Below are 227,673 nucleotides of genomic sequence, written 5' to 3' on the forward strand. Positions count from 1 at the left end.
GAGCCCCTCGCGGGCGCCAGCGGCGAGATGTACGCGCTGGGCTTCAGCCCCGACGGCCGCACCCTGGCCACCGGCAGCGGCGACAGCAAGGTGCGGCTGTGGTCGATCCCGACGTCGGACATGATCGGCCGGGGCGGGGCGTTCCGGCCGGACGGCAAGGTGCTCGCCACCGCGGCCCGCGACGGCAGCGTCCGGCTGTGGAACGTGGCGAAGCCCGCCCGGCCCGTCCTGCTGAACAGGCCCTTCATGCCCGGCGACGGCGGCCAGCGCTCCCTGGTGTTCTCCCCCGACGGCCGCACCCTCGCGGTGCTGACCGGCAGCCGCGAGGTCCATCTGTGGAACATCGCCGACCCGGCCCGGCCGCTCCCGCTCGGCCCGCCGCTCACCCTGCGCACCCGGTTCATGGGCCCCGACGCGCTGGCGTTCAGCCCGGACGGCCGCACCCTGGCCACCGCCTACGACGACCGCACGATCCGGCTGTGGAACGTCGCCGACCCCTCCCGGGTCGTCCCGCTCGGGGAACCGGTCACCGGCCACACCGGCTACATCAACTCCCTGGACTTCAGCCCGGACGGCCGCACGCTCGCCAGCGGCAGCGCGGACTCCACGGTCCGGCTGTGGGACGTGGCCGCGCCCGACCATCCGAAGGCGCTGGCCCGGCTCACCGGGCACACCGGGCCGGTCAACGCGCTCGACTTCACCCCGGACGGCCACACGCTCGCCAGCGGCAGCGACGACGACACCGTACGGCTGTGGGACATCACGGACCGGCGCGCGGCGAGCCTGCTGGGCTCCCCGCTCACCGGGCACACCGAGGCGGTCGTGTCGCTGACGTTCAGCAAGGGCGGGCGCTATCTCGCCAGCGGTGGCAACGACAACACGGTCCGGCTGTGGAACGTCTCCGCCCCGTCCGACGCCTCCGCGATCGGTCAGGCGATGAGCCCCAACGCCAAGACGGGCAACTTCCTCTCCTTCAGCCCCACCAGCCACATGCTCGGCGTCTCCAGCGGCACCGACACCGTCCGGCTGTGGAACCTCGACGTGGACCAGGCGATCAGCCGCGTCTGCTCGACGACCCAGGGCGTGCTGACCCGGGACAGATGGCACGAGTACCTGCCCCGGCTGTCGTACGAACCGCCCTGTTCACGGTAGTCCGGAGCGCTGCGTGACCGGGCTGCGACGCAAGTGATGCGGAACGGCCTCTGCGGACAGCGGTTTCCGTGATCCCGATCACAACGCCTCCTCACAGCCGATGAGGCGGCTCCCGTGAGGCAGGCAGCCTTGTTACTGTTGGCCCAGCCCGATCGCTGGTGCATCCCCCGTCGCCAGCGATCGGGTCTTCTCATGTCCGCTGCCGTCAGACGTGATGAGTTCACGAGGGAAGGGTGGTGAACGCCGCCGTGTCCCGGCGCGTCATCGTCGTCACCGCTGTCCACGCCCCTTCGGCGAGGTTTCTGCCCGAGGCGCACGAGTCGCTGTGCGCGCAGGAGTTGCCGCCCGGCTGGGAGTGGCACTGGGTGATACAGGAGGACGGCCGCACGGACGAGGTCCGACCCCACGTCCCCGACGATCCCCGGGTGACCTTCCGTCAGGGACGCCCCGGCGGCCCGGGGGTGGCCCGCACCCTCGCGCTGGCGCACACCGAGGGCGAGTACGTGAAGATCCTCGACGCCGACGACCGGCTCACCCCGGGGACGCTGGCCCGGGACCTCGCCGTGCTGGAGGCCGACCGCACCGTCGGCTGGACGACCTCCCGGGCCCTGGACCTCCTGCCCGACGGCAGCACCGCCGGTTTCCCCGGCGACCCCGACGACGGGCCGATCGAGCCGGGCGCGGTGGTCGACTTCTGGCAGGCCAACGACTTCCGCGCCCAGGTGCATCCGGCGACCCTGTGCGTGCGCCGGGACCTGCTGCTCGCGCTCGGCGGCTGGATGGCCCTGCCCGCATCGGAGGACACCGGCCTGCTGCTGGCGCTGAACTCCGTGAGCCGGGGCTGGTTCTCGGCGCGCACGGGCCTGCTCTACCGCAAGTGGGACGGCCAGGTCACGGGGCAAGCCGCGCACGTCGACCCCGCCGAACGGGCCGCGCGGATGGCGGTGGTGGCCGCCAGGGCACGCGCGCTGGTCTCGTTCGGCTGGCGGCACCCGCCCGCTAGCCGGTGACGGAGATGGCCTGGGACGGGCAGTGCTCGGCGGCCTCCCGCACCCGCGGGTCGTCGCCGCTGCCCTCCCGTCCCGGTCGCACGACGCCGTAGTCGTCCACGAAGTCGAAGACCGCCGGCGCCCTGTGCACGCACTCGGCAGAGCCGTAACAGAGGTTCGGGTCGATGGAGACCTTCATCCGCGCTCCCGTCGTACGCACCGCGCCCTGGGGCATTCACCACTGCACTGCCCGGCGGGCGGGCCGCCCCAACCCCCTCACCCCTCCTACTTCTGCTGATCAAAGGGGAGTTCGAGCATCCGGATCGCGTTGCCGCGCAGCAGCTTGTAGGCGACCTCGTCGGAGAGCCCGCCGACGTGTTCCTGGGCCACCCGCTTCGTCTCCGGCCAGGTCGAGTCGACGTGCGGGTAGTCGGTCTCGAAGGTCGCGTTGTCGACGCCGACGGTCTCGATCGCCTCGATGCCGTGCCTGTCCCGGAAGAAGCAGCAGAAGATCTGGCGGTAGTAGTACGTCGACGGCGGCTCGGGGATCAGGTCCTTCACGCCGCCCCACGCCCGGTGCTCCTCCCAGACGTCGTCCGCGCGCTCCAGGGCGTACGGGATCCAGCCCATCTGGCCCTCGCTGTACGCCAGTTTCAGCCGGGGGTACTTCACCAGGACCCCGGAGAAGAGGAAGTCCATCATCGACGCCATCGCGTTGTTGAAGCTCAGCGAGGCCTGCACGGCGGGCGGGGCGTCGGGGGACGCGGCCGGCATCTGCGAGGAGGACCCGATGTGCATGTTGACGACCGTGCCGGTCTCCTCGCAGGCCGCGAAGAACGGGTCCCAGTAGCCGGAGTGGATGGACGGCAGCCCGAGATAGGTGGGGATCTCGCTGAACGTCACCGCGCGCACCCCGCGCGCCGCGTTGCGGTGGATCTCCGCGACCGCGAGGTCGATGTCCCACAGCGGGATCAGGCACAGCGGGATCAGCCGGCCGCCGCTGTCGCCGCACCACTCCTCGACCATCCAGTCGTTGTAGGCGCGCACGCAGGCGAGGCCGACCTCCTTGTCCTTGGCCTCGGCGAAGGTCTGGCCGCAGAAGCGCGGGAAGGTCGGGAAGCAGAGCGAGGCCTCGACATGGTTGATGTCCATGTCCGCGAGCCGGGCCTTCGGGTCCCAGCAGCCGCGCCTCATCTGCTCGCGCGTGATCCCGTCGAGCGTCATCTCGTCCCGGGAGAAGCCGACGGCCGCGATGATGCGCTTGTACGGGAAGAGGTCGCCCTCGTACTCCCACCAGTCGGTGAGCTGGCCGTCCGGGTCCGTGGTGAACCGGTACTTCCCGCCGATGTACTCGAGTTCACCGATCCCGGCGGTGAGGGGCTTCGGTCCCCGGTCCCGGTACTTGGCCGGGAGCCAGGTCTCGAAGAGATGCGCGGGCTCGATCACATGATCGTCCACGCTGATGACCCTGGGCAGGTCCTTCGTGCCGCTCTCGGTACTGGCCACGCCATGCCTCCCGAATCTGACGACCCATCAGATTCAGGGTAGGGGGCGGGTCGGGGGGCGGCAAGAGAGAGCGCCCCCGGGAGCCGTCAGGAGTGGGTACTCGTCAGCCGTTCCAGCTCTCGTCGTACGGGTCCGTCGGCTCTGCCACCGGCTTTGCCTCCGTGACCTCGATGAACGGGATCGGGCCGCCGTTGACCGGGTCCTTCGTGCGGCGCGGGGTGTAGGTGCCGGTGACGCGGAGCCAGGTGTCCGGCTGGAGGACCGGCGGGACCTGGCCGGTCAGGGCGACCTTCACCGGCTGGGCGTCGGCGGCACAGCAGTTGAGGGCCATGCGGACGAGGTAGGGGGTGCCGTCGCGGTCCAGGGCGAGGAAGCCGGTGAGCTGGATCCGGCGGTCCCGGAGGGTGCGGCCGTGGTCGTAGACGGCGCGGCCCGCGTAGTCGACGACGTTGAGGGGCAGGGGGTCGGCCGCCGACAGGTCGGGATAGGCCAGCGGTTCCTGGAGGGCCGTACCGGTGCGGGTCGCGCTGTAGGAGCCGAGGGCGGGCGGGGCGACCAGGATCAGGGCGAGGAGGGGGAGGACCAGGAGCCAGGAGATACGGGGTTCGCGGTGGGCGTGTTCGGCGTGGGAGTGCTCGGCGTCCGGGTGTTGGGCCTGGGTCTGGGCCTGCTTGCGGCTTCGTGCCCGTTTGCGCTCGTACCAGGCCGTCGCCAGCGCCGCCGCGATCAGCACCGCGCCGGACACCAGCACCAGCGGGCGCAGGCCCTGTTTGACGTACCGCAGGTAGAGGTCGGTCGTGGCGGCGTGCAGCAGGGACGCGCCCAGCAGGAACAGAACTGCGGCCTGGGCCTGGCGGTTCACAGCATCACCCATCCGGTCAGCACCGACACCACGACGGCCAGCGCGAACGTGGCCGGGGCGAAACGCAGGGCGAAGGAGCGGCCGAAGGTGCCCGCCTGCATCGCGAAGAGCTTGAGGTCGATCATCGGGCCCACCACGAGGAAGGCGAGGCGGGCCGTGAGCGAGAACTGCGACAGCGACGCCGCCACGAACGCGTCCGCCTCCGAGCAGATCGACAGCACCACCGCGAGGACCGCGAGGGCCAGGACCGACAGCACCGGGTTGTCGGCCGCCGTGCTCAGCCACGCCTCCGGGACCACCGCCTTGAGGGTCGCCGCCGCCATCGCGCCGACCACCAGGAACCCGCCCGCGTGCATCACGTCGTGCCGGACCGAGCCCCAGAACGCCTCGCCCCTGCTCTGACCGTCGTGGGACGGGCGCGAGGGCGGCTTCAGCCAGTCGGTGCGGCCCAGACGCAGCCACAGCCAGCCCATCGCGCAGGCCACCAGCAGGCTCGCGACCAGGCGGGCGAGGACCATCTCCGGGTTGCCGGGGAAGGCCACGGCCGTCGCCGTCAGCACGATCGGGTTGATCGCCGGGGCGGACAGCAGGAACGTCAGCGCCGCCGCCGGGGTGACACCGCGCCGGACCAGCGCCCCGGCCACCGGCACCGACGCGCACTCGCAGCCCGGCAGCACCGCGCCCGCCGCTCCTGCGACCGGGACGGCGAGGGCGGGGCGGGAGGGCAGGGCGCGGGCGAAGAAGGACGGCGGCACGAACACCGCGATGGCCGCCGACAGCAGCACGCCGAGCACCAGGAAGGGCAGCGCCTGCACCATCACCGCGACGAACACCGTGGTCCAGCTCTGCATGACCGGCGCGGCGAGAGCACCGCGGATCGGGCCCTGGAACAGGACGAGGACGAGCATGAGGATGGTCAGCAGGAGCGGCGAGTTGAGATGCCGGCCCTCTTCCCGCGGCTCCAGCGGTGCGCCCGGCTTCCTCGGTCGCCCGTCGTCGTCGGTCCGCTCTGGGGCGGGCTTGGTGATCGCCACGGGCGAGGTACCTCCGGTGGTGCGGAACGGCGCCGGTCCAGGCGTCGGTCTCCCTCCCCTCCCATACGGTCTCGGGGGCACGGGCGTTCAACATCGGCGGGGCCGCTTCTGGAACCACCCGTCACCATGAGGCACTCTTTTCCCTTGTGGGGAGCGTTCCGAATCAGGGCTTAGGGAGTGACACGGTCGCGCACATGGTCGTGTGCGGCGACGACGGGCTCGCGCACCGGCTGGCCGCCGAGTTGCGCGGGGTGTACGGCGAGCAGGTCACGCTCGTCGTGCCACCCTCCGAACGCACGGTACGGCCACCGGTCGTCGGCCGGGCCCGAGCGGCGTCGGCGGCGCTGCTGGACCGGGTGGTGAACGCGGCCGTGGGCCGTGCGGGCGGCGCGGCCGGCGCCACCGAACCGGCGGGCAGCGTACGGGTGGTGGAGACCGCCGAGGCGACGGAGGCCGCGCTCGCCGACGCGGGCGTGGAACGGGCCGGCGCACTCGCCCTCGTCTATGACGACGACGAGACCAACATCCGTGCCGCCCTCACCGCCAGACGCCTCAACCCCCGGCTCCGGCTCGTCCTGCGGCTGTACAACCGCCGGCTGGGCCAGCACATCGAGGAACTCCTCGATCAGGCGGCCACGTTGGCGACGGGCGCGGACGACGCCGGTCTCGACGCCTCCACCACCGTCCTGTCCGACGCCGACACCGCCGCCCCCGCGCTGGCCGCCGCCGCGGTCGCCGGCACCACCAAGGTCGTACAGACCGATGGCCTGCTGCTGCGCGCGGTCGAGCGCCCGCCCCTGCGCGCGGGGCAGACACTCCCGTCCGGGCTGGTCACGCTGGCCCTGCTGTCCGTGAACGGCCATGAACCGGGCGCGGGCGACGGTTCGGAGAACGCCGAGCAGGCACCGCTGCTGCTGCCGGACGACACGACCGTGCGGGACGCCGGGAACCGGGGCAGGGTCGTCCTGGAGCAGGTGTCGTACGCGGGTACGTCGATGCCGGCGAACCGTGGCGGGCGAGGCATCCTGCCGGCGTTCGGCTCGCTGTTCTCGCGGCGGCTGCGGTGGTCGCTGGCCGGTGTGGTGGGCTGTGTGGCGGCGCTGGCCGTGGCACTGACGGTGGTGACCGGCGAACACCCTCTGTACGCCACGTACATGACCCTCCTCGACCTCTTCGCCATCAACGAACCCGCCCTTCACCAGCCCCTGGCCCGCCAGATCCTCCAGCTGATGACGGGGCTGATGGGCCTGCTGCTGCTCCCCGTGCTGCTGGCGGCGGTGCTGGAGGCACTCGGCACCTTCCGCTCCGCCTCCGGCCTGCGCAAGCCGCCCCGCGGGCTGGGCGGACATGTCGTCCTTCTCGGCCTCGGCAAGATCGGCACCCGGGTGCTGACCCGGCTGCGCGAACTGAACATCCCCGTGGTGTGCGTCGAGGCCGACCCCGACGCGCGCGGCCTCGCCACGGCGCGCCGGCTGCGGGTGCCGGTGGTGCTCGGGGACGTCACCCAGGAAGGCGTCCTGGAGGCCGCGAAGATCCACCGCTCGCACGCCCTCCTCGCGGTGACCAGCGCGGACACCACGAACCTGGAAGCCGCGCTGTACGCCCGCTCCGTGCGCCCCGACCTGCGCGTGGTGCTGCGCCTCTACGACGACGACTTCGCCACCGCCGTCTACCGCACCCTGCGTGCCGCCCACCCCTACGCCTCCACCCGCAGCCGCAGCGTGACCCATCTCGCCGCGCCCGCGTTCGCCGGGGCGATGATGGGGCGGCAGATCCTGGGCGCCATCCCCGTCGAGCGGCGGGTGCTGCTGTTCGCCGCGGTGGACGTGGGCGGGCATCCCCAGCTGGAGGACCGCACCGTCGGACAGGCCTTCCGCCCCGGCGCCTGGCGCGTACTGGCGCTGGACCGCACCCCCGCCGAGGAACGCCGGGACGGCGCGGCACGCGAGGAGCCCGCGACGGAGGAGGCCTACGACGACTCCCGGGCGGGCGGCCCGACGGGCTGGGTGTGGGACCTGCCCGACAACTACGTCCTCCAGAAGGAGGACCGCGTCGTACTGGCCGCCACCCGGCAGGGACTCGCGGACCTGCTGGGCAGACGGTCCCGGGAACGGGCGGGGGCTTAGGCGGGGGTCGTCTCGCCCCCGCCGCCCCGTCCCGTCCGGCCGGTGGGCGTCAGGGGCGCTGTGTCCCCTTCAAGTGGCGCTCCGCGAAGTCCAGTTCCAGGCCGACCTGCTTGATCCGTTCGTCCACGACGAGTGAGCCGTGGCCCGCGTCGTAGCGGTACACCTCGTGCGTCGCGCCGCGGGCCTCCAGGCGCTTGACGTAGTTGTCGATCTGGCGGATCGGGCAGCGCGGGTCGTTCACACCGGCCGAGATGTAGACCGGGGCCGTGACGTCGTCGACGTAGGTGAGCGGGGACGACGCGTCGTAGCGCTCGGGAACCTCCTCCGGGGTGCCGCCCAGGAGGGTGCGGTCCATCGCCTTCAGGGCCTCCATCTCGTCGTGGTACGCGGTGACGTAGTCGGCGACCGGGACCGCCGCGATGCCCACCGTCCACGCGTCCGGCTGGGTGCCGAGGCCGAGGAGGGTGAGATAGCCGCCCCAGGAGCCGCCGGTCAGGATCAGGCGGGAGGGGTCGGCCAGGCCGGAGGTGACCGCCCATTCACGGACCGCCGCGATGTCCTCCAGCTCGATCAGGCCGACCCGGTGCTTGAGCGCGTCGGTCCAGGCGCGGCCGTAGCCCGTCGAGCCGCGGTAGTTCACGCGGACCACCGCGTAGCCGTGGTCCACCCAGGCCGCCGGGCCCGCCGCGAACGCGTCGCTGTCGTGCCAGGTCGGGCCGCCGTGGATGTCGAACACGGTGGGCAGCGGGCCCTCGACGCCCGCCGGGCGCTGGACGAGGGCGTGGATACGGCCGCCCGGGCCCTCCACCCACACGTCCTCGACCGGGACCGAGCCGGGGGACTTCATGCCGGGCGGGTCCAGCACGACCCGCCCCGTCGTCGAGCGCACCGCCGAGGGCTCCGCAGCCGACGACCACAGGTACTCCACGCTGCCGTCCGGCCGGGCCGTCGCACCGGACACCGAGCCCGCCGGGGTCAGGATCCGCTCCGCCGCGCGGCGGGCCAGGTCGTACCGGAACAGCTCGCTGCGCGCCTCGAAGCTGTGCACGATCAGCAGACCGGTGCCGTCGGGATACCACTCGGCGCTCACGTCGCCCGGCAGGTCGAGCGCGAGGTCGGTCTCCTCCCTCGTCGCCACGTCCCACACCAGCGGCTCCCAGCGGCCCCGCCGCTGATGCCCGATGAGCAGCCGCGTGTCGCCGTCCACCGGGGCGAAGCCGAGGACCTCCAGACCGAGCTCCTCGGTGCCGCCCTTGGTGTCGTCGAGCTCGGCGACCGCCGTGCCGTCGGGGCGCAGGACGCGCAGGGCCGAGTGCATCGCGTCGCCGTGCTCGGTGTGCTCGACGGCGATCAGCGTGCCGTCGTGCGAGAGGTCGCCGACGCCCGCGGACTCGCGGTGGCGGTAGATCTCCACCGGGGACTCCCCGGCGCGGGCCAGATGGATCGTGGTGCCGTCCTCGTCGGTGGAGCGGCCCACGATCGCCGTCCGCCCGTCCCGGCCGAGGGCGAGGCCCGCCGGGTACGACGGGTCCAGGCCTGGCGCCGCGAGTTCGTCCTCACCGCCGTCGAAACGCTGCCGGCGCCAGACGCCGAACTCGTCGCCGTCCTTGTCGTCGAACCACCAGATCCAGGTGCCGTCCGGGCAGAGCACGCCGTCCGTCGTGCCGTTCGGCCGGTCGGTGACCTGGCGCTGCTCGCCCGTCGCCCGGTCCCAGGCGTACAGCTCGTACGTCCCCGTGGCGTTCGACACGAACAAGGAGCGGTCCGGTGCGTCCTCCGCCCAGTCGGGCAGCGACACCCGAGGCGCCCGGAAGCGCTTCTCCCAGTCCGGCATGTCCGTGTCCTGCATCTGGTGATCGGGCGAATCCGACCCGTGGCTCTCAGTCATGGCCCCATAGTGCCTGGCCCGGCGGACAATCCGCTGGCGAGGTCCCCAGCCTGTGGATAACTTCCCGCCCTCGCACCCCACCGCCCCCACGGGCACGAACACGTCGCCGGGGCCGGCGCCGAGCGGTCCTGACCCCGCGAGCGGGACCTTCCGGGCAGCCCCGTACCTTTAATCGCGTGTACCGGTTTCTGCTGACGCCCCGTTGGTGGGGGATCAACGTCTTCGTGCTGCTCGCCATCCCCTTCTGCGTGTTCATGGGGTCGTGGCAGCTGAGCCGGTTCGAGGCACGCGTCGACGACCACCGCAACGCCGGTGAGCAGGCCGCGGAGAACAAGCGGGAGGCCGCCCGGCCGCTCGCCGACCTGCTCCCGGTGGACAAGGCGACGGCGGGCCGGCAGGCCACCGCCGAGGGCCGGTACGCCGAGCAGCTGCTCGTGCCGGGCCGCGAGCTGGACGGCAAGCGCGGCTACTACGTCCTGACGCTGCTGCGCACCGACACCGGCAAGGCCCTGCCGGTCGTGCGGGGCTGGCTGCCGGGCGACCCCGACCGCGCCGACGCCCCCGCCGCGCCCAAGGGCGAGGTCGAGGTCACCGGCGCGCTCCAGGCCTCCGAGCAGCCCGGGGAGAACGGCGTGCCCGCGCAGGGCGGCCTGCCGTCCGGCCAGGCCGGCGCGATCAGCGCGGCGTCGCTGGTGAACCTGGTGTCGTACGACGTCTACGACGCCTGGATCACCCTCGCCAAGGCCGATGCGGGCATGAAGGCGGTCCCGGCTGCCGCCACCGCCGACACGGGCCTGGACCTGAAGGCGTTCCAGAACCTCGGCTACACCGGCGAGTGGTTCGTCTTCGCCGGCTTCGTGGTCTTCATGTGGTTCCGGCTGCTGCGCCGCGAGGTGGAGTCCGTACGGGACGCGGAGCTCGGGCTGACGCCGGACGAGGAACGCGTCTCCAGCCCGTCCGGCGTGTGATCGAAGAGGTCGCGGGGCGGCGGCGACGGAGCGGTCACGCCCCCGCCAGCACGCCCGTCCAGTAGACCGTCCCCGCGCAGGCGTTGGACACGACCACCGTGCCCGTCGCGCCTCCCGCCTCCGTCGTGTTGGAGATCGTGACGCTGCCGTCGACGGTGGTGTCCTCGGTCAGCAGCTGGGTGGATGTCCCCGTGTCGCCGCCGGTGGAGGTGCCGTCGGTGGTGCCGCTGGTGGTGTCGGTCGGCGTCGGGTCGGGCGAGGGCTCCCCGCCGCCCGTGCTGCCGCCGGTGTTGTCACCCGTGGTGGGACAGGTCTCCGAGGGTATCCAGGCGAACTTCACCGCGTAGGACTCGCCCGGCTTGAGGATGAGCGAGGTCAGCTCCTGGGCCGGGTCGGGCAGTCCGGCCGCCGCGTCCCCGGCGGTGTGCCGGATCGAGGTGATCTTCGCCTGGTCGGCCGCGCCGCCCGCGAGCGCGCTCACGTTGCCGGGGCTGCTCACCATGCAGTCGCCCGCGGAGATGTTGCTGAAGCGGAAGGTGCCGTAGACCGCGCCGGCGGTGTCGGGGGCGTCGGAGGCCCCGCCGGACGTGCCGAGCTGGTCGACCGTGCACGCCGCGACGCCCGCCGCGGTGGTGGCCTGGGGGTCGTCGGGGCTGCCGGAACCGCTGCCCGGTCCCGTGCCGGAGCCCTTGTCCTCGTCCTTGTCGCCGTCCTTGCCCCGGTCCTGGGTCTTGCCGGAGGAGCCGCCCGAGGTGCTCTGGCCGCCCTCCGTCTCCTTGCCCTGGCCGACGCCGCCCTGCGCCTGCTCACCGTGACCGGCGTTCGACGAGTTGACGTTGGCGTCGGTGGCGTTGGACACATGCACCAGCGCCGGGACGGCGGTGCCGACGAAGAGGGCCGCGGCGGCCATGCCGACGAGCGCCTGCCGCTTGCGCGCCCGGCGTGCGGGCACCGCCCGGCGCAGATGGTCCAGAGTGCCGTCGCGCGGCTCCATCTCCTCGACCGCGTCGTGCAGCAAGCGGCGCAAGACCAGCTCGTCCGAGTCGAGCCCCTCGGGGCCCTGGTCGTCGGGGCCGTGGTTCACAGTTCCGTTCCCAGCGTGCGATTGCTTCGGCTGTTGCTTGTCCGGCAGTTCCGCCGGCTCCCGCCGCTCGTCCTGGTCCCCGCTCATGCCGGCGCCTCCATGGCGACCCGCAGAGCCGCGATGCCGCGCGAGCCGTACGCCTTCACCGAGCCCAGCGAGATACCGAGCGTCTCGGCGACCTGCGCCTCGGTCATGTCCGCGAAGTAGCGCAGGACGAGCACCTCGCGCTGACGGCGCTGAAGGCCCTTCATCGCCTTGATGAGGGAGTCCCGTTCGAGCTGGTCGTAGGCCCCCTCCTCCGCGCTCGCCATGTCGGGCATCGGCTTGGACAGCAGCTTCAGCCCGAGTATGCGGCGGCGCAGGGCGGAGCGGGACAGATTCACGACGGTCTGGCGCAGATACGCCAGTGTCTTTTCCGGATCCCGCACCCGCTTGCGCGCGGAGTGGACCCGGATGAACGCCTCCTGGACGACGTCCTCGCAGGAGGCGGTGTCGTCGAGGAGGAGGGCCGCGAGACCCAGCAGGGAGCGGTAGTGCGCCCGGTAGGTCTCGGTGAGGTGATCGACGGTGGTGCCGGCCGCCGCGGTGTTCTCGGCGTGATCGGCACCGTCACGCTGACTCGGGATGCGGGTTGGCCGCGCTGCGGGCATGGGCGCGATCACCGGCATGCCGCCGGGCGCACCGGGCATGCGTGATCGGACGGGCCGGCGGGGCGGCCGTAGGGCCGTACCGCGGGTCGCCGCACTGAAGTCGAGTACCTCTGCCACGCCTGTTGGACACGCGTACCCCCGAGAGGGTTGTACGTGCCGGACGTCACTTTTGCGCCGACGTCCGCAGCTGCTCTCACCCGAGGCAGCACAACTGGCTGTGCGTCAAACGCCCACATGCCTACCCGCTCTTCCCTTATGTCCCACATGAACGGGCGTCCCCACGCCCAGCTCATGGCGTCCCCACGCCAGAAAAAACGCGTCTCCACGCCCATAAGGGCGACCGCAAAGACGCTCCCCGCCCTGCAAGCGGTTGCAGAAGGCGGGGAGAAAAATCTTCGGATGCCGACCCGGCCCGGTTCAAGTGGTCCGGACCATCGTTCAGCTCACATTCTTCACACAGATCCTACAAACGAATCCGTCGCAGCCCAGGGGATTTCCTGCGGCACCGGCAGTCTCACGAAAACTCCGCCGCCACCAGCTCCGCGATCTGAGCGGTGTTGAGGGCCGCGCCCTTGCGCAGATTGTCCCCGCAGACGAAGAGTTCGAGCGCCGTGGGATCGTCCAGCGAACGCCGCACCCGGCCGACCCAGGTCGGGTCCGTGCCCACGACATCGGCGGGCGTCGGGAACTCACCGGCGCCCGGGTCGTCGTACAGCACGACCCCCGGGGTGGTGGCCAGGATCTCGCGGGCCTTGGCGACGGTGACCTCGCCCTCGAAGCGGGCGTGCACGGTCAGCGAGTGCCCGGTCAGCACCGGCACCCGCACACAGGTCACCGCGACCGGCAGCTTCGGCAGGCCGAGGATCTTGCGGGACTCGTCCCGCACCTTCATCTCCTCCGAGGACCAGCCGTCCTCGCGCAGCGACCCGGCCCACGGCACGACGTTCAGCGCGACCGGCTCCGGGAACGGGCCGGTGTTCTCGCCGATGGCCCGCCGTACGTCGCCGGGGCTGGTCCCCAGGTCCGTGCCGGCGACCAGGGACAGCTGCTGGCGCAGGGTGTCGACGCCGGCGCGGCCGGCCCCGCTCACCGCCTGGTAGGAGGACACCACGAGGGAGCGCAGGCCGAACTCGGCGTGCAGCGCGCCCAGCGCCACGATCATCGAGAGGGTCGTGCAGTTGGGGTTGGCCACGATCCCGCGCGGGCGCCTGCGCACCACGTGCGAGTTGACCTCGGGCACGACCAGGGGCACCTCCGGGTCCATCCGGAAGGCGCCCGAGTTGTCGACCACCACCGCGCCCGCGGCGGCGGCGATCGGCGCCCAGCGGGCGGCCACCTCGTCGGGGACGTCGAACATCGCGACGTCGACCCCGGCGAAGGCCTCCTCGGTGAGCGCCACCACCTCGACCTCCTCGCCGCGCACGGCCAGCTTTCGGCCGGCCGAGCGCGGCGAGGCGATCAGACGGATCTCACCCCAGACGTCCGCGCGCTGGGACAGGATCTGGAGCATGACCGAGCCGACGGCCCCGGTCGCGCCAACGACCGCCAGCGTCGGTCGACGGGTCATCGCCCGGTGCCTCCGTAGACCACGGCCTCGTCGCTGTCGGAGTCGAGTCCGAAGGCGGAGTGCACGGCGCGTACCGCCTCGTTGACGTCGTCGGCGCGGGTGACGACCGAGATGCGGATCTCGGAGGTGGAGATCAGCTCGATGTTCACGCCCGCGTCGGACAGCGCCTTGAAGAAGTCCGCCGTGACACCCGGGTTGGTCTTCATGCCGGCGCCGACCAGGGAGATCTTGCCGATCTGGTCGTCGTAGCGCAGGGAGTCGAAGCCGATGCCGGCCTTGTTCTTCTCCAGGGCGTCGATGGCCTTGCGGCCCTCGGACTTCGGCAGCGTGAAGGAGATGTCCGTGAGCCCGGTGGAGGCGGCGGACACGTTCTGCACGATCATGTCGATGTTGATCTCGGCGTCGGAGATCGCGCGGAAGATCGCGGCGGCCTCGCCCGGCTTGTCCGGCACACCGACGACCGTGACCTTGGCCTCGGAGGTGTCGTGCGCGACACCGGAGATGATGGCCTGCTCCACCTGCTTGTCCCCTTGCTCGATCGGCTCGCTGCTGACCCACGTGCCCTGAAGCCCGCTGAAGCTGGACCGCACGTGGATCGGGATGTTGTAACGGCGGGCGTACTCCACACACCGGTGGAGCAGCACCTTCGAGCCGGACGCGGCCAGCTCCAGCATGTCCTCGAAGGCGATCCAGTCGATCTTCTTCGCCTTCTTGACCACGCGCGGGTCGGCGGTGAACACCCCGTCGACGTCGGTGTAGATCTCGCAGACCTCGGCGTCGAGGGCGGCGGCCAGCGCCACGGCGGTGGTGTCGGACCCGCCGCGCCCCAGCGTGGTGATGTCCTTGGAGTCCTGGCTCACGCCCTGGAACCCGGCGACGATGGCGATGTTGCCCTCGTTCAGCGAGTCACGGATCCGGCCCGGTGTCACGTCGATGATCCGGGCTTTGTTGTGGACCGAGTCGGTGATGACACCTGCCTGGCTGCCGGTGAACGACTGGGCGGAGTGGCCCAGGTTTTTGATCGCCATGGCCAGCAGGGCCATGGAGATCCGCTCTCCCGCGGTCAGCAGCATGTCGAGCTCGCGCCCGGCAGGGATCGGGGATACCTGCTCGGCGAGATCGATCAGCTCGTCCGTCGTGTCGCCCATCGCGGAAACCACTGCGACCACCTGGTGGCCGTTCTTCTTGGCTTCCACGATCCGCTTGGCGACGCGCTTGATGCCCTCGGCATCGGCTACGGAGGAGCCTCCGTACTTCTGCACGACAAGGCCCACGTGCGCTCCTCGCTCAGTCCGTGTGTGTCGGCTCAGTTTACCGAGCGTCCGAATTCGACCTTGGGGTTCCCAGATGGTGAGATTCGGCCGCTCGGGGTCGTGTCTGCCCGGTGGGGAGCCCCGCACTCCGGAAAGTGGGGCAGGTCACTCGCGGGTGGCGTGGGCCGCCAAATGGGCATTGACGCTCTCCGTAGTCGCCCGCTAACTTCGCGTCGTCGTCGCCACACCAGGGGCACAAGGCTCCATCGGGACTTGCGACGCGAAGGATCCTCCTCCTTTGACGACTGCGACCGCTTCCGAGATCCAGCACGTCACATCAGCCGAGGCCGATACGGATTCCGCGGCCGGCTCCCTCTTCGAGATCAGGCCCTTCACCCCGCACTGCGAGGTCATCCGCGACGCCGGCGACCACGCCGTCATCGGCGTCTCCCCCGGCAACAGCTACTTCTCCGCCGACCGGGTCCACGACCTGGCCCGCTGGGGCCTCACCCGGTTCGAGCGGGTGGACTTCGTCTACACGGACCTGTACGTGGCCGAGATGTACGCGGCGTCCGGCTATCCGCCCGACGACGCCCGCCGCAAGGCGGTGAAGAACCTGCGCGGGGTGCGCGCCAAGGTGCTGGGCGCCGTCCGGGCGGCGGACCCGGGCGGCAGCCGCCTGCACGCCCACGCCATGTCCGACTTCCACGGCAACGCGGCCTACCGCGAGATCCACGACCGGCTCCGGGCCCGCCTCGCCACCGACGACGAGTTCCGCACGACCTGCGAGAAACTCGTCGACTCGTTCCTGACCGGCCGGGCCGAGGGGGCGACCGCCGCCCAGCGCGAGGTCTGCCTCTCCTACGTCTGCGCCGAGGCGCCGCTCTTCCTGGACACCCCCGCCATCCTCGGCGTCCCGTCCTCCCTCAACTGCTACCACCAGCTGCTGCCGATGGCCGAGCTGCTCTACTCCCGCGGCGCCGGACTGCGCGCCTCCCGCAACCAGGGGCACGCCATCGTCACGCCCGCCGAGGGGACCACCGATGCTCACTGAAACTCCCCTCGACTTCCCGTTCTCCTGGCGCGGCGACCAGCTCCCGCCCGAGGTCGAGGAGTTGCGCGCCGACCGGCCGGTGCGGCGCGTGCGCACCATCGCCGGCGACGAGGCGTGGCTGGTGTCGTCGTACGCCCTGTGCAAGCAGGTCCTCGAAGACCCCCGCTTCAGCCTGAAGGACACCTCAGCGCCCGGCGTGCCGCGGCAGTACGCGCTGACGATCCCGCCCGAGGTCGTCAACAACATGGGGAACATCACCGGCGCCGGGCTGCGCAAGGCCGTGCTGAAGGCACTGAACCCCAAAAGCCCCGGCCTGGTGGAGTGGATGCGGTCCGGTGCCGGTGAACTCGTCGACGGGCTGATGCGCGAGGGCGCTCCGGCCGACCTGCGGGCCGGCTTCGCCGATCCGTACTCGGCGGGTATGCACTGCCGCATCCTCGGCATCCCGGCCTCGGACGCGCCCCGGCTGATGCGGAGCCTGGACATCGCGTTCATGAACTCGGCCTGCCCGGTCGCCGGCGCCCGGCTCAACTGGGACCGGGACATCGCCTTCATGACGGAGCGCCTCGACGACCCGGCGACGACGGGCCTGATGGGCGAGCTCGCCGCCCTGCGCGCCGACCCCGAGTACGGCCATCTCACCGACGAGATGCTCGCGACGGTGGGGGTGACGATGTTCGGCGCCGGGGTCATCTCCACCTCGGGCTTCCTGACCATGGCGCTGGTGTCGCTGATCCAACACCCCGCCCTGAAGGCCGAGCTGGTCGCGGACCCCGGGAAGATCCCCGCGGCCGTGGACGAGCTGCTGCGGATCAACCTGTCCATCGGCGACGGCCTGCCGCGGCTGGCGACCGAGGACGTGCGGCTGGGCGACGTGGACTTGAAGGCGGGCGAGCTGGTGCTGGTCCTCGTCGAGGGCGCGAACTTCGACCCGGCGGCCTTCCCCGACCCCCACCGGGTCGACCTCGGCCGGGAGAACGCCACCGCGCACCTCTCCTTCGGCGGCGGCCGCCACTACTGCCCCGCGACCGCCCTCGGCCGGGCGCACGCCGAGATCGCGCTGCGGACGCTGCTGGAGCGGATGCCGGGGCTGCGGCTCGCGGTGCCGATCGAGCAACTGGTGTGGCGCACCGGCTTCATGAAGCGGATCCCGGAGCGGCTGCCCGTCATGTGGTAGCCGCTCACCGGCTCGACGGCCGGTCGTCTTTAAGTTTCAACCACTAGGGTTCGGCGTGTGCGCGTACTTCTGGTGGAAGACGACGAACCGGTCGCCGAGTCGCTCCGGCGAGGACTGCTGCGCTACGGCTTCGAGGTGGCCTGGGTGACCACGGGCGGCGCGGCGCTGAGCCACAGCGATCCCTACGACGTCGTGCTCCTCGACCTCGGACTGCCCGACACCGACGGGCTCGACGTCTGCAGGGCGCTGCGCGAGCGCGGTGACGTGCCGATCATCGTGATCAGCGCGCGCAGCGACGAGACGGACCGGGTGGTCGGGCTGGAACTCGGCGCGGACGACTACGTCTCCAAGCCGTTCGGCGTCCGCGAGGTCATAGCCCGGATACGGGCCGTCATGCGCCGCAGCCGGCCCCGTACGCCCGCCGGGACCGGCCCCGACCGCTACGGCGACCGTCTCACCGTCGACCGCAAGGCGGCCCGCGTCCGGCTGGACGGCGAGGAGGTCGCGCTCGCGCCCAAGGAGTACGACCTGCTGGCCTTCCTCACCGAGGAGCCGGGGGCGCTGATGTCGCGGGAGCAGATCATGGAGGCGGTCTGGGACGCGAACTGGTTCGGCCCGACCAAGACGCTCGACGTGCATGTGGCGGCGCTGCGGCGCAAGCTCGCCGGGGCCGTCACGATCGAGGCGGTGCGCGGGGTCGGCTTCCGGCTGGAGGTCGTCGGCTCCGACCGGGGCGACGGCAGCGGCCCGTCATGATCCGCCAACTCATCCGCAGCTACGTCCTGCTCGTGGCCGTGGCGATCGCCCTCTTCACGGTGCCGGTGGCGTTCACGCTCACGGACCAGCTGCGGGGCGACACCGCGGACTCCGCGCGGCGTGAGGCCGACACCATGGCCCTGCTCCTCGGCAACGGCAACACCCCCTCGTGCGCGGCCCTGGACGAGATGGCCCGGGCGTACGCCGGCCAGACCCCCGGCCAGGTCGAGACGACCGGGCGCTGCGACACCGGCCTGCCGGGCCCGCAGCGGGACGCGGCCCTGACCGGAGCCCTTGAGGACGGCAGGTCCACGACCGACTGGGGCTCCTCCTTCATCTGGGGGCCGGAGCTGAAGGTCACGGTGCCCGCCCGCTCCAGCGCCGTCGACCTCGACGGCCGCAACCGGGGCCCGGTCGTCGGCGCGGTCCGCATCGTGTACTCGACGGACGACCTGACCGAACGGCTCTGGACGATCTGGGGTTTCCGAGCGGTCCTCGCGGTGGCCGTCCTCGCCGTGGCCGCCGTGATCGGCGCCGCCGCGGCACGGCGTATCACCCGGCCGCTGCGCCAGCTCAACGACATGGCGAGCAGGTTCAGCGACGGCGATCTGACCGCCCGCTCCCCCGTGACGGGCCCGCCGGAGACCCAGACACTGGCGCGCACCCTGAACCAGGGCGCGGAGCGCCTGGACACGCTGGTCGCCTCGCAGCGCATCTTCGTGGCCGACGCCTCGCATCAACTCCGTACCCCTCTCACGGCGCTCAGGCTGTCGCTGGACAACATCGCGGACGGGGTCGACGACGACTTCGTCAAGGAGGACGTGGAGCAGGCCACGGCCGAGGTCGTCCGGATGAGCCGGCTGGTGAGCGGGCTGCTGGTGCTGGCGCGGGCGGAGGCCAAGGTGACGGCGGCGGAACCGCTGGCGCTTATCGACATCGTGCGCGAGCGGCTGGACGTGTGGCGGCCGGCCGCCGACGAGCGCGGAGTCACCATCGCGCTCGCGGCGAGTGCCGACGGCCGGCCACTGGTGCTGGCCTCTCCCGGCCATCTGGAGCAGGTGCTGGACAACGTGCTCTCCAACGCCCTGGAGGTGTCACCGGACGGTGGCACGATCACCGTCGGGGTGGAGACCAAGGGCGAGTCGGTGGTGCTCTCGGTCCTCGACGAGGGTCCCGGCATGCCGGACGCCGACAAGTCCCGTGCCTTCGACCGGTTCTGGCGCGGCCGGGGGCTGACCGGGAGGTCCGGTTCGGGCCTCGGCCTCGCCGTCGTCAAGCAGCTGGTGACCGACGACGGCGGGACCGTGGCGCTCGGGGACGCTCCCGGGGGCGGGCTGAAGGTGGCGATCAGCCTTCGGGCATCTTCGAGGAGTGGTGGTTGACGATGAGCCACTCACCGCCGCGCTTCTCGTAGGCGTAGGTGTAGCGGGCCTCGACGGTGCTCTTCGCTCCGGTCGCGGGGTCGGTGAGCGCGAACTCGTAGACGCCGGTGTCGATGGCGGAGTTGTGGTCGAGGACGTTGACGTGGGTCTCGATCTTCGTGCCGACCGGCTTGTTGGCGAGGAAGTGCTCGAAGTAGTCGACGATTCCGGCGCGGTCGGCGCGGACCTTGTTGGAGACCGTGGGCAGCAGCACCGCGTCCTTCGCGTACAGGTCGGCGACCTGCTCCGGGTCACCGGTGGCGAGGGCGCTGTTCCACTGGTCGAACAGGCCGGCTATCTCCTTCTTGCCGGGCTTCTTCTCGCTCCAGCCGGGCTTCTTCTCACCCCAGCCGGGCCCGGCGGCCGCGGCACCGGCGGCGACCGTGCCGACGGCGACCACGGCGGTGGCGGTGACAACGGCCACGCGCTTGCTGATGGAACGACGAGTCATCGCATCTCCCGTAACAGGTCTGGTTCAAGTGGCTCCAGACTCGCCGCGGGCCGGTTAGGGCCCGTGCAGCGGACGTACAGGCCGGGGACAACACCGCTCCAATTCGCGCCGCGTGAGCGCCCGGTCACACGGCGGCGGCCTTCCGGCGACCGCGTCCGCGACCCCGTCCGCGCACCAACTCGACGCCTGCGCCCAGCGATACGACGCCCATGCCGGCGGCCGTCAGGACGCCCTGGGTGCCGTCGACGACGAAGGGGGCGGCCGCGGCGACCACGGCGTTGAAGAGGAACAGGAACCACAGAACGGCACGGGAGGAGAGCAGAGCCTTCATGGGCGGAGTCCTTCGGGGCGGGGCCGTCGCTCGACGGCCGTTGACCTGGTGCGATCAACGATTCCGTTTCCCGAGGTCAGCCACGAGGTAGTGAGCTCCCGAAGAGGGGGTGTAGCCCGCTACACCCCGGCCGCGGGTGAGGATGCCGAGCCGTGACGAGCGGATGGACGGGCGACGCGCTGCTGGCGGCCATCGTGCTGCTCGGATCCTCCGTCCAGTGGCTCACGGGCATGGGCTTCGCGCTGGTCGCGGTCCCCGCGCTGGTGCTGCTGCTCGGCCCCGCCGAGGGTGTCGTCCTCGCCAACTGCGCGTGCGGCGCGATCAGTGCGGTGGGCCTGGCCGGCGGCTGGCGGCGAGTACGGCCGGGCGCGATGGTCCCGCTGTGCGTGGCCGCGGCCTGCACGGTCCCGGCGGGCACCTGGATCACGCGCCGACTGCCGGAGCCGGTACTCCTGTTGACCATGGGCGGGCTCGTCACCCTCGCCGTGCTGCTGGTCCTGCGCGGCGCCCGGGTCCCCGCCCTGCGCGGCACGAAGGGCGCGGTCGCGGCCGGCGCGGTCGGCGGCTTCATGAACTCGGCCGCCGGGGTGGGCGGCCCGCCGGTGTCCCTGTACGCGGTGAACGCGGGCTGGACGGTACGGGAGTTCGTACCGAACGCGCAGTTCTACGGCGCGGTAGTCAACGCGTTCTCGCTGGCCGCGAACGGCGTACCGGAACTGAGCGCCCCGCGGTGGGGGACGGTGATCGCGGCGATGACGATCGGCGGGGTGATCGGCGCCTGGCTCGCCGGCCGGACGCCCGAACAGCGGGCGCGGCTCCTGGTGTTGACGCTGGCACTGACGGGCGGGGTCGTGACGGTGGCGAAGGGCCTGGCGGGCCTGTGAAGGGCTTGGTGCTCACCGCCGGCCCCCGGACCAGGGCATCACACCCGCCCGCCGAACAGGGTCGCAAGGCCCCGGTCCAGTTCCGCGCCCACGGTCTCCTCGCCCGGCTCCAGCACGGTGTAGGTGCGGGTCAGGAAGCGGTTCAGGTCCGCGGTGACGAACCGGAGTCTGGCCACGCCCTCCGGCATGTGGAACTCCACGTAGGTGTGGGACGTCCCGCACGGCCGCACCCGCACGGTGCCGAGCCCGGCCGGGGCCCGCAGCCCCTCGTCCAGCAGTGCGCGGGCGAACGTCCAGGTCGCGGCCTCGCCGTCGAGGGTGGCGTGGGCCGGGAAGTCCAGGTGCACGGCGAGCGGATCGCCGGAGGTGTAGCGCAGGGTCGCCGGGAGGGCGATCTCCTGGCCGGCGGTGATCAGGCGGGCGCCGGTCGGCTGCTCCAGGGTCACGTGCATGGGCGGGCTCCGATTCGAGGCGGGGGCAGCGGCCCGGTGTGGCCGTTGTGCCGGTGAGACGGCACGAGTCCCCCGTGCATTACGCGACTACGGGGGTCCTTCTGTGTAACCTGCGTCACTTTCCGGGCCCGGCTCCCCGTGCCCGGGTAATCCCCTCGCCCCGTTCCCGGCACGCGGTTACGGTCCACCAATGGAGATTTCGCGCTACGTGGCCTTCAGCAGCGACCCCGCAGGAGGCAACCCGGCAGGTGTGGTGCTCGACGCCACCGGCGTCGACGACAAGGAGATGCTCGCGGCGGCGGCCGAACTCGGCTACTCGGAGTCGGCGTTCGTGGTCCCGGCCGCCGACGGCACGCTGGACATCCGGTACTTCAGCCCCCTCGCGGAGGTGCCGTTCTGCGGCCACGCGACGATCGCCACGGCCGTCGCCCACGCGGAACGCCACGGCACCGGACGGCTGTCGCTGCGGACCAAGGCGGGCCCGGTCACCGTGACCACCGACCGGACGGCCGACGGCACGCTGACAGCGACCCTGGTGAGCGTGGCCCCGCACACGGAGCCCCTCGCGGACGCCGACCTGGCCGAGCTGCTGGCCGTCCTGGGCTGGAGCACCGCCGAGCTGGACCCGGCGCTGCCGCCCCGCGTGGCCTTCGGCGGCGCCCGGCACCCGATCCTCGCCGCCGCCACCCGGGAGCGGCTGGCCGACCTGGACTACGCGATGGAGCCGCTGGCCGCACTCATGGCCCGCGAGGACTGGACGACCGTCGACCTGCTCTGGCGGGAGTCCCCGACCGTGTTCCACGCCCGCAACCCGTTCCCGCCGGGCGGTGTGGTGGAGGACCCGGCCACGGGAGCGGCGGCGGCCGCGTTCGGCGGCTACCTGAGGGAGCTCGAACTCGTCGCGACGCCCGCCACGGTGACCATCCATCAGGGCGTGGACATGGGCCGGCCGAGCACGATCACGGTGACCGTTCCGGCCGAGCCGGGCACCGGAATCGGCGTGACCGGGACGGCCGTACGGATCTGAGACCTAGCTGCGGCGGGAGGTCGGCGTTACTTCGCCGAACCCAGCCCCAGCTGGTCGCCGATCTCCTGCTGCATGACCTTGCCGGCCTCGAACTCCAGCGTCTCGTCGCCCATCACGCCCTGGTCCGTGTCCAGGCCGTCCAGTTCCTCCAGGGGCTGGTTCAGGCGGATGTGGGCCAGGACGGAGTGCAGTGCGCGCAGCGTCGCGGACGCCGTCGAGCCCCAGTTGGAGAAGTAGGAGAACTGCCACCACCACAGGGCCTCTGCGGTGCGGCCCGCGCGGTAGTGGGCCATGCCGTGGCGCAGGTCGGTGATGACGTCGGTCAGGTCGTCGGAGATCCGGGCCGGGACCGGGGCCTTGCGGGGCTCGTAGGGGTCGAAGACCTCGGAGTAGACGTCGACCGGGTCCAGCAGACGGGCGAGGTTCTCGCGGAGCTCGTCCACGTCCGCCTCGGGGCCCAGGTCGGGCTCGTAGCGCTCGTCGGGGACGATGTCCTCGTGGGCGCCGAGACGGCCGCCGGCCAGCAGCAGCTGGGAGACCTCCAGGAGGAGGAAGGGCACGGTCGAGCCGGGCTCGTCGCCCTTGGCGACCTCCGTCACCGCGACCAGGAAACTCTCGATCTGGTCCGCGATCTGGACCGCGAAGTCGTCCGGGTTCTGGCCGGTCGCGTGCAGCGTGGCGTCAGACATCTAGGAGTCGTCTCCCCTCGAAGGCGCGGCCGAGGGTGACCTCGTCCGCGTATTCCAGGTCGCCACCCACCGGGAGGCCGCTGGCCAGGCGGGTGACCTTCAGGCCCATGGGCTTGATCATGCGCGCGAGGTACGTGGCGGTGGCCTCGCCCTCGAGATTCGGATCGGTGGCCAGGATCAGCTCCGTGACCGTCCCGTCGGCCAACCGCGCGAGAAGTTCTCGTATACGCAGGTCGTCCGGTCCGACACCCTCGATCGGGCTGATCGCGCCGCCGAGGACGTGGTAGCGGCCGCGGAACTCGCGGGTCCGCTCGATCGCCACGACGTCCTTGGGCTCCTCGACCACGCAGATCACCGCCGGGTCACGGCGCGTGTCCCGGCAGATGTTGCACAGCTCCTCCTGCGCGACGTTCCCGCACGTCGCGCAGAAGCGGACCTTCGCCTTGACCTCCATGAGGGCCTGGGCGAGGCGCCGTACGTCCGTCGGTTCCGCCTGGAGGATGTGGAAGGCGATCCGCTGCGCGCTCTTGGGACCGACGCCGGGCAGCCGACCCAGCTCGTCGATGAGGTCCTGAACCACGCCTTCGTACAACGGACTGCCGTCCTTCCTGGGGTTCCTTACGGTACGTACGGTAGTTGGCGGTGCCCCCTCTTAGAAAGACGAGGCGGGCAACGCCCGGAGGGTCAGAAGGGCAGCCCGGGGATGCCGCTGCCGCCGCCCAGGCCCTGGGCCAGCGGGCCCAGCTTCTGCTGCTGGAGGTTCTGCGCGTTCTCGTTGGCCGCCTGGACGGCCGCGATGATCAGGTCGGCGAGGGTCTCGGTGTCCTCGGGGTCGACCGCCTTCGGGTCGATCTTCAGCGCGCGGAGCTCGCCGGCGCCGGTGACAGTGGCCTGCACCAGGCCGCCGCCCGCCTGTCCGTCGACCTCGGTCTGCGCCAGTTCTTCCTGCGCCCGCTGCAGGTCCTGCTGCATCTTCTGGGCCTGCTGGAGCAGCTGCTGCATGTTGGGCTGGCCACCACCGGGGATCACGATCAGCTCCTTGCGTGTGTACGCGTTTCCCGTTCAGCACGAGCCTACGTGGTCTGCGTGGCCGTCGCCCCAGCACTCTTTCGAGTGAGAGAGAACCCGGAGGAATGGGCGTCCTATACCTGATCAAGGCCCACTTCCGGGCGGAAAAGAGGCGAAAGGCATCTCTTCGCCACCCATTGGGCGGTAGGAAGGGTCCGGCGCGTCAGCCTCAGGTGTTGCGTGACGTTCCGTGCGCTGCGGGGGTCGCATCCACGTCGTATGTCGTACGTGATGTCACGCACCGTGACAGTAGGGAGTGCCGGGTGGGTCAGCCGGAGATGCAGCCCGACAGGTCGCCGAAGGACGGGCGGGGCGGCGAAGGGGCGGCCGGGCTGCGGCCGGGCGATCTGACGGGGCGGGCGTTCCCCCACGGGGACTGGGGGGAACCGGCGGTGCGGCTGGACGAGCTGTACCGGTGGGTGGAGCGAGGGGCGCTGAACACGGCGGCGTGGTACCTCGCGGACCGGGTGTGGAAGCGGCGCGGGGCCCGGGCGCTGCGCGGCGGCGCCGCCGCGGGGGCGGTGGTAGGAGCCGCGCTGCCGCTGCTCGACCTGACGGGCGTCGTGAGCGGGGTGGCCCCCTGGGGGTATCTGGCGCTGCTGAGCGCCGTGGCCTGTGTGGCGGTCGACCGGTTCTTCGGGATCACGTCCGGGTGGATAAGGGACGTCGCCACGGCCCAGGCCGTACAGCGGCGGCTTCAGATGCTGCAGTTCGACTGGGCGACGGAGAACGTACGCGAGGTCCTCGGCCCGGCCGAGGGCACGGCCGGCGAGGCCGCCGAGCGCTGCCTGGCCGTGCTGCGCCGGTTCTCCGAGGACGTCACCGAGCTGATGCGGGCCGAGACCGCGGACTGGATGGTGGAGTTCCGCACCGGGTCCGCGCCCCTGGGCATCCAGTCGGCGGTGCCCGGCGCGAGCCGCCCGGACGTGACCGCGGCGCTGGGCCGGTTCGCGGTGCCGCCGACGAACGGCACCCGCCCGAACATGCCGCGTCAGCGTCCGCCCGAGCCGCGCTGAGGAGCGCCCGCCGCGCTCACGACTGCGGGGAGGGGAAGGCCACCGGGCTGCGCAGGCCCGACCGGTTCACCGCTCGTACGCCGAAGAACACGTTGTCCTTGGACAGGTCCACCTCGTGGGTCGTCGCGTCGCCGACCGGGAGGACATGGGTCCACTCCGGGGACGTCGTCTCACGCCAGACGACCTCGTAGCCGGCGAGGTCCGGCTCCGGGCCTCTGGCCCAGGTCAGGCTGGTGGAGTTGGTGAGGTTGCTCGTGATGATGCGCGGGTTCCCCGGGGTGCCGGGGGCCTGGGCCAGGGTCCACAGGGCGGCCGCGTTGACCTTGGCCACGCGTGCCGTGAAGGGGAAGTCGCAGAACTCCGGCAGGTCGCCGTACTGCTTGCCGGTGTCGTCTACGCGGACGTTCTGGTGCTGGTGGGCGAAGTCCTCGGCCGGCTCGGTGAAGCGGGCGGCCGGGTAGCCGCGCTCCAGGAAGGGGATGTGGTCGCCGCCGCGCAGATAGCGGTCGCGGCGGTAGATCACACGCACCCGCATGCCGGTCGCGTCGTTGTCCGCCACGTCCCTGACGAAGCGGGCCAGCTGACGGGTCGCCGAGTCGTTCTCGCCGCCCACGGAGCGGCGCAGCGCCGCCTGTTCGGGTGTCTCGGAGGACGGGACGCCCTCGGTGAACAGGCGGATCGTGTACGGGTCGCGGGTGCCGTCGTCGGCGGTGGCGCTGCCGACGATGTCGTTCGTGAACATGCCCTGGACGTCCGTGCCAGCCGCCTTCAACTGCTGTGCCAGGTAAGCCGATCCGAACAGGCCCTGCTCCTCCCCCGCCACCGCCGCGAACACGATCGTCGACGCCGGGCGGCGCTTCGCCATCACCCGGGCCAGCTCCAGGACCACGGCCACCCCGGAGGCGTCGTCGTCCGCGCCCGGCGCGTCGGACGTGGCGTCCATGACGTCGGTGACCCTGGAGTCGTAGTGCCCGGAGACGACGTAGACGCGCTCCGGGGTCACCGAGCCGCGCAGGGTCGCGACGACGTTCGTGATCTTCGTGGGGGTGGGGATGCGCGGCGCCGGTTCCTGGACGTACGACTGGAGTTCCGCCGTCATCCGGCCGCCGGAGGCCGCCGCGCAGGAGTTCAGCTCGGCCAGCAGCCAGTCGCGGGCCGCGCCGATGCCCCGGTCCGGGTCGTCCTGGACGGAGAGGGTGTGGCGGGTGCCGAAGGAGACGAGTCTGCGGACCGTGGCCTCGATGCGGGCGGCGTCGATCTCTCGCAGCAGGGCGCGCAGTTCGCGGGTGGGGCGCTGGGCCGTCGCCGCAGGGCGGTCCGCCGACGCGGGGGCCGCCTCGGCCGTGCCGGTCGCCGTCAGCGCCGCCGCGCCCGCCGCCGTGGCCGTCAGGACCGTTCTTCTGGTGGGGCTGGGGCGCATGGGTCCTCCCGGTGCTGCCGATGCCGGCCGACCCCGCAATGGTTGTGTACATGGCAACCAACGGCAAGGGTGCCTCGTCCGACATCCGCCCCCGGCGTCAGCCGCACAGCTTGAGCCCCACCGGTGTCCCGCACGGCAGATGCCCCTGCGTGCGGATCACCTGCCGGCTGCTCTCCTTGTCGAGATAGGCGAGGAACCCCGCGGTCAGGGAGTCGCCGGGCGCGGTGCCGGCGGTGTAGGCGTACTCGATGTCCCGGTACGGATAGTCGCTGTCGCCGCGCTCGATCTCGTCGACGTTCGCGCGGTCGCCGTCCAATGGCACCGGCCGTACGCCCTTGTGCCTGGCGGCGACACCCAGCTCGCTGTACCCGATCGCCCCGGGCTGCTCGGCGATCCGGTCCAGGACGTCGCCGGTGCCGGCGAGTTCGCACCGCGTCACGACGGTGACGGCGCCGGCGGGCGGCCGGCAGTCCAGCGAGGTGCTCTGCGCCCGCTCCCACTCCCCCAGCACCCGGTCCTGGAACACCTGCCGCGTCCCCGAACTGTCGCTGCGGCTGACCAGGACGATCGGCAGCTGGGCGGTCGCCCGGTCGGCGCCGGGGAGCACCTCGCCCCACCGCTTGTACCGGCCCTTGTAGATGTCCCGCACCTGTGCCACGGTCAGGCCCTCGGGCCCGAGGTCGACCCCGTCGTTGACGGCGAGCGTGAAGACGGACAGCGCGACCTTCTTCCCCTTCAGGCCGAGGCGGTCGCCGAGCGGGCCGTCGGAGAACGCGACGACCGACCGGGCCCTCGACCTCGACCGGTCGGCCAGGGCGGCGAGTTCGGCGACCCCGGCCTCACTGCCTCGTGTCTGCACGTCGATGTCGGCGCCCGCGCACTTGCCCTCGTACTGCTTCGCCAGCGTCGTGATCACCGGCTCGAAGGCGGTCGAGCCGATCACCGTCAGCTCGCCCTGCTCGCACTCGATCGGGTTGCCGTCCCGGAAGACGACGATGCCCGCGAGCGCCAGCACGGAGAGGGTGAGCAGGCCGGTGAAGATCCTGGCCTGGAGGCTGAAGACCGGTGACTTGTCGTCCGGGGTGGCGCTGCGGTTGGGGTGCACCTCGCCGTCGCGGATGCCGCCGCGCAGCCGGATCTCCGCGCCGACGTCGCCGCCGGACAGCAGCACCAGCAGCTTGTAGTGGTCGCCGGGGTTGAGCGGGACCCGCGGCACGCGCAGCCGGTTGCCCTCGTAGCCGAAGCCGCGCTGGGCGGTGAAGTGGTCCATCAGGTGGTCGATGTCGGTCGGCTGGGTGACCGAGACGCCCCGGATGGTGCGGTCCGTGAACACCGCGGTCAGACCGTGGGGTTCGGGGCCGGTGTAGTCGTCGCGGTCGATGCTCTGCGAGCCGTCGTTCTCGACGCGCAGCAGCACGAGCGTCGCGTCGTCCATGTCCGCGTCGAAGAGGCCGAGCCTGACGTTGGCTCTGCCGGAACGGACGTCGTCGCCTATCGGGTTGTCCATCTGGACGCGGTAGCCGATCCGTTTGCGGCGCGGTACCCGCCGCTCGTACCAGACCATGACGCCCGACGCGACGACACCGAGCACCGCCGTGCCGACGGCCACGATGTTCTCTGCGCTCAGCCACTCCACGTGGTGCCCCCGCAAGCCGTAGTGGGGTCACCGTACGTCCGTTCGGGACCGGCGAAGCCGCTCGCACGGTGAAGTTCGCCGTACGTTCAACTGCCTCACAGGAAACGGGACTTCGCCCCCGGTCACTGCTTGTCGTACGTCAGGCTCTCGCCGCTGCCGACGGTCACCCGCTCCAGCCTGCCGTCCGGCAGCAGCGTGATCTCGGTGGCCTTGCCCGGCGAACAGGTGGGCGCCTCGCCGACGGTCACGGTGGACGGGCCGATCCGCAACGGGCCGTCGCCGCCCGGCGCCGCGGAGAGGTCCGCCTCGAACTCGCAGTGGTAGGTGCCGTTGCCTGCGGGTCCGTCGGCGACGAGGGAGAGGACCGCGTCGCCCACCTCGCCCTGCCGGATGGTCAGCCGGCGGGTGTTCTCGCCGGTGCCGCTGTCGATGGTGGCCGTCCAGGTGCCCAGGTAGCCCGCCGGGATCGTGCCGTCAGCGGACTCCGAGGGGGTCGGGGACGGGGTGGGAGTCGTCGGGTCGGAGGTCGGGGAGTCGGTCGGGTTGGACGTGGCGGTGGGCCGTTCGGTCGGGCCGCCGCCGGCCGAGTCGTCGTTGTCGCCGCTCATCAGGGCGTACACCGAGCCGCCCGCGCCGAGCGCGACGACCAGCGCGACGACGACCAGCGCCGCCGTGGACCGCCCGCTGCGCCGGGGCGGTTCGGGCTGCGGCGCCGGAAGGTACGGGCCGGGCGGGCCGTAGGGCGGGGTGGCGGCGTACGCCGGATTCGGGTTCGGGTAGTTCGGGTTCGGGCCGTAAGCCCCGTACCCGGGAGCGGCACCGTAGGGCCCGCCGGGCCCGGCCTGCGGATAGCCGTACGCCGGCTGCTGCGGGTGCTGCTGCGGCGACCCGTACGCCGGGTGCGCCGGGGCACTGCCGGGAGCGGCGGCGTCCCCGAAGGCACCGCCGGGGGGCGTGCCGGGGCCCGGCGGCGGGGTCGGGCCGTTGCGGGCCGCGGCGACGGTGGGCAGCTGGTCCGGCGGCGTGGGCAAGGCGGCCGGGGCGTGCTCGGGCGAGGCGGCGGGGGTGGGTTCACCGGAAGCCGGGGCTCCCTGGGCAGGCACATCGGGGCCCGCCCGGTCGCCCGCCGGGGCCGGAGGTCGGGAGCCCGCGGGGGCCGGAGCCCCGGAGCCCGCCGGGGCCGGAGGTCGGGGTCCCCCGGCGCCCACCGGGTTCTCCGCGTCCAGCAGTCGTACCGCGTGCCGTCCCAGCTGGGCCACCAGGGCGCTCGGCAGCCAGGGGTCGCGGGAGCGGCCGTCGGAGACGGTGTCCTCGGCTCCCGTGCGCTCCAGGACCCGGTCGAGCGTCGGGCGGGCACCGGGGTCCTTGCGCAGACAGTCCCGCACCAGCTCGGCGATGCCCTCGGGCATGCCCTCCAGGTCGGGTTCCTCCTGGGCGATCCGGAACATCACGGCGTGCGGGCCGCTGTCGACGGACCCGAAGGGCAGCCGGCCGGTGGCGGCGTACGCGAGCACCGAGCCCAGGCAGAACACGTCGCACGCGGGCGTGATCCGGTCGCCGCGCACCTGCTCGGGCGCCATGAACCCCGGCGACCCGACGAGCGCGCCGGTGCGCGTGAGCCCGCTCTCGTCGACGGTCTCCAGGGCGCGCGCGATGCCGAAGTCGATGACGCGGGGCCCGTCGATGGTGACCAGGACGTTCGACGGCTTCAGATCCCGGTGCACGATCCCCGCCGCGTGGATGTCCTTGAGCGCGTGCGCCAGCCCCGCCGCCAGGATGCCCACCGAACGCTCGGGCAGCGCCCCGTGGTCGTGCCCGACGACCTGCTGGAGGCTCGGCCCGGCGACGTACCCGGTGGCCACCCACGGCACGTCGGCCTCGGTGTCCGCGTCGAGCACCGGCGCGGTCCAGAACCCGCCGACCTGCCGCGCGGCCTGCACCTCCTGCCGGAACCGGGCCCGGAACTCCTCCTGCGCGGCCAGCTCCCGCCGCACCAGCTTCACGGCGACCGTGCGGCCCCGGTCCGACCGGGCGAGATAGACGTCCCCCATGCCGCCCGCGCCCAGCCGCGCCAGCAGCCGATACGCCCCGATCTGCTGCGGATCCCCCGGCCCCAGCTTCTCCATCGCACGCCCCCAACCAGCCCCCGCCTATGCGTCGGCCCCACGATAGTGCGGCATACATGGAGGTGAGCGGGGCGGTGCCTACGGTTCCGTAACAGGACCGGTGATCTGGTCGAGCACTTTCGACAACCGTTCCAGAACCCTTACGGCGTCGGCGAGTTCGGCCTCCCCCATGGCCTCCGCCAGCCGGTCCGCGAAGGCCGCGTGGCCGGGGTCGATCCGGGAGATCGCCGCCCGCCCCTCGTCCGTCGGCGCGAGGAGCTTGGCGCGGCGGTGTGCCGGGTTGGGCCGGTACTCCGCGAGCCCCTTGTCCACCAGCAGATCGGCGATGCGCTGCACGCTCTGCCGGGTGATGCCCATCGCGCGGGCGATCCCGGAGACCGGCAGGGGTTCGCCGAGCACCGCGCCCAGCACCTGCCACCAGGCCGCCGTCAGACCGGAGGGCCGGGCCAGTTCCTCGGCGACGCCGAGGAACTGGCCGTTGAGCCGGAAGACGCCGAGCGCGCTGCGGCTGAGCAGGTCCTGTCGCTCCCGGCTCACGCCGCTCCCGCCTTCTCCAGTACGGCGTACGCGGCCGCGTCGGAGTCGTGGAACAGCCGGTACCAGGCGTCCAGCACCTCGCCCTCGTACACCCCGAGCAGCCGGAGGATCTCCCTGGCGAAGGCGACCGGCTCGGTCGGCCCTGCGGTGATCAGCGCGCCGTCGGTGACGGCGTCGGCGTCGACGTACCGCTCGCCGCCGCCGTAGCCGGTGGCCGCGAGGTAGAAGGAGATGGCGCTGGTGTGGGCGCGGTCGTCGAGCAGTCCCTCGCGGGCGAGACCGGCGGTGGCACCGCAGATCGCGGCGACGGGCACACCTGCGTCGAGGAACTCGCGGGCCTTGCGGGCGAAGGGCGCCAGGTCGTCGCCGGCATCCCACAGATCGGCGCCCGGGAGGATCAGCAGGGAACTGTCCTCGGGCCGTACGTCGTCCAGCGCGAGGTCGGGCCGGACGCTCAGTCCGCCGATGCTCCGCACGGGCCGCGTGGCCGGGCCGACGGTGCGGATGCCGTGGCCTGCGCGGGCGAGGTGGGCGGTGGCGTGCCCCGTCTCCCAGTCGGCGAAGGTGTCGTAGACGGCGAGGTGCACGGGCTTGCTGTTCATGGCTTCCCCCTAGAAGCTTCGGCGTCGCTCTTCGATATGACAGTATCCTGACATGTAGACAGCTTGCTGTCAATGCTGGAGTGGGTTCGCGTCGACAACCTGTCGCGGAAACCCGCCGACCGCAGACAGGACGCCGATACCGCCTCCCGGTCGCCGCTCCCTACCCTCGGGCGCATGACCCCTCAGCCAGATCCCGAGGTCGGCGCCGCCGTGAAGGCCGCGGACCGTGCGCATGTGTTCCACTCCTGGTCCGCCCAGGAACTCATCGACCCGCTCGCCGTCGCCGGTGCGGAGGGGTCGTACTTCTGGGACTACGACGGCAAGCGGTACCTCGACTTCACCAGCGGGCTCGTCTACACCAACATCGGCTACCAGCACCCCAAGGTCGTCGCCGCGATCCAGGAGCAGGCCGCGCGCATGACCACCTTCGCGCCGGCGTTCGCGGTCGAGGCACGCTCGGAGGCGGCACGGCTGATCGCCGAGCGCACGCCGGGCGACCTCGACAAGATCTTCTTCACCAACGGCGGCGCCGACGCGATCGAGCACGCCGTACGGATGGCCCGGCTGCACACCGGGCGCCCGAAGGTGCTGTCGGCGTACCGGTCGTACCACGGCGGCACGCAGCAGGCCGTGAACCTCACCGGTGACCCGCGCCGCTGGGCCTCCGACGGCGCCGCGGCCGGTGTCGTGCACTTCTGGGCCCCCTTCCTCTACCGCTCCCGCTTCTACGCCGAGACCGAGGAGCAGGAGTGCGCGCGGGCGCTGGAGCACCTGGAGACGACGATCGCCTTCGAGGGGCCGGCGACGATCGCCGCGATCGTCCTGGAGACGATCCCGGGGACGGCCGGGATCATGGTGCCGCCGCCCGGCTACCTCGCCGGGGTCCGGGAGATCTGCGACAAGTACGGGATCGTCTTCGTCCTCGACGAGGTCATGGCCGGGTTCGGCCGCACCGGTGAATGGTTCGCCGCGGACCTCTTCGACGTGACGCCGGACCTGATGACCTTCGCCAAGGGCGTGAACTCCGGCTACGTGCCGCTGGGCGGCGTCGCCATCTCCGGGGCCATCGCGGAGACGTTCGCGAAGCGGCCCTACCCCGGCGGTCTGACGTACTCGGGCCACCCGCTGGCCTGTGCCGCCGCCGTCGCGACGATCCAGGTCATGGCCGAGGAGGGCGTCGTCGAGAACGCCGCGCGGCTGGGCACAGACGTGGTCGGCCCCGCACTGCGGGAGCTCGCCGAGCGGCACCCGTCCGTCGGCGAGGTGCGCGGCGTCGGGATGTTCTGGGCGCTCGAACTGGTGCGGAACCGGGAGACCCGCGAGCCGCTGGTGCCGTACAACGCGGCCGGCACGGCGAACGCCCCGATGGCGGCGTTCGGCGCGGCCGCGAAGGCCGCCGGGCTGTGGCCGTTCATCAACATGAACCGCACGCATGTCGTGCCGCCGTGCAACGTCGGTGAGGCGGAGCTCAAGGAGGGACTGGCGGCCCTGGACACCGCCCTGGCCGTCGCGGACGAGTACACGGAGTAGGTCCGCGACGGAGAAAATCGAGGTCGTCGCAGAAACGTCGCCCCGAATCCGAACGACTAAGGTGGCGTGCTCGTAGACATATACGTGCACGCCACCTCATCGCGACGACGGGAGACGCCCCGACCATGCCCGGCACCGGCGGCAACGGCTCGGTCACGCGAAGCACCCTGCGCCAGCAGATCGCGGACGCGCTGCGGGACGAGGTACTGGCCGGGCGGCTCCAGGCGGGCCGCGAATTCACCGTCAAGGAGATCGCCGAGCAGTACGGCGTCTCCGCGACCCCGGTCCGCGAGGCGCTCGTCGACCTCGCCGCACAGGGCCTGCTGGAGGCCGACCAGCACCGCGGCTTCCGGGTCCACGAGTACTCCGTGGCGGACTACCGCAACATCGTCGAGGCCCGCGGCCTGGTCACCGACGGCATCTTCCAGGTCCTGGCCACCGACCGCCCCGGCCACCGCGACCCCGACGACCCGCGCGTCCTCACCGCCGTGGTCGGCGTACGCCGCCGCGCCGAGGAGGCCGAGCGCGCCGCCACGGCCGGCGACCTCACCGTCCTCATCGGCTACGACCTGCGCTTCTGGCGCGAGCTCGGCGCCCTCTTCGGCAACCCCTACCTCGCCGACTTCCTGCACCGGCTGCGGGTGCAGTCCTGGGTCTGCGCGGTCCAGTACCTGCGCCGACTGGACGATCTGCGCGGCCATCTCTGGGCCCGGCACACCGATCTGGTCGACGCGCTGATGCAGCGCGACCTGCCCACGGCCCGCCAGATCATCGCCACCCACGACGCGGACTCGGTCGCCCTGATCGAGCGACTGGCGGCCGGGTGAGCCACGAGCGGGAGCCGACGAACACCCCCGCCCTGCTTGACGCTCCCGACCTCTCCGTCGTCATCCCCGCCTACAACGAGCGGCACCGCCTCACCCCCACCCTCGACGCCCTCACCGACTACCTGTCGGCGGACGAACCCCGCTGGGGCTCCTGGGAGATCGTCGTCGCCGACGACGGTTCCACCGACGGCACCGGCGACCTCGTCACCGCCCGCCGGGACCCCCGTCTCCGCCTGGTCACCGGCGAGGGCAACCGCGGCAAGGGCCACGCCCTGCGCCTGGGTGTCGCCGCCTCCCGCGGACGCCGTGTGCTGGTCACCGACGCCGATCTCGCGACGCCGATCGAGGAGCTGGAGCGGCTGGACAAGGCGCTCGGCGAGGGCGACTGCGCGGCGATCGGCTCCCGTTCGGCCCCCGGTGCCACGATCGGCGCCCGCCAGCACCGGGTGCGCGAACTGCTGGGCCGCGCGGGCAACGCGCTCATACGCCGAACCGCCCTGCCCGGCATCCACGACACCCAGTGCGGCTTCAAGCTCTACGACGGCGACCGGGCCCGCGAGGCGTACGCCGCCTCCCGCGTCAACGGCTGGGGCATAGACGTGGAGGTGCTGCGGCATCTGCGCGAGGCCGGGCTGTCCGTCGCCGAGGTCCCGGTCCGCTGGTCCCACCGGCCCGGCTCGAAGGTCGGCCCCCTCGACTACGTCCGCGCGCTGACCGAGATCACCCGCATCGCCGCCCGCTCCGTACGCCCCGCCGACGTCTTCGCGCCCTTCCTGTTCCTGCTGATGTCGGTGGCCCTGTACTCCGGCCGCTTCTTCGCCCCGGCCGGCCGCTATCTCCCCGACTCGCTGCGCGACCAGAACCAGTGGGAGTGGTTCTTCGCGGTCACGGCCGACAACGTCGCCCACTTCCGCAACCCCCTCTTCACCGACCTCCAGGGCTTCCCGGACGGCGTGAACCTCATGGCCAACACGGTCATGCTCGGCATGTCCGTCCCGCTGGCGCCCCTCACCCTGGCCGCCGGTCCCGCGCTCACCCTCAGCCTGGTCATGACGCTGGGCCTCGCCGCCACCGCGGCCGCCTGGTACTGGCTGATCGTCAAGTACCTGGTCCGCAGCCGGGTCGCGGCCTTCCTCGGCGCCGCCCTGGCCGCGTTCGCGCCGCCGATGGTGAGCCACGCCCACGCGCACCCCAACTTCGTGGTGCTGTTCATGGTCCCGCTGATCATCGACCGCGCCCTGCGCCTGTGCGCGGGCACCCGGGTGGTCCGGGACGGCGTGGTCCTCGGTCTGATGGCGGCCTACCAGGTCTTCCTCGGCGAGGAGCCGCTGCTGCTGACGGCGCTGGGCATGCTGCTGTTCACGGCCGCCTACGCCGTCCTGCGCCGGGACGCGGCACGGGCGGCCTGGCGGCCGCTGCTGCGGGGCGTCCTCATCGGCGCCGCCGTCTGCCTCCCCCTCATCGTGTATCCGCTGGTGTGGCAGTTCGCCGGGCCGCAGAGCTACACCGACATCGAGCACAACCCCCGCTCCTTCAACAGCCCCCTCGCCCTGCTCTCCTTCGCCGAGCGCTCATGGCTGGCGGGCGACGCCGGCACCGCGAAGGCCCTCGCCTTCAACACCACCGAGCAGAACGCCTTCTACGGCTGGCCGCTGGTCCTGCTCGCCCTCGCGATCGTCGTACTGCTCCGGAAGCGGGCCCCGGTCACAGCGCTGGCGTTCACGGCGGTGGCCGCGGCCTTCCTGTCCCTCGGGCGGGAGTTCCGCATCCCGCTGACCGGCGTCGTCCTCCCGGGTCCCTGGGAACTCCTCGCCGACAAGCCGTTGTTCGAGGCGGTCATCGAGAGCCGCGTCGCGATGATCTGCGCGCCCGCGCTGGGCATGCTGCTCGCCGTCGCCGTGGACCGGCTGCTCGCGGTACGGCCCCCGGCCACCCGGTACGCCGGCCTCCTCGCCGTCGCCCTCGCCCTGCTCCCCCTGGTCCCGGCCCCGCTCAGGGCCGTCGACCGTGCCGAGGTGCCGCCCTTCATCGCGGAGGGGACCTGGGCGTCGTACGTCCGCGAGGGCGAGTCGCTCGTGCCGGTGCCGTTGCCCGACCCCTCCGACGCGGACGCGCTGCACTGGCAGACCGAGGCCGGCTTCGGCTTCGCACTGCCGGGCGGCTACTTCAACGGCCCCTACGGCGACGAACGCGTCGGCATCTACGGCGCCGAGCCCCGCTTCACCTCCAACCTGCTGCGTGAGGTGCGCAACACGGGCGAGATCCCGCCCGTCAATGACTCCTGGCGCGAGCAGGCACGGGTGGACCTGGCGTACTGGAAGGCAGGCGTACTGGTCCTGGCCCCGCAGCCGAACGACTCCGCACTGCGGGCGACCGTGGAAAAGCTGTTGGGCGAGTCCGGTAAGTGGGTCGGCGGAGTATGGGTATGGGACCTGCACGAGGGGACCCGTCCTCGCGCCGCACCGATTACCCTGCCCTGACCGACGTGCTACGCCGAGCTGTGCGAGGAGCCCTCTTTTGGCCTGTGACCTGTGGCTGGTACCGCTTGTCGATGTGTTGTGCCACACCCCCGACAACCCGTTCGCCGAGGAACTCGCGCAATACAACAAGGTGCTCGCCGAGGCCGGGTTGCCACCGGTGCCGGTGTACCAGTACATGCCGGGCCTGTCCGGCGACGTCGCCCCGGTCGCCGGGTTCGACTACGACGCGCTGCACTTCCTGCGCCGGGCCTATCTGCTCCAGGTCTGCGGGCTCGCCGTCACCCCGGTCGACGAACTGGGCGGCGACTACGAACAGCTCCTGGAGATGTTCGAGTCGACGGCCAAGCAGTCGCATCTGGTCTGGCACTACGACCACGCGGGCGCCTACGTCCCGGTCGACTTCCCGGGTCCGCTCTCCAACGACGAACTCCTCGCGGGCGGCGGCCCCCTGGGCTCCGCCCAGGCGCTCCTGCGCGAGCTGGAGTTCGTGGCCCCGGTGATCGGCATCGACCCGGCCAACCCGCCGACCGCACCGCAGGCCCCGCTCGCGCCCACGGCCCTGGAGGAACCGGCCGTCGCCGCGCCCTACGACCCCAGCCCCTTCGCCCGTGAACGGCACGTCTGGCTGGGCCTGCACGCGGCGGCGACCCGGAGTCTGGCCCAGGGCTCGATGATCGTCTTCAGCTGACCTACTTGAGCTGGGACAGCCCCTTCTGGAGGTCGTCGGCGTTCATCACCGGCGTGTAGTCCACCTCGGCGCCGAACTTCTCGAAGAGCGGCTCGGTGAGCGGGGGCATCTGGGCGGAGTCCTGCATGTCGAAGACCACGAACATCGTGCGGACCCCGCCGGTGGCCGTGAAGTAGGAGGCTTCCGGCTTGAAGGCCCCGACGATCTCCTGCATCACCTGGGGCATCTTGCCGCTGCGGATGAGCTCGTTCGTCTTCTCGGTGTCGAGATGGGCCTGAAGCAGTACACGCACGACGTTCACCTTCTTCCGGTCGCCCCCTGCGACCTCACGCTAGGGCCGCCACGCGGAGGTCGCCCGCTCAGTACTCCATCGGGGCGGGGCGGAACGGGGAGGACACCCGGGCGGGGTGCCCTCCCCCTCAGGTCACCGCCGGCGCGGCAACCTGATGGTCCGTACCAGGGGCATCTCCGCGTACAGGTCGGGGTCGGCGGTCAGCACACGACGGCCGTCCGGCCAGTCCGGCGTCGGCCGGGAGAGATGGATCGCATGGCCGAGTCGCCACTCCACCCCGTCACGCAACAGCGCCCCCACGGTGGACGCCCCGGAGAAGTCCAACTCGACGATCTCCACGGCGGGCAGCGCTCCGACATGCTCGGCGAGCCCCTTGCGCATTCCGTCGGCAGCGGCCAGGCACAGGGCCGGTACGTACACGTGCCGAGTGGGCCCGTGCTCGGTGTTCGCGACGAACTGTGAGGCCAGCGAGTTCCCCGAGCCGAGCGCCAGCAGGGCCGACTCGTCGAACACGACGCCGGTCGACCCGGCCCTCGTAGCGCTCACAGACTGTCCACGGGCCGACCGGCCTCAAGGTCCTGCCAGACCTTCTCCACCCTGTCGTGGTCCTCGTCCGTGAGCGTCACACCGAAGTGCGTCTCGCAGTACGCCTTGGTCGCCTCGTACCGCTTCCGCAGCTCTTCCTTGGTCGGCGTGGCCCCCGCCAGTTCGGCGATCAGGTCACGCATGGTCATCCCGCGCTCGCGGGCAAGGACCATGAGGCGGTCACGGACAGCGGGATCGACCTTGACGGTGGTGTCAGCCATAATCGAAGTATACCCACGGTATACCACGTCGGGCCGCTCAAGTACGACGGTCATCGAACACGCTCCATTTCTCTTGAAGGAACCGCCAGGCACGTCCGCCCGGCGTACGAAAATCAACTTCAACTGCCGTCACAAAAGCGGCAGTTGCACTAGCCGAAGGACGAACCCCACCCCTCAACCGAGCCTCAATGTGGTCGAAGGCCGACCGGACCGACCGCGGCGCACCCCACATCACCGCCGCCCGCACCTCGGCGTTGCTCGCCCCCCGCCGCCACCACGCCTCCACCAGCGGCGCGAGCCTCAGCGCCTCGGCGGCGTCGAGCGTGAGGCGCCGGTCGAAATCCCCGAACGAGAGCAGCAGTCGCGCCGCCGCGGCGGTGCCCACCCCCGACGAGGCACGCCGACCCGGCACTTTTTCGGTTTCACCCGTTCGTGGCGCCGTTTCGTATGGCGCGTCGAACACCTGGTAGCAGACGGGGAGTTGTCCCGCACCCTCCCCCTCGCGCGCCACACGCCGCAGATACCGGAGTTCCTCCAGCTCACGCAGAGCGGCAGCGATCCGCGACCGCCCTTCGACACATGCCCTGGCGAGCGCGCGAAGGGTGACGCGGGCATGGTTCGGAAGGGCCAGCAAGTACGTCAGTACGCTCACCGCACACCAGGAGATGCTCCGGTCGCGGAGAAGGGCGGCCGACAGGCCTGAAAAGACGCGCGCAGGCGTCGTACGATGAGAACGCATCCGGAGGTGTTGCTCCTGGTGTCGAGCCCCCGGGTGTTGGCGCACCGCGGGGGCATTTCTGTTGGCGTGACTCTAAGGCCACGCAGAGCGACGATTGCAAGTCGGAACCACCTTTTCCCAGGCGGTAGTTCGCGTTCTTCACCCCTGCGAGTGAAGAACGGTGCACAGCAGATGGGTGTGGACGAGGCGGTCGGGAGTCGTCGGGCGGTAGCGCCAACTCAAGGGCCAGGTCAGGCCATTGAGTGCGGGCACCGGGATGAACGAAACGTGCCCCGGGCCGGCGACGAAACGGGTGACTCCGTCGGGCCAGGCTCGGTGGGACGTACTGCCGGCGGGCACCAGGAAGTACACCCCGCGCCGCCCCGTCGCCGTCTCGACGATCGGCCCCGGATCACCGCCGGTCATGCGGGCGAGCCGGTCCGCGACGTCCCGCCCCTCCTCGCCGTCGACTCTGATCGCGTCGAACCGGACGCCCGCCTTGCGGAGTTGAACACCGGTTGCCGGGAGCCAGGTCAGGTCACTTTGCGCATTCACGGAGTCAGCTTGAGGGTGCGGAGCTAGCTTGATCCATGACTCTGCGTCGTCGGTTGAACACGGTTGATTACCGGCGTCCGTCAGTTGTGACCGGTTGATTTCGGTTGAGTTCGGAGGTGACCGCAATGGCGCGGGCGGAGAACAAGACAGAGGCAGGCGGTACGGCCCATTTGGTCGCCGCCCTGGCGAAGGCATTGCGGGAGCAACACGGGCTGACCCAGCCGCAGCTGGGCGACAAACTCGGGTACACGGCAGCGGCGGTGAGCGCGATGGAGACGTGCGCACAGCCCGCGAGCGATCAGATGCTGGTGAAGTTGGAGGCGGAGATCGGGGGCGGGCTGGGCATCTTCGAGCGGGCTCGGGAGTTGATGCGGCTGGACAAGTACCCGGCTCAATTCAAAAACTACGTGCTACTGGAGCAAAAGGCCCTGACGCTTTCCACGTACGTCACGTTCGTGGTGCACGGCCTCTTCCAGACGGAGGGGTACGCCCGTGCACTGATCGGCGGCGGCTATCCACCGCTCAAGGACGAGCGTGTGGAGGAGCTGGTCGAGGCCCGGTTGGCGCGACGGGCGCTCCTCGACCGGGACCCAGCGGCGCTGATCGAGCTGATCGTCGAGGAGTCCGCGCTGCGGCGCACGATCGGCAGCCAGGAGGTCATGCGTGGCCAGCTACTGCACCTGGTGGAGTGCACCAAGCGCCGCAACGTAACAGTTCAGGTGCTGCCGATGAGTTGCGGGCTAGACGGTGAACACGCTGGCTGCCGCGGTGACATGACGTTCGTGGAAACTCCCGATCACGAGCACCTTGTCTACCTGGAGCCCCAGGACGAAAGCATCCTTGTCAGCGCTCCTGCCAAGGTAACGACATACATGCACCGCTATGCGAAGATCCGTTCGCAGACCCTGGGCTCACGGGAATCGTTGGGCCTCATCGAGCAGTTGGCGGGAGAGCTCCAGTGACTGGCACCCTGCGGTGGTTCAAGTCCAGCTTCAGCAGTGACAGTGGCGGCGAATGCCTCGAAGTCGCCCCCTCCCCCCACCCCACCCCCGCCATCCACATACGCGACTCCAAGAACCCCCACGGCCCGAACCTCACCGTTTCCGGTCGGGCCTGGGCCGCCTTCACCTCGGGTCTCCCCCAGGGGTGACCAGTCCCGTCTCGTAGGCCACCACCACCGCCTGCGCGCGGTCCCGCAGGCGGAGCTTGGACAGGATGCGGGCGACGTGTGTCTTCACGGTGGCCTCGCTCAGGGTGAACCGGGAGGCGAGTTCGGCGTTGCTGAGGCCCGTGCCCAGGCACTGGAGGACCTGCCGTTCGCGGGGTGTCAGGACCGCCAGGTCCCGGTGCAGCGCGGCGGTCGCCGTGTCCTGGGTGACGAAGCGTTCGACCAGGCGGCGGGTGATCGCGGGGGCGAGCAGCGCGTCGCCGGAGCGGGCCAGACGGACGGCGGCGACGAGGTGTTCCGGTGTGACGTCCTTCAGCAGGAAGCCGCTGGCGCCCGCGGTGAGGGCGGCGTAGACGTAGCGGTCGAGGTCGTAGGTGGTGAGGATCAGGACGCGAGGCGGGTCGGGGATGGTGCCGGAGAGGATCCGGCGGGTGGCCTCCAGGCCGTCGAGACCCGGCATCCGGATGTCCATGAGGACGAGGTGGGGGCGGGTGCGCTCGACGGCCGCCACCGCCTGTTCGCCGTCCGCCGCCTCGGCCACCACGTCGATGCCGTCGGCGGTCAGGATCATGCTGAAGCCGGTGCGGACGAGGGCCTGGTCGTCGGCGATCACCACGCGGGGCGCGTCGGTCACGACACCCCCTCCACCGGCTTCTGAACCGGTACGACCGCGCGCACCCGGAAGCCTCCCGTAGGCCGTACGCCCGCCTCCAGCGTGCCGCCGTAGACGGCGAGTCGTTCGCGCAGGCCGAGCAGGCCCCGGCCGCCCCCGGGACCGGCCGGGGTGGCGGCCGTGCCGCCGGTGTCGGACACCTCCACGTGCACGGCGTCGGGCGTGTGACCGACGCTCACCCGCACCCTCGACCCGGCGGCATGCTTGACGACGTTCGTCAGCGCCTCCTGCACCACCCGGTACGCGGCCAGGTCGGCGCCGGCGACGAGCGGTGCCGGCGCGCCCGCGACGGTCAGCTCGACGGGGACACCGGTCGCGCGGACCCGGTCCACGAGCGTGGTCACCTGGGCGAGGCCAGGCTGCGGTGCCAGGCCGGCATCGGCGGCGGGGTCCGCGCCGGAGTCCCCGTCCATGGTCAACAGGCCCATCACATGGCGCAGTTCGGCCATCGCGGTGCGCCCGCCCGCCTCGACGGCCAGCAGCGCCTCGCGGGCCCGGTCGGGCGCGGCGTCCATCACCTTGCGGGCCGCCCCCGCCTGGATCACCATCACGCTCACATTGTGAGTGACGACGTCGTGCAACTCCCGGGCGATGCGGGCGCGTTCGCACTCGACCGCGAGACGGGTGGCGGTCTCCTGCTGTTCCTGGAGGTCACGGACACGCTGCTGCCAGGTGTGGATCGCGTTCGCTCCGAGTCCGACGCCGAGCAGCACCAGGAACGGCACGAAACCCGGCGTGAAGTACGGGAAGTACTCCTCGTGGAACACCGCCATCAGCACTGCCCCGACCAGCACGCTGATCAGCGCCGGAACGCGACGCGGGCTGTGCACGGCGGCGCTGTAGGCGGCGACCACGCACGACAGGAACGTATACACGGTCGCGCCCGTCGCGCCCGAGCGCTGGCCGAACACCAGGGTCACACCGAGCACGGCCCAGAACGCGGCCAGCGGATACCGCCGGCGCACGATCAGGGGCAGCGCGGTCAGCGCGGCGAGTGCCAGCTCCCGGGGGTCGGCCGTGGGGCCCGCGAGCACGGCCGGCGGCCCGGGCGGCGGCGGAGCGGGCTCCCCCACGCCGAACTGCGGAACCTTCATCGCGGCGTCCTGATCCAGCGAGGCACTCACCGTGCACACGGCCAGGACCAGGGCGAGGGCCACGTCGGCCGTCCACATCCACCGCGACGGCCGCGGCAGCGCCGTGCCGACGGCCCTCCACCGCCGCACCCCTGTCCGCCCGCCCACCCCGGCTGTACCGGCCGCCCCGCTCATAAGCCCAGTCTGGCAAGGGCCCGGCGCGGCCACATCCCTCCCGCCGCCGACCGCCGCTGACGGGCCGTACATCTTCCTCGTACATCTCAGGGATGACGTTCCCGCCACGTCGCCCCGGCACGGCAGTCGCTCTCGCCACCGCGGGCGACGCCCCGGACCCGGCCCCGCCCCTAGCGTCGCGCCGAACCGTCAACCGCCGGCCGGGGAGGGCCCATGACCACGACCGCACCACCTGTGATCGACATCCGCGACGTGAGCAGGACGTACGGGGAAGGGCCGCCGGCGCTGGCCGGCGTGAACCTGAGCGTGCGGGCCGGGGATGCGCTGGCCGTCCTCGGACCGTCCGGCAGCGGCAAGTCGACGCTGCTCAACCTGATCGCGGGCCTGGACCGGCCGAGCGGCGGGAGCGTCACCGTCGACGGGCAGCGGGTGGACCGGCTCGGCGAGGCCGCGTCGGCGAAGTACCGCAGGGCGCGGATCGGCATGGTCTTCCAGTTCTTCAACCTGCTGGAGGACCTCACGGTCGCCGACAACGTCCTGCTGCCCGCCCAGCTCGCCGGCACCCCCCGCGCCGAGGCCCGCCGCCGCGCCGCCGACCTGCTCGCCCACCTCGGCATCGACCGGCACGCGGACGCCCACCCCGGCAGGCTGTCCGGCGGGGAACGGCAACGGGTGGCGGTCGCCCGCGCCCTGATGAACCGTCCGGCGCTGCTGCTGGCCGACGAGCCCACCGGCGCCCTGGACACCGCCTCCGGCGAGGACGTACGGCAGCTGCTGGCCGCGCTCAACGCGGACGGGCAGACGATCGTGCTGGTCACCCACGACCTGGGGCTCGCCGAGTCCTGTGCGACCCGCACCATCGAGCTGGTCGACGGGCGGATCGTCCGGGACTCCCAGGACGTCCGGGGCACACCGGCGGTGGCCCGGTGAGCGCCCTGGGCAAGGTGGTGCGCGCGGGCGTCGGGCGGCGCCGGATGCAGACCGCGGTGATGATCCTGACCACGCTCGTCGCAGTCACCGCGTCCGTCGTGGCCGCCGGGGTGCTCACGGCGTCCCGGGCGCCGTTCGAGCACGCGATGGCCGAGCAGCGCGGCGCCCATCTGGCCGCGCAGTTCGACGGCGGCGAGGTCACCGAGTCGGATCTCGCCGCCACCGCGGGCGCGTCCGGCGTGACGGCCGCGGCCGGCCCCTTCCGGACCCTCGAACTGCGCCCGCGCACGGTGTCGGCATCCGCCGCGATCCCGGCCGGTGTCACGCTGCCCGCGCTGACCGTGGCCGGACGCGCGGACCGTCTCGGGCCGGTCGACCGGCTCCGACTCGTCGCGGGCGAGTGGGCGACCCGGCCGGGCCAGATCGTGCTGGCCGAGGTCGACTCACCATTGCGGCCGGGCGCCCGGCTGACCTTCCCCGACCTGCCGGGCAGCCCGACGCTGACCGTGGTCGGCCTGGCCCGGTCGGTCACCGGCACCGCCGACGCGTGGGTGACCCCCGCCCAGGCCGAGGCGCTGACCACGAAGTCCGCCGCTCCCACGTACGAGATGCTCTACCGCTTCCGGCACGCCGGCACCGACGCGCAGCTGTCCACCGCGCGCGCCGCGATCGCCGCCGCCGTGCCCTCCGGCGCGCTGACCGCGACCCGGTCCCACCTCGTCGTCCGGCAGGACCAGCTCGCCAACGCGCTGGCGTTCGTGCCCTTCGTGGCCGCCTTCGGTGTGCTCGGTCTGGCCATGTCGGTGCTGATCATCGGCATCGTCGTCAGCGGCGCGGTGGGCGCCGCCACCCGGCGCATCGGCATCCTCAAGTCCCTCGGCTTCACCCCGGCCCAGGTGGTGCGGGCGTACGTCGCCCAGGCGCTGGTCCCGGCCGCCGTCGGCTGCGCCCTGGGCGTCGCCCTCGGCAACGTGCTGGCGGGCCCGGTCCTCGGCGACGTCGAGGACGTCTACAGCGGCGCGCCCGCCTCGGTGCCCTGGTGGGTCGACGTGGCGGCACCCGCCGCCGCCCTCGCGCTGGTCGCCGTCGCCGCTCTCGTGCCCGCGCTGCGCGCCGGCCGGCTGCGCACCGTGGAGGCGATCTCCGTGGGGCGCACGGCGGCCACCGCACGGGGGCGCCTGGCCCGTCGGCTCACGGGGCGGCTGCCGCTGCCGCGCCCGCTCTCTCTCGGTCTGGCGCACCCCTTCGCCCGCCCCGCGCGTTCGCTCACGACGGCGGCCGCGGTGGCCTTCGCCGCCGTCACGGTCACCTTCGCGGTCGGACTGGCCCTGACGCTCGGCGCGGTGCAGTCGAACCGGATGCTCGACTCCGCCGCTCCGGTCGTCGTGGACACCGGCGGCGGGCAGGGTCCGCCCGGCGCCCAGGTCGTCCGCGCCCCCGGCCAGTCCGCGGAGCCGTCGGCCGACCCGGCCGAGGTCGCCGCCGCCCTGCGCGCGCAGGAGGGGACCCGGCGCTTCTACGGCACCGCCCAGGCCGAGGTCCGCGCGTCCGGCATCAGCGGCGCGACCAACGTGACCGCGTACGACGGCGACGCGTCGTGGGCCGCCCCGGAGCTGGTCTCGGGCAGCTGGCTGACCGGCCCCGGCCAGGCGGTGGTCACGGAGCGCTTCCTGCATGCCGCCGGAATCGCGGTCGGCGACAGCCTGACCCTGACGGAGGACGGCCGCCGCACCACCGTCCGCATCGTCGGCGAGGCGTTCTTCACCGAGGACGACGGCATGACCGTGCTGACCCCGGCCACCACCCTCACCGCCCTGGGCCTGGAGGCCGAACCGACCCGGTTCCACGTCGACACGGACCCGGGAACCTCCGAGTCGGCCTACCTGACCTCGCTGAACGAGACCCTGGACGCCATCGGCGCGTACGCCCACCCAGGCGGCGACGACTCCTCCAGCGTGATCGCGGCCATGGACGCGCTGATCGGCATGCTGACCCTGCTGCTCGTCACGGTCGCGGGCCTGGGGGTGCTCAACACGGTCGTCCTCGACACCCGCGACCGCGTCCACGACCTCGGCGTGTACAAGTCCCTGGGCATGACACCCCGCCAGACCGTGGGCATGGTCCTCACGTCGGTCGCCGGCATCGGCCTGCTCGCCTCGGTCGCCGGCATTCCGCTCGGAGTGGCCCTGCACCACTATGTGACGCCGCTGATGGGCGACGCGGTGGGGATGAACCTGCCCGGCTCGTACATCGCCCTCTACGCCACGCCGGTCCTCGCCCTGCTCCTGCTGGGCGGCCTGACGATCGCGGTGGCCGGTGCCCTGCTCCCGGCGGGCTGGGCGGCCAGGACGGACCCGGCCAGGGCGCTGCGCACGGAGTGAGCCGGCCCGCGGCCGCCCTCGTCCGACGGGTGAACGCGCGAGCGCCCGGCCGGAGAACCGGCCGGGCGCCCGCACTTGTTCGGTCCTACAGGAACGAGTTGATCTCGATCGTCTCGTCCCGGCCCGGGCCCACGCCGATCGCGGAGATCGGAGCGCCGGACATCTCCTCCAGCGCCTTCACGTAGTTCTGGGCGTTCTTCGGCAGGTCCGAGAAGGACTTGGCCGACGTGATGTCCTCGGACCAGCCCGGCAGGGTCTCGTAGACCGGCTTCGCGTGGTGGAAGTCGGTCTGCGAGTACGGGAGTTCCTCGACGCGCTTGCCGTCGATCTCGTAGGCGACGCAGACGGGGATCTGCTCCCAGCCGGTCAGGACGTCCAGCTTGGTGAGGAAGAAGTCCGTCAGGCCGTTGACACGGGTCGCGTAGCGGGCGATCACGGCGTCGAACCAGCCGCAGCGCCGGTCACGGCCGGTGGTCACGCCCCGCTCGCCGCCGATGCGGCGCAGCGCCTCGCCGTCCTCGTCGAACAGCTCGGTCGGGAACGGGCCCGAGCCGACCCGGGTCGTGTAGGCCTTGAGGATGCCGATGACCCGGCTGATCTTCGTGGGACCCACACCGGCGCCGGTGCAGGCACCGCCCGCGGTCGGGTTCGACGACGTCACGAAGGGGTACGTGCCGTGGTCGATGTCGAGGAGCGTGCCCTGGCCGCCCTCGAACAGGACCACCTTGTCGTCCTCCAGCGCCCGGTTGAGGACGAGGACGGTGTCGGCGACGTAGGGCTTGAGCCGGTCCGCGTAGGACAGCAGTTCCTCGACGACCTTGCCGGCCTCGATGGCGCGGCGGTTGAAGACCTTGGTCAGGAGCTGGTTCTTGCCGTCGAGAGCCGCCTCGACCTTCTGGGTCAGGATCGACTCGTCGTACAGGTCCTGGATGCGGATGCCCACGCGGTTGATCTTGTCGGCGTAGGTCGGACCGATGCCGCGCCCGGTGGTGCCGATCTTGCGCTTTCCGAGGAAGCGTTCCGTCACCTTGTCCACGGTGACGTTGTACGGCGTGATGATGTGTGCGTTGCCGCTGATCAGGAGCTTGGACGTGTCTACGCCTCGCTCGTTCAGCCCGTTCAGCTCGGAGAACAGGACCGACGGGTCGACGACGACGCCGTTGCCGATGACCGGAGTGCACTCCGGGGAGAGGATGCCGGAGGGCAGAAGGTGGAGGGCGTACTTCTGGTCGCCGACGACCACGGTGTGGCCGGCGTTGTTGCCTCCCTGGTAGCGGACCACGTAGTCGACGGATCCGCCGAGCAGGTCAGTGGCCTTACCTTTACCCTCGTCACCCCACTGAGCACCGAGCAGCACAAGTGCGGGCACGCGCGTACACCCCTTCCGGGCGGGGCATGTCCAAGGTCAGGGGCGCACGCGTAAGGTATGCCGCCGCGTGCACCACTACCGGCTGCGACCGTCATTGGCCGCGAACCGTCGGACCGGATGGCCCCGGAATAGACGAAGCCCCTGGCGCAATAGCGCAAGGGGCTCTTGCACAAAGATGCTACCCGAGGAAGCGAGGCATGGCCGAGGTGGCGACTTTCGCGATGTCCGATCAGCTGCTGGTGGTGATCGATCCGATCGCCCGGAGGACGGACGGCGAGTCCGTCAGGATCGCGAAAGACGTGCTCAGCGCGGGTGCGGTGACCAAAGTGTGCCTGCCGGAGGGTCCCGACGAATTCGCTCGCGCACTGGCGAAGCGCGGGTCGCGCCGGCCGGTGGTCGTCGGCGACGACGGGGCGCTGACCCGCGCGGTGGCGCTGCTGCACCGGCAGCGGCAGCTGGCCGAATGCGCGCTGTCGGTGGTGCCGGTCGGCGGTGCGCTGTCGCTGGCCGGATCCCTCGGGGTGCCGACGGGGGCGGTCGCGGCGGCGCGGGCGGTGCTGGACGGCGTGGAGCGGCGCCTGGACCTGCTCGTGGACGACAGCGACGGCGTGGTGCTGGGCGGGCTGCGCATCCCTCCGATACGGGACCCGGCCGCGCCGGACGGGGCCACCGCGGTGGGCCCGGGTGGACGGCCGTGGCTGCGGACCTGCCAGTCGCTGGTACGGACGCTGGTGCCGCCGCGGGGCCCGTCCCCGGTCGCCTCCCCCGGACCGTCGCGGCTGCGCGTCGAGGTCGACGGGACGACGCTGGTGGATCTCGACCAGCCGGTGGAGGCGGTGTCGGTGACGCCGGGCATCGCGGGCCTGGCGGAGGTGGAGGTACGGCCGGTGTCGGTGGGCGCGGAGGCGTCCCCGCTGCGCGCCGAGGGCCGCACGGTGACGGTGTCGGGGGCGCACTTCCGCTACCGCGCCGACACGGCGGTCTCCGGGCCGGTGCGCAGACGGACGTGGACGGTGGGCGAAGGCGCGCTGCGGCTGGTGCTGCCGGGCCGGTGAGCCCGTATCGGACGCACTGGCCGGTGCCGCCGGGCCGCTGACGGCTACACCCGGTGCCCTGGCCGGCGCCACCGGGCCGGCGAGGGCTCTACCGGTCGCCCGGGCCGGTTGCCGCCGGGTCGGTGAGGTTCTACGGGGCGCTCGGGCCGAAGGTCCTGTCGCGGTGTTCGCGCCAGCGTTCCATCAGCTTGCCGAGTTCGCCCTCCAGGTATTCGAAGAAGGCCAGCGTCTCGGCGATGCGCTGTCCGCCCGGGGTCGCCGCGCCGAGGCTGTCGACGCCCTCGCGCAGGGTCAGGCCCCAGCGCCGGAGGATCGCGTCGCGGTTGGTCAGCGCCTCGTACCACTGGTCGCTGTGCACCCGGTAGCGCTCGCGCCGTGAGCCCGGTTCGCGCTCGCGGGAGACCATGTGGACCTGGGCGAGGTAGCGCACCGCGCCGGAGATCGCGGCGGGGCTGACCTGGAGCTGTTCGCCGAGTTCGGCGGAGCTCATGGTGCCGGAGTCGGACGCGAGGAGCGCGGCGAACACCCGCGCCGCCATGCGCTGCATCCCGGCCTCGACGAGCTGCGCCGCGAAGGCCTCCACGAACTTCGACACCGCCTCGGGGTCCCGCCCCGCCTCACTCGGTTCCATCATTCGTAGATCATCTCCCCTGCGTCCGCCCAGCTCGCGCGCTTGCCCCCGAGTCTATGCGCGATTTATACGCTTCCTTAACTTCACAAATTTCTGAAAGAAGCGTACGTTCTGAACCATGACGAAGGCAATTACCGTCTCCGGACTGCACAAGTCGTTCGGCAAGACGCACGCCCTGGACGGCCTCGACCTGGACGTCGAGACGGGCGAGGTCCACGGCTTCCTCGGCCCGAACGGCGCCGGCAAGTCCACCACCATCCGCGTCCTGCTCGGCCTGCTGCGGGCCGACTCCGGCGGCGCCCAGGTGCTCGGCCGCGACCCCTGGACGGACGCGGTGGAGGTGCACCGCCGGATCGCCTACGTGCCGGGGGACGTGACGCTGTGGCGGAACCTGTCGGGCGGTGAGGTCATCGACCTCTACGGCCGGCTGCGCGGCGGGCTGGACTCCCGGCGCCGCGCCGAGCTGATCGAGCGCTTCGAACTCGACCCCACCAAGAAGGGCCGCACCTACTCCAAGGGCAACCGGCAGAAGGTCGCCCTCGTCGCCGCCTTCGCCTCGGACGTCGACCTGCTGATCCTCGACGAGCCGACCTCGGGCCTGGACCCGCTGATGGAGGAGGTCTTCCAGCGCTGCGTGGAGGAGGAGCGCGACCGCGGCCGGACGATCCTGCTGTCCTCGCACATCCTCAGCGAGGTCGAGGAGCTCTGCGACCGGGTCAGCATCATCCGCAAGGGCCGTACCGTCGAGAGCGGTTCACTGGCCGACCTGCGGCATCTGACGCGCACGAGCGTCACCGCCGAGCTGGCCGGTCCGCCCAACGGGCTGTCGCGCCTGCCCGGCGTCCACGACCTCGACGTCCAGGGCCACCGCGTGCGGCTCCAGGTCGACACCGACAAGCTCGACGCCGTCCTGCGCTCGCTGAGCGAGTCCGGCGTACGGTCGCTGACCTCGACGCCGCCGACCCTGGAGGAGCTGTTCCTGCGGCACTACCAGGCCGACACGGACGAGGTGGCCGCCCGATGACCGCCACCGCCTTCGGGGTACGGCCCGGCGGCTCGCGCCAGCTCGCCGGCACCGGAACCCTGCTGCGCTTCGCCCTGCGCCGCGACCGGGTGATGATCCCGGTCTGGGTGGCCGTGAACGCGCTGATGATCCTCTCCATGCCGAACACGCTTGAGAACCTGTACGCCACCGAGGCCGACCGCGCCAACCTCGTGCAGGACACCGCGACCAACGCCTCCTTCCGCGCGCTGATCGGCCCCGTCTTCGACGACTCGATCGGCGCCCTGACCGCCTGGCGCGTCGGCGTCTACGCCGGTGCGCTCGCGGCCGTGGTCAGCATGCTCCTCGTCGTACGGCACACCCGGGACGAGGAGGAGAGCGGCCGTCAGGAGCTGGTCGCGTCCGGGATGGTGGGCCGCCGGGCCTCCCTGACGGCCGCCCTGCTGACGGCCGTGGTCGCGAACGCCGTACTGGCCCTGCTGGTCACGGCCGGGCTCGCGGGCCAGGGCGCCACGGGGGCGCTGGCGCTCGGGCTCGGGCTCGCCGGGGTCGGCATGGTCTTCGCCACGCTGGCGGCGATCGTCGCCCAGTTCACCGAGAGCGCCCGGCTGGCACGGGGGCTGACGGCCGGGCTGCTGGGCGCCGCGTTCGTGCTGCGCGCGGCCGGCGACTCAGCGTCGGACGACGGCTCGTCCGCGCTGACGTGGGCGTCGCCGCTGGGCTGGCTGGAGAACCTGCGGCCGTTCGCGAGCGAACGCTGGTGGGTGCTGCTGCTGTTCGCGGGGGCGGCGCTGGTGCAGGGCGTGGTGGCGTACGGACTCGCCGGGCGCCGGGACGTGGGGATGAGCTTCCTGCCCGCCCGTCCGGGCCCCGCGCTCGGGCGCCTCGGCACGGCGGGCGCGCTGGCCTGGCGGCTCCAGCGCGGCGGCGTGCTCGGCTGGAGCATCGGCTTCTTCCTCGCCGGGGTCATCTACGGCGGGCTGACCGACGGGGTGGCCGACCTGGTCGGCGACAACGCCAACGCGCGCCGGATCTTCGAGCGCATGGGCGGCCAGGACGGGCTGACGGACGCGTTCCTGGCGTCGATGGTCGGCATGCTGGGCCTGATCGCGGCCCTGTACGTGGTGGCGTCGGTCCTGCGGCTGCACGGCGAGGAGACCTCGATGCGGGCGGAGCCGATCCTCGCGAACGCGGTGGGCCGGCTGCGCTGGGCGGCCGGTCACCTGGTGATCGCCTTCGCCGGCTCGGCCCTGATCATGCTCCTCGCCGGCCTGGGCTTCGCCGTCGGCTACGGCAAGGAGACCGGCCCGATCCTGGGCGCCTGCCTGGTCCAGCTGCCCGCGGTCTGGGGCGTCGGGGGCCTCGCGGTCCTGCTGTACGGCCTGTTCCCGCGGGCGGCGACGGCGGCGTGGGCGGTGGCCGGCGCGGTCCTGCTGATCGGCTGGGTGGGCCCCGCACTGGACGTGCCACAGGCCGTGCTGGACCTGTCCCCCTTCGGACACCTGCCGAAGCTGCCGGGCGGCGGGATGGAGTGGGCACCGGTACTGACCCTGCTGGCACTGGCGACGGCACTGGTCACGGCCGGGCTGGCGGGGTTGCGGCGCCGGGACATGATCACCTGATCCGGCCGGGACTCGCCGGGCCTCTCCTCGTCGAGAACCGGGGAGGGGCCCGGCGCGTCACTGTGGTCATGGGCCGAGGAGATCAACGCACGCTGCACACCGCGCTGACCTGCGGCGGATGCCTGCTCACGGTGCTGGGCTCGACGGCGGCCACGCTTCTCTGGGCCTCCTCGGACCGCACCCGCCGGCACCTGGGCGCGGGCTTCGAGGGCGAGGGCACCGACTACGTCGCCGCCCTGACCGAACTGCCCCTGGTCGCCGCCGCCGGAGCACTCGTACCGGCCCTGGCCTGCGCACTCGCCCTCCGTCTGACGGGCCGCCGGAAGGACTGAACGCACCCGCAGCTCAGGCCACCTCCACCCGAAGCCCTTCCAGCCCCCGGATCACGAAGTTCGGCTTGCGGTCGGGGGCCGTCGCTGCCCGCAGGGTCGGTGCCTGGTCCAGGAGGGCCGACATGGATGCCGCCAGTTCGATGCGGGCCAGTGGGGCGCCGATGCAGTAGTGGATACCCGCGCTGAAGGAGATGTGGGGGTTGTCCTTGCGGGTCAGGTCCAGGGCGGCCGGGGCCTCGAAGACCTCGGGGTCGTGGTTGGCGGAGCCGAAGAGCATGGCGATCTCCGCACCGCGCGGGATCGTCGTGCCGTCGATCTCGATCTCGTCCAGGACCCAGCGCTCGAACAGCTGGAGCGGGGTGTCGTAGCGCATCAGCTCCTCGATCGCGGACGGGATCAGGGAGTGGTCGGCACGCAGCGCGGACAGCTGGCCGGGGTTGCGGAACAGCGCCCACCAGCCGTTGACGGTCGCGTTCACCGTGGCCTCGTGGCCCGCGTTGAGCAGCAGGACCGCCGTGGAGATCATCTCCTGCTCGGTGAGCCGGTCGCCCTCGTCGTGGGCCGCGATCAGACCGGAGATCAGGTCCTCGCCGGGCTCCTTGCGGCGGGCCGCGATCAGCTCCAGGAGATAGTCCGAGAACTCCACCGACGCCCGCACCGCCTTCTCCGCGGTCTCCGGCGACGGGCTCAGCTCGTACATCCCGCAGATGTCCGCCGACCACGGCCGCAACTGCCCGCGGTCCGACTCGGGGATGCCCAGCATCTCCGCGATCACCGCGACCGGCAGCGGCTCCGCGACGTCCGTCAGCAGATCACCGCCGCCCGCCTCGACCAGCCCCGCCACCAGCTCGCCGGCCAGCCGCCGCACATACGGCTTCAGCTGCTCCACCGTGCGCGGCGTGAACGCCTTCGACACCAGCCGGCGGATCCGGGTGTGGTCCGGCGGCTCCAGATCGAGCATCCCGTGATCGTTGAGCACATGGAACGGCTCGTGCTCCGGCGGCGGCGCCGTCCGCCCGAAGTCCTCGTGCGTGAACCGGTGCTGGTACGTCCGCCCCAGCCTGCGCTCGCGCAGCAGCGCCGAGACGTCCGCGTGGTGCGGGACCAGCCACTGGTCGGTGGGCTCGAAGTAGTGCACCCGGCCCCGGGCCCGCAGTTCGGCGTAGGCCGGGTAGGGGTCGGCGAGGAACGCCGGGTCCCACGGGTCGAAGGCGAGGGCGGAGGGAGCTGCCATGTCCGGACGTTAGCCCGGCCTCCCCCGGTCTGACCAGGGGCCTAGGCGGTACCGAAGTCCGGAAGGGTGACCGAGCCGTCCTCGGCGAGCGGGAAGCCGGGGTTGTGGGCGACCTCCCAGGCGTGGCCGTCGGGGTCGACGAAGGCGCTGGAGTAGAAGCCGATCACGTTGACCGCGGCGGGCTTGGTGACCGTCCCGCCTGCCTGCTCCACCACCGCGAGGATGGCGTCCACCTCCGCCTCGGAGCGGACGTTGTGCGCGAGGGCGATCCCGCCGAACCCGCTCGCCGCCCCCGGCTCCAGACCGCAGTCCCGCGCCAGCTTCTCCCGGCCCCACAGCACCAGACCGAGACCGCCCGCCTGGAAGAAGACGGTCTCCTCGACCTCCTGCCCCCGCCAGCCCAGGGCCTCGTAGAAGGCCTTCGACCGGGCGAGGTCGGAGACTCCCAGTGTGATCAGTGTGATGCGCTGTTCCATGCCCCTCACCGTAGGGCCTGCCGGCTCAGCCCGGCGTGACCAGCCGCGCCTCGTAGGCGAACACCGCCGCCTGCGTACGGTCCCGCAGCCCCAGCTTCACCAGGATCCGGCTGACGTGGGTCTTGATCGTCGACTCCGCCACCACCAGCCGCTCGGCGATCTCCGAGTTCGACAGGCCCTGCGCGATCAGCACCAGCACCTCCGTCTCCCGCTCGGTCAGATCCCCGTACGCCGCGTGCGCCGAGGGCATCAGGCGCGGCGAGTCGGACATCTTCGAGAACTCCGTGATCAGCCGCCTGGTGATCGAGGGGGCGAGCAGCGCCTCGCCGGCCGCCACCACCCGCACACCGTCGGCGAGCTGGCGCGCCGAGGCGTCCTTCAGCAGGAAGCCGGAGGCTCCCGCCCGCAGCGCCTGGTACACGTACTCGTCGAGGTCGAAGGTGGTCAGCACCAGGACCTTGGCGGCGCCGTCCGCCGCGACGATCTCGCGGGTCGCCTCGATGCCGTTCAGCTCCGGCATGCGGATGTCCATCAGCACGACGTCCGGGGCCAGTTCACGGACCCGGTCCACCGCTTGGCGTCCGTTGACCGCCTCGCCGACGACCTCGATGTCCGGCATCGCGTTGAGCAGGACCGAGAAGCCCTCGCGCACCATCATCTGGTCGTCCGCGATCAGCACGCGGATGGTCATGATCCGTCCTCTGAGGTCGTGGTGACCGGCAGGAACACCGTCACCTCATAGCCGCCGTCCTGCGCCGGGCCCGCCGTCATCTCGCCGTTCAGCATCGAGACCCGCTCCCGCATACCGGTGATGCCGTGCCCGGCGCCCGGTGAGGGTTTCACCAGGTCGGGCGCGGGCGGCGGGCCGTTGACTATGCGCAGGCCGAGACCGCCGAGGACGTAGGCGACCTCCACCCTGGCGGACGCGCCGGGCGCGTGCCGCAGGCTGTTGCTGAGCGCCTCCTGAACGATCCGGTACGCCGACAGCTCCACCCCGGGCGGCAGCTCACGGGCCGCACCCGTGACCGCCTTCTCCACGTCCAGCCCCGCGTCCCGCACGTTCGCCAGCAGCGCCTCCAGGTCGGCGAGGGTGGGCTGCGGGGCCTCCGGGGCCTCGTAGTCCTCGGCGCGGACCACACCCAGGACCCGGCGCAGCTCGGTCAGCGCCGCCACCGCGTTCTCCCGGATCGTGGCGAAGGCCCGCTCCAGCTCCGGCGGCGGGTTCTCCACCCGGTAGGGCGCGGCCTCCGCCTGGATCGCGACGACCGACATGTGGTGGGCGACCACGTCGTGCAGCTCCCGGGCGATGTTCGTGCGCTCCTCCAGCAGGGTGCGCCGGGAGCGCTCGTGCGCGGTCACCGTCTGCTGCGCGGTCACCTCCTGACGGGCCTCCCGGCGGGTGTGCCAGACGGCGACGACGAGCAGGAACAGCGCGGAGACGACCATCATCGGGCCGGTGTTGGTGCCGTAGTAGTGACCCGGACCGAACACCACCTCCCCCAGGAAGCCGTACGCCCCCGTGACGGCCCACATGTACGCCGCCGTACGCGGCCGGGTGCGTATCGCCACGACCGTCAGCACCGTCAGATGGCAGACGAAGGCCGAGGGCGGCCACGGCCAGTCGCCCATCGAGCCGCCGAAGAGCACGGTGAGCGGGGTGGCCGCCATCGACGCCCAGAACGCTCCGACCGGCCGGATCATGGTCAGCAGGATCGGGATGACGGCGATCGGACCGAGCACCAGGGCCGCGCCGCCGGTGTCGACGGTCGCGATGAGCAGCGTGAGCAGGGCGACCCCGACGAGCAGGGCGTGCGGCATCCAGGCCGCGTACTCGCGGAGCCGGCCCGGCAGCCGACGGGTCACGGGGCCGTCGACACCCCTGCGCGGCAGCGGGCGGTAGGCGAAGGCGTCGTGGAACAGGTCCTGCCGCAGCCCGCGCAGGGCGTCCGCGGCGAGCCGGAACTCCGGGCTGCGCGGCTTGGCCGCGTCCCCCGGGGGCGGGGTCGGCATCTGAGTCGTCTCGGTCACGTACAGAACGGTAGGCGTCGAGGGGTCTCGCGGTCGTCCCCATGGAGAGGGGTTCCTGTGGGTCCATCTCAGGTACTACGGGTATCACCGCTGGTCGTGCCGGTGCCGGGTCAGTGGCCCGTGGGCCGCACCACACCCGACTCGAAGGCGAACACCGCCGCCTGTGTACGGTCCCGCAGCCCCAGTTTCACCAGGATCCGGCTCACGTGGGTCTTCACGGTCTGCTCGGCCACGACGAGGCGCTCGGCGATCTCCGCGTTCGACAGGCCCTGCGCGATCAGGGCGAGGACCTCCGTCTCGCGTTCGGTCAGGTCGGCGACACGTTCCTTGAGCGGGGCACGCGGCCGGCCGTCCAGGCGGGCGAACTCGGCGATCAGACGGCGGGTGACGACGGGTGCGAGGAGGGCGTCGCCGGCCGCCACGACCCGTACCGCCTCGGCCAGCTGATCGGCGGAGGCGTCCTTCAGCAGGAAGCCGGAGGCGCCCGCGCGCAGTGCCTCGTACACGTACTCGTCGAGGTGGAACGTCGTCAGCACCAGCACCTTGATGTGCGGTGTCGCGGTGGTGATCCGGCGGGTGGCCTCGATACCGCCGAGCTCCGGCATGCGGATGTCCATCAGGACGACGTCGGGCACGAGCTCGGCGACCTTCGCGACCGCGTCCAGGCCGTCCACCGCCTGACCGATCACGTCGATGTCGGGCTTGGTGTTGAGCAGCACGGAGAATCCCTGCCGGACCATCTGCTGGTCGTCGGCGATCACTACGCGGATGGGGCTGCTCGTCATGCGGTGCCGTCCTTGTCGGGGTGAGGGGGGTTGGGGGCGTGGGGGATCGGGACGTAGGCGATGCCTTCGATGCGGGAGTGCACCGGGAGGTAGGCGCTCACCACGTAGCCGCCCTCCCGTGCCGGGTACGCCGAGAGGGAGCCGCCGAGCATCGAGGCCCGCTCCCGCATGCCGAGCAGACCGTGGCCCGCGCCGTGCGACGGGGGTGCCGGGCGCTGCGGCGCCGAGTTGACGACCCGCAGGCTCACGGCACGCGGCTCGTAGGCGACGGAGACGCGGGCGGTCGCGCCGGGGGCGTGCCGCAGGACGTTGCTCAGCGCCTCCTGCACGATCCGGTACGCCGACAGCTCCACGCCGGGTGTCAGCGGGCGGCGTCGCCCGGTGATGTCGAGGGTCACCTCCAGTCCGACGCCGCGGATGTTGTCCACCAGCGTCTCCAGCCGGTCGAGCGTGGGCTGAGGCGCGTGCGGGGCCGCGGTGGCGCCGGCGTCGGTGCCCGTCGGGTCGAATACGTCCGGGGCGTCGGGGTGTTCCGAGCGCAGCACCCCGAGGACGCGGCGGAGTTCGGTCAGGGCGTCCAGGGCGTTCTGCCGGATGCCCTCCAGGTTCTCCTTCAGCTCCTCTGACGGGTTCTCCACGAGGTGCGGCGCCACCTGGGCCTGGATGGAGATGACCGACATGTGGTGGGCGACCACGTCGTGCAGCTCGCGGGCGATACGGCTGCGCTCCTCCAGGAGGGTGCGCTGGGCTCGTTCGGACGCGGTGAGGGTTTCCTGCTCGACGAGTTGGGTGCGGGCCTCTTTGCGGCCGCGGAGTGCGGTGCCGACGAGGACGGCCACCGCGAAGACGGCCACCGCCGTGGTGCCGGTGCCGGAGTAGCGCTGGCCTCCTATGACGCCCTGGAGGAGGAACGTGACCAGGGCCGTCGCCGCGAGCGCCGACACCGCGTTGCGGGTACGGACGCGGAGGGCGAGGAGGAGCAGGGCCGTGGCGTGGGCGAGTACCGCGGGGGTGCTCCAGGGCCAGTTGGGGCCGGGGGGTGGGGTCTCCATGAGGTGGGGGCGGGCGATGAGGGCGATCACCACGGCGGCCGAGAGGTTGAGGGCCCAGGCCTCGGTGGGGCGCCACAGGGCGAGGACGAGGGTCAGGCCGAGGGAGAAGCCGGCGACCAGGCCGTGGGCCGTGCTCAGGTCGTAGTCGGCGCTGAGTTCGTTGCCGCCGGCGAGGGAGACGCCCAGGGCGATCCAGACGGTGAGGAGGATCGTCAGACAGCGGAGCCAGGTTGTGCCGAAGGGTTTGCGGAGGTGGGTGCGGAGGGGTTGTTTCGTGCGGGCATCGTCGTCGGGTGCGGGTGGCCCCTGTGGGGGCTTGGCGCCATCGGCGAGTGCCGGTCGGGGGGTTGAGGCCTCCTCTTCGTTCACGTGGGTCACCCTAAGCATGGTTCTGGGTCTTCGTTTTGTGGCTTTCGTGGGAACGGTGGGTGCGGACCACCCGGGACGCGTGGCCCTTCGGGCGGCGGGGGCCCTGTTCGTAGGTGCGGAACGCCGTCCAGCACAGGGCCAGTGCCGCCGCGAAGACGGGGAGCCAGGCCAGGCGGGCCGCCACCCAGGCGAGGTCGTCGGGTGGGGTGTGCAGGCCCGGGAGGTGACCGGCCGTCAGGGATGTGGCCGTGGTGGCCATCAGGGCCGTCTGGTGCCAGAGGAAGATCGTCATAGCGGAGAGGTTGAGCAGGGCCACCGCCGCCCAGGCCAGGGGGCGGCGCATCGCGCGGCGCAGAGGCTCCCGCAGGAGCAGGGCCAGGCCGCACTGGGCCAGGCCGAAGGTCACCGCGGCCAGCGTCGGCGGGTTGAGGTTGGAGACGCCGGCGCCGGGGACACCGACCATGGACGCCGGATAGCCCGCCCAGGCGACCAGTGCCGCCGTCGCCGCGGTACCGCCCACCAGCAGGATCCAGCCCGCGCGCCGGCGCTCCAACTCGCCCCGGGTCCACGCCGCGCCCACGGTGAACGGCACCATCCAGCCCGCCGCCAGGTTCACCCAGCCGAGCCAGTCGGGGGCACCCAGGCCGAAGCGCAGGAGGTCGACGTGGAGGACGACGGCCAGCGGCCACAGCGGATGGAGGCGTCGCAGTAGCGGTGTCGCCGCCGTCAGCGCCGCGAAGACCAGGAGGAACCACAAGGGGGACAGGGCGAGTTTGAGGAGGGTGCGGACCGTGTCCGTCTCCGTGCCCGAGAGCAGGAGGAGAACCGATGCCACCGTCCACAGGCTGAGGACGGCCGCCACCGGTTTGAACAGACGGGACAGCCGGGACGCCAGCCACTGCGTGTACGTGGTGCCGCGTTCGCGGGCCGAGGTGTAGCCGCGGGTCGCCACATGGCCGCCGACCAGGAAGAACACGGCGAGGGTCTGGAAGGCCCAGGAGATCGGGGCCAGCCAGGGCATGTGGTGCAGCGGGCTCGCGGTGTGCAGGCCACCGCCTCCGCCGCCGTCCGCGACCAGGGCCGTGACCAGCCAGTGCCCGAGGACCACACCGAGGATCGCGAAGGCCCGCAACGCGTCGACGGCCCGATCCCGGCCGACCGGCGTCGCCGCATCGACCTGGGCGGCGCCCCCGCGGATGCCCCTCAATATGCCCTTCGGGCGGGCGGACTGTGTCGGTTCAGGCATGGGTCACCTCCGAGGTCTCGCCCAGGACGATGCGGGTCAGGTTCGCCAGGGACGGCGAGCCCGGGCGGAAGTAGTCGCTGTGGCCGCCTTCGCCCGCCGCGAAGACTCGGGCGCCGAAGGACGGGGACATCGGGTCGGTGCCGAAGCCGACGGTCGTGCCGAGGACGTCGATCCGGATGTGCGGTACCTCCGCCACCCAGTCGTCACCGCCCCTTGCCGCCCAGATACGGGCCCGGGTGTGCAGGGCCCCGGCCGTGTCCACGCCGGTGCCGGGGCTGCCGATCAGGGCGATGTCGTCCACGTCCAGACCGGGGGCGGCACGGCCGCAGACCACGGAGCCGTAGGAGTGACAGAGGAGGGAGATACGTGGCCTCGGCTCCGGCGTACGGGAACCCTCGTCGGCCGGCCCAGCCCCCTTGCCGGCGGTCCCGGTTCCCCCACCAGTCGCCCCGGGCCCCTCGTCGGCCCTGAGGGCGCGCAACTGCCGTATGAAATCCCGTAGTTCCGGAGCCGCCTTCTCGGCTCGGGCCGTCGTCGTGACCGTCGTGCTGACCGTGCCCGGGGTTTGGTAGCCGAGCCAGGCCACCACCGCGGTGCGGGTGCCCTGTGGGGCTTCCCGGGTGAGCCGCTGGTGCAGGGCGCGGGCCGTGTCGCGGAAGCGGTCGTAGGTGTCGATGGACGTGTCGGAGCCCGGGACCAGGACCGCGATGCGGTCGGCGTGGGCCAGGTCGCCGAAGACCTCCGTCGCCAGGCCGAAGCCACGGCCGTCGAAGGAGAGGAACCGGCGCGACGGGTCTGCCATCTCACGGTCCGCCGCGGCGCGTTCCCGGTCGCCGTACTCCGCGGCCATGCGGGACGCCTCGGCGGCGTTGGCCCGGTTGGCCTCGTAGGTCTGCTCCAGCGTCGCCGCCGTCACCGGGGGGAGGGCGGCGGGCGGCGGGGCGGGGATCTCGGCGCGCGCGGCACCGGACAGCGGGAGGACCACGGCACCGGTGATCACCCCGGCGAGCAGCGCTCGGCGCCATCGCTGTGTACGGCGGCTCTTGCTCCGCCCGCCCTCACGTCCGTCCGCGCTTGCCCCGCCCGGACTCGCCTGCCGGAGACTCGGCTCCCCCCGATTCGGCTCCCCCGGCCCCGTCTGCCCCGGACTCGGCTCCCCCGGACGCCGCTGCGCCGGACCCGCCTTCCCCGGCCCGAGCCCGCCGGCCCCCGTCGAACGCCCCATGGTCGTCTTCCCTCCCAGTCCGCCCGGCCATCGGGCTTGCCTGGTTGGGAAGTTACGGATCCGGCCTCGTCGTCCGCGTCATGCCAGGGAGCTCACCTGCAACGTAGCTCTCAAGTACTACGGGTATGAGGGGGTCACCGAGAGGACGAAGGCGTCACCACGCCAGCTGTGCGATCTCCTCCACCACGACCGCACACGCATCCGCCGCCGGATCGATCAGCGGGAAATGGCCGACGTCCTCCAGCAGCGTCAGACCGACCACCTCCCCCGCCTTCGCCGCCGCGTCCGCGTACGACTCGGCGACCGCCGGCGGGACCACGATGTCGGTGCGGCCCTGGACGATCGTCGTCGCGATGCCCGTCGGGAGCAGGAAGGCCGGGTCGGCGTACGGCAGGCGTTCCGCGAACTCCTCGCCTTCGCCCAGCAGTTGCCGCGCGGCGCCCCCGCACACGTCCAGCTTGTCCGCGACCGTGAAGTCGGCGATCGGGGCCAGGGCGACCACGCCCCTCAGGGGCACCGGCCTGTCGGTGCGCCAGGGGGCGTCCGCCGGGAGGACATGGCGGGCCGCCGCCCAGAGGGCGAGGTGGCCGCCGGCCGAGTGCCCGGTGAGCACCATCCGGCGCGCATCGGCCTGCGGAAGGGCCTCCCGCACCAGCGCGGGCAGCGCGTCCAGAGCGGCGGCGACGTCGTCGAAGGTCCCGGGCCAGCGACCGGCCACCGAAGCGCCCTCGCCCGAACCGGAACCGGAACCGGAGCCCGCACCCGCACCCGCACCCGCACCCGCACCGGAACCCGAACCAGCACCGGCGCCAGAACCGGCACCACCCGCCCCGGCCGCCCCCTCCCCCGCCCCCCGCCGATACTCCACATTCGCCACGGCGAACCCCCGCCGCGCGAGGAAGTCCGCGAGCGGTGTGACATGCCGGCGGTCGTACGGCGCACGCCAGGCCCCGCCGTGCAGGAGGACGACCAACGGGACCAGGACGCCCGGCACGGTCTCGCCGCGGGGCGCGTAGAAGTCGATCACCTGGTCGGGATGGTCACCGTAGGAGGCAATGGCGTCGGGATCGACGGGCGGGTGGGAGAAGGCCGACTGCTCCTCGGCGGCGTCCCGGGCAGCTGCGGCGTCGTCCGGCATGCTCCAACCTCTCAGCAACAAAACGGAATTGGACGAATGCGGGGTGGGGGGGAAAGGCAAGACAGAGTGGCGGGCGAAAGAAGAGACAGGGTGCGGACCATGTGCGACTTCGGCCGTTGGCGGGGACGGTACCAGGCCCGTCACGTGCGCGGACACGCGGATGTCACGCTCGGTGAGGGTTAAACGGTCCTGCCGTTTCGTTACGCTGGAACCGTGGATCACGCCACGGCGCGTACCTGCACCAAGGAGGCCGATATGTCCGCCGAACCCGGCACCGTCCGTCCCGGAGGGCGTACCGCGCGTGTCCGTGCGGCCGTCCTGGAGGCGGCCGGAGACGTGCTGGCGGAGCAGGGATTCGACGGCCTCGACCTCGCGGACGTCGCCCGCCGCGCGGACGTCGGCAAGACGACCGTGTACCGGCGTTGGGGCTCGGTGACGGGCCTGGTGGCCGACCTGCTCGCCGACATGGCCGAGCAGTCGCTGCCGCGCGAGGAGACCGGCTCGGCGCTGGGGGACCTGCGGGCCAACGCGGCACTGGTGCGGCGCACGCTGGCCGATCCCCGGCAGGGCGCCCTGTTCCGTGCCGTCATCGCCGCCGCGACCTGCGACGCGCGTACGGCGCAGGCGCTGCGGCGGTTCTACGAGGTACGGATCGCGGAATGGGCGCCGTGCGTGGAACAGGGCGTGGCACGGGGGGAGTTCCCCGCCGGTACGGACGCCGAGGCGGTCGTACGGGCGGTGTCGGCGCCCCTCTACTACCAGTTGCTGACGACCGGGGAGATCCCCGACGCCCCCGCCGCGGAGCGCGCCGCGCGGGCGGCGCACGCGGCTGCCGTGGCGGGGGTGTACGTCGCCTAGGCGCTCCGCAGGGAGTGCCGTGGCCTGCCGCCCCAGGGCTGCTGCACCGTCGTCAGCGCAGCACCTCGCCCAACACCCGGGCCGCCCGCTCCACATCCGCGAACCCCACATACAGCGGCGTGAAACCGAACCGCAGCACATCGGGATGCCGGAAGTCGCCGACGACCCCCCGCTCGATGAGCCGCTTCATCACGTCCCCGGCGTCGTCGCAGCGCAGGGCCACCTGGCTGCCGCGCTCGCTGTGCGCCACCGGCGTCACCGACTCCACGCGCCCCTCGGGCACATACGCCGCGACGCACTCCAGGAAGAAGTCCGTCAGCGCCAGCGACTTGGCCCGCACCGCCTCGATCCGCACCCCGTCCCAGACCTCCAGGGCCGCCTCCAGAGCGAGCATGGAGAGGATGTCGGGTGTGCCGACGCGGCCGCGCAGCGCTCCCGACGCCGGTTCGAAGGCGGGCCGCATGCCGAACGGCTCGGCGTGCGAGTTCCAGCCGGGCAGCGGGGAGTCGAAGCGGTCCTGGAGTTCCCGGCGGACGTACAGGTACGCCGGTGAACCGGGGCCGCCGTTCAGGTACTTGTAGGTGCAGCCGACCGCCAGGTCCACCCCGTGCTCGTCGAGCCCGACCGGCAGGGCGCCCGCGCTGTGGCACAGGTCCCAGACCGCCACCGCGCCCGCCGCGTGCACGGCGGCGGTCAGGGACGGCAGGTCGTGCAGCCGGCCCGTGCGGTAGTCGACGTGGTTCAGCAGGACGGCGGCCGTACGGTCGTTCAGCGCGCCCGGCACCTCGGCCGGGGTCACGGGCCGCAGCGTACGGCCGGTCATCCGGGCCGCCGACTCGGCGATGTAGCCGTCGGTGGGGAAGGTCGTCGCGTCGACGAGGATCTCGTCGCGGTCCGCGTCGGCCATGCGAACCGCAGCCACAAGTGCCTTGAAGACATTGACACTTGTGGAGTCCCCGACGACGATCTGGCCGTGCGCCGCCCCCACCAGCGGAGCGATCTTGTCGCCGATCCGCTCGGGCGCGGTCCACCAGCCGCTCTCGTCCCAGGAGCGGATGCGCATCCGGCCCCACTGCCGCAGTACGACGTCCTCGACCCGCCCCGGCACGTTCGCGGGCAGGGCACCCAGGGAGTTCCCGTCGAGGTAGACGACCTCGTCGAGCACGAACTGCTTGCGGACGCCGGCCAGTTCGTCGGCGGCGTCCAGCGCCCCCGCCCGTGTCGTGAGCTCAGACATGGGACCTCGCCGTCCACAGCTCGGGGAAGACGTTCTTCTGCGCGCGCTTCTCCAGCCAGGCCACGCCGGCCGAGCCGCCGGTGCCGGCCTTGGCGCCCATCGCGCGGCGGGTGGCGACCAGGTGGTCGTTGCGCCAGCGCCACACCAGTTCGGCGACGTCGGTGAGGGCCTCGCCCAGTCGGGCGAGCTCGGAGTTCTGGTCGCCCGAGTAGATCGCCGTCCAGGCGGCCTCGACCTCCGGCGAGGGGTCGTACCGGCGCGAGACGTCGCGCTTGAGGACCGCCTCGGGGATCGCGCAGCCGTGCCGGGCGAGGAAGCGCAGCACCTCGTCGTAGAGGCTGGGCTCGTGCAGCGCCTTCTCCAGCTCCGCGTGGACGCGCGGGGCGCCGCGGTGCGGGACGAGCATGGACGCGGACTTCTCGGCGAGCAGGAACTCCATCCGGCGGTACATCGCCGACTGGAAGCCGGAGCCCTCGCCGAGGGCGCTGCGGTAGGCGTTGAACTGGGCCGGCGTGAGCTGGCCGAGCGGCTTCCAGGAGTGGTTCAGGGCGTCCAGTTCCCGGACGGAACGCTTCAGGGCGTCGATCGCCACGCCCGGCCGGTCCTCGCGCAGCGCCCGCGCCGCGGTCTCCCACTCATGGACGATGACGGTGAACCACAGCTCCATGACCTGGGTCGTGACCAGGAAGACCATCTCTCCGGGGTCGTCGGAGAGGGTGTGCTGGAGGTGGGTGAGCACATCCGCCTTGACGTAGTCCTCGTACGGCGTGGTGCCCGCGAAGTCGAGATTGGGGGTCTCGGGCTCTTGAGTCTCCGGGGAGGTTTCCGGGGGTGTCTCCGCGGACCGGTGAGCCTGCTGGGACATTGCTGTCTCCTGTGTAACTTCGGGTAGCGGTCCGCCCTGCCGTTATCGGCAAAGGGGCCCCGGTCCCCACCGGCATCCTCAGGGATCGCCCCGGGTGGCGCAAGGCCCGCCTGGTCACATCGGCGGGCGGGCCTCACGCGCGGAGCCGCGCCGCTAGCCCAGGGTCTGGGCGGCGGTCGCCGAGGAGTCCTTCAGGAACTGCGAGCAGCGCTCGTACTCCTCCTGCTCGCCGATGGAGCCGGCGGCACGGGCGAGGGCGTGCAGGGCGCGCAGGAAGCCGCGGTTGGGCTCGTGCTCCCACGGGACCGGGCCGTGGCCCTTCCAGCCGTTGCGGCGCAGGGCGTCCAGGCCGCGGTGGTAGCCCGTACGGGCGTAGGCGTACGACTCCACGACGCTGCCCCGCTCGAACGCCTCGTCGGCCAGCTGGGCCCAGGCCAGCGAGGAGGTCGGGTACTTCGCGGCGACATCCGCGGGGGCGGTGCCGCCGGCGAGCAGCTCGCGCGGCTCGGGGTCGTCGGGGAGGTGGGTCGGGGGCGGTCCCCCGAGAAGGTCTTCGTGAATGGCCATGAGGTCCAGTCTGGCCCATGGGAGGAGTACGGCAGCTCGAGGGCGCCCTAGTGGGACTGCCCCCGTCCGCGAACTCCCCCGGCGCCGGACGCGGGGCTCTCAGCCCTCGGCGTTCCCCCCGGCGCCCCCCTTGCCGTCCACCTCCAGCCGCCCCCGGCTCCGCACGCCCTCCAGCGGAGGTGTTGTCACGCTGCCGTGGTGCAGGCACTCCGGCTTGCGGCAGTCCGGCGGCAGTGGCCGTACCGTCGCAAAGGCGATCAGCGCGCCCAGGACGAGCACCCCGGCGCAGATCGGCATCGCCCGGTCGAACGCGGCGTCGAAGGCGTCGGCCGAGCGGTAGGCCTCCTCGCCCATTCCGGCCAGCAGCGGCAGCGCGGCCACCGCGACCAGGCCCGCCGCCCGGGCCGCCGCGTTGTTGACGCCGCTGGCCAGGCCGGCGCGGGCGGTGTCGACGGAGGCCAGGACGGTCGCGGTCAGGGGCGCCACCAGGGTGACCATGCCGAGGCCCAGGACCAGCAGGGCCGGCAGGACGTCGGTGACGTAGGAGGCGTTCTCGCCCACCCGCAGCATCAGCAGTATCCCGGCCGCGCACAGCAGCGGGCCGACGGTCAGCGGGATGCGCGGCCCGATCCGGTCGGCGAGGGCGCCCGAGCGGGCCGAGAACAGCAGCATCAGGGCGGTCGTGGGCAGCAGGGCCGTACCGGCGCCGAGCGCCGAGTAGCCGGAGACGACCTGGAGCTGGAGCGCGGCGAGGAAGAAGAAGCCGCTGAAGGCCGCGTAGACACAGAGCGTGACGAGGTTGACGGCCGTGAACTGGCGGGAGCGGAAGATGTCGAGCGGCATCATCGGGTCGGGCCTGTGACGCTCGACGTAGACGAAGGCGACCCCGGCCGCCACGCCGGCGATCGCGGTGATCCACACGGTCACCGAGACCTGCTGGGCCTCGATCAGCGCGTACGTCACCAGGGCCAGGGCCGCTGCCCCGAGGAAGGCACCGAGCACGTCGAAGCGGCCGTGCTTGGTCCCGTCGCCGGACTCCGGAACGTGCCGTACGGCGATCGGCGCGCACAGCAGCGCCAGCGGGACGTTCAGCAGGAAGACCCAGCGCCAGCCGGGGCCGTCGACCAGCCAGCCGCCGAGGAAGGGACCCACGGCCGCGCCGATGCCCCCGAAGCCGGACCAGAGGCCGACCGCCTTCGCCCGGTCGTCGGGATGGAAGGACGCCTGGATCAGGGCCAGCGACCCGGGGGTGAGCAGGGCGCCGCCGATGCCCTGGAGCGCCCGGGCCGCGATGAGCACGCCGACGTTCGGGGCGACCCCGCACAGCAGCGAGGCCAGGGCGAACCACACGACGCCGATGACGAAGACCCGGCGCCGCCCGTACCGGTCGCCCAGCGAGCCGCCGAGCAGGATCAGCCCGGCCAGCGTCAGCATGTACGCGTTGACGGTCCACTGGAGCGCGGCGAGGTCGGCGTCGAGGTCCTCGCCGATGCGTGGGAGGGCTACGTTGACGACGGTCGAGTCCAGCATCGCCATGCTGGAGCCGAGGACGGTGGTGAGCAGGATCCACTTGCCTTGCGGCGAGGCCAACCTGACATCGGGCATGCCCCAGATATACAACGAGCCCGGTGCCGTAGCACCGGGCTCGTCGTGGATCCCGCTTTACTTGATCTTCGTGCCCGTGGAGCGCAGGTTGCCGCAGGCCTCGGTCACGCGCGCGGCCATGGAGCCCTCGGCGAGCTTGCCCCAGGTGCGCGGGTCGTAGGTCTTCTTGTTGCCGACCTCGCCGTCGACCTTCAGGACGCCGTCGTAGTTCTGGAACATGTGGGCCGCCACCGGACGCGTGAAGGCGTACTGGGTGTCGGTGTCGATGTTCATCTTGACGACGCCGTTCTCCAGCGCGGTCGCGATCTCCTCCTCGGTGGAGCCGGACCCGCCGTGGAAGACGAAGTCGAACGGGGACGGCTTGCCGTACTTGGCGGCGACGCCCTCGTTCAGCTCCTTCAGCAGCTCGGGACGCAGCACGACGTTGCCCGGCTTGTAGACGCCGTGGACGTTGCCGAAGGACGCGGCGAGCAGGTAGCGGCCCTTCTCACCGAGGCCGAGGGCCTCGACGGTACGGATCGCGTCGTCGACCGTGGTGTAGAGGGAGTCGTTGATCTCGTGCGAGACGCCGTCCTCCTCGCCACCGGTCGGGGTGATCTCGACCTCAAGGATGATCTTCGCGGCACGGGCGCGCTCCAGCAGCTCCTGCGCGATGGAGAGGTTGTCGGCGAGGGTCTCCGCCGAGCCGTCCCACATGTGCGACTGGAACAGCGGGTTCTCACCGCGCGCGACGCGCTCCTCGGAGACCGCGAGCAGCGGACGCACGTACCCGTCGAGCTTGTCCTTCGGGCAGTGGTCCGTGTGCAGGGCGACGGTGATGTCGTACTTCTTGGCGACGATGTGCGCGAACTCGGCCAGGGCGACGGCGCCGGTGACCATGTCCTTGCTGTGCTGGCCGCCGAGGAACTCCGCACCACCCGTGGAGATCTGGATGATGCCGTCGCTCTCCGCCTCCGCGAAGCCGCGCAGGGCCGCGTGCAGGGTCTGGGAGGAGGTCACGTTGATGGCCGGGTAGGCGAACTTGCCTGCCTTCGCCCGGTCGAGCATCTCGTTGTAGACCTCGGGGGTTGCGATGGGCATCTGTCCGCTCCTTGGAGTGTGCGGGTCGACGTACTGCGTACGGCGTTCTGGCTTACGGCCCTGACCTAGACCTAGGGATGCGACGTCATCGTCGGCCCCATCTTTCCAGACGAACCGGGATGCTCCGAGCGCCTGTCACCTGCCGAGACGGGCGCCCGTGCGGACCGGCGTCAGTCCAGGCCGAGTTCGTCCTTGGAGTAGGCGAAGAGATACGGCACTCCGGCGCCCTGCTCGATCTTCTCGGCGGCGCCGGTGGCCCGGTCGACGATCGTCGCGACGCCGACGACCTCGGCGCCGGCCTCGCGCACGGCCTCGACGGCGGTGAGCGGGGAGCCGCCGGTGGTGGAGGTGTCCTCGACGACGAGGACACGGCGCCCGGCGATGTCCGGCCCCTCGACCCGGCGCTGCATCCCGTGCGCCTTGGCGGCCTTGCGGACGACGAACGCGTCGAGCCGCCTGCCGCGCGCGGAGGCGGCGTGCAGCATCGCGGCGGCAACGGGGTCGGCGCCCATGGTGAGCCCGCCGACCGCGTCGAACTCCAGCTCCGCCGTCAGATCGAGCAGCACCTGCCCGACGAGCGGAGCGGCCTCGCCGTCGAGGGTGACGCGCCGGAGGTCGACGTAGTAGTCGGCTTCGAGCCCCGACGACAGGGTCACCTTGCCGTGCACCACGGCCTTGTCCTTGATCTGGTTCAGCAGCTCGCCACGTACGTCAGTCATGCCGCCCAGCTTAGAGGCGCCGCCAGCTCCAGACGGTCGTGGCCTCCAGCGGCTCCAGGGGCGTGACCAGGCGGGGCAGGGTGTTCAGCCCGTTGGGCGGCCCGGTCTGCGGCTCGACGCAGACGGCGGCCTCCTGCTCGTCGTAGACGACGACCCACTTCTCGCGGCTGCTCACCTTCAGCTCCAGCTGCCCCGGCCAGGTGAGCGTGACGTCGACGCCGTCGGGCATCCCGAAGCAGTCGTCCCACGGGCCGGGCAGCGGCTCGATGCGGTTCCCGGTGGGCAGGTGGTCGTCCCCGCGCTCCTCCTGCCAGGCCGGGCTGAAGTCGAGCCGGACGTCCTCGGCGCCGAGGTTGCGGTTGAACCAGGGGTGCCAGCCGATCTGCGCCGGGAAGGAGTCCTCGTACGTCTCGACGGACATGGTGAGACTGAGGCTGTCCGGCGTGAGCGCGACGACATGCGTGACACGACCGGCGTACGGCCACGGCTCGACCAGGTCGTACGTGATCACGGCCTCGCCGTCGGCGACCCGAGCGACCTTCCAGGCGCCGTCGCGGGTGGTGCCGTGGATGGCGTGCGGCGGGGCGTTGAGCGGCATCTGCCGCACCCGGGCGCCGTCGAGGAACCGGCCGTCCCTGATCCGCCCGCACCAGGGAACCATCGGGAAGCACCCGAACCGCTCCCCCTGCCGCAGCAACTCGGTGCCCCCGACGCGCAGCCCCCCGACCCGCCCGCCGTTCCCCGGCAGCACGTCCACCTCCGCGTCACCCGCGGTCAGCGTGATGTGTTCGTTACTCACGGGAAGACCCTACTGGGACGATCGCTCAGCGCCGACGCCGCAGCATCCGCCCCACCACGATCGCCGAGGCCAGCACCAGCGCCGCCGCCGGCGCGGCCCACCGAAGCGTCGAGTTCGGCGCAATGGTCTGCGGCGCCGGGACAGGCGCGTACCGCCCCCGCGGCGGCGCATGATCCACTTCCTCCGCACTACGCCCGATCATCGTCCGTCGAGCATGCGCGGCCTCCGCCACAGGCGAATCCTCCCCGTCTTCGTCCTCGTCGTCCTCGTCCTCGGAGTCGTCCTCCTGGGCCCGCGGATCCAACGACGGCGGCGGCACCTCACTGTCGAAGACGGAACCGGACCCGGCCCCGTCGTCCGCGGCATCACGCCCCGGCTCCGGCACGGCCGCGTCATCCGCATCCGGCGTCGTCTCGAAGTCACTGGTCACCCGGTCCTCGAACTCCCCGGGCGCCAAAGTCTCCTCAACGGCCTCGGTCTCGACGTCCGCCTCGGACCCCGCTTCCCCGGCCACGACCCCCAACTGCCCACCAAACCGATTCAGCAGCCGGGACACGGCCGACCCCACGGCCTCCGCCGAGAACTCCGTGACCCGCCCGTCGGCCGACGCGGTCCCCTCGAACCGCAGCGTGGCCCCGCCCTCGGCCTCGGCGACCCGCAGGGTGAGCGCCAGCTTCACGGACCCGTTCCCGCGCGCCTCGGTCGCGTCGCCCTCGACGGCGTAGGAACCGTCCTCCCGGGCCGAGATCCGAACGGCACCGCGATAGGTGATGGTGTGACCGCCGACGCGCACCTTCAGCCGCCCGGTCACCGGCTCGGCCCCGGCGTCCTGCTGGAGCCCGGGGACCGCCCGGGCGACCCGCGCGGGATCGGCCAGCACCTCCCTGAGCCGCTCCGCCGTAACCGGAACGAACACCTCATGCTCCATGCCGATCGAGCCTACCCAGCATGGCGTGAACCGCACCCACACATCCCGGGATTCTCACCGGACACCCGCCCGCCGGGCGTATCCTCCCCGCGCCCCGCCACTCCCCCGCCCCCGTCGGTCCTGCTCAGTACCGCGGATGCAGCACCGTGGAAGCCCCCAACCCCCCGACCCTCGTCTCCTCCGCCGCCCTGGCATCCGCCGTCAGGCCCGTCTGGGTCAGGGTCTCCGGACGCGGTGCGCCCTCCCCCGTGCCGAGCCGCAGCACCGGCCGTTCCTCCCGGGCCGCCAGGATGAAGCCCCAGTCCTGCGGTGCGCGGGTCGGGCGGGTGGAGCGGTCGGGGCCGGCCGTGAAGCCGGAGTCGCGGCCGCTGACCCGGTACGGCTCGGTGCGCAGGCCGGCCGAGCGCAGCGTCGCGTCGGCCGTCCAGAAGACGCGGGGCCGCGACGACACCGGCCCGGCGTGCACCGCGAGGCGCCCGTGCGGGGTCAGGGCGCGGTGGACGAGGCCGTAGAACTCCTGGGAGTAGAGCTTCGTGCTGGCGGTGATGCCGGGGTCGGGCAGATCGGAGATGACGACGTCGTACGTCTCCGGCGGAGCCAGCCGCAGCCACCGGAACGCGTCGTCGGTCATGACATGGACGCGGGTGTCGTCGTACGCGTCCCCGTTGAGCCGGGACAGCGCGGGGTCCTCGCGTGCCAGCCGCACCACCTCGGGGTCGACCTCGACGACGTCGACCCGGTGCACCCCGGGATGGCGCAGCACTTCGCGCGCCGCCAGCCCGTCCCCGCCGCCGAGGATGAGCACGCGCGTGTGCTCGCCGCTCATCGCGGGGTGGACCAGCGCCTCGTGGTAGCGGCGGGCGTCGCGCCCGCCGACCCGCAGCCGGCCGTCGAGGAAGAGGTCGAGGGGCCGGCCGTCGGTGCCGCCGGTGATGACGACCTCCTGGACGTCCGTCTGGATCGCCACGCGTACGTCCCGCCCGTACACCGCGTGCCGGGCGGCCCGTTCGAAGTCGTCGACGAGTACGGCGGCGGAGGCGAGGATGCCGAGCACGGTGATGTTGGCGATCACCAGCAGCCAGCGGGCGCGGCGGCTGAGGTCCCCGCGGAACAGGCCGAGGACGAGCGCGCCGCCGACGACGGCGTTGACGGCGCCGGTGATCAGGGCCGAGCTCAACTGGCCCAGCAGGGGCAGCAGGAGGAAGGGGAAGGCGAGGCCGCCGACCAGCGCGCCGACGTAGTCCGCGGCGAACAGGTCGGCCACCGCGCCGCCCGCGTCCTGGCGCCGGATGCGCTGGATGAGCTCCATCAGCAGCGGCACCTCGGCGCCGATGAGCAGGCCGATGGTGAGGGAGAAGGCGACGAGCAGGGCGCGCGGGCCGTGGGCCCACATCCCGCCCCAGTCGCCGGTCCAGGCGAAGACGGCGTACAGGGCGAGCGCGCTGGACCCGCCGACGAGGGCGAGCAGGGCCTCGATGGCGCCGAAGCCGGCCGCGGCGTGCGGGCGCAGACGCTTCGCGGCGAGGGAGCCGAGGCCCATCGCGAACACCATGACGGACAGCACGACGGAGGCCTGGGTGACCGAGTCGCCGATCAAGTAGGAGGCGAGGGCGACGAGTTCGAGTTCGTACACGAGTCCGCAGGCGGCACACACGAAGACGCCCGCGAGGACCAGGAATCGCCCGGTACCCGGCCGGACCGGGAGCCGCGGGGGACCCGCCCAGGGCGGCCTGGTGCCGGGTGGGGCGGGGGCGTGCGGCTCGATCACGTTGCCGACGGTACGTTACGGCACGGGCACGCTTCGTCACCCACACGGGTGTTGTTGAGGCGGCTGACGTTTGCGTCGCCGTCAGACTCCCGACTGGCTGAACGGTGCCGTCCGGCGCCGGGCCGCGCCCTTGGCCACCCGTACGCCCACCCTGGTGCGGGTCGCCACCAACTGGCCGTCCTGCGGGTACGCGTGCCACGTACGCCAGTGCACCTGTCCCTCGTGGTGCTGGGCCAGCAGTGCGGTGAAGGCGTGCGGGCTGCCGGGGAAGACACCGGCGAGGCCGTGCGGATGGTCGGCGACCAGTGCCAGCAACTCCTGGGCCCGGCCCGCGAACTGACCGGGCGAGAGGATCTCCACGTGGGCGGCGAACTCGTACTCCCAGTCGTCCGTGCGCTTGGCCACGCCGAGGGGCAGGGGGGTGCTGCTGCCGGGCATGCAGGCCACCGTCTCCGAGCACATGCCCCGCTCCTCCTCCAACAGCACCTGGTGGGACGCGCCGAGCAGTCGTAACTGAAGCTTCGCGCCGGTCAGTTCGAGGTCGAGGGCGGCCAGCGCGGGCAGCGGCTCGCGCCCCAGGGCCCAGGCGAGGTCCGCCGCGCGCGTGTCGGTGTAGGCGGTGTTCAGGGTCGTGAGCATGGGTCGGCTCCGCTACGCGAACAAAAGGGAGGTAGGTGTGGGTCTCCGGCGCGCCCCGGCCGGCGCCGGGAGGCCGGCCCGGTCAGCCCTGTCGGCCGGTCAGAAGGGGTGTCCCCAGGACGTCCGAGGGGCTGCGTTGGTGAAATTCACTGAATCATGAACTGTGGCGCCGACACAGCGATTTTACCCAAGTTCGTAGGGTTTCCATCCCTCAGAGGGCTTATCAGCTCAACTGTTCAACTCCGGCGTACGCCGATGGGTACGGGGCGTACGCCGGTGCGCTGGAGCTCGCACACCGATGCGGGCGCCGGACGCACAGAAGCGGGACCGGTCCCAGGCACCGGCCCCGCTCCACGCGGATGCGATTCCCCCTGCTCGGGGAGCTCAGCTGCCCCGTGTCAGCTGCCTCCGCCACCGCATCCGCCTCCGCCCCCTCCACAGGACGAGGACCCGCCTCCGCATGACGAGCCCCCGCCGCAGGAGGAGGAGCCACCTCCGCACGACGATCCGCTGTCGCCCCCGCCGGCCCACCAGCTGCCGCCGCTGCTGTGCGAGCTCCCCCTGCGGCTGTGGGTACGACGGGACGACCGTGCGCCGCTGCGCGCGGCCGACACGAGGATCACCACAAAGACCACTGCGACCAGCGCCACCACAAACCCTGTAACCATGGCGTCAGCCTCCTTCCGTTCCCCCGAAGCGGACCCGGGCGTCCCCCCGTGGGCGCCTCCCGCTCGGTGCGTGGCGATGAGATGCCCGCCCGTCTCACGGCCCAAAGCAGAGTTGAGCAACTCCAGAGCTTGGGCGGAGGATGGCGCGCATGACCTCCTCCTCCCGCCCGCTGCTCAATCGCCGGCTCGCCGAGTTCGGGACGACGATCTTCGCCGAGATGTCCGCGCTGGCCCTGAGTACGGGGTCCATCAACCTGGGTCAGGGCTTCCCCGACACCGACGGGCCCGAGGAGATCCGTGAGGCGGCCGTGCGGGCGCTGCGCGACGGGCGCGGCAACCAGTACCCGCCGGGCCCCGGTGTCCCCGAGCTGCGCAACGCGATCGCCGCCCATCAGGAGCGGCGCTACGGGCTGTCGTACGACCCCGACACCGAGGTCCTGGTCACCGCGGGCGCCACGGAGGCCATCGCGGCCACCCTGCTGGCGCTGCTGGAGCCCGGCGACGAGGTCATCGCCCTGGAGCCGTACTACGACTCCTACGCGGCCTGTATCGCCATGGCGGGCGGCACGCGCGTGCCGGTCACCCTGCGCCCGCACGAGGGCAGCTTCCGGCTCGACCTGGACGAGCTGCGCGCCGCCGTCACCGACCGCACCCGGCTGCTGCTGATCAACACCCCGCACAACCCCACCGGCACCGTCCTCACCCGTGCGGAGCTGGCGGCGATCGCCGAGCTGGCTCTCGAACGGGATCTGCTGGTGGTGACCGACGAGGTGTACGAGCACCTGGTCTTCGACGACGCCGAACACCTGCCGCTCGCGACCTTCCCGGGAATGCGCGAGCGCACGGTGACGATCGGGTCGGCCGGCAAGAGCTTCTCGTTCACCGGCTGGAAGGTCGGCTGGGTGACCTCGGCGCCGGGCCTGGTCACGGCGGTGCGGTCGGCGAAGCAGTTCCTGACGTACGTCTCGTCGGGGCCGTTCCAGTACGCGGTCGCGGAGGCGCTCGCGCTGCCCGACAGCTATTTCACGGCCGTCCGCGAGGACATGCTGGCCAAGCGGGACCTGCTGGCGACGGGGCTGGCGGAGGCCGGGTTCGAGGTGTTCAGGCCCGCCGGCACCTACTTCATCACCACCGACATCCGCCCCCTGGGCGAGAGCGACGGCTTCGCGTTCTGCCGCGCGCTGCCGGAGCGGGCCGGGGTCGTCGCCATCCCGAACGCGGTCTTCTACGACCACCGGGAGGCGGGGGCGCCGTTCGTGCGGTTCGCGTTCTGCAAGCGCACGGAGGTCCTGGAGGAGGCGGCCAAGCGGCTGCGGGCCATGTAGCGCGGCGAGGGCGCCGAAAACGGCGTGAGCCCGGCCCGGCACCCGGCCGTTTCGGCCGGTGCCCTGGCCGGGCTCCTGCTTGTCGAGGACTACTCCTCGTCGTCCTCGGGCTTCTCCGCGTCGTTGACCTCCTGCTCAAGGCCGAGCTGCTCGACGAGCCACTTGTCGAACTCGATGGCGGCCCGCACCCAGCTGACCGTCGACGAGACGAAGTGCTCCAGGCTCACGCCCGTGCCGATCAGCATCTGTGCCTCGCCGATCAGGCGGACGGTGCCGTCGTCGTGCGTGTGGCTGTAGACCTTGGGCCACAGGGTCCGGCGGTTCCAGTCGTCGATCGACTCGAGCAGCAGAGGCTTCTCGTCGATCTTGTGGGGCCGGTCGTAGAACGTCCGCACCGAGAAGACCTGCTGGTCATCCTCGCCACGGAACATGAAGTACGTACGGAACTGCTCCCACGGCGCCGCGAGGTCTCCCTCGTCGTCGACGACGTACTTCAGCTCCATCTGGTCGAGGAGCTGCTTCACGAGGTCCTGATCCGGGACAACGGGGCCGGGCGGGGGCCCGGGCTGCGGCTGCTGGCCCCCGAAGTTCGGAATCGAGGACGGGTCGATGCTCACCGTGATTTTCCCTTCGTACGGATTCCGCCATCCTCCCCCATGCGGGGAGGGGGGTGGCAACCCCGGACAGGCCCTGTCAGCCCTCGGCTGACAGGATCTGGCCTGTCGCGACGGACCGCGCACGGAGGGTGGGGACATGTCCGGAACACAGGGCGGGGCGGGGGCGGCCCGCGGCCGTACGAAGTGGTGGATCGTCGCCGCGATCACGGCCGTGCCGGCGCTGCTGCTCGCCGGTTTCGTGGCCATGGTGGCCGTGTGGGTGGTGTCGGACGACGAGCTGTCCCGCTCCGGCCCCGAGAAGGTCCCCTGCGCGGACGCCCTGCGCTTCGGCGGGGCGGCGCTGCCGGACGGGGCGCAGGCCGTCGGGGCGTGCGAGGTACAGGGTTTCCAGGACATCCACTACAGCGGCGCCTTCCGGATGCCGCGCGCCGATGTCCGGGACTGGCTCACGTCCACATATCCGGACGCGGGGGCGCCCGAGACGCAGTTCTGCGCCGGCTCCGACGTGGATCTCTGTCTGGATGTGGACCTCGCCGGGCACGAGCCGCCCGTGGACGCCCACGCCGTGCGGGTCGACGTCGTGTACGAGGACGGCGGCACCGCGCTCGTGCGCTTCGCGGCGTTCACCCTCTGAGCGGCGTTCACCCTCTGAGCCGCGACAGCCCGCTGCGCGCCCGACGGCCCGCCCCGGTGATTCCGGAGCGGGCCGTCGGGCGTGGCGTCAGAGCGTCTTGCCGGTGGCGGGTCCCACGATCAGGCCGTCGCCGAAGGCGTCCACCCGGACCGTGTCGCCGTCCTTGACCTCGCCCGCGAGGATCTCCTTGGCGAGGCGGTCGCCGATGGCGGTCTGGACGAGGCGGCGCAGCGGTCGGGCGCCGTAGGCCGGGTCGTTGCCCTCGTCGGCGAGCCAGGCCAGGGCCGCGTCGGTGATCTCCAGGGACAGCCGGCGCTCGGCGAGCCGCTTCGCGAGCCGGTCGATCTGGAGCCGGGCGATCCGGCTCAGCTCGTCCTTGTTCAGCGCGGAGAAGACGACCAGGTCGTCGAGCCGGTTGAGGAACTCCGGCTTGAAGGCGGTGCGGACCACCTCCAGGACCTGCTCCTTCTTCTCCTGCTCGCTGGTGATCGGGTCGACCAGGAACTGGCTGCCCAGGTTCGACGTCAGCACCAGGATCGTGTTGCGGAAGTCGACCGTACGGCCCTGCCCGTCGGTGAGCCGGCCGTCGTCCAGCACCTGGAGCAGGATGTCGAAGACCTCGGGGTGCGCCTTCTCCACCTCGTCGAGCAGCACGACGCTGTACGGCCGCCTGCGCACGGCCTCGGTCAGCTGGCCGCCCTCCTCGTAGCCGACGTACCCGGGGGGCGCGCCGACCAGCCGGGCCACGCTGTGCTTCTCGCCGTACTCCGACATGTCGATGCGGACCATCGCCCGCTCGTCGTCGAAGAGGAAGTCGGCGAGGGCCTTGGCGAGTTCGGTCTTGCCGACGCCGGTCGGGCCGAGGAAGAGGAAGGAGCCGGTGGGGCGGTCCGGGTCGGCGATGCCGGCGCGGGTGCGGCGTACGGCGTCGGAGACCGCCTGGACGGCCTCCTGCTGGCCGATCAGCCGCCTGCCCAGCTCGTCCTCCATGCGCAGCAGCTTCTGCGTCTCGCCCTCCAGGAGCCGGCCGGCCGGGATGCCGGTCCACGCGCCCACGACGTCGGCGATGTCGTCGGCGCCGACCTCCTCCTTGACCATCGTGTCCTTGGCGGCCTCCTCCTCGGCCTCGGAGGCGGCCTCCAGCTCCTTCTCCAGGGCGGGGATCTCGCCGTACAGCAGCTTGGAGGCGGAGTCGAAGTCGCCGTCGCGCTGGGCGCGTTCGGCCTGGCCGCGCACCTCGTCGAGCCGTTCCTTCAGCTCGCCGACGCGGTTGAGGGACTGCTTCTCCTTCTCCCAGCGGGCGGTCAGGCCCCGCAGCTCCTCCTCCTTGTCGGCGAGGTCGCGGCGCAGCTTGTCCAGGCGCTCGCGGGAGGCGGGGTCGGTCTCCTTGTCGAGGGCCAGCTCCTCCATGCGCAGCCGGTCCACGGAGCGCTGGAGCTCGTCGATCTCGACCGGCGAGGAGTCGATCTCCATGCGCAGTCGGGAGGCCGCCTCGTCGACGAGGTCGATGGCCTTGTCGGGCAGGAAGCGGGAGGTGATGTACCGGTCGGAGAGGGTGGCCGCGGCGACCAGCGCGCTGTCGGCGATCTGGACCTTGTGGTGGGCCTCGTAGCGCCCCTTGAGCCCGCGCAGGATCGCGATGGTGTCCTCGACGGTCGGCTCGGCGACCAGCACCTGCTGGAAGCGCCGCTCCAGGGCGGGGTCCTTCTCGATCCGCTCGCGGTACTCGTCGAGGGTGGTGGCGCCGACCATGCGCAGCTCACCGCGGGCGAGCATGGGCTTGAGCATGTTGCCGGCGTCCATGGCGGAGTCGCCGCCGGCACCGGCGCCGACGACGGTGTGCAGCTCGTCGATGAACGTGATGATCTGCCCGTCGGAGTCCTTGATCTCCGCGAGCACGGTCTTCAGCCGCTCCTCGAACTCGCCGCGGTACTTCGCCCCGGCGACCATGGCGCCCAGGTCGAGCGCGACGAGCCGCTTGTCCTTCAGCGACTCGGGCACGTCCCCCTTGACGATCCGCTGCGCGAGCCCCTCGACGACGGCCGTCTTGCCGACGCCGGGCTCACCGATGAGGACCGGGTTGTTCTTGGTACGGCGGCTGAGCACCTGGACGACCCGCCGGATCTCCTGGTCGCGGCCGATGACGGGGTCGAGCTTGCCCTCGCGGGCCGCCGCGGTGAAGTCGGTGCCGAACTTCTCCAGCGCCTTGTACTGCCCCTCAGGGTCGGCGGAGGTCACGCGCCGCCCGCCCCGCGCCTTCCGGAACGCCTCCAGCAGCTTCTTGGCGCTCGCGCCCTGCTGGGTGAGCACCTCGCCGGCGGCGCCGCCCTTCGCGGCGGTGCCGATGAGGAGGTGCTCGGTGGAGAGGTACTCGTCCCCGAGCTCCTGGGCCCGCGCCTGGGCGTCCGCGATCACGGCGAGCAGCTCACGGCTGGGCTGCGGGGGCGCCACGGTGGACCCGGTGACGCTGGGCAGCGCGGCGAGCGCCTTCTCGGCGCCGGCCCGCACGGACGCCTGGTCGGCGTCGACGGCCGCCAGCAGATCGATGATGTTCTCGTTGTCCTGGCCCTGGAGCAGAGCCAGCAGCAGGTGGGCGGGGGTGAGATCCGGGTGGCCCTCGGTCACGGCCCGGTTGCTGGCCGCGTTGATCGCGTCCCGGCTCCTGTTGGTCAGCTCTGCGTCCACGTGTCCGTTCTCCTCCTGATGTCAGCGTCGCTCAGTACTGACTGAGTCAGCGTACACAAAGTTGAGTCTATTCCACTCAAGGTAGTGCGGGGAGGCTTGCGGCGACTAGGTTCCAGGGCATGGCCGCATACCCCCGGAATCCCTCCGCGCCCGACACGTCGTACCTCACCTTCTGGCAGGAGAGGCACCTGTGCACCCTCACGACCCTGCGTCCGGACGGCACCCCGCACGTAGTACCCGTCGGAGTGACATACGACCCCGAGGCGGGGTTGGCTCGGGTGATCACGAACAAGTCCAGCGCGAAGGTGGGCCATGTGCTGGCCGCCGGCCCCGACGGGGCGACGGTCGCGGTCTGCCAGGTGGACGGCGGGCGGTGGGCCACGCTGGAGGGACGGGCGCGGGTCAGCGCGGAGCCGGACCGGGTCGCGGAGGCGGTGCGACGGTACGCGGTGCGCTACGGCCGCACTCCGGCACCCAACCCTCACCGGGTCGTGATCGAGATCGAACTGACCCGGGCCATGGGGCGCGGGTGAGCGGGCGAGGGGCGACGGCCCCGGAGCCGGAAGGCGGGACGGGTGCGGGCGCGAGTGACGGCTCGGACGGCGGCTCGGACGGCGGCTCGGATGGCCGGATACCGGTCGCCCGGTTTCAGCCACCGCGGAACGGGCGGATACGGGGAAATGTCCCCGTAAAACTGCAGCGGCGTCACCGTGTTCAGGTCACGGTGACGCCGCTGCGGGGGGAAGCACCTGAGCGATCTGTTACGACGGGGGAATCGCGTCAGGCACTGCGGGGGGTGGCTGAGATGGTCCTTGGGGCCGGGGCCTCCGGCTCCACCAGCCGGTGGTCTCGTTGATCGAGGTTGACGAAGATCATTCCATACCGGACGGCACACCGGACGGGCTGCGGCGCCCCCCGAGGCCGCCGCAGACACCGGTACGCCCTGACGTCCTCGTCCTCGTCGCGCGTCACGACGACCGGCTCTCCGAACACTGTCACCATCAACGAGTCACCGGGGTGGGGGATCGCGGTGACAAGGTCGATGAAGTGCCAGCCCGAGCGGTAGGCGGTGGCCATTTCGCGGCGGAAGGAGCGGTCGTCGGGTGGGGTGGTCATGCCTACTCCTGCCCGCCGCTGCTCTTCTGCGCGACCGTCGGCCAGGAACTGTCCCCGGCGATCGTGACCGTCTTGACCCCGGTCGGCCAGCTGCTGTCCGCTCTGTCGCTCTTCGATTCCGAGAGGCCACTCAGGACTCCGACGGCCACAACGGTGGAGAAGGCGGCGACAAGAATCGAGCGAAGCATTCTGTTCCGCATAGTCGGCTTCGTCCTCACTTGAAGGTCCCCTCTTCCCCCGTCGAGTAAGACGATGGCTCATTCGGGCACTTCATGGCCACACGATCGGTGCATCATGTTCCTGCATGTTCAGGACCCTGGGGGGTGGAGATTTGGCAGCGAATCCGACTAAAGCGACACATCCCCATGCGATGACCGAGATGTGCGCGCAAGGTGGCCGTCTCTATGCGAACGCGCTGCGCACGGGGCGTATCGCACGCACGGAGGCCGAGGCGGCCCCCTGTTTGATGGAGTTCGCCCTGCTGTACCCCGACCCCGACGACGCGAACTGGCTGATCCCGGTTCCCGCCTCGGTCGCGCTGGCTCAGCGGCTCAATCCCATCGAGCGGGAGATCACCGAGCGCAGGCGGTTGTCGGTGGAGCTGGCCGAGGCACTCCAGCCCTTCATGGACCTCAGTACCCAGGTGACGGGGAGCACGCACTCCATCACCGTGCTGGAGGGCGGCGAGCGGATCAACGCCGCCCTCAATCTGGCCACCGCCCAGTGCCAGACGGAGATGCTCACGGTCCAGCCGAGCAACCGCATCTCCGAGCAGAGCCTGCTCCAGGGCCTGGAGCGGGACCGGCCGCTGATCGAACGCGGTGTGCGGATAAGGACGCTGTACCAGCACACCGTGCGCTACAACCCGGGCAAGCTCGCCTACGTCGCCCAGCTCTCCAACGGCAAGGTGGAGTACCGCACCATCGACGAACTGGTGGAGCGGCTCATCATCTGCGACGAGTCGGTCGCCTTCATCCCCACCCGGGACGACCAGCAGGTCGCCCTGGAACTGCGCCACCCCGGGCTGATCCGCTACCTGATCAAGGTCTTCGAGTTCATGTGGAGCCGCGCGGTACCGCTGAGCGAGCACGCGCCGTACGAGACGGCACCGGACGGCATCACGGAGATCCAGCACTCCATCGCCAAGCTCCTCGTGGAGGGGCACGTCGACGAGGCGATCGCCCGGCGTCTGGGCATGAACGTGCGCACCTGCCGGGCCCACATCGCCAAGCTGGCCTCCGCCCTGGGCAGCGGCAGCCGGGCCCAGCTCGGCTACCTCATCGCGCAGTCGGGGATCCTGGAGGCGGACCAGTCGTCGGGAGGTGACGGCCACCTGTGACCCAGGGGCACACGCACGCGGTGGAGGAGCTGTGCGAGGCCGGCATGGACCTGTACGCCCGCGCTCTGCGTGAGGGACGCGTGCCCAGGCGGGACGCCGACGGCGCGCCGTGCCTGGCCGAGTTCGGACTGCTCCAGCCCGCGGTCGAGGACCCGGACCGGCTGGAGCCGGTGGCACCCGCCGTGGCCCTGCACCGGCTGCTGCGCGCGTCCGGGGAGCGGATCGCGAGCGAGCGCCGGCGCGAGGAGCTGCTCGCGGATTCGTTCGCCGAGCTGATGCAGATCGACGGCAGGCGTACGGCGGCCACGGACAACCCGGCCGTCCACGTGCTCCCCAGGGAGCGGATCAACCAGGCCATCACCGAGGCCATGGCGCAGGCGTCCCGCGAACTGCTCTGCATCCAGCCCAACGTCCGCTACAACACCCCGCACGCCCAGGCGGCCCGTGCCGTCGCTCTGGAGCGCGACCAGGCCCTGCTCGACCGCGGCGGCCGTATCCGCGCCCTCTACCAGCACACGCAGCGGCACTCCCCGGCCGTGGTCGCCCGCTACGAGGAGCTGCGGGGCGACGTCATGGCCCGCACCCTCGACGAGGTCACCGACCGGCTGCTCCTCATCGACGGCACGGTGGCCTTCATCCCCGCCGACAAGGCCGGCACGCTCGCCCTTGAGGTGCGCCACCCCTCGCTGCTGCACTACCTGGCCACCACGTTCGACCGGCTGTGGCGGCTGGCGACGCCGATGTACCCCGAGGCCGTCCAGCCGCCCACCCTGAACGGTGTCAGCCCGCGCCAGCGGGCCATCGCGAGCCTGCTGGTCGAGGGGTACACCGACGCCTCCATAGCCGACCGCCTGGGGATGAACGTGCGGACCGCCCGTGTCCACATAGCCAAGCTCGCGGCGACGCTCGGCAGCGAGAGCCGGGCCCAACTCGGCTATCTCATCGGCCGGTCGGGGATTCTTGACCAGGAACCCCGTGCCCTCCAGGAATCCCGGGCACCCCGGCAACCCTGATCACGGCTGCCTCGGACGAGGACACGCGGGAGCGGTCCAGCCCCACCTGCGCTATCCGCACCCCGAGTTGGGTACGGCTGGCCGCCCCCAGCGTCTCCGAGAGGCGGGCGATGTGGGCGCGGCACGTGCGGACGCTTATCCCGAGGCGTTCGGCGATGACCGCGTCCTGGTGACCCTCCGCGAGCAGCGCGGCGATGGACTGCTCGCGGTGCGAGATGCCCTCGATGCCGGTGTCGGGGAGCGGGGCGGTCAGCGGGATCGCGAGGCGCCACAGCCGCTCGAAGACCGTCACCAGGTAGTGCACGAGCCCGGGATGCCGCAGCTCCAGGGCGAGCGTGCGGTCGGCGTTCGCCGGGATGAAGGCCACCGTGCGGTCGAAGAGGATCAGCCGGTCGATCACCTCGTCCAGCGTGCGGGCCTCCACCGAATCGCCCATCAGCTCCAGGTAGTTGAGCAGGCCCTGGCCGTGCCGGGCGACATGCGTGTAAAGGTCGCGCATCCGCACGCCCCGCCCGCGCAGCGCCATCGCCCGGTGCAGGCCCTCCGTCAGCTCGTGCTCGGGCCGGATGCCGCCGGGCTGCACGGTCAGCACCTCGGTGGTGCACGCCTGCGTCGCCTCGTCCAGCGCGCCCTGGATGCGCGAGTCGCCCTCCAGGACCCGGATCGCCGATGCCGGTACGGCGGTGTCGGTGCCGGACGCGGGTGACGGCTGGGGACCGAGCGCGGCGTACCACTCGAAGGCCGCGACCGCCGAGCCCATCCGCCGCTGGCTCGCGCTGACCTCGTCGTAGACCCCGCGCAGCAGCCGCGTCATGACCTCCTGCGGGGAGGTCGGCACCAGCCAGTCCATGTCGTCGGGGTCCGGGTGCAGCAGCGCCAGCTCCAGCAGGCAGGGCACCGGATCCGCGTCGTGGCGCGGCACACGGCCGCGTCGTACGGCCCGGGAGTACACCCGGTCCCCGGCCTCGCACAGCCGGTCGGCACCGTGTGGATGCTCCTGCGCCCCGTGCCCGGCCATCGCCCATCCACCCCCGGTTCCTGCCTCTGTCGCCGGCTCGCTCGCCTCCGGAGCGCGGTGTCGACACTCCTGCCGGGACACACCGGCCGGGCGGGGTCTGGTCGACGGACCCACCGTGCTCGGCCGTGTCGGCCCCGCGGTTCGCTCGCGCTTCCGCAGCGCAACTATGCGCGGACCGGCCTTGCTCCGCAACACGGCTCCTACCGGGACGGCCGCCGTTAGATACTGGTTCACCCCGTTATCAACGGGCCTCCGCACGTCGACTTGCAACAAGCTGATGGTGCATTTCCGGCCCTTGGCGGGCACGCGGAAGGGCGGGGCGCCCCCGGGGGAGTTCGCGAACAAGAAATCGCATACGACGTCAACGCGCGGGCGACCGGTACGGCCCGGCCGGCGGACGGTGCGCGAACGGCCAAGTGCCGCCGGGGCCCGGCCCCGGCGGCACTTGACGCGGTGAAGGTGCTACTGGCGTTACTTCAGCCCGAGCGAGTTGCAGTCCGCCTTGTACTTGGCGATGCAGATGTCGCCCACCGTGTAGATCCCGTCGGCGACGACGGTCTCCTTGATGTTCTTCTCGGTCAGGGCGACCACGGGGACCAGCAGCGCCGGGATGTCCTTGTCGGTCGGGCTGTCGACCTGGTCCTGGGTGAGCGAGTCGAACTGGATGTCGTGGCCCTGGACCTTCGCCACGGCCATCTCGGCGGCGCTCTCGGCCTCCTGCGGGTACGACTTGTACACGCTCATGAACTGCTCGCCGCTCACGATGCGCTGCACGGCGTCCAGTTCGGCGTCCTGCCCGGTGATCGGCGGCAGCTCGGCGGCGCCGGCCGCCTGGAGTGCCTTGATGATGCCGCCGGCCATGCCGTCGTTGGCGGAGTAGACGCCCTTGATGTTGTTGACGCCGACGGCCTTGATCGCCTCGGTCATGTTGGCCTGGGCGTTCTCCGGCTTCCAGTCCTTGGTGTCGAAGGACTTGGCTATGTCCACCGCGCCCTTGAGCTCGGACATGGCGCCCGCCTTGAACTGCTTGGCGTTCGGGTCGGTGGGCGAGCCGTTCATCATGACGATCTTGTCCGAGGAGTCGACCGGGTTCATCGCCTCCAGGAGCGTGCGGCCCTGGACCTCGCCGACGAGTTCGTTGTCGAAGGAGACGTACGCGTCGATCGGCCCCTCGGCCAGGCGGTCGTAGGCGATGACCGGGATACCGGCGTCCTTGGCCTTCTTCACCCCGCCGGCGATGGCGTGCGAGTCGACGGCGTCCAGCAGGATCACGTCGACCTGGTCGTCGATCATCTGCTGGAGCTGCTCCGCCTGCTTGGAGGCCTCCGCGTCGGCGTTGCGGTAGACGACCTTGCCCTGCTTGTCGGTCAGCTCCTCGACCTTGTTCTTGATGATGGGGTAGTCGAACTTGTCGTAGCGCGTGTTCGCCGTCTCCGGCAGCAGCAGCCCGACGGTCACGTCGTTGCCCTTGGTCGGACTCGCCTCACTGCTGTCCCCGGTGACGCCCAGTGCCCCGCACGCGGCCAGCGAGAGGGTCATCGTGGACGCGGCGGCCACGGCGGTGGCGGTGCGGCGCAGGGGGCGCAAGGGACGCATAGAGAAGCTCACTTCTGGTGCCATCGGGACACGGGCGCGCCAACGCGCCCAGATGACTGAAAAGCCAACGCGCCGACGGCCCCCAGCGTCAAGCGGAATCACTTAACGAGTGCGCAACACCACGCTCCGCTGATCATGTGAAGACGGAGCGGAACGCCTCCAAACACCCCTTACAACCCCGTCACCAAACCTTGATCCGGCCCGCGACCAAGATCCGTACAACCAACCCCATTCCTCGCGGGTCCAGATGAGGACGGCGCCCACCGCTGTCCCGCAATCGACCAGAGGATCGAATGAACCCAGCCAGACGCACGACCGCCGCGGCCGCGGCGACGGTCGTGCTCGCCACCGCGGGCACCCTGCTCTCGACGGCCCCCGCGTCCGCCGCCGTATCCTGCGCATCGCCGGTCTTCAAGCGGCAGTTCTTCGCGAACACGGCCTTTTCGGGCACTCCGAAGCGCACGGACTGCGACACCGCGATCGACCAGAACTGGGGCACGAACGCCCCCGCCTCCGGCCTCCCGAAGGACAACTTCGGAGTCCGCTGGACCCTGACCCGCGACTTCGGCTCCGGCGGCCCCTTCACCTTCACCGCCTCTGCCCAGGACGGCATCCGCGTCTACCTCGACGGCAGCCGCAAGGTCGACCTGTGGAAGAACGTGTCGACGACCGCGAAGAAGACGGTCGACCTCACCGTCCCGGCGGGCAGGCACACGCTCCGGATCGACCACGTGAACTGGACCGGAGCCGCGAACGTCAAATTCACCTACACACCCAGGACTTCGGCAACGGCCGACAAGGTCAAGCCGCTCACCCCCACGGGCGCGAAGGCCACATACGACACGACCACGGGCAAGGCGAAGCTGACCTGGTCGAAGAGCCCGGAGATGGACCTCGCGAGCTACCGCGTGTACCGCCGCCTGAAGGGCGCGTCCTTCGGCAGCACCCCGCTCGCCACGACCACCTCCACCACCTACACCGACAGCACCCTGCCGGTGACGGGCGCGGGCTACTACTACGAGATCCGGGCCGTGGACAAGGCCGGCAACGAGTCCGCCGGTACGGCCGACCAGGCCGTCACCACCGTCGACCGGGTGGCTCCGGGCGTGCCCACCATCACCACCGCGACGGGAGAGGTGACCCCGACCGGGGGCACGGGCGGGCTGCGGGTCGGCTGGAAGACGGTCACGGACGCGGCGACGTACCGCGTCTACCGGGCGGCGAGCGAGAACGGCACGTACACCAAGATTGCCACCACGAGCCAGCTCTCCCACCTGGACGCCTCGGCCGCCGAGAGCACCACTTACTACTACCGGGTGTCGGCGCTGGACGCGGCGGGCAACGAGTCCGCGCGGTCCGCACCCCAGCGGGGCCGGATCTGGGACAACGATCCGCCGCCGGTCGTCACCGGGCTGAGCGTCACCCCGACCGAGTACGGCTTCCGGCTGGCGTGGGACAAGAGCCCGGCCCAGGATCTGCGGTACTACACGATCCACAAGGGCGAACTCGTCGGGGACGAGGACGAGCAGGTCTGCTACGGCAGCCTGGTGGAGTACGTCTCGCCCGACGAGACATCCTTCTCGTACACGACGCACCCGGACGGCGACGAGGTCTGCTTCTTCGTCGACGCCGTGGACGACGACGGCAACTCCGCCATGAAGTGGAGCGACGACCTGGTCCCGGCCGTGGCCGTGACCGAGCTCGACACGACCCCGAGCGTGCCGACACCCGAGGGCTCACCGCTGAACCTGACGGCGTCGCCCGCGGAGGGCGACGAGGGCAACCAGCTCTCGTGGACCGGGCTCGGCGCGGGCGAGGAGAGCCCCGACCCGGCGAAGGGCTTCCGGATCTACCGCTGGAACCCGGCGACCTCCGCGTACGAGAAGATCGCCGACCTCGGGGCCGGCGCCTTCGAGTACTTCGACACGGGCGCGAAGCGCGGGACCACGTCCTACTACTGGGTGACCGGTGTGCTGGCCGACGGCACCGAGTCGGTACCCGCGGGCGACTGGACGGTCACGGCGCCCGTCGACTGACCTCCGGACATCAACAGCCGTACAACCAATCGGCGTTCCGGTCGGTCCTGTTCGGCGACGGTTGATCACCGCCGTCGCCGAACAGGACTGAAGGACCGCATGAACCCAGCCAGACGCACGACCGCGGCCACCGCGACCGCCCTCGTGCTCGCCACCGCGGGCGGCCTGCTCACCACCCTGGCCACGCCCGCCTCCGCCGCCGTGACCTGCAACTCGCCGGTCTTCAAGCGGCAGTTCTTCGCAAACACGGCCTTCTCCGGTACGCCGAAGAAGACCGACTGCGACACCGCGATCGACCAGAACTGGGGCACGAACGCCCCCGCCTCCGGCCTCCCGAAGGACAACTTCGGAGTCCGCTGGACCCTGACCCGCGACTTCGGCTCCGGCGGCCCCTTCGCCCTCACCGCCTCCGCTCTGGACGGCATCCGCGTCTACCTCGACGGTTCCCGCAAGGTCGACCTGTGGAAGAACACCTCCACGACCGTCTCGAAGACCGTCAACGTGACCGTCCCCGCGGGCAAGCACACCCTGCGCGTGGACTACGTGAACTGGACCGGCAGCGCCCGCGTCAAGTTCGGCTACACCCCGAGGACCACGGCGACCGTCGACAAGGTCAAGCCGCTCGCCCCCACAGGCGCGAAGGTCACGTACGACACGACCACTCGCAAAACCAAGGTGGCCTGGTCCAGGAACCAGGAAATGGACCTCGCCGGGTACCGCGTCATGCGGCGGCTCAAGGGAAGCGGCACGTGGACGCGGCTGACCGGGACGACGGCGACGACGTACACCGACGCCCCGCCCGCGACCGGGAAGACCTACTACTACGAGGTCCGCGCGTACGACAAGGCGGGCAACGAGTCGGCCGGTACAGCGGACCAGGGCGTCACGACTGTCGACAAGACCCCGCCGGCCGCGCCGTACATCGAGCAGGACGGCTGCTCGAGCGACCCGAAGCTGGCGGGGCCACAGCTCATCACGACGGTCGAGAACTCGGCCGACATCGTCCTCTACCAGGCACAGCGCAAGAACGCGGCCACCGGTGCGTGGAGCACCGTGTACGAGGGAACGAAGGGCGCGTTCTGCGACCCCGGGCAGCCTGCGAACGGCAGCAAGGCCACCTACCGCGGCCGAGCCCGGGACGCGGCCGGCAACTGGTCGGCGTACTCCGCCGCAACTGAGCTCGCCCTCTTCGACGCGGTCCCGCCCGCGGCCCCGGCCGACCTGCACATCACCTACGAAGCGGGCGTGCCGCACCTGGTCTGGACGCCCGACACGGACGCGGCGAAGTACGAGGTGCTGCAGCACGATCCGGCCACCGGCGCCTACCTGAACGCTCTCGGCACCGCGACGACGACGGTCACCGACGTGGTGCCCCTGCAGAAGGTGGCCCTCGCCGACGAGTACAGGTACTCCGTCCGCGCTCTCGACGCGAAGGGCAATGCCTCCGGGCCGGCCGAGGTGACGCTGAAGATGGCGGACCGGCCGGAGGCGATCGCGCCGTACCAGCCCTACACCGACTCGGTCTGGCAGAAGGGCGTGAACCTGGCCTGGCGCAGCTCCGACCCCTGGGCCGCCGACGAGCAGCATCTCCCGACCTTCGAGATCATCCGTACGGACCCCGCGACCGGGGAGAGCGTCACCGTGCGCCAGTGTTCCCCGCAGGGCACCAGGGAGGGCCCGCTGGAGGCCCCGCACAGCTACACGCACAGCACGACGGACGCCAAGGACCCGGTCTACGCGACGGCCGCGCAGGTCATCCACTCGTACTGTCTGGAGGGCACCGGCGCCTCCGAGACCACGTACGAGTACCGCGTAGTCGTGGTCGACCGCTTCGGGCACCGCTCGCAGCCCGGCCCGCCGCTCACCGCCACCACCGACGACACTCGGCGCCCGGCTCCGGTCACCGGCCTGAAGGCGGAGATCATCCCGCTCGGCGTCCGGCTCACCTGGAACCCGCCGGCCGATGACGACGTCATCGGCTACTACGTCTGGCAGGGCACCAACGACCCGGAGACCGGGGAGACGGTCTGGAAGCGCAACTGCTGGACGGGCAACTCCCTGGCCGAGACCGAGAGACTCTGCCCGACGCTGCCCGACGGTCGTGAACACGTCTACCTCGTGGCCGCGACGGACCGCGTGTACCTGGAGGAGGGACCGGAGTTCTTCCACCCGGCCGAGATCGCCGTCATGCTCCCGAATACCGTGCCGCCGGGCTGGACCGGCACCAAGATCAGCCAGAGCCAGTATCCCGACCTGTACGTCCGCTGCGGCGTGACGATCTATGACAGGCCGTGCGGCGAATACACCGACTACCGCTGGGAACGCTGGGACGCGGCCACCGCCACCTGGGCCACGTTCGCCACGGGCAAGGTCGACGCCCCGAAGTCCCACATCGACAAGACGGTCAACCAGGACCTTCTGAGCCTGTACTACTACCGCGCGATCTACATCGACCCCACGGGCCACGAAGAGGTGGTGGAACAGACGGCGTACGGCATCTGGGCCTACTGGCTCTGAGCCCTGGCGGCCGAGCACGACGCGAAGGGGCCCGGAGGTTCGACTTGAACCTCCGGGCCCCTTTTCGCTGCGCGTCCGCCTAGTCCTTCGGCTTCTTCGGGCGCCAGACCACCAGTGCGCTGGTCTGCTGCACCTCCTGGTACGGGACCAGGTCGCGGCGGTACGACGCGTGTACCGCCGCCTCGCGCTGCTGCATCGCCGCCGCCGCGCCCTCCAGGGCGGACTGGAGTTCCGCCACCCGGGACTGGAGCGCGGCGACCTGGTTCTCCAGTTCGATGATGCGCTTGATGCCGGCCAGGTTGATGCCCTCGTCCTGCGACAACGCCTGCACCTGGCGGAGCAGTTCGATGTCGCGGGCCGAGTAGCGGCGGCCGCGGCCGGCCGTGCGGTCCGGGGACACCAGGCCCAGACGGTCGTACTGGCGCAGTGTCTGCGGGTGCAGGCCGGAGAGCTGGGCCGCCACCGAGATGACGTAGACCGGGGTCTCCTCGGTCAGTTCATAAGGGCCGCGAAAATTGTCACCGCGTCGACGACCGTCCATCTCCGTCATGCTCCCTTCGCGGCCTGGAACAGCTCCGCCCGCGGGTCCTCGCCCGCAGTGGCCTCGCGATACGCCTCGAGCGCGTCACGAGCCTTCCCCGAAAGGTCCTTCGGGACACTCACCTCGACGGTGACCAGCAGGTCTCCGCGGGTGCCGTCCTTGCGGACCGCGCCCTTGCCCCGCGCCCGCATGGTGCGGCCGTTGGGCGTGCCTGGCGGCAGCTTCAGGGTGACCGGCGGGCCGCCCAGGGTGGGAACCCTGACCTCGCCGCCGAGGGCCGCCTCCGTGAAGGTCACGGGGACGGTCACCGTGAGGTTGTCCTCCTTGCGGCCGAACACCGGGTGGGCGTCGACGTGCACGGTGACGTACAGATCGCCGGCCGGGCCGCCGCGCTCGCCCGGCGCACCCTTGCCGCGCAGCCTGATGCGCTGGCCGTCCGACACCCCGGCGGGGATGCGGACCTGCATGGTCCTCGACGACTTCGCCCGGCCGCTGCCCTTGCACTCCATGCACGGGTGCTCGGCGATCAGGCCGCGCCCCTTGCAGTCGGGGCAGGGGTCGGTCAGCGAGAAGCCGCCACCCGAACCCCGGGCCACCTGGCCGGTGCCGACGCAGGTCGGGCACACCCTGGGCGTGCCGTTCTTGTCGCCGGTGCCCGCGCACGCCTTGCACGGCGACTGCGAGGACATCCGCAGCGGGACCGTCGCACCCTCGATCGCCTCGGTGAAGCTGAGGCTGACCTCGGTGTCGATGTCCTGGCCGCGCCGGGGCTGAGTACGGGTGGTGCCCGCACCGCCGCGGTTGAACAGGCCCCCGAAGACGTCACCGAGTCCGCCGCCGAAGCCGCCGGCTCCTTGCTGACTCCCGCCCTGGGCGTTGCCTCCGAAGAGGTCGCCCAGGTCGAAGTTGAAGGATCCGCCGCCCGCGCCGCCCGGCCCCGGACGGAAGCCGCCGTTGCCGAACAGGGCGCGTGCCTCGTCGTACTCCTTGCGCTTCTTGGCGTCGCCGAGGACGTCGTTCGCCTCGGAGATCTCCTTGAAACGCTCCTCCGCCTTGGCGTTGCCCTTGTTGGCGTCCGGGTGGAACTCGCGGGCGAGCTTCCGGTACGCCTTCTTGATCTCGGCCTCGGTGGCGTCCTTGGGGACGCCGAGGACCTTGTAGTAGTCCTTCTCGATGAAGTCCTTGGTGCTCATCCCCGACGTCCCTCCTTCCCCATCGTGTCTGAAACGTCAGCCCTCGTCCGGGCCACCGCTCTCCTTGTCGTCGGCCGCCTCGGCGGCAGACTCCTCCTTGACGGTCTGCGCGCCCGGCTGGGGCTCGGCGACGGCCACCCGCGCGGGGCGGATGGTGCGCTCGCCGATGCGATACCCCGGCTGGAGGATCGCGACGCAGGTCGTCTCGGTGACGTCCGGCGCGTAGGAGTGCATCAGCGCCTCGTGGATCGTCGGGTCGAAGGGCTCGCCCTCCTTGCCGAACTGCTGGAGGCCCATCTTGGCCGCGACGGTCTCCAGCGACTCCGCGACGGACTTGAACCCGCCGACGAGCTCGCCGTGTTCCCGTGCGCGGCCGATGTCGTCGAGCACGGGCAGGAGCTCGGTCAGGAGGCTCGCGACGGCGATCTCCTTGACCGTGATCCGGTCGCGCTCCACGCGGCGGCGGTAGTTCTGGTACTCGGCCTGGAGCCGCTGGAGGTCCATCGTGCGCTCGCCGAGCGCGGTGCGGACCTGGTCCAGCTGGGCCACCAGACCGGCGTCTGCTGCTCCGTCCCCGGCCGGGGCCGCCCCTTCCTGAGGGGCGGCCTTCGGCTCGGCGTCGTCAGGGGTCGCGCCGGAGGGGACGTCGGGCTTCTCCTCGAAGCCCGGGGTCTCCTCCGTCATTACGCGACACCGTCCTTGCGCTCGTCGTCGACGATCTCGGCGTCCACGACGTCGTCGTCGGCCTTGGCGCCGGCGGCACCCTCGGGACCGCCCGCGGCCTGACCGGCCTGGGCGTCGGCGTACATGGCCTGGCCCACCTTCTGGGAGACCGCGGCGACCTTCTCGGTGGCGGTGCGGATCTCGGCGGAGTCCTCGCCCTTGAGCGCGGTCTTCAGCTCCTCGACGGCGGCCTCGACCTCGGTCTTGACCTCGCCCGGGACCTTGTCCTCGTTGTCCTTGAGGAACTTCTCGGTCTGGTAGACGAGCTGCTCGCCCTGGTTGCGGGACTCGGCGGCCTCGCGGCGGGCGTGGTCCTCCTCCGCGTACTTCTCGGCCTCTTCACGCATCCGGTTGACCTCGTCCTTCGGCAGCGAGGAGCCACCGGTGACGGTCATCTTCTGCTCCTTGCCCGTGCCGAGGTCCTTCGCGGTCACGTGCATGATGCCGTTGGCGTCGATGTCGAAGGCGACCTCGATCTGCGGGACACCGCGCGGGGCCGGCGGCAGACCGGTCAGCTCGAACATCCCGAGCTTCTTGTTGTACGCCGCGATCTCGCGCTCGCCCTGGTAGACCTGGATCTGCACGGAGGGCTGGTTGTCCTCGGCGGTGGTGAAGATCTCGGACCGCTTGGTCGGGATCGTCGTGTTCCGCTCGATGAGTTTGGTCATGATGCCGCCCTTGGTCTCGATGCCGAGGGACAGCGGGGTCACGTCGAGGAGCAGGACGTCCTTGACCTCACCCTTGAGGACACCGGCCTGGAGGGCGGCGCCGATGGCGACGACCTCGTCCGGGTTGACGCCCTTGTTGGCGTCCTTGCCGCCGGTCAGCTCGCGCACGAGCTCGGCGACGGCGGGCATACGGGTGGAGCCACCGACGAGGACGACGTGGTCGATCTCGTTGATGGAGACGCCGGCGTCCTTCATGACGTTGAAGAACGGGGTCTTGCAGCGCTCCAGGAGGTCCGCGGTCAGCTGCTGGAACTGCGCGCGGGTGAGCTTCTCGTCGAGGTGCAGGGGGCCCTCGGCGGAGGCGGTGATGTAGGGCAGGTTGATCGAGGTCTCGGTGGACGAGGACAGCTCGATCTTGGCCTTCTCGGCGGCCTCGCGGAGGCGCTGGAGGGCCATCTTGTCCTTGCTGAGGTCCACGCCGTGACCGGCCTGGAACTGCTTCACCAGGTAGTCGACGACGCGCTGGTCCCAGTCGTCACCACCGAGGTGGTTGTCACCGTTGGTGGCCTTCACCTCGACGACGCCGTCGCCGATCTCCAGGAGGGACACGTCGAAGGTGCCGCCACCGAGGTCGAAGACGAGGATCGTCTGGTCGTCCTTGTCGAGGCCGTACGCGAGCGCGGCCGCGGTGGGCTCGTTGACGATGCGCAGGACGTTCAGGCCCGCGATCTCGCCGGCCTCCTTCGTCGCCTGGCGCTCGGAGTCGTTGAAGTACGCCGGGACGGTGATGACCGCGTCGGTCACCTTCTCGCCCAGGTACGACTCGGCGTCCCGCTTCAGCTTCTGCAGGATGAAGGCGGACATCTGCTGCGGGTTGAAGGGCTTCCCGTCCAGCTCCGTCTTCCAGTCGGTGCCCATGTGGCGCTTCACCGACCGGATGGTGCGGTCCACGTTGGTGACCGCCTGACGCTTGGCGACCTCGCCGACCAGCACTTCGCCGTTCTTCGCGAAGGCGACGACGGACGGCGTGGTCCTGGCACCCTCGGCGTTGGTGATGACGGTGGGCTCGCCGCCCTCCAGAACGCTGACGACGGAGTTAGTCGTGCCCAGGTCGATGCCGACCGCACGTGCCATGGTTGATTCCTCCAGCTGACTTGAGTGGAACGGACTCAAGTGTGCACGACGGCTCGATATGGGTCAACAGAGCTGAGTCGACCCCACTCAACTCTTATCCGTTCCTTACACGCAACGGGGCTCCGACCTGCGAGGACGCCACACGGTCGGAGGCTCTCGCGGAGTCCTGCACCGGAACCCTCGGTTGACGCCGCGGCCCGTAGGTCTTGATGTGCAGCAGCGCGAACACGGCGACCAGCGTGACCACCCCCACCCAGAACGCCCCGGAGCGCGCCATCCATCCCATGTGCACGAGGACGCCGACGAGTACCCCGCAGAAGGCCCCGACACCCAGCAGTACGGTCACGCCCTGCGGAGTGAGGCCGACGCGGCGCAGCCGGTGGGCCAGATGGTCGGGTCCGCGCCGCAGCAGCGGGCGTCCGGCCAGCCGGCGCGACAGCGCCACCAGCACGACGTCGGCGGTGGCCAGGGCGGTGAGCGAGTAGAGCACGCCCGCGCTCGACACCGGATCGTGGCCGGCGCGCGTCATCACGGCCGACGACGCGATCACGAACCCGACGAACAGGGAGCCGGTGGCCCCGAGCCCGATCCGCGCGGGGTGCCAGTTGTGCATGAGGAACCCGGTCAGGGCGGCGGCCAGCACGCTGAGCAGCACGGCGAGTTCGTCCATCACCTCGGCCGCCGCACAGATGCCGACGCCGAAGGCGGTGAGCACCCCGACGGTGCCGACCAGGGCGTCCGCGTGGTCCAGCGCCTTGAAGCCGACGGCGACGAGGACGATCCAGCCGACGGCCACCAGCCCGAGCAGGATGCCGGTGTCGCCGTACGGCACCACGCAGGCGGCCGCGACGGCCGTGCCGCCGACGAGGAAGCGCGCCTTGACCCGCCGCACGTCGGCGACCAGCCCGAGGCAGGCGACGGCGCCCGCGGCGATCAGCAGGCGTCCGATCTCCGAGCCCAGCGGAGCGAACCGGGTCCACTCCCCGGCCGCGGCGACCAGGCAGGTCACGAGCGCGACGGCGACCCCGCCCAGCAGGGGCAGCGGCCGCTGCCGCCGGCGGTCGACGATGCCGAGGCGCAGGGCGGGCAGGCGGAGCAGCATCGCGAGGAGGGCGGTCACGACGAGGGCGGTGGTGGCGGCGGCGATCCCGTAAAGCACGGGCATAGATTAGTGGCGTATATACCATTTCTGGATGAATAACACGATTCGTTCAGGAGTGAACCCTGATGCGCACTTAAGGCAAGCCTCAGCGATTCAGATCACCCCGTCCCTGGCTACAGTGCGACCGAGGATGCGGGTAGTCTCAGAGGACTGCATAAGTTACCGCTTAGTAATGTCGCCTCGCAGGCCCGAGGAGCCCCGAAATGCAACTCGCCGCGATCATCGTGTCGCTGGTCCTGATCGTGGTCGGCGTGGCACTGTTCGGCCGCGCCCTCCTCCAGATCTTCAACTTCCTGCGGCTCGGCCAGCCCGTGCCCGCAGGGTCCCGGACCAACGACCCCTACCAGCGCACCGTCACCCTGGTGAAGGAGTTCCTGGGGCACACCAGGATGAACCGCTGGGGCATCGTCGGCATCGCGCACTGGTTCGTCGCGATCGGCTTCTACACACTGCTGCTGACGATCGTCAACGCCTTCGGCCAGCTCTTCAAGGCCGACTGGATCCTGCCGGTCATCGGCGACTGGGCGCCGTACAACATCTACGTCGAGTTCATCGGCACCATGACGGTGGTCGGCATCGCGACGCTGGTCGTCATCCGGCAGCTGTCCCGCCCGGGCCGGGCGGGCCGCAAGTCCCGCTTCGCGGGCTCGAACACCGGCCAGGCCTACTTCGTCGAGACGATCATCCTCATCGTCGGTGTCTGCATCTTCATGCTGCACGCGCTGGAAGGCGCGCAGCACCACGTGGACGGCTACGAAGCCTCGTTCTTCATCTCGTACCCGGTGGTGCACTGGCTGGAGGGCATGGACGTCTCCACGCTCCAGCACCTCACGTACTTCTTCGCCGCCCTGAAGATCGCGGCCTCGTTCATCTGGATGATCGTGGTCTCGCTGAAGACCGACATGGGTGTGGCCTGGCACCGCTTCCTGGGCTTCCCGAACATCTGGTTCAAGCGCAACGCCACCGGCGAGACGGCGCTCGGCGCGCTGCTGCCGATGACGTCCGGCGGCAAGCCGATCGACTTCACCGACCCCGGTGACGACGACGTCTTCGGCGTCTCCCAGGTCGAGCAGTTCTCCTGGAAGGGCCTGCTGGACTTCTCCACCTGCACCGAGTGCGGCCGCTGCCAGTCGCAGTGCCCCGCCTGGAACACGGGCAAGCCCCTCTCCCCCAAGCTGCTGATCATGTCGCTGCGCGACCACGCGCACGCCAAGGCGCCGTACCTGCTGGCCGGCGGCGGCAAGACGATGGAGGGCGACGAGAAGGCGTCCGAGGAGCAGCTCAAGGACGTACCGGCGGCCGCCCTCGCGGAGGCCGAGCGTCCGCTGATCGGCACCGCCGAGGAGAACGGCGTCATCGACCCGGACGTCCTGTGGTCCTGCACCACCTGCGGCGCCTGCGTCGAGCAGTGCCCGGTGGACATCGAGCACATCGACCACATCGTCGACATGCGCCGCTACCAGGTAATGATCGAGAGCGCGTTCCCGTCCGAGGCGGGCACGATGCTCAAGAACCTGGAGAAGAAGGGCAACCCCTGGGGTCTGGCCAAGAAGCAGCGCCTGGAGTGGCTCAAGGAGGTCGAGTTCGAGGTCCCGGTCGTCGGCCAGGACATCGAGGACCTCACCGAGGTCGAGTACCTGTACTGGGTCGGCTGCGCCGGCGCCCTGGAGGACCGGGCCAAGAAGACCACCAAGGCCTTCGCCGAGCTGCTGCACATCGCGGGCGTGAAGTTCGCGATCATGGGCGGCGACGAGAAGTGCACCGGTGACTCCGCCCGCCGCCTCGGCAACGAGCCCCTCTTCCAGGAGCTCGGCATGGAGAACGTCATGGCACTGAACATGGCGTTCGGCGAGGAGATGGACGACGAGGGCAACGTCACGCCCGAGTCGAAGAAGCCGCGCACGGCGAAGAAGATCGTCGCCACCTGCCCGCACTGCCTCAACACGATCGGCAACGAGTACCCGCAGATCGGCGGCGACTACGAGGTCATCCACCACACCCAGCTGCTCCAGCACCTGGTGGACGAGGGCAAGCTGGTCCCGGTGACCCCGGTCGAGGGCATCATCACCTACCACGACCCGTGCTACCTGGGCCGGCACAACAAGATCTACACGCCGCCGCGCGAGATCATCGCCAGCGTCCCGGGCCTCAGGAACGAGGAGATGCACCGCCACAAGGAGCGCGGCTTCTGCTGCGGCGCCGGTGGTGCGCGGATGTGGATGGAGGAGCGGATCGGCAAGCGCATCAACAACGAGCGCGTCGACGAGGCCCTCTCCACGAACCCGGACATCGTCTCCACCGCCTGCCCGTTCTGCCTCGTCATGCTGACCGACTCGGTCAACGGCAAGAAGAACGATGGCAAGGCCAAGGAGTCGATCCAGGTCGTCGACGTCGCCCAGCTGCTCCTTGAGTCGGTCAGGACGCCCGTGGACCCCGAGGACACCGCCCAGACGGAGAACGAGCCGGAGCCCGAGCCGGTGAAGTAGCCGTCACGGCCGTACGTCCGACGCCCCCTGCCCCCGACACGGGACAGGGGGCGTCGTCATGAGGCAGGCTTGACGCAGGAACTGATCGGAAAGGATCGCCGCGTGATCATCTTCGGCACCAAGGGTTACCTCTACCAGCTCGCGATACTCACGCTGGTGTGCGGTCAGTGCGGCAACCCCGCGGCGCACACGCTGCGCAAGCGCGTCACCAAGTTCACGCTGTTCTTCGTGCCGCTGTTCCCGGTCTCGACCAAGTACGCGACGCAGTGCACCTTCTGCGGTGCGGAGCACAAGGTGCCCCAGGAGCAGGCCGAGCAGCTCCAGGCACAGGCCGCCGCCGGGGGCCCCGGGGGTCAGCAGCCGTACGGACAGCCCCAGCAGCCGTACCGGTCCTGACCGGACCCGGGTCCCGGAACCCCGGGCGGCGGTCTACGACTTGGGCTGCTTGGGGTTGTTCATCGTGTCGGCGGCGTGCCTCGGGCCGGGGCGCGTCGAAAACTGGCCGACAAGCTCGCGAAAGCAGACCAGGGCGGTGATCGGGGGAATCCCGACGATCACCATCGCGAGCAGGGAATCCGCCGACTGACCGATGCACAGGGCGACGGCGGTGCCGGAGGAGATCAGCATGACGGCCCAGGACCGCCGGGCGGTCCGGCGCTGGACGGAGGCCCGCAGGATGGACAGGCCGGCCAGCAGCCACGGTCCGTACACCGTCAGCGGCCACCATTGCGCCAGCTTCTCCGAAACGACGAGAAGCGCGATGTCGCGAAGCTGATCGTACGAATACGAGATGGACCATGTGAGCATCGTCACCGCACACAAGGTGATTAACGTGACCAGAACGGAGACGCTCACGATCTTCGGATTTCCGCCGAAGACCCGGGCGCCCGTCTGAGGTCGTTTCCGATGGACCGGGCGGGGCGGGGGCCTGTCGTCGCTCCGCGGGGGCGGCGGCGGAGGGGGCACGAGATCGGCGAGATCCAGGCCCTGCGTCGTGCTCAGCATGTGAGCCAGCTCCGCGTCCAGATCCCAGCCGCCCGACGAGGAGATCCCCTGCTCAGGGGCCTGCCAGAGGTTGTGCATGTCGAGCCGCTGAGCGTAATGAGGCTGCTGCTCTACCGCGTCATAGTCGGACCTCATTTCTAGATCTTCTCCCCCTCCAGAGCCGCACGGAGATATTCACTCTCCATCCGGCTGATCGCTCTGAGGAAGTCCTCGAGCAGATCAGAGCACCCGGTGATGCTTTCCGCAGTGGTCCGATCAGCTGCCCGGAACGGGCTCATAGAACTGTCCTCAGCCGCATGTTTTTCCCGCCACGTCACATTCACCTAACGAGCACAACACTGGGCCGGACATCTGGCATTCGGGGGAATACGCGTCAACGGTGATTATCTGGAAGATCCAATGACCGGGACTGCCGAAGAAATTCAGAAGATCTTTTACGCGTTGTTCCCGGCAGCGTTCTCGGCGGTGTTCCGGGCGCTCTTGAGGAGGGCGAGGACGGGGCCGACGGCGATGAGCAGGGCGAGGGCGGCGTAGCCGTACGTGAGGGTGGCGAGCGAGGCGACGGCGGCGACCAGCAGCGGTCCGCCCGCGTCGCCGAGCTCCCGGCCGAGCTCGGCGGAGCCCATGGTCCGGCCCAGCCGTTCGGTGGGCGTGGAGGCGGCCAGGGCGGCGAAGCCGAGCGGGGTGATAAGGCCGGTGCCGACGCCGATCAGGGCGGCCGCGAGGAGGATTCCGGCAAGGCCGGGGAGCATCGCGCAGGCCAGTCCCGCCGCGGTGGTCAGCAGCCCGGCGGTGAGGCCGGCGCGGGTGCTGAGGCGGCCGTCGTCCAGGGCCCGCCCGGCCTTCGGCTGTACGACGGCCGCGCAGGCCGCCAGCACCGAGACCGCGGCGCCGGTGGCGACCGTGCCGAGGCCGGCGGCGGCGCCGGAGACCGGCAGGAAGCCGACGCCCACGGAGAGGGCGGCGGTCGCGGCGGCCAGGGCGGCGGTGGGCCGCAGGAAGGCCGGGTCGGCCAGCCGCCGGGCCAGGTCGACGACCGTCTGCCGCTGCTTGGGCAGCGGCGGTACGTGCGGGACGGACACGGCGGCCCACAGCGCGACGGCGGCGCCGAGCACCGCCAGCACGACGAACAGCAGCCTGAGGCCGCCGGCCCACACCAGGACGCCGCCGAGCAGCGGGCCGAGGGTGTAGCCGATGGACTTGTAGAAGCCGTAACTGCCGAACGCCCGGCCGTGTCTGGCGGCCGGGTTCAGGCGGGCGACCAGCGCGGAGGCGGACGGCGAGAACGCGGAGGCGGCGGCGCCCTGGCCGAGCCGGGCGGCCCAGAGCCACGCGGGGCTGTCGGCGACGACGTACGCGGCGGAGGCGAGCGCGAAGCCGATCAGTCCGCCGAGCAGGACCGGGCGGGCGCCGATCCGGTCGGCGAGGCTGCCGAAGACCGGCTTGAGCAGCACCTCGGCGCCGTCGTAGAGGGCGAGCAGGCCGCCGAGGACGAGCAGGGAGGTCACCGCGTCGTCGGAGTGCCCGCCGAGGTTGGCGGCGATGCCGTGCGCACCGAAGGCGGTGGTGAAGCCGGCGGCGTACAGGGGCCACATCCGGGCGGCCGGGGCCGCCTCGCGGGGCTGGGTCGCGGTCATCGGCCGGACTCCTCCCCGGGCTCCCGCCTGCCCTCTTCGGGCATCCGCTGCTCCGGCACCTGGTGCAGTGCGGTGAAGACCCGCTCGGCGTAGTCCTCGCAGGCGGCCGCGCAGACCTTGAGCCGCTCACCGGCCTCGGCGGCCTCGGGGGCGCCGAAGACGTCCCGCGCGGTCAGGTCCCGGTGCCAGCGGCGCAGCCGCTCCAGCGACTGCTCCTCTTCCTCCAGTTCGGCGAGCGTGAACTTGGCGATGCGGATCTCCTTGGCCAGTTCCGCCTCGAACTTGCCGCAGTCGGCTATGAATTCGGCCCAGTCGGCGGAGCGGGCGGTCGTGAACATGGCGCGCAGCCGCCGCCCGTCCTGACTGCCCCGCCCGGTGGCCGCGAGTGAGACGGCCTCGCCGCCGGCGCGCTCGGTCAGCTCCAGCACCCGGCCGATCCCGTCGGCGAACAGCGGCACGTCCGGTACGGCCCACACCCCCTGCCCGAGGGAGAGCGCGCCGGTCTTCCGCAGCTCACGCCAGACGGCCACCCGGTGCCGGGAGGGCTCGGCCGGGACCCTGACGACGAGGACGATCCAGCGCGTTCCGTCAGGCGCGTCGTCGCCCCCGCCGCCGTACTCCATCGCAGTCACACTCTGGAATGTAGCAGCTGTTACATCAGCACGTCAGCGGGCGGTGACGAACGTGACCGTCTCCTCGATCGGCGCCCGGCCGGTGCGGGCGTGGTGGACCGTGTCGTCCTCGAAGCCGATCGACATGCCGCAGAACAGGACGAGGTCGTCCGGTGGCACCAGGACCTCCGCGACGCTCCGGTGGTACTTCGCCCATGCCATCTGCGTGCAGCTGTGCAGCCCCTCCGCGCGGAGCAGCAGCATCACGGTCTGGAGGTACATGCCGAGGTCGGACCACTGGGCCGGCCCCAGGTCGCGGTCGATGTAGCAGAACAGGGCGGCGCTCGCGCCGAAGCAGTCCCAGTTCGCGGAGGCGGCCCGCTGCCGCGCCTCGATGTCCTCGCGCGGGATGCCGAGCGCGCCGTAGCGCTGCTCGCCGAAGGCGGCCCGGCGTTCGCGGTAGGGGGACTTCAGGTCGGCGGGGTACTGCTCGTACTGCGGCTCGTCCCAGGGCTCGCCCGCGGCCAGGCGGGCGCAGGCCCGCTTCTTGAGCCCGGCCAGCGGCTCACCGGTCAGCACGTAGGCGTGCCACGGCTGGAGGTTGGAGGCGGACGGGGCCCAGGCCGCGGTGGCCAGGACGCGCTCCAGCACCTCCCTGGGGACCTGCCGGTCGGTGAACCCTCGTACGGCCCGCCGGGTCCGGACCGCTTCGTAGACGTCCAAGGTCTTCCGCCTCCGTTTGCTCTGCATGGCTATCACCGTTGCATCCGCGATGGTATCAATCGATACCATCGCGAGTTAAACTATGGCCGATTACAAGTCACGCCCTCGGCCCCGCCGTTGGGCGCCGGTCCCCTGGAGAAAACCGATGGTCACGCTGTTGCACATCGATTCGTCCGTGCTCCCCGGCGAAGCGTCCTCGTCCCGCGCGGTCGCCGCCGCCTTCCTGGAGGCCTGGCGGGAGCAGCACCCGCAGGGCAGGGTGATCCACCGGGACCTGGCCGCGGCCCCGGTCCCGCACATCACCGCCGCAGGCTGGTCGGCCGGTCAGACCCCTGCGGCCGAGCGCACCCCGGAGCAGGCGGCCGCGTTCGGCGAGCGGGTGCGGCTCATCGAGGAGCTGGAGCGGGCGGACGCGGTCCTGATCGGCGCCCCCATGCACAACTTCTCGGTGCCCTCGACCCTGAAGGCATGGCTGGACAACGTCCTCCTGCCCGGCCGCACCACCGGCGAGAGCCCCTCCGCGCAAAACACCCCGGTCACCGTCATCGCCAGCCGCGGCGGGTCCTACGCGCCGGGCACCCCGCGCGAGGGCTTCGAGTTCGTCCGGAACTATCTGGAGGCCGTCCTCGAACGCACCCTCGGCATGGACCTCGACTTCATCGTGCCGGAGCTGACGATGGCGCCCCGCAACCCGGCCATGGCCGAGCTGATCCCGCTCTACGAGGCCTCCCGCCGGCGCGCGTTCGAGGAGGCGGCCCGCAAGGCGAAGGAACTGGCGGAGCGGCTCGCCGCGTAACCCGACGCACGCGTACGCCGTGCGGGCCCTCGCCTTCGGGTCTCACACGGCGTACGTCTTCCGGCAGTTGAACGTCAGCCCTCGGGGTGGGCGAACCGGGTCAGCAGCGCGCTCAGTTGCTCGGTCTCGCCGGGGCCCAGCACGGCGGCCAGGCCCTCGGCCGGCAGCTCGGCCGCCGCGTGTGCCGCGTCGAACAGCTCGACGCCCCGGGGCGTGATCTCCACCTGCCGCACCCGCCGGTCGCCCGGCACGGCCTTGCGCACGGCCAGCCCCTTGCGCTCCAGGTCGTCCACGACCCGCATGATCCCCGCCTTGTCGGTCCCCGTCGCCGCGGCGAGATCACGCTGCACCGTGGGTCCGCGGTCGACGAGCACGATCAGTACGGAGAAGTGACGCAGCTCGATGCCGAGCGGCCGGAGCGCCTCCGTCATCGCCGTGTGCGCCCGCCAGTGCGCCCGGCGCAGCAGCAGGCCGAGCGCGAAGGGTGAGGTGTCACCGGGGCGGTCGGTCGCCCGCGAGGCGGTGGTTGCGTGCGGAACGTCGGCGGTCATGTGGCCAGATTACCGCTGTCCATTCAATCGATACGGTATCGATTGAAACCAATTGGGCGGTTACGCCTCGGCCGATGGCCCGCGCACCCCGGCACAGGGCTGTCGCCGCCCCTCGAACGCGTGCATCATTACCCAGTTGTTTCCCCTGATGTCGACGAGGTGAGCGGTGCGCGCGCGAAGAAGCGGGAAGTGTACGGCGGCCCTGACCGGCACCCTCGGCGTACTCGCCCTCGCGGTCGCCGCCTGCGGCCCCACCCCGCACGACGACGCGGAGCCGGCCCGGCACACACCCGTCCAGGTGGCCGACGCGCCCGCGCTGCTCCCGGTCCCGCAGGGCAAGGGCAGCAAGACCCCCGACGACTTCAACGGCGACGGCCGTCGCGACCTGGTCCTCAACGACCTGGTCAAGGCGCAGGCCCACGCGGACGACGCGGGCATCGGCATCGTCTACGGCGGTGAGCGCGGACTCGCCCCGGGCGCCAGGCAGTTGCTCAGTCCCGAGCGGCAGGCGGCCCCGACCAAGGGGCAGCGCCCGGCCGTCTTCGACGCGGAGACGACCTGCGACCTGGACGGCGACGGCTTCACCGACCTGGTCGTGTCCACCGACCCGCCCTTCGACGGGCAGGGCCCGCCGCCGGTGCCGCTCCAGCTCCTGTTCGGCTCCCCGAAGGGCCTCGCCGGCCAGGCGGTCAAGCTCGCGATCCCGGACGGTGCCCGCTTCGGCAACGACTGGCCGGACCAGCCGGTGTGCGGCGACTTCGACGGGGACGGTGCGCAGGACCTGGTCGTGCACGCGTCCGGCGGCCGACTGAGCTTCCTGCGCGGCCCGTTCAGCCGCAAGGGCGGCCCGCGCAAGGCCGGCGCCCCCATCCAGGCTCCCGGCAACGTCCCCACGGGCCCGGCGGCCGACGTCGACGACGACGGATACGACGACCTGGTGGTCCGTACGGCGGAGGGCCGGGGCACCTCGGCGATCGTCCTCGGCGGCCCGGCAGGACCCACCCGCACCGGAGCCACGCTCCCCGCCGGCATCGACGTGGCCCTCGGCACCTTCGGCAAGGGCAGGGCGACGCTCGACGCGGCGGTCGGCACGATGGGCGAAACGTCCCTGCGCTACGACGTCACGGCAACGGCCGCACGCGGGACCCTTCAGTCCCCCGGCTCCAAGCTCGACGCGGCCGACTTCGACGGCGACGGCCTGAGCGAACTCCTCTCCAGCGGCTCCCGGTTGCGCGTCTTCCACGGCCGCACGGCCGGACTCACGACGACGGGCATGGTGACCGTCGAGCCACCCGCACGTGGCACCACCCGCGTCGTGACAACGGCCGACTTCAACGACGACGGCCGCGCCGACCTGGTGGTACGCACGTACGTGGGCGAGACCAAGGACACGGTGGCGGTGTACCCGGGAACGAAGCAGGGCCTGGTGGCAACAAAGCCGTCGGTCACGTTCTCGAGCTCGGAGTTCTTGGTGAAGTAGCGCGACACCTCAGGCCTCCGCATGGCCGGGTCAGCCGAAGTCGGAGGCGATGGCGCCGCCGTCGAGGCCGGTGGCGTTCTCGTCGCGTGTGGTGCGTTCGATCTCCGGGAGGGGGTCGTGGAAGGACACCGTGTGGGCGATGACTTCCATCAGGGCGCGGTAGTGCGCGCGGGAAGGGACGGCCGTGGTGCTCAGGGTGAGGACGCCCAGTCGGGTGTTCGAGGGGGCCGGGATGTGCAGGGTGCACTGGTAGACCTCCTGGCCCGGTGCCCCGTCCAGGTCGGGCATGGTGATCAGGGTGTCCGAGATCGCCGCCGGGCGGCTGCCCGGGAGCGTCAACAGCGCCACGTTCTCGGCGGATTCGCGCAGCGACACCGCGCGCACCGCCGTGACCTTGGCCGGGGCCCACTCGATGTCCCTGAGCGCCACGGTGAGCACGGAGGGGGCGGAGGATCCGTCGTCCGCGTAGTGCATGCCGAGCGAGCAGGCGATGATGCCCTCGCTCCGCATCTGCCCGGCCATGAACCGCACGTCCCGCAGCGCGCCCGCGTACCGGTCGCGCCGGTCCCCGGGCGCGAGGTCGAGGACCAGTGCCAGCGCCTGATCGAGGTGGGCCTCCTGCTCGGAGCCCGGCTCGGGGTCGAGCGCGTCGACGGGGACGTCGAAGAACCCGCCCGGCAGCGCGTACCAGATCTTCGAGCTCGGGTCCCTGGCCGAATCGTCGATGAACAGGCGCTTCGGGACCTCGGCGGACTTCTCTGTCATCTCCGTCATCGCAGCACCCGCGCGACGTCGCCGACGATCGCCCGGGCGCCGGGGCCGTCGAACAGGCCCGTGCGGGCCGCGGCTCCGCCGGAGGCCGTGCCCCTGTCGCCGTCGCTCTTCGACGCGTCGACGTTCTCGCCGGCCGGTCCGTGGCCGGCGGTGACCACGCCCGGGGCCGGTGACACAGGGTCCCTGCCCGTCCGGCTGCCGCCCGCCGCCCTGACCACCAGGTATCCGGCCGGGTCGAGGGAACCGGACCGCGCGGTCCGGGTCGAGGCCGTCACCGTGTCGTCGGTGAACCTGCCGAGGAACTGTCCGGCGCTCACGGACCGGGACGGGGACTTCCGCGACCGGAGCGCGTTGCGGAGACCGCGGCTCACGGCACGCACCTCCGGCACCGCGGCCACCGCGTCACCGACGAGGAACGCCGAGTTCGCCCAGAAGTCCGCGTCGAGCTCGCCCTCGGTGAACCCGTCGGCGAGCGAGGCCCGCACCTCGGGATCGGTGAGCCGGGAGCCCGCCGTCGCCACGCTCAGCGCACCTGACGTCAGCAGCATCGCGATCCCGACCGGTCCCGTGCACAGCCTCGCCAGCAACCCCGACACCGCCGCCACCGTGTTCAGGGTGCCGGTGAGGTCGTCCCCGATCCAGCCGAGAGCCTTGCCCAGCGGGCCCGGCTCCTCGGGCGCCAGGTCCTGCGTGGCGTCCTTCAGCTTCTTCGCGAGGTCCCGTGCCTGGTCCTCGTGCGCCCCCTCCAGCTCACGCGCCTTGCGCATCACCTCGTCCAGCGCGGCCTGCGCGTTGTTCACGGCGGTGACCGCGTCGCCGAGCCGGGCGTCGGCCGCGGTCAGCCGGGGCTGCGCGGCCCGGGGCTCGGGGCCCTCGTCGGGTGTCTGCTCCGCGAGCCCGAGGTCCGGGTCCTGCCTGGCCTTCTCGTGCCGGGAGTCGGCGGCCCTCAGGGCGCTCCGGTGCTCGCCCGCCTCGACGTCGTACCTGTGCGCCAGTTCCCGCCGGCCGGTCAGCCCGCCGTGCCAGGTGCCGAGATGTTCGGCGGCCTGGGTCAGCGACCTGTGGGCGTCCTTCATGTACTTCGGCAGATCGCCGTCGAGGGCCTCGCGGAAGCCCGCGGCCGCGTCGCCCTCCCAGAAACTCGACTCGCCGAGCAGCTTGTCGATCTTCCGGTACGCCGTCCGGAGCGCGCTCGCCGAATGCACCAGCTGGGCACGGAGCTTCTCGACCTCGCCGGGCTCGCCGGGCACGGGGTTCCAGCCGAGGTGCACATACGGGTTCTGGGCCATCGTGCTCACTTCCCCGCGGCCGCGGCCCGCTTGAAGCTCTCCTCCAGGGAGGTCTCCACTTCGCGGTAGTTGTCCGTGTTCTTGCGCAGGCCCTCGGTGAGCTTGCCGATGCGTTCCGCGATCTGCTCGCTGCCGTACTTCCAGCGCTCCTGGAACTCGTCGCACGCCTCGTCCAGCTCCACGGTCCCGAGCTGGTCGGCCCGCACGTGCCCGAGGGCCGTTCGCACCTGCTCAAGGGACTCGCCTGCCTCGTCGAGGTCTTTGGTGAAGGCGGCAAGCTGATCGATATCGACCCTGAAGTGATCCCCCACGCACGTCCTCCCCGTTCACGCTTCGCGGTCGCACCGGCAAATTGCAGCCAGTGGCCGAATGGGCCCGATCATGCCACGGGAGGGCAAAGGGGCCGGTCCGGGGTCACGGAATCCACACGAAACACATAGCGGCCGCTCAGCGGGCCGGCACATCCCGAACGGGAACCTTCGGCACGGACACCGCGTTGGCCCCACGCGACCTCCACTCACCGGCCCCGACCAAGGAGTGCCTTGCCCGACACCTCGTCGAACGCCGCCCTGCCCGCTCTCCCGCCGCTCACCGACCAGGCGGAGCGCCTGATCGCCCTCGGCGTGCCCGAGCTCGCCGGGATACCCGCGGACGAGATCCGGGCCTACGCCCGAAGCACGACCGCCGGCACCGGCAGTGGTACCGGCGACGACAGCGGCACCGGCGCCGGCGACACCCTTCTCGCCGTCCACCCCGACCGCGCCCCCGCCTCCGCCCTCACCCCGCTGCTCCGCCGCGGCGACAAGCCCGGCTTCGTCGTCGTAGACATGCCGGACGTCGACGACTTCGCCCCGGCCGGCGTCGAGTTGCCCGACTCTGCCCTGTACCTCGTCACCGGCCTCGACCGCGGCGACCGTATGGCCAACTGGAGCCCGGAGGAGGCGCTGCCCGAGCTCGGCGCGGAGGGCCGTACGCCGCTGGTGCTCGGCGAAGGCATCCACTGGGTGCTCCAGCAGCCGGCGGCCCTGGAGCGCAACCACTGCTTCATGACGATCGGCTCCCGGCTGCGGAAGGCCGACGGCACGCTGGACGCCCGCACCCCGGCGATCTGGATCAGCAACGGCACGGGGCGCGACGGCCGTGAGCGGCGGGACGCGCCCAAGGTCGGCTGGTGCTGGTGGGGCAACCGGCACACCTGGCTGGGCTTCGCCTCCGGCACGGGCCGCGGCGAGTAGGCCGGCCGCCCCGAGCCCGCCGCAGGTGACTTAAGTGCCGTATCGGCATCAATACCGGATACCCACAGCCGTCTCAAAAGTTTCTCGAACTCACGTACAACCCTTCCGCCCCATCGCGGGTCTCCTGATCGCCGACCGCTCGGTGAACCCGAGGACAACTCCCGGAGAACGCCGCCGGTCGCACCCCACTGACTGTGGATGCCGGCCAGGCATCCCCGCATGCAGCAGGAGAACCCGCATGCACAAGCACCAGCTGCGACTCGCCCTCGCGACGGCCACCGCTGCCGCGCTGACGGGCGGTCTGCTCAGCTTCGCCGCCTCGCCGGCGACCGCCGCCGACTCGGCCACCGTCCCGCACGCCGACTTCAACGGCGACGGCATCGGCGACGTGGCCTTCTCCGCCGACAGCGCCTACGTGAGCGGTAAGAAGGACGCCGGCCAGCTCATCGTCCTGTACGGGACCGCCACCGGCGTCTCGTCCGCCAAGCGCCACACCATCAGCCAGAACACCACCGGCGCCCCCGGCACCGCCGAGGCCGGCGACCGCTTCGGCTGGGACACCGCCTACGCCGACTTCAACGGCGACGGCTACGACGACATCGCCGTGGGCGCCGGGGGCGAGGACGTCGGCAGCGACGTCGACGGCGGCGGCCTGGCCATCCTGTGGGGCTCGGCCTCCGGCATCACCGGCAAGGGCGTCACCGTCGCCGACCCGGCCCCCACCCAGCACGACGCCTGGGGCAAGAACCTCGCCGCCGGTGACTTCGACGGCGACGGCAAGACCGACCTGGCCGTCGGCAGCACCTCCAGCACCATCTACGTCTTCAAGGGCGGCTTCAACACCTCCGGCACCGCGCTCGGCGGCCGCTACACCGTCAAGCCCCAGATCATGTCCGGCGGTTCGGCGCGTGGCCCGCTCAACCTCCATGCGGGCGACGTGAACGGCGACGGCCGCACCGACATGGTGGTCGACGGCTACGAGACCGACACCCAGTACGGCTGGAACACCAACTACCTCGTGCCCGGCACCGACGGCGGCCTGTCCGCCGGCGACGCCCGGCCCCTCAAGGGCGGCGTCATCACCGGAATCGGTGATGTCAACGGCGACGGATTCGGCGACATCGTCACCGGCATGTACTGGAACAAGGCCGACGACGGCGTGACCTTCCCCGGTGCCGAGGACGGCGGCAAGGTGTGGATCACCTACGGCGCCGCGAGCGGCATCGGCTCCACCACCGGAATCACCCAGAACACCGGCAATGTGCCCGGCACGTCCGAGAAGAACGACTACTTCGGCTACGAGCTGGACCTCGGCGACATCAACGGCGACGGCTACCAGGACCTCGCCGTGGGCTCCGCCGGCGAGAACATCGGCAGCGCCACGGACACCGGCATGGTCACCGTCCTGTACGGCTCGGCCTCCGGCCTGAACACCACCTCCGGCACCCAGTCATTCGCTCAGTCCACCGCGGGCGTCCCCGGCAACGACGAGAAGGGCGACATGTTCGGCATGGACGTCAAGCTCGACGACGTCACCGGCGACGGCAAGGCCGACCTGATCGCCGGCTCCGCCGAGAACGACGGCAACGGCGGGGTGACCTACCTGCCCTCCAACGGCTCGAAGATCACCGCAACCGGCTCCCGCTCCATCGCCCCGAGCAACTCGGGCGTCTCGACGACGGGCAAGCCGTACTTCGGCGCCAACTTCGCCGACTGAGCCACGCACGAACCACCGCACGACCCACCGGCCGGGCCCGTCATCGCACGGGCCCGGCCCCCTGACCCCCGAAGCACCCCGGACCCGCCCCCACCGGCAACGGGCGCGCCCCTCCTCCCAGGAGCACCCACCTTGCGCAAGCGCCCCCTCCTCCTCGCCGCCGCTCTCACCACCGGCCTGCTCACCGCTCTCCCGGCCAACAGCGCCGCCGCCGCGCCCTCGGGCCTGGCCGGTGACTTCAACGGCGACGGGTACCGCGATGTCGCTGTCGGTGCCATGTGCACCACCGTCGGCTCCGCGTCCTGCGCAGGCGCCGTCGTCGTGCTGTACGGCTCCTCGACCGGAGTGTCCGCCACCCGCAAGGCCGTGATCACGCAGAACTCCACCAACGTGCCCGGCACCGCCGAGGAGGGCGACCTGTTCGGTTCCTCCCTGGCCGCCGCCGACCTCGACCGCGACGGCTACTCCGACCTCGTCGTCGGCTCCTCCGGCGAGACCGTCGGCGACCGGGACGGCGTCGGCGCCGGCACCGTCCTGTGGGGCTCCAAGTCCGGTCTGTCCGGCGGCAAGGGCCTGCCGCAGCCGTCGGGCCTCTCCGAGTGGGGCGGCTTCTCGCGCGGCGCGGCGACCGGGGACTTCGACGGCGACGGCGACATGGACGTCACCCTCACCGGGCAGAACCACACCCGCCTCTACCTGGGCCCGTTCACCCGGGCGAACGGCCCCCTCAGCAACTACCGCGTCGGCGAGCTCGGCACCACCCACGACGTGATCGCGGGCGACCTGAGCGGCGACGGCGCGGCCGAGCGTGTCTACCCGTTCAGCGTCGACGGCGACGCCGGCGGCGAGATCGACTACTACCGCTGGACCACCAGCGGCTACAAGTTCACGAAGCTGCCGAACGCGGACGGCCTGTCGGGCTCCATCGCCGACATCAACGGCGACGGCTACGGCGACCTCGTCCTCGGCGACTCCTCCGACCCCAACAGCGACAAGCCCGGCGGCCACAAGGGCGGCCAGATCACCGTCTGGTACGGCGGCCCGAACGGCCCCGACCCCGCGCAGACGCCGACCGTCATCCACCAGGACAGCGCGAACGTGCCCGGCTCCGGCGAGACCGACGACGGCTTCGGCATGTTCCTGAGCACCGGCGACATCAACGGCGACAAGTTCGCCGACGTCGCGGTCGCCGCTCCCGGCGAGGACATCGGCACGGCGAAGGAGGCCGGCTCGGTGACCGTGCTGTTCGGCTCGGCGTCCGGTCTGAGGACGTCCGGCTCGAAGTCATACACGCAGAACACCGCCGGTGTCCCCGGCACCGCCGAGTCCTGGGACCGCTTCGGCTCCGCGGTCGACCTCACCGACATCACCAAGGACGGCAAGGCCGACCTGACCGTCGGCGTCGACGGCGAGAACGGCTCCGGCGGCGTCTGGACCCTGCGCGGCTCCGCCACCGGCCTGACCACGTCCGGCGCCCAGGGCCTGACCGCCGCCGCAGTCTCCCTGAAGTCCACGTACTACTTCGGCTCGGTGATCGCCCAGTGACGCACCGCCGACTGACCTGCGCGCTCCTCGCGGCCGCCCTCACCCCGCTCGCGCTCGCCCTCACCGCCCCGGCCGCGCACGCCGCGACGGCCGCCAAGCCGTACGACTTCAACGGCGACGGCCGTGTCGACCTCGCGATCGGCGCGCCCGGCGCCACCGTCGGCGGCAAGTCGAAGGCGGGTGCCGTGTCGGTGGTGTACGGCGGCACCGGCGGCCTGAAGACGGCCACGCGCACCCTCATCACCCAGAACACGGCCGGCGTCCCCGGCACCGCCGAGGCCGACGACGCCTTCGGGAGCGCCGTGGCCTCCGCCGACCTCGACACGGACGGCTACGCCGACCTGCTGATCGGCGCGCCCGGCGAGGACGTGGACGGGGACACCAACGACGGCTATGCCGTCGTCGTCTGGGGCACCAAGTCGGGTCTGTCCGGGGCCCGTTCGGTGCCGAACTTCCTTGAGCGGGACGCGGACCGCTTCGGGCAGTCCCTGGCGGCCGGCGACGTCGAGGCCGACGGCGACCCGGACATCGTGGTCGGCTCCAACGGGCCCTTCAAGCTCAGCTTCATCAACGGCCCGTTCACCAGGACCAGTTCCTCCCAGGGCGGTTCCGGCGCCGGCTTCCCCGCGCCGTACTCCTCGACGTACGGCATCACGTCCCTGTCCGTCGGTTCGGTCACGGCCGCCTGGCACACCAACCTGGTCGTGCACGGACGCAAGAGCGACGGCGCCGCGATCACCCACCTGGTGACCGAGCCGAACATCGGCAACTACACCGACTGGATGCAGCAGTTGCCGGCCGGATACGTCTCCGCGATCGGCGACATCGACAAGGACGGGTACGCGGACATCGCCGTCGGCAACGACCGCGAGACCTCCGCCGACCCGGCCGGCGCCAAGGGCGGCAAGGTCACGGTCGTGTACGGCGGCCCGGCCGGCCTCGACTCCTCCCGTGCCCCGCTCGTCCTCACCCAGGACACCGCCGGCGTGCCCGGCGCCTCCGAGACGGGCGACCGCTTCGGCAGCGGCGTCTCCTTCGGGGACGTCAACGGCGACGGCTACGCGGACCTGGCCGTCGGCGCGTCCGGCGAGAACTCCGGCGCGGGCTCGGTGACGGTGCTGTACGGCTCGGCGTCCGGCCTGCGCACGAGCGGCGTCCAGTCCTTCACCCAGAACACGGCCGGCGTGCCCGGCACCTCCGAGGCGAACGACCGCTTCGGCGCCCGTGTCCTGCTCGCCGACCACTCCGGCGACCGCCGCGCCGAACTCACCGTCTCCGCGACCGGCGAGAACGGCGACGGCGCCGTCTGGTCGCTGCGCGGCGCGACGAGCGGGGCGACGACGGGCGGGGCGATCAGCTTCGGCCCGGCGACGACGGGCGTCTCCACGGCAGGCAGCCCCGGCTACGGCACGGCCCTCAACTCCTGATCTCCTTCATTCCGAAAGGGACTTCACCTTGCGCAAGCGCACGCTGCTGCTCGCGGCGACCCTCACCACGGGCCTGCTGACCGCCCTCCCGGCCACCGGCGCCGCGGCGGCGCCTTCCGGCTTGAACGGCGACTTCAACGGCGACGGTTTCCGCGACGTCGCCATCGCCGCGCCCATCGGCAAGGTCGCCGGGAAGTCCGGCGCGGGCTATGTCGCCGTGGTCTACGGCACCGCGAGCGGGCTGGACACCGGCAAACGGCAGATCATCAGCCAGGACACGGCCGGAATTCCCGGCGTCCCGGAGAGCGGCGACTACTTCGGCGACCGCCTGACCACCGGCGACCTGGACGGCGACGGCTACACGGACCTGATCGTGGGCGTGCACGGCGAACAGATCGGCTCGACGGGTGACTCCGGCGTGCTGACGGTCATCTGGGGCGGCTCGACCGGCCTGAAGACGGCCACGGACATCAGCTCCCCGCTGCCGGAGAACCGCAACGAGCTGGGCTGGTCCGTCGCCACCGGCGACTTCGACGGCGACGGCGACACCGACCTGGCGGCGGCGAACATCGCCTTCCCCGAACTGAACGTCTTCGAGGGCCCGTTCACCCGTACCGGCAAGGCCACGGAACTCGTCGGCACCGACACCCTTGAGCAGACCGGCATCAACGCCGACAAGCTCGTCGCCGGCGACGTCACGGGCGACGGCAGAACGGACCTCCTGGTCATGGGACAGGAGGAGTTCACCGACGGCTACCGCACCCGCAGCGTCCTCTACAAGGGCACGGCCTCCGGCCTGAAGGCAGGCAGCAAGGTCGCGGGCGGCTACGACGCGGTCATCGCCGACGTCGACAAGGACGGCTACGGCGACATCGTCACCGGCAACTTCATGGAGAAGTCGGCCACCGAGCCGAACGGCGGCCCCGGCGGCGCTGTCACCGTCACCTACGGTGCCGCGACCGGCCTGAGCAGCCGCACGCCGGTCCGCATCACGCAGGACACCACGGGCGTGCCCGGCTCCGCCGAGAAGGGCGACGGCTTCGGCTGGAGCCTCTCGGCGGGCGACACCAACGGCGACGGATACCCGGACATCGCCGTCGGCGTCGAGAACGAGGCGATCGGCTCGATCTACAAGGCGGGGTCGTTCGCGGTCCTGCGCGGTTCGGCGTCCGGTCTGACGGGCAGCGGCGCCAAGGTCTTCAGCCAGGACTCCACGAGCGTCCCCGGCGCGGCCGAGCGGCTGGACAACTTCGGCAGCGCGGTCCACCTCACGGACTTCGACGGCAACGGTCGCGCGGAACTTCTCGCGAGCGCCGTGAGCGAGAACACCGGCGACGGCGCCGTCTGGCTCTTCAAGTCCACCACCTCCGGCATCACCGCCACCGGCTCCAAGTCCTTCGGCGCCGCCACAGTGGGCGGCCCGACGGGCGACGCGTACTTCGGCGACGTACTGGCGGGCTGACCCGCCCGCCCCCCACCCCACCCACACCATCGCGGGAGGAACCCCACATGCTGCGGCACCACCGCAACAGCAACCGCAACCGACTCCAATCACTGGCCCTGGCCACGGCCACGGTCGCCGCCACCCTGACGGCCGCGCCGCTGCTCACCGCCGCGCCGGCCGCCGCGGCCCCCGCCAAGTACGCCGACGACTTCAACGGCGACGGCTACCGCGACCTGGCCACCGCCGCCCCGTACACCCCGGTCGGCGGCAAGACCGACGCGGGCGCGGTCGTCGTCAACTACGGCTCCGCGAACGGCATCAGCGCCACCCGCCGCACCGTCATCACCCAGAACACGGCCGGTATCCCCGGCACCGCCGAGCAGGACGACGAGTTCGGCCAGGCCCTGGCCTCCGGCGACCTGAACCGGGACGGCTACGCGGACCTCGTCGTCGCCTCCACCGGCGAGAACGCCGAGGCCGGCGCCGTCGTGATCGTCTGGGGCAGCAGCAGCGGCCTGTCCGGCGGCCAGGTCGTCCCGGACCCGGCCACCTCGGCCCACGACGAGTACGGCATGTCCCTCGCGGTCGGCGACTTCAGCGGGGACGGCAAGGCCGACCTCGCCGTCGGCAGCACCGGCAGCGACATCTGGATCCACAAGGGCGGCTTCCTCAAGGCCTCCGGCGCCGCGTCCCGCTACCAGCTCTCCACCGACCTGTACACGGGCGCCATCTACGGCTCCCAGAGCCTGGCCGCCGGTGACGTGAACGGCGACGGCACCGCCGACCTGGTCGTCAGCGGCACCCAGGCGGAGACCTACGACGACGGCACCTTCGTCTACCTGGGCTCCGCCTCCGGCCTCACCCGCCAGGCGTTCCTCAAGAACGGCGCCTACGAGCTGGCCGCGGTCGGCGACCTCAACGGCGACGGCTACGCCGACGTCGTCGCCTCCACGTTCGGCGACGACGGCGCGACCAGCCTCGGCGGCGTCGTCAGGGCCTACCTCGGCAGCGCGAGCGGCGTGCGCACCTCGCCGCAGGCCACGATCACCCAGGACACCCCCGGCGTCCCGGGCTCGGACGAGGAAGGCGACTGGTTCGGCAACGCCCTGTCCATCGCCGACATCAACCGCGACGGCTACGCGGACCTGGCCGTGGGCACGATCCACGAGACCATCGGCGCCGCGAAGATCGCCGGCAGCGTCACGGTGCTGCGCGGCTCGGCCGCCGGCCTGACCGCGACCGGCGCGCAGTCGTTCACCCAGAACACGGCGGGCGTCCCCGGCACCGCCGAGACCGCCGACCGCTTCGGCGCGTCGGTGCGCCTGTCCGACGTCACCGGCGACGGCAGGGCCGACCTGTCCGTCGGCGCGGACGGCGAGAACCACCCGGCGGGCTCGATCTACAATCTGCGCGGCGCCGCCTCCGGCATCACCACCAGCAAGGCGATCAGCTTCGGCCCCGGCTCACTGGGCCTGCCGTCGGGCTATCTGCGACTGGGCCAGGTCATGCTGCGCTGATCCCGACCCGGATCGGGATCCTGATCCACCCGGCCGGCCCTCCCGTACGGCGGAACCCCGACGGGACACCCGCAGGAGGGCCGCCGCACCCCCTAGGGGATGTCACAGGTCGGCCGCAAAGCCGGGCCCTGACCGCAGGGCCCGGCACACCGATCTCCGGGACCAGGTACGTTCGAAGACGTGGCTGGATTCAGGATCGGACGGGGCAGCCGGAACAACGGCACCCCGCAGACGCGCCCCCAACAACCTCCGTACGGGCAGCAGGCGCCCCAGGGACAGTCGTACGGCTATCCCCCGCCGCCGCAGCAGCCGTACGGCGGCCCGGGCGGCGGCGGTGGCGGCTGGCCGCAGGCCAACAGGGGCGGTGGCCAAGGCGGTTACGGCCCCGGCGGCCATGGCGGTCGCGGCGGCCATGGCGGCCACGGGGGTCACGGAGGCCACGGGGGTCACGGCGAGCCGGAGTACTTCGGCGACGGTGACCACCCGCACGGCCCCGGCGGCGCCCACGACCCGTACGCGGCGAACAACCCGGGCCACACCCAGGCCTTCTCCGTCGGCGAGGACCCCTACACCCAGGGCGGGACCTACCAGGCGGGTTCGGCCCCGGCCGGCCCCATCGGGCCCCGTCTGCACTGGAAGGCCCTGCTGCGCGGCATCATCTTCGCCCCCTCGCAGACCTTCCTGCAGATGCGGGACTACACGATGTGGGGCCCGGCCCTGATCGTGACGCTGCTGTACGGCCTGCTCGCCGTCTTCGGCTTCGACACGGCCCGTGAGGACGCGATCAACGCGACCCTCTCCAACGCGGTCCCGATCGTCCTGACCACGGCGGCCGCGATGGCGGTGTCCGCTTTCGTCCTGGGCGTGGTCACCCACACCATGGCCCGCCAGCTCGGCGGCGACGGCGCCTGGCAGCCCACCGTCGGCCTCTCCATGCTGATCATGTCCCTCACGGACGCCCCCCGCCTGGTCTTCGCCATGTTCGCGGGCGGCGACGCGACCCTCGTCCAGGCCCTCGGCTGGGCGACCTGGGTGGCCGGCGGCGTCCTGCTCACCCTGATGGTCTCCAAGTCCCACGACCTCCCGTGGCCGAAGGCCCTGGGCGCGAGCGCGATCCAGCTGATCGCACTGCTGTCGATCGTGAAGCTGGGCACGTTCTAGCGGACGGCGGTCCACGGAAGAGGAGGCCCCTGCCGGTGCGGCAGGGGCCTCTTCTCATCGTGTGCGCCGGACGGTGCGGTGAAGGCCCGGGTCGAGGCCCCGCAGGGCGGCCTCGACGTCCTCCCGCAGACGCCGCATGACACTCACGCCGTCCGTGACCCCGTCCGAGAGGGTCCAGGTACGGATGCCCCACACCGCGTCCACCCGCCCGGCATCGCTCGTGGCCCCGGCCGGGCTCAGCCGCAGCGACGCGGTGAAGTTCCGGCGCGAGAGGGCACTGCCGTACGCGACGACCACCTCGGAGTCCGACGCCTCCAGGACGTACGCGTCGGCCAGGACCGCCGGACACTGCGGAGCGAGCCGCACGGACGACAGGACCACGTCCCGGATCCGGCCCGGGTCGGCCGCCAGGGTGAAGTGCAGCTCCTCGGCCACCAGCTGCTGCCCGTCGCGGTGGTCGCGCCGGGCGAACACATGCTGCTTGGCCTTCGCGCGCCCGTAGTCCTTGAGCTTCCCCCACAGCACGGCCAAGATCACCAGGACCACCAGCGCCAGTACGCCCATCAGCGTTCCGGAGATCCCGTCCGAGGTGCCGGGCGACGTCCCGTTCACCGGCCGCGGCTCTGGTCGCGCAGCTTCTTGCCCGCGAGTGCGGCGCCTGCGCCGATCATCGCGAGCACTCCGTAGGTGACGAACAGACCCATGCTCGTCGTGCCCACCTTCAGCAGCACGGCCATGACCACGAACAGGGCCGTGCCCGCCCCCATCAACACCTTTTCCACGCTCACCCGGCTGCCCGTCCTCACTGTTCGATCCGCGCCGGGAGCACGGCGGTCACCGGCTCCCGGCCATTGCCAAGTAACTGATCCGTGTGTCGTGGCTCACCCGAAGGGCCGGGTCGAGCCCATCCCGAGCGGATGGCCGCAGAGCGCGGCGACGCTCTCCGTGGCCTCGCTCAGCTCCAGGAGGGAGGTCTCGTCGGCGTCCGAGACGGAGTCCAGCCGTTCCGCGTCGGACGAGAGGTCCTCCGGCCCCTCGTAGCGGTCGGCCACGTCCGCGAGCTCGCCGGCCGCCCAGAACACCGGGTCCCCGAACACCGTGCCGATGCCGATGCGGTCGCTCAGGGAGTCGTACCGCTCACAGACCTCCTTCCTGGACGTCGGCCCCGTGGCGCACCCGGCGGTGGTCAGTGCGATCAGCCCGACGGCGACCACGGCTACGGCGATCCGTCGTGGACCCCCGGCTCGGCGCGTCATCCGCCTCCCCCTCTCTGCTGCTGCCTGCTTCTTCTCGCGTCCCGTCACCGGCCGGCCCCCCGGCCCGGTGACCGTCACCGCCCGCCGGGCCACCGGCGGGAACGCGGGGTGGGCGGCGAACTCACCCGGGCGTCACCGCCCGCCACGACCGCGCCGTTCATGTGCACGCTGTGCCCGGCGCTGATGGACACCCCGCCGCGCCCGTCCCGGTCCCGCCCTTCGTCCGTCCCGGCAACCGACTCGCGGGCGATCCGCATCGCGCAGGCGTTGTCGCCGGGCACATGCAGCCACGCCCTGGCACGGGTCTCCTTGACCTGGAACGTGATCGGGTGGAACGTCGTGGGTTCCACTCCCGGCAGACCGGCCCGCACCACCGAGTCGTGGATCACCTCGGACACCACGAGTGCCGTGTCGCTCGCGGCCTCGTCGAGCGCCTGCCGCAGCGGCTCGCCGTCGCAGAGCCGGAAGACGTGGTTGACCGCGTTCCCCGCGAAGCCGTGCCCGTCGCGATGGACGGCCCCGGCGTGCACGGCGATCCTGAGCCGCAGCAGCGGGTCGCTGCGCCGTCTCGCGCCCAGCCCGTCTTCCAGCCGGGGCAGCACAGCGGTGAACAGGGCCTGCACCGGCAGATCCGGCGGTATGACCAGCAGCACGCCGTCCCCCCGGTCCTCCTGGGGGCACAGCCGCCACAACTCGTCGGAGAACGCGGCCCGTAACTCGGCGTAGAGGTCCTCGCGACTGCGCAGTTGGTCACGGTCGCTGCGCGAGCTGAATCCCTTGATGTCGGCGAAGAGCAGAGGGACATGCTGGGCATGGGGGAACACGGCGGATGTCACTTTCTGGGTTGGGACGGGTGGGGCGGGGCGGCGGCCGATGGGGCGGCGGCTGGAGCGCCGGGGACGGGGCCGGGAGGCCGACGGGGCGGCGACGGGGACGCGGGACGGGGCCGGGCGGCCGACCGAATGGCGGCGGGGACGCCGGACGGGGCCGGGGGCCGACGGGGGTGCGGCGGCGGGGACGCCGGGCGAGGCCGGTGGCAGAGGGCCGGGGGCCGAGAGCCGAGAGCCGCGGGGCCTGGTCGCCGGCTACGACGTCGGGAGCTGGAACATGCCGCACTTCAGTTCCTGGCTCTTCGCGTCGACCAGCGAGAGGAACAGCCCGGCGCCGCAGAGCTTCAGCAGTCCGTAGTCGGAGGTGTTCAACTGCCAGCGCCCGCCCGCCTGGACGAGCCGTGCGGTGCCCTGGCTGCTCCCCTGCCAACTGAGCGCGACCTGGGCGCCGGAGTCGATCTCCTCCGGTTCGCCGAGCCCCACTTCCTCGACCCGGTCCCGGTACGACTGCGACTTCGCGGCGAACGCCGAGTTCATGGTGGTCTCACAGCTGCTGTCGCCGGGCTGCACGAGGTGGCACCAGGAGGCGGCGTCCCCGAGCCGCTCGGCCAGCCGGGTCTGCTCGACCGTGTGCAGGGCACCGGGGAGCCCGGGCTCCTCCACCACGGACACGTCGACCGCGGGGTCTGAGCCCAGGGAGACGCCGGTCCAGATCGAACCGGACAGGACGACGACCGCCAGGCTTGCGGCCAACAAGGGGTTCGCGAAGGCCCATTGCCGGGCCTTCTGAATGATGGTGACGTCGCCTCCGGCCACGACCGCGCCGCCGCTGATGGTCGTACTGCCCCCGGACCGGATGTCCACCCGGTTCTGCGCGCCGCGTGCGTCCTGCCCCTGGCGTGGATCCGGACCACGCGGCGGCTCCCGCTCTTCGAGCATTTGTCATACCTGTCTACTCATGTGTCTGCAAGGCACATAAGAGCAGCATCAAGATGGCCAAAAGGATGCAACTGCCTCGTAAGGAGGCCCGAGTTTGGGACGCTCCCGGTGTGAGGCACAAGACGTTCTGGGACATCCTCGACGGCGACGAACGCAAGGCGATGGCGCAGGTCGGGCGGGCCCCGCGGGAACCGGTCGAACCCGGCGGGACGATCCTCCGGCAGAGCGACCTCGCCGACCGGGTCGCCCTGATCATCAGCGGCGCATGCCGTGTGCTCTGGCACGGCGAGAACGAGCGCACGACCTATCTGGCCTCCCGGCGGCGCGGCGAACTCATCGGGGAGATGGGCCTGCTGGACCACGGCCCCCGCAACGCGACGGTGACGGCGCTGAATCGGACGTACCTCCGCTGGTACGGGCGGGAGACGTTCGAGGGACTGCTCGCCGAGCATCCGGGGATCCTGCGGAAGGTGCTCATGACCGTGTGCGCGCGGTTGAAGGAGTCGGACCACCACCGCGTCGTCGTCGCGTGCGCTCCCATCAGGCTCAGACTCGCCCGGCTGCTGCTACGGCTGGCGGAGGCGGAGGGCGAGACCACCGCCCTCGGCATCGAGATCAGGCAGGTGACGCAGGAGGACCTGGGCGACTGGCTGGGCATGGGCCGGGAGGCGGCAGGCCGGCGGGTACGGGAACTACAGGCGCTGGGGCTCCTCGGCGACGCCCCGACGAGGTCCCGGATCGTGGTGACCGACATCGAGGGCCTGCGCCGCCACGCGTTCGGACCGGAGCCCGACCCCTCGCGCACGGCCTCCGAGGGCCCTCTTTGACGTCCCGGGACGACCCACGCCGCACATCGCGGAGGTCACACGAGGCAGCGGCCGAGCAGCCACCGTGCCCGGTGCGCGGACAGGGTCAGCTCGTCCTCGTCCCCGGCGTCGATGACCAGCACCACCTCGTCGCTCGGCCAGCGAGAGGCCAGGTCCCGCAGGGTGACGGCCCTGTAGCAGGGCACCTGGGGAAAGGCCCTGAGCAGCCGCTCCTCCGAGGTGAAGACCATGACCGCGGGGGCGTCACAGGCGCTCTCGATCACCGGCAGCACAAGCCGCACGAGTTCACTGCGGTCACCCGTGTACCGGATCCCGCCGATCGCGGGAATCAGCACGTCACAGCCGGCCAGCGCTTCCAGCGCCCGCAGGTCCACCGCTGTGGACAGGTCCTCCAGAGCCTTCCGCGCCACGGATTCGAAGACCTCTGCCGGGATGACCTCTGCCGGGATCTCAGTCATAGCGCCGCACCCTCTTGCACAGAGCCGTCCGCGGGACGACGGATCGTCGTCCAGGACCGCGTACCCGCGACCGGCGCGACCATGCGCTGAAAGCGGAGTGCGTCGTCGGTACGTCAGGTCGCCCGCCGCGTGAACCGCTGCGCCCCGCGCAGGCAGGTCAGACGGCTTCCTTGTTCGCCTTGGCCGCTTCCCCGGACTTGTGCACCGGCGGCAGAACGCTCCACGGGAAGTTGATCCACTCATCGGTGCGCTTCCACACGTACTCGCACTTCACGAGCGAGTGGGACTTCTCGTAGATCACGGCGGACCGCACCTCGGCGACATGCTCGACGCAGAAGTCGTGGACGAGCTTGAGGGTCTTGCCGGTGTCGGCGACGTCGTCGGCGATCAGCACCTTCTTGTCGGTGAAGTCGATCGCGTTGGGCACGGGCGCGAGCATGACGGGCATCTCGAGCGTGGTCCCCACGCCCGTGTAGAACTCGACGTTCACCAGATGCAGGTTCTTGCAGTCGAGGGCGTAGGCGAGCCCGCCGGCGACGAAGACGCCGCCCCGGGCGATGCTGAGCACGATGTCCGGCTCGTACCCGTCGTCGGCGACGGCCTGCGCGAGCTCACGGATGGCGACGCCGAACCGCTCGTACGTCAGATTCTCGCGTGCCTGGCCGTCGCTCATACCTGGGTCCGGTGGAAGTTCTGGAAGGACCGGGACGGGGTGGGCCCGCGCTGTCCCTGGTACCGGGATCCGTAGCGCTCGCTGCCGTACGGGAACTCGGCCGGCGAGGTCAGCCGGAACATGCACAGCTGGCCGATCTTCATGCCGGGCCAGAGCTTGATCGGGAGCGTCGCGAGGTTGGACAGCTCCAGGGTGACGTGCCCGCTGAACCCCGGGTCGATGAACCCGGCGGTGGAGTGCGTGACGAGCCCGAGCCGCCCGAGCGACGACTTCCCCTCCAGCCGCGAGGCGAGATCGTCGGGAAGCGTGATGACCTCGTACGTCGAGGCGAGCACGAACTCCCCCGGGTGCAGGATGAACGGCTCGTCGCCGTCGGGCTCGACGAGCCGCGTCAGGTCCGCCTGCTCGATCGAGGGGTCGATGTGCGGGTACCGGTGGTTCTCGAACACCCGGAAGTACCGGTCGAGCCGTACGTCGATGCTGGACGGCTGCACCATGGTCTGGTCGTAGGGATCGATCCGTACCCGCCCGGCGTCGATCTCGGCCCGGATGTCCTTGTCTGAGAGAAGCACGCCCCGAGGATACGCAAGGCGCGCGGGACGACGACAATCGCGCCGCCCGCGCGCCGGGCTGTCACTGCTGGTACTGCGTGTGCGTCCGCTGAGCTACTGCTTCTCCAGCTGCACCGGCACCACACTGCGGAGCCGGGCACAGCGGGGACATCGAACGAGCCGGCCGGGGCCGAGGCGCTCGGCCTGCTGCATCGGGAACGAAGCGGTGCTGAACACGTGCCCATCGGCACAACGGACGACGGTGCGCTCCATCAAGTCCTAGAGTCCCTTCCCCAAGAGCCGCGTCTGGCTGCTGCCTGCCTGACGACGAGAGGCCACATTACGGGATCAAAGGGACGGCCCTCCAGGCGGCACTCCGAGCCGGCGCGGACCCTCTCCGACGTCTCCACCGTACGCCCCAACTCCGGTGCCCCGCACCAGGATCCCACCCCTGAAACGCACTCAGGCCCCGCGGCTTCAGCGCCGGGGGCCGGTGATGAGGTACAGTGACCAGGCAATCGGACACCGGCTCCGGATCATGCCGAATCGGGCGTCTTACGCGGGTGTAGTTTAATGGTAGAACATCAGCTTCCCAAGCTGAGAGCGCGAGTTCGATTCTCGTCACCCGCTCCATTCGAACCCCCAGGTCAGTGACCCGGGGGTTGTTTGTTTTCGGTCGTCGCGGGCGTTGATCTCGCCGACATCGAGAACAACGGTCTCAATCATCCCGGGAAGCCCAGGGCTTACCCGAACAAGACGACGCGATCCGCAGGCCGCAGGACGAGTTACAACATTCTCTACTGATTCAAGGCGGCTCGCTCCGCTCCCCGCGCGCGGCCCGGCCCCCGGCCGGGCCGCGCTCCTGTCTCCGCCCCGCTCCAGCCCGCCGGCGCCCGTGCCGCGCGCACAGCAATCAACCGCCTAAAGCCAGAGAAGGTGTACGTCGTGGCTGGGGCGGTCGGCTCCACGGCTTTACGGAGCCACTTTGGCGCGAGCCTCGAAGATCATGGCCCCCACGTCGTGCTTTACCGGGCAGGTCCACAGACTGCCCGACGCGCCGGAAGCTTACGGGGCCATGATCACTCGCGCCAAAGCAGCACCACCCCAAAGCCGCTCCACCGACCTGGCAGGGCTGACGTCTACTGTTCACGAGGCAGGCGATTCCTCTGCGACTTATGCTCATACCACAGGCGCCCCTTCCAACACATATCTGAGCGACCACCAGGGAATCAATAATTAGCTAACATCTAAGACTGAACGGAAAGGATTTCGTGACGCATGAATAACGCCTTGAAGGAATGCGAATTCTGCAAGATCGCCGCAAAAATTAGCACTGCCGAGATAATTTACGAGACCGACTCTTGCCTGGCATTTTTCCCGCTTAATCCAGCGACCAAAGGGCACACTTTGGTAATCCCGAAGCAACATGTAACAGACTTCACAAGCGCGGACCTCGACACCTTCGCTGAGCTAAGCTCGACAGCCCTCAAAGTTGGCAGGAAGTTGCGAGGCGTCTACTCGCCTGACGGAATGAACCTGATCACATCCGCTGGCCGAGCAGCTAGTCAATCCGTCATGCATCTCCACCTACATCTTGTGCCCAGATGGACGAACGACAAGATGGGGAAAATTTGGCCACCTAAACACAGTACTGATCCACAGGTCCTTTCGGGCTGGGCCGAAGAGTTTAGAAACTACAGGAAAATGGGGGGTTGAGACAGAGAGGTCGACACGAGACCTATCTAAGACTTCTCCAATTAACACCCTCCCCCGCAAGGAGAGAGCACGTTCTTCAGGACTCCCGCAGGACCAAATAGGTCACCACTGCTTACGGATTTGGATCGCTTCTTCCACCCAAGTCTCAATGTTTTCAGAAATACTGGCGTACACTGACGTGCTGTTATAGCCAGCAGGGTCGTACGCACGCACTACTCGGTCGAACGCAACCTTGCCGTCGTTCAGAGTAAACCCGGCGAAGGGGTTCCTACCCTTACTGGTAGGGCGACGGTTCTGGTCTAGTAGCTGATGAATGTAGATTCCGACCACACCCTTGCCATCGCCCCACGCCTTTTTGAACTCGTATTCAACCCACCGTCGGCCTGCCGTCTGGTTTCCAATTAGCACAATATCGCAGCTCTTTCCCGCCATCTGCTCATCGATCCAGCGCTGGATTGCTGTGTCCCCATTGCGAGCAACGTCTTCCCATTGATTGGACGTCAAGAGTGGCTGCCCCTCTACCCTGCCCATGTTTTTAACTGTCTGCACTCGCCAATTGTCGAGCTTGTATCGAAAACTGAAGAATACCTTGCGTGTCATATTTCGCTCCATTTCACTAACAGAGTAACTGTGGGTTATTCGAAGGGCAGGGTTGAGATTATTATCCATCGCCCGACGGCTACAACACCATCTGATGCATCGTGGGCTACCCGCGGGCCATTGGGTTGGATATGAGTAACCCCCCTTTCTCATCGTTTCGTTTACGCGTCACGCCGTGTTCTTTCTGATCTCTTCAAGGGTCATACGCATCACCTCCTCCGCACTCACGCCCATCTGGTTAACCACGGTGGCGAGGAGGACCGTAGCTACTCGCGCATGCGCGTGAGCGATATGAGCGGTGATGTCGGTAAGTTGATTCCAGCCTTTGACGGCCTGCCCCTCGTCCCCTCCTTCCATGCCGCTTCGGAACGTGGACTCTGCTGCGTCGAGCGCCTCCTTATAGGCGCTAGTTACCGCGCTGCCGGAGTGCCCGCCGCCGTCCTTGGCTAGGTTGTACAAACCGAGCACAGCCCAGGCGGCTCGCTCATCGTACTCTTGAGATTTCGGGATACTCGACATGCGTTTCTCCTTTTAAGGGATGACGGTGTAAGTTTCGCTGTAAGGGCTTTTCCAAATTCAAGACGCCCTAGTGTCCCTAGGACCGGGGTTGCACGAACGATTCCCCTGCATAACGCCTAACGCTTATCAGCTTCATCATTGTCTAGTTCGAGGGCGGCTCTCTGGATAGGGTCGATGAGTGACTCCTCCAACTGTGTAGCGTTGGTATACAGGATGAACTTTTTCGTCCCCACATCAAACGGTATTTCAGTGTCTTTGCGTGCGGTCCTGATTGTATAAACCTTAGAGCCTCGTGCGATACCGGCTTCGTAGTATACGTTTGGGCTATTCAAGGTGAAATCGGCGATCACTATATCAGCGGAGGTGATCATTTCTTCGATCTTTGCTGTTACCTCATAGTCCCCATGAACCTCATCAACTCGATCAATTCGACACTTAATCCCACTCCTCCTTATCGCCCTTTTCATCGCGTGATAGTAGTCAACCAATGCCGGCTCTCTATCGACCTGAAACGACATGGCGACGAAGATTCTCCACTCCTTTCTCGTAGTTGCGTTTGATGGATGCGGCGCAGGATTGCTGGACACCCTCACAACGTGGTCATCGCGTCTCATATAAACGACGCCATCCACCGTCCGGACAGGCTTGAAAGACTCTGGAACGTCTGGAACGCTAATGACCAGAACTATTCCGCCACCAATTAGGTACTCTCCGACGGAGAGCCGAGCCTGGCCGTGCAATTCAGGGAAGATTGACTCCGCCACCTGATCCACGCGAGCTCGCGCACGGCTGCGAATCTTATCGGTGAGACCGAGAGGTCTCCCGGTCGGATCCACGCCGACGAAGATCAGCCCTCCGCCACTGTTGGCCATCGCAGCAACATCTCGGGCCAGCTGTGACGTACTGGTGATATCTGTCTTGAATTCAATCGACTGAGACTCTCCTTCCTCAAGCATCCGCTGCAAGGATTGATAAGTAAAGTGCTGTGCACTTCTGTCCATGATTTCCAGCCTCTGAATCTGTACTGAAGTCAACATTGTCTGCTACGGTTCGTACCGAATCACCGCCTGAGGAGATAAGCGTGACGGACGAAACGTCGCCGATCAGCGACCGGCAAGTAAAGCACCTTGAAATGATCCAAGCAATTGTCACACGTCTGGGAAACGGCTCTTTCCTAATCAAGGGTTGGACAATGACTCTAGCGGGTGCTTTCCTGGGCTTCGCGGTGAACCGTTCGAGTTGGAAAGTAGCGGCGGTAGCAGTTGTTCCCCTAGTGGGTTTCTGGATACTGGACAGTTACTATTTGCGGCAAGAGCGCTTGTTCCGTGCCCTATATGAAGCGGCACGGAAACCTGGCACGACCGTGGAACTCTTTTCAATGAACACCTCCCCTTACAGGAACACCATTAGGTGGCGGAAGGTTGTTATATCGCACACCATGGTCAACTTCTATGGGTTGCTCGTCGTTGTAATGGCGGCAGTAGCGATCTGGTGGTACGTAAGACGTTGAGCTTCCCCCCTCCCCAACCGCCGTAGAAATCAAGTGAACCTGCGTCAGCATGGATGCATCCCTTCCTGCCTTTCGGTCGAGATGTTCCGTTGACTCATGATGCCGGTCCGTCCTCGGCTTATCCTGAAAACGGCGCAATGTCTGCTCTCTGTTCGTGGAGTGCTTCGCGCCGTGACGCTGTAGGCGTGCCGGTGCAAAATATTCCGACTTACGCCATTTTGCTCGGGAAGCAGCGGAAGACCATCCATCTGCCCGCCAAGGGTCCGAAGGATTAGCCGCAGGTCGGCTCAGGAGTAGTCACTGACTGCCCACAGGTCCCATGAGTTGATGCCCCACCGCCGGCTGATCCGCAGAGGTCCGCCCTGAGGGAACCCCGCCCGAGTAGCCTCGGGACGAAGTGGTCATCACCCCAGGTCTCACCGCCACGCTTCCGCCAGCGCGGCTCGATCTGGTCTACGACATGGCAGCACGGCTGAGGCCGGTGGCGGGTGCGTCAAGGCACACGCGTGCATGATCGGTCGGCGCACCCCCCATCGTGGCTGACTGCCGTCGGCTGAGGCTCAGACACTCAAGGGCCCAGCTCTGCCAAGACCCGTTCGCAGCGAAGGGAGCGTGCCATTCACGTGCCAGATCCTGCGGGGAACCACGGAACAGAGGGAAGTTGCTCAGGGTGCGACCAGGATGCCGACGCCACTCCGCCGCAGGTCAGCACACCAGTCGCCCTCAAGTAACCCGAGCTTCCCAAGCTCATGGCCGTGCGGCCACGTCTCGGAGTGTGATTGGCCTGTCAGCTTTGCAGGCGGGACACTGACGGCCTCGCTCATGGTGATAGGCGACCGGGCCGTACCGACCAGCGTCACCTGTTGACGTCCAGTCACCATGGCGTCGGTTCGTGGACTGAAGTTTCGAAGTTCCTCTCGCACACATGGGAGTGGCGTGGATCAGGGGTGGGCAGCAGTCGTGGCGGCCGCCATGGGGCTCATAGGCGCTGTGGGCGGCGCTCTGGCAGGTGGTTACGCAGCGATTCGTGGAGCGCGCGAGGCTGCGGAGCGAGCAGCACAGGGGGCCCTTGCACAAGCCGAGCAACAAGCAAAGGATCAACACAGTCACTGGCTTCGGCAGGAGCGCCGAACCGTCTACCGGGAGTGTGTGCGGCAGTCTCATGCTTACGTTCGGGCCGTTGTGGACCTTCGGAGTGCGCTTCGCACATCAGATGCCCAAGGCACGGGGGCACTTCGCCAACAGTGCCTGGACACCTACAGACAGCTCTTCAACACCCAACTTGAAACATTGATGCTGTGTGGCCCACTTACGATGCGCGCGTCTGCGGCACTAGGTGACGGGTTCAGACTCGTGCATGAGTACTTGCGCCAAGACGTGGATCTTGACCCTGATCACATCAAGGAGCTCCTGGACGCTGCCGTGCCGCACCTTGGCACTTTGAATGGCGCGATCGCAACTGAGCTACAGATCACCGATGGTGGACCTCGTTGGCCGGCGCAGGCCAGAGGTGAGGGTGTCACTGACACACACGGTGCTTCGATCCGTCCATAGCCGCTTCCGCACCACAAGCGCACCAGATCGAGCGGGGAACAGCGGGGAACGACGGTGAAAGCTGCAAAGGCCGACGGGACAGCGTCCAGAACGTTTGCCCAGGTCAGTGCCCAATCCGGCTTCAAATGATCGCAGCTTCCCAAGCTGAGAGCGCGAGTTCGATTCTCGTCACCCGCTCCATTCGAACCCCCAGGTCAGTGACCCGGGGGTTGTTTGTTTTCGGTCGTCGCGGGCGTTGATCTCGCCGACATCGAGAACAACGGTCTCAATCATCCCGGGAAGCCCAGGGCTTACCCGAACAAGACGACGCGATTCGCAGGCCGCAGGACGAGTTACAACATTCTCTACTGCTTCAAGGCGGCTCGCTCCGCTCCCCGCACGCGGCCCGGCCCCCGGCCAGGCCGCGCTCCTGTCTCCGCCCCACTCCAGCCCGGCCGGCGCCCATGCCGCGCGCTACAGCAGTCAGCCGCATGATGCCAGAGAAGAGGTGCGTCGTGGCTGGGCGGTTGGCTCACAGCTTTACGGAGCCACCTCAAAGCCGCTGCACCGACCTTGAGTGCGACCGTCCAGCAGCCCGTCGCGTCCGGTTCGCGCAAGTGTTTTGCGGGGCTGTGGATCGTATCGCGGGCCGCCGATGGGTAGGGGGCAACGAGGCCATTCCAGGCATAGGGGTCCCTGAAGTGCTCTAGCGTGTCGTCGGCGTGAAGACCAATTGCCGCGGCGCTCACCTGGTGCAGGGGTGCCCGGTTCGGGGGGTGCAGTGTGGCTGAGGTCGGTCGGTTCGACGCGTTCGTGTCGTATGCGCATGAGGATGAGCCGTGGGCGAAGACCCTGGCGGAGAATCTGCATCGGCTGGGTCTTACTGTGTGGCTGGATCAGTGGGAACTGGTCGGGGGCCAGCGGTTGGCGTCGCGATTGCAGGACGGGCTGGCAAGAGCTGGTGCCGTGGTGACTGTCGTCAGCCGACCCTGGGTGGAGTCCGGGTGGTGCGGTGAGGAGTTCGATGCCGCCGTGGCCGCCGCAGTGAGGCGAGGACAGCGCCTGATCCCGATTCTGGTGGGCGAGGCGGAGCTGCCACCTTTCATCGCATCGCGGCTGTACATCGACTTCCGTTACGTGGCTTCCCCGGAACAGTACTTGGAGCGGGTGAGGCAGCTGGAGCGGGCGGTGCGGGGGCTGTCGTCGGCGCAGCGCCCGGAGCGAGGTGGGGCGCTGGTGGTGCCCGATGCGGTTGGCTACCGGCCGGACGGGCCCACGCATGCAGAGTTACGTGTGGGCACGGGGGCGGTGGCGTTCTCCACCGTGGGTGGTGAGGTGTCCTGTGTGCCGCGCGGGGTGGATCGTGGTCTCGAGCAGCGTCTGTGGATGCTCCAGAGGGCCCGTACCAGGGCCACAAGTGGCCTGGCCATGCGGCGATTGCCGCCCCTGGAGGAGGCTGCCGCTTCCGGAGGGGTGACGGGCGCGCTGGTTGCCGTGGGTGGGGCAATGAGCGAGCGGTTCGTGTGCGGTGCGGTGGCGGCGGCTCTGGCCCGGGAGGAGCAGCTGGCCCAGGCGCGTCATGCGTCGTTGCGGATTGGGTTGAGGGTGGATGACCCAAGGTGGGTGGATCTGCCGTGGGAGACCCTGACCATTCCTGGGGCGGGACGGCCGTTGGTGCTCTCGGAGCAGGTCGAGCTGTACCGCACGGTGCAGCGGGAGAGTGCGCCTGTCGCGGTGCAGGTGCCCGGTCCGTTGCGTATTCTTGCGGTGGTGGCCAGCCCCGAGTCGGGTGGGGGTGAACTCCTCGACTATGAAGGGGAGTTAGGCCGGATCCTGGATGCAGTCGACCCGGCGCGGTCAGGGCAGGGCACGTATGTGCGGGTGCTGAACTGGGGCTCTCTTGCCGAGATCCGCGCGGCTCTGGAGCAGGAGCGCTTCCACGTCCTGCACCTTTCGTGCCATGCCGAGCCGGGTGTCCTGTTACTCGAAGGCGAGCAGGGTCAGGTCGACGAGGCCGATGCGCAGCGGTTCATCGCAGAGGGCCTGCCCGCCGATCGGGCGGTTCCGTTGGTGGTGCTGGCCGGCTGTTCCACCGCCCGCACCCCCGTGGCACAGGATGCGGAGGAACCGGAAGAGCTTCCTTCAGGTGATGCGGAGGGCTCGGACTCCGACGCTGAAAGGCCTGGTGCTGATGCTGTGAGTGCGGCGGGGCGGGTCCGGGCGGGTCTGGCGCGCGCGTTGCTAGAGCGCGGGGTGCCGGCGGTGCTGGCGATGACCGAAGCTGTCACGGACCACTACGCCACCGAACTGGCTGCAGAGATGTACGAGGCGCTGGCGCGGGCCGAGCATCCCAACCCCCTGACCGCTCTCTCCCAGGCCCGCCGCACCCTGGAGACCCGGCGTCGGCAGCTGCCGGACAATGATCCGCGTGCCGCGTGGCCGGAGTGGGCGACCCCGGCGCTGTTTCTGGCGGGCCCCCCGCTGCCCTTGTTCGACCGCGCCCCCGGCGCCGACCGGGTGCCAGTCGTGCCGGAGATAATGCTGGACGAGGGCATGGTGGTGCGTAAGGTCGGCGAGTTCGTCGGCCGACGCGCCGAGTTGCGCCGGTTGCTATCCGCTCTGCGGGATCCCCAACGGGCGGGGGTGCTGGTCCATGGCATCGGCGGGGTCGGGAAATCCACACTGACGGCCGAACTCCTGCACCACTACAGCGCCCAGGGCCGGCTGATCGTGCCGGTTGCGGCGAGCACGACCCGCACCGTTGACGACCTCCTGGAAACCCTGCGGCAGCGCTTGAACACCCACTGCGTGACCGAGGACCTGCCGGAGACAGATCCGTTACGACGCGTGGTGGTTGTCCTGGCGGACGCCAGTTCACCGTGGCGGGAGCGATGGCAGCTGGTCCGCCAGGCTGTGCTGCCACGGCTTCCGGTGCTGATGGTCTTGGACAATGCCGAAGATCTACTCGTTCGGTCAGGCGATGGTTGGGGGCTGTCCGACCCGGCGTTGGCAGCTTTCCTGACAGCATGGGCGGCGGCGAGTCCGCGGACCCGGCTGCTGGTCACCAGCCGGTACCCCTTCAGCCTCTCCCAGCGCGCCCACAAACGGCTCACCACCCATCACCTGGGACCGCTGTCGCCGGCCGAGACCCGCAAACTCATTTGGCGCCTGCCCGGCCTCGACGCCCTCACCCCCGCCGAGCGGCAGCGTGCGTACACCGACGTAGGGGGCCACCCCAGGGCCCTGGAATACCTCGACGCCCTGCTGCGCGGCGGCCAAGCGCGATTCCCCGACATCGCCGACCGCATGGAAACCGCCCTGGAGAACCGCGGCATTCCCGATCCCGAGGGCTGGCTGGCACACGTTGCGGGCGACCTGGACACGGCACTGGCCGAGACCGTCACCCTCGCGGTCGACGACATCCTCCTCGACATCCTCCTCGACCAGCTCGAAGACGTGCCCGGAGCACGGCGGCTGCTGGACGGGATGGCCATCTACCGCACCCCGGTCGACTCCACCGGGGCCGCGTGGCAGCTGTCACAGCTGACCACACCTCCCGAACCCGACCCCGCCCTCCACGGGCGCCTCCAAACGATGAATGCGCGCATCGCCGAGGCCCGCGCGGCCGGAGCAGGACTGGACAACCACTATGGCCTGACACCCGAAGCGATCACCGAATACGAAACCCTCTGGGGGGAGCTTCTGCGCCCCCCGGTCGACCTGGACGGCCAGGGCAGGAACGCGTTGAAGCGGCTGCTCGAACTCGGGCTGGTCTCCCCGGCCCCCGCGCCCCAGGACGAACCGGGCAGCCCGCCCAGCGGCTTGACAGTGCACCACTGGACCGCTGACGCCCTCCGCGGGCGCGCCCACCCCGACACCCTCAAAGCCGCCCACCAACGGGCCGCCGCCTACTGGCAATGGCACGTCAACGTATGGCCGCAGCCCCCCACCGACGACATCAAACAGCTCATCGAGGCACGCCATCATCACCACCAGGCCGGCGACGTCGACCAAGCCAACGCTGTCACAGGGTGGGTGTGCGCCCAGCTGCACACCTGGGGAGCCTGGGACTGGGAACAACAATTGGTAGAGGAATCCCTCACCTGGGTCCCCAACCGCTCCGGCATCGCCAGCAGCTACATTCACCAGCTCGGCATCATCGCGCAGGAGCGGGGGGACTACCGGCAGGCCGAGGAACACTACCGCGCCTCCCTCACCATCAGCGAGGAGCTCGGCGACCGCTCCGGCATCGCCATTAGCTACCACCAGCTCGGCATCATCGCGCAGGAGCGGGGGGACTACCGGCAGGCCGAGGAACGCTACCGTGCCTCCCTCACCATCCTGGAAGAGCTCAGCGACCGCTCCGGCATCGCCAGCAGCTACAGTCAGCTGGGCATCATCGCGCAGGAGCGGGGGGACTACCGGCAGGCCGAGGAACACTACCGCGCCTCCCTCACCATCAGCGAGGAGCTCGGCAACCGGTCCGGCATCGCTACTGGCTACCACCAGCTCGGCATCATCGCGCAGCTGCGGGGGGACTACCGGCAGGCCGAGGAACACTGCCGCGCCGCCCTCACCATCAAGGAAAAACTCGGCAACCGCTCTGGCATCGCGAACAGCTACGGTCAGCTGGGCATCATCGCGCAGGAGCGGGGGGACAACCAGCAGGCCGAGGAACACTACCGCGCCGCCCTCACCATCAGCGAGGAGATCGGCAACCGCTCCGGCATCGCCAACTGCTACCACCAGCTCGGCATCATCGCGCAGGAGCGGGGGGACAACCAGCAGGCCGAGGAACACTACCGCGCCGCCCTCACCATCAAGGAGGAGATCGGCGACCGCTCCGGCATCGCGAACAGCTACGGTCAGCTGGGCATCATCGCGCAGGAGCGGGGGGACTACCGGGAGGCCGAGGAACACTGCCGCGCCTCCCTCACCATCAGCGAGGAGATCGGCAACCGCTCCGGCATCGCCAACTGCTACCACCAGCTCGGCATCATCGCGCAGGAGCGGGGGGACAACCAGCAGGCCGAGGAACACTACCGCGCCGCCCTCACCATCAGCGAGGAGATCGGCAACCGCTCCGGCATCGCCAGCAGCTACGGTCAGCTGGGCATTCTCCGCACTGAGCAGCAGCGCCCCGCCGAAGGCGTGGCACACATGCTCGAGGCGCTGGTCCTTCAACTGGAGATCGGACGTCCGCCGGACACGACCCTTTACTGGCTCGGCCGGCAGAGGGCTCTCCTCGGCGACGACGACTTCCGATCCATCCTCAACGACCTTGTGACGGACGATGTAGCGGCAGCGATCATGAACGCCGCACCACCCCAAAACGAGCCTCCCCCACATGAAGAGTCAACCGGATAGGGCCCCACAAAGCACAGATCAGTCGTCGACCGTGGTGCAGTACTTGCCGGACGATCCGCAGACTCGACCAGCCCCTCAGACATCAATGACCAACCAGCCGATAGTTCGGGACGAAGAGGTCATCGAGGAAGGAGCCGCCCAAGCACTTCCGCCGTCGAGACTTGCTCTGGTCGACGGCCAACAGCGTGGCTCGGGCTGGCGAGGGTACAGCGAGGCATACGCGCGCCCTCACGGTGGGCGGACCCGCCACCGTGGCGGACTGTCGTCGGTTGAGGCTCAGACACCAACGGAGAGTCGAGGCACAGGGACCGTGCCATTCGCGTGCCAGATCCTGCGGGGAGCAACGGGGAACAGCGGGAACTCACCCCGAACGCGACCAAGAGTCCGACACGACTCCGCCGCAGGTCAGCCCAGCAACCACTGAGAAGAACCCCGAGCTTCCCAAGCTGAGAGCGCGAGTTCGATTCTCGTCACCCGCTCCATTCGAACCCCCAGGTCAGTGACCCGGGGGTTGTTTGTTTTCGGTCGTCGCGGGCGTTGATCTCGCCGACATCGAGAACAACGGTCTCAATCATCCCGGGAAGCCCAGGGCTTACCCGAACAAGACGACGCGATTCGCAGGCCGCAGGACGAGTTACAACATTCTCTACTGCTTCAAGCCCCGGCTACGCTCTGCTCCGCCGGGCGCGCTCGGGGAGAGTGGTGGGTTGAGGTCTGTTACGCCGACCTCGTTGGTGGCGATCGGGCTGCGGAGATCGACTTTTGCGAGGACCATCACGGCCAGTAAGGGGGGCACGCGCCTACACGCATGCAGGTACGGACCGTCACAGAAATGCACTGCCGGTATGAAGTCCCTTCAGGCAGCACGTCGAACGTTTGGCATCCGGTACCGGGCACTACCGAATTGGTACCAGTCCGAGAAGCGGACGGATGGGCAAAGACTCGCCCGCACGTGCGCTTCGCCGGCTACCTCGTAACGGCCGAGCGGACCCCGGACGGGCAAGGGAGTTCGGCTTCTCGTAATCAGTGAGAAGTGCCGAGACAGGCGAATCACTGGGAATCACGGGCGCAGGCGGGCAGCTTGGATGACGAAGGCCTCGACCGATGTTGCTGGTCAGGGGCCGTTCATATGCGTGGGTGTGGGATTTGAACCCGCGGTGGCATCGCTGCCACGACGGTTTTCAAGACTGCGTACGGATCGACGTTCCCGAAGCGTCGAGTGCACCCACGGCCGCGTGGAAATGAGCTGGCCCGCGACGCAACCGTTCTCCTGCGCACCGCCAGAACAGTCGCTCCTGTGCGTCCTCCATTGAATGCATGCCCAGGCCGTGCTCGGGGCACAGGGGCCAGGCCTGCCACGAAAGCTCCATGACAGTCTCCTGTGCGGCATCGGCGACGCTCGCCAGCGCAGAGGCAAGGCTGTCCTGCGAGTTCGGGTCCAGGCAATTGCCGTGCCACTCGCCGTTGGCCATGGCGACGTAGACGTTCTCCGGCTCATCCGCATCGTAGGACGGAAGGGCCAGCAGTTGCAGGGGTTCCAGCTGGGGAAGCGTCACCGCCAGGTCCCGGTTCAGGAGGGCGAGAGCCTGGTCCCACACCGGGTACTCGCCCGGCGACACGTGGCGAGGCTCAGGGGGGTCGAAAAGAGCGCACATGAGCACCATCCTCCGCCACGCCGGGGACAGTCCCAATCGCTCAACAGCGTCGCCCCCCTGCAAAGGCCGCGTGCGGCGGCTGACATCAGCGGCTGACAGGGGCGAGCACAAAGAGCAGCGCTCGGCGGCGGGCCTCAGTGGAAGATCGGCTGAGGCGCAGGCCGGGTTGGCCGACGGTGACTCGCGCCACGACGGCTCTGTTGGACTTCCCGCCGGCGTGGGCCACCACTTCAATCGCGTACTCCTCTTCGAACCGTGGCGGACGCGTGCCGGATCGTGTGGGGAGCAGCCATCCGGTCCGTGGTCACCCCCGCCAGGGTCCTGCGGTACGGGCGTCAGGCGCTGGGTCGCGGGTGGATAGGCCCGGCAGTACGCTTTTTCACAAAGTCGGGGATCGCAGAACGGGGCCGGAGCCCCCCGCCCATTGAGGTCGCATTCCTCTGGCCGGCTCTGATCGCGATCAGTAGGCAGGGTGACTTTTCATGAATGCCATCGAAAAGGCAATCGGAGTAGAGGCCCACTGGTTGATGGGGCGCGTCATGCCCCGCAGGTTTCTCGGCGAAGTCCGCAAACACCTCCACCATGTGGCGCCCGATCGCGAGGACGAGCTGATCGACGCGATCCGCGCGCGTGCGGAGGAGATCGCCGACGCGGACGAGGACATGGCCACCGACGGACCGTCGAAGGGGGCGCTGGCGATCGGTGCGGTCGTACTGGCCGCCTTCGAGAAGCTGGTCCCCCTGTTCGACGGGGACGAGAAGCGGACGATCCGCTATCTCCAGCACGCGATGAGCCCGGTGCTGAAGCGCCCGTACGACATGACCTTCTCGACCCTCAACAAGCAGGACCACGCGCTCGACAAGATCGAGAAGACGTGTCGCGTGATGGTGAAGCTCTACCCCGCCCACTTCGAGTTCGACTTTCAGCGACCGGAGCCGGGGCTATTCGAGATGAACGTCAAACGCTGCTTCTGGCGCGACTTCTTCGGCCGCCACGACGCCACGGCCGTCACAACGGTGATGTGCGCGTTCGACGTGAACTTCATGAAGGCGATCGACCCCGCGGTCAGCGGGCTGCGCGCCGAACGTACCTCCTTGCTTTCACTCGGTGACAGCGAGTGCCGCTTCGCCGTCCTTGAAACCGACGACCCTCTCGACGGCTACAGCGACGCTCTCGAGACGCGGTTCGTCGACGACAAGGAGGGCAAGGGCTGACGGCTTCGTGCGTGGTGAAACCGCCCGCCCGGTGCCTCACGTCACCCGCGGTGTCAGGCCGAGGTCGGCGAGCAGGCCCCTCACGCGGTTCTCGATCTCGTCGCGGATCGGGCGTACGGCGTCGACGCCCTGGCCTGCCGGGTCGTCCAGCTTCCAGTCCAGGTAGGTCTTGCCGGGGAAGACCGGGCAGGTGTCGCCGCAGCCCATCGTGATGACCACGTCCGATGAGTGGACGGCCTCGATGGTGAGGATCTTTGGGGTCTCCGCGGAGATGTCGATGCCTGATTCGCTCATGGCCTCGACGACGGCCGGGTTGACCGTGTCGGCCGGGGCCGAGCCGGCCGAGCGGACCTCTACGGCGTCGCCCGCCAGGTGGGTCAGGAAGGCGGCGGCCATCTGGGAGCGGCCGGCGTTGTGGACGCAGACGAAGAGGACGGAGGGGCGGGCGGGGGCCGGGCGGTCCGCGGCGGGGCTGCTGCTCATGGTGGTGTCTTCCTGGAGTGGGGCAGGGGCAGGGAAGGGTTGGCGCGGGGAGATCGGGGTCGTCGTGAACGGCCTGGGCATGTGCCTGTGCTGAGGTCCGGGCCCCACGGGAAAGGCGCGGCCGAAGAGTGCCGTCACCAGCGCCAGGCCGGCTGCGGCGCCCACCGTCTGCGCCGCCATGAATGGGACCGCCGAGCTGGGCGCTATGCCTGCGAACGTGTTCGTGACGGTCCGGCCGATCGTCACCGCCGGGTTCGCGAAAGACGTGGAGGACGTGAACCAGTACGCCGCGCCGATGTACGACGCCACCGCGATCGGAGTGAAGTTGGCGCGGCCCACGCGGGGCAGGCCGAAGATCAGGAGGACCAGGCCGGCGGTGGCCACCGTCTCGCCCAGCAGCAGGTGGTCGGCCGAGCGGTCGTGTGTCGACCAGTGCACCAGGGACTTGCCGAACATGGCGTCGGCCAGCATCGCGCCCGCCACCGCGCCCCCGATCTGGGCGGGGACGTACGCGGCGGCATCGCGGGCGGTCAGGCCGTCGCCCGCACGACGGCTGGTGAACCACGCCGCGAGGGTGACCACCGGGTTGAAGTGCGCGCCAGACACCGGGCCGAGGAGCAGGATGAGCACGCCCAGGCCGAAGACGGTGGCGAGTGAGTTGGCCAGCAGCTGCACGCCGACGTCTCGCGACAACTCGGTGGCCTGGATGCCGGAACCGACCACCACCGCAACCAGCGCCGCCGAGCCGACGGCCTCCGCCAGGGCACGGCGGCCCAGGGAGGCGTGCGCGCGAGGGACTCGACGACTCAGAGATGCGCTCTCGTCAGCGCTTCCGGCGCCCAGAGATGCACTCACACCAGCGCCTCGGCCGCCGTCGGTGTCGTAAGGAATGCCGCGAGGCGGTCGAGAGCCGGCGGCAGCACCCAGTAATAGACCCACGTCCCCCGTCGCTCGCAGTCGATCAGGCCCGCCTGGCGCAGGAGCTTGAGGTGGTGGGAGATCGTCGGCTGGGAGAGGTCGAAGGCCGGTGTGAGCTCGCAGACGCACACCTCGCCGCCCTCTCCTCGTGAGGCGATCATCGACAGCAGGCGCAGTCGGACCGGGTCGCCCAGGGCCTTGAAGACCTTGGCGAGTTCGGCCGCCCGCTCCTCGTCGAGGGGCGCCTCGGACACTCCGGCGCAGCAGTCGCCGTCCTGGCCGAGCACCTCGAGCTGTTGTTTCGACATTTCTCTATGTTGACATCCTTCGATACAAGGCGCAAGGTTGCATCAACAAACTTCAATACAGGCCGTTCGGGGCGCCACCGTGCCCCGTCTCTCCAAGGAGCGACGCCATGCGCGAGCAGTCCACCGACCTGCGTGAAACCGTGCGGCAGCGCTATGCCGCCGCAGCCGTGAAGGTCACCGAGGGCGGCACCGCCTGTTGCGGACCGCAGCCCGCCGCCGTCGAGGTCGACGAGAACTTCGGCTCCATCCTGTACGCCGCCCACGAGCGCGACGCGCTGCCCGCCGAGGCCCTCGCCGCCTCCCTCGGCTGCGGCAACCCGACCGCCGTCGCCGAACTCCGCGAGGGTGAGCGCGTCCTCGACCTCGGCTCCGGCGGCGGCATCGACGTACTGCTCTCCGCGCGCCGCGTCGGCCCGACCGGCAAGGCGTACGGGCTCGACATGACCGACGAGATGCTCACCCTCGCCCTGGCCAACGCCGAGCGGGCCGGTGCCAGCAACGTGGAGTTCCTCAAGGGCACCATCGAGGCCGTCCCGCTGCCCGCGAGCACCGTCGACGTCGTCATCTCCAACTGCGTCATCAACCTGTCCGTGGACAAGGCCGCCGTCTTCGCCGAGACGTTCCGCGTCCTCAGGCCCGGCGGCCGTATCGGCGTCTCCGACGTGGTCGCCGACGACGCCCTCACCTCCGAACAGCGCGCCGAACGCGGCGACTACGTCGGCTGCATCGCCGGCGCGCTGTCCTTCGCCGAGTACCGGGCCGGCCTCGAGGCCGCCGGGTTCACCGGCGTCGAGATCACCCCGACCCACCCCGTGGCCGACGGCATGCACTCGGCCCTGGTCCGCGCGGTCAAGCCCTCCGCCGTCCCCGATGAGCCCGGCGACTCGGCCGCGGCCACGGACGCCTGCTGCGGCGTCACCTCCTGCTGCACTTCGGACGAGCGGACCACCGACCCCTCCACCACGGTGGCGGAGGCCAAGGCCGCCTCGGGGTGCGGCTGCCAGAACTGACCCGGGCTGCCGATGGACGCCCCGGCCGGTGACCGGCGCATCCCTCACGGATACTGGGCCGCGCTGAGGGGGAGGCATACGTGACCTGGTCGACGGGGTGCTCCGGGTTCGTCGCCGGTCTGCTGATCGCCGTCGTCACCGCGCCGGTCGGGGTGTCCGGGGCCGTGTTCCTGCTGCCCGTGCAGCTGAGCGTGCTGGGCGTGCCGAGTCCGGCGGTCACGCCCACCAATCTCCTCTACAACGTGGTGGCCAACCCCGGCGCGCTGATCCGGTACGCCAGGAACGGCGGCCTGACCGGGCCGCTCACCACGCGGTTGGTGCTGGGCACGCTGCCCGGGGTGGTCGTGGGCGCGGTCGTCCGGGTGTTCGTCGTGCCCGGCCCCGGCATCTTCCGGGCGCTCGTCGCCGTACTCCTGCTCCCCTTGGGCATGTGGCTGTGCCTGCGCACGGTACGACCACCCCGGCGGGACGCGGACGCCGCACGGCAGCACCCTTCCGGGCCGTCCGTCACCGTGCTCGCCGTGGCGGTGGGTGTGGTCGGCGGGATCTACGGCATCGGCGGCGGCTCGATACTGGGCCCGATCCTGGTCGGCCTGGGCCTGCCCGTCGCCATGGTGGCCCCGGCCGCCCTGGCCGCCACCTTCCTCACCTCCGTCGTGGGCGCCACGACGTACGCGCTGCTGTCCCTGACCACCACCGGCCCGATCGCCCCTGACTGGTTCCTCGGCCTGGCCTGCGGACTGGGCGGCCTGCTCGGCGGCTACCTGGGCGCCCATCTGCAACCGCGCCTGCCCGAGACCGCGCTACGACTCCTGCTGGGAGGGCTCGCCACGGGGGTCGGCCTCCTCTACGCGGTGCAGGCCGTGTCCTGACGCGAACTCGGGGCAGACACCCGTCCGTTCACGAGTCGCGGTGCTTCCCGCAGCGCGCTCCCCCGCCCTCACGCCCCACCGCACTGCTACGACCCTGCCCGATCAGGTGATTTCGGTACGGTAGGGCACTTGACGCGACCTATTATCCCGTTTCGTGACAGACAGGCAGACCCGGAGTGCATCCGATGTGGTCATCCTCGGGGCGGGACCGGCCGGGCTCGTGCTGGGGAATCTCCTTCAGGACAGTGGGATCGACTGCGTGATCCTGGAGCGGGCCGAGCGCGCGCACATCCAGACGCGGGCGCGCGCCGGGTTCCTGGCCGCCGGCACCGTGCGGATCCTGGAGCGGCACGGGCTCGCCGAGGGGCTGCACCGGCACGGACAGGCGCACAGCACCTGCGAGTTCCGTACCGAGGACGGGCGGTTCCGGCTGGACTACAGCACGCTCGGGCGCGGTGAGCGGCACACCGTCTATCCCCAACAGCTGCTGGTCACCGACCTGTTGACGCGGTTCCTGGCCGCCGGCGGGCGGGTCGACTTCGGTGCCGAGGCCGTGGCCGTCCGCGACGCCGACACCGGTCGGCCCCGCGTGACCGTGCGCGAGGCGGACGGGCGGCCCGGCGAGTGGCGGGCGCGGTACGTGGCCGGTTGCGACGGGCGGCACGGCGTCGCCCGGCGTTCGCTGCCGGCCGGCTCCGTGCGCCGGCAGCACTGCGACCACGGCGTGACCTGGCTCGGGCTTCTCGCCGAGGCGCCGCCCAGTCTGGACGCCGTCGGGTACGCCGTGCACGAGCGGGGCTTCGCCGGGCACATGGCGCGGACCAGCGAGGTCACCCGCTACTACCTCCAGTGCGAGCGCGGCACCCGCCCCGACGCCTGGTCCGAGGAGCGGATCTGGGACGAGCTGGCGCTGCGGATGCGGGCGGCGCAGTACGGCCCGCTGCACCGCGGCCGCGTCGTGCAGCGAGCCGTCGTCGACCTGGAGTCCGACGTGCTCGAACCGCTGCGGCACGGTTCGCTGTTCCTGGTGGGCGACGCCGCCGGCCTCATCAGCCCGTCCGCGGCGAAGGGCGCCAACCTCGCGGTCCTGGAGGCGTCGATCCTCGCCGGCGCCCTGGTCGACGCCCTCGTCCGCGACGACTCCGAGGGCCTCGACGCCTACTCGGCGCGGTGTCTGTCGTACATCTGGCGTGCGCAGGAGTTCTCGCACTGGATGATCGGGCTGCTGCACGGCCCGTCCGGCTCCGACGGCACGGCGTCGTTCCACAACTCGCTGCGGCGCTCCCGCATCACTTCGCTGCGTACCTCGCGCAGCCGGCAGGACTGGTTCGCCGAGCACTACGTCGGCGTCTGAGGTCCGGCCCGGTCTCCGGCCCGGTCCTTCACCCTTCTCACTTCTCTCTCCACCCCTGCGTCATCCGCACACCCGAATGAGGATCCCCGCAATGATCACGACGTTGTCGGGCGACACGTCCCGCCTGCTCGCGACGGTCGACTTCGTCAAGGAGCAGGACACCGCCACGCTGCTCCCGCTGCTGCTGCCCGGACTCGACGGTCCGGAGCTGCACACGCTCGTGGAGCACTGCCGCTTCTCCCATGCCGCGCTGCTCGTCCTCCCGTCGGACGAGGCGGAGTTGGACGCCATGCTCGCCGACTGCGGGCTTGTCGCGACCCTGCCGGCGCAGCCGAGCGTCGTCGTACGCGGACGGCTGGCCGTGCGTCATCGGCGGCGGGCCGACGAGCTGGACGTCCGTATCCTGCGCCCCGCCGTGGCCGGCGCGGACGGGGCGCAGCGCATGGTCGAGGTGTTCGCGCTGACCGTGCCACCGGGGTCGGGACTGGACTCGATCGCCGCGCACGAGCGGGAGCATCAGCACGAGGCGCACGTCGCCTTCGAGGTGCCGGTGCCCGACCCGCTGGTGCTGCGTGGTCTGTGCGCGACCTTCGCCCGGTACGGGGCCCGCCCGGACGGCGGCGGCTACAACCCGCACGAGAACGGCACGGTCTTCTACTTCGCGGCACCCGACGAGGCCAAGGCCGGTTACCGGCGCGTGGAGTTGTACGTCCCCGGCGACCACCGCGACGTACTCGCCGGCCACCTCGACGAGCATCGGGCACGGCAACCCGCCGAAACGCTCCTTCGCCTGCTGACCGGGGCGTGGACGACGCAGGCGCTGGCCGCGTTCGCGCAGCTGCGGGTGCCCGACGCCATGGACCGCGAGCGCGGGATCGGCGTCGAGGACCTGGCGCGGGAGGTCGGCGCGAAGCCGCGGAATCTGGCGACCCTGCTGCGTTATCTCGTGATGCTGGGCGCGGTGGCGGAGGGCCGCGACGGGTTCCGGCTCACCGCGTCGGGCGCACTGCTGCGCACGGACGCCCCGGGGTCGATGCGGGCGCTGGCGCTGATGTACGGCGGCCCGTTCTACCAGTCCTTCGCGGGGCTCGGGCACACCGTGCGCACGGGGCAGGTCGCCTTCGAGCACCTCTTCGGCGAGAACCACTTCGACCACTTCGCCCGCGACCCCCGACTCGCTGAACTCTTCGACCGGTCCATGGCCGCCGGGTCCGCCATGTTCGACCCGGTCCCCACGCACCCGGTGCTCACCGCGGCGGCCGAGGCACCCGGCGGGGCCACCGTGGTCGACGTCGCCGGCGGCAACGGGGAACTCCTCGGCCGTATCCTCGCCGCGCACCCGCACCTGAACGGGATCCTGCTGGAGCGCCCGCACGCGGTCGAGGCCGCCCGCCACCGGCTGGAGGAGGCCGGCCACGGCACGCGATGCGCCTTCCTGGCCGGTGACTTCGCGGACGTACCCGCGGGCGGTGACGTCTACGTCCTCTCGCGCATCCTGCACGACTGGGACGACGAACGCTGCCGCGAGATCCTGCGCCACTGCGCCCGCGCGATGCCCGGCCACGCCGATCTGCTCGTCGTCGAGCGAGTGCTGCCCTCGGACGGCTCGGTCTCGCTGGCCACCGCCTGGGACCTGCACATGATGTGCAACGTCGGCGGGCGCGAACGGCGGGCCGACCACTACGGCCAGCTGTTCGCCGACGCCGGTCTCGCCCTGGTGGACCGGGCGCCGCTGCCGCTCGACGGCCATGTGCTGCACGTCAGAAAGGCGGCGCCGGCGCCGGCCTGACCCGAGCGGCGAAGGCGGAGGGACACGGACACCGGTGCGCGGCAGGTGCCCCTCCGTCTCCGGGGCGGCAGGCCCTACGCTGATCCCCGTGAGGCAGGCAGGCGCTGGGAAGGATGATCGGCGATGACGCCCCTGAGCACCGGGGACCCGGAGTCCATAGGCGGGTACACCCTGCTCGGCCGACTCGGGGCGGGCGGCATGGGTGTCGTCTATCTGGGAGTCTCCGCATCGGGGCGGCAGGTCGCGGTCAAGCTGGTACGCGAGTCGTATGCCCAGGAGGAGGAGTTCCGGACGCGCTTCCGGCAGGAGATCGCCGCGGCGCGCAGAGTGAGCGGCGCGTTCACCGCGCCCGTCGTGGACGCCGATCCGGACGCCGACCGGCCGTGGATGGCGACGCTGTACGTGCCGGGACCCACCCTCGCCGAAGTCGTCGAGAAGGACGGCCCGCTGAACCTGCGGGAACTGCGCACGCTGGGGCTGGGCCTCGCCGAGGCGCTGCGCGACATCCACCGGGCGGGCCTGGTGCACCGGGACCTCAAGCCGGGCAATGTCCTGATGACCGAGGACGGGCCCCGCGTCATCGACTTCGGCATATCCCGGGCCTCCGACAACCAGAGCCTCACCGTGACCGGGCGCATCATCGGCACCCCGCCTTTCATGTCGCCGGAACAGCTGGCCTCCCCGCGCGAGGTCACCCCGACCTCGGACGTGTTCTCGCTGGGGTCGCTGCTGGTGTTCGCGGCCGTCGGCACGGGGCCGTTCGACGCCGACAGCCCCTATATGACCGGTTATCAGGTCCTGCACGAGCCCCCGGACCTCGACGGGGTGCCAGAACCGCTCCTCGCCGTCGTCGGGCGCTGCCTCGACAAGGACCCGTCCGCCCGGCCCGAACTCGTGGACCTGCACCGCAGTCTCCAGACGCTGCCGCAGTCCGACGCCACCGCGCCCCCGAGGACCAGGGAGCCCGCGAAACCCCGTCCCGGCCCCGCCCCTTGGGGCACTGCCACCGCCGCAGGTGACACCCCGACCCGCACCGGCAGGCCGCGCCGCCCCCGGATGCTGCTCGCCGCCCTAGGCACGGCGCTGGCCGTCACGGGCCTGGTCGCGGGGATGGCTGCCTACATGTCGGGCGGGGACACGACCACCAACGTCTCCGACTCCGCGACCCCCGCCCGCACCGCGTCACTGCCCGACGGCTGGCGACCGTGGCACAAGGCCCTGCGGTACGACGTGCGGGGCATCCCCCTCGACTACCAGAGCCCCGGATGCGTGGCGGCGGGGACCGCCCTGTTCTGCGGCGGAACCGGCGTCACGGTCGCCCGGGTCGACGCCGCCTCGGGCCGCACCGTGTGGCGGGCCGGCGACCGCCCGCAGGGGGTGCGGCCGATCGGCGTCCGCGACGGGCTGGTCTACGTGTACGAGGACCCGGACGACGCGACCAGGCGTGTGGTGGCCCTCGACGCCGGTACCGGGCAACGGCGTTGGCAGCGCGACATCAGCAAGTCCGAGGACGCGCTCCTGTACGACGGCGGACTGCTGACCCTGTCCCCCGACGCCTCGCGGTTCGTCGCGTACGGGCGGGGCGGCAAGGAGCTGTGGCAGGCGCCCTCGCTGGACGAGTACTGCACCCCGAAGGTGCTGGGCGGCGCCCCGTACGCCCTGTGCTCGGCCGGCCGCGAGCCCGGCCAGGCCCCCGCCGACCTGATGAAGCTCGAACCGGGCAGCCTGTCGGAGACCGCCACCCTGCCCCGGAAGGCGGAGGCGCTCGGCGCGCTCGGCGGGCACCCCTTGTTCCTCGCGCCCCAGACCGCGAAGGACGTCTACGAGGCCGGATACGAGCGGCCGTACAACGCGCTGCTGCGCGTGGACCCGAAGACCGGGCAGGTCAGGCGGACATCGCTGGCACGTCCGCTGACCGGCGCGGCCACGCTGGTCGACGGCGTCGTCTACTTCGTACGCTCCAACGGGTCGGTCACCGCGGTGTCGGCGGACAGCGGGAAACAGCTCTGGCAGAAGGCCACGGAAACGGAGAGCCTGTCCGCGCCCGCGGTGTCGGCGCGATACGAACGCGTCTATTTCTCCAACCGCTTCGGCCGTCTGCTGGCCCTCGACAGCCGCACCGGAGCGGAGGTGTGGCGCACCGCCGCCCTGGACGACCCCGGCGACAAGGCCCAGAACACCCCGCCGCGCGTACTGCTCGTGAAGGACGCGATCGTGGCTACGGCCGGCGACACGGTGTTCTCCCGGGGGCCGGACGGGGACGACTGACCAGGGTCGGACGGTCCGCGTCCACCCGGCAGGGCAGCTCGACCCAGACGGTCTTGCCCCCGTCCTCGGTCCGTTCGGTGAGCACGACCCCGTTCAGCTCCTCCAGCAGGGCGTGCACGATCCTCAGGCCGCGGCCGTGGGTGGCCTCGGTGTCGCTGTCGCCGGGGGCGGGGCACTCGGGATGCCCGTCGTGCACTCCCATGCGGATCCAGGCGCCGTCGCACAGTTCCAGTACGACACCGATGTGCACGGTGGCCGCCGACGCGTGGAGCACGACGTTGGTCAGCAGCTCCGAGGCGATCAGCCGTAGCGCGTGGACGGCCTCGCTGCCGGTCGGGACCCCCCAGCCGTTGAGGATGTCCAGGACGGCTCGGCGCGCGAGAGGGACCTGCTCGGGCTGCGCGGGGATGTGCAGGGACCGGGTGTTCCGGCGCTGAGCGTTCATGGTGTCCGGTCTCCTCGTGCGGTTCCGGTTCAGGCGCCTCGCGGCGTTTACAGAACGCTAGGAGTGCCGTGCCCGCCGCCGACGACAGTTGTCGCGGGGGCGGTAAGTCTCGGGGCGCTCAGTGGAACAGTGCGGTGAGCAGGTCCTCGCCGATGCTGCGTACGCGTTCCAGATGCAGCTGGTAGTAGGCCCGCCTGCCGTCGCGCTCGACCGTGACGAGGCCGGCCTCGCGCAGCCTGGCCAGATGGCGGGAGACCTGCGGCAGGGTCATGCCGCTGCGGTCCGCCAGTGCCGAGGGGGTGAGGGGTTCCCGGGCGATGGCCCGTGCGATCCGCTGGCGTCCCGGGTCCCGCATGGCCTCGAGACGTCGGTGCACCACCGCGTAGCCGGGCTGGTCGTCGCCGTCCGGCACCAGGGGGTAGTGGACGACCGCAGCCAGCCCCGGTTCGTGCTTGACCAGCAGGTGGGGGCGGCCGAAGGCGGACGGTACGACCAGCACCGGGGTGGTGGCGACGTTCACGATTCCGTGGTGGAACTTGTCGAAGACCACGCGCGGCGGTTCGTCCCGGTACGACGCCGTGGAATCCAGGTCCGCCAGCGTTCTGCCGGGACCGCAGTGCTCCAGGGAGTCCCGCAGCCGCGGCAGCTGCCCGGCGATCATGCGGGCCGCCCTGGCGAGGTCCGGTTCCAGGGCCCGGGCCGCCTGGGCCAGCAGGTCGAGGAGGTCGGCGCGCAGGGGTTCCGGGGCGGCGAGGAGCCTGCGGGCCAGTTCGGCGCGGGCGGTGGAGCGCTGCTCGGCCGCCGTCAGCAGGCCCTCGCGCTGCTCGCGGTCGTCCAGCACCCGGTCCAGCGGGGCGCCCGAGTTGCCGCCTCGGATCGCGTATCCGGTGAGTTCGACGAAGAGCGGCAGCGGCAGCTCCGCCAGGTCGGTGAGCTCGGCGTCGAGCGGCCTATCCCCCGAGGCGCTCAGCGGGAACAGGTACCGCGCCCGGTAGGAGGCCCACAGCGGCGCCCAGTCCCTGATGCGCCGCCTCAGACGGGGGGTGAGAGTGGAGGTGGACGCCCCGTCGCGCGTGGATCCGTCACCGTCGGGGCCATCCGCGTCGAGCCCGCGGACCCAGCGGAGCGCACGCGGATGATGCTCGGCCTCCGTATAGGCGTGGAGCGCCGCGCCCAGCTCGGCGAGCGGCGAAGCACCCGCGGACACGCAGGAGGGGGAGGCCCCGGCGAGCGAAAGGACGACGCTCATGGCCACCTCCGGCACGCCGGGAATGTCGCTTACCGCGACCGCGACAACCATTGTAGGTACGGCCTCCGGTCAGCTCTACGGTTCCGACAACCCGACCGAGCCCGACCCCGGAGTCGCCATGAATCAGCCCGTCCCCGCCGATCTCCGCGCCGCCGTACATGATCGCCGCTCGCTGCTGGAGCAGCTCAGCCTCGATCTGCACGGGACGCCGGAGACCCGGTTCGAGGAGCACTACGCCGTCGAGCAGCTGGTCGGGCGGCTCGCCGCCGCGGGCTTCGAGGTGAACAAGGGCGTGGCCGGCCTGCCGACCGCCTTCACGGCCACCCACCAGGGCCCGGTCGACGGTCCGACGGTCGCGGTGCTGCTGGAGTACGACGCGCTGCCCGGCATCGGCCATGCGTGCGGGCACAACCTCATCGCGGCCGGCGGACTGACCGCCGCCGTCGCCGCGGCCGCCGTACGGCCCGGTCACCCCGGCAGGCTGATGGTGATCGGCACGCCCGGCGAGGAGGGCGGCGGCGGCAAGATCCTCATGCTGGACCGCGGCGTGTTCGAAGACGTGGACGCGGCGGTGATGTTCCATCCCGGCGACCGCAGTCTGATGGCCCGGCACGCACTGGCCGTCAGCCATCTGCGGCTCACCTTCCACGGTGTGGCCGCGCATGCCGCCAAGATGCCCTGGGACGGCCGCTCCGCCGCCGCGGGCGCCCAGCTGTTCCTCACGGCGGTCGACTCGCTGCGCCAGTTCATGCCGCCGAGCGCCCGAGTGCACGGGATCATCGCGCACGGCGGTCACGCCCCCAACGTCGTGCCCGACCGCACCGAGGTGGACCTCTTCGTACGCGAGGCGACCACCGCCGCCCTGGACGCGCTGGTGCCCCGGGTCCTCGCCGCCGCCGACGGAGCGGCGCTGGCCACCGGCACCACCGTCGAGACCGAGGAGACCGCACCGCGCTACGCCGAGCGCAACGACAACAGGGTGATGGGCGACCGGATCGCCGCCTACACCGCCGACCTGGGCCTTGAGCTCGAACCGCCGTCCCGGGAGAACCCGGCCGGCTCCTCGGACATCGGCAACGTCTCCATCCGGCTCCCGTCGATCCATCCGTACGTACAGATCTGCCCCCGCGACACCCCGAGCCACTCCGTCCGGATGCGCGAGGCCGCTCGCAGCCCGCGGGCGCACGAGGCGGCCACGACGATGGCGACCGCCATGGCCGCGCTCGTTCTCGACCTGCTCGGCGACCCGGAGTTCCTCAGCGCGGTCCGTGCCGAGTTCCTCGCGTCCGCTCCCTGCTCCACCGCTGGTCAGGAGCCGTCATGACCTCCTCGTCCCCACCCGATCTCGCCTCGAACGCCCTCTTCAACACGTTCTTCAACTGGGATCTGATCGCCGAGACCTTCCCCCGTCTGATCACCGAGGGGCTGGCGAACACCCTGATCATCGCCGCGGGCGCGATCGTCCTCGGCGTCGCCATCGCCCTGGTGGCCGCGATGCTGCTGCTGTCCAAACGCCGCCTGGTGCGGCTGCCGGCCCGCATATACGTCGACGTCTTCCGCGGCCTGCCGGTGATCATCACGGTGATGCTGGTCGGGGTGGGCCTGCCCGCGGCGGGGATCCGTCCCTTCGGCACCGATCCGTTCGGCTACGCGATCCTGGCAATCGGCATCATCTCCGGCGCCTACACCGCGGAGATCTTCCGCTCCGGCATCCAGAGCGTGGACGCAGGGCAGTTGCAGGCCGCCCGGAGTCTGGGACTGAGCTATCTCAAGGCGATGCGGCTGGTGGTGGTGCCGCAGGGCATCCGCCGGGTGCTGCCCGCCATGGCCGGCCAGTTCGTCAAGGACATCAAGGAGAGCTCGCTGGTCTATCTCCTCGGCCTCGCCGCGGGGCAGCGCGAGCTGTACTTCATCGCCCACGAGGAGGTCGCCCGGACCTACAACTCCTCGCCCCTGATCGCCGCGGGCCTCTGCTACCTCGCGCTCACCATCCCCCTGACCTACCTCGTCAACTACCTCGACCGGCGGCTGCGCGAAGGGCCGCGTCCCGGGAGTCTGCCGGCTCCGACCGAGCCCGACCTGCCCAAGACCCCGCTCCAGGCCGCCGGAACCGAACGAGGAGATGGCCGATGACCCCCGCGACCGCCGGACGGGATCCGATGCCGCCCTCGATGTCCGAAGGGGCCCCGGCGACGATGACTCCCGTCACTCCCACCACTCCCGCCGCCCTACAGGTCATCGGCCTCAGCAAGAGCTACGGCGCCGTCCCCGTGCTGCACGACATCAACCTCGACGTCCAGCGCGCGGAGACCCTCTGTCTGATCGGCCCCTCGGGTTCCGGCAAGTCCACGCTCCTGAAGTGCCTCAATCTGCTGGAGGCTCCGAACGCCGGTGAGATCTGGCTCGGCGAGACCTGCCTGACCGCGCCGCACGCCGACGTCGACGCCGCTCGTGCCCGGATCGGCATGGTCTTCCAGCACTTCAACCTCTTCCCGCACATGAGCGTCGAGCGCAACGTCACGCTCGCGCTGACCTCCGTCAAAGGCATGGGCCGCGAGCGGGCCCGCGCGCTCGCCCGCCACCACCTCGACGAGGTCGGCCTGGCCGCCTTCGCCGACCAGCGGCCCGGCCGGTTGTCCGGCGGGCAGCAGCAGCGCGTCGCCATTGCCCGCGCGCTCGCCATGGAGCCGGAGCTGATGCTGTTCGACGAGGCCACCTCCGCACTCGACCCCGAACTGGTCAAGGACGTGCTCGCCGTGATGCGGGATCTCGCATCGGGCGGCATGACCATGGCCGTCGTCACCCACGAAATGGGCTTCGCCCGGGAGGCCGCCGACCGCGTCGCCTTCATGTGCGACGGCCGTATCGCCGAGATCGACACCCCCGACCGGATCTTCGAGCGCGCCGAGCACCCCCGGCTGCGCCAGTTCCTCTCCCAGGTCCTGTGAACGTCACCCGGGCCGTCATCTCCACCGTCGTGAACCCTCCCATCAGAAAGCCCAGATCATGCACCTCACTTCACGCAGATCACTGCTCGCCGGCACCGTGGCCGCCGCTCTCCTGCTGCCCCTGACCGCCTGTGGCGGTGACGACGGGGCCGCGGACTCCGCGGCCGCCAAGTACAAGCTCGTCCAGAACGGTGTGATCACCGCGGCCACCCAGTCCGAGCAGCCGCCGTTCGCGATCACCGACGAAGCGGGCAGGCCGACCGGATTCTCGGTCGAACTGATGAACGAAGCAGCGAAGCGCCTCGGCGTGAAGGTCCAGTACAAGACGACCAGCCTCCAGGGCATCCTCGCCGGTCTGTCGGCCGGGCAGTACGACATCGGCGTGGCCGGCGTCGGCGCGACCGCGGAGCGCAAGAAGTCGGTCGCGTTCACCACCCCGTACTACTGGGGCTTCACCGACGTCCTGACGCTCAAGGACGGCCGGGAGACCGCTCTGCCGGACTTCGACGGCAAGCGGGTCGGCGCCGTCAGCGGCTCCGTGCAGGAGACCTTCGTCAACCGCGAGATGATGCGGGCGAAGCTGGTGAAGTTCAAGGACCAGACCGCCCTGATCACACAGCTCCTCTCGGGAGGCATCGACGCGGCCGTTCTCGGCGGCGCCAGCGCGGACGCGTATGTCGCGAAGGAACCGGTGCGCATCGCCGTGAAGCTGGAGAGCCTCCAGGGCAGCGCGTTCCCGATGCGCAAGGACGGCGACCCCAAGCTGCTCAAAGACCTCGACGCCCAGATCGACGCGATGATCGAGGACGGCACCTACATCAAGCTGTACCGGAAGTACTTCCACGACCCGATAGCCGCCGACCTCATCGTCGAACGCCCGAAGCTCGCGAAGCAGGTCATGAACACCGACCTGGCCCCCGACCGCCGCTGACACCGGGGCCACGGCCCCTGATCTGCGCATACACGCAGGTCAGGGGTCGTTCGTTCGTTTCACTGAGTCTGTGTCGACTGCGGCTCCCTGTCGGGGTCCAGGCCGCAGGTGCCGGACCTCGATGTTCCGTCCTGGCCCGTCAGTTCCACCGCGAGACGGCCGTCGGCTTCCTCGCTGTAGGCGATCGTGCAGGTCAGTTGGTGGATGGCCGTGGTGTCCAGGGGGCCCAGGGCGATGGGGAGGTCGGCCTTGATCCTGTCGTTCCGGGAGCGGTCGAGCTTGATGGTGGTGCCGCGGCGTGGGGTGGGGAGGGTGGAGGTCAGGCCGGCGGCTCTGTCCTCGGTCCGGGGGCCGCTGAGGAGGGCCAGGACCACCTTCTCCGTCGGGATCGGGTCCTCCGCGGCGTCTCCGGAGCCCGACTCGGAGTAGCCGTCGCCGAACTCCGTCGAGGACTCGACCGTTCGGATCACCGGCGCCAGGCTGCCGTCGGGGGCGCGGAAGAAGAGCAGCATGTCGGTGTCGCGGTTGAGGAACGCCTGGAAGCTGGCCGGGCCGCCCGCCTCGATGACGTCGGTCCCCCGGATGCCGCAGGCCCCGAGCATCGGTACGGCCGCCGCGACGGCAACGGCCACCGCAAACCGGCGCGTCCGGCCACGCCTCATCCCCCGGCCCCCTCCGCGTGCAGCGGTATCTCCACGGTGAAGACGGCACCGCCCCCGGGCAGGTTCCCGGCGCGGATCGTTCCACCGTGCAGCTTCACGTTCTCCAGCGTGATCGCCAGGCCCAGGCCGCTGCCCGCCGAGCGGGTGCGGGCCGCGTCGGCCTTGTAGAAGCGGTCGAAGATGTGCGGGAGGGATTCGGGGCGGATGCCGGGGCCGGTGTCCATGACCTCGGTGACCAGCACCGGCGCGCCCTCGGCGCGGGTCTCCGTGCGCAGCCGTATCACCACGGGTGCGCCGCCGTGCCGCAGCGCGTTGCCCACGAGGTTGGCGACGACGACGTCGAAGCGGCGGGGGTCGAGGCGGGCGCGGATGCCGTCGGGGAGTTCGGTGCGCAGGCGCGCGTCGGTCCAGTGGCGGTTGTCGAGGGTCTTGCGGATGGTCTCGGCCACGTCGACCTCGTCGGCGTTCAGTTCGGCCGCGCGGGCGTCGAAGCGGGAGATCTCCATCAGGTCCTCGACGAGTACGGCGAGCTTCCCGGTCTCGGCGCTGACCAGGCGGACCGCCCGCGCGGTGTCCGTGTCCAGGTCGTCCGCGTCCTCGTCGAGGACCTCGGTCACGGCGAGCATTCCGGCGAGCGGCGTGCGCAGTTCGTGGGAGACGTCGGATGCGAAGCGGCGGGCCCTGGCCTCGGCCTCGCGCAATTCACGTACGGATTGCTCCAGTTGGGCCGCCGATTCGTTGAAGGTGCGGGCGAGGTCGGCGAGTTCGTCGCTGCCGCGCACCCGGATGCGGGTGTCGAGCTTGCCGCTGCCCATGCTGCGGGCCGCCTGGCGCAGTTCCCGCACCGGGCGCAGGACGCTGCGCGCGGCGATCAGGCCAGGGATCAGCGCGACGGCGAGGCCGGGGAGGGCACCGTCCCGGGCGGCCATGAGGAGGGCGTCGACGTTGACCTGCTCGTCGGTCATCCGCATGACGGCGTAGAGGACGAGTCCGCTGGGCAGCACGCTGTCCGGGCCCGTCTTGAAGACCATGGGCATGGCGATGGTCAGGTAGGGGACACCGTCCTTGACGACCCGCTCGAAGGCGCCGTGCGGGTTGGCCCGCGCGGCCCGGCGCAGCTCGGGGGTGATGACCGTGGAGACCCGGTTCTCGCCCGAGGAGGCGCGGACCGAGCCGTACTCGGCGAACACCACCCAGGGGTGCGGCTTGGCCTTGCGGGCGACGTCGCGCAGGACTTCCTGGAGGCCGCCGCCCGTCTCCCGCACGGGCAGCCCGAAGCCCGTCTGCTGGACCTGCTCGCGGAACGACGCGACCGCCGTGTCCTGGGCGGTCTTCAGCACCGCGTTGCGGGCCTCGCGGTAGGTCAGCGCGGCCGTCGTGCCGGCGCTGACGGCGGCGACCAGCAGGAAGGCCAGCAGGAGACGGGTGCGCAGGCCGAACGCCCGGAACGCGGACCGCTCGCCGGGGGTCGCAGCGCCCCTTCGCTTGCCGGCGGTCGGACCGCCCCGTCCTCGGCCGGACCGGGGACCGCGGATCACAGCGGTCCGAAGCGGTAGCCGAAGCCCCGCAGCGTCTGGACGTAGCGGGGGCTGCCGGCCTCGTCCTCGATCTTGCCGCGCAGGCGGGCGACGCAGGCGTCCACCAGCCGGGCGTCGGCGTGGTAGCTGTGGTCCCACACGTGCTCCAGCAGTTGCTGCCTGCTGAACACCTGCTCGGGGGCGGCGGACAGGTGCAGCAGGAGCTTGAGCTCCGAGGGGGCGAGCGCGAGCGGGCGGCCGGCCTTGGCGACGGCCAGTCCGACCCTGTCGACGGTGAGTTCGCCGTGGACCTCGATGGCGGCGCGGCCCTGGCCGCCGTCGTCCAGGCGGCGCAGCACGGCACGGATCCGGGCCTCGATCACCTCCGTGCGGGCGGGCTTGACGATGTAGTCGTCGGCACCGGCCTCCAGGCCGATGACCACGTCGAAGTCGTCGCCGCGCGCGGTGAGCATGATGATCGGCAGCTGGCTGTGCTCGCGGACCTGACGGCAGACCTGTACGCCGTTCATCCCGGGCAGCATCAGGTCCAGCAGCAGCAGATCGGGGCGGAACTCGGCCATCGCGGCGAGGCCGGCCTCGCCGGTCGCGGCCGCCCGTACCTCGTGGCCGCGGCGGCGCAGACCGAGTTCGACCCCCTCGCGTACGGAAGGGTCGTCCTCGATGAGGAGCACGCGGGACATCGGCGGTTCTCCCTCGGTGAAGGTCAGGGGCGGGTGCGGGTGCTGGTGCTGGTCAGGCGGAGGTGCGGGTGCGGGTCAGCTTGCGGCGGGCGCCGGCGAGCAGCGCGTCGAGTTCGGCGAGCCGCAGCGGACGGGCCAGCAGAGCGAAGGTGAGGATGACGGCGGTCGCGCCGGCAACGGTGGAGACCACCGGTCCGGCCGCCGCGGTTCCCAGCGCCGCGAAGCAGCCCAGCGCGGTGGCGGGCACCGCGGCCACCAGCAGCCTCGTGTGGGCGCCCGCGGCGGACGACCGCAGGGGCCGTGCGACGCCGAGCCGGCGGCTCAGCACCCGGCCGGTCAGTGCCCAGCCCGCGCACAGCGCCAGTGAGTACGCCGCCGCCATGCCCGTCACCGCCCAGCGGGCCGGCAGCAGATGGGCGGCGGCCAGCGACAGTCCCGCGTTGAGGGTGACGATCACGAGGTTGAGCAGGAACGGCGTACGGGTGTCGGACAGCGCGTAGAAGGCGCGGGAGAGGACGTACTGCCCGGACAGGGCCACGAGTCCCGGCGCGAAGGCCATCAGGATGCCGGCCATGGCGGCCGTGTCGGCGGCGCTGGTCCTGCCGTAGCCGAAGGCGAGGGCCATCATCGGCTGGGCGAGGGCGAACAGCGCGCAGGCGGCGGGTACGACGGCGGAGGCGCTGACGCGCAGGGCGTGCGAGACGTCGCGCCGCACGGCAGCGGTGTCCCCGTCGGCGGCGGCCGCGCTCATCCGGGGCATCAGCGCGGTCACCACGGAGACGGTGATGATGCCGTGCGGTACGACCCACAGGGCATAGGCGTTGTTGTACGCGCCGTAGCCGGGGCCGCCGTCGAGGCCCGCCGTCGTGGCCAGCCGGGTGGTGACCCAGTAGGCGGCCTGGTTGGCCAGGACCAGCAGCACCAGCCAGCCGGCCGAGCGCAGCGGGCGGGTCAGTCCGCTGCCGCGCCAGTCGAAGCGGGGCCGCCAGCGGAAGCGGGCGGCGCGCAGCGCGGGGACCAGGGCGAGGGCCTGGGCGGCGATGCCGGCGGTGGTGCCCCAGCCGAGGACGGCGGTCTCGGTCGCGGTGAGGGTGTCGCCGCCGCCCATGGCCAGCGCCAGGTACAAGCCGAACACGGCCATGACGACGAGGTTGTTGAGGACCGGCGCCCACATCATCGCGCCGAACCTGCCGCGGGCGTTGAGCACCTGCCCGAGCAGCGTGAACAGTCCGAGGAAGAAGATCTGGGGCAGGCAGTAGCGGGCGAACGCGGTGGTCATGGCCGCCTGTTCGCCGGTGTAGTCGGTGTACCCGTCGATGATCGCCGGCGCCGCCCACACGGCGGTCGCGGTGATCGCCAGCAGCGCGACGACGCAGACGGTGACGAGCCGGTCGGTGTACGCGACGCCCCCGTCGTCGTGCTCCTTGGCGGCCTTGACCAGCTCGGGCACGAAGACGGCGTTCATCGCGCCGCCGAGGAGCAGCATGTAGACGATGGTGGGCAGGGCGTTGCCGACCGCGTAGCCGTCGGGGACCGGCCCGATGGTGCCGATCGCCGCCGCGACGACGGCGGAGCGGGCGAATCCGGTCGCGCGGGAGACGAGGGAGCCGGCGGCCATGACGGCGCTGCCACGGGCGGTGGACGTCTGCGTCTCAGCCTTGGTCTTCGTCTTCGTGCCCGCCGGCGTCGTGGTCTGCCTCATCGGCGGTTCAGGTACGCCTGGAAGGCGCGGTAAAGCGTGTGGTTGGCGCTGCCGCCCAACGGTTTCTCCCATTCCCCCAGCGTCTCGACGACCTGTCCCCCGGTGCCGAGCTTCCAGCGCAGCAGTCCGTACGCACGTTCGTCAGGATCGAGAGTGGAGGGTACCCCTCGCATGTCGTAGACGTCGGCACCGAGCGCGTGGGCGTCCAGCAGCATCCGCCACTGAAGGGCGTTGGAGGGCCGGACCTCGCGGCGGTGGTCGGCCGAGGCACCGGTCTGGTACCAGGCACGGCGGCCCACCGTGATCAGCGTGTGGGCGGCCAGGATCTCGCCCCGGTGACGGGCGAGGTACAGCTTCATCCGGCCCGGCTCCTCTGCGTTGAGCGCCGCGTACTGACGCTCGTAGTAGGCGAGCGAGCGGCCGAGCCGGAATCCGTCGCGCCGTTCGGTGATGCCGAGCAGCCGGTAGAACTCGGGGAGTTCGGCCGCGCCGCCCACCACGATCTCCACGCCCTCCTTCTGCGCGCGGCGGACATTGCGGCGCCATTCCTGGTTGAGCCCGGACCACAGGTCCTCGGTGCTGCGTCCGGCGAGCGGCACGTGGAAGACGTGCCGGGGCTGGGCGTCGCCGTCCTCGCCGGTGCCGTCTCCGCCGCAGCGGCGCCAGTCCCGGGCGCGCAGCCGTTCGGCCACGGCGGTGCCGAGCGGGTCGACCTCGCTGGCGAGGACGTCGCCGAGGCGCCGGCCGGGGCCGGTGAGGGACTTCAGCCGGGCGGCGTCCCAGCGCCGGTAGGCCGGGGACGGGCCGATGCGCACGGCGAAGGCGCCCGCGCCGCGCAGGTGCTCCAGGAGCGGGTCGAGCCAGCCGTCGAGGTCGGGGTCGCTCCAGTCGGCGACGGGGCCTTCGGGGAGGTAGGCGAAGTACTTGCGGGTGCCGGGGAACTGGCGCAGCAGCACCAGTGCGACGCCGTTGAGTTGCCCGGCCTCCGGGGCGGGTCCCCAGCCGATCAGCCGGGCGCGCCAGCCCTCCTTCACGTCGGCCCAGGAGGGGCACTGGAGGAATCCGGCGCCGAGTGCCGCGCCGGCGGGGGTCGCGAGGAAGGCACGGTAGGTCTCCGCGGTGATGGTGCGCAGAGCGAAGCCCGGATGCGGGGCGGGGCGTGAGTGGCTGGGCGGAACGAGCAGCGCTGACACGGTCTGAGCCTCTCCTTCTCCCCGGGCCTGTCGCGGGGACACTCAGGAGATTCACAGCGGCCCATGACCGCTCCGTCCGGCGAATGTGACCGGACCATGACCGTTCCTCACCAGTCGCCGTCACATAGCCCTGTGGCGGCTGACCTCGGGTTTTACGGCTCTACAGTCACGACATCGCCGACTCGTCCGGCCCGTTCCCGTTCCTTTTCTTGTTCCCGCTTCTGTTCTCCCGGAGGTTCTGTTGTCGCGCTCTCGTGCAGTCATCCATGCCCGCGTCCGGGCCGCCGTCGTGGCCGGCGCCGCGGCTGCCCTGCTGACGCCGCTCGCCGCCTGCTCGTCCGGCTCGCAGGGTTCGTCGGACGACGGCCGGAATCCCGGCGCCGACGACCGTCCTGTCACGGTCACCGTCACGCCCCGGGGGGAGAAGGTCCCGGCGGGCGAGCCCGTGAAGGTCACGGCCTCTGGAGGCAGGCTCACCTCGGTGACGGTCACCGACGGCGAGGGGCACCGGCTGGCCGGCAAGGTCGCCGCCGACGGTCGTTCGTGGGTCTCCGACCGCAAGTCCGTGCCCGGCGCCGCGTATTCGGTGACGGCGGCGACCCGCAGCGAGGGCGGAACCGCGAAGAGCACCAGGGCCGCCTTCACCACGGCCGAGGCCGGCAAGGTCAACAAGGTCGACTGGCGGCCGGGCACCGGCACCACCGTCGGCGTCGCCCAGCCGATCTCCCTGGTCTTCGACAACCCGGTGAAGAACCGGGCCGAGGTCGAGAAGCAGCTGAGGATCACCACCTCGAACGACACCGAGGGTTCCTGGGGCTGGATGCGCGACTGGTCGGGCCGCGACCGGGTCGACTGGCGGCCGAAGGAGTACTGGAAGCCCGGGACCAAGGTCACGCTGAACGCCCGCCTGAACGGCACCGATTCGGGCACGGCCGGGGGCTGGTTCGTCCGGGACTACACGACCACCTTCACGATCGGCGCCCGGCAGATCGTCAAGGTCGACCTCGACGACCATCGGCTCACCCTCGTCCGGGACGGCGAGACGGTACGGCGGATACCGGTCTCCGGCGGCACGCCCGGCGGCGACAAGCGGTCCTGGCACGGGACGGCGGTGCTCATGGCCAAGGAGGGCACGATCAACATGAACTCCGAGACGGTGGGCCTCGCCGACGCCTACGACAAGATGGTCGACTACTCGATGCGGCTGACCTGGTCGGGCATGTACGCCCACGCGGCCCCCTGGAACGCCCGCTACTTCGGCAACTCCAACCACAGCTCCGGCTGCATAGGCATGAGCGACGCGAACGCGTCCTGGTTCTACGCCCAGGTCCACCCCGGCGACCCCTTCGAGATCAAGGGCAAGGACACAAAGGGCGTGGTCGCACCGGGGAACGGCTTCGGCGCGTGGAACGTGTCGTGGACGGAGTGGCAGGGGATGAGCGCGCTGCGGTGAGTGGTCAGGAGCAACTGCACGACGAGGCGTAGACGACGAACACGACGGTCACGGTGAGCGTGGTGGCGGCCGCGCCGGCCAGGCGCCCGCGCCGCCCCGGCCTGGCGGGACGCAGCAACTCCCAGCCGCCGTAGCCGAGAAAGACCAGCAAGGCACCGCCCACACCCCCGGCGACGAGCGGGCTGCGGCCCCATCCCCACACGAACGCAACAGCCAGACCCGCCAGAACAAGGCAGGCGACCAACGTCAGCACGACCTCTCCTGCGATCTCCATCAGGAGTTCGTTCAAGAACGAGCCAATACCGCGGATCACGCGCACGACACGCTTCCAAGCCGCCCGAACTGCCAACGCCCCCTCCAAAGCCGGTCCCGAATGATCGGACTCTACGAAACCGCGATGCGGCGAGCAGGAGAAGGCCCAAGTCCCGGAGACTTGGGCCGTCTTGGTGTTCGGGAGGGGCGTTTCGGTCAGGTGGTGGGGGACTCGGCGGCGACCTTGAGGTCGTGCAGCCAGGCTTCGAGGCCCGCGCCGAGGGCCGCTGTGGCGGTGGGGACGTCCGCCTCGACCTGGTCGCCGGTCCAGGTTTCCTCGGTGTGGACGTGGACGCCGCCCTTGACCTTGCGGAAGGTCCACAGGTGGACGCCCTCGTCGATGCGCAGGCCCTCGCCGATCGCGGGGCCGCTCCACAGGACGCAGTCGTTGCGGCGGAGCTCCTGGACGGTGGAGGTGATGGAGAGGGTGGTCGCGGGGGTCGTCGGGGTGGCCGGTGCGGGGGTCGTCCAGTGGAACCGGGACCCCGGCTTCAGACGGCCGTGGTCGAGGCGTTCGGCGGTGGTGACCGGGGGCTGCCAGGACGGCCAGCGTTCGACGTCGGTCTGGAGCTTCCAGATCCTGCTCAGCGGCGCCTTGATCACGACGTCGGACTCGTAGCGGATGACGGCGTCCTCGTCGACGCCCCGGCCGCCGCACCGGGACGTCGTGCTGTTCGGCGTGGCCTGGGCGGCCGGGACGGTGCCGGCGAGGACGCCGGTGACGGCGAGCGCGACCGTGACCGCGGCTGCGCGGGCCCGAGGCCGGCGCGGCTGCCGGGAGCGGGAGGCGGAAGGGCTGTTGGCGAACATGGTGTTCCTCTCGGTGGTGGGTACGAACAGGGCCGGCGGGCCGGTTACGGGTTCAGGACGACCTTTCCGGCGACGGTGCCGGACTCGGCCAGCCGCATGGCGTCGGCGGCGCGGGTGAGCGGCAGCTGCGCGGCGATCTGGGCGCTGACCTCGCCGCGCTGGAGGGCGGCGAAGACCTGGGTGAGGTCGGTGCGCAGGCGGGCGCGGAAGCGGTTCTTGGCCAGGGCCCGGCCGGCCCAGACGTTGAAGAAGTAGGCGCGGCGGCGGTTGGGCAGCGCGTTCCACATCCACACCCGGCCCAGCAGCTTGAGGACGGGCCACTGCTTGGAGCCCTCGTCGTCCCGGGTGGAGGCGCTGCCGTACGAGACGAGCGTGCCGCCGGGTGCCAGGAGCCGCCAGGAGTCGACGATGCCGCGGCCGCCGACGTGGTCGAAGACGGCGGCCACCCCGCGGGGCGCGAGTTCGCGGATGCGGGCGGCGACGTCGCCGGCGCGGTAGTCGACGGGGGCGACTCCCCGTTCCCGCAGGGCGTCGTGGTGGCGTTCGGACGCCGTACCGATCACCCGCGCACCCGCGGCCTGGGCGAGCTGGACCAGGACCGATCCGACACCGCCGTTCGCGCCGTGCACCACCACGGTGTCCCCGGCACGGACCCGCGCCTTGCGGTGCAGCATCTGCCAGGCGGTGATGCCGTTGACGACGAGGGTCTCCGCCTCCGCCGCACCGATCCCGGCGGGCACCGGCACCACGTCCGCCGCGTCGACGAGCACATGGCTGGCCCAGCCGCCGACCTTCAGCAGCGCGGCGACCCGGGTGCCGGCCAGGCCCGGGTCCACGCCCTCGCCGGTCGCCAGCACCGTGCCGACGAGGTCGTAGCCGGGCACGAACGGGAAGGGCGGCTGGTCGTAGTAGCGGCCGCGCCGCATCTGCTGCTCGGCGAAGGAGACGCCGGTCGCCTCCATCCGGATCACGACCTGGCCGGGGCCCGCGGTGGGCACCGCCCCGAGCCGGATCTGCAGCCCCTCGGGCTCGACCTTGCCCGGCAGCACGACCTCGACGAGTCCTTCGGTGTTCATGGCGACGACCTCCACAGGGCCATTGAGTTACTTGGCTTCGCGTTCGTTAGAAGTTATAACTCGACGAGTCCGAGAGTGTCAATAACTTCAGTGATAACCTCTAACTATGGTGAACTCGGAAGCGAAGACCCCGCGCGAGCGCTACCGCGCCCAGGTGCGTACGGAGATCAAGGAACGGGCGTGGGAGCAGATCGCCACCGCCGGCGCCTCCGCGCTCTCCCTGAACGCGATCGCCAAGCAGATGGGCATGAGCGGACCCGCGCTGTACCGGTACTTCAGCGGGCGAGACGAGCTGATCACCGAGCTCGTCAGAGACGCGTACCGAAGCCTCGCCGACACCTTCCGCGCCGCCGCGGAGGCCGGCGCCGACCTGTCCGGGCTGGCGCACGCCCTGCGGGGATGGGCCCTGAAGGACCCCCAGCGCTACTTCCTCATCTACGGCACGCCCATCCCGGGCTACCACGCGCCCGACGACACCACCGCGATCTCCTCGGAGATCATGGCGACCCTCCTGGACGCCTGTGCCGCGCTGCCGACGGACGGCCCGGCGACCCCGTTCGACGCGCACCTCGAAGGTCACCGGGACTGGGCGCGCAACCATCCCGCTCCGCCCGCGGCCCTCCACCGCGCCCTGACCTTCTGGACCCGGCTGCACGGGGTGCTGTCCCTGGAACTCGCCGGCCAGTTCACCGGCATGGGGCTCGACCCCGCGCTCCTCTTCGCGGCCGAACTGGACGACCTGACCGCTACACCGACGGACTGAGTCCGGCGAACCGCGCCTTCGTGATCATGTCACCGCTCTGTGACAGCGATGTCCTGGAACGAAGGCACCGGGATCCTCCCGGCTCGCGGCACCCTCCTAGTGATCGAGCAGCACCGAGCCGCCGAAACCGCTTCGGCCTCAACCGACCGATCACCAAGGGGATTTCATGTTCGGCAACCGTCGCAAGGCCCTCCTCGTCTCCGCGGCCCTCGTGGGCGGCGCCATGCTGATGACGGCGTGCCAGGACTCGGACGCGACGAAGGACACCGGTGCCGCCAAGGGGTCTTCCTCCTCCCCCGGCAAGGCCGGTGACTCGGGCTCCTCGTCCGGCTCGTCGAGCACGGGCGGCGGCAAGGACACCGCGAAGGGCGACGGCGGCTCGGGCAAGGGGACCGATGACGGGGCCGGGTCCGGCGCCGACACCGGCAACGGCGGGCGCGAGCAGGTCGAGCAGAGCTGCGGTGCCAACGACATCTCCTGGAGCACCAGGTCCGAGACCCAGGCCGGCGGATACATCCTCGTCATCGCCAAGGCCAAGCCCGGCATCACCTGCTACCTGCCCGCCGAACTCCCGACCGTGGCCTTCGGCTCCGACGGCACCCAGGCCGGTCCCGCGGAGCAGTCCGTGGGCGAGCAGATCAAGCTCAGCGGCAGCACCACCGCCTACGCCGGCGTCAACCCCAAGTCCACCAACACGGACGGCGGCAAGGAGCTCGACAGCATCATCGTCGCCGTCGGCGACAACGACCCCGACCCCGTCTCCCTGCCCGTCGGCACCATCACCGTCGACAAGCCGATCGTCACCAACTGGCACACCGCCCCCACCGACGCCGTCCCCTTCAGCTGAACGCACACAGCTGATTTCCGGGGTCAGGCCGTCGGGTTGTCCGCGAACCTCCCCGGAATTGTCCTTGATCGGTAACGGACGGATCCCGGGGCCGATTTCGCTCGTCCTGCCAGGTGGTCGCATCGCGGCCGGGGGTCGGCGAGGAACTACGCGAAGGTGGGGCGGACATGGCGCGGCACGGTGGTGGGCGGGGCTGGTACGGCAAGCTGATCGGCGCGGCGCTCGGAGTCACGGTGCTCGCCACCGGCGCCTCGGTGTGGACCGCGCAGGCCGGTGCCGCGGGCGGCTCCTCGCCGAAGACGTCCGCGTCGGCCGCGCCCGCGGTCAAGCCGGTCGACGTGAGCATCGTGCACGCCTCGGACAAGGGGGCGCGCGGCGTCAACATCACCATCGACGACGGCCCCGACCCGAACTGGACCCCCCAAGTGCTGGACGTGCTGCGGGAGTACGGGGTGAAGGCGACGTTCTGCATGGTGGGGACGCAGGCGCAGGCCCACCCCGACCTGGTGAAGAGGGTGGTCGCGGAGGGGCACCGGCTGTGCGACCACTCGGTGTCGCACGACACCGCCATGGACAAGAACACCCAGGCCTACCAGTCGCAGCAGATCCTCGACGCCGAGCGCATGATCACCAAGGCGTCCGGGGGCGTACGCCCGATGTACTACCGGGCGCCGGGCGGTGCCTTCACCCCCTACAGCCGTAAGCTCGCCGCCGACCGGGGCATGCGTCCGCTGGGCTGGAACGTGGACACCAAGGACTTCGAGCAGCCCGGCGCGGACGCCATCGTCGCCACCGTCCAGCGGGAGCTGCCGAACGGGCCGACGCTCCTCTTCCACGACGCGGGCGGCGACCGCTCCCAGACCGTCGAGGCCCTGCGCCGGGTCCTGCCCTGGCTCAAGCAGCAGGGCTACTCGTTCGGCTTCCCGGTGCGCTGAGCAGGCGTCTTCCCGGCACGCTTCGCCAGCAGGCCGGCCAGCACCATGACGACCAGGCCGATCCCCACCCCGCACAGCGTCCACAGCACGCGATCGCCCTCGGCCGAGTAGTCCGAGGGCTGCGGGAGATCGATGAGCACGAGCGCCGCCGCGGCGATGGCCGCGCTGTAGAAGGCGTAGTTCCAAAAGCGGATCGCCGCGCCGTGCATCAGCAGGACGAGCGCCACCACTTCCAGTCCGCGCTCGACGGCGAACAGTCTGAGGCCGTCCTCGTTCGCGGGCACCAGCAGCAGGAGCAGGGCGAAACCGGCGCCGAGCAGCGCGCCGACCAGGCGCTGGACGCTGGCGATGGTGGCCTGCTCCAGGCTCGGCTTCATCGCGATCATGGCCGCGATGGAGAGCCAACTGCCGTACGAGAGGTCCAGGCCGTACGCGAGCGCGATCGTGCCGGCGATGACCAGGGCGCGGATCAGCGCGAAGAGGATCAGTGGCGGGGTGAGCTTCCGGCGCGAGGTGTCGCCCGGGAGCTCCGAGAAGGGCTGCGGCAGGTCGGCGCGCCCGCGGATCAGCCACCAGAGGAACGCCACCAGGATCCACAGCGCCGCCCCTCCGGTCCAGGAGACCACCTGCGCCCAGGTGTAGCTGGTGACATGGCTCGCCCCGTGAAGGCCGGCCTCGACTCCGACGGCGATGATGAACCAGATGTTGAGCAGCAGGGCGTTGACGAATCTGTGCACCCCGAACGCGAGCGCAAGACCGGCCGTCAGCGTGACCAGGAAGGCCGCGAGCACCAGCCAGCCCCAGGCGTCCGCCCCGATGCCGAAGGCCAGCGCGGTCATCCCGGCGCCGACCAGCGTGAAGAGGGCGAGGTCGAGCGCGCGGTGCCCGAAGCTGCCTCCGGGGTCGGCCAGGGCCACGAACAGCGCACCGAACAGCGCGCTGAGCAGGTACTGCTCGTAGCCGATCGCCCAGAAGACGAACAGCGGCACCATCCCGACGTCCAGGAACCCCACCGCTCGCGGCCAGTTCAGCCCCCGGGGATCGCACGCGAAGACCTTCGACAGCCAGCCCATGGCTTCCTCTCCTGCGATTCGCTCGACATGCCGCTTTGATAGTGAATTCTTACGATTCGCTCAGGTCGTGGCGCGGCGACCCGCCGTGCGGGCGGTGCGATGAGTTCCGGGCGTGCCGGCGGTCTGTTCTGGTGGGCGTCCCAGGACGTCATGTCGTGTGACGCCGCCCGGCACGAGAGACCACGGAGGAAGTCATGACGAACACGCCGAGCGATCCGAGCACCACGCAGCCCGGGCGACCGCCCGTCGTCGACCCGGCCACCTGGCAGGCCGCCCGTGACGAGCTCCTGGTCCGCGAGAAGGCGCACACCCGCGAGGGCGACGCCCTGGCCGCGGCCCGGCGCCGGCTGCCGATGATGGAGTTCGACGGGACCGTCGAGGTGGTCGGGCCCGACGGTCCGGTTCCGTTCCTCGATCTGTTCCAGGGCCGCGACGAGCTCGTGGTCTACAAGCACATGTGGTACGACGGCGCACCGCACCAGGGCCAGTGCGAGGGCTGCACCACGACGGCCTGGCATCTGAAGGACGCCGTCTATCTCAACGCCCGCGGCGTCTCGTACGCCGTACTGACGGTGGGCCGTTGGGACGAGGTGGCTTCCTACGTGGAGTTCATGGGCTACACCCAGCCCTGGTACTCGGTGCGCGACGTGGACCCGCCGGTCGGCGGCCACATGGGGCACCTCACCAGCTACCTGCGCGACGGCGACCGCACGTTCCTCACCTACTCCACGACGGGCCGCGGCAACGAACGGGTCAACGGATCCCTCGGCCTGCTCGACATGACGCCTTACGGCCGCGGCGAGGCGTGGGAGGACAAGCCCGAGGGCTGGCCCGAAGGGGGCGACGCGTGCTGGAGCTGGCGCTCGGACGCGGACGGGAAACCCACCTGGGGGCCGACCAGCCGCCCCGTACCGCAGTGGACGCGCCCCGGCGCGGGCCCCGTGGAGACGCTCGGCCGCCAGGGCCACCACCACTGAAACGCGTTCCAGTAGGGGTTTGTAAGATCGACTTCGACCATTGCAAGCCCTATCTGGGGGAACAACTCATGACCAAGCGCATTTCCGCGCTGGCCGTCTCCGCGGCCGTCATCGGCGGCTTCTTCGTGACGTCGATGCCCGCCCAGGCCGCCACCACGGCCGGCCAGAGCGTCGCGTCGGCGAAGGCCGCCGTCACCTGCAACCAGGGCCAGCTGCGCCAGCAGATCGCGGGCCTCAAGTCCAAGGCCGCGAAGCTGAAGCAGCTCGGGGAGACCGCGGCGGCCAGGAAGGCCCTGGGCGACGCGGCCGCGCTCCAGCGGAAGCTCGACGCCTGCATCAAGGCCGACAACGACGCGAGCAAGCCCTTCCCGGGCTGAACCTGAAGGTTCTCGCCGGTTCCACCGCGTGGCGCCGCCCGTCCCCTCCATGGACGGGCGGCGCCACGCGCTCGTTCAGGCGCGACCCGCCAGCCGTTCAAGGCGGTCGTGCAGATGTTCCACGTGGTCCTCGGACTCCGGCTTCATCAGGACGCTGCGCAGGATCCGGGCGCCGTCCGCGTCCGCGACAATCCCGGGGTGACGGGCCGCGAAGGAGTCACGGTCGGCCCTGAGGGTGCTGACGAAGACCGGGTCGGGGCCGGTCATGCCGTCGGCGAGGACGCGGGCCGAGGCCGCGTCGATGCCGGTGAGGGTCGCGGGGGCGACCGCGGGGAAGTAGGTGACGATGTCCAACTCGGGCCACTGGTACAGCTCCAGGGCGTCGGACGCCTCGATCAGGTCGGCCCAGCGCAGCGCCGCCCGCCGGCCCGCCGCGAGGACCCGGCCCAGGCCGTCGGGAGTGGGCGGCAAAAGCTGGAAGGTGAGCCAGAGGGCGGCCGCGGCGGCGCCGGCGCGGGAGCATTCCAGGCTGATCTCGCCGAGGTGGAGCTCGGTGGAGGTGAAGTAGGTGTAGGGCGAGTCGTGGAGGTAGAAGCGGCCCACCTCCGGGTCGCGGAACAGCACCGCGCCGCAGCCGTAGGGCTGGAGGCCGTGCTTGTGGGGGTCCACGACGATCGAGTCCGCCCGGGCGATCGCCCGCCACGGCTCCGGGGGCAGCCCCTCGGGGCCTTCGGCGCCGGCGAGGAGGGTGAAGAAGCCGCCGTACGCGGCGTCCACATGGACGCGGACGCCGTGGCGCTCGGCCAGGGGCAGTACCTCGTGGACGGGGTCGACCGCGCCCAGTCCGGTGGTGCCGGTGGTGAGGACGACGGTGCCGACCTCGCCCGTGCGCAGTACGTCCTCCAGCGCGCCGAGATCCATCCGGCCCCGGTCGTCGGCGCGGACCGGGTGGCTCGTCAGGCCGAGGACGTGGCACATGCGGCCGTGGGTGTAGTGGGCGTCGGCGCTGTGCGCGACGCCCCGGCCGGGGTGCAGTTCGCGGGCGACGAAGAGGGCTTCGAGGTTGGCGATCGTGCCGCTGGTGGTGAGGTGGCCAAGGTGTGTGTCGTAGCCGAACATCGTGGCCAGGCGAGCGACCGCCTCGCGTTCCATGGCCGCGGTGGCCGGACCGCCGTCCAGGGCGTGGTTGTTGGGGTTGATCAGCATCGCCGTGAGGTGGCCGACCACGGCCGCCGGGTGCGGGGGCTTGAGCATCTGACCGGCGTAGCGCGGGTGGAAGAAGGGGTAGTTGTCCGCCAGCCGGGCCGTGAACTCCTCGAAGGCCGCGCCGAAGCGGTCGTCGTCCACCTGGAGGGACGGGTGCGGCCGGTAGGGGCCGAAGGTGTCGGCCCAGTCCTGTATCGCGTGGGTGGCTCGGCCGAGCCAGTGCTGCAGATCCACTGAACTCCCTCTCGCTCGCGGTGGGCCCCACCGTACAATTTCAGTGACTGCTCAGCAATTGATTGCTCAGCAATTGAGAAGGGAGTGGTTGAGGGCGCAGTAAGTGACCCGGCAGTAAGCTCGCCTTTCATGGACGCCACGCCCCAGCCCGGCGACGAAGCCGACGTCAGTGCCGCCGCCCGCGCCGCCGGCAGCGAGCTCGTGCGGGACTTCGGTCTGCTGATCAAGTCCGCCACCCGTCTGGAACAGCGGATCGACAGCGCGCTGCGGCGCGAGTGCGGCATCAGCCACACCATGCTGGAGGTGCTGATGCGGCTCTGCCGCCGGCCCGGCGAGGAGGTCTCCCAGCGGCAGCTCGCCGACGACCTCACGCTCACCAGCAGCGGTACGACCCGCCTGATCGACCGCATGGAGGACGCCGGCCTGGTCCGCCGCGTGCCGTCCCCCGGGGACCGGAGGGTGACCCTGGTGGAGGCGACCGCCGAGGGGCGTGCGGTGTTCCTGCGTGCGGCCGCCGTGCACGCGCACGTGGTGGAGGAGCACTTCGTCAGGCCGCTGCCGGCGGACGACTACACGCGGCTGATCAGCGCACTGGGCGAGATCGACAAGGGCCTGCGCGACGGGACCGGGTGAGGGACCGGGCGGTTCCCGGCCCTCGCCGCAGGGCTCAGAATCCGGGCAGTTCGACGGAGATGTGCGGGGCCAGGGCGCGCAGGAAGTCCGGTGCGTCGAAGATGTCGCCGGCGGAGGCCACGCCGGTCGTGCGGGTGCGGCCGGTGAGGATGCGGTGGGTCGCCTCCACCGCGAGGGGTGCCGTGACGGCGTAGATGTCCCGGCCGCTCGCCGTGGCACGCCGCTCGGCGGTGCCTGAGCGGACGACGGCGTCGACCAGGAAGGTCTGGTCGGAGCGGCCCTCGTCGTCGGCGGCGGCCGGCGCCGGGGTGTCCGGGGCCGCGAGGTCCCTGGCGGCCTCGGTCGCCATGTGGGTGCGCACCTCGGGAATCGCGAGGTGGCTGGGGATCGTGACCACGTCGGCCATCGTGAACTCCCCGACGACCTCCCTGGTGCCCATCGGGTCCGGGAAGTGCCACTTCAGCAGCGTCGACCCGCCGTCGTGGTACTCCAACCGGCCTTCCGTGTAACGGACTCGGCGGCCGGCCCGGCGGTCCCGGGAGACCGTGCCCGCGGCGCGGGTGCCCTCGGTGGGGTGCCAGCCGCTCAGGCCGTACGCGATCGTGGCCTCGTCGGCCGTCGTCCAGTCGCCCATCGCGGCGGTGGCCAGGAGGTCGCCGAGACCGCCGTAGAAGGCCATCGCGGGGACGATCACCGCTCCGGCCTCGCGGGCCCGGTCCGCGAAGTGCGCGAAGGTGTCGGCGTTGGCCTCGATCTCGGCCGCCACGTCGACGTACGGGATGCCGGCGCGCAGGGCCGCCTCGATCACGGGGGCCGCCGTCAGGGCGAAGGGGCCGGCGCAGTTGATCACGGCGTCCGCTCCCGCGAGGGCGCGGTCGAGCGCGGCCGGGTCGTCGACCGGGGCCGGGCGGATCTCCGCGCCCGGAACGGTGGCCGCCAGCGCGCGCAGCTTGTCGGCGTCGCGGCCGGCAAGGAGCGGGACGTACGCGCGCTCCAGCAGCTCCGCCACGACGAAGCGTCCGGTGTGGCCGTACGCGCCGAACACCGCGACCGTCCGCCCAGTTCCCGCTGCCGACGCCGATGCCGATGTCATGGGTTCTCCCCCGTGCTCGAAACGATCCGCTGAGTTCGTCCTGTGCGGACATCCTGGCGGGGGCCGGCGGCTCCTCGTGAGTGTCCGGAACGACGAGCCCCGTACACTTTCAGACATGGGTGACTCGATTGCGCTGGCCGTCACCGAGGGCATGCTGCACTTCGAACTGTCCCTGGCCTACGAGGTGTTCGGCTCCGCTCCGGACGGGGTGGACGTCCCCTGGTACGACGTCGAGGTCTGCGGGACGGGCGCCGTGCGGGTCGGACGCTTCCGGCTGGAGGCGGACCAGGGGCTGGACCGGCTCCGGCATGCCGGCACCGTGATCGTCCCCGGCTGGGTGGACGTCGACGTGGAGCCGCCCGGCGATCTCGTGGACGCGGTGCGCGCGGCGCACGAGGCGGGCGCGCGGGTGGCCTCGCTGTGCACCGGGGCGTTCGTACTGGCCGCCGCGGGGCTGCTGGACGGCAGACGGGCGACCACGCACTGGGCGCACACCGATGTGCTCGCCGAGCGCTTCCCGCGGGTGGCGGTCGATCCGGACGTGCTCTACGTGGACAACGGCAGCGTGCTCACCTCCGCGGGCAAGGCCGCCGCGATGGACCTGTGCCTGCATCTGGTCCGGCTCGACCACGGCTCGTCCGTCGCCAACGCGGTGGCGCGGCGACTGGTCGTGCCGCCGCACCGGGCGGGCGGCCAGGCCCAGTTCGTGGCCGCCCCGGTGCCCAGCCGGGACGACCATCCGCTGGCCGCGCTGCTGCCCTGGGCGATCGAGCGGCTGGACCGGCCGCTCACCGTGGAGGACCTGGCGCGCCGGGCCGGGATGAGCTCACGCCATCTGGGCCGCCACTTCAGGGCGGTGACCGGCACGACCCCGCTGCAATGGCTGCTGACCCAACGCATCCGGCGTGCCCAGGAGTTGCTGGAGAACACCGACGACGGGGTCGACGCCGTCGCGACGGCCACCGGCATGGGCACCGCCACGACGCTGCGCCGGCACTTCAACCGGACCGTGGGCGTACCGCCGGACGCCTACCGCCGGACGTTCCGCTCACGGTCCAGGGCGACGGAGCCGGACGACGCGTCCGGATCCGCCGGGGTCAGGAGCGGATGAACGCGAGGATGTCCGGGTTGAGGACCTCCGGGTGCGTGGACAGCATCCCGTGCGGATAGCCTTCGTACGTCTTCAGGGTGCCGTTCTTCAGGAGCTTGACCGTCAGGGGCGCCGAGTCCTCGTACGGGACGACCTGGTCGTCGGTGCCGTGTGCGACGAGCACGGGCACCTCGATCTGCCTGAGGTCCTCGGTGAAGTCGGTCTCGGAGAACGCCTTGATGCATTCGTAGTGGGCGTTGGCCGCGCCCGTCATGCCCTGCCGCCACCAGTTGTCGATCAGGCCCTGCGACACCTGCGCGCCGGGGCGGTTGAAGCCGTAGAAGGGGCCGGTGGGGATGTCGATGAAGGACTGGGACCGGTTGGCGGCGAGCGCGTCGCGGAAGCCGTCGAAGACCTCGATCGGCAGGCCGCCCGGGTTGGCCTCCGTCTTCAGCATCAGCGGCGGTACGGCACCCACCAGGACCGCCTTGGAGACGCGGCCGGCCTTGGCGCGGGCGACGTAGCGGGTGACCTCGCCGCCGCCGGTGGAGTGGCCGATGTGGACGGCGCCGCGCAGATCGAGGGCGTCGGTGAGTGCGGTCACGTCCGCGGCGTAGGTGTCCATGTCGTGGCCGCCGGCGGTCTGGGTGGAGCGGCCGTGGCCTCGGCGGTCGTGGGCGATGACCCGGTAGCCCTGCGCCAGGAAGAACAACATCTGGTTGTCCCAGTCGTCGGCGCTCAGTGGCCATCCGTGGTGGAAGACGATCGGCTCGCCGTCGCGGGGACCCCAGTCCTTGTAGAAGATCGTGGTGCCGTCGTCGGTGGTGACTGTACCCATCGCTTATCCTCCGCTCGTCCGGGCGCACTCCGGCCACGGAAAAGTGTGTGGGGGAGCCACCCGGGACCTACGAATTCACGCCCTGCGGGCGCGGTCCGGATGTACCCGGCCCACATTACGCTCGGGCCGTGGAGGGCACATCCGCAGCACACGCGAGCGACAGGAGGCCGACGTGGCCGGGACGACGGTGACCGAGGCGACCGTGGCCGAGGTGATGGCGGAGCTCGCGGGGCTGGAGGATCCCAAGGTGCGGGCCGTGAACGAGAAGCACGGTGATGATCACGGGGTGAATCTCAGCAAGCTGCGGGCGGTCGCCAAGCGGCTGAAGACGCAGCAGGAACTCGCCCGGCGGCTGTGGGCGACGGGGGACACCGCGGCGCGGCTGCTGGCGCTGCTGATCTGCCGGCCCCGGGCGTTCGAGCGGGACGAGCTGGACGTCATGCTGCGCGAGGCGCGGACGCCCAAGGTGCACGACTGGCTCGTGAACTACGTCGTGAAGAAGAACCCGCACGCCGAGGAGCTGCGCCTGGCCTGGTTGGCCGACCCGGACCCGGTGGTCGCCAGTGCCGGCTGGGCGCTGACGACCGAGCGCGTGGCGAAGAAGCCCGCGGGCCTCGATCTCGTGGGACTGCTCGACGTGATCGAGGCGGAGATGAAGGACGCCCCGGACCGGCTCCAGTGGGCGATGAACCACTGCCTGGCGCAGATCGGGATCGAGCACCCCGAGCACCGGGCCCGGGCCCTCGCCATCGGTGAGCGCCTGGAGGTGCTCAAGGACTACCCGACCTCCCCGGGCTGCACGTCCCCGTTCGCTCCCGACTGGATCAACGAGATGGTGCGCCGGCAGGACGCCGCCCGTCAGGGCTGAGCGGGCAGCGACTCCAGGTAGGCGTCGCCCACCGACCGGGGCACCGCCATCAGCCACGCGTCCAGGACCAGCGGGACCAGTTCCCGCGGGGTGAGCACCGGCATCCGCAGGTGGACCCAGTTGTAACGCATGTCCGAGGTGCGCGGCAGCTGGAACTTCTCCGGCTCGGCGGCGATCAGCGACTCGCGTTCCTCCTTGGGGAACGCGAAGCCCATGGTCGTCTCGTCCGGGGAGACCGAGGCGTACACGATGCGGCCGACCTTGAACTTCACGTACTCCCGGATCAGGTGCTCCTCGGTGCGGGGCAGGTGCAGCGCCGCCGCCCGGACGTCGTCGAGGGTGATCACATGTCCCTCCCGAGGTCCGGTGCGTAGTGGACCAGTTCGAGCAGCAGGTTGGCCGGCGCCGGGGCGTACAGGAAGGCCACGGTCATGCCCTCGCGGGCGCCCTTGCAGGGCTCCGCGTCGATCGCCGTGAAGCCCTGGCTCCGCAGCCGGGACGTCTCGCTCTCCAGGTCGTCGACCTCGAAGGCGAGGTGGTACAGCCCCGGGCCCTGGCGCTCCAGACGGCCGCCGATGGCGGAGCGCTGCTGGGTCGGGGAGACGATCTCCACGGCCGGGTTCCCGAGGCCGCCGCCGAACTGCCAGAACTCGCAGGCCACTCCGTAGTCGTCGGCATGCCCCTCGTCGTACTTGCGCATGCCCAGCGTGGTCATGAAGGCGGCCACGCCCTCGGGGTCCTCGGTGGCCAGCCCGATGTGGTCTATGCGAAGGATCACCGTGTGTCCGATCGGGTCAATGTGATGTACGCGTAGTCGTCCAGCATCTTGGAAAGCGGTCTGCCGGGACACCCGTACAAGTTGGCCAGCGCCTCCTCGTCCAGGCCGCTGTCGGCGAGAACGCGCCGGGCCCAGTCACGGTTGAGGCGCTGGTGGGCGAGGTAGGCCGCCGCGTCCCTGGCGCCGTGCAGCTTGCGGGCGATGGCCTCGTCCCAGGGGACCAGGGAGTACGGGCGCAGCCCGTGGAGCAGCTTCGAGGCGGCGGTCGCGCCCAGGGTCCGGGGCCGGCCCGGGGTCCCGGCGGCCAGTGCGCACAGGTCGGCGTAGCACTCGCCGAGCGGCGCGATGTCGTCGTCGGTGAGCTCGCCGAGCCGGGCGCCTGGCTCCGGGAGGAGCTTGTGCCAGCGCGCGGTCCACTCGTGCAGGGCGGGGCCGAAGAGGTCCGGCTCCCCGGGACGGGGGTAACGGATCCTGCACCCCCAGGAGTTCAGCCACTTCAGCGCGGCGGCGGGGTCGTCGTGCGGGAGGGGTTCGTACGAGGCCGGCGCGGGCGGGGCCGATCTGCCGGCGTCCAGTCCGAGGAACGTGACCACGGCGGCCCGCAGGCTCCGCACGGTCGGCGCGGACCGCACGGCCGGCTCGACGTCCGCCGTCACGAGCCGGATTCCCGGGCGTCGGAGGCCGTCTCCAGCGGCGGTGTCACGGGCACGGCGGCCTGCGCCTGCCGGCCGGCCCGGCGGCGCCGGTTGATCCGCAGGTAGAGCAGGGCTGCGCCGGCGACGGTCAGCGGCCAGAGCAGATAGAGACCGGCCATGATCAGCAGTGCGGCGACGGCGACGCACGCGCCCAGTGCGGAGGCGCGGCCCTTGGTGCCCTTCGGGAGCAGCTTCACGGCGGCGGCGACGCCGATCGCGTAGACGGCGACGAACGAGCCGGTGGTGAGCAGGACGAGCGGTTCGGTGCCGAGGCCGGAGGCCACCACGGCGAACAGGGCCAGGAAGGACAGGCCGGACACCACCGCGAGGCTGCGGCGCGGCACCTCGCCGGCGACGCTGCCCCGGGACATCCACGCGGGCAGCGCGCCGTCCCGGGCGAGGGCGGCGCCGAGGTTGGCCGCACCGGCGTAGTAGGCGTTCATGGCGCCCGTGGTGAGCAGCAGCGCCGCGCCGGCGGCGAGGTAGCGGGCGTCGCCGCCCAGGCCCGCGGCCATCAGGTCGCCGAGCGGCGCGTCGGACTCCGAGGCCTTGGCGCCGAGGACGACGATGACCGCGAAGGCCACCAGCAGGTACAGGCCGCCCACGATCACGACGGCCGAGTAGGTGGCCCGGGGCAGGTCCCGCGCCGGGCGCTTGAACTCGCCCGCCAGGTGCGTGATCGCCTCCCAGCCCGCGAAGCTCCACACCAGCAGCGCGGCGGCCGGCAGCACCGCGGACCAGCCGTGCGGGGCGAACGGTTCGAGGTTGGCCGTGTCCGCCTTCGGCAGCGAGAGCGCGACCGCGATCAGCAGCAGCGTGACGAGCAGGCCGGCCAGCATGAACTGGAACCGACCGGTCACCCGCAGGCCCAGCGAGTTGGCGGCGGTGACGACCACCATCAGGCCGACGGCGGTCACGGTCGTGGTGGTGGTGCCGCCGCCCACCGCGGAGGAGACGTAGGCGCCGCCGAAGAGCGCCGCCGCGGCTGCGCCGGGCGGCACGGCGAGGTAGAAGCACCAGCCGACCACGGCGGAGGCCCGCTCGCCGAACGCCTTCATGGCGTAGGTGGAGACGCCGCCGGCGTCCGGGTAGCGGGCTCCCAGAGCGGCGAAGGCAGCGGCCAGGGGGGCCGACAGGACGACCAGGGCCAGCCAGGCGAGCAGTGACGCGGGGCCGGCCGCCTCGGCGGCGAGTGCGGGCAGGGCGATGACACCGGTGCCGAGCACGGCGCCCACATACATCGCGGTGCCCTGGACCGCGCTGAGGGTTCCCCCGGAGGGTTCTGTCTTGGCTTCGCTCATGCCGGCCAGCATCGCCCGCGGGCTCTCACCGGCACCATCGGCAGTTTTGACATCGTGCGCTAAATTACCGACATGCGTCCCCACGTGATCGCGCTCGCCATTACGGATGCCACACCGACGTTCGAACTGGCCGTTCCCTGCGAGGTGTTCGGGACCGACCGCTCCGATCTCATCGACCCCTGGTACGAGTTGCGCATGTGCGGGGACTCCTCCGGTCCGCTGCGCACCGCGACCGGCCTGGCCGTGCACACCCCCTACGGCTTCGACGACCTGCTCGACGCCGACACCATCCTCGTCACGGCGTGCGCCCGGCCGGTCCAGCTCGACCCGCCCGCGCGGCTCGTCGAGGTGCTGCGCGAGGCGCACGCCAAGGGCAGGCGGATCGTCTCGATCTGCACCGGCGCCTACGTCCTGGCCGCGGCCGGGCTGCTGACGGGCCGTACGGCGACCACGCACTGGATGAACGCCGGGGACTTCGCCCACCGCTTCCCCGAGGTCGACTTCGTCCCCTCCGCGCTCTACACCGACGAGGGCGACATCCTCACCTCGGCCGGCACCGGCTCGGCCATCGACCTGTGCCTGCACCTGGTGCGTCAGGACCACGGCGCGGCCGTCGCCAACGAGGTGGCCCGCCGGATGGTCGTACCGCCGCACCGCGAGGGCGGCCAGTCGCAGTACACCAAGCCGGTGGTGCGGGCGGAGACGAGCGACGATCTCGCGCCGGTCCTGCAATGGGCGCAGGAGCGGCTGCACGAGCCGCTGACCGTGCCGCAGCTCGCGCGCGCCGCGCACCTGGGCGAGCGCACCTTCGCCCGGCGGTTCCGGGACCGGCTCGGGATCACTCCGCTCCAGTGGCTGCTCCAGCAGCGGGTCCGTCTCGCGCAGGAGCTGCTGGAGACCACGGACGAGCCGGTGGAACAGATCGCGCGCAGCACCGGGTTCGGTACGGCCGCCAATCTCCGCTATCACTTCGGCCGGGTCACCACCGTGTCCCCGCAGACATATCGCCATGTGTTCCGGCACCGGGCCGCACAACAGGCCGGCAATTCCCAGGCCGCGCAGTCCGTTCTGACGCCCTGAATTCGACGCGGCCGCAGGCGACAACTTGGCCCGCCCGAACACCTGTTGTCGTCGGAACACCACTTTGATTTGCTCCCTGCATGTTGCAGCGAATCGAAGCGGAACAATTAATTCCCGGCCGTGGCCAGCCGATTCAGAACGGCTGCGTCATATTCGACGAGGAGGCCATCAGTTACGCCGGCCCCCTCGCCGAGGCCCCCGACACACCGGAGGCGGAGACCGTCCGCGCCCGCACCGTGATGCCCGGACTGTGGGACTGTCACGGGCACTTCATGGGGCTGCGGTCGGCCGACCTCTCCCTGCTCCCCCAGGAACCGATCGCCCTGCGGGCGGCCCGCATCACCACCGACCTGCGCAACGCGCTGAACGCCGGAGTCACCTCAGTGCGCGAGACCGGCGGACTCGGCATCCATCTCGTCCGCGCCATCGAAGAGGGCACCGTGCAGGGCCCCTCGATCTACCCGGCCGGCACCACGCTGTCCACCACCGGCGGCCACGCCGACCTGCACAGCTATCCGACGTCGTGGGTGGAGGACTTCGGGCACCTCGGCGGTGAGCTGCGGCTGGCCGACGGGCCCGCGGAGTGCGCCCGCGCCGCCCGCGAACAGCTGCGCCGCAACGCCAAACTCATCAAGGTCTGCGCCTCCGGCGGTGTGCTGTCCGAGGTCGACCACCCCATCCACCAGCAGTTCACGAACGCGGAGCTGCGCGCGATCGTCGAGGTCGCCGGGATGGCGGACCGGATCGTCGCCGCGCACTGCCACGGCAAGCCCGGCATCATGGCCTCGCTGGAGGCCGGGGTGAAAACGATCGAGCACGGCACCTACATCGACGAAGAGGCCGCCGTGGCCATGCGCGAGTGCGGCGCCATCCTCGTCACCACCCGCACGATCTTCCAGGAACTCCTCGACAACGGTCACATGCTGCCGGCGTACGCCCTGAAGAAGCTCCAGGCCACGGCCGGCCGGCACGCGGAGGCCGTCGCCATCGCCCGCGAGCAGGGCGTGACGATCGCCGCCGGCACCGACGTGGCGCTCACCGGCACCGAGATGCCCGACTCCTGGGGCCGCAACGGCCGGGAACTGCCCCTGCTGGTGAAGTGCGGCCTGACCCCGCTGGACGCCATCGAGTCCGGCACCGCGATCGGCCCCTCCACCCTCGGACCGCAGGCACCGCTCTCCGGCCAGCTGCGCGAGGGATACGACTCCGACGTCCTGGTCCTCGACGAGGACCCGCTCGTGGACATCGAGGTCATCGCACAGCCCGAGCACATCACCGGGGTCTGGAAGGCCGGAGTCCGGGTCAAGTGAGAAGCGAAGGAGACGACATGAGCAGCGCCGACGCGCCATGGCTGCTGGAGATCCGGTTGTTCACCGTGAAGCCGGGCCTTCGGGCGGAGTTCCACCGGATCAGCGAGGAGGGCACGGTGCCGCTCATGCGCGAGTGCGGGATCACCGTGCTCGCAGGCGGCCCCTCCCTGAACGACGAGGACGGCTACTACCTGCTGCGCGCCTTCCGCTCGGAGGAGGAGCGCGTGGAGCTCTCGCAGTCCGTCTACGCCACCGACGTCTGGCTGCAGAAGTACGAGGACGTGGTGCCGCCGATGATGGCCGGCTACCAGACCTCCGTGGTCCCCGTACCGGGCCCGGCGCTCCAGGAGTTCGCCCGGAGCCTCGCTCTCGGCTGACCGACGCCGACGGCAGCACGACGGCCGCCGCCCCTCGCGGGGACGGCGGCCGTTTCGTGTGGGGGGAATCCGTTATGCGTCGGCCGGCTGCGCGGCCGGTTCGCCGGTCGGCTCACTCTGCTCCGGAGCCGGGGTACGGATCGCGGCGACACCGAGCCCCGCCGCGGCCAGCCCGATCACACCGAGCAGCGGCCACACGTCGTGGCCGAGCCGTACGAACAACAGGCCGCCCAGGACCGGCCCGATGGCCGTGCCGAGCGCGTGCATGAACTGGAAGGCGCCGATGTACCGGCTGCGCAGGTGCGCCGGGCCCGCCGTCGCCGGGTGGGCGAACACCGCTGGACCGCCGATGATCTCGCCGAGGGTCCACACCAGCGTCGCGCCGATGATCACGGCCGCGCCCATCGGCATGCCGTACAGGGCCACGCCCAGGCCGACCAGCCCGAAGGACAGGCCCACGACGAGCCTGGTGCGCCACTGCCCGGTCACCTTGGTGAGCGGCAGTTCAAAGGCGATCACCATGAAGCCGTTCAGGGAGACCGCGGCCGTGTACCAGAACAGATCGAGGTCATGGGCCTCGACGTCCAGCGGCAGCGTCGACAGGTACTGCACGTAGATGATCGCGTTGAACAGGGTGGCCGCCAGATAGAGCACGTACCGGCGGTCGCGGAGCATCGCCCGGTAGCCGCCCGCCGTACCGCTCTCCTCCTCGGCCGGGGCCGCCTCCGCGGTGCCCTGCGCGGCCCGGCGGGGCAGGACGGCGGCCGCGACGACGGCGTAGGCCAGCGCGATCACCGCCTCGCCCCAGAACAGCAGGGTGTAGCTCTCCCCGTCGAGGTGGTAGAGCCCGAGGCCGACCATGGGCGCCGCCATCGCGCCCACGTTCAGGCACCAGCGGTACATGCCGAAGACGACGACCTGGCTGCTGCCCGAGGTGAGTTCGGAGAGCAGCGCGGCCGCGGCCGGCCGGTAGAGCTGGGCCATGAGGCTGGCCAGGACGACCGCCACGACGAGCGTCGGATAGTTGGGCAGGTAGAGCAGCGCCGCGGTGAGCACGGCCGTGCCGGCCATGCCCAGGATCGTCGCGTTGCGGGCCCCGAGCCGGTCCGCGAGGGTGCCGCCGAGCAGCACACCCGCCACGCCGCCCGCTCCGTAGGCGCCCAGCGCGTAGGACGCCTCGCTCTCGGAGTAACCGCGGTAGGTCAGGTAGAGCACGATGAAGACGTTGAGGAATCCGCCGAGCTTGCTCAGCAGCACGCCCGCGAGGATGGTCTTCACCGCCGCCGACGAATCCCGGAACGTGGCCCAGATCGCCACGTTGTCGTCCTTCTTCTCCTCAGTTGCCATGCACGTTCACTCTTCTCTCGCATGGGTGGCGTCCTGACCGCTGCGCACGTGCAGTGCCGCCTCGGCGGCGTCCAGTGCCGCGCCGCACTCCTCGACGGCGCCGCCGGTGGCGATGGCGAAGGCGATCCGCCCCCAGACCGTGCCCTTGGGCGGCGGGGACACGACGGCACCGGCCCTGGCGACCGGCACCAGTTGTTCGAGCGCGGCGGGCAGACCCGCCTCGTGGAACGAGACGGACTCGATGCGGGTGTCGTCGTGCTCGACGTAGAAGAAGCGGATGCCCGCGACCCGTCGGTGGGCCGGGGTGGTGCCGGGCGTGATGCCGCAGGCGACGCGCGCCGCGGCGAGCCCCGGGTCGATGCCCGTGGCCAGCATGCCCAAGTAGGGGATCATGTCGCCGCCGAGCCTGCCGTTGACCTCGATCAGCCGCGGCCCTGCGGCGGTCAGCATGAACTCGCTGTGCGTCCAGCCGTCCCGGAAGCCCAGCGCGGTGTGGGTGTCCTGGAGGGCGTCCAGCAGCTGCGGGTCGGTGAGCAGCGGGTCGTCCGCGTCGACGAAGTGGCCGATCTCCTCGGCGTACGGCGGATAGCCCACGACCTTGCGGCCGATGAACAGCGGTACCACCTTGCCGTCCTGGACGACCGCGTCGACGCTGATCTCCTCACCGGTCACCAACTCCTCGACGAGGACCGGCTGATCGGTGCTGTAGAGCAGCGGCTCGGGGTCGGGGCCCTTCATCCCGGCGGTGAAGGGGAACCTCTGCGCGAGCTCGCCGGCGTTCTCGACGCGTACGACGCCGAGGCTGGCGCCGAGGCCGCGCGGCTTGAGGATCGCGGGGTAGCCGACGCGCTCGGCGGCGGCCAGGGCCTCGTCGAGCGTCTTGACCGCGACGGAGCGGGGCTGGGCGACACCGGCCTCGTCCAGGGCGGCCCTGGTCTGGCCCTTGTCGCGCAGCCGCCAGATGACGTCCGGTTCGCCGTTGCGCAGGCCGAGGGCCTCGGCGACGTAGGCGGCAGCGTGGATGCGTCCCTCGTCCCAGCACAGGACACCGGCGACGGGCGTCGCGGCGTGCAGTTCCCGGGCGGCGCGGGCCATCGCCGGGCCGTCCAGGGTGCTGGGCAGGACCGTCCAGCCGGAGATGTACTCCTTCTCCCAGGTGGGTTCGTCCACATGGAAGAGATGGATGTCGAACTCGCCGCGAATGGAGCGCAGCAGATACTCGCGGTACGTCCGCATGCCCGTGGCCACCACGAGCAGCAGCGGCCGCTCTCCCGTCGCCTTCTGCACTTCTCTCATGTCACCTTGCCTTTCGAGGAGTTGGGGGTGGCCGAGCGCGCACAGGTGGACGGGTCGGCCTCACGTTAGTGCCGGTTCACCGGGGGAAATCCGGAGCGGCGGAAATTCAGTGCGTCTGCGTCAGGAATTCGACTCCAGCGCGGGGCCGCCGGCCATGACGCGCTCACGGACCCGTTCCTCGCGGGTGACGGGCATGCGCGCAACGGACATGCGCAGCAGGGGCGCGGCCATCACGGACGTCACGATCGCGACCAGGACGATGATCGTGTACATCTCGGTGGTCAGGATCCCGAGCCGCAGGCCGACCATCGCGATGATCACCTCGATCACCCCGCGGGAGTTCATCCCGGCGCCGAGCGCGAGCGCCTCCCAGTGGCCGAGCCGGCCGGCCCTGGCCCCCGCGTACGCCCCGGCGAACTTGCCGACGACGGCGACGGTCAGCACCAGCACGGCGGAGAGGGCGACCTCCGGGCGGGCCATGGCGGTCAGGTCGATCCGCAGCCCGGCGGTCGCGAAGAACAGCGGGGCGAGGACGGTGACGGCCATGATCCGCAGCGGGGCGAGCCGCTCGCGGTCCAGTTCCCCGGACGAGCCGATCAGGACACCGACGATGAAGGCACCGATGATCGCCTCCATGTGGAGCGCGTGACTGGCCACGGCTCCCAGGACGATCAGCACGGTGCACACGGCCGGGACCGACTCCCCCTTGCCGGCCCGGGCGGACCATTGCAGCAGACGGCGCACCAGCGGCCGGCCGACGAGGAACGCGCAGGCCAGCATGGCGATCAGATACACCACGGACAGGGCGACGTCCGGGCCGTGCACGCCGGTGGTGGCCATCGCCGAGACGACGGACAGCAGCAGCCAGCCCGCGATGTCGTCGACCACGGACGCGCCGACGATGAGCTGCCCGATGTTGCGGTGCAGCAGTCCCATGTCGAGCAGGGTCTTGGCGATGACCGGCAGCGCGCTGACGCACAGCGCGACACCGGCGAACAGGGCGAAGACGGTGCGGTCCACGCCGTCGACGAGCAGGGCGGCCGGTATCGCCAGGGCGACGGCGACCCCGCCTGCGAACGGCACGACGAGGCCGCCGGCGCTGACCAGAACGGCTGCCCTGCCCTTGCGGCGGACCAGCCCGAGGTCGATGTTCATGCCGGTGATGCCCACCAGCAGCAGCACCCCGAGCTGGCCCGCCGCGTCGAGCAGGTGGATGGACTCCGGCTGCTGGGGCAGCAGCCAGGCCGAGAAGGCGGGGGCCAGCGGGGCGAGCAGTGACGGCCCCAGCACCACGCCCGCGCAGAGTTCGCCGACGATGGAGGGCAGCCCGAGCCGCTGTGCGAGCCTGCCCAGGAGTACGGCGGTGCCGAGCAGCACCCCCACCTGGAGCAGGAACATCAGCAGCGTGTGGGAGCCCAGGGGCGCCACGGGAGTCGCGGACAGATTCACGTCACGCGTCCTCGCGGTAGTACCAGTTCTCGGGGTTGATCATCCCGAACGGGTTCACGGGCCCGAACCCCCCGAGGTTGTTGGCCACTTCGAAGAGCCGGATGGGGAAGTTCGGCGTGAAGATGACCGGCACCTGCTCGGCGACGAAGTCCTGGTAGGTGTAGAGCGCCTCCAGGTCGTCGGAGGTGACGGACGCCTCGATGAGCCGGTCGGCCCGCGGGTCGCTGTAGTGCCCGAAGTTGCCGCCGGCGCCGGTCTGGAACAGGATCTCGCCGCTCGGGTAGTGGTAGGCCCAGCCGCCGTTCCAGCAGGTCATCTCCCACAGGCAGTCCGGCCCCGCGGCGCAGGGCGCGTCCTCGGCGACGAGCACCGAGCCGTACACCTCCTCCATCCGCAGCTCGATCCCGGCGGCCGCGGCGTCCTTGCGGTACTTCTCCATCAGCCGGGTCAGCGCCGGGCGCCCCTCCACGTAGCGCAGCGAGAAGCTGAGCTTGGTGCCGGCGGGTATGCCCTCGCCGGCCTGGCCGGGCCCGGTGCCGGGGTTCACGCAGACGGCCGGAGTGGTGGTGGTGTCCCAGCCGTTGGCCGCGAGCAGCTCACGGGCCCGGTCGACGTCGAAGGGCAGCGGCCAGGCCCCGTCGCGCTGGCGCGGGGAGACCAGGTCGGTCGCCGGGACCATCGGCACGGGACCGTTCTGCCGGTAGGCGTAGCCCTGGTAGATGTCGCGTACGGCGGAGTCCTGGTCGAGGGTGCTCTGGAGCGCCTGCCGGAAGTACGTCTGCCGGAAGATCTTCGCGGCCACCGTGGGGTTGTTGTAGTTGAGGCAGAAGTAGCGGATGCAGAAGGCGACCTGCGGCACCAGCGTGTAGGTGTCCGCCAGCGGGTTGGGGCCGCCCACGGTGGGGTCGGTGGCCGGTTCGGAGGCGAAGCTCAGCGGCAGGTAGCCGACCTGGATGCCGCCCTCGCCGTGCGGGCCGGCCTTGAGCATCTCGTACTCTTCGTCGTCCGAGAACGTCGGCACCTGGCGGAACTCGTCCAGGTAGGGCTTGTTGGGCCCGGAGTAGTGCTCGTTGGGCACGAAGGTGACCAGGCCCTGAAGCGTGTAGCTCTTCAGCCGCCACGGTCCGCTGACCACGCTCCACACGGGGCTGTCGGCCCATCGGGTGCGGTGCGCGTTGCCCTCGTCGATGATGTCGCCCTGCTCCGCCATCAGGTAGTCGTAGACGGCGGGTACGTCGGCGACACCGCCCGACGCGTTCGCGGGCCCCTCGGTGGTGCGGTCCCAGGCCCTCGGCAGCGGGGTGATGGTGCTGAGCTGGTTCATCAGCACCCACTTCTTCGAGTAGGCCTTGTCGAAGGTGAAGTAGACGGTGTCCTCGGCGAGTTTGCCGTAGGAGGTCAGGTTGTCCGGGAAGTAGCCGGGGACGTACTCGCCGTACCGGTCGCCCTTGACCTTCATCAGGTTGACCCAGAACAGGACGTTGTCCGCGCACAGCGTCTCGCCGTTGGACCAATTCCACGGCTTGACCTTCACGGTGACGGTCAGGCCGTCCTCGCTCCACCGCGGGGGCTCGCCGATGCTCTGGTCGTAGTCCACGTCCGGGGTGCCCTGGCTGCCGAAGTAGTACAGCGGCCGGTACATCAGCATCTGGAACTCGTAGATGTTCCGGGTCCCCATCCGCTCGGCCGGCGTGAAGGGGAAGATCACCGCGGGCGGGAACCCGGGCGCGCACGCCCAGGTCACCGTGCCGCCCTTCCTGGGGGTGGACGACGGCGACATCACTTGACCTCCTTCAGATACGAGACGCCCTTCGCGGCGTGGGTGCCGAAGCGCTCCCACTCCTCGCGCAGATCGATGCCGCCGTCCTCGCGGAGCTCGGGGGTGCTGCGGCAGTGGCCGGACACGACCTCGCCGTCGTCCAGGACCATGGAGTAGGCGAAGTCCAGCGAGCCGTCGGGGGCGCACACCCCGGTCAGCGAGCCGCGCCGGGCCCTGCCGCCGGAGAAGGTGCCCCACAGCAGGTCGCCCTCCTGCCGGTAGAGGGCCGTGCGGCCCTGGGCGTCCGCCTCGGCGGGGCGGAACCTGCGTCCGTCGTAGTTGATCACGCGCCGGCCTCCGGCTCCGCGTCGCGGATCTCGAGGGTGCAGCACTTGGAGCTGCCGCCGGACTTGAGCAGCTCGGACAGGTCCACGCCGATCGGCACGAAACCGCGCGCCCACAGCGCGTCGATGAGGTGGGTGGCCTGCTCGGGCAGCAGCACGTGCCGGCCGTCCGAGACCGCGTTCAGGCCGAACACCGCCGCGTCGTCCTCGGTCGCCTCGATCGCGTCCGGGTACAGCTCGCGCAGGGTCGCCCGGCCCTCGGCGGTGAAGGCCGCCGGGTAGTACATGATCTCCTCGTGGTCGAGGACGGCCAACGCGGTGTCGAGGTGGTAGAAGCGCGGGTCGACGAGGTCCAGGGTCACCACCGGCAGGCCGAGGAAGTGCTCCGCCTCGGCGTGCGAGCGCCGGTCGGTGCGGAAGCCGGTGCCGGCGAGGATCCGGTCGCCGGTGACGAGGTAGTCGCCCTCGCCCTCGTTGACGTGGAACGCGTCGTGGACGTCGTAGCCGCGCGCACGGAACCAGTCGGCGTAGGCCGGGCCCTCGGCGGCGCGCTGTTCGTGGCGGAACCGGGCGGCCAGCACACGGCCGTCGACGACGGTGGCGCCGTTGGCGGCGAAGACCATGTCGGGCAGTCCCGCGACCGGTTCGATCAGCTCGACCTCGTGGCCGAGGCCCAGGTAGAGGCTGCGCAGCCGCTCCCACTGGGCGACGGCCAGCGCGGCGTCGGTGGGCTTCTCCGGCTCCATCCAGGGGTTGATGGAGTAGACGACGTCGAAGTGGACCGGCGAGCACATCAGATAGCGCCGGGGCCGCACCGTCCGGACCGGGCGGCCGCCCGGGGCCGCGGTGTTCCGGCGTGCGGACGAGTTGTCTTGCTGCACTGTCGATTCTCCTTGCGCGGAAGTGGGCGGGAGGCGTCGGGCGGTGCGGGCTCAGGAGGCCGTGGCGGCGTCGGTGAGCGCCGGCGTCTGCTGCCGGAACGTCACCTCGATCCGGGAGGCGAAGTCGTTCATCGTGCGGAATGCCTCCTCCTGGGAGGTGCCGGTCGTCCCCAGGAAGCCGAGGATCGTGTTGCCGTCCGGGGGCCGGCGGATGACGTCGCCCGGCCGGGCGGTGATCTTGAGCAGGAAGACCTTGTCGGACTCGGCCACCTCCGCCGGCACGTCGACCCTGTCGACCACGCCCGCCTCACTGATCAGGCACATCGCGGTGATGTGGACACCGGTCGGCGTGAAGTGCCGTACGTCGGGGCGCACTCCGAGCCCGATGTCCACGACCGCCTTGATCGGGTCGTGGTCGGCGGTCTTGCGGGCGATGAGGTCGAGGCCGCCGCCGCCGACCCGGGCGGCGATCTCCAGCAGGTGCGGCTCGCCGTCGTGGAACCTGACCTCGGCGTGCATGACGCTGCGCCGCAGTCCCTGGGCGTGCGCCCCGGCGCGCACCGCGCGGTGCACCTTCTCGATGTCCTCGGGGCCGAGCGAGGTCGGCGCGTGGTGGACGTCGTCGTCGAAGGTGCCGCCCTCGGCGGTGATGCGGTCCACGATCGAGCCGAGGTAGACCTCGTCGTCCCAGACGACGGCCTCCATCAGGAACTCGCGGCCGTCCAGGAAGGACTCCACGAGCAGTCCGTTCGGGCCGAGGTCCACGCCCTCGGCCTCGGAGTTGACCCAGAACAGGTCGCGGATGCCCTCGGCGGCCTGGGCGTGCCGCAGCGCCATCTCCTCGGGGTTGTCGACCCGGAAGACGAAGTGGCTGCCGGCGCCGAGGGTCGGCTTGAGGATGACCGGGTAGCCGAAGTCGGCTGCCGCGCCGAGCGCGTCGTCCAGGCTCTCCACCAGCCGGTACGAGGGGATCGGGGCGCCCGCCCGCTCGTAGGCCTGGCGCATCAGGTACTTGTTCCTGCTGCACACGGCGGCCGGCACGCCGATGCCCGGGAGGCCCAGCGCGTCGGCGACCGCGGCGACGGTGATGACGGAGGACTCGGAGAAGGTGATCACCCCGTCGAAACGTTCCTCCGCATGCCATGCGCGGGCCTGGTCGACGATGTCGTCGATCTTCCGGGAGCCCGCCGTGCGATAGCGGTCCGCCCGCCAGAAGTCGTCCGTGCCCTCCCCGTTGAGCACGTAGAGGTCGACGCCCAGGTCCTCCACCTGCCCGTAGCGGCCGTGGTAGTAGTTCAGGTACTGCACCGTCTCCAGCGTGAGCAGCTTCATGCCGCCACCTCCGTGCGTGCGGCGCCGGCCCGGGCCGCCCGTGGCAGCCGGGGCAGGGCGAACGGGGTGATCTTCTCGGGCTGTTCGGCGTCCAGCGCCAGGTCCACGCCCGCGGCCGTCGCCTCGGCGGCGGCGTCGATGAGCAGCGGGGCGGCGCAGGCCAGCAGCGCCCGCACCTGGAGCAGCAGGTCCCCGGTGCCGAGCGCGTCGTCCCGCTCGCGAGGCTCCTGGGCCGCGGCCGCCAGCCGGTCGAGGGCCGCGACGACGTTCTCGGCGCTGCGGCCCAGGTTGAAGCCGTCCAGCTCATAGGTGAGCCGGAACCGCTCGATGATCCCGGCCGCCCGGTCCCGGCCCGTCGCGGTGGTCGGCAGCGGGCTCCCGGCACCGGCCGGAGCGAGCGCGTTCAGCGCCTCGGCCAGCCGGTTCCACGGCCCGATCAGCCGTCGCTCGGTCACCTCGGTGAGGGCGGCGGTGCTGAAGTCGGTGCGCTGGAACTCCGGTGCGGTCAAGGCCAGATAGAAGCGCACGAGGTCCCTCGGCACCTCCGCCAGCAGGTCCGCCGACCAGATCAGGTGGTTGCGGCTGGTGGAGAACTTCTCGCCCTCCAGGTCGTAGAACTCGTTGCTGATGTTGGCCTCGGGCAGCACATAGCGGTCGCCGTGCGCCATCAGCAGCACGAGGTCCAGCAGACCCCAGTGGTAGACGTTGTCGAAGCCGTGGAAGTACACGAGCTCCGTCCCGCTGCCGGCCCGCCAGAGCTCGTCGACGGCCTCGGTGCGCTCGCCGCGCCGGTCCGCGGACCACCAGGTGCTGTACATGACGGCCGGCATGGCCTCCACCCACGGGTAGAGGATCTGCCCCGGCGTCTCGGGGAAGGGCGCCGCGATGCCCCAGTCGCCGGGCACCGTCACCGGTATCTCCGGCAGCGGACGGGCCAGCAGCTCGCGCACCAGCTGAGCGGCGTGCGGCCGCCAGCGTCCGAGGCGCTCGGCGAAGTAGGAGGCCAGCCGCTCGCGGTACTCCTCCATGGGCAGCACCAGGATGGTGACCTCGCGGGTGGTCACCGGCGAGTCCGGCTCCAGCACCGAGCGCGCGCCGAGCAGTTCGTCGGCGTTGTTGGGGTGCCCGCAGCCCTCGCAGACGCCTCCCGCGCTGCCGGTCAGGCAGACCGGGCAGCTGCCGGTCATCAGGCCGTCGTACAGATACCGGCCGGACTCCTGCGCGTACGGCAGCCGTACGGTCCGCTCGCGCAGCCGGCCCGTCTCGTGCAGGCGGGTGAAGAACTGAAGGACCGTGGCGCGGTAGCGGTCGTCGATGGGCGGCAGCCCTTCCATCGACAGGCCCATCGCGGAGATGCTCCGCTCGATCTTCGCGGTGGACTCGGCGCACAACTGCTCGGCGGACACACCGAGTCGGCGGGCCGTGGTGGTGACATAGGTCTGGCTGTCGTCGGTGCAGGTCGTGTAGATCACGTCCCGGCCGTCGGCCGCCAGGTAGCGGCTGTAGACGTCGCCCGCGAGATACGGGCCGGCCATGTGGCCGATGTGCAGGTCCCCGTTGGGTGTGGGGGTCGCCGCGACGACGACGGCGCGGCGCCGGCTGCGCCCGCTCATGCGGTCTCCTCCCGGTGCCGGACGGAGAACTTCTCCGCCAGCTCGGCGTCCCACCAGACCGCGTACATCTGGAAGTCGGCGTCGGAGTCGTTGACGACCTGGTGGCGGGTGCCGGGGCGGAAGTGGACGACGTCACCGGCGGCGAACGGCACCTTCTTCCCCTCGCTGAGGATCGCCGCCTCCCCGGTCATCGCGATCCAGACCTCGTACTCGTGGTGGCTGTGCGGGCCGGAGGCCGCGCCCGGGGGCACGACGCACCAGGAGCCCTCGAAGGGCGCGTTCAGGGCCGGCCAGGGGAACAGGCGCTGGGCGCGCAGTCCGTTGTCCGGTGCGAGGTTGTCCCGGTCGAGCTCTCGGATTTCCATGTATGTCTCCTCTGCCGCTGGGTGCGCTGACGGGTTCGGCGGGGCCCCGGTCACAGGGCCTTGGCGAGCAGGGCCTCGTCGGAGGCGGCGCCGCGGCGGGACAGCAGGTCGGTGACGATGTCCTGGGAGCGACTGGCGAGCACGCTGAGCAGGGAGTCGGCGATGCCGTGGGTGGCTTCGTTGACGCCCTGGAGGTAGCAGTTCGCGGTGTACGAACCGGGCAGCCGCATGCGGTAGTTGCGGTCGACGGTGGCCTCGCCGGCGCCGGTCGTGACGGCCAGCTCGCGCACCATGGCGGGCATGTCGCGTACGAAGCCGGTGCCGAGCAGTACGAGGTCGCAGCGCAGTTCGGTGCGCTCGCCGGACTTGCGGTCGACGGTGTCGAGGACGACCTCGTCGCCGTCCATGCGGGCGCCCGCCAGGTCGGTCAGGGTGAGCATCCGCAGCCGCTCGGTGCCCTGGAGGCGCTCCTGGTACATCTCGCGGTAGAGCGTCTCCAGCATGTTCGGGGCGAGCCCGGCGTAGTTGGTGACGTGCATCTCGCGGAGCACCTGGCGGCGGGTCTCGGCGCGGGTGGCGTAGAAGTCGTCGATGAACGACGGGTAGAACAGCTCGTTGGTGAACTTGCTGGTCTGGTAGGCGTTCAGGCCGATCGAGCGCATCAGCATCGTGCACTGCGCCGCGGGGAACCGCTGGTAGGCGGCCCACAGCAGCTCGGCGGCGCTCTGCGCGCCCCCGATCACCACGATCCGGCGCACCTCGGCCGGGTCGAGCGCATCGATCCGGTGCGAGTACCGGGTGCTGTGGATGACGCGGCGCTCGGGGAGCGCGGTGAGCTCGGCGGGTACGAACGCGTCCCGGCCCGCGCCGATCACCAGGTTGCGGCTGGAGATCACCGCGCCGTCGGCGGTGCGCGCCAGCCAGTGGTCGACCTCGCCGCCCCGGGACGGACCGGGCTCGATCGACACACAGCGCCGCCCGTACTCGACCTGCACCTCGCGCAGCGAGGAGGCCACCCACTGGAGGTACCCGGAGATCTCCGAGCGGTACGGCGTGAACGTGCCGAGGTTGATGAACTCGTCGAGCCTGCCGATCGAGTGGAGGTAGTTGACGAAGGAGTACTCACTGCGCGGATTGCGCAGCGTCACCAGGTCCTTGAGGAACGAGACCTGGCTCTGGGTCCACGGCAGCAGCATGCCGCGCTGCCACACGGTGTCGTCGTGCTGCTCGATGATCAGTGTGCCCGCCGCGAGCTCCTTGGGGGCGAGCTCCTCCAGCGCTATGCCGAGGGCGAGGTTGGCCGGCCCTGCGCCGATGGCGAGGACTTCGACTTCCTGGTGCCGCAATTGGTCCCTCCCTGAATTCTTAGAATTTCTCGACCAGCGCGACCATGTCGGTCACGGTGTAGGCGGCGTGAAAGGACCGCAGGTCCAGATCGACGGAGAACTGCTTCTCCAGGCGCACCAGGGCTTCCATCGAATTCATGCTGTCCCAGCCGAGCGCGGCCAGTGCCTGGTCAGCGGGGATGTCCGCGGGGTCGGCGCCCAGTACGTCGGCGATGATCTCCCTCACCGACTCCTCGATCGAGCCCGTTTCACTCATGCGGGGATCCATTCCTTTCGTTCAGTGCGATCCATTCCGGTGCGATTTCCTTCGCGGTGGCCGCGTCGAGGGTGAAGACCTGTGTCTCCGTCTCCTGCGGGGAGGCGGCCGGGGTGAATCCGGCGCCGGTCCAGAAGTCCGCGGCGACGCCGTTGCGGTCCGAGGGCCGGTAGTGCCCCTCGACGCTCCGGGCACCGGCCAGCGCGGCCAGTTCGGCGAGCCGGCCGACGGCCGCCCGCTCCACGCCGCGGCTGAGCACCCGGCAGCTCAGGACGAGGTTGAGGACCCGCCACACCTCGTCGGTGCGCTCGACCCACAGGGCGCCGACGATGCCCTCGTCGCCGAAGCGGTCGGCGACCGACACCGACAGCACCAGATGGCCGGCGTCCTCGCCCATCCGCCGGGTGGCCGCCTCGTCGTAGCGGATCCCGGTGAGGTTGAACTGGTTGGTGCGGGCGGCGAGCTGGGCGATCCGGCCGATCGTGTACTCGGTCGCCGGTGTCACCTCGACCTTGAGGTCCAGCGCCCGCAGGAAGTCCTCCGAGGAGTCGAACCCGGAGGAGAAGTCGCCGCGCAGCGCACGGTTGCGGTACAGCTCGGGGCGCTTGCGGTCGGTGTCGGTGAGCGCCATGACGTCGAACCAGCCGTGCCGCAGCAGCGAGTCCACCAGGTGGGCGGGGTCACCGGCCGCGGAGACCACGGCGACCTCGGGCAGTTCGTCGCCGACCTGGGCACGCTCGAAGTCGGAGTCGTCCATGAAGACGAACGACTCGGTCGACAGGGACAGCGCCTCGGCGGCCCGGCGCAGATTGCCCGCCTTCGCCGACCAGTCGACCATCCGCGCGGAGAACGCCTCGGGCCGCAGCAGCACGTCCGGGTGCTCGGTGAGGACCTTCTCCACCTGGTCCCGGTCGTTCTTGCTGGCCAGGACCAGCACGACGCCCTGCTCGCGCAGCCCCGCCACCGTGCGCTGGAGTTCGGTGTAGCAGTTGCCCGGGTACAGGCCGCCCACCTGGACGCCCTGGGGCCCGGCCTCGCCGAGGACGCCGCCCCACAGGGTGTTGTCCAGGTCGAGGGCGAGGACCTTGCGGGACAGCCCCGCGCGGGCCTGGGCGACCCGGCGCACGAGCCGGGCCAGCAGCAGCAACGCGTCGTCGCTGTAGGGCAGATCGCCGTAGCGGTGCAGCCGTACGTCGCACGCCTGGACCGGTGCCTCGGCCAGCTCGCCGACGAGGTCCACCGCGACCACCTGGTCGTGTTCCTCGGCGAGGGCGAGGAGGCCCGCGTTCAACCGGTACCAGGAGCGGGCCACCTGGGCACGGGCCCGCACGCTGATGATCCCGTTGCGGACCTGGGCGGGCAGCGGGACGGTGTGCACGACGACGGTGGCGGCCGTGTGCTTCAGGGCGCCGGCCAGCAGTCCGCGCAGTTCCTCCAGCCGGGCATCGACGTACTTCGCCAGCACGTCGGGCTCGGCGGCGCCGGAGTCGCCCGGCAGAAAGTACCCGGCGTCCAGCAGCACGGCGACCAGTCCGGGGTCGCCGTCGCGGGTGAACGACCCGGTCGCCAGCGACATGCCGAAGGTGCCGTAGTCCGCGCTGCGCAGGGCGGGCAGCAGTCCGGCGCCGACCAGCTGGGCGCGCAGCAGGGCCTCGAACGGGCCGACGGTGCAGGTGGCCAGGACGGCCACGTCCACCTCGCGGGGCCGTTCCCCGTCCACGGCCAGGTCCTTCAGGATCCGGCCGGCCTGCCGGGCCAGGGCCGGGTCGCCGCTCTCCAGCAGTGCCCTGCGGGTGGGGTGACCGGGCATGCGTCGTTCCCGTACGGCCGCACGCAGCGCCGCCGCCGGGTTGTCGCTCTCGCTCACGGTGCGATGCCTTCCTGTGGGACGCGGGTCAGGCCCGGACGAGGGAGCAGTACCAGCGCATCCCGATGGAGATCCCGGTCAGCGCGACCAGGTCGCCGGGGGCGACGACGCCCTGCTCGATCAGCTCGCCGAGCGCGGTGAGCTGGTCGGCGGAGCCCATGTGGCCGTGGGCCCTGGCGATCTCGGTGTTGGTGCGCTCCAGGGGCAGACCGAGCGGCTCGGCGATGTCGGCGATGCCGTCCGGGTCGTTGATGTAGATGACGTGCCGCACCTCGTCGCGGCCGACGCCGGCCCGCTTGCACGCCCCGTCGATGACGTCGAGGGTGCGGGTGATCGCCGCCTGCCCGAACTCGCGCAGCCGCGCGGGGTCCTTGCGGAAGTGCTCCTGCACGCGCACATGACCGGCCGGCGCCGTCCTGCTCGACCAGCCCTCCGGGGGCACGGGTGCCACCGCGCCGCCGTAGTCGGTGCGGAACCAGTCGCACAGGTCCGGGATCGTGAACTGCTCGGTGGCGAGCCAGGCGTTGCGCTCGTGACCGCGGCGCAGGACCGCGGCGACGGCGCCGTCGCTGTGCACCGCGTTGTTGACCGTCATGCGGTTGCGGTGGAACTCGCTGACCCTGTTCACCGCGACGAACAGCACGGTGCTGATCTCCGGCTGCACGGCGAGGACCCCGGCGACGATGCCCAGTCCGGTGACGCCCGAGGCACAGCCCTCGTTCAGCAGCAGGGTCTGCCGGCTCTCCATCTTCAGGGCCCGGCCCAGCGCCGCCGACCCGTCCCAGTGCGGGTACTCGGGGTGCTCGGAGGTGGCCAGCACCAGCAGGTCGATGTCGTCGACGGTCATCGAGGTGCGGGACAGGGCGTCACGCGCGGCCTGTGCCGCGAGGTCGGTCGTGGTGATGTCGTCGGGTGCCCGGTGAAAGGTGTGGTAACCCCACCGCACAATGCGTTCCGGGTCGGGGACATACGTTCCCGCTACTTCTTCGACATTCTGGTCCGCTCCGAAGGAGTAACCGAAACCAGTAATTCCGAAGTCATGCGGAAGCTGCGCCATTGATATCTCTCTCTCGCTGCGATTCCTGAGGCCGCGTGAAATCTTCGCGGGTCCGGATGGCCGAATCAACAGCGGTCGGGACAGGCGGAGTTGAACGGAAAACCTAAGTTGAACGCGCGTAGATCAGGGAAGTTGAACACACCCGAAAAAAAGAGTGCGGGCCGGGAGATCTCCCGGCCCGCACTCATTGCGGACTGCCTCGATATCGCGTACGGAAGTCAGGCCAACAGCGCCGCCGCGGCCTTCCTGCTGGCGGCGACGACGGTCTTTGCCGCGCCTCCGCTGCCCCCGGTGAAAGTGTGCAGACCCGGCCCGAGAGAACGCAGTTCCAGCCCCGCGGGGTCGTGATAGCAGTCGCAGGAGGCGACGGTGCGTCCCACGGCGACCGGCACACCGAACACCCGCCGCGCGCTCTCGGCGACCCGCCGCGCCAGCGCCTGGTCCGGTGCCGTCGCGTCCGGGTCGACTCCCCACCGGTCGGAGGGCAGCCCGAGCAGGAAGCCACCGTCCTCGTGGGGCCTGCCGTACAGGCCGGAGTTCTCGTCGACGAACGGCCCGAGCCCCTCCAGCGGCGTCTCGCACAGGCTGTACTGGATGTGCTTGGTGCGCAGCCCCGCGACCGGCAGCCGGCTGCGGGCCAGCAGCTTCGGCGTCCAGGCGCCCGCGGCGACGACCACCCGGTCGTAGCGCAGGGTACGGCCGTCCGCGGTGCGCACCGCCGGGTCCCGGGTCACCTCGCCGACCGGCGCCTCGTGGACGGTGACGCCCGCCCCGGCCGCCGCCCGCAGCGCCGCCGTGCGCAGCCGGTGCGGGGAGATGTGCCCGGCGTGCCGCTCCACCACGGCGACCGAGCCGGCGGGCAGGGTGCGGAAGGGGAACGCGCCGATCACCCCGTCCCGGCCGACGACTTCGGCCGAGCCCGGCAGATAGGCGTCCACGACCTCGGCCGGCTCCCGCGCGTCGGCGCCGGCCGGCAGGACGTACAGCGCTCCGGTCTCCCGGTACCCGGACCACTCGCGCAGGACGTCGCTGCCCCTGATCTCGGCGAGGCTCTCGGCGGCCGGGCCGGTCGCCGCCACGGTGGGCTCGAACCCCCTGACCAGCCCGCCGGAGACCCTGGAGGCGTCCGCCCGCCCCCCGGTGCCGTCGGTGAACAGGTCCACCGCCGCGCCGCCCGGCGCCCGCACCGTCCGCCAGGCGAGCAGGGCGCCCGCGATCCCGCCGCCGACGATCGCGACCCTCACGGCGTCACCCTTCATCCGCCCGAGCCGCCCGTGCCGCGATCACCCGCCGCAGATCGTGGGTGTGGTCCGCGGCCCGGCGGCGCAGCGTCACCGGGAGCCCGTCGAGCGCGAGCATCCGCTGCGCCGATTCGAGCGTGCGGGGGGTGGCGGCGTAGCGCGGGTAGAGGAAGCGCAGCAGCAGGTCCAGCACCAGATCGCCGCGGCCCCGGGCGGCGGCGGGCATGTCCCGGAAGAACCGTTCGACGTACGGCTCGGTCAGCGCGCTCTGCTCGGGCTGCCAGAACCCCTCGGCCAGGGACCACAGTTCGTAGTTGGACAGGTCCGTGCCGCGCATGATCGCGTGCCACGCCGCCTCCTTGGCGGACGCCTCGGGCAGCGCGGCCCGGCACTTCGCCGCGAACTGCTCGGCGACGGCGCCCGGTCCGGCGTCCAGGGCCGCGGCGATGTCGGCCGTGTCCATCCCGCCCAGCACGGCGAGCCGGTAGCGGATGCGCCAGCTCATGTCGGTGTCGAGCTCCAGCCCCGGCGGCAGTCCGTCGCCGGCCAGCCAGCCGGACAGCTCCATGGTGTCCGCGGTGAAGTCGACCAGTCCCCTGAAGAGGGTGATCAGCCGCTCGTCGTCGGCGTCGGTGCGGGCGAGCCGTTCGCGCAGGGCGGCGGCGACCCGGGCCGTCGCCGCGGGCCGCTCGTGCGGGGCGAGGAAGCGGTCGGCGACGTCGTGCCGGGCCTGTTCCAGGACCTCGGCCAGGATCGACAGCTCGGTCTCCTGACGGACCATGCCGCTCACCAGGGCCAGATGGGCGGCGGCCGGGTACGTCCCGTCCTGGACGCCCAGCAGCAGCGCGCACCACACCATCGCCCGGTTCAGCGGGGACAGCCCGGCCAGCGTGTCCGGCAGCGCGGCCCGCGAGACGGGGTCGAAGCCGATCTTGGCGTAGGTCAGGTCGCCGTCGTTGAGGAGGAGGAACACCGGCGCCGGGCGGCCCACGAGCTCGGGCAGTTCGGTGCGCGCGCCGTCGATCCGGACCCGGACGGTGGTGCTGTCGTCGGCGTAGTAGAGGCCCACGTCCATGGTGTGCGGGCGCAGCACCGGGTGGCTGTCGGGGGCGCCCTGGAGGACGGCGGCGGCGGTGATGTGGCCGTCGGCGACGGTGAGTTCGGGGGTGAGGGTGTTCACGTTGGGGGTGTGCAGCCACTTCTCGGCCCAGTCGGTCAGGTCGGTGCCGGCCGCCTCGCCCATCGCGGCGAGGAAGTCCGCGAAGGTCGCGGTGGAGTAGGCGTGCCGGTCGAAGTAGGTCCGCAGCCCGGCGGTCAGGGCGTCGTCGCCGATGTGCGCGGCGAGCTGGCGCAGCGCCGAGTGGCCCTTGAAGTACGAGATCCGGTCCAGCTCCAGCTGCACCGTGCGCACGTCGGGGCCCTCGATGCTGACCGGGTGGGTGGAGGGCCGCTGGTCGGGCAGGTAGGCCTGGCCCTTGCGGCGTGCGGCGAACGTCGTGGGCGGTCCGGAAAAGCGGGTGACCTCGCTGGTGACGCGGTGCGCCATGTAGTCGGCGAGGGACTGGCCCAGCCACAGGTCGTTCCACCAGGCGTTGGTCACCAGTCCGGCGAGCCACAGCAGGGAGATGCCGTGGGCGAGGACGACGGCCCTGGTCTCGCGCTCGCTGTCGGCGGCGGCCGAGCTGAACAGGTACTGCTCGCGCAGCAGCACGCAGCCGGGGTGGTCCAGCGACAGGACGCTGAACTCGGGCACGAAGACCTGGTCGAGCTTGGCGAAGGGGTGCCCCACGCCGAACAGTGCGGTGTACGCGTCCAGGCACTGGGCGGTGATCTCGAAGACCTCGTCGACGTCGGTCTTCAGCGAGTCGGCGAGCGAGGCCCGGCAGTGCAGCCCGAGCGGTATGCCGTTGTGCTCGGTCCGGAAGGAGGCGTACGGCCCGGCGACGAGGGCGGTGAGATAGGTGGCGAGCGCCGGTGACTCGGTGAGCCGCCAGCGGCCCGGGCCGGTCCGGACGGCCTCGCTGTTGCCGAGCACCTGCCAGGTCTCGGGGACCGTCAGCTCGAACTCGTACGGGGCCTTCAGGTCGGGCTGGTCGAAACAGGCGAAGACGCGGGGCGCGTTGTCGACGTAGACGAAGGAATACACATAGGTCTCGCCGTCGGCCGGATCGACATAGCGGTGGAGCCCTTCGCACTCATTCGAGTAGCTCATGTCGGCCACCACGACGAGTTCGTTCTCGGCGTCGAGTCCGGTCAGTAGAAACCTGCCGTCCGACAATTCTGCGGCAGCCAGTTCCCTGCCATTGAGCGTGATGGACCGAAGCGTCTTCGGCTCGATGTCCAAGAAGGTTTCCGACCCGGGCTCCCGGGCGTCGAAGCGGATTTTCGTCGTCGAGCGGAAAGTGTCCGATCCGGAAGTCAGATCGAGGTCGACACAATAGGCGCGGACCAGAAGCAGAGAACCACGTTCCCGTGCTTCCTCGCGGGTCAGACTTGGCATACGACCTTCCTTTCGCGAGAGGCGAAAGAATCGTCGTACGACCCGGTTCGAGCGTCAAGGAGAGCATAAGAATGCCGATGGCCGGGAACCTATTCGGGTCCCGGCCACCGGCATTCCCCGGGGGCGCGCATCACGCCTCTTTCCGTTGGCCTTCCAGCTCTCTCGCTATATTCAGCCAGATCTCCCCGCAGGATCGAGCCACGGCCGCGATCTCATTGACCCAGTGCGGGGGCACTCCCTCGACGCCGGCCACCACGTCCCGCGTGCCGATCGTGTGCGTGTCGTACCAGCGGAAGAGGGTCCGGCCCGATTCCGAGTACCGCAGCAGGGGGTCCTGGAGCAGCTTGGCGCGCAGCACCGGCCAGTCGGCGGGCACGAGGACGGGCGGCCGCTGGCGGACGGCGGACTGCTGCTCACCGACCGTTCGGTCGGCGGGTGGCTCGAGTGTGCCCTCGTCCTCGGACACGGCATCCTGCCCGGCCAGACGCAGCTTCGGCGGGAGCGGATCGGCACCGCGCTGGATCCGCTGGCGGACATCGCGTGCGGTGGCCACCGAAACCCCGGCCTGACGTGCCACTTCACGCAGCGGCATCTCCGGATAGGCCGCGACCACCTCGCTGGCGCGCAGCCGGCCCTGGCTGTAGTTGACGGGCCGGTACCTGCCGTCCCGACCCAAACGCACGTTCAACTGCGTCTGGTTCGCAGTTGAACGCTCCATGATCGTCCTGCGCAGCGCGGCCACGGTTCTCGCGGCGAGCCCGGTCACCGCGGCGACGGCCCGGTCGGACCAGTGGGGCTGCGCGGCCAGCACCCGGCGCGCGGCCGCCTCGCGGTCGGCCCGGGAAAGCGGCAGGCCGTGCGTGACGTTCTCCTGCACCGCGATGAGGAACATCAGCTCCTCGGGACCCTCGAAGAACCGGACATCAATGGTCTCCTGTCCCTTCATCAACGCTGCCATGAGGCGATGCGATCCATCGATCACACGCATCGAGGGACGGTGCACAATTATCGGCGGCAGCGAGTGTTCGACATCCGCAAGAGTCTGGGCATGCGAATGATCCTCCCCTTCCAGGCGGGGAGAGTCACCGGGTCGGATCGATTTCGTCGGGACGGATTCGACCGGACTCAATTCAACCGATAAACCGTGCCGAGATTCGGGCTGCCGACCGGGAATCTCATCACCATCCGCTTGACCCTCTTCATCAACAAGAGCCTCCCCCGTGTAATCCACTGCAGAATCCTCTCCCGAGAAATCGCCAACGCTCCCACCTGCGCTGTTCCTTGGAATACGGATCTCACTCGCCGTGCCACTTCTCTTTTGCCGTGAAGCAGAGCAACAAGAATGCCGCCGGACTGCCGTGAAGGCTACTCCAGGGTCTGCGTGCTGTCACCTGCGATGCTGCATGACAGAACGATCGGGAATGTTTTCTTCGAGGGGCGACGCGAGCAACGTCATGTGATAGGCGTCACTTGAGTCGACGCAAGCGTTCGCGGGTGCAGCAGTACCGTCCGGATCCCACGAGCCCCGGCCGGGCGTGGTTTTTCTCGGCGGGCCTGACAATCGATCCCGAAATGTGGAGCGAGCCCCACCGGATGAACTTTGCACTAGCGAGTGGCGACGCCGTCAGTGCCGCGACCGCAGGTCCCGCACGGCCGCCCGCAGCAGTTCGACCAGTTCGTCGACGAGCGGCGGACGCCCGCCCGGTCTGCCGACGGCGAGGATCTCCCGGTACAGCGGAGCGACGCCGGACGGCAGGACCACCCTCTCGACCCCGGCGTCCTCACCCCGGCCGAGCAGCGTGGCGGGGATCAGGCCCACCGCGAGACCGGCCCTGATCATCGCGAGCATGCTGTGCAGGTCGTCGGTCTCCAGCGTCACCCGGGGCGCGATCCCGAGCTCTCCCGCCCAGCGCAGCAGCAACCGCCGGTCGGGGTTGTGGACATGGCCCGAGACCCACTCCCCCTCCAGGCACTCGGCGAGCTGGACCGGACGCCGCCGGCCGGGCTCGGCACCGGCGACCAGGAGCAGCGGTTCGCGGCCCAGGGCGGTGACGGTCAGCGCGGTGGACGGGGCCGGCGGGTCCTCCGGCAGATAGCGGTAGGCGACGAGCAGATCGATGTCCCCCGACCTGACCCGCGGCACGCCCTCGTCGGTCTCCACGACGACGAGCCGGATCCGGGGCCCCGGCCGGCGGTCCCTGAGCGTGGCCAGGATCGGCGGCAGCAGATACGTCATCGCGCTCGGGTAGATCCCGACGCGCAGTTCGGCGATCTCACGGCTCGCGATGCCGTGGGCGGCGTCCTGGAAGCGGGCGGTCGCGTCGAAGAGCGTCTCGGCCGCCCGCGCCAGGGAGCGGCCGGCCGCGGTCAGGATCAGCCGGCTTCCGGGGCGGCGGACGATCAGCTCGACGCCCATGTCGCGTTCGAGCGCGGCAATGTGCTGGGACACCGCCGAGGGCACATAGCCCAGTTCCGCCGCGGCGTCCGCCATCGAACCCCGGCGCACCACGGCCAGGAAGGTCGCGAGGAGCTTCAGATCCGGCTGGGACTTCACGGGACATGAACTTTCTCTTCGAAATCCATCGCTTTACGTGCAGCGCTGCCGCCGTCAGAGTAAAGGCACCCGACGCCCGGAACACCGCCCGACAGAAAGCCGAGACCATGGCCATCGACGTCACCGCCCTGCGGGCCCACTTCCCCTCCCTGGACAGCGGCCTCGCCTTCTTCGACGGTCCCGGCGGCACGCAGACCCCCCGGCCCGTCGCCGACGCCATCGCCACGACGCTCACCGGGCCCCTGTCCAACCGGGGCACCGTCAGCCCGTCCGAGCTCAACGCCGAGCACGCCGTCGCCGGGTTCCGCGCCGCCTGCGCCGACCTGCTGAACGTGCCGCCGGACGGCGTCGTCCACGGGCGCAGCGCCACCCAGCTGACGTACGACTTCGCCCGCCACCTGGCCAAGGACTGGACGGCGGGCGACGAGATCGTGCTGAGCCGGCTGGACCACGACGCCAACGTCCGCCCCTGGGTGCAGGCCGCCGAACGCGCCGGGGTGAGCGTCCGCTGGATCGAGATCGACCCGGGGACGACCGAGCTGGACCTCGACTCCTACGAGCGGGCGCTGACGCCGAGGACCCGGCTGGTCGCGGTCACGGCGGCCTCCAACGTGCTGGGCACCAAGCCGCCCGTGCGCCTGATCGCCGACCGCGCCCACGAGGCCGGCGCGCTCGTATATGTGGACGGCGTCCACTACGCCGCGCACCACCTGGTGGACGTGCCCGCGCTCGGCGCCGACTTCTTCGTCTGCTCGCCGTACAAGTTCCTCGGACCGCACTGCGGGGTGCTGGCCGCGGCGCCCGAACTCCTCGCCGGCGTGCGACCGGACAAGCTGCTGCCCTCGCCGGACACCGTGCCGGAGCGGTTCGAGTTCGGCACCCTGCCGTACGAGATCCTCGCGGGCACGACCGCCGCAATCGACTTCCTCGCCGCGCTGGACCCGGGTGCGGGGACCGGGCGCAGGGAGCGGCTGACGCACTCGCTGGACGCCCTGCACGAGCACGAGCGGACGCTGCGGGCGCGGCTCCAGGAGGGCCTGGCGGCCCTGGGCGACGCGGTCACCCTGCACTCGAAGGCGCCCGACCGCACCCCGACCCTGCTGATGACCCTGGAGGGCCGCGACGCGCGCGAGGCCCAGGTGCATCTCGCCGGCCGCGGTGTGGTGGCACCGGCGGGGTCGTTCTACGCGTACGAGCCGTTCACCGCGCTGAAGCTGGAGAATCCCGCGCTGCGCGTGGGCCTCGCCCCCTACAACAGCGAGGACGACGTGGACCGCTTCCTCGACGGTCTGGGCGCCTTCCTCTAACCGCCCGGGACCTGGCTCTCCGCCGCCCCGGCGAACTCCGGGGCACTGGCCGAGGGCGTGCCGGCCGGCGAGTCGAAGGTCGTCACCGCGAGGGCGTCGCCGACCCGGGTCCGGGCGTAGAACCACTCGGCGTCCTCGGTCCCCAGACCGATCCAGTCGCTGCGGGGCACGAAGTCGCCCTGGGCCAGCGGCTTGGTGAAGGCGCCGATGTAGAACGGCCGGTCCTCGGAGTCACGAAGCTCGACCACGTAGGGCACGTTCACCTTGACCGGGGCCTTGGTGCGCGACTCGAAGGGCAGGTCGCGCGAGGCGTGCCTGGCGACGACCGTCAGCGGGCCGGAGAACCCGGCCCGGTCGGCGTACTTCGACACCACCGGCAGGTCCTGGCCGTCGACGGTGAGGGTGAACCGGAGCAGGTCGAGCGTGCCGGCGGCGGGCGTCGGTGTCGGGGTCGGGGTCGCCGTGGACGGCGGGACGGAGCCGGAGTGCGACGCCGCGGGCGGCATGCGGTTCGCGGGCGTGTCGTCCGGCCCGCCGCCGAGGTTCAGATCGACGGCGAAGCCCACGACGGCCAGGGCCACGGTCCCCGCGCCGAGGCCGACGGCCGTACGGCGACGGCGTCTGCGGCGCATCGCGCGGGCCCGGATCCCGGCGCCGTCGACGACCGGCGCGGTCGCCTGTGTGGCCGCCAACTCGCGCAGTGCGGCGGAGAGTTCATCGGACACGGCCGCTCTCCTTCCGGACCGGCCCGTCGGCCTCGTCCCCCGCAAGACGCTTCGCCAGTTCCGCTCGCCCCCGCGACAGTCTCGCCTTGACCGTCCCCACGGGGGCACCGGTCTCGGAGGCTACCTGTTCGACACTCAGGTCGCACAAATGGTGCAGGACGATCGCCATCCGCTGGGCCTCGGGCAGTTCACGCAGCGCGGCGACGAGCGCGGTGTACTCGGGCCCCGGACCCGGCGCGGGATCCGGCGGCGGGGTGCGCCGCATCAGCTCCAGCCAGCGCCTCGCCCGCCGCCAGCGGCTCACCGCCAGCCGCATGGCCACCGTGCGGATCCATGCCTCGGGAGCGCTGTCCGCCAGGAACTGCCGGCGCCGGTCCCAGGCCCGGACGAACGCCTCCTGCACGACGTCCTGCGCCTCGCCGTGGTCCCCGGTGAAGGCGTACAGCTGGCCGGTCAGCCGGGGGAACGCGGCGGCGTAGAACGCGTCGAACTCGTCGTCGGTCATGCCCCCACCGGATTCGCCGGTCTTTTCGTGCAACCCGGCCACCTCCGCCGTGCGTACAGGTCCCGTAGGTCGCTCCATCCACTCAGGTCGCACCACGCGAGACAACAGCCCCACCAGGAAGACGGCGCACACGGGTTTCCGGATCCCTCTTCCGCAGGCGGTGTTGGCCACATCCGCGGCGTTGCCGGCCCGACGGCTGTTCAACCTACCGGGACGGACGGGCGGTTGCCCGTGCCGACCGGGCCGGACGCCCGTGCGTGCGGCCATGACCGTGTTCCCGGACCGAAGGACCCCCCACGTGCCCCCGACCCACGACGTACTCCCCGCCGGCCATGACTTCGCCGCCTACGCCCGCGCCCACTGGCCCCGGCTGGTGGTGACCGCGCGGCTGCTCACCGACGACCCCGGTGCGGCTCGGGAACTGGTGCGGAGAACGCTGGCGCGGATGAGCGCTTCCTGGCGCCGGGTGCCCCGCGACGACGTGGACTTCCACGTCCGGCGCGCTCTGGTGCGGGGCCATCTGCGCCGGCTGCGCGGACGGCGGGCCGCGCGGCGGCGGACCGTGCTGGTGCTGCGGTTCTGGGAGGGGCTGACGGACGCGGAGATCGCGCAGCTGCTGGGCTGCTCGGTGGGCGCGGTGCGGGCCCAGGTCCGGTACGGACTGCGGGCGGCGGGCACCGACGCGGGACGGCTGCGCGAGGTGTACGCCCGTGCCGCCGAGGACGTCGTCCCGTCCGAGGTGCCACTCACGGAGGTCCGGGCGCGGGGCGGCGTGCTGCGGCGCCGCCGCCTCGCCGTGGCCGCGGCCGCCTGCGCGGCGGTACTGGTGCCCGGCGCGCTGTTCGCCGCCGACCGGATCGGCGCCGGCATGGAGCAGGACGGGGCGTACGGGGTGCGGGACGAGGGCGGGGCGGCGAGTCCGGTGCGGGTCGTGGCGCCGGGCGAGCGGGTGTCCGCCGGTGACGGCGTGCTGGTGTGGCTGACGGCCGACGGCGCGCACTGGGCGGTGCCCGTCGCGACCGCCCGCCCCGGCGAACAGGACGACACCGGCGTACCGCGCGACGAACCCGGCGTCTCGCTGCGGATGGACGGCGTCAGCGGCGGGTTCCTGCTGTCGGGCGTCTTCTACGGACTGGACGGCGAACCGGACCGTGTCGAGGTGAGAACCGGCGACCGCCGGAGCACCGCGAAAGTCCTCGTGCTGGCGGGCAGCCCGGGCTGGGGCCTTTGGTACACGAGCGCGCCCGTGTCCGACGACGACATGAAAGCGGTCCTCTCCCTCGGCGAGGGCGGCGGCGACGAGCGGATCGTCACGGTGTACGACGCCGCCGGCAAGGTCGCCGCCCGCTCGGACCGTGACTGGTGGCGGACATGAACGGGACGACGGCACCGCAGTCCCCGTCCGGCGGGCGGCACCGTGAACGCACCCCGCTGCGCATCAGGTTCCGGCGCACCCGGGGCCGGCGGCTGCGCCGGCTGCTGTACGCCCTTCTCGCCCTGGTCGCGCTGCTGTGCGCGTCGGCCGTCGTGGCGTACCAGCTGACGACCATTCCGAAGCCGCACCCCGAGACCGTCACCCAGAGCACGGTGTTCCTCGACTCCGGCGGCGACTATCTGGGCCGGCGCGGGCCGGTCGACCGGCAGGACGTGCCGCTGTCCGCGGTGCCCCGGCATGTGCAGGAGGCGGTGATCGCCGCGGAGAACCGGTCCTTCCGGACCGACCGGGGGATCTCGCCGCGGGCCATCGCCCGGGCCGCGCTGGCCACGCTGACCGGTGGCGACCAGCAGGGCGGCTCCACCATCACCCAGCAGTACGTGAAGAACGCCCTGCTCAGCCCGGAGCGTTCGCTGACCCGCAAGGCCCGCGAGGCGCTCATCGCGATCAAGCTGGACCGCACCCGCGGCAAGGACGAGATCCTTCAGGGCTATCTCAACACCGTGTACTTCGGGCGGGGCGCGGCCGGCATCCAGTCCGCGGCGCGCAACTACTTCGGCGTGGACGCCGAGGACCTGACGGTCGCGCAGGGCGCGGCGCTGGCGTCCATCGTCAACATCCCGTCGTACTACGAGAAGGCGGGCTCCGACACGAAGGTCACGACCAAGCTGGCGGACCGCTGGGAGTGGGTGCTCGACGCGATGGTAGCGAGCGGCGCCATCACCGAGAAGCAGCGGGGCGAGGCTCGGTTCCCGGCGTTCCGGTTCTATCCGCCGGGCGAGACGGAGGGGCAGCGGCAGTATCTGATCGACGTCGCCGCGAAGGAGGCCGCCGACCGGCTCGGCATCACGGAGGACCAGCTCGCGAGCGGCGGCTACAACGTGACGACCACCTTCGACCTGGCCCTTCAGGACCGCGCCACACAGCTGGCGCAGGACCGTCCCGGCGGGAAGCGCGGGGTGCGGGTGCACACCGCCGTGGTGGGGATGGTGCCCGGCGACGGCGCGGTACGGCTGCTGTACGGAGGCTCGGACTACGCGCGCCAGCCCTTCAACGACGCGGTGAGCGGGGCGGTGGAGGGCGGCACCGCCCTGGAGCCGTTCGGCAGGGTGAAGGTGGGCGACCCGCTGGGCCGGCTGCTGCGGACGGCGGCGCCGACGCCGCTGAACCTGGCCTCGGCGTACGCGACGGTCGCGGCGGACGGCCGGTACGCCGCCCCGTACACCGTCTCGCGCATCACGCGGGAGGGCCGCACCGTCTACCGGGCCCGGCCCGAGGTGTCGCGGGTGCTGGACGAGAAGGAGGTGTTCCTGGCCGGGCTGCGGACGGGGGACGGGGCCGCCCCTCCGGTCGCCGTCGGCGCGAAGCCGGGCGCCGGCTCCGTTCCGGTGGAGCCGGCGGTCTTCACCACCGGCGGGGCGGGCGGCGGTTCCACCCGGCGGACCGTGTGGACCACCGGCTACGACCCCCGGCTCGCCCTGACCGTCAGCCTGTTCGCCGACCGGGCGGGCGCCCGCAAGGGCACGACGGTCCCGGCCCAGTTGCCGAACGACCCGCCGCCGACGGAGTTCGCGGAGCAGGTGGCCACGGGGATCTGGGAGGCGGCGACCGAGGACGGGGCGAAGGGGGAGTGACCCGGGAAGGGGCGGTGGCGGAGGGAGAGTGCCCCGGGGAAGAGGGCTCCCCCTCCGCCCGCCCCTGTCACGAACTGGCGTCGGCCGTCACGGGTGCGGGAGCCGTCGTGCCGCCGCGGCCGAACCTGCGGGCCGCCGGGACCAGGCAGATCGCGAGCGCGCCGCCGAGTCCGGCCAGGGCGAAGGTGGTGAAGCCCCAGCTGTCGTTGCCGCTCGCGGCGAGCTCGCCGATCAGCCAGGGGCCGACGACGGCTCCGGTACGGCCGACGCCGGTGACCCAGCCGAGGCCCGCGGCCCGCTCGCTGTCGCGGTAGACGGAGTTGGTGGCGGCGTAGACCATCACCTGCGCGCTGAACAGCCAGACACCGGTGACGGCGACGACGAGGTAGGTCACGCCGAGCGGCAGGTGGGCCTTGAGCAGCAGGGCGCCGGCGGCGGTCAGGAGGAACCAGATCGCCGACACGCGTACCGCGCCGAACCGGTCGGCGACCCGGCCCGCGATCAGCAGGCCGACGATGCCGCCCGCGTTGATGACCATCAGGAAGCTGACGGAGGAGTTCAGGCCGTAGCCGGAGGCCCGCATCATCTGCGGCAGCCAGGTGCTGATGCCGTAGACCAGCAGCAGTCCGCAGAAGGACGCCAGCCACAGCAGCGGGGTCGCCCAGCGCGACTCGGGCCGGAAGAGTTCCCGTACGGCGGCGAGCCTGCCCGCCGCGCCGGCGGCCGGGGCGGCGACCTCGGTGGGCCGGGGCAGCCCGAAGCGGTCGGCGACGGCGTCGGCCTTGTCCCGCTCGCCGCGCGCCAGCAGCACACCAGGCGACTCCGGCAGCAGCCGCAGCAGCAGCGGTACGGCGACGAGGGCCGGGAGCACGCCGGCCCAGAACACCCAGCGCCAGCCGGCGGCCGGGGCCAGCGTCAGGCCGAGGCCGGTCGCCGCCATGCCGCCGAAGTGGTACGACGTCATGAGCAGGCCGGTGGTCAGGGCGGCGCGGCGCGGCGGCGCGAACTCCAGGACCATGGCCAGGCACAGCGGCATGAGCCCGCCGAGGCCGAGGCCGGAGACGAAGCGTCCGGCGCCGAAGAGGCCGATGTCGCCGGCCACCGCGCACAGCGCGGACCCGGCGGAGAACAGGCTCACGCTGGCGACCAGCATCAGCCGGCGGCCGAGCCAGTCGGTGAGGTTTCCGGCGGTGAGCGCGCCGATGAGCATGCCGAACGTGGTCCAGCTGCCGATGGTGCCCGCGCTGTCCGGGGTCAGTCCGAGGCCGGTGTCGTCGAGCATGTGCGGCATGACGGCGCCGTAGATGTTGACGTCCATGCCGTCGAAGAACACGGCCAGCCAGCACAGGGCCAGGACCGGGAACACGGTGCGGAAGGTGTGCGGGGGACGGGGCGCGGGAGGTGTGAGGGAGCGGGACATCAGCGTCCTTGTTCGCTAGGTGAAGTTTCTTTCGTAGACGACGGACCATGAGTCTCGGGTCGGGGCAGCCGGGTGTCAACGGTGCTGCGCGGGTTGACAGCAGTCGGACAGCGGAGGGCGGTGACCGGATGTTTTGCGAGCGTGGCCGAGGGGAACCCGGCTCCGCGTCATCGGGGCCGGATCCGGCCCCCTTCGCAATGAGAGAGAAGTTGAAGCGCCGTGACCGCGCTCACCGTGAAGAGAGACGTCCTGCACGTGCCCGAGACGGGCTGGGAGAAGGCCCGTCATCAGCGGGGCAAGGCGATACGCACGTGCATGGCCCCGGTGGAGGACCGCAGCTCCCCGCGCGCGGGCCGTTCGAGTACCGAGTGGAACATCGTCCGGGGTGAGGACTGACGGTATCGACGGACACCGCTCCGGGACCGACCCTCCGTTGACGGCGCATCAGATCCGCCGTCCGGGGTACGCCGGAGCCATGAGAATAAGTGTGCTGGACGCCGGTTCCAACACGGTCAGACTGGCCGTGTGCGACGTCGGGGACGGGGTGCCGCTTCCGGTGCACACCGCCAAGTGGAAGCTCCGCCTGTCCGAACAGGTCGGCGCCGACGGCTGCCTCGGCGAAGAGGCCACGGACCGTCTGGTGAAGGCGCTCCGCGCGGCCTGCGAGATGTCCCGGCAGTGGGACGCCCCCGAGCCGCTGGCGTTCGCGACCGCCGTGGTGCGCGACGCGCCCGACCGGGCGGACGTCCTGGCAGCCGTGCACAGCCGCACCGGACTGCCCCTGCGCGTACTGCCGGGTGAGGCGGAGGCCCGCCTGACGTTCCTGGGCGCCCGGCGCTGGATGGGCTGGCGCTCCGGCCCGCTCGCGCTGTTCGACATCGGCGGCGGCTCCCTCGAAGTGGCCTTCGGCCGGGGCCGGACGCCGGACTTCGCGGCCTCGCTGCCGCTGGGCGCAGGCCGGCTCACCAACGAGTTCTTCGGCTCCGCGGACCCGCCCTCGCAGGCCGACATGGTCGCCATGCGCCGCAAGGTGCGCCACCAGCTGCGGGACGTATCGGCCCGGATCCGCTGGGAGCATCCGCACACCGCCGTCGCGACCTCACGGACGTTCCAGCAACTGGCGCGGCTGTGCGGCGCCGCTCCCGGCCGGCACGGTCCGTTCGTCGAACGCGCCCTGCGCCGGCAGGACCTGCGCCGGGCGATCGAGCAGCTGTCCGGGCTGAACGCCGACGAGCGGGCCGCGCTGCCCGGCATCTCCGGCCCGCGGTCCCGGCAGAGCCTGGCCGGCGCGATCATCGGCCACGCGGCGATGAAGCTGAGCGCCGTGAAGTACCTGATGATCTGCCCGTGGGCCCTGCGCGAGGGCATCCTCCTGCGCTACCTGGAGGACGGCGCCGACTGGTGGGCCGACCTGGAACGCCACGACGGCACACGCCCCCACCTGGACGGCATGCCGACGGGCACCCGCCCGCTGCGGGTGGCGGTGCCGTCGGCGATGACCTGAGGCACTCGGGGACTCGTGGAGAGCGCGCTGGACCGCCCGCACGCCGACCTGATCGAGCCGATACGCCCCGACGACCGCTCGCTGTTCGTCGTCAAGGCCCGTCACTCCGCCTTCTACGAGACGCCGCTGTCCTATCTCCTGTGGCGGCTGGAGGTCGGACATGTGGTGCTGGCCGGTCAGGTCACCGAGCAGTGCGTGCTGTACTCCGCCCTGGACGCGCACATCCGCGAGGCGAAGGAGATCGACTTCACCCGCGCAGGAACCGGTACTTGAGGTGCGTGGCGAGGGGAGTCGCCTCCACCCTGACCGGCTCCAGGTCGCGGCGACCGGGCCCGAGCCCCTCGAAAAGCCGCAGGCCCTCGCCGAGGAGTGCGGGTACGACGTGCAACTGGAGTTCGTCGATGAGGCCCGCCGCGAGGTACTGCCGTACGGTGCCCGCGCCGCCCGCGATGTCGACGTTGCGGTCCCCCGCCGCGGCCCTCGCCCGGTCGAGGGCGTCGTGGATGCCGCCGGTGACGAAGGTGAAGGTGGTGCCGCCCTCCTTCACGAGGGTGGGGCGGGGGCGATGGGTGAGGACGAACACCGGGGTGCGGAAGGGCGGGTTGTCACCCCAGAACTCCGCACCGGTGTCGTACATGGTCCGCCCCATCACCACCGCCCCGGTGGCGTCGAACCACTCCCGCATCAGCTCGGAGTCCCGGTTCTCCTCCCCGCCGCCCATCCCCTGCCGCTCCCGCCAGCTCGCCAGGTTGTGAATCCACTCGAAGAGCACCTCGGCACCGTCACCGCCGGGTTTTTCGACGGTGACATCGGTGCCGGCGACGAACCCGTCGAGTGTGATGGCGAGATCGGCGGTGACGGTCATGGTGGGGCTCCTGTCCGGTCCTGTGGCGCGTGCGGGTTCTGGCGGTGCTGCCTGTCACCTTCACGTCGATCGGGGACCGGCACTTTCGACACTGCGAACCGAGTGGTGCGTCCGCGCGCTACGCGGCGATGACGGCGACCCCGGTCCTGCCGCCGTCCACATCCACCACGGTCCCGTGCCGCCCTCCGGCACCGGGGGCAGGATCACGCCGGGCGAGATGGCTGAGCGGGCCCGGCGCCGCCGGGGGCCGGTGGGGATCAGTCGACCGGCGTCGTCTTCTTGCGGGCGCGGTAGGCCGCCGCCTTGATCTTGTTGCCGCAGGACTCCATCCCGCACCACTGCCGGCGCATGCCGCGCGAGCGGTCGATGTAGGTGCGGGTGCACTCCGGGTTGCCGCACTCCTTGAGCAGGGGCACGTCCGGGCCGCTCAGCAGCTCGACGGCGTGCCGGGCCACCATCGACAGGGCCTCCTCCGGCGTCGCCTGCGTCCACCGCCCCGACGGGGTGAGCTGCGGCACCGCGGGCGGCTTGCGGGCCGCGTTGTTGACGACGGTCAGCGCGGCACCGTCGTACTCCTCACCGAGCCGGCGGGCGGTGATCAGCCCGTAGACGGCCTCCCGTACGGCCCTCGCCTGCTCGACGTCGGCCTCCTGGCCCGGGGAGACCGCGTCGACGAGGCCCGACTCCACGTACCATGCGTTCAGCCTGTCCGGCGTCACGAACATCTCGAAACGCACCGTACGGCGCGCTCTGAGCGTCGCTGCGAAGTCGAGGGCCGGGTTGCCGCAGACGAAGACATGGTCGAGATTCACATCACCATTCTGACCGGTGACCGCCATCCCGGGCAACCACTGCCGCTCACAGGCCCAGATCGACGGCGAGGCAGGAGTAGAACCTCCAGGACCCCTCCGGGTCGTGGGTATGGCGTGCCGGGTCGTCCGGTGTGGCCTGCTTCTCCTCGACCATGTCCGCGTAGCGGATCCGCTCGGGCAGCGCGCCGAACCGCGCCCGGCGTGCCGCCGAGGCGTTGTCCGTGCCGTTCGTGTTCTCCATGACCGGATTCCTTTCCCGTTCCTGAATCACTTGCCCAGCAGGTGATCCGCGTCGATGACGGCCTGAGCGAAGGCGGCGGGCGCCTCCTGGGGCACGTTGTGGCCGATGCCCGCGAGGGTGCGGTGCTCGTAAGCGCCGGTGAACCGGTCCCGGTACGAGGCGCCGCCGCCCGGCGCGGTGAAGGGGTCGCGCTCGGCGTCGAGGGTGACGGTGGGCACCCCGATGACCGGTCGGGCGGCGAGCCGCTTCTCCAGCGCGTCGTAGCGGCGCTCGCCGTCGGCGAGGCTCAGCCGCCAGCGGTAGTTGTGGATGACGATCGCCGCGTAGTCGGGGTTGTCGAAGGCCGCGGCGGTGCGCTCGAAGGTGGCGTCGTCGAAGTCCCAGGTCGGGGAGACGGTGTCCCAGACGAGCCGGGTCAGGTCGCGGCGCAGGTCCTTGTCCTGCATGGCGAGCCGGCCGCGCTCGGTGGCGAAGTAGTACTGGTACCACCAGGCGTACTCGGCCTTCGCCGCCAGCGGGTTCAGGTTCGCCTCCCGGTTGGTGACGAGGTACCCGCTCACCGACACCAGCGCCTTGCAGCGCTCGGGCCACAGCGCGGCCACGATGTCGGCGGTGCGCGAGCCCCAGTCGAAGCCGGCCAGTACCGCCTTCTCGATCTTCAGGGCGTCCATCAGGGCGATGACGTCGAGGGCGATGGCCGACTGCTGGGCGTTGCGGAACGTCCCCGCGGAGCGGAACCGCGTCGTGCCGTGCCCGCGCAGATACGGGACGAGCACCCGGTACCCCTGCTCGGCCAGCAGCGGGGCCACGTCCACATAGCTGTGGATGTCGTACGGCCACCCGTGCAGACAGATGACGGCCGGACCGTGGGCGGGGCCCACCTCGGCATAGCCGACGTCCAGCAGACCGGCCCTGACCTGCTTCAGCCGGGGGAAGCCGGTGTGCGCGGCGGGGGTGCCGAGGGGCGCGCCGAGGGGCGCGCCGGATGCGGCGTACGCGCTCTGCGCACTTCCCGGTCCGGCCAGCGACACGGCGGCCGCCCCCGTACCGAACCCGAGTGCCTTGCCGAAGCTACGCCTGCTGATCATGCGGGTCCCTCCAAGGGATGCGTGTACCGGCTGATGCGATGACTGACTTTCACACGCGATTTCGTCACCAGTCAAGCCGGTGACGAATTTTGAGGATCGATAGCTACTCCTGCGGATGATGCGCTAGCGTGAGATCACGTCACCGCTTGAACCAGTGACGAAAGTGACGCACTTACCGACTCACGAGATGGAGATCAGTCATGGCCGTCAGCTACACAGCCGTGGTGAACGTCGACGGAGAGGGCCGCAACGGGGGCCGTGTCCGTTCGGAGGACGGGATCCTTCAGACGACGCTGGCCATACCGAAGGAGTTCGGCGGCGCCGGCAACGCCACCAACCCGGAGCAGTTGTTCGCGGCGGGCTGGGCGGCCTGCTTCCTGGGCGCCGTGCGCCGCGCCGCCACCGAGCGCAAGGTGCGGCTGACGAGCACCGCCATCACCGCCGAGGTCACCCTGCACCACGGCGACGACGGCGAGTTCGGCCTGGCCGCCGTACTGAACCTCGAACTCGGCGGCGTGGACCGGGAGACCGCCGCGGAGCTGGGCGCGGCGGCGCATCAGATCTGCCCGTACTCCAAGGCGACCCGCGGGAACATCCCGGTCACGATCAACGCGACGGCCGCCTGACCGGGTCCGTCGGCTCCCGTCGGCTCCCGTCCGCTGCCGTCGGCTACACGGACGGCGCGACGGGCAGCAGTCGATGGCCGCCGCCGTCCACGGTCACGCGGCCGGCCGTGGGCGGCGGGAAGTGGGTGCCGAGGACGAGGGTGTCCGTGCCGGCGGCGGAGGCGAGCAGTTCACGGCGGGAGCGTTCGGCGCGCTCCGGGTCGATGTCGACGCAGGAGCCGATGGCGGGGTGGGCGAGCTGCACCGGGTGATGGACGCAGTCACCGGTGATCAGGGCCTTCCCCCCGTCGGCGCCGGTGAGCCGGACCGCGAGGTGGCCGGGGGTGTGGCCCGGCGTGGGCAACAGGCGTAGCCCGGGCGCGAGTTCGGCGCCCTCGGGCGGGACGTCGACGAGGTCGAGCAGCCCGGCCGCCTCGACGGGGAGCACGGAGTCGTCGAACATCCGGCGGCGCGGCTCGTCCATGGCGTACCCGGCCCAGAACTCCCGCTCGACGCGGGAGGTGACGTAGCGGGCGCCCGGGAAGGTGGGCACCCAGGCGCCGTTCACCTCGCGGGTGTTCCAGCCGACGTGATCGGTATGCAGATGGGTGAGCACGACCAGGTCGACCGAGTCAGGCGGGAACCCGGCGGCGGTGAGGCGGTCGAGGTAGCCGGTGCGCAGGTCGTGCCAGACGGGGTTCGCCCGGGTCTTGCCGTTGCCGATGCCGGTGTCGACCAGGACACGCAGGCCGCCCGTCTCGAACGCGAAGCTGTGGCTGTCCAGACGCAGGGTGCCCTCGGGGTCCGCGAAGTCGGGACGCAGCCAGTCGTGCCGTCCGACCACGTCGGCGGTGGCGTCGGGCAGCAGCCAGGCGCCGGTCGCGGGTGGCAGCGGGACCTCGTCGACGCGGTGCACGGCGATGCCGCCGATCGTCCAGAAAGGGACCGGCGCCGGGGCCTGTGCCGGGGTGCTGGACATGGGACTCCTCCAGTAAACGCAACAGGTTTGCCTTAAGGCACCGTAGGCTCTACAGTCGCGCTAAGGCAAACAGTTAGCTTTTACGAGCTTTACGCCGTCGGAGAGCACCCGGGAGAGAAGCCCATGTCCGCCGATGAACTCACCCCGCCGGACGCGGCCCGCTGGGCCGCCCGAGCCGGACTGCCCCTGGAGGACGCCCGCCACACCGCGGTGGCGGCCACCGCCCAGCACATCCACTCCGTCGTCTCGGTCCTGCGGGAGCTGGACTTCGGCGACACCCCGCCCGCCTTCGCCTACCGAGCGGGAGGGGCGGGCCCCGATGCAGCCCTCTGAACTGTCCCTCGTCGCCGCCGCGGACGCGATACGACAGCGGCGGCTGTCCCCCGTAGAGCTGGTGGACTCCGTCCTGGACCGGGTCGAGCGCGTGGAGCCGCGGCTCGGGGCCTACGTCTCGGTCGCGGCCGGGCAGGCACGCCGCTCGGCGCTCGAGGCCGAGCGGGAGGCGGCGGCCGGCCGCTTCCGCGGCCCGCTGCACGGGATCCCCATGGCCCTCAAGGACCTGATCGACGTCGCGGGAGCACCGACGACGGCGAGCTCGCGCGTGCGGGCCGGCGACCGCGCCGCCGACCACGACAGCACCGTCGCCGCGCGGCTGGCGGCGGCCGGCGCGGTCCTGGTCGGCAAGACCCACACGCACGAGTTCGCCTACGGGCTGACCACCCCGCAGACACGCAACGCCTGGAACCGGGAGCGGGTCGCCGGTGGCTCCAGCGGCGGATCGGCCGTCGCCGTGGCCGCCGGGACGGCGACCTTCGCCCTCGGCACCGACACCGGCGGCTCGATCCGGGTGCCCGCCGCCCTCAACGGCGTCGTCGGCCTGAAACCGACGTACGGCCTCGTCCCCCGCCACGGAGTGACCTCGCTGTCCTGGTCGCTGGACCACGTCGGCCCGATCACCCGCACCGTGGCGGACGCGGCCGCGGTCCTCGCCGTCCTGGCCGGGCACGACCCCCGCGACCCGGCGTCCCTCCCGCACACCCCCGGCGACCCGCGACCGGCCGCGTACCCGGACGCCACCGGGGACACCGACCTGACGGGGCTTCGCGTCGGAGTCCCCCGCAACCACTACTTCGACCACGTCGACCCGCAGGTGGAGGCCGCCGTCCGGCACGCGGTCGGCCGCCTCGGGACGCTCGGCGCCCGGCTCGTCGAGGTCGAGATCCCGATGACCCGCTACCTCCGGGCGACCCAGTGGGGCCTGATGGTCCCCGAGGCCACCGCCTACCACGAGCGGACCCTGCGCACGGTGCCCGAGCTGTACGGCGCCGACGTCCGTGTCCTGCTGGAGGCGGGCGAGCTGATGACGGCCGGCGACTACTTGCGCGCCCAGCGGGCCCGGACGCTGATGCGCCGGGAGTGGGCCCGCATGCTGGAGCGGGTCGACGTGATCGCCGCCCCGACGGTCCCGACGACCGCCGTACCCGCCGACCGGCAGACCGTGACCTGGTCCGACGGCACGGTCGAGAGCGTCTCCGACGCCTACGTACGGCTCTCCGCCCCCGCCAACATCACCGGGGTGCCCGCGCTGTCCGTGCCGGTCGGCCACGACCGCGCCGGGATGCCGATAGGGATGCAGCTCCTCGGGCACCCGCTCGGGGAGGCGGTGCTGCTGCGGGTGGGGCACGCGTACGAGCGGACGGCGCCCGCCCGTGAGCTCGCGCCGGTGGCCTGAACAGGGGCCAGAATGTAGGCCGGAAAAACGTCGTTCGAGGTGGAGACGATGGCTCGCAGACAGATGGTGCGCCCAGGCGGGCGCAGCGCCCGGGTCCAGGCATCGGTCCACACCGCCGTACGCGAACTGGAGTCCGAGGTGGGGCGCGACGCCCTGACCGTGCCGCTGGTCGCCCAGCGCGCCGGAGTGACCCCGTCGACGATCTACCGCCGCTGGGGCGACCTGAACGAACTCCTCTCGGACGTCGCCGTCGAGCGGCTGCGCCCGGAGACGACGCCGCGGGAGCACGGCGACCTGCCGTCCGACATGGCGGCCTGGGCCGAGCAGTTCCTGGACGAGATGGCCTCCCCCACCGGCCGCGCCTACATCCGCGACGCCCTGCTCGGCGACCCGGACGGCGGCAACGCCGGCCGGTGCTCCGCCTACGCGGCCGAGCAGATCGACGTCATCGTCGGCCGCGCGAAGGACCGCGGGGAGGACACCCCCGACGTCGAGACGCTGATCGACGGCGTCGTGGCGCCCTTGATGTACCGCGTCCTGTTCCGCCCCGACGGGCTGGACGCCGCCTACGCCCGTGACCTGGTGACGGGCATCCTGGAAAGAGGTGCGGCTGCCAACGGGTGAACCTGCCGGGCGGGCGGTGGCGGCCGGTCCGGGAGCGGGAAGGCCCTTGCTCGTACCGGACCAGCGACGGGCAGGGAGCGTCCCGATGCCGAAGTTCCTCATCCAGGCGACCTACACGTCCGAGGGCACCAAGGGGCTGCTCAAGGAAGGCGCGAGCGGCCGCCGCGCCGCCGTGGACCAGGTCGTCAGCGGCCTCGGCGGCAAGGTCGAGGCCATGTACTTCGCGTTCGGGCAGGACGACCTCGTCATGATCATCGACTTCCCCGACCCGGTGTCCATGGCCGCCGTCAGCCTCACCGTCAAGGCCAGCGGAGCCCTCCACACCCGGGCCACGCCCCTGCTCACCGTCGACGAGATCGACGAGGCGTCCCGCCGCCAGGTCGCGTTCCGCGCGCCGGGGTCGTAGCGCCGCCGCCTCCCGCGGCCGAACGGCGTCGGGCCGGCGTGGAACTCCTGGGGCGGGGCGGACGTTGGCCGGGTGACACGCGAAGCGCACGAGGACTACCGGAACGACCGGGCTGAAGCCGAGGTGGCACTGATGGCGATGTGGGATCGGATCAAGGACCAGGCCAAGGGGCTGCAGCAGCAGGCCCAGGGCGCACGGGGAGCCGGTGGACACGGGCGGCCCGGGACGGGCTCCGGCGGACACGGACGGTCGGGCGGGGGATCCAAGGCGCAGCTGGTCAGCACGCTGAAGTCCCAGCTCACCTCGCTCAAGACGGAGCTGAAGAGCGGCGCCTACCGTGACGCCAGCATGGCGATGTGCGCCCTGGTCGCCGCCGCCGACGGGAACGTGGACCCGGCCGAGCGCCAGCACGTGGAGTCGCTGATCCTCAACAACGACGTCCTGCAGAACTTCCCGTCCGAGCAGCTGCGCCAGCGGTTCAACAAGCACGTCGACCAGATGTCGTTCAACTTCCAGCAGGGCAAGGCAGAGGCCCTCCAGGAGATCGCCAAGGCCGCGAAGAAGCCCACGGAGGCCCGCGCGGTCGTACAGACCGGCTTCGTCGTGGCGGGCGCGGACGGCTACATCGCCCCCGCCGAGGAACAGGTCCTGCGCGAGGCATGCTCGGTACTCGGCCTCCCCACCCAGGAGTTCGGCCTCTGACACAGGGGCCCTCCGGCCACCGGCACACCGACCCCTCCGTCCTGTGACGCAGATCACGGGAAGTCGGTCCATGGTGCCGGACAGCTCATTGAAGTGAGCACTCATATGCGAACCCGGGTACGGGCCGGGGAATCGAGCGCGTTCGCGGAGCTCTTCGACAGCTACGCCCGTGCGGTGTACAACCATGCCTTCCGGCTGACCGCCGACTGGTCCGTGGCCGAGGAGGTGATGGCCGCGACCTTCCTGGAGGCATGGCGGCTGCGGGACCGGGTGGACGCCGAGGGCGGGTCGCTGCGGCCCTGGCTGCTGGGCATCGCCACCAACACGGCCCGCAACCAGTACCGCAGCAACCGGCGTTACCGGGCCGCCGCCAATGCCGCCGCCGCGGCGGAGCTTTCGGTGCCCGACCACGCCGACGAGGTCGCCGACCGGGTCGACGACCGGCACCGGCTGACGCTCGCCCTGTCCGCCCTCGCCAAGCTGCGCAGACCCGAACGCGAGGTCGTCACGCTCTGTCTGGGCGAGGGCCTGGACTACGAGGCCGCCGCGCTGGCGCTGGGGATCCCCGTCGGCACGGTGGCCTCCCGGCTGTCCCGGGCCCGCAAGAAGCTGCGCGCGCACGCCGAGGACGCGGCGGCCCGCCCCGCGGCCGGGACGCCGTACGGAAAAGTTCGTGGAAATCGGGAAGGCGGCCGGCCCGCCCGACAGACAAGAGGTGATCACACGAGCGTGATCCGGCCCGCACAGGAGGGACACCGATGAACGCGAACACGCCCCGGCCGCACCCGGCCGACACCGACCGGAGCACCTCCGAACTGCTCTCGGGAACGGCGCGTGACCTGCCGTCGGGCCGCCACGAGTTCCACAAGGAGCGTCTGATGGCCCAGATCCACGACATGCAGCGCGCCGAGCGCACCGCGACGCCGGCACCCGCGCGGAAGCGCCGCCTGCGCCTCCCGCGCCCGGCGGTCACGCTGCCCCTGACGGCGGTCGCCGTGGCCGCGGCGGTCGTCGCCGGGGTGTGGCAGACCGGCAGTGGCGGCGTCAGGGAGAGCGGCGTCGCCACCGGACCCGCGCTGACGACGAAGATCGGCACGGCGACCACCAAGGGCGTGCCCCAGTTGATCGACCGGATCTCGCTGGCGGCGGCCGACACCTCCCACCCGGACGTCAAGCCGGGCCAGTTCATCTACATCGAGTCCAAGTCCGCCGACACCTTCGTGAAGCACGTCGGCGACGAGTCCAGCCTGGCCAGTCACGCCCTGCACACCCGTCAGGTGTGGGAGTCCGCCGACGGCACCGAGGGCTGGCTGATCGACCCCGCGGTCAACGACAGCTCCGAGGGCGAGACCCTGAGCCTGCCCGACGAGCAGGGCAACACCCCCGAGGCGACGCTGAACGCCCCCTCCTTCGACTACCTCGCCAAGCTCACCACCGACCCCGACGAGCTCCTCGTGAAGATCTACAAGGAGACCGAGGGGATGGGCAACACCCCCGACCAGCAGGCGTTCACCACCATCGGTGACCTGCTCATCGAGAGCTACCCGCCGGCGGACCTGTACCCGGCGCTGTTCAAGGCCGCCTCGAAGATCCCCGGTGTGGTCGTGGTCGACGACGCGGTGGACGCCGCCGGACGGCACGGCATCGCGGTGGCCCGGCTCGACGAGACCAGCGGGCAGCGCGAGGAATGGATCTTCGACCGGAAGACCCATGTCTTCCTCGGCGAGCGCTCCGTCCAGGTCCGCAAGGGCACCGGCGACGACGCCCTGATCACGCCCGGCACGGTGCTGTTCACCAACGCGATCATGAAGCGGGCCGTGGTCGACGAGATGAAGCAGACCCCGTCGCAGGCGGGCTGACCCGCAACGCCCCTACCCCTGCCGCCCCTTCCCTCACCGGTGGTGCGGCGGCGGGGGCGGCATGGTCGTCAGATCGGGGGCGGGCTCTGGCCACACCAGCAGCAGCGGGCAGGGGGCGTGGTCGACGACGAACCGGCTCGCCGGGCCCAGGCTGTGCGGGCCGAGGCGGGCACGGTCGCCGTCACGGGCCAGGACCAGCAGATCGGCGCCCTCCGTGGCGGCGACGACCTCACGCTCGACACGACCGGTGCGCTCCACGCGGGTGCAGGGCCGGCCCAGGCGCTCGGCGGCCGCTTGCAGCAGGCTCTCGGCGGAGGCCGCGGCGAGGTGTTCGACGCGGTTGCCGGGATCACGCTCCGGGTGACCGCGGCCGAGCAGCCCCGCGAACGCGCCGTGCGCGGCGTCCGCGACATCGTGCCCGGTGACGTGCAGCAGGACGACCTCGGCGTCCTCGGGGGCGTGCGCACGCGCGGCGTCCACACAGGCGGGCCAGGTGCCCTCGACGACCCAGACGACCACCGCCATGGGATCAGCCTCCTCCGATCACGGCCAGTGAGGCCCACAGTGCCAGCACCGCGGCGCACAGGCTCGCCGGTACCGCGAACAGGCCGAGCCGCGTGAACTCCCGCAGCTCCACCTCCGCGTCATGGGCGTGGACGATACGCCGCCACAGCAGGGTCGCCAGCGATCCGGCGTAGGTCAGGTTGGGGCCGATGTTCACGCCGAGCAGCACGGCGAGGACGGCGCCGGGCCCGGAGCCGGAGGCCAGCGGCAGCAGCACCAGCACCGCCGGCAGGTTGTTGATGACGTTCGCCAGTACGGCGGCCAGCGCGGCGATCCCGAACAGGGCCGCGAGCCCGGTGCCGTCGGGGATCAGCTTCCCGAGGGCCGTGTCGAGCCCGTTGTCCACGACCGCGCGGACCACGATCCCGAGCGCCAGCACGAAGGCCAGGAACGGCACCGACGCGGAACTCACCAGCGCCTTCGGCGTCGTACGGCGGCGCAGCAGCGCCCGCACCGCGAGCACCGTCGCGCCGGCCAGCGCCGCCCAGGCCGGGTCGACGCCGAGGGCCGAGGTCAGCACGAACCCGGCGAGTGTGCCGGCCACCGTCAGCAGGGCGAACAGCGGCAGTTCGGGGGCGTCGCCGGTGGCCGGGGCCTGCGCGCCGGCGTCCAGGTCGGTGGCGAAGAAGCGACGGAAGACGACGTACTCGACGGCGATCGCCGCCAGCCACGGCAGTGTCATCAGCGCGGCGAACCGGGTGAAGCTCAGCCCGCTGGCCGCGAACGCCAGCAGGTTCGTCAGATTGGACACCGGCAGCAGCAGGGAGGCCGTGTTCGACAGGTGGGTGCAGGCGTAGACGTGCGGCTTGGGGCGGGCGCCGAGCCGGGCCGCGGTGGCGAACACGACCGGGGTGAGCAGCACGACCGTGGCGTCCAGGCTCAGTACGGCGGTGATCGCCGACGCGGCGACGAACACCTGCGCCAGCAGCCGGCGCGGCCGGCCCGCCGACGTACGCGCCATCCACGCCCCGCACCACTGGAACAGCCCCTCGTCGTCGCAGAGTTGGGCGAGTACGAGTACGGCGGCGAGGAAGCCGATCACCGGCCCGAGCCGTTCGGCCTCGTCCAACGCGTCGCCCACCGAGATCGCCCCGGTGGCCATCACCAGCGCCGCGGCCGGTACGGCGACCACGGCCTCCGGCCAGCCGAAGGGACGGACGACGGCGCAGACCAGCACGAGCACGAGCATGGCCACGGACAGGGTCTCCGCGAGCGGGGTGTTCAGCGTCGGGTCCTTCCGGGCATGTGCGGGTCCTTGCGAGCGACGACGGACGCCCCGCCGCTGACTCTCGCCGCACGGTACTCCGTCGAGGTGAGCACGCCCCTTGCCCGAGCGCCGCCAACCCCCGGTCGGCGGCGCCCCCGATGCTTTCGGCGTTACCCCAGCGCCCGCACCCCGGCAAGGTTGTCGTCGAGCGTGCGGCGGCAGTACGCGAGATGGTCGGGGCCGTAGCCGCGCGGGCCGCACTCCACGACCAGCAGCAGGCCCAGGTACAGGTGGTACAGGGCCAGCCGGTGCCGCAGCGCGGGGGTGAAGTGGAGGGCGCCGCCGGCCTCGGTGTAGCCCGCGACCAGGTCGCTGTCCGGGCCGGTGGGGCCGCCGTAGGCCAGGGAGACCAGCTCGGCCGCCGGGTCCCCCCAGAACGCCCGCTCGTGGTCAATGAGTCCGGTGATGCGGGGCCGCCGGTCGCTGTCGCCGGCGTCGATGAAGATGTTGCCGGGCCACAGGTCGGAGTGGACCAGCCGGGGTTCGGTCACCTCGTCGAGCGCGTCGGTGCCCTCGGCGAGCAGGGTGCGGATGTCGGCGGGCGGCACGCCCAGCGGGGAACGCCAGCGCTCGGCGTCATCCAGGAGCGCTTCGACCATGGCCGTGAAGGCGGTCCGCCAGTCCGGGGCGGACAGCGCGGACTCGGCGGCCGGGTAGCCGAACCGGCCGTCCTCGGGGGCCAGGGTGTGCAGCCGGGCGGCGACGGCGCCGAGTTCGCGGCGCAGCGCCCGCTGGGTGGACGCGGGCAGCCCGTCGCCGGCCTTGTCCCACGGGGTGCCGTCCAGGACGGACACGGCGATGAACTCCTCGCCCGCGTGCAGCAGTTCGGGCGTCGGCACGCCACCGCCGGGCAGCCGCGCGATCCGGCGGTAGACCATGGCCTCCGTGGCGAGGATGCCGCGCTCGTAGCGCAGGACCGAGGTGTCGGGCAGCGGGGCGACCTTCACGACGGCGCGGCGGCCGTCGTCGAGCCGGACGCGGTACGCCGTGTTGAACCAGCCGTCGGTCAGCTCGGCCTCCAGCCGGCACCCGCTCCCGAGGGAGCCGAGGAGCAGGGCGTCGAGGTCCTCGGGCGACAGGTGGCGCTTGGTCAGGCTCTGCATGGCGGCACGCTTTCGGACGGGAGAGCGACGAGGAGTCGCTTACGGGAGCGCTCCCACAGTGCACACAGTGCCGACCGCGCCGCCACCCGGTCAAGGGTGGCGGCGCGGGCCGCTCACGCCTCCTCGGGCCGGAACGTGACCGATCGGCCGGTGAATTCGGCGTCCAGACCGTCGGCCGTGGTCGTGACCGAGCGCAGTCGCAGGCCGTCGGGGATGTTCCGCAGCCGGATCGGCCGCTCGAAGATCCTGTCGAGGATCGCGCTCCCGGCATCGGGCAGCGAACCGCCGGTGACCTCGAAGTCCTCGAAGGCGATGCGGTTTCCGGAGACGGCCGAGACGGTCGTGGTCACCGTGACCTCCTGGCTCAGCGGCAGCAGGACGACCGCGCTCACCCGGCCCGGGCGGTCACCCCGCGAGATCTCCAGGCCGAGCGCTCCGGAGACGTCCGCGTACGACAGGAACGCGCTCGCCCGCGCGCTGCGGGCCCGGGCCTCGCTGTCGTCGTCGGCCTTGGTCAACCCGTCGAGCCGGAGTGAGAGTTCGGACACCGGCAGCGGGCGGGCGCCGCCGCGCGCCGGTATGTCGTGGGCGGTGATGTCGACATGGCGGAGGGTGCCGGAGGCCGCCTGCGTCACGACCGGGAAGCCCCGCACCTCGACCTCCGGCGCCTCGGGCGTGCCCATGCCCTGCTGGAACGCCTTCGCCGTACGGGACTCGATGCGCGCGGCGACGACCCGGTCGACGGCGACGGGGAGGAGGGCCAGGGCGACGAGGCCGGCGGCGGCGAGGGCGAGCCTTCGTCGGCGGGGTCGGGGTCGGGGCCGGATCCCGGGGAGGTACGGCTCGTCCCGTGAGGGCTCGTAGCCATAGGCGTGGTCGTCATAGCCCTGGCCGTCGTAGGCGTGGCCGTCGTAGCCCTGGCCGTCGTAGGCGTGGTCGTCGTGTCCGTGCTGTGTCCGGTGCATGGGAGTTGCCCTCCTCGGGGCGTGGTCAGTGGTGTCGTCGGGCCGCCGGGTGGGGGCCCGGGGCGTGCAGGCGGCGCACAGTGGCGGTGGCCGTTGCGCTGTCGACGCCGGCGGCGATCAGCGCGGAGGTCGCGGCGCCCGAACCGTCGTCGGCCCAGATCCCGGCGTTGACGGTGCCGAGCAGGGCGAGCAGATGGGCCTCGACGGCGGCGCTGAGCGGGCCGGCCGGGACGACGGCGTGGAAGACGCCCCGGCGCTGCCCCTCGGCGAGGATGCCGGCGACCGTCTCGCGGGCCGGGGCGAGGAGTTCGCTCAGGTGGTCGGGGCCCAGGTCCTGGGGGGCGAGCCCGATGAGCGTGCGATAGGCGTCACCGACCGGCCAGAGGGTGAGGACGAACCGGGCCAGGGCGCTCGCGGGGTCGTCTTCCACGCCGTCGCCCCGCCCGGCGTCGAGCGCGCTCACGTCCGCCATCGCATGTCCGATCGCCTGCACCGCGTCCTCGGCGAGACCCCTCACCAGTGCCGCGCGCCCCGCGAAGTGGGTGTACAGGGTGCGCCGCGCCACCCCGGCGGCCTCGGCGATGTCGCCGAGGCTGCTGTCGGGGTTGCGGCCCAGTTCCCGCAGGGCCGCGTCCAGGATGCGGGCGCGCGTGGCACGGGTCCTGCGGCGCTGTCGTGCGGGTGGCCGGTCGGTGGGGCTGCTCACGGCGGCACCTCGGTGCGAGGGGAGGGGTTCAGGGGGGCTGACCGAGATATTTGCACATCGGCGAGCAAGAAACTAGTCTGCTCATCGATGTGCAATTAACTCGCAGCCCCCTGGGAGTCCCCGTGCCCTTCCTTGCCAACACACCCGTCGAGAAGATGACCGGGCCGTACACCCGGCGCTGGTGGGCCCTGCTCGTGCTCTGCCTGAGCCTGCTGATCGTCGTCATGGCGAACACGTCACTGATCGTGGCCGCGCCGGACATGACCCGGGATCTGAACCTGAGCAGCAGCGACCTCCAGTGGGTCATCGACGGCTACACCGTCCCGTACGCCGCGCTGATGCTCGTGCTGGGCGCGATCGGCGACAAGTACAGCCGTCGCGGCGCGCTGGTCACCGGTCTGCTGATCTTCGCGGGCGGTTCGGTGATGGGCAGCCTCGTCGACGAGACGGCCCTGGTCATCACCGCCCGCGCGGTCATGGGCGTCGGCGCCGCCGTCGTCATGCCGGCCACCCTGTCGCTGCTGGTCGCGATCTTCCCGCGGGAGGAACGCGCCAAGGCCATCACGGGCTGGACCGCCACCTCGGGCCTCGCCATCGCCGTCGGCCCGCTGGTCGCCGGCTGGCTCCTCGGCGACCACGCCTGGGGCTCGACGTTCCTGATCAACGTGCCCATCGCGATCGTCGCCGCCGTCGGCGCGCTGGCGCTGGTGCCGCCGTCGAAGGCACAGGGCATGGGACGGATCGACTACGTGGGCGGTCTGCTGTCCATCGTCTCCGTCGGCTCGCTGGTCTACGCGGCCATCGAGGGCCCGCACTTCGGCTGGGGCCCCGGCCCGGTCGCCGCGGCCGTGGCCGCCGGTGTCGGTCTGCTGGCCTTCGTCGCCTGGGAGCTGCGCCACCCGCACCCCATGCTGGACGTGCGCAAGTTCGCCCAGCGGCCGTTCGGCGGCTCGATGCTCGCGGTGCTGTTCTTCTTCTTCGGCACCTTCGGCGCCCTCTACTACGCCACCCAGTACCTCCAGTTCGTGCTCGACTACGACGCGCTGGAGACCGGCGTACGGCTGCTGCCGCTGGCCGGTGCCGTGTTCGTCGGCGCCGCGGTGACCGGGCGGCTGACGCCGAAGCTCGGGGTGAAGGCCATGGTCGCCACCGGCATGCTGATCGGCACGGCCGGCGTCCTGCTGCTCACCCGGATCGAGTCGGGCTCGACGTACACCGACTTCCTGGCGTCACTGCTCATGCTGGGCTTCGCGATCGGGCTGAGCGTGTCCCCGGCCACCGACACGATCATGGGCTCCTTCCCGGAGTCCGAGCTGGGCGTCGGCGGCGGCGCCAACGACACCTCGCTGGAGCTGGGCGGCGCCCTGGGCATCGCGATCCTCGGCTCGCTGCTGGGCACCGCCTACCGCGACAAGCTCACCGACCTGGTCGGCGGGCAGCTCCCGCACACCGCGCTGGAGGCGGCCAGGGATTCGGTGGGCGGCGGGCTCGCGGTGGCCCAGGAGGTCGCGAAGAACCCGGCGGGCGGGGCTCAGCAGGCCCAGACCCTGGTCGACGCCGTCCACGAGGCCTTCGCCCACAGCGTCGCCCAGACCAGCCTGATCGGCGGGATCATCATGGCCGCCGGCACGCTGATCGTCCTCGCGGTCCTGCCGGGCCGCCGGGCGGCGCGGCCGGAGCGGGCCGCGGCCGGCACGACCGATGAGTCCGGGCGGTCGCGGGAGTCGGAAGAAGCAGAGAAGTCGACGGAGTCGACCGAGCCGCAGGAGGCGCGCTCGGGCACCGCCTGAGCGACAGCCACCCCGGAACGGGCCGTGCCTTGAGCGGCGCACGGCCCCGGACGGTGCCGGGAGGGGACGCCCGGCACCGTCCTTCTTTCCGTCCGGCTCCGGCGTCCGGCTCCGGTCGTCCTACGGCCCCGCTCATCAGGCCACACCGGAAGGGACGCGCCCAGCGCCGAGCCGCCGACCGTCCCGGCCCGGCCCGCTCGTCCTCCCGACCCGCTCAGTCGTCGGAAGCGTCCGGCTCCGCCTCGAAGGCCGGCGCGACCGCCTCGACCACGGACTTCGCCCGCTCCTCCGGCACACCGGCCGCGATCAGCAGGGCGACGGCGACCCGCGTCCCGTCGTCCTCCAGCAGCCCGTCGTTGACCGACTCCAGCAGCGCGACCGTCATGGCCTCCAGGCCGCCGCTCATCGCCTCGGCCGGCAGATGCGTGTGGAAGACACCGTCGCGCTGCCCGCGCTCCAGGATCGCCGTGGCCGTCGCACGGGCCGGGGCCAGCACCTCGGCCACCCGCTGTACGCCCAGGTCGCGCCTGGCCAGCGCCAGCAGCAGCCGGTAGCGGTCGCCGACCGGCCACAGCGAGAACACGAACCCGGCGAACGCCCGCTCGGCCGGCACGGTCTCCGCGAACGCGGTCCCCTCCGTCAGCGCACTGCGCAACGCCTCGGACGCCTCCTCCGCGAGTGCTTCGAGCAGCGCCTCGCGCCCCGGGAAGTGACCGAACAGGGTGCGCCGTACGACACCCGCGGCCCGCGCCAGCTCCTCCAGCGTGACGTCCGGGTTGCGGCCGAGCTCCTGGCGGGCCGTGGCGAGGATGCGCTCCCGGTTGGCCCGCGAATTGCGCCGCAACGGCTCGCGGGCGACGGGCTTGGTCACGGGAACCTCGATGGATCGGATGCGGACGGGTGTACGCGGATTCTCGCACGCGGTGTCCGCACCGCTCAGGCCGTCGCCTCCTGCTGTCCGGCGCCGTGCGGCTGCAGCGGCAGGGCGGTGGTGACCTCGAAGCCGCCCTCGGGGCGGGGGCCCGCGCTGAGTTCGCCGCCGATGGACTGGGCGCGCTCCCGCATGCCCATGACGCCGAAGCCATGGCTCTCCGCGCTCCCGTTCAGAAGGGCGCGGGTGGTGGCGGGGCCGTCGTTGGTGACGGTGATCTGGAGGCGGGAGCCGGAGTAGACGAGCCGTACGCAGGCGGCTTCCGTGGTGGCGTGCTTGGTGACGTTGGTGAGGGCCTCCTGCACGATGCGGAACGCGGTCAGGTCCACGCCGGGGGACAGCGGCTGCGGGTCTCCTTCCGTGGCGACGGTGACGGTGACGCCCGCGGACGCGCAGGCCGTGACCAGCTCGGGCAGCCGGGTCAGTCCGGGCGACGGCTCCAGAGGCGCGGAGTCCGGGTCGTCGTTCTGCCGCAGCAGCCCCAGCGTCGCCTTCAGCTCGCGCAGCGCGGAGGAGGTGGTGCCGGTGAGGTCGGTGAGGATCTTCTGCGTCTGCTCCGGGTTGGTGAGCGCGAGGTGCGCGGCCGTGCCGGCCTGGGCGTTGGCCAGGGCCATGTGGTGGGCGACGACGTCGTGCAGTTCACGGGCGATGCGCATGCGCTCCTCGGTGACCCGCAGCCGGGCCTCCTCCTCGCGGGTGCGTTCGGCGTGCTCGGCGCGGGCCTGGACCGCCTTGAGGTAGGCGCGGCGCAGCCCGGTCATGTTGCCGACGGCCAGCGGCAGCAGCAGCCAGAAGAACGGGCCGATGGTCCTGAGCAGCAGCGACAGATGCTCCATGGAGTCGGAGATCGCCGCCGCGATGATCACGCCCACCATGGTGGTGATGCCGAAGGCGCGGGTGGTCCTGCGGTCGGTGAGGGTGGCCAGCCAGTACAGGGCCGCCATGACGGGGGCCAGCAGCAGCGGGGTCAGGAGATAGCCCAGCGCGATCACGACCATGGTGCAGGCCGCGTTCACGACGACGGCCGTCCGCGGGTGGCTGCGGTGCTTCAGCAGGGCGAGGCAGGCGACGCCCATCAGGCAGGAGGCGGTCCCGTCCTGGTCCGGCGGGTCGGCGCCGGGCAGGGTGAGCATGGCGCCGAAGGTGGCGCAGCCCATGAGCGCCGCGACCAGGACCAGGTCGACGACGAAGGGGTGACGGCCCGCGAACTCGTCGAGGCGGTCCGCGTAGCGCCGCTCCGGGGTGGTGGTCATCGTGCTCTCCGGTCGGTGGGCTTGGTCCATGGTGTCCGCCCCGGCCGGGAACGGCCGACGGGACCGCCCGTGTCCTTCGTCACGGACGGTCCCCGGGAGCGGACGGGCGGATCAGGTGCGCGCCACTTCCAGGTCGGCCGGTGCGGGGTCCGGCGCCTCGGACCCGCGGCCGAGGGCCTCGCCCTCCACGTCGACGCGGGGCAGGATCCGGTCCAGCCACTTCGGCAGCCACCACGCCTTGTCGCCGAGCAGGGCGAGCACGGCGGGCACGATCGCCATCCGGACGACGAACGCGTCGAGCAGGACGGCGGAGGCGAGCCCGAAGCCGATCATCTTGATCATCGAGTCGCTCTCCCCGATGAACCCGGCGAACACCGCGATCATGATCAGGGCGGCGGCCACGACCACGCGGGCACTGTGCCGGAAGCCGGACGTGACCGCCTGTGCGGCGGACTCGCCGTGGACGTACGCCTCCCGCATCCGGGAGACGAGGAAGACCTCGTAGTCCATGGCGAGTCCGAAGACGATGCCCACCAGGAAGATCGGCATCAGGCTCATGATCGGCCCGGTCTGCTCCACGCCCAGCAGTTCGGCGCCGTGCCCCTGCTGGAAGACCACGACGACCGCGCCCAGGGAGGCCAGCACCGACAGCAGGAAGCCGGCGGCCGCCTTCAGCGGGACGAGCAGCGAACGGAAGACGACCAGCAGCAGCACGACCGCGAGGCCGACGACGACGATCAGGTACGGCACCAGCGCGGCCTGCACCTTGTCGGCGATGTCGATGTTCATCGCGGTGGTGCCGGTGACCTCGAAGGTCGCCCCGGTCTCGGCCTCCGTCGCCGGGCGCTCGCCCCGGATGGTGGTCACCAGGTCCTTGGTCTTCTCGTCGGTGGGCGCGGTGGACGGCACCACGGAGAAGACGGCGGTGTCGCCGGCCTCGTTGAAGCGGGCCGGGGAGACGGACACGACCCCCTCGGTGCCGGCGATCTCCTCGGAGACGGTGGTGACGGCGCCCTTGGCGTCGCTGTCCCCCTTGGCGTCCACGACGACGGTCAGCGGCCCGTTGAAGCCCGGCCCGAACGCCTCGGCGAGCGCGTCGTAGGCCCGCCGCTCGGTGGTGGACGTCGCCTTCGCCTCGTCGCCGGGCATGCCCAGCTGGAGCTGTGTCATCGGTACGGCGAGCGCGCCGAGGCCCACGACGCCGAGCAGCAGCACCGGTATGGGCCGGCGCAGCACGAACCGCGCCCAGCGGGTGCCGCCGTTGCTGTCGGCGCTCACCTCCATACGGCCCTTCCTACGGGCCCGCCTCGGGAGCACGGCGTTGGGCCAGAAGCCGAGGAACGCGGGGACCAGCGTGAGCGCGATGAACACGGCGACGACGACGGCGCCCGCCGCGGCCAGGCCCATCTTGGTGAGCATCGGGATGCCGACGACGGACAGCCCGGCGAGCGCGATGACGACGGTGAGCCCGGCGAAGACGACCGCGGAGCCGGCCGTGCCGGCGGCGAGTCCGGCGGCCTCCTGGGGAGTGCGCCCCTTGGCGCGTTCCTCGCGGTAGCGGGAGACGACGAACAGGGCGTAGTCGATGCCGACCGCGAGGCCCAGCATCATCGCGAGGGTGCCGGTCGTGGTGGACAGGCCGAGCGCCTCGGCCAGGACGAGGATCGTGGCCATGCTGACGCCGACTCCGACGACGGCTGTCAGCAGCGGCAGCCCGGCGGCGGCCAGCGAACCGAACGTGACGAGCAGGACCACGGCGGCGATCGCCATGCCGATCACCTCGGCCGCCCCGCCCGCGCCGCCGCCGTCGTCCATGGCGCTGCCGCCGGCCTCGACGGTCAGTCCGCTGTCGCGGGCGTCGTCGAGCGCCTTCCCCAGATGGCTGCGGCTCGCGTCGGTGAGGTCGTTGGAGGCGACCTTGTAGGTGACGGTCGCGTACGCGGTCGTGCCGTCCCTGCTGACGGCCTTCGCCCGGAACGGATCGACGACGGACGCCACTTGCGAGCCGTCGCCCAGTTCGGCCACGGCCTCCTCGACGGCCTTCTTGTTGTCGGCGGCGGTGACCTTCTCGCCGTCCGGCGCGACGAAGACGACCCGCGCGCTCGCGCTGTCGGCCGTCGCCCCCGGGAAGCGCTCCTCCATCAGGTCGAACGCCTTCTGCGACTCGATCCCCGGCATGGAGAAACCCTCGTCGGCGGCGCCCGGGGCCTTCAGCGCGCCCAGGCCGACGGCGGCCAGGACGGCCGCCCAGACCAGGGCGACGTACCAGCGCCGCCGGAAGGCCAGACGGCCCAGTCGATACAGGAAAGTAGCCACGGCAAGGGGTCTCCACATCTGGGACTCGAACGTGTGCCCAGGCTCTCGGGGAGGGGGGTGCCGTGTCGTCGTGCGGCTGCCGACAATCGCCGGTACTGAGAATGCAGTACGGGCGGGTGGTGGGTCCGCCGGGAGTACGAGCGCCCGATGGGACCCAGGTCTCACCTGCCCCTGGCACCCGCCCCGATCTCGACCACCCGTGCCCAGGCCGGCGGGGTGTCCGGCGTGTACTCGGGGGCGTCCTCGCCGCGTGAGCGGCCGCGCGAGCGGGGGAAGCGGGGGAAGAGCCCCACGACCGTCCGGCACGGCGGCCGGGTGCTCGGCCATGGGGTCTGACCGTCCGTCAGGGCGACGACGACATCGGGCCGGGGCCGGGCCCGCAGCGCCGTCGCGAAACCCTCGCGCAGATCCGTGCCGCCGCCCCCGACCAGCGGAATCCCCTCGGCGCGGCACACCCGGTGCACGCCCCCGGCCGCCGCGTCGCACGACACCACGCTGACCAGGTCGGGACGCCCGCCCACGGCCCGGGAGATCGCGGCGACTTCCAGCAGCGCGCTGCCCAGTTCGGCGTCGCTGACCGAGGCGGAGGTGTCGATGACGACGCAGACGTGCGGCGGCCGGCGCCGCAGGCTCGGCAGTACGGCGCCGGGCACGGAGGCCGAACGGCGCGAGAGCCGGCCGTAGGTGTAGTCCTCGCCCGCGCCGGGTCCGGAGGCGGCCGACCGTACGGCCGCGCCGAGCAACTCCCGCCAGGGCTGCGGCGGATGGAACGCCTCCTCCGCCCACCGCTGCCAGCTGTCGGGGGCGCTGCCCGGACGGCCGGTGATGCCCTGCGCCACCCGGAACCGGACGGCGTCCCGTTCCTGGGAGCTCAGGCCGTGCGCGCCGTCCGGCCCGAGGTCCCACGCCCGCTCCAGGCCGTCGGCGCCGCTGCCGCAGTCCAGCCAGG

Annotated in this window: 214 protein-coding genes, 1 tRNA gene and 3 pseudogenes (2 of these 218 running past the window's edge); 85 read left to right on the forward strand and 133 right to left on the reverse strand. The window is 71.2% G+C overall.

Annotated features, from left to right (window positions below):
- Both CP983_RS19740 and CP983_RS19745 read left to right on the forward strand, forming a co-directional pair.
- Positions 1-1,152 carry the 3' end of a WD40 repeat domain-containing protein gene (locus CP983_RS19740; protein WP_150500814.1) on the forward strand. The gene continues 2,913 nt to the left of window position 1, outside the view, so only the last 1,152 of its 4,065 coding nucleotides appear in the window; the start codon falls outside the window, past its left edge; its stop codon occupies positions 1,150-1,152.
- 236 nt (positions 1,153-1,388) lie between these two features.
- Entirely contained in the window at positions 1,389-2,162 is a 774-nt protein-coding gene (locus tag CP983_RS19745) for a glycosyltransferase family 2 protein (protein ID WP_163016854.1), read from the forward strand.
- Here the strand turns inward: CP983_RS19745 and CP983_RS19750 are convergent.
- The 4 genes from CP983_RS19750 to CP983_RS19765 form a co-directional block, all read right to left on the reverse strand.
- Complete coding sequence (locus tag CP983_RS19750; RefSeq protein ID WP_107904673.1) at positions 2,152-2,340, reverse strand: ferredoxin; 189 nt, start codon at positions 2,338-2,340, stop codon at positions 2,152-2,154. The genes CP983_RS19745 and CP983_RS19750 overlap by 11 nt on opposite strands.
- Before the next feature lie 86 nt (positions 2,341-2,426).
- Positions 2,427-3,647, reverse strand: a complete 1,221-nt coding sequence (locus tag CP983_RS19755) for an amidohydrolase family protein (RefSeq protein ID WP_125526476.1) — start codon at positions 3,645-3,647, stop codon at positions 2,427-2,429.
- A gap of 103 nt (positions 3,648-3,750) precedes the next feature.
- Positions 3,751-4,509, reverse strand: coding sequence for a TIGR03943 family putative permease subunit (locus CP983_RS19760; RefSeq protein ID WP_150506715.1), 759 nt, complete (start codon positions 4,507-4,509; stop codon positions 3,751-3,753).
- On the reverse strand, positions 4,506-5,543 hold the full coding sequence (locus tag CP983_RS19765; RefSeq protein ID WP_189749069.1) for a permease: 1,038 nt from the start codon (positions 5,541-5,543) through the stop codon (positions 4,506-4,508). The genes CP983_RS19760 and CP983_RS19765 overlap by 4 nt, the downstream gene beginning before the upstream one ends.
- A 194-nt stretch (positions 5,544-5,737) precedes the next feature.
- Between CP983_RS19765 and CP983_RS19770 the strand changes: the two genes are divergently transcribed.
- Entirely contained in the window at positions 5,738-7,669 is a 1,932-nt protein-coding gene (locus CP983_RS19770; protein WP_150500816.1) for an NAD-binding protein, read from the forward strand.
- 49 nt (positions 7,670-7,718) lie between these two features.
- On the opposite strand, the gene CP983_RS19775 is transcribed toward CP983_RS19770, so the two are convergent.
- Positions 7,719-9,557: a S9 family peptidase gene (locus tag CP983_RS19775; protein WP_150500818.1), complete on the reverse strand. Its 1,839-nt coding sequence runs from the start codon at positions 9,555-9,557 to the stop codon at positions 7,719-7,721.
- A 176-nt stretch (positions 9,558-9,733) separates the two neighbouring features.
- Here CP983_RS19775 and CP983_RS19780 point away from each other — a divergent pair, with 176 nt between their 5' ends.
- Positions 9,734-10,525: an SURF1 family protein gene (locus tag CP983_RS19780; protein ID WP_125527263.1), complete on the forward strand. Its 792-nt coding sequence runs from the start codon at positions 9,734-9,736 to the stop codon at positions 10,523-10,525.
- A 34-nt stretch (positions 10,526-10,559) separates the two neighbouring features.
- Here the strand turns inward: CP983_RS19780 and CP983_RS19785 are convergent, their stop codons facing one another.
- The 4 genes from CP983_RS19785 to CP983_RS19800 all read right to left on the reverse strand — a co-directional run bounded on the left by CP983_RS19785 (position 10,560) and on the right by CP983_RS19800 (position 15,100).
- Positions 10,560-11,696 (reverse strand): hypothetical protein, encoded by a 1,137-nt coding sequence (locus CP983_RS19785; protein WP_229915043.1) that lies wholly within the window; start codon positions 11,694-11,696, stop codon positions 10,560-10,562.
- Entirely contained in the window at positions 11,693-12,298 is a 606-nt protein-coding gene (locus CP983_RS19790; protein WP_107904679.1) for a SigE family RNA polymerase sigma factor, read from the reverse strand. The genes CP983_RS19785 and CP983_RS19790 overlap by 4 nt, the downstream gene beginning before the upstream one ends.
- Before the next feature lie 475 nt (positions 12,299-12,773).
- Positions 12,774-13,826, reverse strand: coding sequence for an aspartate-semialdehyde dehydrogenase (locus CP983_RS19795; RefSeq protein WP_030946919.1), 1,053 nt, complete (start codon positions 13,824-13,826; stop codon positions 12,774-12,776).
- Positions 13,823-15,100 (reverse strand): aspartate kinase, encoded by a 1,278-nt coding sequence (locus CP983_RS19800; RefSeq protein ID WP_030946921.1) that lies wholly within the window; start codon positions 15,098-15,100, stop codon positions 13,823-13,825. Before CP983_RS19800 ends, CP983_RS19795 begins: the two co-directional genes overlap by 4 nt.
- A gap of 277 nt (positions 15,101-15,377) precedes the next feature.
- Here CP983_RS19800 and CP983_RS19805 point away from each other — a divergent pair, with 277 nt between their 5' ends.
- The 4 genes from CP983_RS19805 to CP983_RS19820 are packed head-to-tail and all read left to right on the forward strand — an operon-like array spanning position 15,378 to position 19,448.
- Positions 15,378-16,133, forward strand: a complete 756-nt coding sequence (locus tag CP983_RS19805; RefSeq protein ID WP_150500820.1) for a cyclodityrosine synthase — start codon at positions 15,378-15,380, stop codon at positions 16,131-16,133.
- Positions 16,123-17,310: a cytochrome P450 gene (locus CP983_RS19810; RefSeq protein WP_150500822.1), complete on the forward strand. Its 1,188-nt coding sequence runs from the start codon at positions 16,123-16,125 to the stop codon at positions 17,308-17,310. Before CP983_RS19805 ends, CP983_RS19810 begins: the two co-directional genes overlap by 11 nt.
- Positions 17,311-17,367: 57 nt before the next feature.
- Entirely contained in the window at positions 17,368-18,066 is a 699-nt protein-coding gene (locus CP983_RS19815) for a response regulator transcription factor (protein WP_150500824.1), read from the forward strand.
- Positions 18,063-19,448: a HAMP domain-containing sensor histidine kinase gene (locus CP983_RS19820; protein ID WP_150500826.1), complete on the forward strand. Its 1,386-nt coding sequence runs from the start codon at positions 18,063-18,065 to the stop codon at positions 19,446-19,448. The genes CP983_RS19815 and CP983_RS19820 overlap by 4 nt, the downstream gene beginning before the upstream one ends.
- On the opposite strand, the gene CP983_RS19825 is transcribed toward CP983_RS19820, so the two are convergent.
- Together CP983_RS19825 and CP983_RS19830 are read right to left on the reverse strand one after the other, a co-directional pair.
- Complete coding sequence (locus tag CP983_RS19825; protein ID WP_150500828.1) at positions 19,414-19,938, reverse strand: SgcJ/EcaC family oxidoreductase; 525 nt, start codon at positions 19,936-19,938, stop codon at positions 19,414-19,416. The two genes, CP983_RS19820 and CP983_RS19825, sit on opposite strands and share 35 nt — an antisense overlap.
- Positions 19,939-20,062: 124 nt before the next feature.
- The gene (locus tag CP983_RS19830) at positions 20,063-20,269 is read right to left on the reverse strand and encodes a hypothetical protein (RefSeq protein ID WP_150500830.1); all 207 of its coding nucleotides are present in this window, start codon (positions 20,267-20,269) and stop codon (positions 20,063-20,065) included.
- Between the two features lie 152 nt (positions 20,270-20,421).
- Between CP983_RS19830 and CP983_RS19835 the strand changes: the two genes are divergently transcribed.
- Positions 20,422-21,153: a sulfite exporter TauE/SafE family protein gene (locus CP983_RS19835; protein ID WP_150500832.1), complete on the forward strand. Its 732-nt coding sequence runs from the start codon at positions 20,422-20,424 to the stop codon at positions 21,151-21,153.
- Positions 21,154-21,191: 38 nt separating this feature from the next.
- Here CP983_RS19835 and CP983_RS19840 read toward each other — a convergent pair whose 3' ends face one another.
- Entirely contained in the window at positions 21,192-21,605 is a 414-nt protein-coding gene (locus CP983_RS19840; RefSeq protein WP_125527253.1) for an SsgA family sporulation/cell division regulator, read from the reverse strand.
- A gap of 190 nt (positions 21,606-21,795) precedes the next feature.
- On the opposite strand from CP983_RS19840, the gene CP983_RS19845 reads away from it, so the two are divergent.
- Entirely contained in the window at positions 21,796-22,632 is an 837-nt protein-coding gene (locus CP983_RS19845) for a PhzF family phenazine biosynthesis protein (protein ID WP_150500834.1), read from the forward strand.
- A 26-nt stretch (positions 22,633-22,658) separates the two neighbouring features.
- Here the strand turns inward: CP983_RS19845 and CP983_RS19850 are convergent, their stop codons facing one another.
- The 3 genes from CP983_RS19850 to CP983_RS19860 form a co-directional block, all read right to left on the reverse strand.
- Positions 22,659-23,321, reverse strand: a complete 663-nt coding sequence (locus CP983_RS19850) for a DUF5063 domain-containing protein (RefSeq protein ID WP_107904688.1) — start codon at positions 23,319-23,321, stop codon at positions 22,659-22,661.
- Positions 23,314-23,913: a recombination mediator RecR gene (recR, locus tag CP983_RS19855; RefSeq protein ID WP_030053254.1), complete on the reverse strand. Its 600-nt coding sequence runs from the start codon at positions 23,911-23,913 to the stop codon at positions 23,314-23,316. The genes CP983_RS19850 and recR overlap by 8 nt, the downstream gene beginning before the upstream one ends.
- A gap of 92 nt (positions 23,914-24,005) precedes the next feature.
- Positions 24,006-24,350: a YbaB/EbfC family nucleoid-associated protein gene (locus CP983_RS19860; RefSeq protein WP_030956117.1), complete on the reverse strand. Its 345-nt coding sequence runs from the start codon at positions 24,348-24,350 to the stop codon at positions 24,006-24,008.
- 302 nt (positions 24,351-24,652) lie between these two features.
- On the opposite strand from CP983_RS19860, the gene CP983_RS19865 reads away from it, so the two are divergent.
- The gene (locus tag CP983_RS19865; RefSeq protein WP_150500836.1) at positions 24,653-25,405 is read left to right on the forward strand and encodes an SLATT domain-containing protein; all 753 of its coding nucleotides are present in this window, start codon (positions 24,653-24,655) and stop codon (positions 25,403-25,405) included.
- A 16-nt stretch (positions 25,406-25,421) separates the two neighbouring features.
- On the opposite strand, the gene CP983_RS19870 is transcribed toward CP983_RS19865, so the two are convergent.
- The 5 genes from CP983_RS19870 to CP983_RS19890 all read right to left on the reverse strand — a co-directional run bounded on the left by CP983_RS19870 (position 25,422) and on the right by CP983_RS19890 (position 31,726).
- Positions 25,422-26,825, reverse strand: a complete 1,404-nt coding sequence (locus CP983_RS19870) for a M28 family metallopeptidase (protein WP_150500838.1) — start codon at positions 26,823-26,825, stop codon at positions 25,422-25,424.
- 97 nt (positions 26,826-26,922) lie between these two features.
- Positions 26,923-28,461: a substrate-binding domain-containing protein gene (locus CP983_RS19875; RefSeq protein ID WP_150500840.1), complete on the reverse strand. Its 1,539-nt coding sequence runs from the start codon at positions 28,459-28,461 to the stop codon at positions 26,923-26,925.
- Between the two features lie 122 nt (positions 28,462-28,583).
- The gene (locus tag CP983_RS19880; RefSeq protein WP_150500842.1) at positions 28,584-30,587 is read right to left on the reverse strand and encodes a serine/threonine-protein kinase; all 2,004 of its coding nucleotides are present in this window, start codon (positions 30,585-30,587) and stop codon (positions 28,584-28,586) included.
- 78 nt (positions 30,588-30,665) lie between these two features.
- Positions 30,666-31,124: a MarR family winged helix-turn-helix transcriptional regulator gene (locus tag CP983_RS19885; protein ID WP_125529905.1), complete on the reverse strand. Its 459-nt coding sequence runs from the start codon at positions 31,122-31,124 to the stop codon at positions 30,666-30,668.
- Positions 31,121-31,726: a type 1 glutamine amidotransferase family protein gene (locus CP983_RS19890; protein WP_150500844.1), complete on the reverse strand. Its 606-nt coding sequence runs from the start codon at positions 31,724-31,726 to the stop codon at positions 31,121-31,123. Before CP983_RS19890 ends, CP983_RS19885 begins: the two co-directional genes overlap by 4 nt.
- A 174-nt stretch (positions 31,727-31,900) precedes the next feature.
- On the opposite strand from CP983_RS19890, the gene CP983_RS19895 reads away from it, so the two are divergent.
- The 4 genes from CP983_RS19895 to CP983_RS19910 all read left to right on the forward strand — a co-directional run bounded on the left by CP983_RS19895 (position 31,901) and on the right by CP983_RS19910 (position 37,251).
- Positions 31,901-33,256 (forward strand): aspartate aminotransferase family protein, encoded by a 1,356-nt coding sequence (locus CP983_RS19895; protein ID WP_150500845.1) that lies wholly within the window; start codon positions 31,901-31,903, stop codon positions 33,254-33,256.
- 125 nt (positions 33,257-33,381) lie between these two features.
- On the forward strand, positions 33,382-34,083 hold the full coding sequence (locus CP983_RS19900) for a GntR family transcriptional regulator (protein ID WP_150500847.1): 702 nt from the start codon (positions 33,382-33,384) through the stop codon (positions 34,081-34,083).
- Entirely contained in the window at positions 34,080-36,563 is a 2,484-nt protein-coding gene (locus CP983_RS19905) for a dolichyl-phosphate beta-glucosyltransferase (RefSeq protein WP_150500849.1), read from the forward strand. Before CP983_RS19900 ends, CP983_RS19905 begins: the two co-directional genes overlap by 4 nt.
- A gap of 37 nt (positions 36,564-36,600) precedes the next feature.
- Positions 36,601-37,251 (forward strand): phospholipase D-like domain-containing protein, encoded by a 651-nt coding sequence (locus CP983_RS19910; RefSeq protein WP_150500850.1) that lies wholly within the window; start codon positions 36,601-36,603, stop codon positions 37,249-37,251.
- A gap of 1 nt (position 37,252) precedes the next feature.
- On the opposite strand, the gene CP983_RS19915 is transcribed toward CP983_RS19910, so the two are convergent.
- The 5 genes from CP983_RS19915 to CP983_RS19935 form a co-directional block, all read right to left on the reverse strand.
- The gene (locus tag CP983_RS19915; RefSeq protein ID WP_150500852.1) at positions 37,253-37,543 is read right to left on the reverse strand and encodes a hypothetical protein; all 291 of its coding nucleotides are present in this window, start codon (positions 37,541-37,543) and stop codon (positions 37,253-37,255) included.
- A gap of 132 nt (positions 37,544-37,675) precedes the next feature.
- On the reverse strand, positions 37,676-38,089 hold the full coding sequence (locus CP983_RS19920) for a PIN domain-containing protein (RefSeq protein WP_185932902.1): 414 nt from the start codon (positions 38,087-38,089) through the stop codon (positions 37,676-37,678).
- On the reverse strand, positions 38,086-38,349 hold the full coding sequence (locus CP983_RS19925; protein WP_229915042.1) for a hypothetical protein: 264 nt from the start codon (positions 38,347-38,349) through the stop codon (positions 38,086-38,088). The genes CP983_RS19920 and CP983_RS19925 overlap by 4 nt, the downstream gene beginning before the upstream one ends.
- 37 nt (positions 38,350-38,386) lie before the next feature.
- On the reverse strand, positions 38,387-39,001 hold the full coding sequence (locus CP983_RS19930; RefSeq protein ID WP_150500854.1) for a hypothetical protein: 615 nt from the start codon (positions 38,999-39,001) through the stop codon (positions 38,387-38,389).
- A gap of 225 nt (positions 39,002-39,226) precedes the next feature.
- Positions 39,227-39,622, reverse strand: a complete 396-nt coding sequence (locus tag CP983_RS19935) for a bifunctional DNA primase/polymerase (protein WP_150500856.1) — start codon at positions 39,620-39,622, stop codon at positions 39,227-39,229.
- Positions 39,623-39,747: 125 nt separating this feature from the next.
- Here CP983_RS19935 and CP983_RS19940 point away from each other — a divergent pair, with 125 nt between their 5' ends.
- Complete coding sequence (locus CP983_RS19940) at positions 39,748-40,584, forward strand: helix-turn-helix domain-containing protein (protein ID WP_150500858.1); 837 nt, start codon at positions 39,748-39,750, stop codon at positions 40,582-40,584.
- On the forward strand, positions 40,581-40,772 hold the full coding sequence (locus CP983_RS19945; protein WP_150500860.1) for a DUF397 domain-containing protein: 192 nt from the start codon (positions 40,581-40,583) through the stop codon (positions 40,770-40,772). Before CP983_RS19940 ends, CP983_RS19945 begins: the two co-directional genes overlap by 4 nt.
- On the opposite strand, the gene CP983_RS19950 is transcribed toward CP983_RS19945, so the two are convergent.
- A complete protein-coding gene (locus CP983_RS19950) occupies positions 40,747-41,424 on the reverse strand; it encodes a response regulator (RefSeq protein WP_107904704.1) in 678 nt (225 codons plus the stop codon). The two genes, CP983_RS19945 and CP983_RS19950, sit on opposite strands and share 26 nt — an antisense overlap.
- Positions 41,421-42,731, reverse strand: coding sequence for a sensor histidine kinase (locus CP983_RS19955; protein ID WP_229915041.1), 1,311 nt, complete (start codon positions 42,729-42,731; stop codon positions 41,421-41,423). The genes CP983_RS19950 and CP983_RS19955 overlap by 4 nt, the downstream gene beginning before the upstream one ends.
- Before the next feature lie 213 nt (positions 42,732-42,944).
- On the opposite strand from CP983_RS19955, the gene CP983_RS19960 reads away from it, so the two are divergent.
- Both CP983_RS19960 and CP983_RS19965 read left to right on the forward strand, forming a co-directional pair.
- Positions 42,945-43,661 carry an ABC transporter ATP-binding protein gene (locus CP983_RS19960; protein WP_150500862.1) on the forward strand — a complete coding sequence of 239 codons (717 nt, stop codon included), beginning with the start codon at positions 42,945-42,947 and terminating at the stop codon, positions 43,659-43,661.
- Positions 43,658-46,042 carry an ABC transporter permease gene (locus tag CP983_RS19965; protein WP_150500864.1) on the forward strand — a complete coding sequence of 795 codons (2,385 nt, stop codon included), beginning with the start codon at positions 43,658-43,660 and terminating at the stop codon, positions 46,040-46,042. Before CP983_RS19960 ends, CP983_RS19965 begins: the two co-directional genes overlap by 4 nt.
- Positions 46,043-46,127: 85 nt before the next feature.
- Here the strand turns inward: CP983_RS19965 and CP983_RS19970 are convergent, their stop codons facing one another.
- Complete coding sequence (locus tag CP983_RS19970) at positions 46,128-47,411, reverse strand: adenylosuccinate synthase (protein WP_107904707.1); 1,284 nt, start codon at positions 47,409-47,411, stop codon at positions 46,128-46,130.
- A gap of 197 nt (positions 47,412-47,608) precedes the next feature.
- Between CP983_RS19970 and CP983_RS19975 the strand changes: the two genes are divergently transcribed.
- Complete coding sequence (locus tag CP983_RS19975) at positions 47,609-48,466, forward strand: diacylglycerol kinase family protein (protein ID WP_150500866.1); 858 nt, start codon at positions 47,609-47,611, stop codon at positions 48,464-48,466.
- 130 nt (positions 48,467-48,596) lie between these two features.
- Here CP983_RS19975 and CP983_RS19980 read toward each other — a convergent pair whose 3' ends face one another.
- A complete protein-coding gene (locus CP983_RS19980; RefSeq protein ID WP_373309894.1) occupies positions 48,597-49,100 on the reverse strand; it encodes a GbsR/MarR family transcriptional regulator in 504 nt (167 codons plus the stop codon).
- Positions 49,101-49,215: 115 nt separating this feature from the next.
- On the opposite strand from CP983_RS19980, the gene CP983_RS19985 reads away from it, so the two are divergent.
- From CP983_RS19985 to CP983_RS19995, 3 genes are all read left to right on the forward strand, one after another.
- Positions 49,216-50,121: an ABC transporter ATP-binding protein gene (locus CP983_RS19985; RefSeq protein WP_150500868.1), complete on the forward strand. Its 906-nt coding sequence runs from the start codon at positions 49,216-49,218 to the stop codon at positions 50,119-50,121.
- Entirely contained in the window at positions 50,118-51,722 is a 1,605-nt protein-coding gene (locus CP983_RS19990) for an ABC transporter permease (protein ID WP_150500870.1), read from the forward strand. Before CP983_RS19985 ends, CP983_RS19990 begins: the two co-directional genes overlap by 4 nt.
- A 68-nt stretch (positions 51,723-51,790) precedes the next feature.
- Entirely contained in the window at positions 51,791-52,054 is a 264-nt protein-coding gene (locus CP983_RS19995) for a hypothetical protein (RefSeq protein WP_167537731.1), read from the forward strand.
- Between the two features lie 13 nt (positions 52,055-52,067).
- On the opposite strand, the gene CP983_RS20000 is transcribed toward CP983_RS19995, so the two are convergent.
- The 9 genes from CP983_RS20000 to CP983_RS20040 all read right to left on the reverse strand — a co-directional run bounded on the left by CP983_RS20000 (position 52,068) and on the right by CP983_RS20040 (position 61,607).
- Positions 52,068-53,288, reverse strand: coding sequence for a cytochrome P450 (locus CP983_RS20000; RefSeq protein ID WP_125527151.1), 1,221 nt, complete (start codon positions 53,286-53,288; stop codon positions 52,068-52,070).
- Positions 53,289-53,329: 41 nt separating this feature from the next.
- Positions 53,330-53,764: a VOC family protein gene (locus CP983_RS20005; protein ID WP_107904712.1), complete on the reverse strand. Its 435-nt coding sequence runs from the start codon at positions 53,762-53,764 to the stop codon at positions 53,330-53,332.
- Positions 53,765-53,789: 25 nt separating this feature from the next.
- Complete coding sequence (locus tag CP983_RS20010) at positions 53,790-54,455, reverse strand: response regulator (protein WP_030950854.1); 666 nt, start codon at positions 54,453-54,455, stop codon at positions 53,790-53,792.
- Positions 54,452-55,792, reverse strand: a complete 1,341-nt coding sequence (locus CP983_RS20015; RefSeq protein ID WP_229915040.1) for a sensor histidine kinase — start codon at positions 55,790-55,792, stop codon at positions 54,452-54,454. The genes CP983_RS20010 and CP983_RS20015 overlap by 4 nt, the downstream gene beginning before the upstream one ends.
- A 110-nt stretch (positions 55,793-55,902) precedes the next feature.
- Entirely contained in the window at positions 55,903-56,577 is a 675-nt protein-coding gene (locus CP983_RS20020; protein WP_107904714.1) for a response regulator, read from the reverse strand.
- Entirely contained in the window at positions 56,574-57,998 is a 1,425-nt protein-coding gene (locus CP983_RS20025) for a sensor histidine kinase (protein ID WP_229915039.1), read from the reverse strand. Before CP983_RS20025 ends, CP983_RS20020 begins: the two co-directional genes overlap by 4 nt.
- Before the next feature lie 10 nt (positions 57,999-58,008).
- Positions 58,009-59,244 (reverse strand): acyltransferase family protein, encoded by a 1,236-nt coding sequence (locus CP983_RS20030; RefSeq protein WP_150500874.1) that lies wholly within the window; start codon positions 59,242-59,244, stop codon positions 58,009-58,011.
- The gene (locus CP983_RS20035; RefSeq protein ID WP_373309893.1) at positions 59,237-60,244 is read right to left on the reverse strand and encodes an alpha/beta hydrolase; all 1,008 of its coding nucleotides are present in this window, start codon (positions 60,242-60,244) and stop codon (positions 59,237-59,239) included. Before CP983_RS20035 ends, CP983_RS20030 begins: the two co-directional genes overlap by 8 nt.
- 379 nt (positions 60,245-60,623) lie before the next feature.
- Positions 60,624-61,607 carry an alpha/beta hydrolase family protein gene (locus tag CP983_RS20040; RefSeq protein ID WP_150500876.1) on the reverse strand — a complete coding sequence of 328 codons (984 nt, stop codon included), beginning with the start codon at positions 61,605-61,607 and terminating at the stop codon, positions 60,624-60,626.
- A gap of 255 nt (positions 61,608-61,862) precedes the next feature.
- Here CP983_RS20040 and CP983_RS20045 point away from each other — a divergent pair, with 255 nt between their 5' ends.
- Positions 61,863-62,465 (forward strand): TetR/AcrR family transcriptional regulator, encoded by a 603-nt coding sequence (locus CP983_RS20045; RefSeq protein WP_150500878.1) that lies wholly within the window; start codon positions 61,863-61,865, stop codon positions 62,463-62,465.
- Between the two features lie 52 nt (positions 62,466-62,517).
- Here the strand turns inward: CP983_RS20045 and kynU are convergent, their stop codons facing one another.
- From kynU to CP983_RS20095, 10 genes are all read right to left on the reverse strand, one after another.
- Entirely contained in the window at positions 62,518-63,702 is a 1,185-nt protein-coding gene (gene kynU, locus CP983_RS20050; RefSeq protein ID WP_150500880.1) for a kynureninase, read from the reverse strand.
- The gene (locus CP983_RS20055; RefSeq protein ID WP_093746770.1) at positions 63,695-64,567 is read right to left on the reverse strand and encodes a tryptophan 2,3-dioxygenase family protein; all 873 of its coding nucleotides are present in this window, start codon (positions 64,565-64,567) and stop codon (positions 63,695-63,697) included. The genes kynU and CP983_RS20055 overlap by 8 nt, the downstream gene beginning before the upstream one ends.
- A gap of 153 nt (positions 64,568-64,720) precedes the next feature.
- Positions 64,721-65,134, reverse strand: coding sequence for a DUF3151 domain-containing protein (locus CP983_RS20060; RefSeq protein ID WP_107904719.1), 414 nt, complete (start codon positions 65,132-65,134; stop codon positions 64,721-64,723).
- Between the two features lie 99 nt (positions 65,135-65,233).
- On the reverse strand, positions 65,234-66,739 hold the full coding sequence (locus CP983_RS20065; RefSeq protein ID WP_150500882.1) for an MFS transporter: 1,506 nt from the start codon (positions 66,737-66,739) through the stop codon (positions 65,234-65,236).
- 57 nt (positions 66,740-66,796) lie between these two features.
- Positions 66,797-67,819: a class II fructose-bisphosphate aldolase gene (fbaA, locus tag CP983_RS20070; protein WP_107904721.1), complete on the reverse strand. Its 1,023-nt coding sequence runs from the start codon at positions 67,817-67,819 to the stop codon at positions 66,797-66,799.
- 170 nt (positions 67,820-67,989) lie between these two features.
- Positions 67,990-68,538, reverse strand: coding sequence for an orotate phosphoribosyltransferase (gene pyrE, locus CP983_RS20075; protein WP_150500884.1), 549 nt, complete (start codon positions 68,536-68,538; stop codon positions 67,990-67,992).
- Between the two features lie 10 nt (positions 68,539-68,548).
- Entirely contained in the window at positions 68,549-69,337 is a 789-nt protein-coding gene (locus CP983_RS20080) for an aldose epimerase family protein (protein ID WP_150500886.1), read from the reverse strand.
- A 25-nt stretch (positions 69,338-69,362) separates the two neighbouring features.
- On the reverse strand, positions 69,363-70,265 hold the full coding sequence (locus tag CP983_RS20085; protein WP_150500888.1) for an SRPBCC family protein: 903 nt from the start codon (positions 70,263-70,265) through the stop codon (positions 69,363-69,365).
- Between the two features lie 124 nt (positions 70,266-70,389).
- Positions 70,390-72,033, reverse strand: coding sequence for a polyamine aminopropyltransferase (locus CP983_RS20090; protein ID WP_150500890.1), 1,644 nt, complete (start codon positions 72,031-72,033; stop codon positions 70,390-70,392).
- Positions 72,034-72,114: 81 nt separating this feature from the next.
- The gene (locus CP983_RS20095; protein WP_107904725.1) at positions 72,115-72,672 is read right to left on the reverse strand and encodes a DUF2617 family protein; all 558 of its coding nucleotides are present in this window, start codon (positions 72,670-72,672) and stop codon (positions 72,115-72,117) included.
- An 808-nt stretch (positions 72,673-73,480) separates the two neighbouring features.
- On the opposite strand from CP983_RS20095, the gene CP983_RS20105 reads away from it, so the two are divergent.
- On the forward strand, positions 73,481-74,665 hold the full coding sequence (locus tag CP983_RS20105) for a pyridoxal phosphate-dependent aminotransferase (RefSeq protein WP_125525438.1): 1,185 nt from the start codon (positions 73,481-73,483) through the stop codon (positions 74,663-74,665).
- An 89-nt stretch (positions 74,666-74,754) separates the two neighbouring features.
- On the opposite strand, the gene CP983_RS20110 is transcribed toward CP983_RS20105, so the two are convergent.
- Positions 74,755-75,282 carry a YbjN domain-containing protein gene (locus CP983_RS20110; RefSeq protein WP_030945435.1) on the reverse strand — a complete coding sequence of 176 codons (528 nt, stop codon included), beginning with the start codon at positions 75,280-75,282 and terminating at the stop codon, positions 74,755-74,757.
- A 136-nt stretch (positions 75,283-75,418) separates the two neighbouring features.
- Between CP983_RS20110 and CP983_RS20115 the strand changes: the two genes are divergently transcribed.
- The gene (locus tag CP983_RS20115) at positions 75,419-75,916 is read left to right on the forward strand and encodes a hypothetical protein (RefSeq protein WP_150500892.1); all 498 of its coding nucleotides are present in this window, start codon (positions 75,419-75,421) and stop codon (positions 75,914-75,916) included.
- 87 nt (positions 75,917-76,003) lie between these two features.
- On the opposite strand, the gene clpB is transcribed toward CP983_RS20115, so the two are convergent.
- Positions 76,004-78,601 carry an ATP-dependent chaperone ClpB gene (clpB, locus tag CP983_RS20120; RefSeq protein WP_107904729.1) on the reverse strand — a complete coding sequence of 866 codons (2,598 nt, stop codon included), beginning with the start codon at positions 78,599-78,601 and terminating at the stop codon, positions 76,004-76,006.
- 119 nt (positions 78,602-78,720) lie between these two features.
- Between clpB and CP983_RS20125 the strand changes: the two genes are divergently transcribed.
- Complete coding sequence (locus CP983_RS20125; protein WP_107904730.1) at positions 78,721-79,134, forward strand: pyridoxamine 5'-phosphate oxidase family protein; 414 nt, start codon at positions 78,721-78,723, stop codon at positions 79,132-79,134.
- 247 nt (positions 79,135-79,381) lie between these two features.
- Here CP983_RS20125 and CP983_RS20130 read toward each other — a convergent pair whose 3' ends face one another.
- Complete coding sequence (locus CP983_RS20130; RefSeq protein WP_030945423.1) at positions 79,382-79,717, reverse strand: Rieske (2Fe-2S) protein; 336 nt, start codon at positions 79,715-79,717, stop codon at positions 79,382-79,384.
- Between the two features lie 370 nt (positions 79,718-80,087).
- Between CP983_RS20130 and CP983_RS20140 the strand changes: the two genes are divergently transcribed.
- The gene (locus CP983_RS20140) at positions 80,088-81,056 is read left to right on the forward strand and encodes a helix-turn-helix domain-containing protein (RefSeq protein WP_229915038.1); all 969 of its coding nucleotides are present in this window, start codon (positions 80,088-80,090) and stop codon (positions 81,054-81,056) included.
- Complete coding sequence (locus tag CP983_RS20145) at positions 81,053-82,069, forward strand: helix-turn-helix transcriptional regulator (protein ID WP_229915037.1); 1,017 nt, start codon at positions 81,053-81,055, stop codon at positions 82,067-82,069. Before CP983_RS20140 ends, CP983_RS20145 begins: the two co-directional genes overlap by 4 nt.
- Here the strand turns inward: CP983_RS20145 and CP983_RS20150 are convergent.
- Together CP983_RS20150 and CP983_RS20155 are read right to left on the reverse strand one after the other, a co-directional pair.
- Positions 81,996-83,087: a helix-turn-helix transcriptional regulator gene (locus CP983_RS20150; RefSeq protein ID WP_150500899.1), complete on the reverse strand. Its 1,092-nt coding sequence runs from the start codon at positions 83,085-83,087 to the stop codon at positions 81,996-81,998. The two genes, CP983_RS20145 and CP983_RS20150, sit on opposite strands and share 74 nt — an antisense overlap.
- Positions 83,088-83,558: 471 nt before the next feature.
- Complete coding sequence (locus tag CP983_RS20155; protein ID WP_185843850.1) at positions 83,559-84,683, reverse strand: sugar ABC transporter substrate-binding protein; 1,125 nt, start codon at positions 84,681-84,683, stop codon at positions 83,559-83,561.
- A 293-nt stretch (positions 84,684-84,976) separates the two neighbouring features.
- Here CP983_RS20155 and CP983_RS20160 point away from each other — a divergent pair, with 293 nt between their 5' ends.
- Together CP983_RS20160 and CP983_RS20165 are read left to right on the forward strand one after the other, a co-directional pair.
- Positions 84,977-86,719 carry a fibronectin type III domain-containing protein gene (locus tag CP983_RS20160; protein WP_150500901.1) on the forward strand — a complete coding sequence of 581 codons (1,743 nt, stop codon included), beginning with the start codon at positions 84,977-84,979 and terminating at the stop codon, positions 86,717-86,719.
- Between the two features lie 99 nt (positions 86,720-86,818).
- Positions 86,819-89,236, forward strand: a complete 2,418-nt coding sequence (locus CP983_RS20165; protein WP_150500903.1) for a PA14 domain-containing protein — start codon at positions 86,819-86,821, stop codon at positions 89,234-89,236.
- 79 nt (positions 89,237-89,315) lie between these two features.
- Here the strand turns inward: CP983_RS20165 and CP983_RS20170 are convergent, their stop codons facing one another.
- From CP983_RS20170 to CP983_RS20190, 5 genes are all read right to left on the reverse strand, one after another.
- The gene (locus CP983_RS20170) at positions 89,316-89,777 is read right to left on the reverse strand and encodes a heat shock protein transcriptional repressor HspR (RefSeq protein WP_107905303.1); all 462 of its coding nucleotides are present in this window, start codon (positions 89,775-89,777) and stop codon (positions 89,316-89,318) included.
- A gap of 5 nt (positions 89,778-89,782) precedes the next feature.
- Complete coding sequence (gene dnaJ / locus CP983_RS20175; protein WP_150500905.1) at positions 89,783-90,970, reverse strand: molecular chaperone DnaJ; 1,188 nt, start codon at positions 90,968-90,970, stop codon at positions 89,783-89,785.
- 36 nt (positions 90,971-91,006) lie between these two features.
- Entirely contained in the window at positions 91,007-91,654 is a 648-nt protein-coding gene (grpE, locus tag CP983_RS20180; protein WP_030956412.1) for a nucleotide exchange factor GrpE, read from the reverse strand.
- Positions 91,654-93,495 (reverse strand): molecular chaperone DnaK, encoded by a 1,842-nt coding sequence (dnaK, locus tag CP983_RS20185; protein ID WP_107904739.1) that lies wholly within the window; start codon positions 93,493-93,495, stop codon positions 91,654-91,656. Before dnaK ends, grpE begins: the two co-directional genes overlap by 1 nt.
- Before the next feature lie 94 nt (positions 93,496-93,589).
- Positions 93,590-94,654: an MraY family glycosyltransferase gene (locus CP983_RS20190; RefSeq protein ID WP_150500907.1), complete on the reverse strand. Its 1,065-nt coding sequence runs from the start codon at positions 94,652-94,654 to the stop codon at positions 93,590-93,592.
- A 206-nt stretch (positions 94,655-94,860) separates the two neighbouring features.
- On the opposite strand from CP983_RS20190, the gene CP983_RS20195 reads away from it, so the two are divergent.
- Both CP983_RS20195 and CP983_RS20200 read left to right on the forward strand, forming a co-directional pair.
- Positions 94,861-97,143, forward strand: coding sequence for a (Fe-S)-binding protein (locus tag CP983_RS20195; RefSeq protein ID WP_150500909.1), 2,283 nt, complete (start codon positions 94,861-94,863; stop codon positions 97,141-97,143).
- 102 nt (positions 97,144-97,245) lie between these two features.
- The gene (locus CP983_RS20200) at positions 97,246-97,539 is read left to right on the forward strand and encodes a zinc-ribbon domain-containing protein (RefSeq protein WP_030956327.1); all 294 of its coding nucleotides are present in this window, start codon (positions 97,246-97,248) and stop codon (positions 97,537-97,539) included.
- Positions 97,540-97,572: 33 nt separating this feature from the next.
- Here CP983_RS20200 and CP983_RS20205 read toward each other — a convergent pair whose 3' ends face one another.
- The 4 genes from CP983_RS20205 to CP983_RS20220 form a co-directional block, all read right to left on the reverse strand.
- Positions 97,573-98,283, reverse strand: a complete 711-nt coding sequence (locus tag CP983_RS20205; protein ID WP_229915036.1) for a DUF2637 domain-containing protein — start codon at positions 98,281-98,283, stop codon at positions 97,573-97,575.
- Positions 98,284-98,582: 299 nt separating this feature from the next.
- Positions 98,583-99,785 carry an MFS transporter gene (locus tag CP983_RS20210; protein WP_229915035.1) on the reverse strand — a complete coding sequence of 401 codons (1,203 nt, stop codon included), beginning with the start codon at positions 99,783-99,785 and terminating at the stop codon, positions 98,583-98,585.
- Positions 99,782-100,408, reverse strand: a complete 627-nt coding sequence (locus tag CP983_RS20215; protein WP_150506732.1) for a Chromate resistance protein ChrB — start codon at positions 100,406-100,408, stop codon at positions 99,782-99,784. Before CP983_RS20215 ends, CP983_RS20210 begins: the two co-directional genes overlap by 4 nt.
- Before the next feature lie 42 nt (positions 100,409-100,450).
- A complete protein-coding gene (locus tag CP983_RS20220) occupies positions 100,451-101,119 on the reverse strand; it encodes a nitroreductase (RefSeq protein WP_107904743.1) in 669 nt (222 codons plus the stop codon).
- Positions 101,120-101,264: 145 nt separating this feature from the next.
- Between CP983_RS20220 and CP983_RS20225 the strand changes: the two genes are divergently transcribed.
- A complete protein-coding gene (locus tag CP983_RS20225) occupies positions 101,265-101,915 on the forward strand; it encodes an FMN-dependent NADH-azoreductase (RefSeq protein ID WP_150500911.1) in 651 nt (216 codons plus the stop codon).
- A gap of 74 nt (positions 101,916-101,989) precedes the next feature.
- Here the strand turns inward: CP983_RS20225 and CP983_RS20230 are convergent, their stop codons facing one another.
- Complete coding sequence (locus tag CP983_RS20230; protein WP_150500913.1) at positions 101,990-102,466, reverse strand: MarR family winged helix-turn-helix transcriptional regulator; 477 nt, start codon at positions 102,464-102,466, stop codon at positions 101,990-101,992.
- Positions 102,467-102,632: 166 nt separating this feature from the next.
- Here CP983_RS20230 and CP983_RS20235 point away from each other — a divergent pair, with 166 nt between their 5' ends.
- Complete coding sequence (locus CP983_RS20235) at positions 102,633-103,946, forward strand: FG-GAP repeat domain-containing protein (RefSeq protein ID WP_229915034.1); 1,314 nt, start codon at positions 102,633-102,635, stop codon at positions 103,944-103,946.
- Between the two features lie 30 nt (positions 103,947-103,976).
- Here CP983_RS20235 and CP983_RS20240 read toward each other — a convergent pair whose 3' ends face one another.
- The 3 genes from CP983_RS20240 to CP983_RS20250 are packed head-to-tail and all read right to left on the reverse strand — an operon-like array spanning position 103,977 to position 106,320.
- Entirely contained in the window at positions 103,977-104,720 is a 744-nt protein-coding gene (locus CP983_RS20240; RefSeq protein ID WP_150500915.1) for a hypothetical protein, read from the reverse strand.
- Positions 104,717-106,009, reverse strand: coding sequence for a hypothetical protein (locus CP983_RS20245; RefSeq protein WP_150500917.1), 1,293 nt, complete (start codon positions 106,007-106,009; stop codon positions 104,717-104,719). The genes CP983_RS20240 and CP983_RS20245 overlap by 4 nt, the downstream gene beginning before the upstream one ends.
- Positions 106,010-106,014: 5 nt before the next feature.
- Entirely contained in the window at positions 106,015-106,320 is a 306-nt protein-coding gene (locus tag CP983_RS20250) for a hypothetical protein (RefSeq protein ID WP_125529111.1), read from the reverse strand.
- A gap of 231 nt (positions 106,321-106,551) precedes the next feature.
- Between CP983_RS20250 and CP983_RS20255 the strand changes: the two genes are divergently transcribed.
- From CP983_RS20255 to CP983_RS20285, 7 genes are all read left to right on the forward strand, one after another.
- Complete coding sequence (locus CP983_RS20255) at positions 106,552-107,244, forward strand: DUF5701 family protein (RefSeq protein ID WP_150500919.1); 693 nt, start codon at positions 106,552-106,554, stop codon at positions 107,242-107,244.
- A 238-nt stretch (positions 107,245-107,482) separates the two neighbouring features.
- The gene (locus tag CP983_RS20260; RefSeq protein ID WP_107904750.1) at positions 107,483-108,961 is read left to right on the forward strand and encodes a VCBS repeat-containing protein; all 1,479 of its coding nucleotides are present in this window, start codon (positions 107,483-107,485) and stop codon (positions 108,959-108,961) included.
- A 132-nt stretch (positions 108,962-109,093) separates the two neighbouring features.
- Entirely contained in the window at positions 109,094-110,506 is a 1,413-nt protein-coding gene (locus CP983_RS20265) for an FG-GAP-like repeat-containing protein (protein WP_150500921.1), read from the forward strand.
- On the forward strand, positions 110,503-111,933 hold the full coding sequence (locus CP983_RS20270) for an FG-GAP-like repeat-containing protein (protein WP_150500923.1): 1,431 nt from the start codon (positions 110,503-110,505) through the stop codon (positions 111,931-111,933). Before CP983_RS20265 ends, CP983_RS20270 begins: the two co-directional genes overlap by 4 nt.
- A 28-nt stretch (positions 111,934-111,961) precedes the next feature.
- Positions 111,962-113,395, forward strand: coding sequence for an FG-GAP and VCBS repeat-containing protein (locus CP983_RS20275; protein WP_150500925.1), 1,434 nt, complete (start codon positions 111,962-111,964; stop codon positions 113,393-113,395).
- A gap of 47 nt (positions 113,396-113,442) precedes the next feature.
- Positions 113,443-114,894, forward strand: a complete 1,452-nt coding sequence (locus tag CP983_RS20280; RefSeq protein WP_150500927.1) for a VCBS repeat-containing protein — start codon at positions 113,443-113,445, stop codon at positions 114,892-114,894.
- A gap of 180 nt (positions 114,895-115,074) precedes the next feature.
- Positions 115,075-116,055, forward strand: coding sequence for a Yip1 family protein (locus CP983_RS20285; protein WP_150500929.1), 981 nt, complete (start codon positions 115,075-115,077; stop codon positions 116,053-116,055).
- A 54-nt stretch (positions 116,056-116,109) separates the two neighbouring features.
- On the opposite strand, the gene CP983_RS20290 is transcribed toward CP983_RS20285, so the two are convergent.
- The 5 genes from CP983_RS20290 to CP983_RS20310 all read right to left on the reverse strand — a co-directional run bounded on the left by CP983_RS20290 (position 116,110) and on the right by CP983_RS20310 (position 119,080).
- The gene (locus CP983_RS20290) at positions 116,110-116,667 is read right to left on the reverse strand and encodes a hypothetical protein (RefSeq protein ID WP_107904756.1); all 558 of its coding nucleotides are present in this window, start codon (positions 116,665-116,667) and stop codon (positions 116,110-116,112) included.
- The gene (locus tag CP983_RS20295) at positions 116,664-116,843 is read right to left on the reverse strand and encodes a hypothetical protein (protein WP_150500931.1); all 180 of its coding nucleotides are present in this window, start codon (positions 116,841-116,843) and stop codon (positions 116,664-116,666) included. The genes CP983_RS20290 and CP983_RS20295 overlap by 4 nt, the downstream gene beginning before the upstream one ends.
- A 93-nt stretch (positions 116,844-116,936) precedes the next feature.
- The gene (locus CP983_RS20300) at positions 116,937-117,311 is read right to left on the reverse strand and encodes a molybdenum ABC transporter substrate-binding protein (protein ID WP_150500933.1); all 375 of its coding nucleotides are present in this window, start codon (positions 117,309-117,311) and stop codon (positions 116,937-116,939) included.
- A 74-nt stretch (positions 117,312-117,385) separates the two neighbouring features.
- On the reverse strand, positions 117,386-118,135 hold the full coding sequence (locus tag CP983_RS20305; RefSeq protein WP_150500935.1) for a nucleotidyl cyclase domain-containing protein: 750 nt from the start codon (positions 118,133-118,135) through the stop codon (positions 117,386-117,388).
- 261 nt (positions 118,136-118,396) lie between these two features.
- On the reverse strand, positions 118,397-119,080 hold the full coding sequence (locus CP983_RS20310) for a hypothetical protein (protein WP_150500937.1): 684 nt from the start codon (positions 119,078-119,080) through the stop codon (positions 118,397-118,399).
- A gap of 110 nt (positions 119,081-119,190) precedes the next feature.
- Between CP983_RS20310 and CP983_RS20315 the strand changes: the two genes are divergently transcribed.
- The gene (locus CP983_RS20315) at positions 119,191-119,907 is read left to right on the forward strand and encodes a Crp/Fnr family transcriptional regulator (RefSeq protein WP_107904760.1); all 717 of its coding nucleotides are present in this window, start codon (positions 119,191-119,193) and stop codon (positions 119,905-119,907) included.
- Positions 119,908-119,942: 35 nt separating this feature from the next.
- On the opposite strand, the gene CP983_RS44025 is transcribed toward CP983_RS20315, so the two are convergent.
- The 3 genes from CP983_RS44025 to dcd form a co-directional block, all read right to left on the reverse strand.
- Positions 119,943-120,365, reverse strand: coding sequence for an SseB family protein (locus tag CP983_RS44025; RefSeq protein ID WP_107904761.1), 423 nt, complete (start codon positions 120,363-120,365; stop codon positions 119,943-119,945).
- A gap of 157 nt (positions 120,366-120,522) precedes the next feature.
- Entirely contained in the window at positions 120,523-121,038 is a 516-nt protein-coding gene (locus CP983_RS20325) for a phosphoribosyltransferase (RefSeq protein WP_150500940.1), read from the reverse strand.
- Positions 121,035-121,610 (reverse strand): dCTP deaminase, encoded by a 576-nt coding sequence (gene dcd, locus CP983_RS20330; RefSeq protein ID WP_150500942.1) that lies wholly within the window; start codon positions 121,608-121,610, stop codon positions 121,035-121,037. The genes CP983_RS20325 and dcd overlap by 4 nt, the downstream gene beginning before the upstream one ends.
- Positions 121,611-122,148: 538 nt before the next feature.
- On the opposite strand from dcd, the gene CP983_RS20335 reads away from it, so the two are divergent.
- Together CP983_RS20335 and CP983_RS45210 are read left to right on the forward strand one after the other, a co-directional pair.
- Positions 122,149-122,222, forward strand: a tRNA-Gly gene (locus CP983_RS20335).
- Positions 122,223-122,867: 645 nt separating this feature from the next.
- Positions 122,868-123,305, forward strand: coding sequence for an HIT family protein (locus CP983_RS45210; RefSeq protein WP_150500944.1), 438 nt, complete (start codon positions 122,868-122,870; stop codon positions 123,303-123,305).
- A 102-nt stretch (positions 123,306-123,407) separates the two neighbouring features.
- On the opposite strand, the gene CP983_RS20345 is transcribed toward CP983_RS45210, so the two are convergent.
- The 3 genes from CP983_RS20345 to CP983_RS20355 form a co-directional block, all read right to left on the reverse strand.
- Positions 123,408-123,905: a TIR domain-containing protein gene (locus CP983_RS20345; RefSeq protein WP_150500946.1), complete on the reverse strand. Its 498-nt coding sequence runs from the start codon at positions 123,903-123,905 to the stop codon at positions 123,408-123,410.
- Positions 123,906-124,073: 168 nt separating this feature from the next.
- Positions 124,074-124,424: a hypothetical protein gene (locus CP983_RS20350; RefSeq protein ID WP_150500948.1), complete on the reverse strand. Its 351-nt coding sequence runs from the start codon at positions 124,422-124,424 to the stop codon at positions 124,074-124,076.
- A 116-nt stretch (positions 124,425-124,540) separates the two neighbouring features.
- On the reverse strand, positions 124,541-125,380 hold the full coding sequence (locus CP983_RS20355; protein WP_167537732.1) for an RNA-binding domain-containing protein: 840 nt from the start codon (positions 125,378-125,380) through the stop codon (positions 124,541-124,543).
- Between the two features lie 125 nt (positions 125,381-125,505).
- On the opposite strand from CP983_RS20355, the gene CP983_RS20360 reads away from it, so the two are divergent.
- The 3 genes and pseudogenes from CP983_RS20360 to CP983_RS45080 form a co-directional block, all read left to right on the forward strand.
- Positions 125,506-125,934, forward strand: coding sequence for a hypothetical protein (locus CP983_RS20360; protein ID WP_150500952.1), 429 nt, complete (start codon positions 125,506-125,508; stop codon positions 125,932-125,934).
- Positions 125,935-128,250: 2,316 nt separating this feature from the next.
- A complete protein-coding gene (locus CP983_RS20365; protein ID WP_150500954.1) occupies positions 128,251-132,834 on the forward strand; it encodes a tetratricopeptide repeat protein in 4,584 nt (1,527 codons plus the stop codon).
- Positions 132,835-133,639: 805 nt separating this feature from the next.
- A pseudogene (locus CP983_RS45080) lies at positions 133,640-133,864 on the forward strand (DUF6578 domain-containing protein); the annotation flags it as partial.
- A gap of 151 nt (positions 133,865-134,015) precedes the next feature.
- Here CP983_RS45080 and CP983_RS20370 read toward each other — a convergent pair.
- Positions 134,016-134,453, reverse strand: a complete 438-nt coding sequence (locus CP983_RS20370; RefSeq protein ID WP_308436555.1) for a hypothetical protein — start codon at positions 134,451-134,453, stop codon at positions 134,016-134,018.
- Positions 134,454-135,028: 575 nt separating this feature from the next.
- Between CP983_RS20370 and CP983_RS20375 the strand changes: the two genes are divergently transcribed.
- Positions 135,029-135,703 carry an L-2-amino-thiazoline-4-carboxylic acid hydrolase gene (locus tag CP983_RS20375; RefSeq protein ID WP_167537733.1) on the forward strand — a complete coding sequence of 225 codons (675 nt, stop codon included), beginning with the start codon at positions 135,029-135,031 and terminating at the stop codon, positions 135,701-135,703.
- Between the two features lie 36 nt (positions 135,704-135,739).
- Here CP983_RS20375 and CP983_RS44460 read toward each other — a convergent pair whose 3' ends face one another.
- The 3 genes and pseudogenes from CP983_RS44460 to CP983_RS20385 form a co-directional block, all read right to left on the reverse strand.
- The gene (locus CP983_RS44460) at positions 135,740-136,186 is read right to left on the reverse strand and encodes an arsenate reductase ArsC (RefSeq protein WP_208852860.1); all 447 of its coding nucleotides are present in this window, start codon (positions 136,184-136,186) and stop codon (positions 135,740-135,742) included.
- Positions 136,187-136,303: 117 nt separating this feature from the next.
- Positions 136,304-136,996: pseudogene (locus CP983_RS44465) on the reverse strand (aquaporin); the annotation flags it as partial.
- 41 nt (positions 136,997-137,037) lie between these two features.
- On the reverse strand, positions 137,038-137,412 hold the full coding sequence (locus CP983_RS20385) for an ArsR/SmtB family transcription factor (protein ID WP_150500960.1): 375 nt from the start codon (positions 137,410-137,412) through the stop codon (positions 137,038-137,040).
- Between the two features lie 107 nt (positions 137,413-137,519).
- Between CP983_RS20385 and arsM the strand changes: the two genes are divergently transcribed.
- From arsM to CP983_RS20410, 5 genes are all read left to right on the forward strand, one after another.
- Positions 137,520-138,422 carry an arsenite methyltransferase gene (gene arsM, locus CP983_RS20390; RefSeq protein WP_150500962.1) on the forward strand — a complete coding sequence of 301 codons (903 nt, stop codon included), beginning with the start codon at positions 137,520-137,522 and terminating at the stop codon, positions 138,420-138,422.
- 80 nt (positions 138,423-138,502) lie between these two features.
- Positions 138,503-139,294 carry a TSUP family transporter gene (locus CP983_RS20395; protein WP_150500963.1) on the forward strand — a complete coding sequence of 264 codons (792 nt, stop codon included), beginning with the start codon at positions 138,503-138,505 and terminating at the stop codon, positions 139,292-139,294.
- Between the two features lie 187 nt (positions 139,295-139,481).
- Positions 139,482-140,648 (forward strand): 4-hydroxybenzoate 3-monooxygenase, encoded by a 1,167-nt coding sequence (locus CP983_RS20400; protein WP_150506738.1) that lies wholly within the window; start codon positions 139,482-139,484, stop codon positions 140,646-140,648.
- Between the two features lie 91 nt (positions 140,649-140,739).
- Positions 140,740-142,437 carry a methyltransferase gene (locus CP983_RS20405; RefSeq protein WP_150500965.1) on the forward strand — a complete coding sequence of 566 codons (1,698 nt, stop codon included), beginning with the start codon at positions 140,740-140,742 and terminating at the stop codon, positions 142,435-142,437.
- A 123-nt stretch (positions 142,438-142,560) separates the two neighbouring features.
- Complete coding sequence (locus CP983_RS20410) at positions 142,561-144,705, forward strand: protein kinase domain-containing protein (protein WP_150500968.1); 2,145 nt, start codon at positions 142,561-142,563, stop codon at positions 144,703-144,705.
- Here CP983_RS20410 and CP983_RS20415 read toward each other — a convergent pair.
- Positions 144,656-145,150, reverse strand: coding sequence for an ATP-binding protein (locus CP983_RS20415; RefSeq protein ID WP_150500970.1), 495 nt, complete (start codon positions 145,148-145,150; stop codon positions 144,656-144,658). The two genes, CP983_RS20410 and CP983_RS20415, sit on opposite strands and share 50 nt — an antisense overlap.
- Positions 145,151-145,268: 118 nt before the next feature.
- Entirely contained in the window at positions 145,269-146,399 is a 1,131-nt protein-coding gene (locus CP983_RS20420) for an ArsR/SmtB family transcription factor (RefSeq protein ID WP_150500973.1), read from the reverse strand.
- Between the two features lie 118 nt (positions 146,400-146,517).
- Here CP983_RS20420 and CP983_RS20425 point away from each other — a divergent pair, with 118 nt between their 5' ends.
- Genes CP983_RS20425 through CP983_RS20440 form a run of 4 tightly spaced genes read left to right on the forward strand, consistent with a single transcriptional unit; the run spans position 146,518 to position 150,278 of the window.
- Positions 146,518-147,723, forward strand: coding sequence for an amidohydrolase (locus CP983_RS20425; RefSeq protein ID WP_150500975.1), 1,206 nt, complete (start codon positions 146,518-146,520; stop codon positions 147,721-147,723).
- Positions 147,720-148,532, forward strand: coding sequence for an amino acid ABC transporter permease (locus tag CP983_RS20430; protein WP_150500977.1), 813 nt, complete (start codon positions 147,720-147,722; stop codon positions 148,530-148,532). The genes CP983_RS20425 and CP983_RS20430 overlap by 4 nt, the downstream gene beginning before the upstream one ends.
- Before the next feature lie 38 nt (positions 148,533-148,570).
- The gene (locus tag CP983_RS20435; RefSeq protein WP_208852861.1) at positions 148,571-149,347 is read left to right on the forward strand and encodes an amino acid ABC transporter ATP-binding protein; all 777 of its coding nucleotides are present in this window, start codon (positions 148,571-148,573) and stop codon (positions 149,345-149,347) included.
- A gap of 58 nt (positions 149,348-149,405) precedes the next feature.
- Positions 149,406-150,278 (forward strand): substrate-binding periplasmic protein, encoded by an 873-nt coding sequence (locus CP983_RS20440; protein WP_167537734.1) that lies wholly within the window; start codon positions 149,406-149,408, stop codon positions 150,276-150,278.
- Positions 150,279-150,337: 59 nt separating this feature from the next.
- On the opposite strand, the gene CP983_RS20445 is transcribed toward CP983_RS20440, so the two are convergent.
- From CP983_RS20445 to CP983_RS20465, 5 genes are read right to left on the reverse strand one after another with little or no spacing between them, the layout of a single operon-like run.
- Positions 150,338-150,940, reverse strand: coding sequence for a hypothetical protein (locus CP983_RS20445; RefSeq protein WP_150500979.1), 603 nt, complete (start codon positions 150,938-150,940; stop codon positions 150,338-150,340).
- Positions 150,937-152,478 (reverse strand): sensor histidine kinase, encoded by a 1,542-nt coding sequence (locus tag CP983_RS20450; protein ID WP_150500981.1) that lies wholly within the window; start codon positions 152,476-152,478, stop codon positions 150,937-150,939. Before CP983_RS20450 ends, CP983_RS20445 begins: the two co-directional genes overlap by 4 nt.
- On the reverse strand, positions 152,475-153,158 hold the full coding sequence (locus tag CP983_RS20455; RefSeq protein WP_150500983.1) for a response regulator transcription factor: 684 nt from the start codon (positions 153,156-153,158) through the stop codon (positions 152,475-152,477). Before CP983_RS20455 ends, CP983_RS20450 begins: the two co-directional genes overlap by 4 nt.
- Before the next feature lie 52 nt (positions 153,159-153,210).
- Positions 153,211-154,860, reverse strand: a complete 1,650-nt coding sequence (gene murJ, locus CP983_RS20460) for a murein biosynthesis integral membrane protein MurJ (protein ID WP_268256304.1) — start codon at positions 154,858-154,860, stop codon at positions 153,211-153,213.
- Positions 154,857-156,053: a lipid II:glycine glycyltransferase FemX gene (locus CP983_RS20465; protein ID WP_150500985.1), complete on the reverse strand. Its 1,197-nt coding sequence runs from the start codon at positions 156,051-156,053 to the stop codon at positions 154,857-154,859. The genes murJ and CP983_RS20465 overlap by 4 nt, the downstream gene beginning before the upstream one ends.
- A 241-nt stretch (positions 156,054-156,294) precedes the next feature.
- Between CP983_RS20465 and CP983_RS20470 the strand changes: the two genes are divergently transcribed.
- On the forward strand, positions 156,295-157,506 hold the full coding sequence (locus tag CP983_RS20470) for a L,D-transpeptidase (protein WP_150500987.1): 1,212 nt from the start codon (positions 156,295-156,297) through the stop codon (positions 157,504-157,506).
- A gap of 4 nt (positions 157,507-157,510) precedes the next feature.
- Here CP983_RS20470 and CP983_RS20475 read toward each other — a convergent pair whose 3' ends face one another.
- The 3 genes from CP983_RS20475 to CP983_RS20485 form a co-directional block, all read right to left on the reverse strand.
- Positions 157,511-157,795, reverse strand: coding sequence for a lysine transporter LysE (locus tag CP983_RS20475; RefSeq protein WP_167537735.1), 285 nt, complete (start codon positions 157,793-157,795; stop codon positions 157,511-157,513).
- 179 nt (positions 157,796-157,974) lie between these two features.
- Positions 157,975-158,628 (reverse strand): SRPBCC family protein, encoded by a 654-nt coding sequence (locus CP983_RS20480; RefSeq protein ID WP_107904799.1) that lies wholly within the window; start codon positions 158,626-158,628, stop codon positions 157,975-157,977.
- A gap of 44 nt (positions 158,629-158,672) precedes the next feature.
- A complete protein-coding gene (locus tag CP983_RS20485; RefSeq protein WP_125524580.1) occupies positions 158,673-159,704 on the reverse strand; it encodes a medium chain dehydrogenase/reductase family protein in 1,032 nt (343 codons plus the stop codon).
- A 106-nt stretch (positions 159,705-159,810) separates the two neighbouring features.
- Between CP983_RS20485 and CP983_RS20490 the strand changes: the two genes are divergently transcribed.
- The 3 genes from CP983_RS20490 (at position 159,811) to CP983_RS20500 (ending at position 162,249) form a co-directional block, all read left to right on the forward strand.
- Complete coding sequence (locus CP983_RS20490) at positions 159,811-160,467, forward strand: TetR/AcrR family transcriptional regulator (protein ID WP_150500991.1); 657 nt, start codon at positions 159,811-159,813, stop codon at positions 160,465-160,467.
- 166 nt (positions 160,468-160,633) lie between these two features.
- The gene (locus CP983_RS20495; RefSeq protein ID WP_150500993.1) at positions 160,634-161,314 is read left to right on the forward strand and encodes a DUF4232 domain-containing protein; all 681 of its coding nucleotides are present in this window, start codon (positions 160,634-160,636) and stop codon (positions 161,312-161,314) included.
- A 167-nt stretch (positions 161,315-161,481) separates the two neighbouring features.
- Positions 161,482-162,249 carry a polysaccharide deacetylase family protein gene (locus tag CP983_RS20500; RefSeq protein ID WP_150500995.1) on the forward strand — a complete coding sequence of 256 codons (768 nt, stop codon included), beginning with the start codon at positions 161,482-161,484 and terminating at the stop codon, positions 162,247-162,249.
- Here the strand turns inward: CP983_RS20500 and CP983_RS20505 are convergent.
- Positions 162,222-163,322 (reverse strand): FUSC family protein, encoded by a 1,101-nt coding sequence (locus CP983_RS20505; RefSeq protein WP_150500997.1) that lies wholly within the window; start codon positions 163,320-163,322, stop codon positions 162,222-162,224. The two genes, CP983_RS20500 and CP983_RS20505, sit on opposite strands and share 28 nt — an antisense overlap.
- A 194-nt stretch (positions 163,323-163,516) precedes the next feature.
- Here CP983_RS20505 and CP983_RS20510 point away from each other — a divergent pair, with 194 nt between their 5' ends.
- Both CP983_RS20510 and CP983_RS20515 read left to right on the forward strand, forming a co-directional pair.
- The gene (locus CP983_RS20510) at positions 163,517-164,299 is read left to right on the forward strand and encodes a DUF899 family protein (protein WP_150500999.1); all 783 of its coding nucleotides are present in this window, start codon (positions 163,517-163,519) and stop codon (positions 164,297-164,299) included.
- Between the two features lie 68 nt (positions 164,300-164,367).
- A complete protein-coding gene (locus tag CP983_RS20515; protein WP_150501001.1) occupies positions 164,368-164,676 on the forward strand; it encodes a hypothetical protein in 309 nt (102 codons plus the stop codon).
- Between the two features lie 75 nt (positions 164,677-164,751).
- Here CP983_RS20515 and CP983_RS20520 read toward each other — a convergent pair whose 3' ends face one another.
- A complete protein-coding gene (locus tag CP983_RS20520) occupies positions 164,752-166,116 on the reverse strand; it encodes a pyridoxal phosphate-dependent decarboxylase family protein (RefSeq protein ID WP_150501003.1) in 1,365 nt (454 codons plus the stop codon).
- Between the two features lie 129 nt (positions 166,117-166,245).
- On the opposite strand from CP983_RS20520, the gene CP983_RS20525 reads away from it, so the two are divergent.
- On the forward strand, positions 166,246-166,749 hold the full coding sequence (locus tag CP983_RS20525) for a MarR family winged helix-turn-helix transcriptional regulator (RefSeq protein WP_107904807.1): 504 nt from the start codon (positions 166,246-166,248) through the stop codon (positions 166,747-166,749).
- A 34-nt stretch (positions 166,750-166,783) separates the two neighbouring features.
- Here the strand turns inward: CP983_RS20525 and CP983_RS20530 are convergent, their stop codons facing one another.
- Complete coding sequence (locus tag CP983_RS20530; RefSeq protein WP_150501005.1) at positions 166,784-167,842, reverse strand: saccharopine dehydrogenase family protein; 1,059 nt, start codon at positions 167,840-167,842, stop codon at positions 166,784-166,786.
- A gap of 115 nt (positions 167,843-167,957) precedes the next feature.
- Between CP983_RS20530 and CP983_RS20535 the strand changes: the two genes are divergently transcribed.
- A complete protein-coding gene (locus CP983_RS20535) occupies positions 167,958-168,953 on the forward strand; it encodes a helix-turn-helix domain-containing protein (RefSeq protein WP_150501007.1) in 996 nt (331 codons plus the stop codon).
- Here the strand turns inward: CP983_RS20535 and CP983_RS20540 are convergent.
- Positions 168,940-169,770, reverse strand: a complete 831-nt coding sequence (locus tag CP983_RS20540) for an alpha/beta fold hydrolase (RefSeq protein WP_125524589.1) — start codon at positions 169,768-169,770, stop codon at positions 168,940-168,942. The two genes, CP983_RS20535 and CP983_RS20540, sit on opposite strands and share 14 nt — an antisense overlap.
- Before the next feature lie 214 nt (positions 169,771-169,984).
- Here CP983_RS20540 and CP983_RS20545 point away from each other — a divergent pair, with 214 nt between their 5' ends.
- Positions 169,985-170,638: a DNA alkylation repair protein gene (locus CP983_RS20545; RefSeq protein WP_208852862.1), complete on the forward strand. Its 654-nt coding sequence runs from the start codon at positions 169,985-169,987 to the stop codon at positions 170,636-170,638.
- On the opposite strand, the gene CP983_RS20550 is transcribed toward CP983_RS20545, so the two are convergent.
- The 4 genes from CP983_RS20550 to CP983_RS20560 are packed head-to-tail and all read right to left on the reverse strand — an operon-like array spanning position 170,629 to position 173,412.
- Entirely contained in the window at positions 170,629-170,985 is a 357-nt protein-coding gene (locus CP983_RS20550) for an MmcQ/YjbR family DNA-binding protein (protein WP_093597849.1), read from the reverse strand. The two genes, CP983_RS20545 and CP983_RS20550, sit on opposite strands and share 10 nt — an antisense overlap.
- Entirely contained in the window at positions 170,982-171,416 is a 435-nt protein-coding gene (locus CP983_RS20555) for a VOC family protein (protein ID WP_167537736.1), read from the reverse strand. The genes CP983_RS20550 and CP983_RS20555 overlap by 4 nt, the downstream gene beginning before the upstream one ends.
- Positions 171,413-172,072: a hypothetical protein gene (locus CP983_RS44030; protein WP_167537737.1), complete on the reverse strand. Its 660-nt coding sequence runs from the start codon at positions 172,070-172,072 to the stop codon at positions 171,413-171,415. Before CP983_RS44030 ends, CP983_RS20555 begins: the two co-directional genes overlap by 4 nt.
- Positions 172,069-173,412, reverse strand: coding sequence for an APC family permease (locus CP983_RS20560; protein WP_150501011.1), 1,344 nt, complete (start codon positions 173,410-173,412; stop codon positions 172,069-172,071). Before CP983_RS20560 ends, CP983_RS44030 begins: the two co-directional genes overlap by 4 nt.
- A 72-nt stretch (positions 173,413-173,484) precedes the next feature.
- Here CP983_RS20560 and CP983_RS20565 point away from each other — a divergent pair, with 72 nt between their 5' ends.
- The 3 genes from CP983_RS20565 (at position 173,485) to CP983_RS20575 (ending at position 176,179) form a co-directional block, all read left to right on the forward strand.
- The gene (locus tag CP983_RS20565; RefSeq protein WP_107904813.1) at positions 173,485-174,492 is read left to right on the forward strand and encodes a GlxA family transcriptional regulator; all 1,008 of its coding nucleotides are present in this window, start codon (positions 173,485-173,487) and stop codon (positions 174,490-174,492) included.
- 80 nt (positions 174,493-174,572) lie between these two features.
- Positions 174,573-175,802, forward strand: a complete 1,230-nt coding sequence (locus CP983_RS20570; RefSeq protein WP_107904814.1) for a metal-dependent hydrolase family protein — start codon at positions 174,573-174,575, stop codon at positions 175,800-175,802.
- Between the two features lie 17 nt (positions 175,803-175,819).
- On the forward strand, positions 175,820-176,179 hold the full coding sequence (locus CP983_RS20575; RefSeq protein ID WP_093604948.1) for an NIPSNAP family protein: 360 nt from the start codon (positions 175,820-175,822) through the stop codon (positions 176,177-176,179).
- Positions 176,180-176,251: 72 nt separating this feature from the next.
- Here CP983_RS20575 and CP983_RS20580 read toward each other — a convergent pair whose 3' ends face one another.
- The 17 genes from CP983_RS20580 to CP983_RS20660 form a co-directional block, all read right to left on the reverse strand.
- Complete coding sequence (locus CP983_RS20580) at positions 176,252-177,526, reverse strand: MFS transporter (protein ID WP_093599494.1); 1,275 nt, start codon at positions 177,524-177,526, stop codon at positions 176,252-176,254.
- 6 nt (positions 177,527-177,532) lie between these two features.
- On the reverse strand, positions 177,533-178,822 hold the full coding sequence (locus CP983_RS20585; protein WP_150501013.1) for an ATP-grasp domain-containing protein: 1,290 nt from the start codon (positions 178,820-178,822) through the stop codon (positions 177,533-177,535).
- Between the two features lie 120 nt (positions 178,823-178,942).
- Positions 178,943-180,271: a cation:proton antiporter gene (locus CP983_RS20590; protein WP_229914989.1), complete on the reverse strand. Its 1,329-nt coding sequence runs from the start codon at positions 180,269-180,271 to the stop codon at positions 178,943-178,945.
- 1 nt (position 180,272) lies between these two features.
- Positions 180,273-182,051 (reverse strand): ABC transporter substrate-binding protein, encoded by a 1,779-nt coding sequence (locus tag CP983_RS20595; protein ID WP_150501015.1) that lies wholly within the window; start codon positions 182,049-182,051, stop codon positions 180,273-180,275.
- Positions 182,051-182,377, reverse strand: a complete 327-nt coding sequence (locus CP983_RS20600; RefSeq protein ID WP_093599482.1) for an avidin-fold protein — start codon at positions 182,375-182,377, stop codon at positions 182,051-182,053. Before CP983_RS20600 ends, CP983_RS20595 begins: the two co-directional genes overlap by 1 nt.
- Complete coding sequence (gene ddaH / locus CP983_RS20605) at positions 182,374-183,255, reverse strand: dimethylargininase (RefSeq protein WP_341874893.1); 882 nt, start codon at positions 183,253-183,255, stop codon at positions 182,374-182,376. The genes CP983_RS20600 and ddaH overlap by 4 nt, the downstream gene beginning before the upstream one ends.
- A gap of 51 nt (positions 183,256-183,306) precedes the next feature.
- Positions 183,307-184,587 carry an ATP-grasp domain-containing protein gene (locus CP983_RS20610; protein WP_150501017.1) on the reverse strand — a complete coding sequence of 427 codons (1,281 nt, stop codon included), beginning with the start codon at positions 184,585-184,587 and terminating at the stop codon, positions 183,307-183,309.
- Entirely contained in the window at positions 184,584-186,200 is a 1,617-nt protein-coding gene (locus tag CP983_RS20615) for a class I tRNA ligase family protein (RefSeq protein WP_150501019.1), read from the reverse strand. Before CP983_RS20615 ends, CP983_RS20610 begins: the two co-directional genes overlap by 4 nt.
- Positions 186,197-186,565 (reverse strand): cupin domain-containing protein, encoded by a 369-nt coding sequence (locus tag CP983_RS20620; protein ID WP_093601367.1) that lies wholly within the window; start codon positions 186,563-186,565, stop codon positions 186,197-186,199. The genes CP983_RS20615 and CP983_RS20620 overlap by 4 nt, the downstream gene beginning before the upstream one ends.
- A gap of 50 nt (positions 186,566-186,615) precedes the next feature.
- Positions 186,616-187,911: a lysine N(6)-hydroxylase/L-ornithine N(5)-oxygenase family protein gene (locus CP983_RS20625; protein WP_150501021.1), complete on the reverse strand. Its 1,296-nt coding sequence runs from the start codon at positions 187,909-187,911 to the stop codon at positions 186,616-186,618.
- Between the two features lie 19 nt (positions 187,912-187,930).
- Positions 187,931-188,167: an acyl carrier protein gene (locus CP983_RS20630; RefSeq protein WP_030949748.1), complete on the reverse strand. Its 237-nt coding sequence runs from the start codon at positions 188,165-188,167 to the stop codon at positions 187,931-187,933.
- A complete protein-coding gene (locus CP983_RS20635; RefSeq protein WP_150501023.1) occupies positions 188,160-190,034 on the reverse strand; it encodes an HAD-IIIC family phosphatase in 1,875 nt (624 codons plus the stop codon). The genes CP983_RS20630 and CP983_RS20635 overlap by 8 nt, the downstream gene beginning before the upstream one ends.
- Positions 190,035-190,062: 28 nt before the next feature.
- Positions 190,063-190,980 (reverse strand): 3-oxoacyl-ACP synthase III family protein, encoded by a 918-nt coding sequence (locus CP983_RS20640; protein ID WP_208852840.1) that lies wholly within the window; start codon positions 190,978-190,980, stop codon positions 190,063-190,065.
- Positions 190,981-191,309: 329 nt separating this feature from the next.
- Positions 191,310-192,335 carry an NAD(P)/FAD-dependent oxidoreductase gene (locus tag CP983_RS20645; protein ID WP_205614693.1) on the reverse strand — a complete coding sequence of 342 codons (1,026 nt, stop codon included), beginning with the start codon at positions 192,333-192,335 and terminating at the stop codon, positions 191,310-191,312.
- Positions 192,336-192,339: 4 nt separating this feature from the next.
- A complete protein-coding gene (gene pepN, locus CP983_RS20650) occupies positions 192,340-194,832 on the reverse strand; it encodes an aminopeptidase N (protein ID WP_150501027.1) in 2,493 nt (830 codons plus the stop codon).
- 130 nt (positions 194,833-194,962) lie between these two features.
- On the reverse strand, positions 194,963-196,063 hold the full coding sequence (locus CP983_RS20655; protein ID WP_167537738.1) for a ParB/RepB/Spo0J family partition protein: 1,101 nt from the start codon (positions 196,061-196,063) through the stop codon (positions 194,963-194,965).
- Positions 196,064-196,456: 393 nt separating this feature from the next.
- Entirely contained in the window at positions 196,457-197,386 is a 930-nt protein-coding gene (locus CP983_RS20660) for a LysR family transcriptional regulator (RefSeq protein ID WP_150501030.1), read from the reverse strand.
- Positions 197,387-197,493: 107 nt separating this feature from the next.
- Here CP983_RS20660 and CP983_RS20665 point away from each other — a divergent pair, with 107 nt between their 5' ends.
- Complete coding sequence (locus CP983_RS20665; RefSeq protein ID WP_150501032.1) at positions 197,494-198,693, forward strand: cysteine desulfurase-like protein; 1,200 nt, start codon at positions 197,494-197,496, stop codon at positions 198,691-198,693.
- Here the strand turns inward: CP983_RS20665 and CP983_RS20670 are convergent.
- Together CP983_RS20670 and CP983_RS20675 are read right to left on the reverse strand one after the other, a co-directional pair.
- Complete coding sequence (locus tag CP983_RS20670; RefSeq protein ID WP_150501034.1) at positions 198,690-199,418, reverse strand: hypothetical protein; 729 nt, start codon at positions 199,416-199,418, stop codon at positions 198,690-198,692. The two genes, CP983_RS20665 and CP983_RS20670, sit on opposite strands and share 4 nt — an antisense overlap.
- Entirely contained in the window at positions 199,408-199,923 is a 516-nt protein-coding gene (locus CP983_RS20675; RefSeq protein WP_107904830.1) for a SigE family RNA polymerase sigma factor, read from the reverse strand. Before CP983_RS20675 ends, CP983_RS20670 begins: the two co-directional genes overlap by 11 nt.
- Before the next feature lie 298 nt (positions 199,924-200,221).
- On the opposite strand from CP983_RS20675, the gene CP983_RS20680 reads away from it, so the two are divergent.
- Together CP983_RS20680 and CP983_RS44965 are read left to right on the forward strand one after the other, a co-directional pair.
- The gene (locus tag CP983_RS20680; protein ID WP_229914990.1) at positions 200,222-201,298 is read left to right on the forward strand and encodes a sigma factor-like helix-turn-helix DNA-binding protein; all 1,077 of its coding nucleotides are present in this window, start codon (positions 200,222-200,224) and stop codon (positions 201,296-201,298) included.
- Complete coding sequence (locus CP983_RS44965) at positions 201,295-202,992, forward strand: transglycosylase domain-containing protein (protein WP_150501038.1); 1,698 nt, start codon at positions 201,295-201,297, stop codon at positions 202,990-202,992. Before CP983_RS20680 ends, CP983_RS44965 begins: the two co-directional genes overlap by 4 nt.
- A 67-nt stretch (positions 202,993-203,059) precedes the next feature.
- Here the strand turns inward: CP983_RS44965 and CP983_RS20690 are convergent, their stop codons facing one another.
- The gene (locus tag CP983_RS20690) at positions 203,060-204,412 is read right to left on the reverse strand and encodes an MFS transporter (RefSeq protein WP_150501040.1); all 1,353 of its coding nucleotides are present in this window, start codon (positions 204,410-204,412) and stop codon (positions 203,060-203,062) included.
- 219 nt (positions 204,413-204,631) lie between these two features.
- On the opposite strand from CP983_RS20690, the gene CP983_RS44035 reads away from it, so the two are divergent.
- The 3 genes and pseudogenes from CP983_RS44035 to CP983_RS20700 all read left to right on the forward strand — a co-directional run.
- Complete coding sequence (locus tag CP983_RS44035) at positions 204,632-204,808, forward strand: hypothetical protein (RefSeq protein WP_167537739.1); 177 nt, start codon at positions 204,632-204,634, stop codon at positions 204,806-204,808.
- A gap of 79 nt (positions 204,809-204,887) precedes the next feature.
- Entirely contained in the window at positions 204,888-205,916 is a 1,029-nt protein-coding gene (locus CP983_RS20695) for a Ppx/GppA family phosphatase (RefSeq protein WP_150501041.1), read from the forward strand.
- Between the two features lie 12 nt (positions 205,917-205,928).
- Positions 205,929-206,144, forward strand: a pseudogene (locus CP983_RS20700) (isochorismatase family protein); the annotation flags it as partial.
- A 19-nt stretch (positions 206,145-206,163) separates the two neighbouring features.
- Here CP983_RS20700 and CP983_RS20705 read toward each other — a convergent pair.
- The 4 genes from CP983_RS20705 to CP983_RS20720 all read right to left on the reverse strand — a co-directional run bounded on the left by CP983_RS20705 (position 206,164) and on the right by CP983_RS20720 (position 208,922).
- Positions 206,164-206,781: a dihydrofolate reductase family protein gene (locus CP983_RS20705; protein ID WP_150501045.1), complete on the reverse strand. Its 618-nt coding sequence runs from the start codon at positions 206,779-206,781 to the stop codon at positions 206,164-206,166.
- A 257-nt stretch (positions 206,782-207,038) separates the two neighbouring features.
- Positions 207,039-207,593 carry a CGNR zinc finger domain-containing protein gene (locus CP983_RS20710; RefSeq protein ID WP_107905317.1) on the reverse strand — a complete coding sequence of 185 codons (555 nt, stop codon included), beginning with the start codon at positions 207,591-207,593 and terminating at the stop codon, positions 207,039-207,041.
- 46 nt (positions 207,594-207,639) lie between these two features.
- Positions 207,640-207,834, reverse strand: a complete 195-nt coding sequence (locus tag CP983_RS20715) for a hypothetical protein (protein WP_150501047.1) — start codon at positions 207,832-207,834, stop codon at positions 207,640-207,642.
- A gap of 26 nt (positions 207,835-207,860) precedes the next feature.
- Positions 207,861-208,922, reverse strand: coding sequence for an alpha/beta fold hydrolase (locus CP983_RS20720; protein WP_150501049.1), 1,062 nt, complete (start codon positions 208,920-208,922; stop codon positions 207,861-207,863).
- A gap of 200 nt (positions 208,923-209,122) precedes the next feature.
- On the opposite strand from CP983_RS20720, the gene CP983_RS20725 reads away from it, so the two are divergent.
- Positions 209,123-209,548, forward strand: coding sequence for an organic hydroperoxide resistance protein (locus tag CP983_RS20725; protein ID WP_150501051.1), 426 nt, complete (start codon positions 209,123-209,125; stop codon positions 209,546-209,548).
- Positions 209,549-209,591: 43 nt separating this feature from the next.
- Here CP983_RS20725 and CP983_RS20730 read toward each other — a convergent pair whose 3' ends face one another.
- Positions 209,592-210,506, reverse strand: a complete 915-nt coding sequence (locus tag CP983_RS20730) for an MBL fold metallo-hydrolase (RefSeq protein ID WP_150501053.1) — start codon at positions 210,504-210,506, stop codon at positions 209,592-209,594.
- A gap of 123 nt (positions 210,507-210,629) precedes the next feature.
- Between CP983_RS20730 and CP983_RS20735 the strand changes: the two genes are divergently transcribed.
- The 7 genes from CP983_RS20735 (at position 210,630) to CP983_RS20765 (ending at position 215,829) form a co-directional block, all read left to right on the forward strand.
- The gene (locus CP983_RS20735) at positions 210,630-210,839 is read left to right on the forward strand and encodes a hypothetical protein (protein WP_150501055.1); all 210 of its coding nucleotides are present in this window, start codon (positions 210,630-210,632) and stop codon (positions 210,837-210,839) included.
- On the forward strand, positions 210,826-212,238 hold the full coding sequence (locus tag CP983_RS20740; protein ID WP_150501057.1) for an amidase: 1,413 nt from the start codon (positions 210,826-210,828) through the stop codon (positions 212,236-212,238). Before CP983_RS20735 ends, CP983_RS20740 begins: the two co-directional genes overlap by 14 nt.
- Positions 212,239-212,301: 63 nt before the next feature.
- Positions 212,302-212,862 carry a TetR/AcrR family transcriptional regulator gene (locus CP983_RS20745; protein WP_150506748.1) on the forward strand — a complete coding sequence of 187 codons (561 nt, stop codon included), beginning with the start codon at positions 212,302-212,304 and terminating at the stop codon, positions 212,860-212,862.
- Positions 212,863-212,947: 85 nt separating this feature from the next.
- Complete coding sequence (locus CP983_RS20750; protein ID WP_093866284.1) at positions 212,948-213,268, forward strand: GYD domain-containing protein; 321 nt, start codon at positions 212,948-212,950, stop codon at positions 213,266-213,268.
- A gap of 132 nt (positions 213,269-213,400) precedes the next feature.
- The gene (locus tag CP983_RS20755; protein WP_107905318.1) at positions 213,401-213,970 is read left to right on the forward strand and encodes a tellurite resistance TerB family protein; all 570 of its coding nucleotides are present in this window, start codon (positions 213,401-213,403) and stop codon (positions 213,968-213,970) included.
- Positions 213,971-214,075: 105 nt separating this feature from the next.
- Positions 214,076-214,732 carry an RNA polymerase sigma factor gene (locus tag CP983_RS20760; protein ID WP_150501058.1) on the forward strand — a complete coding sequence of 219 codons (657 nt, stop codon included), beginning with the start codon at positions 214,076-214,078 and terminating at the stop codon, positions 214,730-214,732.
- Complete coding sequence (locus tag CP983_RS20765) at positions 214,729-215,829, forward strand: CU044_5270 family protein (RefSeq protein ID WP_150501060.1); 1,101 nt, start codon at positions 214,729-214,731, stop codon at positions 215,827-215,829. The genes CP983_RS20760 and CP983_RS20765 overlap by 4 nt, the downstream gene beginning before the upstream one ends.
- Before the next feature lie 33 nt (positions 215,830-215,862).
- Here CP983_RS20765 and CP983_RS20770 read toward each other — a convergent pair whose 3' ends face one another.
- The 5 genes from CP983_RS20770 to CP983_RS20790 form a co-directional block, all read right to left on the reverse strand.
- A complete protein-coding gene (locus CP983_RS20770) occupies positions 215,863-216,354 on the reverse strand; it encodes a universal stress protein (protein WP_150501062.1) in 492 nt (163 codons plus the stop codon).
- A gap of 4 nt (positions 216,355-216,358) precedes the next feature.
- On the reverse strand, positions 216,359-217,618 hold the full coding sequence (locus tag CP983_RS20775; RefSeq protein ID WP_150506750.1) for an SLC13 family permease: 1,260 nt from the start codon (positions 217,616-217,618) through the stop codon (positions 216,359-216,361).
- 152 nt (positions 217,619-217,770) lie between these two features.
- Positions 217,771-218,763, reverse strand: coding sequence for a phosphotransferase family protein (locus CP983_RS20780; protein ID WP_150501064.1), 993 nt, complete (start codon positions 218,761-218,763; stop codon positions 217,771-217,773).
- A 113-nt stretch (positions 218,764-218,876) separates the two neighbouring features.
- Positions 218,877-219,728 (reverse strand): LmeA family phospholipid-binding protein, encoded by an 852-nt coding sequence (locus CP983_RS20785; RefSeq protein ID WP_150501066.1) that lies wholly within the window; start codon positions 219,726-219,728, stop codon positions 218,877-218,879.
- Between the two features lie 25 nt (positions 219,729-219,753).
- Positions 219,754-220,434, reverse strand: coding sequence for a TetR/AcrR family transcriptional regulator (locus CP983_RS20790; protein ID WP_150501068.1), 681 nt, complete (start codon positions 220,432-220,434; stop codon positions 219,754-219,756).
- Positions 220,435-220,556: 122 nt separating this feature from the next.
- Between CP983_RS20790 and CP983_RS20795 the strand changes: the two genes are divergently transcribed.
- Entirely contained in the window at positions 220,557-222,224 is a 1,668-nt protein-coding gene (locus CP983_RS20795; RefSeq protein ID WP_150501070.1) for an MFS transporter, read from the forward strand.
- A 214-nt stretch (positions 222,225-222,438) separates the two neighbouring features.
- On the opposite strand, the gene CP983_RS20800 is transcribed toward CP983_RS20795, so the two are convergent.
- From CP983_RS20800 to CP983_RS20815, 4 genes are all read right to left on the reverse strand, one after another.
- Complete coding sequence (locus CP983_RS20800) at positions 222,439-223,095, reverse strand: TetR/AcrR family transcriptional regulator (protein WP_150501072.1); 657 nt, start codon at positions 223,093-223,095, stop codon at positions 222,439-222,441.
- A 65-nt stretch (positions 223,096-223,160) separates the two neighbouring features.
- The gene (locus CP983_RS20805) at positions 223,161-224,408 is read right to left on the reverse strand and encodes a sensor histidine kinase (RefSeq protein WP_150501074.1); all 1,248 of its coding nucleotides are present in this window, start codon (positions 224,406-224,408) and stop codon (positions 223,161-223,163) included.
- A 111-nt stretch (positions 224,409-224,519) separates the two neighbouring features.
- Positions 224,520-226,724, reverse strand: coding sequence for an MMPL family transporter (locus tag CP983_RS20810; protein WP_167537740.1), 2,205 nt, complete (start codon positions 226,722-226,724; stop codon positions 224,520-224,522).
- A gap of 161 nt (positions 226,725-226,885) precedes the next feature.
- A protein-coding gene (locus tag CP983_RS20815) for a vWA domain-containing protein (protein ID WP_229914992.1) crosses the window boundary here: on the reverse strand, positions 226,886-227,673 show its 3' portion. Its footprint extends 727 nt past the window's final position; only the last 788 of its 1,515 coding nucleotides appear in the window; its start codon lies beyond the right edge, outside the window; it ends in the stop codon at positions 226,886-226,888.

Source organism: Streptomyces chartreusis, from assembly GCF_008704715.1.
GTDB lineage: Bacteria > Actinomycetota > Actinomycetes > Streptomycetales > Streptomycetaceae > Streptomyces > Streptomyces chartreusis.

Bases quoted from the DNA above. Each gene is read 5' to 3' on its own strand.
- CP983_RS19750 (WP_107904673.1), bottom strand. From the start codon at position 2,340: ATGAAGGTCTCCATCGACCCGAACCTCTGTTACGGCTCTGCCGAGTGC.
- CP983_RS19770 (WP_150500816.1), top strand. From the start codon at position 5,738: ATGGTCGTGTGCGGCGACGACGGGCTCGCGCACCGGCTGGCCGCCGAG.
- CP983_RS19775 (WP_150500818.1), bottom strand. From the start codon at position 9,557: ATGACTGAGAGCCACGGGTCGGATTCGCCCGATCACCAGATGCAGGAC.
- CP983_RS19785 (WP_229915043.1), bottom strand. From the start codon at position 11,696: ATGAGCGGGGACCAGGACGAGCGGCGGGAGCCGGCGGAACTGCCGGAC.
- CP983_RS19790 (WP_107904679.1), bottom strand. From the start codon at position 12,298: ATGCCCGGTGCGCCCGGCGGCATGCCGGTGATCGCGCCCATGCCCGCA.
- CP983_RS19795 (WP_030946919.1), bottom strand. From the start codon at position 13,826: ATGACCCGTCGACCGACGCTGGCGGTCGTTGGCGCGACCGGGGCCGTC.
- CP983_RS19810 (WP_150500822.1), top strand. From the start codon at position 16,123: ATGCTCACTGAAACTCCCCTCGACTTCCCGTTCTCCTGGCGCGGCGAC.
- CP983_RS19820 (WP_150500826.1), top strand. From the start codon at position 18,063: ATGATCCGCCAACTCATCCGCAGCTACGTCCTGCTCGTGGCCGTGGCG.
- CP983_RS19825 (WP_150500828.1), bottom strand. From the start codon at position 19,938: ATGACTCGTCGTTCCATCAGCAAGCGCGTGGCCGTTGTCACCGCCACC.
- CP983_RS19830 (WP_150500830.1), bottom strand. From the start codon at position 20,269: ATGAAGGCTCTGCTCTCCTCCCGTGCCGTTCTGTGGTTCCTGTTCCTC.
- CP983_RS19840 (WP_125527253.1), bottom strand. From the start codon at position 21,605: ATGCACGTGACCCTGGAGCAGCCGACCGGCGCCCGCCTGATCACCGCC.
- CP983_RS19845 (WP_150500834.1), top strand. From the start codon at position 21,796: ATGGAGATTTCGCGCTACGTGGCCTTCAGCAGCGACCCCGCAGGAGGC.
- CP983_RS19850 (WP_107904688.1), bottom strand. From the start codon at position 23,321: ATGTCTGACGCCACGCTGCACGCGACCGGCCAGAACCCGGACGACTTC.
- CP983_RS19870 (WP_150500838.1), bottom strand. From the start codon at position 26,825: ATGCGCCCCAGCCCCACCAGAAGAACGGTCCTGACGGCCACGGCGGCG.
- CP983_RS19880 (WP_150500842.1), bottom strand. From the start codon at position 30,587: ATGGAGAAGCTGGGGCCGGGGGATCCGCAGCAGATCGGGGCGTATCGG.
- CP983_RS19890 (WP_150500844.1), bottom strand. From the start codon at position 31,726: ATGAACAGCAAGCCCGTGCACCTCGCCGTCTACGACACCTTCGCCGAC.
- CP983_RS19895 (WP_150500845.1), top strand. From the start codon at position 31,901: ATGACCCCTCAGCCAGATCCCGAGGTCGGCGCCGCCGTGAAGGCCGCG.
- CP983_RS19900 (WP_150500847.1), top strand. From the start codon at position 33,382: ATGCCCGGCACCGGCGGCAACGGCTCGGTCACGCGAAGCACCCTGCGC.
- CP983_RS19925 (WP_229915042.1), bottom strand. From the start codon at position 38,349: ATGGCTGACACCACCGTCAAGGTCGATCCCGCTGTCCGTGACCGCCTC.
- CP983_RS19940 (WP_150500858.1), top strand. From the start codon at position 39,748: ATGGCGCGGGCGGAGAACAAGACAGAGGCAGGCGGTACGGCCCATTTG.
- CP983_RS19955 (WP_229915041.1), bottom strand. From the start codon at position 42,731: ATGAGCGGGGCGGCCGGTACAGCCGGGGTGGGCGGGCGGACAGGGGTG.
- CP983_RS19960 (WP_150500862.1), top strand. From the start codon at position 42,945: ATGACCACGACCGCACCACCTGTGATCGACATCCGCGACGTGAGCAGG.
- CP983_RS19975 (WP_150500866.1), top strand. From the start codon at position 47,609: ATGGCCGAGGTGGCGACTTTCGCGATGTCCGATCAGCTGCTGGTGGTG.
- CP983_RS19980 (WP_373309894.1), bottom strand. From the start codon at position 49,100: ATGATGGAACCGAGTGAGGCGGGGCGGGACCCCGAGGCGGTGTCGAAG.
- CP983_RS19985 (WP_150500868.1), top strand. From the start codon at position 49,216: ATGACGAAGGCAATTACCGTCTCCGGACTGCACAAGTCGTTCGGCAAG.
- CP983_RS19990 (WP_150500870.1), top strand. From the start codon at position 50,118: ATGACCGCCACCGCCTTCGGGGTACGGCCCGGCGGCTCGCGCCAGCTC.
- CP983_RS19995 (WP_167537731.1), top strand. From the start codon at position 51,791: ATGGGCCGAGGAGATCAACGCACGCTGCACACCGCGCTGACCTGCGGC.
- CP983_RS20000 (WP_125527151.1), bottom strand. From the start codon at position 53,288: ATGGCAGCTCCCTCCGCCCTCGCCTTCGACCCGTGGGACCCGGCGTTC.
- CP983_RS20005 (WP_107904712.1), bottom strand. From the start codon at position 53,764: ATGGAACAGCGCATCACACTGATCACACTGGGAGTCTCCGACCTCGCC.
- CP983_RS20010 (WP_030950854.1), bottom strand. From the start codon at position 54,455: ATGACCATCCGCGTGCTGATCGCGGACGACCAGATGATGGTGCGCGAG.
- CP983_RS20020 (WP_107904714.1), bottom strand. From the start codon at position 56,577: ATGACGAGCAGCCCCATCCGCGTAGTGATCGCCGACGACCAGCAGATG.
- CP983_RS20030 (WP_150500874.1), bottom strand. From the start codon at position 59,244: ATGCCTGAACCGACACAGTCCGCCCGCCCGAAGGGCATATTGAGGGGC.
- CP983_RS20040 (WP_150500876.1), bottom strand. From the start codon at position 61,607: ATGCCGGACGACGCCGCAGCTGCCCGGGACGCCGCCGAGGAGCAGTCG.
- CP983_RS20045 (WP_150500878.1), top strand. From the start codon at position 61,863: ATGTCCGCCGAACCCGGCACCGTCCGTCCCGGAGGGCGTACCGCGCGT.
- kynU (WP_150500880.1), bottom strand. From the start codon at position 63,702: ATGTCTGAGCTCACGACACGGGCGGGGGCGCTGGACGCCGCCGACGAA.
- CP983_RS20055 (WP_093746770.1), bottom strand. From the start codon at position 64,567: ATGTCCCAGCAGGCTCACCGGTCCGCGGAGACACCCCCGGAAACCTCC.
- CP983_RS20060 (WP_107904719.1), bottom strand. From the start codon at position 65,134: ATGGCCATTCACGAAGACCTTCTCGGGGGACCGCCCCCGACCCACCTC.
- CP983_RS20065 (WP_150500882.1), bottom strand. From the start codon at position 66,739: ATGCCCGATGTCAGGTTGGCCTCGCCGCAAGGCAAGTGGATCCTGCTC.
- fbaA (WP_107904721.1), bottom strand. From the start codon at position 67,819: ATGCCCATCGCAACCCCCGAGGTCTACAACGAGATGCTCGACCGGGCG.
- pyrE (WP_150500884.1), bottom strand. From the start codon at position 68,538: ATGACTGACGTACGTGGCGAGCTGCTGAACCAGATCAAGGACAAGGCC.
- CP983_RS20085 (WP_150500888.1), bottom strand. From the start codon at position 70,265: ATGGAGCATGAGGTGTTCGTTCCGGTTACGGCGGAGCGGCTCAGGGAG.
- CP983_RS20095 (WP_107904725.1), bottom strand. From the start codon at position 72,672: ATGCTCACGACCCTGAACACCGCCTACACCGACACGCGCGCGGCGGAC.
- CP983_RS20105 (WP_125525438.1), top strand. From the start codon at position 73,481: ATGGCGCGCATGACCTCCTCCTCCCGCCCGCTGCTCAATCGCCGGCTC.
- CP983_RS20115 (WP_150500892.1), top strand. From the start codon at position 75,419: ATGTCCGGAACACAGGGCGGGGCGGGGGCGGCCCGCGGCCGTACGAAG.
- CP983_RS20125 (WP_107904730.1), top strand. From the start codon at position 78,721: ATGGCCGCATACCCCCGGAATCCCTCCGCGCCCGACACGTCGTACCTC.
- CP983_RS20130 (WP_030945423.1), bottom strand. From the start codon at position 79,717: ATGACCACCCCACCCGACGACCGCTCCTTCCGCCGCGAAATGGCCACC.
- CP983_RS20140 (WP_229915038.1), top strand. From the start codon at position 80,088: ATGACCGAGATGTGCGCGCAAGGTGGCCGTCTCTATGCGAACGCGCTG.
- CP983_RS20150 (WP_150500899.1), bottom strand. From the start codon at position 83,087: ATGGCCGGGCACGGGGCGCAGGAGCATCCACACGGTGCCGACCGGCTG.
- CP983_RS20155 (WP_185843850.1), bottom strand. From the start codon at position 84,683: ATGCGTCCCTTGCGCCCCCTGCGCCGCACCGCCACCGCCGTGGCCGCC.
- CP983_RS20160 (WP_150500901.1), top strand. From the start codon at position 84,977: ATGAACCCAGCCAGACGCACGACCGCCGCGGCCGCGGCGACGGTCGTG.
- CP983_RS20165 (WP_150500903.1), top strand. From the start codon at position 86,819: ATGAACCCAGCCAGACGCACGACCGCGGCCACCGCGACCGCCCTCGTG.
- CP983_RS20170 (WP_107905303.1), bottom strand. From the start codon at position 89,777: ATGGACGGTCGTCGACGCGGTGACAATTTTCGCGGCCCTTATGAACTG.
- dnaJ (WP_150500905.1), bottom strand. From the start codon at position 90,970: ATGAGCACCAAGGACTTCATCGAGAAGGACTACTACAAGGTCCTCGGC.
- grpE (WP_030956412.1), bottom strand. From the start codon at position 91,654: ATGACGGAGGAGACCCCGGGCTTCGAGGAGAAGCCCGACGTCCCCTCC.
- dnaK (WP_107904739.1), bottom strand. From the start codon at position 93,495: ATGGCACGTGCGGTCGGCATCGACCTGGGCACGACTAACTCCGTCGTC.
- CP983_RS20195 (WP_150500909.1), top strand. From the start codon at position 94,861: ATGCAACTCGCCGCGATCATCGTGTCGCTGGTCCTGATCGTGGTCGGC.
- CP983_RS20205 (WP_229915036.1), bottom strand. From the start codon at position 98,283: ATGAGGTCCGACTATGACGCGGTAGAGCAGCAGCCTCATTACGCTCAG.
- CP983_RS20210 (WP_229915035.1), bottom strand. From the start codon at position 99,785: ATGACCGCGACCCAGCCCCGCGAGGCGGCCCCGGCCGCCCGGATGTGG.
- CP983_RS20215 (WP_150506732.1), bottom strand. From the start codon at position 100,408: ATGGAGTACGGCGGCGGGGGCGACGACGCGCCTGACGGAACGCGCTGG.
- CP983_RS20225 (WP_150500911.1), top strand. From the start codon at position 101,265: ATGGTCACGCTGTTGCACATCGATTCGTCCGTGCTCCCCGGCGAAGCG.
- CP983_RS20230 (WP_150500913.1), bottom strand. From the start codon at position 102,466: ATGACCGCCGACGTTCCGCACGCAACCACCGCCTCGCGGGCGACCGAC.
- CP983_RS20240 (WP_150500915.1), bottom strand. From the start codon at position 104,720: ATGACGGAGATGACAGAGAAGTCCGCCGAGGTCCCGAAGCGCCTGTTC.
- CP983_RS20245 (WP_150500917.1), bottom strand. From the start codon at position 106,009: ATGGCCCAGAACCCGTATGTGCACCTCGGCTGGAACCCCGTGCCCGGC.
- CP983_RS20260 (WP_107904750.1), top strand. From the start codon at position 107,483: ATGCACAAGCACCAGCTGCGACTCGCCCTCGCGACGGCCACCGCTGCC.
- CP983_RS20280 (WP_150500927.1), top strand. From the start codon at position 113,443: ATGCTGCGGCACCACCGCAACAGCAACCGCAACCGACTCCAATCACTG.
- CP983_RS20300 (WP_150500933.1), bottom strand. From the start codon at position 117,311: ATGACGCGCCGAGCCGGGGGTCCACGACGGATCGCCGTAGCCGTGGTC.
- CP983_RS20310 (WP_150500937.1), bottom strand. From the start codon at position 119,080: ATGCTCGAAGAGCGGGAGCCGCCGCGTGGTCCGGATCCACGCCAGGGG.
- CP983_RS44025 (WP_107904761.1), bottom strand. From the start codon at position 120,365: ATGACTGAGATCCCGGCAGAGGTCATCCCGGCAGAGGTCTTCGAATCC.
- CP983_RS20325 (WP_150500940.1), bottom strand. From the start codon at position 121,038: ATGAGCGACGGCCAGGCACGCGAGAATCTGACGTACGAGCGGTTCGGC.
- CP983_RS45210 (WP_150500944.1), top strand. From the start codon at position 122,868: ATGAATAACGCCTTGAAGGAATGCGAATTCTGCAAGATCGCCGCAAAA.
- CP983_RS20345 (WP_150500946.1), bottom strand. From the start codon at position 123,905: ATGACACGCAAGGTATTCTTCAGTTTTCGATACAAGCTCGACAATTGG.
- CP983_RS20350 (WP_150500948.1), bottom strand. From the start codon at position 124,424: ATGTCGAGTATCCCGAAATCTCAAGAGTACGATGAGCGAGCCGCCTGG.
- CP983_RS20355 (WP_167537732.1), bottom strand. From the start codon at position 125,380: ATGCTTGAGGAAGGAGAGTCTCAGTCGATTGAATTCAAGACAGATATC.
- CP983_RS20375 (WP_167537733.1), top strand. From the start codon at position 135,029: ATGCCCCGCAGGTTTCTCGGCGAAGTCCGCAAACACCTCCACCATGTG.
- CP983_RS44460 (WP_208852860.1), bottom strand. From the start codon at position 136,186: ATGAGCAGCAGCCCCGCCGCGGACCGCCCGGCCCCCGCCCGCCCCTCC.
- CP983_RS20385 (WP_150500960.1), bottom strand. From the start codon at position 137,412: ATGTCGAAACAACAGCTCGAGGTGCTCGGCCAGGACGGCGACTGCTGC.
- arsM (WP_150500962.1), top strand. From the start codon at position 137,520: ATGCGCGAGCAGTCCACCGACCTGCGTGAAACCGTGCGGCAGCGCTAT.
- CP983_RS20405 (WP_150500965.1), top strand. From the start codon at position 140,740: ATGATCACGACGTTGTCGGGCGACACGTCCCGCCTGCTCGCGACGGTC.
- CP983_RS20410 (WP_150500968.1), top strand. From the start codon at position 142,561: ATGACGCCCCTGAGCACCGGGGACCCGGAGTCCATAGGCGGGTACACC.
- CP983_RS20415 (WP_150500970.1), bottom strand. From the start codon at position 145,150: ATGAACGCTCAGCGCCGGAACACCCGGTCCCTGCACATCCCCGCGCAG.
- CP983_RS20420 (WP_150500973.1), bottom strand. From the start codon at position 146,399: ATGAGCGTCGTCCTTTCGCTCGCCGGGGCCTCCCCCTCCTGCGTGTCC.
- CP983_RS20425 (WP_150500975.1), top strand. From the start codon at position 146,518: ATGAATCAGCCCGTCCCCGCCGATCTCCGCGCCGCCGTACATGATCGC.
- CP983_RS20430 (WP_150500977.1), top strand. From the start codon at position 147,720: ATGACCTCCTCGTCCCCACCCGATCTCGCCTCGAACGCCCTCTTCAAC.
- CP983_RS20435 (WP_208852861.1), top strand. From the start codon at position 148,571: ATGTCCGAAGGGGCCCCGGCGACGATGACTCCCGTCACTCCCACCACT.
- CP983_RS20440 (WP_167537734.1), top strand. From the start codon at position 149,406: ATGCACCTCACTTCACGCAGATCACTGCTCGCCGGCACCGTGGCCGCC.
- CP983_RS20445 (WP_150500979.1), bottom strand. From the start codon at position 150,940: ATGAGGCGTGGCCGGACGCGCCGGTTTGCGGTGGCCGTTGCCGTCGCG.
- CP983_RS20455 (WP_150500983.1), bottom strand. From the start codon at position 153,158: ATGTCCCGCGTGCTCCTCATCGAGGACGACCCTTCCGTACGCGAGGGG.
- murJ (WP_268256304.1), bottom strand. From the start codon at position 154,860: ATGAGGCAGACCACGACGCCGGCGGGCACGAAGACGAAGACCAAGGCT.
- CP983_RS20480 (WP_107904799.1), bottom strand. From the start codon at position 158,628: ATGTTCGCCAACAGCCCTTCCGCCTCCCGCTCCCGGCAGCCGCGCCGG.
- CP983_RS20485 (WP_125524580.1), bottom strand. From the start codon at position 159,704: ATGAACACCGAAGGACTCGTCGAGGTCGTGCTGCCGGGCAAGGTCGAG.
- CP983_RS20490 (WP_150500991.1), top strand. From the start codon at position 159,811: ATGGTGAACTCGGAAGCGAAGACCCCGCGCGAGCGCTACCGCGCCCAG.
- CP983_RS20495 (WP_150500993.1), top strand. From the start codon at position 160,634: ATGTTCGGCAACCGTCGCAAGGCCCTCCTCGTCTCCGCGGCCCTCGTG.
- CP983_RS20500 (WP_150500995.1), top strand. From the start codon at position 161,482: ATGGCGCGGCACGGTGGTGGGCGGGGCTGGTACGGCAAGCTGATCGGC.
- CP983_RS20505 (WP_150500997.1), bottom strand. From the start codon at position 163,322: ATGGGCTGGCTGTCGAAGGTCTTCGCGTGCGATCCCCGGGGGCTGAAC.
- CP983_RS20510 (WP_150500999.1), top strand. From the start codon at position 163,517: ATGACGAACACGCCGAGCGATCCGAGCACCACGCAGCCCGGGCGACCG.
- CP983_RS20515 (WP_150501001.1), top strand. From the start codon at position 164,368: ATGACCAAGCGCATTTCCGCGCTGGCCGTCTCCGCGGCCGTCATCGGC.
- CP983_RS20525 (WP_107904807.1), top strand. From the start codon at position 166,246: ATGGACGCCACGCCCCAGCCCGGCGACGAAGCCGACGTCAGTGCCGCC.
- CP983_RS20530 (WP_150501005.1), bottom strand. From the start codon at position 167,842: ATGACATCGGCATCGGCGTCGGCAGCGGGAACTGGGCGGACGGTCGCG.
- CP983_RS20535 (WP_150501007.1), top strand. From the start codon at position 167,958: ATGGGTGACTCGATTGCGCTGGCCGTCACCGAGGGCATGCTGCACTTC.
- CP983_RS20540 (WP_125524589.1), bottom strand. From the start codon at position 169,770: ATGGGTACAGTCACCACCGACGACGGCACCACGATCTTCTACAAGGAC.
- CP983_RS20545 (WP_208852862.1), top strand. From the start codon at position 169,985: ATGGCGGAGCTCGCGGGGCTGGAGGATCCCAAGGTGCGGGCCGTGAAC.
- CP983_RS20560 (WP_150501011.1), bottom strand. From the start codon at position 173,412: ATGAGCGAAGCCAAGACAGAACCCTCCGGGGGAACCCTCAGCGCGGTC.
- CP983_RS20565 (WP_107904813.1), top strand. From the start codon at position 173,485: ATGCGTCCCCACGTGATCGCGCTCGCCATTACGGATGCCACACCGACG.
- CP983_RS20570 (WP_107904814.1), top strand. From the start codon at position 174,573: ATGTTGCAGCGAATCGAAGCGGAACAATTAATTCCCGGCCGTGGCCAG.
- CP983_RS20575 (WP_093604948.1), top strand. From the start codon at position 175,820: ATGAGCAGCGCCGACGCGCCATGGCTGCTGGAGATCCGGTTGTTCACC.
- CP983_RS20580 (WP_093599494.1), bottom strand. From the start codon at position 177,526: ATGGCAACTGAGGAGAAGAAGGACGACAACGTGGCGATCTGGGCCACG.
- CP983_RS20585 (WP_150501013.1), bottom strand. From the start codon at position 178,822: ATGAGAGAAGTGCAGAAGGCGACGGGAGAGCGGCCGCTGCTGCTCGTG.
- CP983_RS20595 (WP_150501015.1), bottom strand. From the start codon at position 182,051: ATGTCGCCGTCGTCCACCCCCAGGAAGGGCGGCACGGTGACCTGGGCG.
- CP983_RS20610 (WP_150501017.1), bottom strand. From the start codon at position 184,587: ATGAAGCTGCTCACGCTGGAGACGGTGCAGTACCTGAACTACTACCAC.
- CP983_RS20615 (WP_150501019.1), bottom strand. From the start codon at position 186,200: ATGAGCGGGCGCAGCCGGCGCCGCGCCGTCGTCGTCGCGGCGACCCCC.
- CP983_RS20620 (WP_093601367.1), bottom strand. From the start codon at position 186,565: ATGGAAATCCGAGAGCTCGACCGGGACAACCTCGCACCGGACAACGGA.
- CP983_RS20630 (WP_030949748.1), bottom strand. From the start codon at position 188,167: ATGAGTGAAACGGGCTCGATCGAGGAGTCGGTGAGGGAGATCATCGCC.
- pepN (WP_150501027.1), bottom strand. From the start codon at position 194,832: ATGCCAAGTCTGACCCGCGAGGAAGCACGGGAACGTGGTTCTCTGCTT.
- CP983_RS20665 (WP_150501032.1), top strand. From the start codon at position 197,494: ATGGCCATCGACGTCACCGCCCTGCGGGCCCACTTCCCCTCCCTGGAC.
- CP983_RS20675 (WP_107904830.1), bottom strand. From the start codon at position 199,923: ATGACCGACGACGAGTTCGACGCGTTCTACGCCGCCGCGTTCCCCCGG.
- CP983_RS44965 (WP_150501038.1), top strand. From the start codon at position 201,295: ATGAACGGGACGACGGCACCGCAGTCCCCGTCCGGCGGGCGGCACCGT.
- CP983_RS20690 (WP_150501040.1), bottom strand. From the start codon at position 204,412: ATGTCCCGCTCCCTCACACCTCCCGCGCCCCGTCCCCCGCACACCTTC.
- CP983_RS20695 (WP_150501041.1), top strand. From the start codon at position 204,888: ATGAGAATAAGTGTGCTGGACGCCGGTTCCAACACGGTCAGACTGGCC.
- CP983_RS20705 (WP_150501045.1), bottom strand. From the start codon at position 206,781: ATGACCGTCACCGCCGATCTCGCCATCACACTCGACGGGTTCGTCGCC.
- CP983_RS20715 (WP_150501047.1), bottom strand. From the start codon at position 207,834: ATGGAGAACACGAACGGCACGGACAACGCCTCGGCGGCACGCCGGGCG.
- CP983_RS20720 (WP_150501049.1), bottom strand. From the start codon at position 208,922: ATGATCAGCAGGCGTAGCTTCGGCAAGGCACTCGGGTTCGGTACGGGG.
- CP983_RS20725 (WP_150501051.1), top strand. From the start codon at position 209,123: ATGGCCGTCAGCTACACAGCCGTGGTGAACGTCGACGGAGAGGGCCGC.
- CP983_RS20730 (WP_150501053.1), bottom strand. From the start codon at position 210,506: ATGTCCAGCACCCCGGCACAGGCCCCGGCGCCGGTCCCTTTCTGGACG.
- CP983_RS20735 (WP_150501055.1), top strand. From the start codon at position 210,630: ATGTCCGCCGATGAACTCACCCCGCCGGACGCGGCCCGCTGGGCCGCC.
- CP983_RS20740 (WP_150501057.1), top strand. From the start codon at position 210,826: ATGCAGCCCTCTGAACTGTCCCTCGTCGCCGCCGCGGACGCGATACGA.
- CP983_RS20745 (WP_150506748.1), top strand. From the start codon at position 212,302: ATGGTGCGCCCAGGCGGGCGCAGCGCCCGGGTCCAGGCATCGGTCCAC.
- CP983_RS20750 (WP_093866284.1), top strand. From the start codon at position 212,948: ATGCCGAAGTTCCTCATCCAGGCGACCTACACGTCCGAGGGCACCAAG.
- CP983_RS20755 (WP_107905318.1), top strand. From the start codon at position 213,401: ATGGCGATGTGGGATCGGATCAAGGACCAGGCCAAGGGGCTGCAGCAG.
- CP983_RS20760 (WP_150501058.1), top strand. From the start codon at position 214,076: ATGCGAACCCGGGTACGGGCCGGGGAATCGAGCGCGTTCGCGGAGCTC.
- CP983_RS20765 (WP_150501060.1), top strand. From the start codon at position 214,729: ATGAACGCGAACACGCCCCGGCCGCACCCGGCCGACACCGACCGGAGC.
- CP983_RS20770 (WP_150501062.1), bottom strand. From the start codon at position 216,354: ATGGCGGTGGTCGTCTGGGTCGTCGAGGGCACCTGGCCCGCCTGTGTG.
- CP983_RS20780 (WP_150501064.1), bottom strand. From the start codon at position 218,763: ATGCAGAGCCTGACCAAGCGCCACCTGTCGCCCGAGGACCTCGACGCC.
- CP983_RS20785 (WP_150501066.1), bottom strand. From the start codon at position 219,728: ATGCACCGGACACAGCACGGACACGACGACCACGCCTACGACGGCCAG.
- CP983_RS20805 (WP_150501074.1), bottom strand. From the start codon at position 224,408: ATGACCACCACCCCGGAGCGGCGCTACGCGGACCGCCTCGACGAGTTC.